The 230686-nt window shown below is 70.2% G+C and carries 199 protein-coding genes and 2 tRNA genes (1 of these 201 cut by a window edge); 88 read left to right on the top strand and 113 right to left on the bottom strand.

The annotated features are described in order from the left end of the window. On the bottom strand, positions 1–163 hold the beginning of the coding sequence (ppc, locus tag ACWGI2_RS30180) for a phosphoenolpyruvate carboxylase (protein WP_453698742.1). 2570 nt of this gene lie to the left of the window's left edge; only the first 163 of its 2733 coding nucleotides appear in the window; its start codon is at positions 161–163; its stop codon lies off the left edge, out of view. Between the two features lie 289 nt (positions 164–452). On the opposite strand from ppc, the gene ACWGI2_RS30175 reads away from it, so the two are divergent. Continuing rightward, positions 453–1469 carry an acyl-CoA desaturase gene (locus tag ACWGI2_RS30175; protein WP_453400168.1) on the top strand — a complete coding sequence of 339 codons (1017 nt, stop codon included), beginning with the start codon at positions 453–455 and terminating at the stop codon, positions 1467–1469. Further along, positions 1466–2152, top strand: a complete 687-nt coding sequence (locus tag ACWGI2_RS30170; protein ID WP_344522139.1) for a TetR/AcrR family transcriptional regulator — start codon at positions 1466–1468, stop codon at positions 2150–2152. The genes ACWGI2_RS30175 and ACWGI2_RS30170 overlap by 4 nt, the downstream gene beginning before the upstream one ends. Positions 2153–2366: 214 nt before the next feature. Here the strand turns inward: ACWGI2_RS30170 and ACWGI2_RS30165 are convergent, their stop codons facing one another. Both ACWGI2_RS30165 and ACWGI2_RS30160 read right to left on the bottom strand, forming a co-directional pair. Beyond that, the gene (locus ACWGI2_RS30165; protein ID WP_453698740.1) at positions 2367–2747 is read right to left on the bottom strand and encodes a glyoxalase; all 381 of its coding nucleotides are present in this window, start codon (positions 2745–2747) and stop codon (positions 2367–2369) included. A gap of 5 nt (positions 2748–2752) precedes the next feature. After that, positions 2753–3607 carry a trans-aconitate 2-methyltransferase gene (locus tag ACWGI2_RS30160; protein WP_453698739.1) on the bottom strand — a complete coding sequence of 285 codons (855 nt, stop codon included), beginning with the start codon at positions 3605–3607 and terminating at the stop codon, positions 2753–2755. Positions 3608–3790: 183 nt separating this feature from the next. On the opposite strand from ACWGI2_RS30160, the gene ACWGI2_RS30155 reads away from it, so the two are divergent. Beyond that, positions 3791–4288, top strand: a complete 498-nt coding sequence (locus tag ACWGI2_RS30155; protein WP_160505514.1) for a MarR family winged helix-turn-helix transcriptional regulator — start codon at positions 3791–3793, stop codon at positions 4286–4288. Here the strand turns inward: ACWGI2_RS30155 and ACWGI2_RS30150 are convergent. Next, the gene (locus ACWGI2_RS30150) at positions 4247–5023 is read right to left on the bottom strand and encodes a LuxR C-terminal-related transcriptional regulator (protein ID WP_160505515.1); all 777 of its coding nucleotides are present in this window, start codon (positions 5021–5023) and stop codon (positions 4247–4249) included. The two genes, ACWGI2_RS30155 and ACWGI2_RS30150, sit on opposite strands and share 42 nt — an antisense overlap. A 273-nt stretch (positions 5024–5296) precedes the next feature. Here ACWGI2_RS30150 and ACWGI2_RS30145 point away from each other — a divergent pair, with 273 nt between their 5' ends. Continuing rightward, positions 5297–5752, top strand: a complete 456-nt coding sequence (locus ACWGI2_RS30145; protein WP_453698738.1) for a GNAT family N-acetyltransferase — start codon at positions 5297–5299, stop codon at positions 5750–5752. A gap of 246 nt (positions 5753–5998) precedes the next feature. Here the strand turns inward: ACWGI2_RS30145 and galK are convergent, their stop codons facing one another. Genes galK through galT form a run of 3 tightly spaced genes read right to left on the bottom strand, consistent with a single transcriptional unit; the run spans position 5999 to position 9206 of the window. Further along, the gene (gene galK / locus ACWGI2_RS30140) at positions 5999–7153 is read right to left on the bottom strand and encodes a galactokinase (protein WP_453698736.1); all 1155 of its coding nucleotides are present in this window, start codon (positions 7151–7153) and stop codon (positions 5999–6001) included. A gap of 29 nt (positions 7154–7182) precedes the next feature. After that, positions 7183–8136, bottom strand: a complete 954-nt coding sequence (gene galE / locus ACWGI2_RS30135) for a UDP-glucose 4-epimerase GalE (protein ID WP_453400162.1) — start codon at positions 8134–8136, stop codon at positions 7183–7185. Continuing rightward, positions 8133–9206, bottom strand: coding sequence for a galactose-1-phosphate uridylyltransferase (gene galT, locus ACWGI2_RS30130; RefSeq protein WP_453698735.1), 1074 nt, complete (start codon positions 9204–9206; stop codon positions 8133–8135). Before galT ends, galE begins: the two co-directional genes overlap by 4 nt. 228 nt (positions 9207–9434) lie before the next feature. On the opposite strand from galT, the gene ACWGI2_RS30125 reads away from it, so the two are divergent. Next, the gene (locus ACWGI2_RS30125; protein ID WP_453698733.1) at positions 9435–11117 is read left to right on the top strand and encodes a sodium:solute symporter family protein; all 1683 of its coding nucleotides are present in this window, start codon (positions 9435–9437) and stop codon (positions 11115–11117) included. Between the two features lie 24 nt (positions 11118–11141). After that, positions 11142–11426: a hypothetical protein gene (locus tag ACWGI2_RS30120; protein ID WP_453698731.1), complete on the top strand. Its 285-nt coding sequence runs from the start codon at positions 11142–11144 to the stop codon at positions 11424–11426. Positions 11427–11448: 22 nt separating this feature from the next. On the opposite strand, the gene ACWGI2_RS30115 is transcribed toward ACWGI2_RS30120, so the two are convergent. From ACWGI2_RS30115 to ACWGI2_RS30100, 4 genes are all read right to left on the bottom strand, one after another. Next, the gene (locus tag ACWGI2_RS30115) at positions 11449–12174 is read right to left on the bottom strand and encodes a helix-turn-helix transcriptional regulator (RefSeq protein WP_453698730.1); all 726 of its coding nucleotides are present in this window, start codon (positions 12172–12174) and stop codon (positions 11449–11451) included. A gap of 263 nt (positions 12175–12437) precedes the next feature. Next, positions 12438–14285: an outer membrane protein assembly factor BamB family protein gene (locus tag ACWGI2_RS30110; protein ID WP_453698729.1), complete on the bottom strand. Its 1848-nt coding sequence runs from the start codon at positions 14283–14285 to the stop codon at positions 12438–12440. 70 nt (positions 14286–14355) lie between these two features. Beyond that, entirely contained in the window at positions 14356–16203 is a 1848-nt protein-coding gene (locus ACWGI2_RS30105) for an outer membrane protein assembly factor BamB family protein (RefSeq protein ID WP_453698728.1), read from the bottom strand. 146 nt (positions 16204–16349) lie between these two features. Next, positions 16350–18185 carry an ABC-F family ATP-binding cassette domain-containing protein gene (locus ACWGI2_RS30100; protein WP_453698727.1) on the bottom strand — a complete coding sequence of 612 codons (1836 nt, stop codon included), beginning with the start codon at positions 18183–18185 and terminating at the stop codon, positions 16350–16352. Positions 18186–18351: 166 nt separating this feature from the next. On the opposite strand from ACWGI2_RS30100, the gene ACWGI2_RS30095 reads away from it, so the two are divergent. Continuing rightward, positions 18352–18945: a Uma2 family endonuclease gene (locus ACWGI2_RS30095; RefSeq protein ID WP_453400155.1), complete on the top strand. Its 594-nt coding sequence runs from the start codon at positions 18352–18354 to the stop codon at positions 18943–18945. Here ACWGI2_RS30095 and ACWGI2_RS30090 read toward each other — a convergent pair. The 7 genes from ACWGI2_RS30090 to rsmI all read right to left on the bottom strand — a co-directional run bounded on the left by ACWGI2_RS30090 (position 18923) and on the right by rsmI (position 26009). Beyond that, positions 18923–20263, bottom strand: a complete 1341-nt coding sequence (locus tag ACWGI2_RS30090) for an acyltransferase family protein (RefSeq protein ID WP_453698725.1) — start codon at positions 20261–20263, stop codon at positions 18923–18925. The two genes, ACWGI2_RS30095 and ACWGI2_RS30090, sit on opposite strands and share 23 nt — an antisense overlap. 76 nt (positions 20264–20339) lie before the next feature. Next, positions 20340–21227, bottom strand: coding sequence for a 4-(cytidine 5'-diphospho)-2-C-methyl-D-erythritol kinase (locus ACWGI2_RS30085; protein WP_453698724.1), 888 nt, complete (start codon positions 21225–21227; stop codon positions 20340–20342). Further along, entirely contained in the window at positions 21224–22093 is an 870-nt protein-coding gene (gene rsmA / locus ACWGI2_RS30080; RefSeq protein ID WP_453698723.1) for a 16S rRNA (adenine(1518)-N(6)/adenine(1519)-N(6))-dimethyltransferase RsmA, read from the bottom strand. The genes ACWGI2_RS30085 and rsmA overlap by 4 nt, the downstream gene beginning before the upstream one ends. A gap of 49 nt (positions 22094–22142) precedes the next feature. Further along, positions 22143–23420 (bottom strand): ubiquitin-like domain-containing protein, encoded by a 1278-nt coding sequence (locus ACWGI2_RS30075; protein WP_453698721.1) that lies wholly within the window; start codon positions 23418–23420, stop codon positions 22143–22145. A 142-nt stretch (positions 23421–23562) separates the two neighbouring features. Next, complete coding sequence (locus tag ACWGI2_RS30070) at positions 23563–24447, bottom strand: TatD family hydrolase (RefSeq protein ID WP_453698719.1); 885 nt, start codon at positions 24445–24447, stop codon at positions 23563–23565. A gap of 43 nt (positions 24448–24490) precedes the next feature. Further along, positions 24491–24919: a hypothetical protein gene (locus tag ACWGI2_RS30065; protein ID WP_453400149.1), complete on the bottom strand. Its 429-nt coding sequence runs from the start codon at positions 24917–24919 to the stop codon at positions 24491–24493. 193 nt (positions 24920–25112) lie between these two features. Then, positions 25113–26009 (bottom strand): 16S rRNA (cytidine(1402)-2'-O)-methyltransferase, encoded by an 897-nt coding sequence (rsmI, locus tag ACWGI2_RS30060; RefSeq protein ID WP_453400148.1) that lies wholly within the window; start codon positions 26007–26009, stop codon positions 25113–25115. A gap of 63 nt (positions 26010–26072) precedes the next feature. On the opposite strand from rsmI, the gene ACWGI2_RS30055 reads away from it, so the two are divergent. The 5 genes from ACWGI2_RS30055 (at position 26073) to ACWGI2_RS30035 (ending at position 32915) form a co-directional block, all read left to right on the top strand. After that, complete coding sequence (locus ACWGI2_RS30055) at positions 26073–27821, top strand: dolichyl-phosphate-mannose--protein mannosyltransferase (RefSeq protein ID WP_453400147.1); 1749 nt, start codon at positions 26073–26075, stop codon at positions 27819–27821. Positions 27822–27955: 134 nt separating this feature from the next. Continuing rightward, complete coding sequence (locus tag ACWGI2_RS30050; protein ID WP_453698717.1) at positions 27956–29587, top strand: penicillin-binding transpeptidase domain-containing protein; 1632 nt, start codon at positions 27956–27958, stop codon at positions 29585–29587. Positions 29588–29885: 298 nt separating this feature from the next. Then, positions 29886–31475: a penicillin-binding transpeptidase domain-containing protein gene (locus ACWGI2_RS30045; protein WP_453698900.1), complete on the top strand. Its 1590-nt coding sequence runs from the start codon at positions 29886–29888 to the stop codon at positions 31473–31475. A gap of 85 nt (positions 31476–31560) precedes the next feature. Continuing rightward, a complete protein-coding gene (locus tag ACWGI2_RS30040; protein WP_453698715.1) occupies positions 31561–32067 on the top strand; it encodes a YbaK/EbsC family protein in 507 nt (168 codons plus the stop codon). Then, positions 32064–32915 (top strand): EamA family transporter, encoded by an 852-nt coding sequence (locus ACWGI2_RS30035; RefSeq protein ID WP_453698714.1) that lies wholly within the window; start codon positions 32064–32066, stop codon positions 32913–32915. Before ACWGI2_RS30040 ends, ACWGI2_RS30035 begins: the two co-directional genes overlap by 4 nt. A gap of 253 nt (positions 32916–33168) precedes the next feature. Here ACWGI2_RS30035 and ACWGI2_RS30030 read toward each other — a convergent pair whose 3' ends face one another. From ACWGI2_RS30030 to ACWGI2_RS30020, 3 genes are read right to left on the bottom strand one after another with little or no spacing between them, the layout of a single operon-like run. Then, positions 33169–33936 carry an energy-coupling factor ABC transporter ATP-binding protein gene (locus ACWGI2_RS30030; RefSeq protein ID WP_453698713.1) on the bottom strand — a complete coding sequence of 256 codons (768 nt, stop codon included), beginning with the start codon at positions 33934–33936 and terminating at the stop codon, positions 33169–33171. Then, the gene (cbiQ, locus tag ACWGI2_RS30025; protein ID WP_453698711.1) at positions 33924–34685 is read right to left on the bottom strand and encodes a cobalt ECF transporter T component CbiQ; all 762 of its coding nucleotides are present in this window, start codon (positions 34683–34685) and stop codon (positions 33924–33926) included. Before cbiQ ends, ACWGI2_RS30030 begins: the two co-directional genes overlap by 13 nt. Before the next feature lies 1 nt (position 34686). Then, positions 34687–35754 (bottom strand): energy-coupling factor ABC transporter permease, encoded by a 1068-nt coding sequence (locus ACWGI2_RS30020; protein WP_453400141.1) that lies wholly within the window; start codon positions 35752–35754, stop codon positions 34687–34689. A 194-nt stretch (positions 35755–35948) separates the two neighbouring features. Between ACWGI2_RS30020 and ACWGI2_RS30015 the strand changes: the two genes are divergently transcribed. Continuing rightward, positions 35949–36302 carry an SsgA family sporulation/cell division regulator gene (locus ACWGI2_RS30015; RefSeq protein WP_453698710.1) on the top strand — a complete coding sequence of 118 codons (354 nt, stop codon included), beginning with the start codon at positions 35949–35951 and terminating at the stop codon, positions 36300–36302. A 17-nt stretch (positions 36303–36319) separates the two neighbouring features. Here the strand turns inward: ACWGI2_RS30015 and ACWGI2_RS30010 are convergent, their stop codons facing one another. Both ACWGI2_RS30010 and ACWGI2_RS30005 read right to left on the bottom strand, forming a co-directional pair. Beyond that, entirely contained in the window at positions 36320–38566 is a 2247-nt protein-coding gene (locus ACWGI2_RS30010; RefSeq protein WP_453698708.1) for an MMPL family transporter, read from the bottom strand. Positions 38567–38682: 116 nt separating this feature from the next. Further along, a complete protein-coding gene (locus tag ACWGI2_RS30005) occupies positions 38683–39255 on the bottom strand; it encodes a TetR/AcrR family transcriptional regulator (protein WP_453400307.1) in 573 nt (190 codons plus the stop codon). A gap of 191 nt (positions 39256–39446) precedes the next feature. On the opposite strand from ACWGI2_RS30005, the gene ACWGI2_RS30000 reads away from it, so the two are divergent. Next, on the top strand, positions 39447–42725 hold the full coding sequence (locus ACWGI2_RS30000) for a S41 family peptidase (RefSeq protein ID WP_453698706.1): 3279 nt from the start codon (positions 39447–39449) through the stop codon (positions 42723–42725). Between the two features lie 117 nt (positions 42726–42842). Further along, positions 42843–43082 carry a hypothetical protein gene (locus ACWGI2_RS29995; protein ID WP_453400137.1) on the top strand — a complete coding sequence of 80 codons (240 nt, stop codon included), beginning with the start codon at positions 42843–42845 and terminating at the stop codon, positions 43080–43082. A gap of 545 nt (positions 43083–43627) precedes the next feature. Here ACWGI2_RS29995 and ACWGI2_RS29990 read toward each other — a convergent pair. Genes ACWGI2_RS29990 through ACWGI2_RS29980 form a run of 3 tightly spaced genes read right to left on the bottom strand, consistent with a single transcriptional unit; the run spans position 43628 to position 47048 of the window. Next, positions 43628–44506: an SDR family oxidoreductase gene (locus tag ACWGI2_RS29990; RefSeq protein ID WP_453698705.1), complete on the bottom strand. Its 879-nt coding sequence runs from the start codon at positions 44504–44506 to the stop codon at positions 43628–43630. Next, complete coding sequence (locus ACWGI2_RS29985) at positions 44503–45456, bottom strand: alpha/beta fold hydrolase (protein WP_453698703.1); 954 nt, start codon at positions 45454–45456, stop codon at positions 44503–44505. The genes ACWGI2_RS29990 and ACWGI2_RS29985 overlap by 4 nt, the downstream gene beginning before the upstream one ends. Then, positions 45453–47048, bottom strand: a complete 1596-nt coding sequence (locus tag ACWGI2_RS29980) for a flavin-containing monooxygenase (protein ID WP_453698701.1) — start codon at positions 47046–47048, stop codon at positions 45453–45455. Before ACWGI2_RS29980 ends, ACWGI2_RS29985 begins: the two co-directional genes overlap by 4 nt. Before the next feature lie 162 nt (positions 47049–47210). On the opposite strand from ACWGI2_RS29980, the gene ACWGI2_RS29975 reads away from it, so the two are divergent. Further along, positions 47211–47879: a MerR family transcriptional regulator gene (locus tag ACWGI2_RS29975; protein WP_453698699.1), complete on the top strand. Its 669-nt coding sequence runs from the start codon at positions 47211–47213 to the stop codon at positions 47877–47879. A gap of 133 nt (positions 47880–48012) precedes the next feature. Here ACWGI2_RS29975 and ACWGI2_RS29970 read toward each other — a convergent pair whose 3' ends face one another. Together ACWGI2_RS29970 and ACWGI2_RS29965 are read right to left on the bottom strand one after the other, a co-directional pair. Beyond that, a complete protein-coding gene (locus ACWGI2_RS29970) occupies positions 48013–49065 on the bottom strand; it encodes a DUF6528 family protein (protein ID WP_453698698.1) in 1053 nt (350 codons plus the stop codon). Positions 49066–49141: 76 nt separating this feature from the next. Continuing rightward, positions 49142–49942 carry an exodeoxyribonuclease III gene (locus ACWGI2_RS29965; RefSeq protein WP_453698696.1) on the bottom strand — a complete coding sequence of 267 codons (801 nt, stop codon included), beginning with the start codon at positions 49940–49942 and terminating at the stop codon, positions 49142–49144. A 66-nt stretch (positions 49943–50008) separates the two neighbouring features. Between ACWGI2_RS29965 and ACWGI2_RS29960 the strand changes: the two genes are divergently transcribed. Continuing rightward, a complete protein-coding gene (locus ACWGI2_RS29960) occupies positions 50009–50530 on the top strand; it encodes a GNAT family N-acetyltransferase (RefSeq protein ID WP_453698694.1) in 522 nt (173 codons plus the stop codon). Positions 50531–50606: 76 nt separating this feature from the next. On the opposite strand, the gene ACWGI2_RS29955 is transcribed toward ACWGI2_RS29960, so the two are convergent. From ACWGI2_RS29955 to galU, 7 genes are all read right to left on the bottom strand, one after another. Further along, a tRNA-Ala gene (locus ACWGI2_RS29955) sits at positions 50607–50680 on the bottom strand. A gap of 78 nt (positions 50681–50758) precedes the next feature. Continuing rightward, entirely contained in the window at positions 50759–52090 is a 1332-nt protein-coding gene (sepX, locus tag ACWGI2_RS29950) for a divisome protein SepX/GlpR (RefSeq protein ID WP_453698693.1), read from the bottom strand. Positions 52091–52287: 197 nt separating this feature from the next. Further along, positions 52288–52911: a GNAT family N-acetyltransferase gene (locus ACWGI2_RS29945; protein ID WP_453400306.1), complete on the bottom strand. Its 624-nt coding sequence runs from the start codon at positions 52909–52911 to the stop codon at positions 52288–52290. Beyond that, complete coding sequence (locus tag ACWGI2_RS29940) at positions 52908–53408, bottom strand: MogA/MoaB family molybdenum cofactor biosynthesis protein (protein WP_453400128.1); 501 nt, start codon at positions 53406–53408, stop codon at positions 52908–52910. The genes ACWGI2_RS29945 and ACWGI2_RS29940 overlap by 4 nt, the downstream gene beginning before the upstream one ends. Continuing rightward, the gene (moaC, locus tag ACWGI2_RS29935) at positions 53405–53896 is read right to left on the bottom strand and encodes a cyclic pyranopterin monophosphate synthase MoaC (RefSeq protein ID WP_160505558.1); all 492 of its coding nucleotides are present in this window, start codon (positions 53894–53896) and stop codon (positions 53405–53407) included. The genes ACWGI2_RS29940 and moaC overlap by 4 nt, the downstream gene beginning before the upstream one ends. 87 nt (positions 53897–53983) lie before the next feature. Next, positions 53984–55315, bottom strand: coding sequence for a molybdotransferase-like divisome protein Glp (glp, locus tag ACWGI2_RS29930; protein WP_453698691.1), 1332 nt, complete (start codon positions 55313–55315; stop codon positions 53984–53986). A 4-nt stretch (positions 55316–55319) separates the two neighbouring features. After that, positions 55320–56225, bottom strand: coding sequence for a UTP--glucose-1-phosphate uridylyltransferase GalU (gene galU, locus ACWGI2_RS29925; RefSeq protein WP_453400126.1), 906 nt, complete (start codon positions 56223–56225; stop codon positions 55320–55322). 94 nt (positions 56226–56319) lie between these two features. Here galU and ACWGI2_RS29920 point away from each other — a divergent pair, with 94 nt between their 5' ends. After that, positions 56320–56943 (top strand): 5-formyltetrahydrofolate cyclo-ligase, encoded by a 624-nt coding sequence (locus ACWGI2_RS29920; RefSeq protein ID WP_453698689.1) that lies wholly within the window; start codon positions 56320–56322, stop codon positions 56941–56943. 68 nt (positions 56944–57011) lie between these two features. Here ACWGI2_RS29920 and ACWGI2_RS29915 read toward each other — a convergent pair whose 3' ends face one another. Beyond that, entirely contained in the window at positions 57012–59762 is a 2751-nt protein-coding gene (locus ACWGI2_RS29915) for a penicillin acylase family protein (RefSeq protein ID WP_453698687.1), read from the bottom strand. A 210-nt stretch (positions 59763–59972) separates the two neighbouring features. Between ACWGI2_RS29915 and ACWGI2_RS29910 the strand changes: the two genes are divergently transcribed. The 6 genes from ACWGI2_RS29910 (at position 59973) to mscL (ending at position 65700) form a co-directional block, all read left to right on the top strand. Further along, complete coding sequence (locus ACWGI2_RS29910) at positions 59973–61502, top strand: potassium/proton antiporter (protein ID WP_453400305.1); 1530 nt, start codon at positions 59973–59975, stop codon at positions 61500–61502. Between the two features lie 246 nt (positions 61503–61748). Continuing rightward, positions 61749–63014 (top strand): MFS transporter, encoded by a 1266-nt coding sequence (locus ACWGI2_RS29905; RefSeq protein ID WP_453400123.1) that lies wholly within the window; start codon positions 61749–61751, stop codon positions 63012–63014. 67 nt (positions 63015–63081) lie between these two features. Next, positions 63082–63432: an FmdB family zinc ribbon protein gene (locus tag ACWGI2_RS29900; RefSeq protein WP_453698685.1), complete on the top strand. Its 351-nt coding sequence runs from the start codon at positions 63082–63084 to the stop codon at positions 63430–63432. 93 nt (positions 63433–63525) lie between these two features. Further along, positions 63526–64377, top strand: coding sequence for an S-methyl-5'-thioadenosine phosphorylase (locus ACWGI2_RS29895; protein ID WP_453698683.1), 852 nt, complete (start codon positions 63526–63528; stop codon positions 64375–64377). Positions 64378–64530: 153 nt separating this feature from the next. Next, positions 64531–65085 (top strand): hypothetical protein, encoded by a 555-nt coding sequence (locus ACWGI2_RS29890; protein ID WP_453698682.1) that lies wholly within the window; start codon positions 64531–64533, stop codon positions 65083–65085. Positions 65086–65223: 138 nt separating this feature from the next. Next, a complete protein-coding gene (gene mscL, locus ACWGI2_RS29885) occupies positions 65224–65700 on the top strand; it encodes a large conductance mechanosensitive channel protein MscL (RefSeq protein ID WP_453400119.1) in 477 nt (158 codons plus the stop codon). A 31-nt stretch (positions 65701–65731) separates the two neighbouring features. On the opposite strand, the gene ACWGI2_RS29880 is transcribed toward mscL, so the two are convergent. From ACWGI2_RS29880 to ACWGI2_RS29865, 4 genes are all read right to left on the bottom strand, one after another. Continuing rightward, positions 65732–65959, bottom strand: a complete 228-nt coding sequence (locus tag ACWGI2_RS29880) for a hypothetical protein (protein WP_160505567.1) — start codon at positions 65957–65959, stop codon at positions 65732–65734. 37 nt (positions 65960–65996) lie between these two features. Next, a complete protein-coding gene (gene pflA / locus ACWGI2_RS29875; protein WP_453698680.1) occupies positions 65997–66797 on the bottom strand; it encodes a pyruvate formate-lyase-activating protein in 801 nt (266 codons plus the stop codon). An 18-nt stretch (positions 66798–66815) separates the two neighbouring features. Then, the gene (pflB, locus tag ACWGI2_RS29870; protein ID WP_453698679.1) at positions 66816–69086 is read right to left on the bottom strand and encodes a formate C-acetyltransferase; all 2271 of its coding nucleotides are present in this window, start codon (positions 69084–69086) and stop codon (positions 66816–66818) included. A gap of 264 nt (positions 69087–69350) precedes the next feature. Beyond that, on the bottom strand, positions 69351–70805 hold the full coding sequence (locus ACWGI2_RS29865) for a NarK family nitrate/nitrite MFS transporter (protein ID WP_453698677.1): 1455 nt from the start codon (positions 70803–70805) through the stop codon (positions 69351–69353). Positions 70806–70980: 175 nt separating this feature from the next. Between ACWGI2_RS29865 and ACWGI2_RS29860 the strand changes: the two genes are divergently transcribed. From ACWGI2_RS29860 to ACWGI2_RS29845, 4 genes are all read left to right on the top strand, one after another. Then, on the top strand, positions 70981–72204 hold the full coding sequence (locus ACWGI2_RS29860) for a low temperature requirement protein A (protein ID WP_453698675.1): 1224 nt from the start codon (positions 70981–70983) through the stop codon (positions 72202–72204). A 13-nt stretch (positions 72205–72217) separates the two neighbouring features. After that, the gene (locus tag ACWGI2_RS29855; RefSeq protein WP_453698673.1) at positions 72218–73309 is read left to right on the top strand and encodes a P1 family peptidase; all 1092 of its coding nucleotides are present in this window, start codon (positions 72218–72220) and stop codon (positions 73307–73309) included. A gap of 208 nt (positions 73310–73517) precedes the next feature. Beyond that, positions 73518–74747, top strand: a complete 1230-nt coding sequence (locus ACWGI2_RS29850) for a L,D-transpeptidase (protein ID WP_453698671.1) — start codon at positions 73518–73520, stop codon at positions 74745–74747. A gap of 215 nt (positions 74748–74962) precedes the next feature. After that, a complete protein-coding gene (locus ACWGI2_RS29845; protein WP_453400112.1) occupies positions 74963–75754 on the top strand; it encodes a DUF6227 family protein in 792 nt (263 codons plus the stop codon). Between the two features lie 49 nt (positions 75755–75803). Here ACWGI2_RS29845 and ACWGI2_RS29840 read toward each other — a convergent pair whose 3' ends face one another. The 5 genes from ACWGI2_RS29840 to ACWGI2_RS29820 all read right to left on the bottom strand — a co-directional run bounded on the left by ACWGI2_RS29840 (position 75804) and on the right by ACWGI2_RS29820 (position 82051). After that, on the bottom strand, positions 75804–76058 hold the full coding sequence (locus ACWGI2_RS29840) for a hypothetical protein (protein WP_453400111.1): 255 nt from the start codon (positions 76056–76058) through the stop codon (positions 75804–75806). Positions 76059–76199: 141 nt separating this feature from the next. Beyond that, positions 76200–78194, bottom strand: coding sequence for a PTS fructose transporter subunit IIABC (locus tag ACWGI2_RS29835; protein ID WP_453698670.1), 1995 nt, complete (start codon positions 78192–78194; stop codon positions 76200–76202). 103 nt (positions 78195–78297) lie between these two features. Continuing rightward, entirely contained in the window at positions 78298–79245 is a 948-nt protein-coding gene (gene pfkB / locus ACWGI2_RS29830; RefSeq protein ID WP_453400304.1) for a 1-phosphofructokinase, read from the bottom strand. Positions 79246–79346: 101 nt separating this feature from the next. Beyond that, positions 79347–80108, bottom strand: a complete 762-nt coding sequence (locus ACWGI2_RS29825) for a DeoR/GlpR family DNA-binding transcription regulator (protein WP_453698669.1) — start codon at positions 80106–80108, stop codon at positions 79347–79349. 401 nt (positions 80109–80509) lie between these two features. After that, a complete protein-coding gene (locus ACWGI2_RS29820) occupies positions 80510–82051 on the bottom strand; it encodes an MFS transporter (protein ID WP_453698667.1) in 1542 nt (513 codons plus the stop codon). 62 nt (positions 82052–82113) lie between these two features. Here ACWGI2_RS29820 and ACWGI2_RS29815 point away from each other — a divergent pair, with 62 nt between their 5' ends. Further along, positions 82114–83154, top strand: a complete 1041-nt coding sequence (locus ACWGI2_RS29815) for a helix-turn-helix transcriptional regulator (RefSeq protein WP_453698665.1) — start codon at positions 82114–82116, stop codon at positions 83152–83154. 325 nt (positions 83155–83479) lie between these two features. On the opposite strand, the gene ACWGI2_RS29810 is transcribed toward ACWGI2_RS29815, so the two are convergent. Next, positions 83480–84487, bottom strand: coding sequence for a sigma-70 family RNA polymerase sigma factor (locus ACWGI2_RS29810; RefSeq protein ID WP_453400106.1), 1008 nt, complete (start codon positions 84485–84487; stop codon positions 83480–83482). 184 nt (positions 84488–84671) lie between these two features. Here ACWGI2_RS29810 and ACWGI2_RS29805 point away from each other — a divergent pair, with 184 nt between their 5' ends. Beyond that, positions 84672–85202, top strand: a complete 531-nt coding sequence (locus ACWGI2_RS29805) for an N-acetyltransferase family protein (protein WP_453400105.1) — start codon at positions 84672–84674, stop codon at positions 85200–85202. Positions 85203–85295: 93 nt separating this feature from the next. Beyond that, on the top strand, positions 85296–86348 hold the full coding sequence (locus ACWGI2_RS29800) for a questin oxidase family protein (protein WP_453698664.1): 1053 nt from the start codon (positions 85296–85298) through the stop codon (positions 86346–86348). A 31-nt stretch (positions 86349–86379) separates the two neighbouring features. Here ACWGI2_RS29800 and ACWGI2_RS29795 read toward each other — a convergent pair whose 3' ends face one another. Beyond that, the gene (locus tag ACWGI2_RS29795; protein ID WP_453400103.1) at positions 86380–87168 is read right to left on the bottom strand and encodes a dioxygenase family protein; all 789 of its coding nucleotides are present in this window, start codon (positions 87166–87168) and stop codon (positions 86380–86382) included. Between the two features lie 126 nt (positions 87169–87294). On the opposite strand from ACWGI2_RS29795, the gene ACWGI2_RS29790 reads away from it, so the two are divergent. Then, on the top strand, positions 87295–87810 hold the full coding sequence (locus ACWGI2_RS29790) for a MarR family winged helix-turn-helix transcriptional regulator (RefSeq protein ID WP_453698663.1): 516 nt from the start codon (positions 87295–87297) through the stop codon (positions 87808–87810). Positions 87811–87829: 19 nt separating this feature from the next. Here ACWGI2_RS29790 and ACWGI2_RS29785 read toward each other — a convergent pair whose 3' ends face one another. Both ACWGI2_RS29785 and ACWGI2_RS29780 read right to left on the bottom strand, forming a co-directional pair. Then, a complete protein-coding gene (locus tag ACWGI2_RS29785; RefSeq protein WP_453400101.1) occupies positions 87830–89344 on the bottom strand; it encodes an MFS transporter in 1515 nt (504 codons plus the stop codon). Between the two features lie 78 nt (positions 89345–89422). Then, positions 89423–90079, bottom strand: coding sequence for a TetR/AcrR family transcriptional regulator (locus ACWGI2_RS29780; protein WP_453400100.1), 657 nt, complete (start codon positions 90077–90079; stop codon positions 89423–89425). Positions 90080–90332: 253 nt separating this feature from the next. Here ACWGI2_RS29780 and ACWGI2_RS29775 point away from each other — a divergent pair, with 253 nt between their 5' ends. Beyond that, a complete protein-coding gene (locus ACWGI2_RS29775) occupies positions 90333–91616 on the top strand; it encodes a M6 family metalloprotease domain-containing protein (protein WP_453698661.1) in 1284 nt (427 codons plus the stop codon). Between the two features lie 12 nt (positions 91617–91628). Here ACWGI2_RS29775 and rho read toward each other — a convergent pair whose 3' ends face one another. Further along, positions 91629–92825 (bottom strand): transcription termination factor Rho, encoded by a 1197-nt coding sequence (gene rho, locus ACWGI2_RS29770; RefSeq protein WP_453698659.1) that lies wholly within the window; start codon positions 92823–92825, stop codon positions 91629–91631. A gap of 352 nt (positions 92826–93177) precedes the next feature. On the opposite strand from rho, the gene ACWGI2_RS29765 reads away from it, so the two are divergent. The 3 genes from ACWGI2_RS29765 (at position 93178) to ACWGI2_RS29755 (ending at position 97474) form a co-directional block, all read left to right on the top strand. Continuing rightward, positions 93178–93960 carry a 3-hydroxybutyrate dehydrogenase gene (locus ACWGI2_RS29765; protein ID WP_453698657.1) on the top strand — a complete coding sequence of 261 codons (783 nt, stop codon included), beginning with the start codon at positions 93178–93180 and terminating at the stop codon, positions 93958–93960. Between the two features lie 84 nt (positions 93961–94044). Continuing rightward, a complete protein-coding gene (locus ACWGI2_RS29760; protein ID WP_453698655.1) occupies positions 94045–95445 on the top strand; it encodes an MFS transporter in 1401 nt (466 codons plus the stop codon). A 64-nt stretch (positions 95446–95509) separates the two neighbouring features. Continuing rightward, complete coding sequence (locus ACWGI2_RS29755) at positions 95510–97474, top strand: helix-turn-helix domain-containing protein (protein WP_453698653.1); 1965 nt, start codon at positions 95510–95512, stop codon at positions 97472–97474. Here ACWGI2_RS29755 and ACWGI2_RS29750 read toward each other — a convergent pair. Continuing rightward, positions 97447–99114 carry a DHA2 family efflux MFS transporter permease subunit gene (locus ACWGI2_RS29750; RefSeq protein ID WP_453698651.1) on the bottom strand — a complete coding sequence of 556 codons (1668 nt, stop codon included), beginning with the start codon at positions 99112–99114 and terminating at the stop codon, positions 97447–97449. The genes ACWGI2_RS29755 and ACWGI2_RS29750 overlap by 28 nt on opposite strands. Before the next feature lie 159 nt (positions 99115–99273). Between ACWGI2_RS29750 and ACWGI2_RS29745 the strand changes: the two genes are divergently transcribed. From ACWGI2_RS29745 to ACWGI2_RS29730, 4 genes are all read left to right on the top strand, one after another. Beyond that, a complete protein-coding gene (locus tag ACWGI2_RS29745) occupies positions 99274–99723 on the top strand; it encodes a MarR family winged helix-turn-helix transcriptional regulator (protein WP_453400303.1) in 450 nt (149 codons plus the stop codon). 121 nt (positions 99724–99844) lie between these two features. Then, positions 99845–101902 (top strand): pectinesterase family protein, encoded by a 2058-nt coding sequence (locus tag ACWGI2_RS29740; protein WP_453698649.1) that lies wholly within the window; start codon positions 99845–99847, stop codon positions 101900–101902. A 74-nt stretch (positions 101903–101976) separates the two neighbouring features. Then, positions 101977–102052: transfer RNA gene (locus ACWGI2_RS29735), tRNA-Arg, on the top strand. 706 nt (positions 102053–102758) lie between these two features. Continuing rightward, complete coding sequence (locus ACWGI2_RS29730; RefSeq protein ID WP_453698648.1) at positions 102759–103571, top strand: glycosyl hydrolase; 813 nt, start codon at positions 102759–102761, stop codon at positions 103569–103571. A gap of 6 nt (positions 103572–103577) precedes the next feature. Here ACWGI2_RS29730 and ACWGI2_RS29725 read toward each other — a convergent pair whose 3' ends face one another. Further along, positions 103578–104729: a hypothetical protein gene (locus ACWGI2_RS29725; protein ID WP_453698646.1), complete on the bottom strand. Its 1152-nt coding sequence runs from the start codon at positions 104727–104729 to the stop codon at positions 103578–103580. A gap of 334 nt (positions 104730–105063) precedes the next feature. Between ACWGI2_RS29725 and ACWGI2_RS29720 the strand changes: the two genes are divergently transcribed. From ACWGI2_RS29720 to ACWGI2_RS29710, 3 genes are all read left to right on the top strand, one after another. Further along, positions 105064–106077 carry a transglycosylase domain-containing protein gene (locus ACWGI2_RS29720; RefSeq protein ID WP_453698645.1) on the top strand — a complete coding sequence of 338 codons (1014 nt, stop codon included), beginning with the start codon at positions 105064–105066 and terminating at the stop codon, positions 106075–106077. Beyond that, positions 106065–107033 carry a penicillin-binding transpeptidase domain-containing protein gene (locus ACWGI2_RS29715; RefSeq protein ID WP_453698644.1) on the top strand — a complete coding sequence of 323 codons (969 nt, stop codon included), beginning with the start codon at positions 106065–106067 and terminating at the stop codon, positions 107031–107033. Before ACWGI2_RS29720 ends, ACWGI2_RS29715 begins: the two co-directional genes overlap by 13 nt. Positions 107034–107138: 105 nt before the next feature. Beyond that, positions 107139–108041, top strand: a complete 903-nt coding sequence (locus tag ACWGI2_RS29710; RefSeq protein WP_453698642.1) for a MerR family transcriptional regulator — start codon at positions 107139–107141, stop codon at positions 108039–108041. A gap of 33 nt (positions 108042–108074) precedes the next feature. On the opposite strand, the gene ACWGI2_RS29705 is transcribed toward ACWGI2_RS29710, so the two are convergent. Both ACWGI2_RS29705 and ACWGI2_RS29700 read right to left on the bottom strand, forming a co-directional pair. Continuing rightward, a complete protein-coding gene (locus ACWGI2_RS29705) occupies positions 108075–109937 on the bottom strand; it encodes an MFS transporter (RefSeq protein WP_453400081.1) in 1863 nt (620 codons plus the stop codon). Between the two features lie 230 nt (positions 109938–110167). After that, positions 110168–113128, bottom strand: coding sequence for a D-alanyl-D-alanine carboxypeptidase (locus tag ACWGI2_RS29700; RefSeq protein WP_453698640.1), 2961 nt, complete (start codon positions 113126–113128; stop codon positions 110168–110170). Positions 113129–113327: 199 nt separating this feature from the next. Here ACWGI2_RS29700 and ACWGI2_RS29695 point away from each other — a divergent pair, with 199 nt between their 5' ends. From ACWGI2_RS29695 to ACWGI2_RS29685, 3 genes are all read left to right on the top strand, one after another. Continuing rightward, the gene (locus tag ACWGI2_RS29695; protein ID WP_160505604.1) at positions 113328–114110 is read left to right on the top strand and encodes a GOLPH3/VPS74 family protein; all 783 of its coding nucleotides are present in this window, start codon (positions 113328–113330) and stop codon (positions 114108–114110) included. A gap of 398 nt (positions 114111–114508) precedes the next feature. Continuing rightward, entirely contained in the window at positions 114509–115366 is an 858-nt protein-coding gene (locus tag ACWGI2_RS29690) for a Scr1 family TA system antitoxin-like transcriptional regulator (protein ID WP_160505605.1), read from the top strand. Positions 115367–115594: 228 nt separating this feature from the next. Next, a complete protein-coding gene (locus ACWGI2_RS29685) occupies positions 115595–115792 on the top strand; it encodes a DUF397 domain-containing protein (protein WP_453698638.1) in 198 nt (65 codons plus the stop codon). A gap of 81 nt (positions 115793–115873) precedes the next feature. Here ACWGI2_RS29685 and ACWGI2_RS29680 read toward each other — a convergent pair whose 3' ends face one another. After that, positions 115874–116713, bottom strand: coding sequence for a hypothetical protein (locus tag ACWGI2_RS29680; protein ID WP_453698636.1), 840 nt, complete (start codon positions 116711–116713; stop codon positions 115874–115876). 90 nt (positions 116714–116803) lie between these two features. On the opposite strand from ACWGI2_RS29680, the gene ACWGI2_RS29675 reads away from it, so the two are divergent. Next, positions 116804–117592, top strand: coding sequence for an SDR family oxidoreductase (locus ACWGI2_RS29675; protein ID WP_453698635.1), 789 nt, complete (start codon positions 116804–116806; stop codon positions 117590–117592). 293 nt (positions 117593–117885) lie between these two features. After that, complete coding sequence (locus tag ACWGI2_RS29670; protein ID WP_453698633.1) at positions 117886–119457, top strand: sodium:solute symporter family protein; 1572 nt, start codon at positions 117886–117888, stop codon at positions 119455–119457. Between the two features lie 79 nt (positions 119458–119536). Here ACWGI2_RS29670 and ACWGI2_RS29665 read toward each other — a convergent pair whose 3' ends face one another. The 6 genes from ACWGI2_RS29665 to ACWGI2_RS29640 all read right to left on the bottom strand — a co-directional run bounded on the left by ACWGI2_RS29665 (position 119537) and on the right by ACWGI2_RS29640 (position 123247). After that, positions 119537–120655 carry an ADP-ribosylglycohydrolase family protein gene (locus ACWGI2_RS29665; protein WP_453698632.1) on the bottom strand — a complete coding sequence of 373 codons (1119 nt, stop codon included), beginning with the start codon at positions 120653–120655 and terminating at the stop codon, positions 119537–119539. A 175-nt stretch (positions 120656–120830) separates the two neighbouring features. Then, entirely contained in the window at positions 120831–121088 is a 258-nt protein-coding gene (locus ACWGI2_RS29660; RefSeq protein WP_453698630.1) for a PIN domain-containing protein, read from the bottom strand. Further along, positions 121085–121357, bottom strand: a complete 273-nt coding sequence (locus ACWGI2_RS29655) for a ribbon-helix-helix domain-containing protein (RefSeq protein ID WP_453698628.1) — start codon at positions 121355–121357, stop codon at positions 121085–121087. Before ACWGI2_RS29655 ends, ACWGI2_RS29660 begins: the two co-directional genes overlap by 4 nt. 1 nt (position 121358) lies before the next feature. Next, on the bottom strand, positions 121359–121706 hold the full coding sequence (locus ACWGI2_RS29650; RefSeq protein WP_453698899.1) for a hypothetical protein: 348 nt from the start codon (positions 121704–121706) through the stop codon (positions 121359–121361). Positions 121707–121736: 30 nt separating this feature from the next. Further along, on the bottom strand, positions 121737–122537 hold the full coding sequence (locus ACWGI2_RS29645; RefSeq protein WP_453698627.1) for a helix-turn-helix domain-containing protein: 801 nt from the start codon (positions 122535–122537) through the stop codon (positions 121737–121739). A 260-nt stretch (positions 122538–122797) separates the two neighbouring features. Then, entirely contained in the window at positions 122798–123247 is a 450-nt protein-coding gene (locus tag ACWGI2_RS29640) for an ATP-binding protein (RefSeq protein WP_453698625.1), read from the bottom strand. Between the two features lie 155 nt (positions 123248–123402). Between ACWGI2_RS29640 and ACWGI2_RS29635 the strand changes: the two genes are divergently transcribed. The 3 genes from ACWGI2_RS29635 to ACWGI2_RS29625 are packed head-to-tail and all read left to right on the top strand — an operon-like array spanning position 123403 to position 124868. Next, positions 123403–124263 carry a helix-turn-helix domain-containing protein gene (locus ACWGI2_RS29635; protein WP_453698897.1) on the top strand — a complete coding sequence of 287 codons (861 nt, stop codon included), beginning with the start codon at positions 123403–123405 and terminating at the stop codon, positions 124261–124263. Then, positions 124260–124538, top strand: coding sequence for a DUF397 domain-containing protein (locus ACWGI2_RS29630; RefSeq protein WP_453698623.1), 279 nt, complete (start codon positions 124260–124262; stop codon positions 124536–124538). The genes ACWGI2_RS29635 and ACWGI2_RS29630 overlap by 4 nt, the downstream gene beginning before the upstream one ends. A gap of 54 nt (positions 124539–124592) precedes the next feature. After that, a complete protein-coding gene (locus ACWGI2_RS29625; protein WP_453698621.1) occupies positions 124593–124868 on the top strand; it encodes a DUF397 domain-containing protein in 276 nt (91 codons plus the stop codon). Positions 124869–124881: 13 nt separating this feature from the next. Here the strand turns inward: ACWGI2_RS29625 and ACWGI2_RS29620 are convergent, their stop codons facing one another. Further along, positions 124882–125307: a DUF4267 domain-containing protein gene (locus ACWGI2_RS29620; RefSeq protein WP_453698619.1), complete on the bottom strand. Its 426-nt coding sequence runs from the start codon at positions 125305–125307 to the stop codon at positions 124882–124884. A 74-nt stretch (positions 125308–125381) separates the two neighbouring features. After that, on the bottom strand, positions 125382–125828 hold the full coding sequence (locus tag ACWGI2_RS29615; RefSeq protein WP_453698617.1) for an anthrone oxygenase family protein: 447 nt from the start codon (positions 125826–125828) through the stop codon (positions 125382–125384). A 97-nt stretch (positions 125829–125925) separates the two neighbouring features. On the opposite strand from ACWGI2_RS29615, the gene ACWGI2_RS29610 reads away from it, so the two are divergent. Then, positions 125926–126504, top strand: a complete 579-nt coding sequence (locus ACWGI2_RS29610) for a TetR/AcrR family transcriptional regulator (RefSeq protein WP_453698615.1) — start codon at positions 125926–125928, stop codon at positions 126502–126504. Positions 126505–126658: 154 nt separating this feature from the next. Beyond that, positions 126659–128056: an FG-GAP-like repeat-containing protein gene (locus ACWGI2_RS29605; RefSeq protein WP_453698613.1), complete on the top strand. Its 1398-nt coding sequence runs from the start codon at positions 126659–126661 to the stop codon at positions 128054–128056. A gap of 53 nt (positions 128057–128109) precedes the next feature. Here ACWGI2_RS29605 and ACWGI2_RS29600 read toward each other — a convergent pair whose 3' ends face one another. The 3 genes from ACWGI2_RS29600 to ACWGI2_RS29590 all read right to left on the bottom strand — a co-directional run bounded on the left by ACWGI2_RS29600 (position 128110) and on the right by ACWGI2_RS29590 (position 132674). Continuing rightward, complete coding sequence (locus ACWGI2_RS29600; RefSeq protein ID WP_453698611.1) at positions 128110–130743, bottom strand: bifunctional FO biosynthesis protein CofGH; 2634 nt, start codon at positions 130741–130743, stop codon at positions 128110–128112. A 43-nt stretch (positions 130744–130786) separates the two neighbouring features. Beyond that, on the bottom strand, positions 130787–131671 hold the full coding sequence (locus ACWGI2_RS29595) for an LLM class F420-dependent oxidoreductase (RefSeq protein WP_453698609.1): 885 nt from the start codon (positions 131669–131671) through the stop codon (positions 130787–130789). 463 nt (positions 131672–132134) lie between these two features. Beyond that, positions 132135–132674 carry a hypothetical protein gene (locus tag ACWGI2_RS29590; protein WP_453698607.1) on the bottom strand — a complete coding sequence of 180 codons (540 nt, stop codon included), beginning with the start codon at positions 132672–132674 and terminating at the stop codon, positions 132135–132137. 133 nt (positions 132675–132807) lie between these two features. Here ACWGI2_RS29590 and ACWGI2_RS29585 point away from each other — a divergent pair, with 133 nt between their 5' ends. From ACWGI2_RS29585 to ACWGI2_RS29575, 3 genes are all read left to right on the top strand, one after another. Then, positions 132808–133224, top strand: a complete 417-nt coding sequence (locus ACWGI2_RS29585; RefSeq protein ID WP_453698605.1) for an ankyrin repeat domain-containing protein — start codon at positions 132808–132810, stop codon at positions 133222–133224. Between the two features lie 32 nt (positions 133225–133256). After that, entirely contained in the window at positions 133257–133589 is a 333-nt protein-coding gene (locus ACWGI2_RS29580) for a hypothetical protein (protein WP_453698603.1), read from the top strand. A gap of 90 nt (positions 133590–133679) precedes the next feature. Next, a complete protein-coding gene (locus tag ACWGI2_RS29575) occupies positions 133680–135221 on the top strand; it encodes a CehA/McbA family metallohydrolase (RefSeq protein ID WP_453698601.1) in 1542 nt (513 codons plus the stop codon). Positions 135222–135370: 149 nt separating this feature from the next. Here the strand turns inward: ACWGI2_RS29575 and ACWGI2_RS29570 are convergent, their stop codons facing one another. The 7 genes from ACWGI2_RS29570 to ACWGI2_RS29540 all read right to left on the bottom strand — a co-directional run bounded on the left by ACWGI2_RS29570 (position 135371) and on the right by ACWGI2_RS29540 (position 144865). Continuing rightward, on the bottom strand, positions 135371–136930 hold the full coding sequence (locus tag ACWGI2_RS29570) for an APC family permease (protein ID WP_453698599.1): 1560 nt from the start codon (positions 136928–136930) through the stop codon (positions 135371–135373). A 237-nt stretch (positions 136931–137167) separates the two neighbouring features. Then, the gene (locus tag ACWGI2_RS29565) at positions 137168–138640 is read right to left on the bottom strand and encodes an aldehyde dehydrogenase family protein (RefSeq protein ID WP_453698597.1); all 1473 of its coding nucleotides are present in this window, start codon (positions 138638–138640) and stop codon (positions 137168–137170) included. Further along, positions 138637–140376: an N-acyl-D-amino-acid deacylase family protein gene (locus tag ACWGI2_RS29560; protein ID WP_453400057.1), complete on the bottom strand. Its 1740-nt coding sequence runs from the start codon at positions 140374–140376 to the stop codon at positions 138637–138639. The genes ACWGI2_RS29565 and ACWGI2_RS29560 overlap by 4 nt, the downstream gene beginning before the upstream one ends. A gap of 108 nt (positions 140377–140484) precedes the next feature. Next, positions 140485–141612 carry an LLM class flavin-dependent oxidoreductase gene (locus ACWGI2_RS29555; RefSeq protein WP_453400056.1) on the bottom strand — a complete coding sequence of 376 codons (1128 nt, stop codon included), beginning with the start codon at positions 141610–141612 and terminating at the stop codon, positions 140485–140487. A gap of 108 nt (positions 141613–141720) precedes the next feature. Then, the gene (locus ACWGI2_RS29550) at positions 141721–142506 is read right to left on the bottom strand and encodes an SDR family NAD(P)-dependent oxidoreductase (RefSeq protein WP_453698595.1); all 786 of its coding nucleotides are present in this window, start codon (positions 142504–142506) and stop codon (positions 141721–141723) included. Between the two features lie 32 nt (positions 142507–142538). Next, positions 142539–143498 (bottom strand): LLM class F420-dependent oxidoreductase, encoded by a 960-nt coding sequence (locus ACWGI2_RS29545; protein ID WP_453698593.1) that lies wholly within the window; start codon positions 143496–143498, stop codon positions 142539–142541. Positions 143499–143611: 113 nt separating this feature from the next. Next, on the bottom strand, positions 143612–144865 hold the full coding sequence (locus ACWGI2_RS29540; protein WP_453698896.1) for an amidohydrolase family protein: 1254 nt from the start codon (positions 144863–144865) through the stop codon (positions 143612–143614). A 337-nt stretch (positions 144866–145202) separates the two neighbouring features. Between ACWGI2_RS29540 and ACWGI2_RS29535 the strand changes: the two genes are divergently transcribed. Both ACWGI2_RS29535 and ACWGI2_RS29530 read left to right on the top strand, forming a co-directional pair. Beyond that, positions 145203–148154, top strand: a complete 2952-nt coding sequence (locus tag ACWGI2_RS29535) for an AfsR/SARP family transcriptional regulator (protein WP_453698591.1) — start codon at positions 145203–145205, stop codon at positions 148152–148154. Between the two features lie 257 nt (positions 148155–148411). Further along, positions 148412–148597, top strand: a complete 186-nt coding sequence (locus tag ACWGI2_RS29530; protein WP_160505635.1) for a sigma-like protein — start codon at positions 148412–148414, stop codon at positions 148595–148597. Between the two features lie 2222 nt (positions 148598–150819). Here ACWGI2_RS29530 and ACWGI2_RS29525 read toward each other — a convergent pair. Beyond that, entirely contained in the window at positions 150820–151668 is an 849-nt protein-coding gene (locus ACWGI2_RS29525) for an endonuclease domain-containing protein (RefSeq protein WP_453698589.1), read from the bottom strand. Between the two features lie 422 nt (positions 151669–152090). Between ACWGI2_RS29525 and ACWGI2_RS29520 the strand changes: the two genes are divergently transcribed. Next, the gene (locus ACWGI2_RS29520) at positions 152091–152711 is read left to right on the top strand and encodes a DJ-1/PfpI family protein (protein WP_453698587.1); all 621 of its coding nucleotides are present in this window, start codon (positions 152091–152093) and stop codon (positions 152709–152711) included. 145 nt (positions 152712–152856) lie between these two features. Continuing rightward, positions 152857–153402 carry a hypothetical protein gene (locus ACWGI2_RS29515; protein ID WP_453698585.1) on the top strand — a complete coding sequence of 182 codons (546 nt, stop codon included), beginning with the start codon at positions 152857–152859 and terminating at the stop codon, positions 153400–153402. A 56-nt stretch (positions 153403–153458) separates the two neighbouring features. Here ACWGI2_RS29515 and ACWGI2_RS29510 read toward each other — a convergent pair whose 3' ends face one another. Further along, positions 153459–154442, bottom strand: a complete 984-nt coding sequence (locus tag ACWGI2_RS29510) for an alpha/beta fold hydrolase (protein WP_453698583.1) — start codon at positions 154440–154442, stop codon at positions 153459–153461. A 93-nt stretch (positions 154443–154535) separates the two neighbouring features. Continuing rightward, a complete protein-coding gene (locus ACWGI2_RS29505) occupies positions 154536–154949 on the bottom strand; it encodes a MerR family transcriptional regulator (RefSeq protein WP_453698581.1) in 414 nt (137 codons plus the stop codon). Between ACWGI2_RS29505 and ACWGI2_RS29500 the strand changes: the two genes are divergently transcribed. Next, positions 154925–155557, top strand: coding sequence for an NAD(P)-binding domain-containing protein (locus ACWGI2_RS29500; protein WP_453698579.1), 633 nt, complete (start codon positions 154925–154927; stop codon positions 155555–155557). The genes ACWGI2_RS29505 and ACWGI2_RS29500 overlap by 25 nt on opposite strands. Positions 155558–155621: 64 nt before the next feature. Then, a complete protein-coding gene (locus ACWGI2_RS29495) occupies positions 155622–155996 on the top strand; it encodes a VOC family protein (RefSeq protein ID WP_453400587.1) in 375 nt (124 codons plus the stop codon). Positions 155997–156000: 4 nt separating this feature from the next. On the opposite strand, the gene ACWGI2_RS29490 is transcribed toward ACWGI2_RS29495, so the two are convergent. Next, entirely contained in the window at positions 156001–157605 is a 1605-nt protein-coding gene (locus ACWGI2_RS29490; protein ID WP_453698577.1) for a FadD3 family acyl-CoA ligase, read from the bottom strand. A gap of 126 nt (positions 157606–157731) precedes the next feature. Between ACWGI2_RS29490 and ACWGI2_RS29485 the strand changes: the two genes are divergently transcribed. The 3 genes from ACWGI2_RS29485 to ACWGI2_RS29475 are packed head-to-tail and all read left to right on the top strand — an operon-like array spanning position 157732 to position 160166. Continuing rightward, a complete protein-coding gene (locus ACWGI2_RS29485; protein ID WP_160505645.1) occupies positions 157732–158883 on the top strand; it encodes a lipid-transfer protein in 1152 nt (383 codons plus the stop codon). 60 nt (positions 158884–158943) lie between these two features. Further along, complete coding sequence (locus ACWGI2_RS29480; protein WP_453698576.1) at positions 158944–159399, top strand: Zn-ribbon domain-containing OB-fold protein; 456 nt, start codon at positions 158944–158946, stop codon at positions 159397–159399. Continuing rightward, positions 159396–160166: an enoyl-CoA hydratase/isomerase family protein gene (locus ACWGI2_RS29475; protein ID WP_453698575.1), complete on the top strand. Its 771-nt coding sequence runs from the start codon at positions 159396–159398 to the stop codon at positions 160164–160166. Before ACWGI2_RS29480 ends, ACWGI2_RS29475 begins: the two co-directional genes overlap by 4 nt. 219 nt (positions 160167–160385) lie before the next feature. Here the strand turns inward: ACWGI2_RS29475 and ACWGI2_RS29470 are convergent, their stop codons facing one another. Continuing rightward, positions 160386–162746: an outer membrane protein assembly factor BamB family protein gene (locus tag ACWGI2_RS29470; protein WP_453400591.1), complete on the bottom strand. Its 2361-nt coding sequence runs from the start codon at positions 162744–162746 to the stop codon at positions 160386–160388. Positions 162747–163073: 327 nt separating this feature from the next. Here ACWGI2_RS29470 and ACWGI2_RS29465 point away from each other — a divergent pair, with 327 nt between their 5' ends. Next, positions 163074–163721 (top strand): TetR family transcriptional regulator, encoded by a 648-nt coding sequence (locus ACWGI2_RS29465; protein WP_135335578.1) that lies wholly within the window; start codon positions 163074–163076, stop codon positions 163719–163721. Between the two features lie 139 nt (positions 163722–163860). Here the strand turns inward: ACWGI2_RS29465 and ACWGI2_RS29460 are convergent, their stop codons facing one another. Then, positions 163861–164337 (bottom strand): nitroreductase family deazaflavin-dependent oxidoreductase, encoded by a 477-nt coding sequence (locus tag ACWGI2_RS29460; protein ID WP_453400592.1) that lies wholly within the window; start codon positions 164335–164337, stop codon positions 163861–163863. Beyond that, positions 164337–165587 carry an acyl-CoA dehydrogenase family protein gene (locus ACWGI2_RS29455; RefSeq protein WP_453400593.1) on the bottom strand — a complete coding sequence of 417 codons (1251 nt, stop codon included), beginning with the start codon at positions 165585–165587 and terminating at the stop codon, positions 164337–164339. The genes ACWGI2_RS29460 and ACWGI2_RS29455 overlap by 1 nt, the downstream gene beginning before the upstream one ends. A gap of 171 nt (positions 165588–165758) precedes the next feature. On the opposite strand from ACWGI2_RS29455, the gene ACWGI2_RS29450 reads away from it, so the two are divergent. Together ACWGI2_RS29450 and ACWGI2_RS29445 are read left to right on the top strand one after the other, a co-directional pair. Continuing rightward, positions 165759–166985, top strand: coding sequence for a thiolase C-terminal domain-containing protein (locus ACWGI2_RS29450; protein ID WP_453698573.1), 1227 nt, complete (start codon positions 165759–165761; stop codon positions 166983–166985). 264 nt (positions 166986–167249) lie between these two features. Next, complete coding sequence (locus ACWGI2_RS29445; protein ID WP_453698572.1) at positions 167250–167936, top strand: pyridoxine/pyridoxamine 5'-phosphate oxidase; 687 nt, start codon at positions 167250–167252, stop codon at positions 167934–167936. Positions 167937–167947: 11 nt separating this feature from the next. Here ACWGI2_RS29445 and ACWGI2_RS29440 read toward each other — a convergent pair whose 3' ends face one another. Continuing rightward, positions 167948–168829, bottom strand: coding sequence for a GNAT family N-acetyltransferase (locus ACWGI2_RS29440; RefSeq protein WP_453698570.1), 882 nt, complete (start codon positions 168827–168829; stop codon positions 167948–167950). 96 nt (positions 168830–168925) lie between these two features. Further along, positions 168926–169360 carry a Zn-ribbon domain-containing OB-fold protein gene (locus ACWGI2_RS29435; RefSeq protein ID WP_453698569.1) on the bottom strand — a complete coding sequence of 145 codons (435 nt, stop codon included), beginning with the start codon at positions 169358–169360 and terminating at the stop codon, positions 168926–168928. Between the two features lie 255 nt (positions 169361–169615). Here ACWGI2_RS29435 and ACWGI2_RS29430 point away from each other — a divergent pair, with 255 nt between their 5' ends. From ACWGI2_RS29430 to ACWGI2_RS29420, 3 genes are all read left to right on the top strand, one after another. After that, positions 169616–170791 (top strand): flavin-containing monooxygenase, encoded by a 1176-nt coding sequence (locus ACWGI2_RS29430; protein ID WP_453698567.1) that lies wholly within the window; start codon positions 169616–169618, stop codon positions 170789–170791. 285 nt (positions 170792–171076) lie between these two features. Beyond that, entirely contained in the window at positions 171077–173302 is a 2226-nt protein-coding gene (locus tag ACWGI2_RS29425; protein WP_453400599.1) for an acetate--CoA ligase family protein, read from the top strand. Between the two features lie 85 nt (positions 173303–173387). Continuing rightward, positions 173388–174209, top strand: coding sequence for an enoyl-CoA hydratase/isomerase family protein (locus tag ACWGI2_RS29420; protein ID WP_453698566.1), 822 nt, complete (start codon positions 173388–173390; stop codon positions 174207–174209). Between the two features lie 55 nt (positions 174210–174264). On the opposite strand, the gene ACWGI2_RS29415 is transcribed toward ACWGI2_RS29420, so the two are convergent. Continuing rightward, positions 174265–175206: a hypothetical protein gene (locus tag ACWGI2_RS29415; protein ID WP_453400601.1), complete on the bottom strand. Its 942-nt coding sequence runs from the start codon at positions 175204–175206 to the stop codon at positions 174265–174267. Between the two features lie 89 nt (positions 175207–175295). Here ACWGI2_RS29415 and ACWGI2_RS29410 point away from each other — a divergent pair, with 89 nt between their 5' ends. After that, entirely contained in the window at positions 175296–175931 is a 636-nt protein-coding gene (locus ACWGI2_RS29410) for a flavin reductase family protein (RefSeq protein WP_453698565.1), read from the top strand. Here the strand turns inward: ACWGI2_RS29410 and ACWGI2_RS29405 are convergent. Next, entirely contained in the window at positions 175924–177264 is a 1341-nt protein-coding gene (locus tag ACWGI2_RS29405; RefSeq protein ID WP_453698564.1) for an MFS transporter, read from the bottom strand. The two genes, ACWGI2_RS29410 and ACWGI2_RS29405, sit on opposite strands and share 8 nt — an antisense overlap. A 59-nt stretch (positions 177265–177323) precedes the next feature. Here ACWGI2_RS29405 and ACWGI2_RS29400 point away from each other — a divergent pair, with 59 nt between their 5' ends. After that, on the top strand, positions 177324–178373 hold the full coding sequence (locus ACWGI2_RS29400) for a GlxA family transcriptional regulator (RefSeq protein WP_453698562.1): 1050 nt from the start codon (positions 177324–177326) through the stop codon (positions 178371–178373). 271 nt (positions 178374–178644) lie between these two features. Here the strand turns inward: ACWGI2_RS29400 and ACWGI2_RS29395 are convergent, their stop codons facing one another. The 3 genes from ACWGI2_RS29395 to ACWGI2_RS29385 are packed head-to-tail and all read right to left on the bottom strand — an operon-like array spanning position 178645 to position 181873. Then, positions 178645–179715, bottom strand: a complete 1071-nt coding sequence (locus ACWGI2_RS29395) for a Zn-dependent alcohol dehydrogenase (protein WP_453400605.1) — start codon at positions 179713–179715, stop codon at positions 178645–178647. Then, complete coding sequence (locus tag ACWGI2_RS29390) at positions 179712–180953, bottom strand: acyl-CoA dehydrogenase family protein (protein ID WP_453698561.1); 1242 nt, start codon at positions 180951–180953, stop codon at positions 179712–179714. The genes ACWGI2_RS29395 and ACWGI2_RS29390 overlap by 4 nt, the downstream gene beginning before the upstream one ends. Before the next feature lie 8 nt (positions 180954–180961). After that, a complete protein-coding gene (locus ACWGI2_RS29385) occupies positions 180962–181873 on the bottom strand; it encodes an SDR family NAD(P)-dependent oxidoreductase (protein ID WP_453698559.1) in 912 nt (303 codons plus the stop codon). Positions 181874–181957: 84 nt separating this feature from the next. Here ACWGI2_RS29385 and ACWGI2_RS29380 point away from each other — a divergent pair, with 84 nt between their 5' ends. Further along, on the top strand, positions 181958–182884 hold the full coding sequence (locus ACWGI2_RS29380) for a cyclase family protein (protein WP_453698558.1): 927 nt from the start codon (positions 181958–181960) through the stop codon (positions 182882–182884). Between the two features lie 391 nt (positions 182885–183275). Here ACWGI2_RS29380 and ACWGI2_RS29375 read toward each other — a convergent pair whose 3' ends face one another. From ACWGI2_RS29375 to ACWGI2_RS29365, 3 genes are all read right to left on the bottom strand, one after another. Beyond that, positions 183276–183767, bottom strand: coding sequence for an ATP-binding protein (locus tag ACWGI2_RS29375; protein ID WP_453400609.1), 492 nt, complete (start codon positions 183765–183767; stop codon positions 183276–183278). Between the two features lie 444 nt (positions 183768–184211). Then, on the bottom strand, positions 184212–185081 hold the full coding sequence (locus ACWGI2_RS29370; RefSeq protein WP_453698556.1) for an acyl-CoA dehydrogenase family protein: 870 nt from the start codon (positions 185079–185081) through the stop codon (positions 184212–184214). A gap of 8 nt (positions 185082–185089) precedes the next feature. Then, the gene (locus ACWGI2_RS29365) at positions 185090–186256 is read right to left on the bottom strand and encodes an acyl-CoA dehydrogenase (protein ID WP_453698895.1); all 1167 of its coding nucleotides are present in this window, start codon (positions 186254–186256) and stop codon (positions 185090–185092) included. Between the two features lie 159 nt (positions 186257–186415). On the opposite strand from ACWGI2_RS29365, the gene ACWGI2_RS29360 reads away from it, so the two are divergent. Then, positions 186416–187993, top strand: a complete 1578-nt coding sequence (locus ACWGI2_RS29360; RefSeq protein WP_453698555.1) for a class I adenylate-forming enzyme family protein — start codon at positions 186416–186418, stop codon at positions 187991–187993. Positions 187994–188006: 13 nt separating this feature from the next. On the opposite strand, the gene ACWGI2_RS29355 is transcribed toward ACWGI2_RS29360, so the two are convergent. Then, positions 188007–188519 carry an EF-hand domain-containing protein gene (locus ACWGI2_RS29355; protein WP_453400612.1) on the bottom strand — a complete coding sequence of 171 codons (513 nt, stop codon included), beginning with the start codon at positions 188517–188519 and terminating at the stop codon, positions 188007–188009. Between the two features lie 192 nt (positions 188520–188711). Then, positions 188712–189086, bottom strand: a complete 375-nt coding sequence (locus ACWGI2_RS29350; RefSeq protein ID WP_453400613.1) for an STAS domain-containing protein — start codon at positions 189084–189086, stop codon at positions 188712–188714. Positions 189087–189358: 272 nt separating this feature from the next. Between ACWGI2_RS29350 and ACWGI2_RS29345 the strand changes: the two genes are divergently transcribed. Further along, entirely contained in the window at positions 189359–189958 is a 600-nt protein-coding gene (locus ACWGI2_RS29345) for a sigma-70 family RNA polymerase sigma factor (RefSeq protein ID WP_453400614.1), read from the top strand. Further along, the gene (locus ACWGI2_RS29340; protein WP_453698553.1) at positions 189955–191277 is read left to right on the top strand and encodes an MDMPI N domain containing protein; all 1323 of its coding nucleotides are present in this window, start codon (positions 189955–189957) and stop codon (positions 191275–191277) included. Before ACWGI2_RS29345 ends, ACWGI2_RS29340 begins: the two co-directional genes overlap by 4 nt. A 31-nt stretch (positions 191278–191308) precedes the next feature. Here the strand turns inward: ACWGI2_RS29340 and purU are convergent, their stop codons facing one another. Together purU and ACWGI2_RS29330 are read right to left on the bottom strand one after the other, a co-directional pair. Further along, positions 191309–192181 (bottom strand): formyltetrahydrofolate deformylase, encoded by an 873-nt coding sequence (gene purU, locus ACWGI2_RS29335; protein WP_160505672.1) that lies wholly within the window; start codon positions 192179–192181, stop codon positions 191309–191311. 64 nt (positions 192182–192245) lie between these two features. Then, positions 192246–192749, bottom strand: a complete 504-nt coding sequence (locus tag ACWGI2_RS29330; RefSeq protein ID WP_453400616.1) for an SCO4402 family protein — start codon at positions 192747–192749, stop codon at positions 192246–192248. A gap of 117 nt (positions 192750–192866) precedes the next feature. Between ACWGI2_RS29330 and ACWGI2_RS29325 the strand changes: the two genes are divergently transcribed. Then, entirely contained in the window at positions 192867–194168 is a 1302-nt protein-coding gene (locus ACWGI2_RS29325; protein ID WP_453698893.1) for an ABC transporter substrate-binding protein, read from the top strand. Between the two features lie 34 nt (positions 194169–194202). Here ACWGI2_RS29325 and ACWGI2_RS29320 read toward each other — a convergent pair whose 3' ends face one another. Both ACWGI2_RS29320 and ACWGI2_RS29315 read right to left on the bottom strand, forming a co-directional pair. Further along, the gene (locus ACWGI2_RS29320; protein WP_453698552.1) at positions 194203–196245 is read right to left on the bottom strand and encodes a hypothetical protein; all 2043 of its coding nucleotides are present in this window, start codon (positions 196243–196245) and stop codon (positions 194203–194205) included. 285 nt (positions 196246–196530) lie between these two features. Beyond that, complete coding sequence (locus ACWGI2_RS29315) at positions 196531–197919, bottom strand: transcriptional regulator (RefSeq protein ID WP_453400617.1); 1389 nt, start codon at positions 197917–197919, stop codon at positions 196531–196533. Between the two features lie 298 nt (positions 197920–198217). Here ACWGI2_RS29315 and ACWGI2_RS29310 point away from each other — a divergent pair, with 298 nt between their 5' ends. From ACWGI2_RS29310 to ACWGI2_RS29295, 4 genes are all read left to right on the top strand, one after another. Then, on the top strand, positions 198218–198865 hold the full coding sequence (locus ACWGI2_RS29310) for a bifunctional DNA primase/polymerase (RefSeq protein ID WP_453400618.1): 648 nt from the start codon (positions 198218–198220) through the stop codon (positions 198863–198865). 106 nt (positions 198866–198971) lie between these two features. Further along, positions 198972–199754: an ABC transporter ATP-binding protein gene (locus ACWGI2_RS29305; protein ID WP_453400619.1), complete on the top strand. Its 783-nt coding sequence runs from the start codon at positions 198972–198974 to the stop codon at positions 199752–199754. Continuing rightward, the gene (locus ACWGI2_RS29300) at positions 199751–201346 is read left to right on the top strand and encodes a transporter (protein ID WP_453698550.1); all 1596 of its coding nucleotides are present in this window, start codon (positions 199751–199753) and stop codon (positions 201344–201346) included. Before ACWGI2_RS29305 ends, ACWGI2_RS29300 begins: the two co-directional genes overlap by 4 nt. 897 nt (positions 201347–202243) lie before the next feature. After that, a complete protein-coding gene (locus ACWGI2_RS29295) occupies positions 202244–203620 on the top strand; it encodes a PAS domain-containing protein (RefSeq protein WP_453698548.1) in 1377 nt (458 codons plus the stop codon). 300 nt (positions 203621–203920) lie between these two features. Here the strand turns inward: ACWGI2_RS29295 and ACWGI2_RS29290 are convergent, their stop codons facing one another. From ACWGI2_RS29290 to ACWGI2_RS29275, 4 genes are read right to left on the bottom strand one after another with little or no spacing between them, the layout of a single operon-like run. Further along, positions 203921–205138, bottom strand: a complete 1218-nt coding sequence (locus tag ACWGI2_RS29290; protein WP_453698546.1) for an ABC transporter permease — start codon at positions 205136–205138, stop codon at positions 203921–203923. Continuing rightward, on the bottom strand, positions 205135–205842 hold the full coding sequence (locus ACWGI2_RS29285) for an ABC transporter ATP-binding protein (protein WP_453698544.1): 708 nt from the start codon (positions 205840–205842) through the stop codon (positions 205135–205137). Before ACWGI2_RS29285 ends, ACWGI2_RS29290 begins: the two co-directional genes overlap by 4 nt. After that, the gene (locus tag ACWGI2_RS29280) at positions 205839–206873 is read right to left on the bottom strand and encodes a peptidoglycan-binding protein (protein WP_453698891.1); all 1035 of its coding nucleotides are present in this window, start codon (positions 206871–206873) and stop codon (positions 205839–205841) included. Before ACWGI2_RS29280 ends, ACWGI2_RS29285 begins: the two co-directional genes overlap by 4 nt. Before the next feature lie 29 nt (positions 206874–206902). Then, positions 206903–207397, bottom strand: a complete 495-nt coding sequence (locus ACWGI2_RS29275; protein ID WP_453698542.1) for a hypothetical protein — start codon at positions 207395–207397, stop codon at positions 206903–206905. Between the two features lie 133 nt (positions 207398–207530). On the opposite strand from ACWGI2_RS29275, the gene ACWGI2_RS29270 reads away from it, so the two are divergent. Further along, positions 207531–208199: a response regulator transcription factor gene (locus tag ACWGI2_RS29270; protein ID WP_453698541.1), complete on the top strand. Its 669-nt coding sequence runs from the start codon at positions 207531–207533 to the stop codon at positions 208197–208199. Here the strand turns inward: ACWGI2_RS29270 and ACWGI2_RS29265 are convergent. Then, a complete protein-coding gene (locus tag ACWGI2_RS29265; RefSeq protein ID WP_453698539.1) occupies positions 208180–208590 on the bottom strand; it encodes a hypothetical protein in 411 nt (136 codons plus the stop codon). The two genes, ACWGI2_RS29270 and ACWGI2_RS29265, sit on opposite strands and share 20 nt — an antisense overlap. A 174-nt stretch (positions 208591–208764) precedes the next feature. Between ACWGI2_RS29265 and ACWGI2_RS29260 the strand changes: the two genes are divergently transcribed. Continuing rightward, the gene (locus ACWGI2_RS29260; protein WP_453698537.1) at positions 208765–209970 is read left to right on the top strand and encodes a sensor histidine kinase; all 1206 of its coding nucleotides are present in this window, start codon (positions 208765–208767) and stop codon (positions 209968–209970) included. Positions 209971–210001: 31 nt separating this feature from the next. Here ACWGI2_RS29260 and ACWGI2_RS29255 read toward each other — a convergent pair whose 3' ends face one another. Further along, positions 210002–210766, bottom strand: a complete 765-nt coding sequence (locus ACWGI2_RS29255) for an SIS domain-containing protein (RefSeq protein WP_453400627.1) — start codon at positions 210764–210766, stop codon at positions 210002–210004. Between the two features lie 251 nt (positions 210767–211017). Here ACWGI2_RS29255 and ACWGI2_RS29250 point away from each other — a divergent pair, with 251 nt between their 5' ends. Both ACWGI2_RS29250 and ACWGI2_RS29245 read left to right on the top strand, forming a co-directional pair. Further along, positions 211018–211710, top strand: coding sequence for a metal-dependent transcriptional regulator (locus ACWGI2_RS29250; protein ID WP_361832210.1), 693 nt, complete (start codon positions 211018–211020; stop codon positions 211708–211710). A gap of 656 nt (positions 211711–212366) precedes the next feature. After that, on the top strand, positions 212367–213230 hold the full coding sequence (locus ACWGI2_RS29245; protein ID WP_453400628.1) for an alpha/beta fold hydrolase: 864 nt from the start codon (positions 212367–212369) through the stop codon (positions 213228–213230). Between the two features lie 48 nt (positions 213231–213278). On the opposite strand, the gene pdxH is transcribed toward ACWGI2_RS29245, so the two are convergent. Continuing rightward, positions 213279–214043 (bottom strand): pyridoxamine 5'-phosphate oxidase, encoded by a 765-nt coding sequence (gene pdxH / locus ACWGI2_RS29240; RefSeq protein WP_453698889.1) that lies wholly within the window; start codon positions 214041–214043, stop codon positions 213279–213281. 297 nt (positions 214044–214340) lie between these two features. Between pdxH and ACWGI2_RS29235 the strand changes: the two genes are divergently transcribed. Then, on the top strand, positions 214341–215441 hold the full coding sequence (locus ACWGI2_RS29235) for a citrate synthase 2 (protein WP_160505689.1): 1101 nt from the start codon (positions 214341–214343) through the stop codon (positions 215439–215441). 201 nt (positions 215442–215642) lie between these two features. Here the strand turns inward: ACWGI2_RS29235 and ACWGI2_RS29230 are convergent, their stop codons facing one another. The 10 genes from ACWGI2_RS29230 to ACWGI2_RS29185 form a co-directional block, all read right to left on the bottom strand. After that, positions 215643–216242, bottom strand: a complete 600-nt coding sequence (locus ACWGI2_RS29230) for a TetR/AcrR family transcriptional regulator (RefSeq protein ID WP_453698536.1) — start codon at positions 216240–216242, stop codon at positions 215643–215645. Beyond that, on the bottom strand, positions 216230–216964 hold the full coding sequence (locus ACWGI2_RS29225; protein WP_453698534.1) for an enoyl-CoA hydratase family protein: 735 nt from the start codon (positions 216962–216964) through the stop codon (positions 216230–216232). The genes ACWGI2_RS29230 and ACWGI2_RS29225 overlap by 13 nt, the downstream gene beginning before the upstream one ends. Before the next feature lie 55 nt (positions 216965–217019). Then, positions 217020–218186, bottom strand: a complete 1167-nt coding sequence (locus ACWGI2_RS29220; RefSeq protein ID WP_453698532.1) for an acyl-CoA dehydrogenase family protein — start codon at positions 218184–218186, stop codon at positions 217020–217022. Next, the gene (locus ACWGI2_RS29215) at positions 218183–220066 is read right to left on the bottom strand and encodes an ATP-binding protein (protein WP_453698887.1); all 1884 of its coding nucleotides are present in this window, start codon (positions 220064–220066) and stop codon (positions 218183–218185) included. Before ACWGI2_RS29215 ends, ACWGI2_RS29220 begins: the two co-directional genes overlap by 4 nt. A 23-nt stretch (positions 220067–220089) precedes the next feature. Then, positions 220090–221691 (bottom strand): acyl-CoA carboxylase subunit beta, encoded by a 1602-nt coding sequence (locus ACWGI2_RS29210; protein WP_453400632.1) that lies wholly within the window; start codon positions 221689–221691, stop codon positions 220090–220092. Further along, positions 221688–223412, bottom strand: a complete 1725-nt coding sequence (locus ACWGI2_RS29205; protein WP_453698530.1) for an acyclic terpene utilization AtuA family protein — start codon at positions 223410–223412, stop codon at positions 221688–221690. The genes ACWGI2_RS29210 and ACWGI2_RS29205 overlap by 4 nt, the downstream gene beginning before the upstream one ends. After that, positions 223409–224224, bottom strand: a complete 816-nt coding sequence (locus ACWGI2_RS29200) for a TIGR03084 family metal-binding protein (protein WP_453698528.1) — start codon at positions 224222–224224, stop codon at positions 223409–223411. Before ACWGI2_RS29200 ends, ACWGI2_RS29205 begins: the two co-directional genes overlap by 4 nt. Before the next feature lie 76 nt (positions 224225–224300). Beyond that, complete coding sequence (locus ACWGI2_RS29195; RefSeq protein WP_453698885.1) at positions 224301–225302, bottom strand: EamA family transporter; 1002 nt, start codon at positions 225300–225302, stop codon at positions 224301–224303. Between the two features lie 126 nt (positions 225303–225428). Continuing rightward, positions 225429–225926, bottom strand: coding sequence for a cupin domain-containing protein (locus ACWGI2_RS29190; protein ID WP_453400635.1), 498 nt, complete (start codon positions 225924–225926; stop codon positions 225429–225431). 502 nt (positions 225927–226428) lie between these two features. Beyond that, a complete protein-coding gene (locus tag ACWGI2_RS29185; RefSeq protein WP_453698526.1) occupies positions 226429–229284 on the bottom strand; it encodes an FAD-binding and (Fe-S)-binding domain-containing protein in 2856 nt (951 codons plus the stop codon). A 136-nt stretch (positions 229285–229420) separates the two neighbouring features. Here ACWGI2_RS29185 and serC point away from each other — a divergent pair, with 136 nt between their 5' ends. Further along, positions 229421–230539: a phosphoserine transaminase gene (gene serC / locus ACWGI2_RS29180; RefSeq protein ID WP_453400638.1), complete on the top strand. Its 1119-nt coding sequence runs from the start codon at positions 229421–229423 to the stop codon at positions 230537–230539. Positions 230540–230686 lie beyond the last annotated feature (147 nt).

Here is a 230686-nt window from a genome sequence, read left to right as displayed (position 1 = left end):
CCTCGCCGTCCTCGCGGGTCAGGCGGCGGACCTTCTCGACCAGTTCGAGGAGCTCTGAGCCCTCCTGACGTACGAGGGTCTCGCCCAGCAGGTCGCCGAGGCGGCGGATGTCGGCGCGCAGCTCGGTGCTGGCTGTGGTGGTCTGGTCGTCGGCACTGCTCACAGGTGCGGCTCCTTGCAGTGTTGAAGCACGTCAGGTCTGGGAGGGGTCCCCGGGCGGATAGGAATCCGCGTCCGGGGGAACTAGAGAGAGCGGACCGCGCTGTCCGACCGTTTCCAAGGATAGGTGTCACTTCGCGGCACGGACTCGCAGCCTCTTGCCGCCGGGTTCCGCGCTGCCATACTTACGTCGCCGTAGGTTACGGGACCGTAGATAACGCGGGTCCCGTGATCGTGCGCCCGCCGCACCCGCGCCGTGACCCTCAACCCTCGACCCCACAGGGGACGTGCCCATGACCACATCTTCCGATGCGTATTCCGACACCGATGTGATCGAAGACGCTTCGCGATCGACGACCGACGACGCCCTTTCACCGTCTTCCGCCCCCTCAGCGACGCTGGGCGGTGAGCAGAAACGGTCGCTCGAGCAGATGGCTCTGCTGCTGTTCATCACTGTCCCGTTCCTCGCCCTGGTCGCGGCGGTGCCGCTGGCCTGGGGCTGGGGGGTGAGCTGGCTCGACCTCGGCCTGCTGGTGTTCATGTACTACCTGGGCTGCCACGGCATCACGATCGGTTTCCACCGCTACTTCACGCATGGCTCCTTCAAGGCGAAGCGTCCGCTGCGGATCGCGCTGGCCGTGGCGGGTTCGATGGCGGTGGAGGGCCCGCTGGTCCGCTGGGTGGCGGATCACCGCAAGCATCACAAGTTCTCCGACGCGGAGGGCGACCCGCACTCTCCGTGGCGCTTCGGCGAGACGGTTCCGGCCCTGATGAAGGGGCTGTGGTGGGCGCACATCGGCTGGATGTTCGATGAGGAGCAGACGTCGCAGGAGAAGTACGCGCCGGATCTGATCAAGGACCCGGCGCTGCGCAGGATCTCCCGCCAGTTCCTGCTCTGGACGATCGTGTCGCTCGCGATTCCGCCGCTGGTCGGTGGGCTTGTGACGATGTCGTGGTGGGGCGCTTTCACGGCGTTCTTCTGGGGCTCGCTGGTGCGGGTCGCGCTGCTGCACCACGTGACGTGGTCGATCAACTCGATCTGCCACGCGGTGGGCAAGCGCCCGTTCAAGTCGCGTGACCGCTCCGGCAACGTGTGGTGGCTCGCGGTCCTGTCCTGCGGCGAGTCGTGGCACAACCTCCACCACGCCGATCCGACGTCGGCGCGGCACGGTGTGCTGAAGGGCCAGGTCGACTCGTCGGCCCGGATCATCCGCTGGTGCGAGCAGCTGGGGTGGGCGTCGGATGTGCGCTGGCCGTCGGAGTCCCGTATCGACTCCCGCCGGAAGCAGAAGACCGTCGGCCCGGCATGATTGACGACGTGGCGACCGACTCCAGCAATTCCAGTCCTTCCAGCAAAGAGAAGCAGCCCCGGCGTACGCGCCGGACCCGGATGACGGGTGCCGAGCGCCGGGAGCAGTTGCTGGACATCGGCCGCACGCTCTTCGCCGCCAAGGGCTTCGAGGGCACGTCGGTGGAGGAGATCGCGGCGAAGGCCGGCGTCTCCAAGCCTGTCGTGTACGAGCATTTCGGCGGCAAGGAGGGGCTGTACGCGGTGGTGGTGGACCGCGAGATGCGGGCGCTGCTCGACGGTGTGACGGGGGCGTTGACGGCGGGCCATCCGCGGGAGCTCCTGGAGCAGGCGGCGTTCGCCCTCCTGGACTACATCGAGACGTACACGGACGGTTTCCGCATCCTGGTCCGCGATTCGCCGGTGGCGCAGTCGACGGGCACGTTCGCCTCGTTGATCTCGGACATCGCGACGCAGGTGGAGGACATCCTGGGCCAGGAGTTCAAGACGCGGGGCTTCGACCAGAAACTGGCCCCTCTGTACGCGCAGGCCCTGGTCGGCATGGTCGCGCTGACGGGCCAGTGGTGGCTGGATGTACGCAAGCCGAAGAAGGCGGAGGTCGCGGCGCATCTGGTGAACCTGGCGTGGCACGGCTTGGACGGGCTTGAGCCGAAGCCGCGGTTGATAGGGCACAGGAAGAGCTAGCCCCGAGGGCGGACGCCTGCACACCGGGGCTCTGCCCCCCCCCGGGGGTCGAGCGCCCCGGGCCCTGCTCTGGGCCAGTGAGCCTCGGTGGACGCCCGGGCGGTGCCCGCTCTCAAAGACCGCCGCTTCGCGGCGGATCTCTCCCACCCACCCACCCGATTACCCCGGGGTGATCGGGTGGGTGGGCGGGGAGCATCCGCCGCGAAGCGGCGGTTCAGTGCCGGGGCAACGCCCCCGGTACCGGCTCCAGGAACTCCAGTCGGTTGCCGACCGGGTCGGTCGCGTAGAAGCGGCGGTGGCCCGGCAGGGCGTGGTCCCAGGTGACGGGGGCTCCCCGGGAGGAGAGGCGTTCCGCGTACGCGGTGATGCCCCGTACCCGCAGTCCTGGGTGCGCCTTTCGTGCGGGGCGGAAGTCCACCTCGACGCCGAGGTGCAGTTGCACGGCCCCCGCCACGAACCAGCATCCGCCCCGCGCGGCAAGCACCGGCGGCTTGGGGATCTCCGTCATGCCGAGTACGTCGACGTAGAAGGCCCGAAGCTCCGGCTCGCTTCCCGGGGGAGCGGCCAGCTGGATGTGGTCGATGCCGGTCAGCATGGGGCTCAGCCCTCCCGCCGGGCCACGGCGAAGACCCTGCGGAAGGGGAAGACCGTGCCCCGCGCCCCCGCCGGGTACGCCTTCCTCAGCAGCTCCCCGTACTCGGAGAGGAACGCTTCCCGTGCCTCCGCGTCGTCCGCGAGGGCCGTCAGCACAGGCCGCAGGCCCGTCCCCTTCACCCAGTCCAGGACGGGATCCTCCCCCTCAAGCAGGTGCAGATACGTCGTCTCCCACGCGTCCACCTCACACCCCAGCGGGACGAGGCGTTCCAGATAGGCCGTCGGCGAGAGCACCGCGTCCGCGTGGCGGAGCCGCCCGCCGAGCCGGTCCCGCCACCGCTCGGACTCGCTCAGCTCGCGCATCAGGACGTGGCTGGGGGCGTCGAAGTTGCCCGGTACCTGGAAGGCGAAGGTGCCGCCGGGGGCGAGCGCCGCGATCCAGGCGGGGAAGGAGTCCGGGTGGCCCGGCACCCACTGGAGGGTCGCGTTGGACAGGATCAGGTCGTACGTCCCCTCGGGCGGCGCCCAGTCCCCGGCGTCCGCCGCGGCGAAGTCCAGGCGGCCGCCGCCGGACGTGGGGCCCGCCAGGCGTTCGGCCTGCTCCAGCATCTGGGGGGAGTTGTCGTAGCCGGTGATGTGCGCCGCGGGCCAGCGTTCGGCGAGGAGCCGCGTGACGTTGCCGGGGCCGCAGCCCAGGTCCGCGATGCGGGGCGGACGGCCACCGGTGGCGGGGAGTTCGGGCACGCGGGCCAGCAGGTCCACGAAGGGCCGGGCGCGGTGCCCGGAGTGGCGCAGGTACTGACCCGGGTCCCAGGTGGGGGCAGAGCTGGGGGCGGGGCTGCTGCTGGGGGCGGCGGACATCAGGTGGGCCTCCTCGGGGCAAAGTTCCTCGGACCTCGGCGTCGTACTGCCTTCGCGCAGACGTCGTACCAGCGTCACGCCACCGTCGTACCGGCGCCATACGCACGTCGTAGTGCCATCCTCAACCCGAAGTATCTTGACGTCAAGAGACTTCACGTCGACAGACCCCCTACACTGATCGACATGGAGGACGAGGTCGACCGTCTGGTCGCGGCATGGCGCCGGGAGCGCCCTGACCTCGACGTGGAACCACTCGAGGTGCTCAGCCGCGTCAGCAGGCTCGCGCGGCATCTCGACAGGGCCCGGCGGCTCGCGTTCTCCGAGCACAATCTGGAGCCGTGGGAGTTCGACGTACTGACGTCGCTGCGGCGCGCGGGCGCGCCCTATCAGCTCTCCCCCGGTCAGCTCCTCACCCAGACCCTGGTCACGTCCGGCACGATGACCAACCGTATCGACCGGCTCGCGAAGAAGGGCCTCGTCGAGCGGCTGCCTGATCCGAGCGACCGGCGTGGCGTGCTTGTGCGGCTGACCGAGGAAGGGCAGGACCGCGCGGACCAGGCCCTCGCCGGACTCCTCAAGCAGGAGCGGGCGATCCTCGCCGAGCTCTCGCGCGGGCAGCGCGGCGAACTGGCCGGGCTGCTACGCCAGTTGACCGCCCCGTTCGACAACATCCCCGGCTAGGTCGACCGGCCCCACGCCTGCCCTGCGCGCCAGCGCGACGGCCGCGAGCGTGGAGTGGACGCCCAGCTTCCCCAGTACGTTCTGCATGTGCGTACGCACCGTGTGCGGGGAGAGGAAGAGGCGCTCGGCCACGGCCTTCCTGCCGAGGCCCGCCACCATGCAGCGAAGGACCTCGCGCTCGCGCGGGGTCAGCGACTCCACGAGGCGCTCGGATTCGGTGCGGTGCTTGCGGGCGGCGGTCAGCTCGCGCAGGACGCCGGTGAGCAGGGCGGGCGGCAGGTGCGTCTCTTCCCGCAGCACGCCCCGTATGACCGTCAGGAGCCGGGACAGTGAGCAGTCCTTGGCGACCCAGCCCGAGGCGCCCGCCTGCAGTGCCAGGGCGGCCCGGCGCGGGTCGTCCTTCTCGGCGAGTACGACGGTGCGGACCATCGGCTGGCCCGAACGGACCCCGGCCACCAGGGATATGCCGTCCACCAGACCGTCCGCGTTGCCCTCCTGCACCGAAGGCGCGGGCCGCACGCCCTGCACGGCGCTGGCGGACGCGCCCAGGTCGGCGTCGACGAGCAGCACGTCGTATCTGCGCCCCTCGGCTATCGCCCGCTCCAGGCAGCGCAGTGCGGCCGGGCCGCTGCCCGCCGCGGACACGTCGACGTCGGGCTCCGCCGCCAGTGCCGCCGCGAGCGACTCGGCGAAGATGCGATGGTCGTCGACGACCAGGACTCGGATACGAACCACTGAAACCCCCTTCCCCAAGCCCTCCTCGGAGAGCAGGGGATACCCCCGTCAAAATGACGTCGGAGGACGCACGGTGCGGGCACGACACCCGGAACGGGGGTCGCCGCAGTCGCACGGCCGCCGCCGAGCTGTGACTGCCACCCCCACGCCGGGTGTCGTACCCGACTCTCTCGCCCCCTGATCAGTGCCGGCCCCCACCGGCACTGCCACTCAGAGTAGGGCCGCACGGCAGGAGCGGAAGGTAATTTACAGAACTGACTGGCCAGCGCGTTTATGGTGAGCCGTATGTTTCGTATTGAGACAGGAGTCGACAAAGAGCGGTTCGCTCTGCTCCTCGCCGGACTCGAGGACGCGAACACGCGGGCGTCACCGGTGATCCGCGCACTGCGGGGCACGCCGCAGGATCGTGAAATACCGCTGGCGGTCTGGCTCCTGGAACGCACGGAGGGCCTGGTCGGCGGCCTCGCCGGACACACCTGGGGCCGCTGGCTCCACGTGAACTACCTCTGGGTCAGCACGAAGCACCGGGGCGCGGGCCTCGGCGCCCAACTCCTCGCGGAGGCGGAACGCATCGCACGCGAGGAACGCGAATGCCTCAACTCCCGCGTGGAAACATGGGACTTCCAGGCACCGGGGTTCTATCGGGGCCAGGGCTACGAGGTGGTGTCGGTGATCCCGGACTACCCGGAAGGCGCCAAGGAGTTCACGCTCACGAAGCGGCTGACCTGATGCCATGATCATCCTGCCGAAGCGCCTGGACGAGCTCCTGAACGACATCGACGACGTCCGCGGGGCCGCTCTGGCCGTCGCGTTCAGCTGTCAGCGGATGATGGAGGAGGCCGGTGCGTGGCACAAGGCGTCCCGCAGGTCCGGACTCACCTGCCAGGCCGTGGCCCGGCAGGCCCAGTTGGACGTCAGCCGCTGGCACATGTCGTTGCCACCGAGCCGAATCCGAACGAGCCCGCGGAGTGAACGTCACGCCACCCGTCGCGCCCCCGCCGAAGGGACCGCCGGGAACACCCGTGGTGCTGTGAAGCTCGCTGAAGTGAAGGCCTCCAGGATTGACTTCGTCACTGGGGCTGCGTCCGGCTCCTCCACCAGGACGATCGCCGAGCCGCCGAAGCCGCCGCCCGTCATGCGGGCACCGATCGCGCCCGCCGTGTTCGCGGAGGACACCACCAGGTCCAACTCCTCGCAGGAGATGCGGAGGTCGTCCCGGAGCGAGACGTGACCTTCGGTCAGGATCGGGCCGATTGCTCTTACCTCTCCCGCGTCCAGCAGGCCGATGACCTGCTCCACCCGGTGGTCGTCCGAGACGACGTGGCGTACGTAGCTGCGGATCTTCTCGTCCGTCAGTTTGGCCAGGGCGGCGGGGAGTTCGGCGTACGGAACGTCCCTCAGGTGGGTCACGCCCAGTTGCCGTGCGCCCTCCTCGCAGCCGGCCCGCCGCTCGGCGTACGCCCCGTCGCCCAGCTCGTGCTTGACCCGGGTGTCGACCACCAGGAGCTGGAGGCCCTGTGCCGCGAGGTCGAAGGGGATCTGGCGTATCGAGAGGTCCCGGCAGTCCAGGTGCAGGGCGTGGCCCTCGGTGGCGCACGCGGAGGCCATCTGGTCCATCACGCCGCACGGCACGCCCACGAAGGCGTTCTCGGCGCGCTGGGAAAGGACCGCCAACTCAGGGGCACTCAGGCCGAGTTCGTACAGGTCGTTCAGGGCCAGTGCCGTGACCACCTCCAGCGCCGCCGACGAGGACAGGCCCGCCCCCGTCGGCACGGTCGAGGCGAGGTGGATGTCGGCGCCCCCGGAGACCGCGTGGCCCGCCTCCCGCAAAGCCCACACCACGCCTGCCGGGTAGGCGGCCCAGCCGCCCTGCCCGTACTTGGACAGGGGCGTCAGGTCCTCGACCCGCAGCTCGGCGACCGGGGCGTCGATGTCCGCCGAGTGCAGGCGCAGGACGCCGTCGGCGCGGCGCGCCACCGCCGCCACCGCGGTGTGCGGCAGCGCGAGCGGCATCACGAAGCCTTCGTTGAAGTCCGTGTACTCGCCGATGAGGTTGACCCGGCCAGGGGCCGACCAGACCCCCTCCGCCTCGTACCCGTACAGCTCCGCGAACTGCCCCGCTACGTCCATCAGTTACCCCTTAACCCCTGTTGTTCAGGTCAGCGCTGGGCGAACGCCCATGCGTCGGCGACGATGCCCGCGAGGTCCGCGCGGGACGGATTCCAGCCGAGCCGCTCCCGCGCGGTGGCCGCGGACGCGACGAGGACCGCGGGGTCGCCGCCGCGGCGCGGGGCCATGACCTCGGGGATCGGGTGCCCGGTGACCTGGCGGACGGTTTCGATGACCTCGCGTACGGAGAAGCCGTTGCCGTTGCCGAGGTTGCAGATCAGGTGCTCGCCGGAGGTGGCCGCCTCGACGGCGAGGAGGTGCGCCTGCGCCAGGTCCGCGACGTGGATGTAGTCGCGGACGCAGGTGCCGTCCGGGGTCGGGTAGTCGTCGCCGAAGACGTTGATCGCCTCGCGACGGCCCTGCGCGACCTGGAGGACGAGGGGGATCAGGTGCGACTCCGGGTCGTGCCGCTCGCCGTAGGCGCCGTACGCGCCCGCCACGTTGAAGTAGCGCAGCGACACCGCGCCCAGGCCGTGGGCGGTGGCCTCGCCGGTGATCATGTGGTCGACGGCGAGCTTCGAGGCGCCGTACGGAGACGTGGGGGCCGTCGGGTCGGTCTCCGTGATGGGGGTGCTGACCGGTTCGCCGTACGTCGCGGCGGTGGAGGAGAACACCAGCTTGCGGACATCGGAGGAACGCATCGCGGCCAGCAGCGCCATCGTGCCGCCGACGTTGTTGTCCCAGTACTTCTCGGGCTTCGCGACGGACTCGCCGACCTGCGAGAAGGCGGCGAAGTGCAACACGGCGTCGAAGGAGGAGTCCAGCCACTTGGCGGCATCGCGGATGTCGCCCTCGATGAACGTCGCGCCGGCCGGGACGCCCTCGCGGAAGCCGGTCGAGAGGTTGTCGAGGACGGTCACCTCGTGCCCGGCCTCGATCAGATGCTGGGCCACCACGCTTCCCACATAGCCCGCCCCGCCGGTGACCAGGTACTTACCGCTCATGAACTCGCTACCTCTCGCAGTCGCTGGGCCGCGGCTTCCGGCGGCACGTCGTTGATGAACACGCTCATGCCGGATTCGGAACCCGCGAGGAACTTCAGCTTGCCCGAAGTGCGGCGAATGGTGAAAAGCTCGAGGTGGAGTGCGAAGTCGTCCCGGTTGACCCCGTCATGTCCGTCCAGTGCGCCGAAGGGCGCCTGGTGCCAGGCGGCGATGTACGGCGTGAGCGGCTCACCCTCGGTTCCACCGTCACCGAAGATCCGGTCGAAGCGCCTCAACAGTTCCAGATAGACCTGGGGAAACTCTGTGCGCGCCGCCTCGTCGAGCCCGAGCAGGTCCGGCACCCGGCGCTTGGGGTAGAGGTGCACCTCGTACGGCCAGTGCGCGGAGTAGGGGACGAACGCCACCCAGTGCTCGGCGTCCAGGACCACCCGCTCCCCCGCCGACTCCTCGGCCACGACGTCGTCGAAGAGGTTGCGGCCGCCCGTCGCCTCCTTGTGCGCGGCGAGCGACCTCAGCATCAGGGACGTACGCGGGGTGACGAAGGGATAGGCGTAGATCTGCCCGTGCGGGTGGCCCAGGGTCACGCCGATCTCGGCGCCGCGGTTCTCGAAGCAGAACACCTGCTCGACGGAGGGGAGGTGCGAGAGCTCGGCGGTCCTGTCCGTCCAGGCGTCCAGGACGAGGCCCGCCTGCGCCTCGGTGAGGTCGGCGAAGGACGAGTCGTGGTCGGAGGTGAAGCAGACGACCTCGCAGCGTCCGGCGTCCCCGGCCAGCGAGGGGAAGCGGTTCTCGAAGACGACCACGTCGTACGAGGAGTCGGGGACCTCGCTCAGGCGCTCCCCCTCGGAGGGGCAGAGCGGGCACTCGTCGGCCGGAGGGTGGTAGGTGCGGCCCTGGCGGTGCGAGGCGATGGCGACCGCGTCGCCCAGGAGCGGGTCGCGGCGGATCTCCGATGTGGTGGAGATGGGGTCCAGGGGCCTCCGGTCGATGGCGTCGCGCACCGCGTCGTCGCGCGAGTCGTAGTAGATGAGCTCACGACCGTCTGCGAGACGGGTCGAGGTCTTCTTCACGTCCGGGGCTCCTCACCAACACCCACCCAACATAACCGCACACAACAAATCACAAGGCAACAGCATCGTCAATGCCGCTGCCGCACAGGTGTGGCCGAGCGCCAGTTGCGCGGACGCGATCGGCGTCCGATCACAATCCAACAAAGAACACCAACAGAAGCCTTCAGTTATTGAAGTGAGAGGCGTAGGTTCCGGTCTGATCAGTTCGCGCAACGAAGCGAGTTCCCCATGCAGTCCCCCACACAGACCCTGGCCGAGGGGCTTCGGCTGCCCACCAACGGCCTCGACTACGCGATCCTCGCGATCTACTTCGCCGTGGTCCTCGGCATCGGCTTCGCCGCCCGCCGCTCCGTGAAGACCAGCCTCGACTTCTTCCTCTCGGGCCGCTCCCTGCCCGCCTGGGTCACCGGCCTCGCGTTCGTCGCCGCGAACCTCGGCGCCACCGAGATCCTGGGCATGGCGGCGACCGGCGCCCAGTACGGCGTCGCGGTCGTCCACTGGTACTGGATCGGCGCCATCCCCGCGATGGTCTTCCTCGGCCTCGTGATGATGCCGTTCTACTACCGCAGCAAGGTCCGCTCGGTCCCCGAGTTCCTGCTCCAGCGCTTCGACAAGTCGGCGCACCTGCTGAGCTCGGTGCTCTTCGCGTTCGCGGCGATACTCATCGCGGGCGTGAACCTCTACGCCCTGTCGATCGTCGTCGAGGCGCTCCTGGGCTGGCCGCAGTGGGTGGCCATCGTGGTCGCCGGGTTCTTCGTCCTGGCGTACATCACGATCGGCGGGCTCTCCTCGGCGATCTACAACGAAGTCCTCCAGTTCTTCGTGATCCTCGCCGCGCTCATCCCGATCTGCGTCATCGGCCTGAAGAAGGTCGGCGGCTGGGACGGCCTGTCCGGGTCGATCGAGAAGTCGCACGGTGAGAACTTCATGACCGCCTGGGGCGGCACCGGCATCGGCGACGCCAACCCGCTGGGCGCGAACTGGCTGACGATCATCCTCGGCCTCGGCTTCGTGCTCTCCTTCGGCTACTGGACGACCAACTTCGCCGAGGTGCAGCGCGCCCTGTCCGCGAAGAACCTCTCCGCCGCCCAGCGCACCCCGCTGATCGCCGCCTTCCCGAAGATCTTCATCGTCTTCCTGGTGATGATCCCGGGCCTGGTCGCGGCCGTACTCGTCCCGAAGATCGGCACCGCAGGGTCGGATCTGACGTACAACGACGCGATCCCGTACCTGATGCAGGAGTTGCTGCCCAACGGCGTGCTCGGCATCGCGGTGACCGGTCTGCTCGCGGCGTTCATGGCAGGCATGGCGGCGAACGTGTCGTCCTTCAACACCGTCTTCACGTACGACATCTGGGCGAAGTACGTGGTCAAGGGCCGCGAGGACGGCTACTACCTGAACTTCGGCCGGCTGATCACCGCGATCGGCGTCCTCGCCTCCATCGGAACGGCCTTCATCGCCTCGTCGTTCTCGAACATCATGGGGTACCTCCAGACGCTGTTCTCCTTCTTCAACGTCCCGATGTTCGTGGTCTTCATCATCGGCATGTTCTGGAAGCGCGCCTCCATGAAGTCCGGTGTGTGGGGCCTGCTCGCGGGCACGACCGCCGCGATGGTCAACTACTTCTGGATCTACAAGCAGGGCGTCATCGACATCCCGACCGACCAGGGCGCCAACTTCGTCTCGGCGATCGTCGGCTTCGTCGCGGGCGCCGTGGTGATGGTCGTCGTCACGCTCTTCACCGCCCCCAAGCCGGAGGCCGAACTGGCCGGTCTGGTCTACGGGACGACCGCGCCGGGCATCGACGAACCACCGGCCGAGGGCGACGACGCGTGGTACCGCAAGCCCGCGCTGCTCGGCTGGGGAGCGATCGTGCTCGCCGCGGCCTGCTACCTGCCGTACTCGCTCTAATCCCGATCGGAGGTCTGGAAGAACATGTCTGAACTGCAGAACGAAGTCTCCGCACTGGAGCGCAAGTCCGCCACCGCGGCCCGTCTCTTCGACATCCGGCGGATCATCGGCGGTCTGTTCGTCGTCTACGGAATCATCGTGACGATCGCCGGAATCTCCCCGTCCGACGCCGACATGAAGAAGGCCGAGGACATCAACATCAACCTCTGGACGGGCCTGGCCATGCTGGCGCTCGGGCTCTTCTTCCTCGCCTGGCTGTGGCTGCGCCCCACGCCACCGCCCACCGAGGCACCCGAAGAAGACCAGTAACACCCCGCGTCGGGGCCCGAGTTCACTGTGCCGGTGACTCGGGCCCCGTCGGCGTCTCCGCGTCGTCCGTGAAGGCCGGCGCGGGCCGTTCCGCACGGTCGAGGAGCCCCGTCCGCGCCGCCAGCGCCGCGGCCTCCAGGCGGGACCCGACGCCCAGTTTCATCAGGACGCGCTGTACGTGCGTGCGGGCCGTGCTCGGCGCGATCCCCATCCCGGCGGCGATGAGACGGGTGTCCTCGCCATCCGCGACCCGCACCAGGACCTCGACCTCGCGCGGCGTCAGCATCTGAAGCAGCCGCTGCCCCTCGTCATCGGGCTGCGCCGCCGGATTGAGCAGCTCGCTGAAGGCGCCCTGGAGCAGCTGCGGCGCGACGGCCGCCTCGCCGGCTCTCGCCTTCATGATGGCGCGCTCGACACCCTCGATGCGCTCGTCATGGCGTACGTACCCGGAGGCGCCCGCGGCGAAGGCGGCGGCGATGCCGCGCGGGCTCGGCACCGGGCCCAGCACCACCACGGCGACCTGCGGCCGCTCCCGCTTGATCTTCACGACCGGATCGAACATGCCGGCCTCCGCGGGCGTCGCGGTGCCGAGCAGGCAGACCTCGGGGGCCCGGCTGATGACCAGCTCCGCCGCCCCGGCCGCGGGCGCGGCCGCGGCGAGCACCCGGTGTCCGCGCAGCTTCAAGGCCGAGGCGAGTGCCTCGGCGAGCAGTCGGTGGTCGTCGACCACCATGAGTCGCACACCCATCGAGCAACCCCCCACTTTCCCCCACGGATCCCCCACGGATCGAGGGCCCCCCGGCCCCACGCCCACTCATCCCCCGGAAGCTACACGCTTGTTCGACGCCGCGCGCCCCCTACCGGCGATAAGCGGCCCGGAATGCCGAAATCCCGGCCAAATACGAGTGAGAGGGAGTACGTACGTACGGAATGGCGCACGCGAGAAACGCCAGCGGCCCCGCTCCTCATGGGGAACGGGGCCGTCCGGTGCGTACGCGGAGGTCAGGAGACCTACTGGGCGACGAAGCCCAGGGCCGTGTACTCCTTCTCGTCCTTCGAGTACGGCTTGCTGATCAGCTCCTTGCCGAGGTACAGCATGCCGTCGGTGTAAAGGAGTTCGTTCGATTTCGGGACCATGCCGCTGATGGCGCTGCCCACGGACTCGGCCGCGGGCGTCTCCAGGAGCTTGGTCTCCTTCATCGTCTTGCCGTTGATGGAGACGACCTGGGCGCCCTTGTCGTAGCCCGCGTCCTTGTACGCCAGGATGTTGCCGCCGTCCATGCGGATCGGGAACATCTCGCCGTCCTCGCCCGCGTCGGCACGGTCACCCGTGGTCTTGCCGGTGGCCAGCGAGAACGCGATGATCTCGTTCGTCTGGCTGTAGCCGTCACCGCCGCCGTCGTGCTGGCGGGTGGGGACGTAGAGCTTGTCGTTGCCGACGGCCAGCGAGGTGCAGGCGTAGATGACGTTGACCTCGCAGTCGTGGTCGTACTTGCCGTCGGGCAGCGAGATCTTGGCGCGGAGCTTGCCCTGGTCGTCGAGCGAGAAGGCGTCCGTGACGCCGCTCGCGGTGATCTCCTGGGTGTCCTGGCCGAAGACGACCGGGCGGGTCGAGATGATCTTGGCGTTGTCGACGCCCGGCGTCACCGGGTAGGTCCACTTGGAATCGCCGGTCTTGGGGTCGAGGAGCTGGACCTTGAGCTTCTCGTCGCCGTAGTCACCGCACTTCTGGACGGCGACGAGCTGCTCGCCGCCCGCGTAGCCCTCGTCCTGGCACTCTTCGCTGGGGTTGGGCTCCCACAGGTGGTCGCCCGACGTGAGGTCGAAGGCCGCGCCACCGGCGCTCGAACCGGCCGCGACGGTGCTGCCGCTGATGGTGACCTCCTGGACGCGGGCGGCCATGCTGCCCTCGTCGATGGTCTCCGTCCAGAGGCTCTTGCCGTTCTTCAGGTCGACCGCGGAGATCTGCGAACAGGTCTTGTGGTCACCCTTCTTCTTCCGCTTGCCCTCTTCGTAGGCGACCGCGACGATGCCGTCCTTGGTGACCTCGCGCGAGCCCGCGCACGTCTGGCCGGCCAGCGGCAGCGTCCACAGCTCCTTGCCGTCGGACGGGTCGTACCCGACGATCTCGTTGACACCCGCCTTGGCGTAGACGTCCTCGGTGAGCCAGGAGCCCTTGATGCTCCAGACGTCGTCCTTGGGGACCTCGGGCTGCGGGAGCTGCATGGAGACGGTGGCGCTGGTGTTGGCCGGGACCTTCTCCGTGCCGGGGCCGCTCGGGCCCTGCTCCTCGCCGCCCTTCTGCTCCCCTTCGCCGCCCTTGCCGCCGCCGGTCGAGCCCTCGGAGCTCGCCTCGGTGTCGTCCTTGCCGGACGTCGAGGCGTAGATGACGCCGCCGCCGACGATCACGGCGATGGCGACGACCGCAGCGATGATGATCTTCATCTGGCTGCTGAGCTTCGAACCACCCGAGCCGCCGGGCGCGCCTGCCTGCGGGGCCATCGGCATCGTGCCGGGCTGCTGGTAGGCGCCGTACGGGGCCTGCTGGCCGTACGGCTGCGTCGGCTGGTTGTACGGCTGAGTCGGCTGGCCCGGGTAGCCGTAGCCCTGGGGCTGGCCGGGGGGCGGGGTGCCGGGGGCCTGCGGTGCCTGCGGGTAGCCGTAGTTGGGCTGGCCCTGCGGCGGGGTCGGCGGCTGGGCAGGGGGTGTCGGCGGCTGCGCGGGCGGCGGGGTCTGCGGGTAGCCGTACGACGGGTCGGCCGGCTCGGGGGCCTTGCCGAAACCGCCGGGCGGGGGGTCCTGCGGTGCGCCGAACCCGCCCTGCGGGGGCTCGTTGGGCGGCTGGGGCGGCTGGGTCATGACGTCGATTCCTTGGGGACGAGAGATGAACTGAGCGAAGAGGGCGCGGGCGCCTGCCCGGCGGCGAAGATCACTTGCCGTAGGCCAGCATCAGCTTCTCCTGGCCCTTCGCGCTGCCCGAGAGCCGCGTGGTGGAGATGTAGAAGCGGCCGTCCACGTAGTCGACGTCCTTCGAGTAGAAGCCGCTCTCGATCTCGGCGGTCCCCTCGGGGTTCTTCAGGAGCGTCTTCGGCGTGTGCGAGCCCGAGAGCGGGATCGAGACGACCTGACCGCCGGAGTCGTACGACGGGTTGACGTAGGCGATGAGCGAACCGCCGTCCATCTTCATCGGCAGCATCGATTCCTCCAGCGGCGACTTCACGCGCCAGGCCTCCTTGCCGGTGGCGAGACTGATCGCCACGACCTCGTTGGCTCCGGAGGTCGCCTCGGTCGGCAGGTAGAGGTTCTTGTCGTCGGTCGTCGCACCCAGGCAGCCCTGCAGACTGCCGCCGAGGAACGTCGAACCGCCGCACTCCGGCGCGAACTTCTCGTCGACGGCGACCTCAGAGCGGGTGTCGCTGCTGTTGGGCTTCAGCGTGGTGATGTTCCACTGCTTCTTGTCCTCGTTGGTGAGGTGGACGATCGTCGGGCTCTCGGAGTAGATCCGGCTGATCTGCCAGCCCTTGGGGAACTTCTTCGTCCACACGGCCTTGCCGGACTTCGGGTCGATCTGCTGGAGCTCGTCGTGCTCCGTGGAGGAACCGGCACCGCACGACAGGGCGCGGAGCATCTTCTTCCCGCCGGTGAAGCCGCTGGGGAAGCAGGTGCCCTCGTCCTTCTTCTCGGACACGAAGAGTTCCTTGCCGTCGCTCACCCGCAGCGCCGTGCCGGACTGGGAGCGGCCGACCATCAGCGTGTCACCGGTGATGGAGAGGTCGACGTTGAGGGACATGTCGAAGAGGCCCTCCTCCTCGACCGGCTTGACCCAGCCCTTGTCACCGGTCTTCAGGTCGACGATCTGAACCTGGCTGCACTTGGCGTCGTCCTTCTGGCCGTCCTTGTACGCGACGAAGATCTTGTTGTCCTTCGTGACCTGCGGGGTCGTGCCACAGATCTTCTGCGGGAACTTGACCGTCGGCCAGGCCGAGTCGCCCGTCTTGACGTTGTAGGCGCTGATCTCCTTGTACGCCGCCTTGGCGGCGATGTCGCCCTGGACCCACATGCCGTTGGCGTCGGCGCCCGAGCCGGGCACCTTGGGCGCTTCCTTGTAGAAGAGCACCTTCGACTCGCCGGGCTGGCGGCCCGCGTTGAGGTCTTCCTTCTCCTCTTCCCCGTCGCCCTCGCCGTCGCCCGGGTTGACCGGTGCGGACTCGCCGGCCTTCGGGTCGTCGCTCTTGCCGGCGACGGGCTTCTTCTTGCCGCCGCCGTCGTCACCGCCGACGACCGCCCAGGCGACGCCGCCGATGACGAGCGCCGCGGCCGCGACGGCCGCCACGATCAGACCGGGCTTGCCCTTGAAGGGGTTCTTGCCGCCACCGCCGCCGGGCGGGGTGCCGGGCACGCCGGGGCCGCCGGGGAACTGCTGCTGCGGGTAGCCGTACTGGGGCTGCTGGGCGTAGGGGCCCGGCTGCGTGGGCTGGCCGTAGGGACCCGGCTGAGCGGGCTGCGTGGGCTGGCCGTAAGGTCCGGGCTGGTTGTACGGTCCGGGCTGGCCGGGCTGCTGCGGGTAGCCGTAACCCGGCTGGGGCACGGGCGGAGTCTGCGGGTAGCCGTAGCCGGGCTGGGGCGCGGGCGGAGTCTGCGGGGCTCCCGACGGCGGGGCCGGCGGCCGGCCGGGCATCTGCGGTGGCTGGCCCGGTGGCTGCGGCGCGGAACCCTGCTGTGGATCCTGCGGAGCTCCGAAACCGCCGGACGGCGGCTGGTTGGGCGGCTGAGTCATCAGCGCTTCCCCCTTCACTGATTTTTCGGCACGCCAAGTGGTGCTCAGGCCGACCTTTCTATCACCCTGCGGCACTAGCACAACTGACCGGTCCGCCCCCTGTTCCCAAGGGAGGACCGGCCCGTGATGCGTCTGTTACGAGACCTCTACGCGCTCTCCGCGAGCTCCAGCCAGCGCATCTCCAACTCGTCGCGCTCGCTGACGAGTTCACGCAGCTCCGCGTCCAGTTTCGCCACCTTTTCGAAGTCGGTGGCGTTATCGGCGATTTGGGCGTGCAGCCAGGTCTCCTTCGTGGACATCTTGTCCAGCTGCCGCTCGATCTTCTGGAGTTCCTTCTTCGCGGCGCGGGCGTCGGCGGAGGAGACGGTCTTCTGCGGGGCGGCCGGTGCGGAGGACCCGGACGACCCGGACGACGGGGCGAGAGGAGCCGCGGGGGCGCCCGCGTCCGCCATCCGCTTGCGCCGCTCCAGGTACTCGTCGATGCCGCGCGGCAGCATGCGCATCGTGGCGTCGCCGAGCAGGGCGAAGACCTTGTCGGTCGTCCGCTCCAGGAAGAACCGGTCGTGGGAGATCACGACCATCGACCCCGGCCAGCCGTCGAGGACGTCTTCGAGCTGGGTCAACGTCTCGATGTCGAGGTCGTTCGTCGGCTCGTCGAGGAAGAGGACGTTCGGCTCGTCCATCAGGAGCCGAAGCAGCTGGAGCCGCCGCCGCTCACCGCCGGACAGGTCGCCGACGGGAGTCCACTGCTTCTCCTTGTTGAACCCGAACGTCTCGCAGAGCTGCCCCGCGGTCATCTCCCGGCCCTTGCCGAGGTCGACCCGCTCGCGCACCTGCTGCACGGCCTGCAACACCCGCAGCGTCGGGGAGAGTTCGGCGACTTCCTGCGACAGATAGGCCAGCTTCACGGTCTTTCCGACGACCACACGCCCCGCCTCGGGCTGTACGTCGCCGTCGGAGCGCTGCGCCTGCGCCATGGCCCGCAGGAGCGAGGTCTTGCCGGCGCCGTTGACACCGACCAGGCCGATGCGGTCGCCGGGGCCGAGCTGCCAGGTCAGATGCTTGAGCAGCACCTTGGGCCCGGCCTGGACGGTCACGTCCTCAAGGTCGAAGACGGTCTTGCCGAGCCGTGTCGTCGCGAACTTCATCAGCTCACTGCTGTCGCGGGGCGGCGGCACGTCGGCGATGAGTTCGTTGGCGGCCTCGATGCGGTACCGGGGCTTGCTGGTACGGGCGGGTGCGCCGCGCCGCAGCCAGGCAAGCTCCTTGCGCATCAGGTTCTTACGCTTGGTCTCCTCGGTGGCCGCGATGCGCTCACGCTCGGCACGGGCGAAGACGTAATCGGAGTACCCGCCCTCGTACTCGTAGACAGACCCGCTCTGTACGTCCCACATGCGCGTGCACACCTGGTCCAGGAACCAGCGGTCGTGCGTGACGCAGACGAGCGCCGAGCGCCGCGTGCGCAGGTGCTCGGCGAGCCAGGCGATGCCTTCGACGTCCAGGTGGTTGGTCGGCTCGTCGAGCACGATCAGGTCGGGCTCGCCGATGAGCAGCTTCGCGAGCGCGATACGGCGCCGCTCGCCACCGGAGAGCGGCCCGATGACGGTGTCGAGCCCCTGCGGAAAGCCCGGCATGTCGAGCCCGCCGAACAGGCCGGTGAGCACGTCCCGGATCTTGGCGCTGCCCGCCCACTCGTGATCGGCGAGGTCACCGATGACCTCGTGCCGCACGGTGGCCTCGGGGTCGAGGGAGTCGTGCTGGGTCAGCACGCCGAGCTGAAGCCCGCCGTTGTGCGTGACCCGCCCGGAGTCCGCCTCCTCCAGCTTGGCGAGCATGCGGATGAGGGTGGTCTTGCCGTCTCCGTTGCGCCCCACGACGCCGATCCGGTCCCCCTCGGACACGCCGAGGGAGACACCGTCGAGCAGGGCACGGGTGCCGTACACCTTGCTGACTGCCTCGACATTGACCAGGTTGACGGCCATTAACGCTCCAGGGAAGGGGATCGATCGACCTCCAGCGTAGTCGCCCGGCGGGGGCGGCCTTCGCGCGCTCCGGAGTGCAGAAGTGATCACTCTTTGTGATGACGCGGCTGAGAATTCGCAGCTACCGTGGGCAGCAGGCCGAAGAATCCCGTCCATGGGAGGAACCATGACCGCCGAGTCCCTGCAAGACGGGCGCCGCTGGCCTGTGCCACCGCTGAACGGCTACACCGTGGACGACCTGTTCACGCTGCCTGATCTCCCGCCGCACACAGAGTTGATCGACGGGAGCTTGGTCTTCGTGAGTCCGCAGCGGGATTTCCACACCATCGCCATCGACCTCTTGGTCAACGGACTGCGCCGCACCTCGCCGCGAGAGCTGAAGATCAGACGCGAAATGACCGTCGTACTCGACAAGCGCAACGGCCCAGAGCCCGACGTCTCCGTCATCCGTTCAGAGGCTGTTACCAGCCCAACCCAGACGCGCTACGCGGCCGCTGACGTCACGCTCGCCGTGGAGGTCGTCTCCCCCGAATCCGAGGCCCGCGACCGCGCCACCAAGCCCCACAAGTACGCCGCAGCGGGGATCCCCCACTTCTGGCTCGTCGAGATGACAGGCGCCGACAGCCACCCAGTGGTTCAGGTCTATGAACTCGGCCATGCCACGGGAACGTACGCCCTGACCGGAATCCACCACGACCACCTCAAGATCAACGTCCCGTTCGACATCGACATCGACCTCACCGCCATCGACGAGCTGTAGGCGCCCGCTCCACAAGCAGCCATCCGACCAGCGCCATCCCCACCGCCACCGGCGCCGTCACCCGCACCGCGATCAGCATCGCCGTACGCCCTTCGAGAAGTCCCCCGAAGCCGACCATCGAGAGTCCGAGCACCCCGAAGAGACAGAGCGTGACGCCCACGGCGGCTACCGGGCCCGCACCCGGCACCCCCGTCAACTCCCTTGCTGTGACCGGCTTTTCGAAGCGGCGAAATGCCGCGACCAGCAGCGCGGTGAGTACCGCGGCCGCCGTCATCCGCAGCGGAACCTGCACCCACCACGCCCCGGTCGCGGGCTCCGGCAGCGGCACGTCCGCCGCGATCAGCACCCCGTACACCCCCAGCATCGCCGTCAGGTGCCACAGGAACGCCGTCATCGAGACCCCGTTCGCCGCCACCACTCCCCGCCACACCCGCGGGCGCGCGAGCCACCGTGTCGCCGGGCCCCGCAGCAGCTCCACCGCGCCCACCAGCCACACCCCATGGCAGAGCAGGGCGAAGGTCGGGGGTGCCATGTTCGAGACGCGCTCGCCGGGCATCCCCACCATGGAGAGCGGATACGGGCCGAAGGCCACCAGGGACGCGGCCCCCGCGAGACCCGCCACCGCCATCGCCGCGGGCATCCGCACCCGCAGCCTGCCGTCCGCCCGCAGGAACCCCAGCTGATGCACCGCGAGCCACACGAAGGCGAAGTTGAGGAACTCCACGTACGGGACGCCGAAGGCGAAGCGCGCCACGTCCACCGCACCCGCGGCGAGCACGAGACCGCCGAACGCGCTCCACCCGTACCGCTCGTGCAGCCTCAGCAGCGGCGGCGTGAACGCCACCATAGCCAGGTAGATGCCTATGAACCACAGCGGCTGGGCCACGAGCCGGAGCGTCACGTCCAGCAACGCCCCGCCCTCGCCGAGGAGTTGGACCGCCAGAGCGGCGGCGCCCCACACGCCGATGAAGACCATCGTCGGCCGCAGCAGCCGCTGCAACCGTGCCCGCAGGAACGCCGAGTAGACGGAAGTCTCGGGAGCCTTCCGGCTCAGGGAGCGGTACGACAGGGCGTGCGAGAAGCCGCCGACGAAGAAGAACACCGGCATGATCTGCAACGCCCAGGTGAGCAGCTGCAGTTCGGGCACGACGGCGAGGAGGTTGCCGACCTCGGTGCGGCCGTCGTCCCCGACGGTCACCGCCGCCATCAGCCAGTGGCCGACGACGACCGTGCCGAGCGAGGCGACCCGCAGCAGGTCGATGTACCGGTCACGCCCGGTGGGCGTCTTCTCGGCCAGTTCGCGAACGCTTGATCCCATGTACGTACGGTCGCGCGGACCGCGGGCCCCGCGTCAGCGCGCACGTACTCAGATCCGCGCCTGAGTACCTACGCCCCTAAAGCACCGTCGCGCCCGACGCGGGCGAGTCCGCCACCCTGGCCGTGCGGCAGGTGCCGGAGGCCGTCAGCGCTTCGGCGACCCGTCGCGCGGACTCGGCGTCCGCCGCCAGGAACGCCGTCGTGGGCCCGGATCCGGAGACCAGCGCGGCCAGCGCGCCTGCCTCGGTGCCTGCGGCGAGGGTGTCGGCGAGCGAGGGGAAGAGAGACAGGGCAGCGGGCTGAAGATCATTGGCAACGGCTCCGGCGAGAGCTACGGCGTCCCCGTTACGCAGGGCGTCGAGGAGTGCCGGGGATGCCTCCGGAGCTGGAGCGTCGGGGGTCAGCCGGTCGAACTCGCGGTAGACCGCGGGCGTGGAGAGCCCTCCGTCGGCCACCGCGAACACCCAGTGGAAGTCCCCGCCGACGTCCAGGATCTCCAGCTTCTCGCCGCGTCCCGTACCGAGCGCCGCCCCGCCCACCAGGCTGAACGGCACATCGCTGCCCAACTCGGCGCAGATGTCGAGGAGTTCGTCCCGCGAGGCCTCGGTCCCCCACAGCGCGTCACACGCCACGAGCGCGCCCGCGCCGTCCGCGCTGCCGCCGGCCATGCCGCCCGCGACGGGGATGTCCTTGGCGATGTGGATGTGCACATCGGCCGTACGTCCATGGCGCGCGGCGAGCAGCTCAGCGGCCCGCGCCGCCAAGTTCGTACGATCCAGGGGTACTTGGGCGGCATCGGGCCCGGAACAGGTCACGCGCAACTGTTCGGCGGGCGTGACGGTGACCTCGTCGTACAGGCCGACCGCGAGGAAGACATTGGCGAGGTCGTGAAAGCCGTCCGCGCGCGCGGCGCCTACGGCGAGCTGGACATTGACCTTCGCGGGGACGCGGACCGTCACACTCACGAAGCGGCCCCCTTGTGCTCGGCGATGCGCGCGAACTCCTCCACCGTCAGCGCCTCGCCGCGCGCCTGCGGCGAGACTCCGGCGGCGACGAGCGCGGCCTCGGCCGCTGCCGCCGAGCCCGCCCATCCGGCGAGGGCGGCGCGCAGGGTCTTGCGGCGCTGGGCGAAGGCGGCGTCGACGACGGCGAAGACTTCCTTCTTCGAAGCGGTGGTCTTGACCGGCTCGGCGCGCCGCACGAGCGAGACGAGACCCGAGTCGACGTTCGGCGCGGGCCAGAAGACGTTGCGCCCGATGGAACCGGCGCGCTTCACGTCGGCGTACCAGTTCGCCTTCACGGAGGGCACGCCGTACACCTTCGAGCCCGGCGCGGCGGCGAGGCGGTCGGCGACCTCGGCCTGCACCATCACGAGCGTGCGCTCGATGCTGGGGAAGGTGTCGAGCATGTGCAGCAGGACCGGCACGGCCACGTTGTACGGGAGGTTGGCGACCAGCGCGGTCGGGGCGGGGCCCGGCAGCTCGCGTACGAGCATGGCGTCGCTGTGCACCAGCGCGAAGGAGCCGGCCTTCGCGGGGAGCCGGGCCTCGACGGTCGCCGGGAGGGCCCCCGCGAGGACGTCGTCGATCTCGACCGCGATGACGCTGTCCGCGGTGTCGAGCAGCGCGAGGGTCAGCGAGCCGAGCCCGGGCCCGACCTCGACGACCACGTCCCTTGGGCCGACTTCCGCGGTGCGGACGATGCGGCGGACGGTGTTGGCGTCGATGACGAAGTTCTGGCCGCGCTGCTTGGTCGGGCGTACGCCGAGGGCGGCTGCCAGCTCGCGGATGTCGGCGGCGCCGAGAAGGCTGCCGGGCTCACTGTTACTCACCCCCCAAGATTACGGGTCCTGGCCCTGGGCCTTCACCAGTCCGCTCCCCCTACAGCCGCCCCCCGCAATGCGGCCACGGGCTCGCCCCCCGTTGTACGTACAGCTTCTTCGCGCGGAACGTCTGTTCCTCCGCGGAAGCGTCCTGCGGGCGCCCCGAGCCGCCCAACCCCTGCCACGTCCGCGTATCGAACTGGTACAGGCCCCCGTACGTCCCCGAGGGATCCACCGCGTTCGGGCGGCCGCCCGACTCGCAGTGCGCCAGCGAGCCCCAGTTCAGGCCCTCCGCCCCCGCCACCGAGTTCGGACGCTGCTTCGTGCCGACCTTCACGATCTGCGTCTGCGGCTCCCGCACGACCTCCGACCGCAGCCGGCGCGGCTTCTGCTTGACGCCGTTGACCGTCCGCAGCGCGTACGTCACCCGCCGGGTCCCCTGGTGCCCCTGCCGCTCCACGACCTCCGTACCGGTGAACAGCGAGGGATCGTCCGTCCGCCGCACGTCGAACGGGATCGGCTCCTCCCGCACCTCCTTGCGCCCGGAGATCCGCATGACGGTGACCGTCTGTCCGTCGCGCGGAAAGCTGCCGGGCGCGACGGAGGTCGTGTCCTGGCCGTTCAGGCTGATCCCGGACTCCTCGACCGCTTCCCGCACCGTCGCCGCGTTCGTCCGGATGGTCCGCTCACGCCCGTCCGCCATGATCGTCACGGTGCGCTCGGTCCGTACGTCGAGATCGAGGCCGTCCCGCGCGATCCGCTTGCTCCGCGAGGCGGACAGATAGGCGCCCTCGGCCCGCACCCCGAGCTGCCGCAGCGCGCCGTCCACCGTGCGCGCCGTCGTCCACACCTCGCGCCGCTGCCCGTCGAGGGTGAGCTTGACCGGCCGGCCGTAGCGGACGGCGATCTCGTCGCCGCTGGCCAGGGCCGTGCTCGCGGTCGGCGCCACGATGTCGTGCGTGCCGAAGTCCACGCCCTCGTCCTCGAGCAGCTCACCCACGTCGTCCGCGAAGGTGTGCAGGGTCCGCGACTCGCCGTCGACACTCAGCCGCACGGCCTTGTCGTTGGCGACGAAGGCCGAGGTGCCGCCCGCGAGAAAGGCGACGACCAGCGCCTGCGGCAACAGCCGCCGCAACGACTCGGGCCGCTCCGACGGCGCCTTCGTCTTCTTGCGCCGGGCGGCCCGCCGCGCCTCGGCCCGCCCACCGTCGGGGGCGGGCCCGGTGGCCTGCCGGGGGAAGTGGTCCCGGGGCTCGGGCTCGGGCTCATATGTCGTGGCGCCCCTGTAAGACGTCTCGTACTGCGGCGACTGCGACGACTGCGGCGCATGACTCACGACGACGCTCCAGCGTTCTCGTTCTGGTCCGGATCGGGCGAGGCGGACCAGAACCTAGCGGAGCTTCCGTCACTCTCCAAAGCAGGACGATTACGCAGTGTCGTGGCAGGGCCCTGGACTACAGGGCCACGGGCGTTATCGCTCAGTAATCAAATGCACGCGCCGTATTGACCGAGATCGCCTCGGCCATGGCGTCCTCGCCGATCCCCCGCACCTCGGCCATGGCCCGCAATGTGACCGGAATGAGATATGGCGCGTTAGGCCGTCCGCGGTAGGGAGCGGGCGTGAGGAAGGGCGCGTCGGTCTCCACGAGTACGAGTTCGAGCGGGGCGACGGCCAGCGCGTCCCGCAGCCCCTGCGCGTTCTTGAACGTCACGTTGCCCGCGAAGGACATGAAGTACCCGTATTCCGCGCAGACTTGGGCCATCGCCGCGTCACCCGAGTAACAGTGGAAGACGGTGCGCTCCGGAGCCCCCTCCTCCTTCAGGACCCGCAGCACATCCTCGTGCGCCTCGCGATCGTGGATGACCAGGGCCTTGCCGTGCCGCTTGGCGATCTCGATGTGGGCGCGGAAGGACCGCTCCTGGGCGGCCTTGCCCTCGGGCCCGGTGCGGAAGTAGTCGAGCCCGGTCTCGCCCACGCCCTTGACCTGCGGCAGCGCGGCAAGAGCGTCGATCTCGGCGAGCGCGGCGTCGAGCGCGCCGTCACCGCCCGCCTCGCGCGCCCCCTGCCGTGACCAGCCGTCGGGGTCGCCGTGCACGATGCGCGGCGCCTCGTTGGGATGCAGGGCGACGGTGGCGTGCACGCTCTCGTACGCGGCGGCTGTCTCCGCGGCCCAGCGCGAACCCGCCACGTCACAGCCCACCTGCACGACCGTCGTCACTCCCACAGCCGCGGCCTTGGCGAGCCCCTCGTCCACCGTCCCCGACTGCATGTCGAGGTGGGTGTGGGAGTCGGCGACCGCCACCCGAAGGGCTTCGGGCAGCGGCGGCGCGGCGTTCTTGGCGTCGGCGTCTTTGGAAGGCATGCCCCGATCCTACGAAGGGAGCGTCATCCCTCCGAAAGGGACGTCATCCCGCCTTGCGGTGGTGGAAGGGGTGCAGCAGCGCCGACAGGTGCCAGTGGTGGTGCTTGGGCTCACGGGGCTCGCCCGCCGCGGCACCGGAGCCGGACTCGTCACCCGTACCCGCCACGGCCCTCGGCGCATGATGCCGCTGCATCAGATCGAGCACCGACGAAACCTGCCCGGCCCGCATGATCCGCACGACATGCCCGCCGCAGTTGAGGCACGTCGGCCGGGTCAGGGGCGACGGCACATGACGGCCGTCCGCCACGTACATCACGAATTCCTTGCCCTTGCCGTCCACGTGATGCTCGATGTCGTACGACTGTTCCCAGCCGTGCCCGCACCTCATGCAGGCGAAGGCATAGGACTCGTGAACGGTGTCTATCGCGGTGGACGCCGTGGTGTGGTGACCGGTGTCGGCGATCTCACTCATGCCAGCTCCTCTTGTCCGCTGGACAAGCACTGCCGACCGGGCTTTCCTCCCGGCCGGAAGCGTGGGGACGGGTGCGTCCCCTTTGACCAGTGGACGCCTTTCCCGAGGCGAAAGCATCAGACCTGTCGACAGTTGAAGGCGATTTGGCCTTTCCTTAGCCTTCAGGCCCGGTGCGCGGCCCGCACTTTGCCTTTCACGATAGTCCTTTGCCGTCCGATGGGGTGGCCCGAGCCGCATTCTTTGCCGCGACCACGGCATCGAATACGTCGCGCTTGGGCAGCCCCGCTTCGGCCGCGACGGCGGCGATCGCCTCCTTGCGCCGCTCCCCCGCCTCCTCGCGCACCCGCACCCTGCGCACCAGCTCATCCGGGCCCAGGTCACCGGGGCTCTTCTCCGGTGCGCCCTCGACGACGACGGTGATCTCACCGCGTACGCCGTCGGCCGCCCACTCGGCGAGTTCCTTCAGCGAACCCCGCTTGACCTCTTCGTACGTCTTGGTCAGCTCGCGGCAGACGGCCGCCCTGCGTTCGTCGCCGAACGCCTCGGCCATCGCGACGAGGGTGTCGTCGATACGGTGCGGTGCCTCGAAGTAGACGAGAGTGCGACGGTCCTCGGCCACTTCGCGCAGCCGCGAGAGCCGCTCGCCCGCCTTGCGCGGCAGGAAGCCCTCGAAGCAGAAGCGGTCCACCGGGAGGCCCGAGAGCGCGAGCGCGGTGAGCACGGCGGAAGGACCCGGCACGGCCGTGACCCGGATGTCCTTCTCCACGGCGGCGGCGACGAGCCGGTAACCGGGGTCGGACACCGACGGCATCCCGGCGTCCGTCACGAGCAGCACCCGCGCACCGCCGACCAGCGCCTCGACGAGCTCGGGTGTGCGCGCGGTCTCGTTGCCCTCGAAGTACGAGACGACCCGCCCGCCCACCTGCACACCGAGCGCCTGGGTGAGCCTGCGCAGCCGCCGGGTGTCCTCGGCGGCCACGACATCGGCCGACTCCAGCTCGGCGGCGAGCCGCGGCGGTGCGTCGGCGACGTCGCCGATGGGGGTGCCCGCGAGCACCAGGGTTCCGGGGGAATCAGCGCTTCCTGTCACGGTTCCATCCTCGCAGGGGGCTGGGAGCGGGACTCACACAGTCGGGTTCCCTACGATGGCGCGGTGACCAGTACCGCGTCTTCCCCGGACACTCGCCAGGGCCAGGCAGCCGAGGAGCAGCAGCCGTCGTGGCAGCACAGGCTGCGCCGCTTCGGCTATGTGGCGCGGCCCGCCGAGCCCACCGCCGATGTCCGGGCCCGGCTCGTGCCCGCGTACACCGAACCGAGCCCACGCCTGTGGGCGTCGATCGGCATGCCGAAGAGTTACGCCGCTCAACTGGTCCGGTGGTCGGGCTGGATCGGCCCGCTGCTGATCACGCTGGTCGCGGGGCTCACCCGGTTCTGGAATCTCGGCAGCCCGAAGGCCGTGATATTCGACGAGACGTACTACGCGAAGGACGCCTGGGCGCTGATCCACCGGGGCTTCGAGGTCAACTGGCCGGAGAAGGTCAACGACACCGTCCTGCAACAGGGTTCGGGCGTCACGATCCCCACGGACGCCGCGTACGTCGTGCATCCGCCGGTCGGCAAGTACGTCATCGGCGTCGGCGAGTGGCTCTTCGGCTTCGACCCCTTCGGCTGGCGATTCATGACGGCGGTGCTCGGCACCTTGTCGGTCCTGATGCTGTGCCGGATCGGGCGACGGCTCTTCCGCTCGACGTTCCTGGGCTGTCTGGCGGGCGCGCTGCTCGCGGTGGACGGGCTGCACTTCGTGATGAGCCGCACCGCGCTGCTCGACCAGGTCCTGATGTTCTTCGTGCTCGCCGCGTTCGGCTGCTTCCTGATCGACCGTGACAAGGCGCGGGAGAAACTCGCCGCCGGTCTGCCGGCCGACTGGGACGGGAGGGTCCGCCCCGACGCGTACGTGGCCGAGACGCTGCGCCTGGGGTGGCGTCCCTGGCGCTGGGCGGCCGGGCTCTGCCTGGGGCTCGCCTTCGGCACCAAGTGGAACGGCCTCTACATCATGGTCTTCTTCTGCTTGATGACCGTCCTGTGGGACGTGGGCAGCCGCCGCGTCGCCGGCGCCGAGCGCCCCTACCGCGCGGTGCTGAAGCGGGACGTGTTCCCGGCGTTCGTCTCGACGGTGCCGGTCGCGATCGGCACGTACGTCCTGTCCTGGCTCGGCTGGATCCTCTCCCCGACCGACGGCTCGGGCGGCTACTACCGCAACTGGGCGGCCACGGACGGCAAGGGCGGCTCCTGGACGATCCTGCCGGACTGGCTGCGCAGCCTGTGGCACTACGAACACGCGGTCTACGACTTCCACGTGGGGCTGTCGTCGCCGCACACGTACCAGTCGAACCCGTGGAGCTGGATCGTCGACGGGCGCCCCGTCTCGTACTTCTACGAGTCGCCGCTGCCCGGCAAGGACGGCTGCCCCTCCGGCACCGCCGAGAAGTGCGCCCGCGAGGTTCTCGCGCTCGGCACTCCGATGCTGTGGTGGGCGGGCGCCTTCGCGCTGCTCTACGTGCTGTGGCGGTGGGTGTTCCGCAGGGACTGGCGTGCGGGCGCGATCGTGTGCGGGATCGCGGCGGGTTATCTGCCGTGGTTCATGTACCAGGAGCGGACGATCTTCTTCTTCTACGCGGTCGTCTTCGTGCCGTTCCTGTGCCTGGCCGTGTCGATGATGATCGGCGCGATTCTCGGTCCGCCCGGGTCCAGTGAGCGGCGCCGGGTGGTGGGCGCGGCGGCCTCGGGCGTCCTGGTCCTGCTGATCCTCTGGAACTTCATCTGGTTCTGGCCGATTTACACCGGCCAGGCCATTCCGATCGATTCCTGGCGGGCCCGAATGCTCCTGGATACGTGGGTATAGCCACGTGCGTGTAGTACACACCTTGGACACCTTCGGATAACGGCAGCCTCGTACGTCCCCCGCGCCGCTTATGGTTTCGGGCGAGCGACCCTCCCGAATTCATTCGGGAGGGCTCCTGGGGAGGGGAACGCGGCATGCGTAAAGGGGTAAAGGTCACTCTGGTCGGTGGGGTGTTCGCCGTCATGGTGGGGGGCGCGGGGTACGGCGCGTACAACTTGGTGAACGGCGTGACGGGGGGCGGCGGTTCACCGGCGTCGGGCCCCGAGGCGGTGCGGACGGGGCCGCCGACGAGCGCTGAGATCGGCGAGACGACGAAGACGTTCTTCACCGCGTGGGCCGAGGGCGACGCGGAGAAGGCCTCGCACTACACGAACAACGCGGAAGTGGCCTCGCAGATCCTGACCGCCTACCGCGAGGACGCCCACCTGACGAAGGTGAAGCTCACGCCGGGCAGGGCCACCGGCACGACCGTGCCGTTCTCGGTCGAGGCCACGGTGTCGTACAAGGGAAAGACCAAGCCCTTCGCGTACGAATCCGAGCTGACCGTCGTCCGTGGCAAGACCTCCGGGCGCGCGCTCGTCGACTGGGACCCCTCGGTCGTCCACCCGGACCTGAAGAGGGGCGACACCCTGGCGACCGGCGAGGCCGCCGCGCCCCCCATCCAGGCCGTCGACCGACACGGCTCGGTCCTGGACAAGAAGGACTACCCCTCGCTCGGCCCGGTCCTGGACCAGCTGCGCGTGAAGTACGGCGACAAGGCGGGCGGCACCCCCGGCGTCGAGCTCTACGTCCAGCACGCGGACGAGGCCGCCGGCACCGAGACGCTCCTCACGCTCGCCAAGGGCAAGGCGGGCAAGCTGAGGACGACGCTGAGCGCGCCCGCGCAGCGAGCCGCCGAGAAGGCGGTGTCGCGGCACGCGAACTCCTCGGTGGTCGCCGTGCAGCCGAGCTCCGGCGAGGTCCTCGCGATGGCCAACCACCGGCAGGACGAGTTCAACGCGGCGTTCCAGGGCAAGCTGGCCCCCGGCTCGACGATGAAGATCGTCTCGGCGGCGATGCTCATCGACAAGGGCGTGACGAAGGCGAGCGGCCCTGCGCCCTGCCCCGACTCCGCGGTCTGGCAGGGCCGGCGGATCGACAATCTCCCGGGCCTTGCACCGGACGAGAACGCGACCCTGGCCGACAGCTTCGCGCGGTCCTGCAACACCGCGTTCGTGAAGCTGGTCGACGAGGACGGCATCACGGACGAGTCCCTCACCGAGGAGGCGCAGAACGGCTTCGGCCTCGGCCTCGACTGGAAGGTGGGCATCCCCACGCAGGACGGCACCGTCCCCGCGACCGCGGGCGGCGCGCGCGCCGAGGCCATCATCGGCCAGGGCAAGGTGCAGATGAACCCGCTCAACATGGCGTCGGTCACGGCGACCGCGATGACGGGGGCCTTCCGGCAGCCGGTCATCGTGGACCCGGGCATGGACGACCGTCAGCTGGCCCAGGCACGCGGCCTGCCCGCGTCCACGGTGCAGCAGCTGCGCCAGATGATGAACCGCACGGCGGTCAGCGGCACCGGCGCCCGCGCCATGGCCGGGCTCAGCGGCAGCATCGGTGCGAAGACGGGATCGGCGGAGGTCTACGGTCAGGAGAAGCCCAACAGCTGGTTCACCGGATACCGCGGTGACGTGGCGGCCGCGGCGGTGGCCCAGGAGGGCGGGCACGGAGGGGATACGGCCGGCCCTATGGTGGCGGCGGTACTTGCCGCAGGCAGTTGAGCCATGTGGTCGGGGGCTTCATGAAAGCCCCCTAGTGTGGGGCCTTCCGGTGCGGAGCTTGGGGGCTCTGTGATCTGGGATCTGCGGAGGGTCAGTGGGCAAGCGAGGGCGCGCCAGCGAGCGCAAGGGCATCAAGAGCATCACGGGTAGACCGGGTGCATCGGCTACACCGGGCGCTCCGGGTACGCCGGGTACGCCGGGTACGCCGGGCGGGAAGAGCGCCAAGGTGCACCCCGGTGTGCTCGGCGGCGCTGCCGCCGTGGTCGTGTGCGGCGTGGGCATCGCCGCGTACAGCCTGATGGGCGGATCGTCCGGCGACGACGGTGGACCGACGGTCGACGAGAAGCCGGTGGCCGCGGGCCCGCCGACGGCCGCCGAGGTCCGTGCCACCACGCGGGACTTCCTCGCCGCGTGGGAGAAGGGCGACGTGACGAAGGCCGCGGCGCTCACGGACGACCGTACGGCGGCGAAGACTGCCCTCACCGCGTACGCCAAGGACTCCCACCTCAAGCAGGTGAAGCTGACGCCGGGCAAGCGGGCGGGCGCGAAGGTGCCGTTCTCGGTCACGTCCACGGTCTCGTACGAGGGAAAGAGCAAGCCCTTCGCCTACGAGTCCGAGCTCACCGTCGAGCGACGAAAGCACGACGGCAAGACACTGATCGGCTGGCAGCCCTCCGTCGTCCACCCGGACCTGAAGGAAGGTGACCGCCTGGTCACCGGCGAGGCCGGGGACCCGCCGATCAAGGCGGTGGACCGGGACGGCGGCGAGCTGACGAAGGCGAAGTACCCCTCGCTCGGCACGGTGTTGGACAGCCTGCGCGAGAAGTACGGCGACAAGGCGGGCGGCAAGGCGGGCGTGGAGCTGCGCGTCGTACGCAAGGACAGCGCGAAGGACGCCGAGAAGTCGGCGACGACGAAGGACGACGCGAAGGCGACGCCCGACAAGACGCTGCTCACGCTCTCCCCCGGCACCCCCGGCACCCTGAAGACCACATTCGACGCCACGCTCCAGGCGGCGGCCGAGAAGGAGACGGGCAAGCGCAAGCAGGCCGCGGTCGTCCTGGTGAAGCCGAGCACGGGCGAGATCCTGGCGTCGGCCAATTCGAACCCGACCGGCTTCAACATCGCGTTCCAGGGCTCGCTGGCCCCCGGCTCGACGATGAAGGTGGTGACGTCGTCGCTGCTCCTGGAGAAGAAGCTCGCGGGAGTGGACAAGAAGCACCCCTGCCCGAAGTACGTGACGTACGGCGGCTGGAAGTTCCAGAACGACGACAAGTTCGAGATCAAGGACGGCACGTTCCGCGCGAGCTTCGCCCGGTCCTGCAACACGGCCTTCATCAGCCAGGCCAAGAAGCTTCAGGACGACTCCCTGACCAAGCAGGCGCAGGAGGTCTTCGGCCTCGGCCGCGACAACTGGTCGATCGGTGTCCCGTCCTTCGACGGCGCGATCCCTGTCCAGAGCGACGCGCAGATGGGCGCCTCCCTGATCGGCCAGGGCGGGGTCCGCATGAGCCCGCTGAACATGGCGTCGGTGGCGGCCACGGTGAAGTCGGGCACGTTCAAGCAGCCGTACCTGGTCTCCCCGGACCTCGACAAGCGCACGCTCGCGACGGCGCCGCGCAAGATGTCGGGCGCGACGGCTTCGGCGCTGCGTGACCTGATGCACTACACGGCGGTGGCGGGCACGGCGGTCAAGCCGATGTCGGGCCTCGGCTCCGACATGGGCGCGAAGACGGGCTCGGCGGAGGTCGACGGCCAGAAGAAGCCCAACGGCTGGTTCACGGCGTACCGCGGCGATCTGGCCGCGGGAGCGGTGGTGCAGGAGGGCGGGCACGGCGGGGACTCGGCGGGGCCGCTGGTGAGGGCGATGTTCCAGGCGGCGAAGTAGCCAGCTTTCCGCCCGGCGGGATCAGCCGTCCGGTATACGGATACACGGTCGCGTGCCCCGTACACGGACCGCTACCGTGCCGGGCATGAGCGCTACGGATTCACCCGCTTCCCCCGCCCACCCCCGTTTCGCCGCGGCCCTGACCGAGCTGGGCCTCGCTGACCTGGTCAGCGAGGTCCGCCGCTTCCCGGAGGCGACACGGACCGCCCAGGAGGCCGCCGCGGCCATCAGCTGCGAGCTGAGCCAGATCTGCAAGTCCCTGATCTTCGCGGCGGACGGCGTCCCGGTCCTGGTCCTGATGGACGGCGCCTCGCGGGTCGACCTGGAGCTCGTACGGCGGGAACTGGGCGCGGAGAAGGTGACGCGCGCGAAGGCGGACATCGTCCGGGAGACCACGGGTTACGCGATCGGCGGCGTACCGCCTTTCGGCCACGCGACGAAGACCCGAGTCCTGGCGGACCGCTCCCTCCTCGACCACGAGGTGGTGTGGGCGGCAGCGGGCACTCCGTACGCGGTCTTCCCCATGACGCCCAAGGACCTGATCACCCACGCGAACGGCACCCTGGTGGACGTGCGCGAGCTCGCCAAGTGACGCCGCTGGTCGCGTCGGCGGTCCTGCTGGCCGCCGTCACGCACGCGAGCTGGAACGCGATCGCGCACCACATCACGGACAAGCTGGTCGGCTTCACGTTGATATCCGGCGGCGGTTTGCTGATCGGCGCACTCATCGCCCCGTTCGCGGCGATACCGGCGGCGGGCGCATGGCCGTACCTGATCGTCTCGGCGCTGATCCACATCGGCTACTACGCCCTGCTCATGAAGTCGTTCAAGCTGGGCGACTTCGGCCAGGCGTACCCGATCGCGCGGGGCACGGCACCACTGGTGGTGACGGTCCTCGCGGCGGTCTTCGCGGGCGAGGTCCCGGACGGCTGGCAGGCGGCGGGCGTCGCGGTGTCGTGCGCGGGCCTGACGGGGTTGGCGCTGTGGGGCATACGAGGATCGGGCCGACGCCCTGACTGGGCGGCGATCGGCGCGGCGCTGGCCACGGGTGTCTCGATCGCGGCGTACACGGTGGTGGACGGCCTCGGAGTCCGCGCCTCCGGCTCATCGATGGGCTACATCGCGTGGCTGATGATCCTGGAGGGCCTGGCGATTCCGGTGTACGCGGCGTATCGCTGGCGGGGGGCCTTCGTCGCCCGGCTGCGCCCGTTCGCGGCGGTGGGGCTGGTGGGGGCGGCCCTGTCGGTGGCGGCGTACGGCTTGGTCCTATGGGCCCAGACGAAGGCGGACCTGGCCCCGATCTCGGCGCTGCGGGAGTCGTCGATCATCGTGGGGGCGGGGATAGGGGCGGTGTTCTTCAAGGAGAAGTTCGAGGCGCCGAGGTTGGTGGCTGCGGGGTTGATGGTGGCGGGGATCGGGTTGATGCTGCACGCGGGTTGAGGGAGGGGCGGGGCGGGGCGGCGTCAGTTTTGCGTCGCGTACGAGAGGAAGCTCTGCGATGCTCCTGCGGCGCCGGCGAACTGTGGGCTGGGCTCTGCTGGAACTTGGAATCCCGTACGTGGACGGTCAAGGTGCATCGAGCCACCTCGCCGCGCGTCGAACACCGCCGCACTGCTCGCCGCCAACGCCGCCGCCCAGACGGCCCACGCCGAACTGGACGGCATCGGCACCCTGGGTGAGGGGTATTGATGCCCTACGCCCGCCCGTCCGCCGCCGTCTTCGGATCGAAGCCGAACGGCAGTTCAAGCCGGTGCGCCCCCATCAGGTCCTCGTCGCCCAGCAGCTCCCCCGTGGGGCCGTCCGCCGCGATCACGCCCTCGCTCAGGATCAGCGCCCGGGGGCACAGTTCGAGGGCGTAGGGGAGGTCGTGCGTGACCATCAGGACCGTTACGTCCAACGAGCGCAGGATGTCGGCCAGTTCGCGGCGCGATGCCGGGTCCAGGTTCGAGGACGGTTCGTCCAGGACCAGGATCTCCGGCTCCATCGCGAGGACCGTCGCCACCGCGACCCGCCTGCGCTGGCCGAAGGAGAGGTGGTGCGGCGGCCGGTCCGCGAACTCCGCCATTCCCACCTGGGAGAGGGCCTTGTGAACCCTGGCCTCCAGCTCGGGGCCCCGCATCCCTGCCGCCGCCGGGCCGAACGCCACGTCCTCGCGCACCGTCGGCATGAAGAGTTGGTCATCCGGGTCCTGGAAGACGATGCCGACCCTGCGCCTGATCTCCGCCATGTGCTTCTTGCCGACCGGGAGGCCCGCGACGGTGACCGTTCCCGCGCCGCCCGTCAGGATGCCGTTCAGGTGCAGGACGAGCGTCGTCTTGCCCGCGCCGTTCGGGCCGAGCAGCGCGACCCGCTCGCCGCGACCGATCGTCATGTCGACGCCGAAGAGCGCCTGGTGCCCGTCGGGGTAGGCGAAGGCCAGACCGGCCACTTCGAGTGAGGGTGCTGAGGTCACAGGGTCCATCCCAACACGCAGACGACTAGAGCAGCGGACGGGAGGGCCAGTGCGTACGTCCACTGCGCGCGCGACGCGGTGACCTCGTCGATCACCGGCATCGAGCCCGCGTAGCCCCGGCTGACCATCGCCAGATGCACCCGCTCGCCCCTCTCGTACGAGCGGATGAAGAGCGCGCCCGCGGACTTCGCGAGGACGCCCCACTGCCGTACGCCCCGCGCCTCGAAACCGCGCGACTCGCGCGCGATCTTCATGCGGCGCATCTCGTCCGTGATCACGTCGCCGTAGCGGATCATGAACGAGGCGATCTGGACGAGCAGCGGCGGCAGCTTCAGGCGCTGCAACCCGAGGAGCAGCGCACGCAGTTCGGTGGTCGACGCCAGCAGGACCGATGCCGCTACGCCGAGCGTGCCCTTGGCCAGGACGTTCCAGGCGCCCCAGAGGCCGTTCACGCTCAGGGACATGCCGAGTACGTCGACCCGCTCGCCCTCCGCCACGAACGGCATGAGCACCGCGAACGCCACGAACGGGACCTCGATGAGCAGCCGCTTCAGGAGGAAGGGGAGCGGGACGCGGGAGGCGTACGCCACCACGCCGAGCAGCGCCGCGTACAGGCCGAACGCCCACATCGCCTCGCGCGGCGTGGAGACCACCACGACCACGAAGCAGAAGACGGCCGCCAGTTTGGTGTGCGGAGGCAGTACGTGCACCCGGGAGTGGCCGGGCCGGTAGAGCCGGTGGGCGTGGCCCGCGCCCATGTCAGGCGTTCTCGTTCTCGGAGACCGACGTCGTCGATGCCGGGCCCGCGTCCGTCGTACGACGGCGTCGCAGCGCCCAGAAGACCGCCGAGCCCGCGACGACCGTGACGCCGACGCCGATCACGCCCGCGAGGCCGCCGGAGAGGCGGCTGTCGGTGATGTCCTTGACGCCGTAGTCCGCGAGGGGGGAGTCGGAGGTGGCGTGCTCTTCGGTCTTCTTGTCGATGCCCTTGTCGGCCGCGACCTTCTCCAGGCCGTCGGGGTTCGCCGAGGCGTAGAAGCTGACGAAGCCCGCTAGGACGAGGGAGGTGACCAGGCCCGCGATCCACACCTTGCGGTGCGAGCGAGCCGCCACCGGGGCGGGGGCCTCCGCGGCCGGCGCATCGACCAGCTCGCCGCCCACCCGCAGCTTCAGCTTCTGGGTCAGGCCGCGGGCGCCGTACACCAGGTCGGGGCGTACGGCGATGACGGCGCCGACGGTGAGCGCGGTGATCGCCGCCTCGCCGATGCCGATGAGGACGTGCACGCCGACCATGGCGGTGGCGACCTTGCCGATGGAGACGTCGGTGGTGCCGCCGAGCGCGTAGAGGAACGTGAAGGCGATCGCGGCTGCGGGCACCGAGATCAGCGCGGCGACGAAGGAGGAGGCGGTGATGGAGCGGCGGGTGCGCGGGAGCACCTTCACCAGGCCGCGGAAGGTGAGATAGGCCACGACGGTGGTGACGACGGCCATGTCCGTGATGTTCACGCCGAGCGCGGTCAGGCCGCCGTCGGCGAAGAGAACGCCCTGCATGAGGAGTACGACGGACACGCACAGGACACCCGTAAAGGGGCCGACGAGTATCGCGGCGAGCGCCCCGCCGAGCAGATGTCCGCTGGTCCCGGCGGCGACCGGGAAGTTCAGCATCTGTACGGCGAAGATGAACGCGGCCACGAGCCCGGCGAGCGGCGCCGTCCGCTCGTCCAGTTCGCGCCGTGCGCCTCGGAGGCTGACCGCGATCGCGCCGGCGGCGATGAGCCCGGTGGCGGCGGAGACGGGTGCGTTGATGAATCCGTCGGGGACATGCATGCGCGCGCTCCTGGGCAGGACAGGAAGAGGAAGGCAGAGCGGATCGCTCGTGAACCGTTCAATGATAGGGCTCTATTGCGAACGGTTTGCAAGAGCACCGACTACCCAGTTATCCCGGTCACACCTGGAGCAGGAATCGGAATATATGGGACATTAGAGGGCAGAAAAGCACGTGATGGTGAGGAGCTTCGGCGATGTCCGCAGTAGAGCAGTACGCACGCGCCCACGTCGTCACGGACTCCCCTGACGACCAGCTCACCGTCCCCGCCGTCCTCCGGTACGACCCGGAGGCCGACCCGCAGTCGGTGCGGATCGGCCTCCCTGGTGCCCACGAGGGTTCCCACGAGTGGACCTTCGCCAGGCAGCTGCTCGAACAGGGCCTGCGGGCCCCGGCCACCAGCGGCGACGTACACATCTGGCCCTGTGGACGGGTCCAGACCGTCATGGAGTTCCACTCGGCGCAGGGGGTGGCGGTCGTACAGTTCGACGCTTCGGCACTGATCCGCTTCCTGCGCCGCACGTACGCGGCCACCCCCGTGGCCCACTGACCCCGGTCTGACCGGGGTCAGACGCGCGCGAGCTCCCGGTCCTCGTCCGCGTCCCGCGTGCCCGAGGCATCGAGGTCACGCAGCCCCTCGCCCTCCACATCCACATTCGGCAGCGCCCGGTCCAGCCACCTCGGCAGCCACCACGCCTTCTTGCCCAGCAGCGCGAGCACCGCCGGGACCAGCGCCATGCGCACGATGAACGCGTCGAAGAAGACAGCGATCGCGAGACCGAAGCCGATCATCTTCACCATCTGCTCCGACGACCCGATGAAGCCCGCGAAGACCGCGATCATGATGACCGCCGCCGCCGAGACCACGCGTGCCCCGTGCCGGAAGCCGGTCACGATCGCCTGGCCGGGCCGCTCCCCGTGGACGTACGCCTCTCGCATGCGCGTCACGAGGAACACCTCGTAGTCCATCGCGAGGCCGAAGACGACGCCCACCATGAAGATCGGCATCATCGACATGATCGGGCCCGTCTGCTCCACTCCGAAGAGCGAGCCGAGCCAGCCCCACTGGAAGACCGCGACGACCGCGCCCAGGGCCGCGAGGACCGAGAGCAGGAAGCCGAGCGCCGCCTTGAGCGGGACCAGGATCGAGCGGAAGACGACGATCAGGAGGAGGAAGGCCAGGCCTACGACCAGGGCCAGGTAGGGGAGGAGCGCGTCGTTCAGTTTCTCGGAGACGTCGATGTTCATCGCCGTCGTGCCGGTGACCATGACGCTCGCGCCGGTGTCGGACTTGATCTCGGCGCCCGCGTCGCGGATCGAGTGCACGAGGTTCTCGGTCTCGATGCCGCTGGGCTTGGAGGACGGGACGACGCTGATGATCGCCGTGTCACCCGCCTTGTTGATCATCGGCGGTGCGACCGAGAGGACGTCGTCGAGCCCGGAGATCGTCTTGGTGATCTCACCGGCGGCGGCCTTCGGGTCGTCGGTCCCCTTGAGGTCGGCGACCGTCATCAGCGGGCCGTTGAAGCCGGGGCCGAATCCGTCGGAGACCAGGTCGTACGCCTTGCGCTGGGTCGTGGACGTCGGCTGTGCGCCGTCGTCCGGGAGGCCGAGTTCGAGGGAGGAGACGGGCAGCGCGGCCGCGCCGAGGCCGATGACGCCGACGAGCAGGACGGTGAGCGGACGGCGGACGACGAAGCGTGCCCAGCGGGTGCCGAGGTTGTCCTTCGGCTGCTTCTCCTCCGCGCCCTCGGCAGCGGCGCCCTTCTTCCTGCCGCCGCCGAGCACCTTGCTCTTCTCGCCCGTGGGCTTGACCTTCTTGCCCGCGTAACCGAGCAGCGCAGGGATCAGGGTGAGCGCGATGAGTACGGCGATGACCACCGTGCCGGCCGCCGCGAAGCCCATCTTGGTGAGCATCGGGATGTTCACCACGGCGAGGCCGACAAGGGCGATGACCACGGTGAGCCCGGCGAAGACCACGGCCGAACCAGCCGTCCCCACGGCGCGGCCCGCCGCGTCCTCGCGGTCCCGTCCGTCGGCGAGTTCGCCGCGGTAGCGGGAGACGATGAAGAGCGCGTAGTCGATGCCGACCGCGAGGCCGATCATCATGGCGAGCGTCGAGGTGGTCGTCCCCAGGTCGAGCGCGCTGGCGAGCGCGGTGATCGAGGAGACACCGATGCCCACGCCGATCAGCGCGGTCAGCAGGGGCAGTCCGGCCGCGATCAGCGAGCCGAAGGTGATGACGAGGACGACGGCCGCGACCGCGATGCCGATGATCTCGGTGGCCCCGGTCTCGGGCATCGCCTGCAGCGCGTCGCCGCCGACCTCGACCGTGAGCCCGGACTCCCGCGCCTGGTCGGTCGTCTTCTCCAGGGCGTCACGGCTCTCGTCGGTCAGCTCCATCGAGGTGACCTTGTACGACACCGACGCGTACGCCGTGGAGCCGTCCTTGCTGACCGTCTTGGTCCGGAAGGGGCTGTCGGCCCTGGCCACCTCGTCCGAACCGGACTTGAGGGCGGCGACGGTCTTCTCGATCTCGGACTTGTTGCCCGGGTCCGTGACCTTCTCGCCGTCCGGCGCCTTGAAGACGACACGGGCACTGGCGCCGTCGGCACTGGCTTCGGGCACACGCTCTTCGAGCAGGTCGAAGGCCTTCTGGGCCTCCGTCCCCGGAATGGAGAAGGAGCTGGACGCGGCGGTGGGCGCGGACGCGGCGCCGACTCCGGCGAGCGTCAGGAGCGCCACCCAGATCAGGGCGACGAAGTGCCGTCGCCTGAAGGCGAGTCGGCCTAGTTTGTAGAGGAAAGTGGCCACGGAGGCGTACTCCCGGTCAGGTCGTGGTGTCTACAGGGCAGGGGGGATCAGCCCGACGACGTGAGCGGTCGCGTCAGGTGGAGAGGTGGAGAGGTGGGGCTGGTGAGGGGGTCGGATCAGACGCCGAGGGCGGGGAGGATCACGGCGTCGATGTAGGAACGGAGGAACTCACGGTCGACCGTGCGGTCCTCGATCAGGTCACGGGCGACGAAGCCGCCGACCATCATGTGGATGACGTAGTCCAACGCGGGGTTGTCCGGGGCCACTTCGCCCCGCTGGACGGCCCTGCGCAGCATCGCGTTCAGACCGGTGATCTCCGGCTCGATGAGCAACTGCCGCATCGCCTGGTGGAGTTCGGGGTTTCCGTGGATGGCGTGGAACAGGCTCCGCATCAGCGCGGCGTCCCGCTCCATCTGGCAGTCGTCCGAACGGTTCGCGGTTTCGAGCAGGTCTCCGCGCAGGGACCCCGTGTCGATGTCCTCGATGGACACCGGCTTGTTGTGCCGCAGGGCCCTGGCGATCAGCTCGGGCTTGCTCCCCCACTGGCGGTAGAGGGTGGCCTTGCTGGATCTCGTGCGGGCCGCGATGGCGTCCATCGTGAGCGCTTCGTACCCGACTTCGCGGAGCAGGTCGAGCACGGCCGCGTAGAGCTCGGCCTCGCGCTCGGGTGTGATCCGGCTGCGCCGCACCGTCGCCGCCTCAGCCATGATCCCTCCGCTCCTCGTCGAACCCTTGCCGAAACTGTTCCGTACGCCATGACTGTACCCGGGGGCTTAACGAAACGAAACCGTTTCGTACGTGTGCTGCGTCACGCGCTCCCCCCACCCCTCCACCCCTTGTACGAGTTGCCGCGCCCCCCGCAGCGGAAAAGCATGGTGAAGTGACCGACGCGCGCGATGAAGCCCATGCTGACCACGCCTACCTGCGATTTCCGCACCTCAGCGGCGACCGCCTCTGTTTCGCGGCCGAGGACGACCTCTGGGTGGCGCCCCTGAGCCCGGACGGTGCCCCCGCCGGACGGGCCTGGCGGGTGACAGTCGACCGGACCAAGGTGAGCCATCCGCGCTTCTCACCGGACGGCCGCCACATCGCGTACACGACATGGCGCAGCCTCGACCCGGAGATCCATCTCGCCCCGGTCGACGGCGGCCCTGCCCGGCGTCTCACCTACTGGGGCAGCACGGACACCCGGGTCTGCGGCTGGTCCCCCGACGGCGACATCCTCGCCGTCTCCTCGCACGGCCAGCCCTTCTCGTACTTCTGCTGGGCCTACAGCGTGCCGACCGACGGATCGCCCGGCGGCAAGCTGCCCTGGGGGCCGGTGTACGACATCGCGGTCAACGACATCGACGGCGAACGCAAGACGCTCCTCCTGACCGGGAAGCCGCCGCACGAGCCCGCCGCCTGGAAGCGCTACCGGGGCGGGGCGATGGGCCGCCTGTGGATGCACGGCGAGCAGATCCTGCCCGATCTCGACGGGCATCTGGACGCCCCGATGTTCGTGGACGGCAGGATCGCCTTCCTCTCCGACCACGAGGGCGTCGGCAACCTCTACTCCTGTCTGCCGGACGGCTCCGACCTGCGACGGCACACCGATCACGACGCGTTCTACGCCCGGCACGCCTCCAGTGACGGCGCGCGCGTCGTCTACCAGTGCGCGGGCGACGTCTGGCTGGTGGACGACCTGGCCGCCGACTCCGAGCCGCGCCGCCTCGACGTGCGCCTCGGCGGGCCGCGCGCCGGACGGCGGATCTATCAGGTGCCCGCCGCGCAGCACCTCGACTCGATCTCCGTGGACACGACGGGCCGGGCCAGCGCCGTCGTCGTACGCGGCAGCCTGTACTGGCTGACGCACCGGGACGGGCCCGCCCGCACCATCACGGACACCCCGGGCGTACGCGTCCGGCTCCCGGAGATGCTCGGCAAGGGCGGGCAGGTCGCCTACGTCACCGACGCGGAGGGCGAGGACGCCGTCGAGATCGCCTATCTGCCGCGCGCCAGCGGCGACCGCGCGCCGCTCAGACTGGCCCAGGGGCAGCTGGGCCGGGTCCTGGAGATGATCTCCGACCCCGAGGGCGAACGGCTCGCGATCGCGTCGAACGACGGGCGGCTCCTCCTGGTCGACGCGGCCGAGGAGGGCGACGGCGAGGTGACGGAGCTGATCCGCTCCGTCAACGGCCCGGTGCGTGACCTGGCGTTCTCGCCGGACGGCGCATGGCTGACCTGGTCCCACCCCGGTATCGGCCGCTCCCTGCGCCACATCAAGATGGCCCGCATCGAGGGGCCCGCCTGCCGCATCATCGTCGACGTCACCAACGGCCGCTTCGAGGACGAGAACCCGGTCTTCACCAGCGACGGCCGCTATCTCGCCTTCCTCTCCTGGCGCGGCTTCGACCCGGTCTACGACGTCCACACCGGCGACCTGTCCTTCCCGCTCGGCTGCCGCCCCTACCTCGTCCCCCTGTCGTCGGCGACCCCGTCCCCCTTCGCCCTCTCCCCCGACGGCCGCCCGGCGGCGGGCGGCCTCGACCCGGCCGACGGACTCTCCCCGGCCGGCTCCGCCATCGTCGAGGTGGAGGGCCTGGAGAGCAGAGTGACGCCCTTCCCCGTCTCGGCGTCCAAGTACTCGGCCCTCCACCCGGTCAGCGGCGGCGGCCTGGTCTGGATGCGCTGGCCGATCTCGGGCGCGCTCGGCGAGACGTTCGCCAACCCGGCGGACACCTCGGGGCGCCCCACCCTGGAGTACTTCAACATCACCAAGGGCAAGAAGTCCGAACTCGTCGACCACCTCGACTGGTTCGCCATCAGCGGCGACGGCTCGCGGCTCGTGGTGGTCGACGAGGGCGAACTGCGCGCGGTTCCTTCGACGGAGTCCGGCGACGGCGACACGACCACCTGGATCGACCTGCGCCGCATCCTGCACGAGGTCGACCCGGCGGCCGAGTGGCGCCAGTCCTACGACGAGGCGGGCCGCCTCATCCGGGCCTACTTCTGGGAGCCGCACATGTGCGGCATCGACTGGCCCGCGATCCTGGACCAGTACCGGCCGCTGGTGGAACGGGTCGCGTCCCCCGACGAGTTCGCGGACCTGCTCCGCGAGGTCCTCGGCGAACTGGGCACGTCACACGCGTACGTCTCCGCCGCTCGCCGCAATGAAGGACCACCCCACTATCAGCGGGCAATGGGCCTGCTAGGCGCCAACCTGGTCTGCCGTGACGGCAGTTGGATGGTCAAGCGGATCCTGCCCGGCGACTCGTCCGATTCCAAGGCCCGCTCACCTCTGGCGGGCGCGGGCATTCGCGAGGGCGCGGTCCTCACCCACATCGACGGCCGCCCGGTCGACCCGGTGACGGGCCCCTTCCCGCTGCTCGCGGCTGCGGGCGGCACGACGGTGGAGCTGACGTTCCAGCCGGCGGAGGGCGAAGGCAGGCCGAGGAGGGTGGCGATCGTCCCCCTCATCAATGAACGCCCCCTGCGCTACCAGGACTGGGTGGCCAAACGCCGGGAAGTCGTACGGGAGTTGAGCGGGGGCAAGTGTGGCTACCTGCACATCCCGGACATGGGAGGCTCGGGGTGGGCGCAGTTCAACCGCGACCTGCGCCTGGAGGTCTCGCTCCCGGCCCTGCTCGTGGACGTGCGCGGCAACGCGGGCGGGCACATCAGCGAGCTCGTGGTCGAGAAGCTGACGCGCAAGATCCTGGGCTGGGACCTGACACGGAACGCCGAGCCGGTGTCGTACGCGTCGAACGCGCCCCGGGGCCCGGTGGTGGCCCTCGCCGACGAGGCGACGTCCTCGGACGGCGACATGATCACGGCGGCCTTCAAGCTGCTCGGCCTCGGCCCTGTGGTGGGCCAGCGCACGTGGGGCGGCGTGGTGGGGATGACTGGGCGGCACGTCCTCGGTGACGGGACGGTCATCACGGTGCCGATGAACGCGGGGTGGTTCGACGAGTACGGCTGGTCCGTGGAGAACCACGGCGTGACCCCGGACCTGGAGGTGCTCCGCACGCCCCTGGACTGGGCGGAGGGGCGGCACGCCCAGCTCGACGACGCGGTACAGGTGGCGCTCGACCTCCTGGAACGGCAGCCGGCGGCGGAGCCGCCGGGGCTCGACGCCGTCCCGGACCGCCACCGGCCGAAGCTGCCGCCGCGGGGGTAGCGGGGCGGGGCCTTTCACGGTCCGTCACTGGCCGTAATTGATCGAAATGCGAGGAATGTGCCCTCATGTAAGTCTGGTCGAGGCCCTTCCAACCTCACCCTCTAGGAGTGAACCCGCATGGGCATCAAGGACCAGTTCCAGGACAAGGCCAACGACCTCTCCGCCAAGGCGAAGGGCGCCATGGGCGGCGAGAAGGACGAGGCGAGCGAGCGCGCCTCGCAGGCCCGTGACGACGCGCAGGAGCGCGGCTCGCAGGCTCAGGAGGAAGCGCGTGAGCGTTCCGCGAAGTCCCCTGACGACGCTCAGCGGGCGGCGCAGGAGCAGCAGGACAAGTTCAACCAGGACTACGACGCCTGACGCTGCGCTGAGCTTTGACCAGTGGGGCCCCTGGGACGCCGGGGGTCCCGCTTTTGCGTGCGGGGGGCGCGGGGCGCCGGGGTGTTGCGTGGGCCCCGGCCAGGGGCGCGGAGCGCCGGGGGGTTGCGTAGCCCCCGGCTGGGGGCGCGGGGCAGGGGGGCTCGTTGCTGGGCGTGGGCGTGTTCGTCTGCTGCTCGGTGGGGGGTCGATCCTGTCCCGCCGCTTCGCGGCGGATCACTCCCACCCACCCGCCCATTACCCCGCAGCGCGATCAGCCCACCCACCACTACCCCGACGGGCACCAGCCCCCCCCCACCCGTCACGCAGCAAGACGACCAGCCCTCACCCGATACACCGCAAGGCAACCAAGCCCCCACCCGCCACACCACACGGCGACCCGCCCGCCCCCCAGCCCCTCACACCGCAGGGCAATCGGGTGGGTGGGTGGGGAAGAATCCGGCGCGAAGCGGCGGGGCAGGGTCCGCCCCACGGCGGGACGGGACAGACCAACCCCCACCCCCCGGCAGCCCACCGCCAGGTGGGAACTACCCCCCGGTACGGGCCTGTTCGTCGGCGGAGCCGCCCGCTCCTACGAGCCCCGTGGAGACCGACCCCAGCCGGGGTTCGAACCTCCGCATCTCCCGCTGCCCGACCGAGCCGATGATCCCCGGCAGGTAGCCCCGGATGCCCTGCATACCCCGCAGCCACCACTGCGCGTACACGTGGCTCGACCGCCGTTCGATCCCGGCGACGATCCGGTCGACGGCCGGACCCAGCGGATACGTCTTGTTGGACGGCCACGGCAGCCTCTGCCGAAGCTCCCGCATGACGTCGTCCTGGTCCGCGCCCCGCACCATGTCCGTATCCGTCCAGGACAGGTAACCGACGCCCACCTTCACGCCCTTGTAGCCGACCTCGGCCCGCAGACAGTGCGCGTACGCCTCGACGCCCGACTTCGAAGCGCAGTACGCCGTCATCATCGGCGCCGGCGTGATCGCCGCGAGCGAGGCGATCTGCAGCAGGTACCCCCGGCTCTCCATCAGGACCGGCAGAAACGCCCGCCCCGTCACCGCGCTGCCGATGAGGTTGACCTCGATCACCCGGCGCCACGCCTCGGGGTCGGACTCGACGAACGGACCGCCGTTGGCGACGCCCGCGTTGGCGACGACGATGTCGACCTTCCCGAACCGCTCCTTGACCTCCTGGGCGACCCGCGCCATCGCGACATGATCCGTGACGTCCGCGTGCCAGGCCTCGGCCTCGGTGTGCAGCCGCCCCGCAACCTGCTTCAACTCGTCCGGCTCCAGGCCGACCAGCGCGACCTTCGCACCCCGCGCCGACAGCTTCCGCGCGAGCAGCTCCCCCACGCCCCGCGCCGCCCCGGTGACGACCGCGACCTGACCCTCAAGGCTGACCTTGCTCATGCGCTGCTCCCTTCGAGCCCCTGGACCTGCTGATCGCCCACGCGTACGTACTTCCGCACGAGGTTCCTGATCCCCTCGGTGACCGTCTCCGGCGCCTCCACCGGCGTCATGTGCCCGATCCCGGGCAGCTCGGTGAGCCCGAGCGAGTCCGGCAGCATCTGGGCCAGGCGCCGCGAGAGCGGGATGGGGGTCATCCGGTCGGCGGTGCCCGCGATGATCGCGGTCGGCACCGTCAACTCCAGTACGCCCGCGTCGAGTTCGAGCTCGTCGAGCACGTGCGACCAGCGGTAGCGCACCACCCTCGGGCACCCGTGCACGATCCGCGCGCACACCTCGACCCGCTCCGGGGGCGAACCGGGGCCCATCGTGGCGTACTTGAGGGCCCGGCGGGCCATGGGCGTGACGGGCCCCAGCGGCGCCTTCGCCCCGAGCACCGAGCGCGTCAGCCGCGTCCGGATCCGCCCGGCCCGCAGCGGCACCACGGTCGACGCCGCGACGAGCCCCGAACTCCCGGTGCTGCACAGCAGGACGGCGGCCGCGTGCTCCCGGAACCCCGGACGCGTACTCGCCGCCATGATCGTCATGCCACCCATGGAGTGCCCGGCCACCACGGCCCGCTCCCCGGGCTCAAGCGTCGCCGCGAGCACCGCCTCCAAGTCGTCGGCGAGGGCAGTCGTGCTGTACCCCTCGACGCCCCCCGGCGCGACACTGCGCCCGTGGCCCCGCTGGTCGTACGCGATCACCCGGTGGTCGACGGCCAGGTCACGTATCTGCGCCGCCCAGAAGGCGGTCGAGCACGTCCACCCATGGGCGAGCACCACCGCGGGCGCCCCCTCGCGGCCGTGCACCTCGGCGTGCAGCCGCGCGCCGTCCGCCGACACGACGGTCAGCTCCCGCGCGGCCGCGGGCGGCGCGAACGGCCCGGTCGTCACATGCGTCAGCCTGCTCATGCCGCTGCCTCGGCCTTCTTCGTCCTACGGGACTTCGGTGCCGCCTCGTCCACACGCACCTTGGGCGGCCGCACCACCTCGTACTCGGCGAGGTCCACCCGCCGCGTGGCATTGCGGAACTCGCTCGTCGTGCCCGGCCAGATCGTCGTGTTCACGCCGTTCTCGTCGAGGTACCAGCTGTTGCAGCCGCCGGTGTTCCACACGGTGCGCTTCATGCGCTCCTGCACCTTGTCGTTCCAGGCGTGCACGGCGCTCGTCCGCGCGGCGAGCGCGGCCCGGCCGCCGAGAACGTCCAACTGCCGTACGTAGTCGGCGAGATAGTTCAGCTGGGACTCGATCATCAGGATCATCGAGGAGTTCCCGAGACCCGTGTTCGGGCCGATGACCGTCATGAAGTTCGGGAAGCCCGCGGCAGTGGCGCCGCGCAGCGACTTCATCCCGTCCTTCCAGGTCTCCATCATCGTCACGCCGTCGGCGCCCACCACGCGTTCGGCGATCGGCATGTCCGTCACATGGAATCCCGTACCGAAGATGATCGCGTCGACCTCGGTCTCGGTGCCGTCCGCGGCGATCACGGTGTTGCCGCGCACCTCGCTGAGCCCGCTCGCGACGACGTCGACATTGGGCTGCGCGAGCGCCGGGTAGTAGGTGTTGGAGAGCAGGATCCGCTTGCAGCCGATGCGGTACGACGGTGTCAGCTTGGCCCGCAGCGCCGGATCCTTGATGGCGCGCGCGATGTTCCGCTTGGCCAACTGCTCGACCGCACCGAGCTCGTTCGGCCGCTTGGTGAACGCCTGGACCTGCAACTCCCTTATGCCCCACAGGATTCCGCGCCGGGCGTGCGTGGTGAACGGCAGCTGGCGGTGCACCCAGCGCTCGGCCTTGCTGATGGCGCGGTCCATGCGCGGCATCACCCAGGGCGGGGTGCGCTGGAAGAGGGTCAGCTTGCCGACCTCGCGCTGGATCGCGGGCACGATCTGGATGGCGGAGGCGCCGGTGCCGATCATCGCTACGCGCTTGCCGCGCAGGTCGTAGTCGTGGTCCCAGCGCGCGGAGTGGAAGACCTTGCCCTCGAAGGTGTCGAGGCCGGGGATGTCCGGGAGCTTGGGGTCGGACAGGGGCCCGGTGGCGGAGACGACGACATCGGCGGTGAGGGTGCCGTTGCTGGTCTCGATCTCCCACCACAGCTCGTCCGCGTCCCAACGCAGCAGCTTCACCTCGGTGTTGAGGCGGATGTGCGAGCGGAGGCGGAAGGTGTCGGCGACCTGCTCCAGGTACTCCTGGATCTTCTCCTGGCCCGAGAAGGTGCGCGGCCAGTCGGGGTTGGGGGCGAAGGAGAACGAGTACAGATGCGAGGGCACGTCGCACGCGCAGCCCGGATAGCTGTTGTCCCGCCAGGTGCCGCCCACGGCACCGGCCCGCTCCAGGACGACGAAGTCGGTGACGCCTTCCCGTCGCAGCCGGACCGCGGCGCCGAGCCCGCCGAACCCGGACCCGATCACCGCCACCCGCACGTGCTCGCGTCCACCCTCGCGCTCGCCGCCTTGCTCGCGCCCCCGCTCGCGCTCCTGCTGGCGCTCGTCCTCGGCCATGCCGCCGCCTCCCGAACTGCTTCACGACTCTGCCAGTGACCACTGGCGCAATTGGGAGAGTAGAACAGCCGCGTACTGATGGGTAGGGGTTCGGCGTCTTGAGTTACCGCCGGTAGAACAGAGCGAACACCCGCACGATCCGGCAGCACATAGGCTGCTGCCGTGGCAGAGACACGCGAGTACCGCATGGAGGAGCTGGCCAAGGCGGCCGGCATCACGGTGCGCACCGTGCGCTTCTACCGTGAGCGCGGCCTGATCCCGCCACCCCGCCGCGAGGGCCGCATCGCCTGGTACGACGACCATCATCTGGCCAGGCTGCGGACCATCGCCGCGCTCCTGGAGCGCGGCCACACCCTGAGCGGCATCGCGGAACTCGCGGAGGCCTTCGAGAACGGCCGCGACGTCGGCGAACTCCTCGGCATCGGCGAATCCACCGAGGAGACCCCGGTCCGCCTGACCCCCGAGGAACTGGCCGACCGCTTCGCGGGCGAGGTCACCCCCGAGAACCTCGCCGCGGCCCTGGACCTCGGCTACCTCGGCACGGACGGCGACGAGATCGTCCACGTGAGCCGCCGCCTCCTGGACGTCTCATCGGCCCTGGTCCGCGAGGGCATCCCCCTGTCCGCGGTCCTGGAGGCGGGCCAGCGTGTACGCGAACACGCGGACGCGCTGGCCGAGTTGTTCATCACGATCATCCGCACGCACACACCCGCCGAGGCGGGCGACGTCAGCATCGACCGCCTGCGCCCGCTCGCGAAGAGCGTGGTGGAGGCGGAACTGTCGATGGCGCTGGACCGCAGGCTGGCTTCGGAGAAGCCGAAGGATCATTAGCCCGGCTGAGAGAATCCAGCCCGTCCGGCGTCTGAGGACCGGGGTCTGGGGCGGAGCCCCAGTTTCGGGAAGGGGCGGGATCGGGGAAGAAACCGCCGGAGGCAAGACCTCAGCCCCCACGCACCCGCCCGCCCTACCGCGGCAGGAACCACCGAGCCTTGTAAATCCCGCCCCCGACCAGCTCGTACTCCCCCCGGGGCCGATGCACGCTCACCTTGGTCGTCCACCAGGTCTCCTCAAGACCGCCCTCCGGCACGGTGGAGATGACCTGCCCCGTACGCGGATCATTGCCGACCCCCTTCACCGACTTCCGGGAAATCTCCCCGGCCCCGGCGAAGTCCTGCACAAAGGCCCGGCCACCGATGTCGTACTGGAAGACGGCGGTGTTCGTCGTCACCCAGAGCCGCCCGGGACGCCCGGCCACAGGGAAGAGGTCATGTCCGCCGGGGGTCTTGCCCGGCGTACCGACCGGAAGCCCGATCGAGAACCGCCGCGTCAGCGTGGGCCGTGCCCGCGTGCCACCCACGGCGTACGTCACCAACTCATCGTCACCGATGGCCCACAGCACCTCACGCGCACCGTCCCAGTGCAGCCCGTGCGCCCCCTTCAGCTCCACCTCGGCGTACCGCGAGGCATGCGGCCCCTGCGACGCCGCGTACAGCCTGACCAGCGCGCCCGTGCTGCACGCCACCGCCACATTGCCGTCCGGCAGGATCTCCGCGCTGTGCGGATTGAAGAGATCGTCGCCGGGCCCGATCGCCGTACCCCAATACCGCTTCCCCGACGGGTAGTCGACGACGGCGACGAAGCCGAAGGACGCGGTGGTCAGGACGTACGTACGCCCCTTGTGTCTGCGCACCTTCGACTCGCACGGATACACCCAGCTGTACTCCGGCCGAAGGTCCTCGTACCCCTTGCGCCTCATCGGCGAGAACGCCCACCGCACGACGGACGGATCGTTCTGGGGGTCCCAGACCCTGCGCCGCGGATCGAGCACGAGGATGTGCTGGGTGGCCTGCTCGGTGAGGATTACGGGCGGCGTGCCCCGGGGAACCCCGCCGGGAGCTCCGGCGCCACCGGCAGCTCCGGCCGGTGCCGCGGCCGCCATCGGCAGCCCCGCCCCGATCCCCGCGCCCAGAGCCCCGAGCAGCACACCTCGACGAGACGGTCTCGACATACCGGACATGAAGTCTCCCCCACACGGCTGACAGTTGAGACATTGTCAGGTACGCGCTCGCAACATGCCATGGCGCCGCGCGGCATCACATGTCGTAGACCACCGTGACGGGCGCATGGTCCGACCACCGCTGATCATGAGTGGCCGCCCGCTCCACGAAGCCCTTGACCGCGCGCTCCGCGAGACCCGGCGTCGCCACGTGGTAGTCGATCCGCCAGCCCGTGTCGTTGTCGAAGGCGCGCCCCCGGTAGGACCACCAGGAGTAGGGGCCCTCGACGTCGGGATGCAGTGCCCGCACCACGTCGACGTATCCGGCGTCCCCCTCGAAGACCTCACTGAGCCAGGCACGCTCCTCGGGCAGGAAGCCCGAGTTCTTCTTGTTGCCCTTCCAGTTCTTGAGGTCGGCCTCCTGGTGGGCGATGTTCCAGTCGCCGCAGACCACGACCTGGCGCCCCTCGGCGGCGGCCCGCCGCTTGAGCTCCTTCAGGTAGGTGAGGAACTCCCCCATGAAGCGGACCTTCTCGTCCTGCCGCTCCGTGCCGACCTCGCCCGAGGGCAGATACAGGCTCGCGACCGTGACGCCGGGCAGATCGGCCTCGACGTAGCGCCCGCTGCCGTCGAACTCCTCCGAGCCGAATCCGACCTGCACGCGATCCGGCTCACGGCGCGTATAGAGGGAGACGCCCGCGCGCCCCTTGGCGGCGGCCGGCGCGTGTGTGACGTGCCACCCCTCGGGGGCCCGCACCTCCTCCGGCAGCTGCTGGGGCTCGGCCCGCACCTCCTGGAGGCAGAGCACGTCGGACGAGGTCTCGGCGAGCCACTCGACGAAGCCCTTCTTGGCGGCGGCGCGCAGCCCGTTCACATTCACACTGGTCACTTGGAGCATCCCGGAACGATACCGGCACACTTAATGGATACCGGCACGCCTCCGCATAGAAGTACGATGATTCGCATGAGTATCCAGTCGCCGTCGCAGCGATCGCAGCGGGCAGCCATCGAGCTGTGCCCCACCCCCTTCGACCACCCCGACGCGGTCAAGCTCAACGACCGCGTCCAGCTCGAGTACGCGGAGCGGTACGGCGACGAGGGCGACGTCACACCCCTCGACCCGGCCATGTTCGCGGCCCCGCGCGGTTTCTACCTCGTCGCGTACGACGAGAACGGCACCCCGGTGGCCACCGGCGGCTGGCGCGGCCACGAGGAGAACGACGAGGGTTACGCGCACGGCGACGCCGAGATCAAGCGCATGTACGTCACCCCGGAGGCCCGCGGCCTCGGCCTGGCCCGCCGCATCCTGGCGGCCCTGGAGGACGACGCGAGGGCGGCGGGACGGACGCGCATGGTCCTGGAGACGGGCACGAAGCAGCCGGAGGCCATAGCCCTCTACACGTCGACCGGCTACACCCCGGCCCCCGCGAAGTTCGGCCACTACCGCTTCGAGGACCTGAGCCGCTGCTACGTGAAGCCGCTGTAGTGCGCCTGTGCCTCAGTATTGAGGCACAGCAAAGATCCCGCCCGGTTCGAAGAACCGGACGGGATCTCATGTGCAGTGGACCTGTGGGGATTTGAACCCCAGACCCCCTCGATGCGAACGAGGTGCGCTACCAGACTGCGCCACAGGCCCTTGCAACGAGTGAAACTCTAGCATCCCGATCCGGGTGCTTGGAAATCCGTTCCTGACCGGTCCCTCGCTGGTCAGGCCTCACTCGTTGGCGGCCCGCGGCCGCTCCCCGTCCTCGTACTGATCGAAGAGGGGCGTACGTCCGCGTTCGCGCGCCCTGCGCGCGGAAGCGGCCCGCCGTGCGTCACTGCGGCCACCGCCTCCGTCCACGCCTTCGGCGCCCTCGGCGCCTTCCGCGCCCTCGGCGTAGTCGGCGTAGTCGGTGTACTCGCTGCCGTCCGTCTCGCCCCGCGCCTCGTCGGCGGTGGACCCGACGGAGCTCGACCGCGCCGAGCTCCAGGCGTCGGGTGCGCCCAAGTCGACGTCACCGGTGGCCCGCGGGGCGACCGGCGCGGTCACGTACGTCGGCAGGGGCACCGGCACCGGGTCCCAGCTGTCGCCGTGCCCGGGGCGGCGCTGCCGCTCACGCTGCTGGTCCACCCACTCCGCGTGGTCGGTCTGCTCGACCAGGGCGCGGCGGTCGGCGGCGAGTGCGGAGAGCCCGGTCTCCGTCTCGGGGCCCGGTCCTTCCTCCGCGTCGTCGACGACCGCGTCCGCGCCGCCGGGCGCGCGCCTGCGCGGCTGACGCTCCCGCAGCCGCTGCGCGGCGACCTCGGCCCTGCGCCGGTCCATGGTGTAGGTGAAGCGGCGCCGCTCCTGGCCCCGCAGATACACGATGTACGCGCTCAGGAGCGCGGCCGGCGCCGCGGGTGCCCAGAGGAACGCGAGCCCTCCGACTGCGGCGACGATGGTGCCGACCGTGAAGGCGACGAACAGCATCACCGTCGTACGCCGACGGCGTGCGAGCACCTTCGTGCGCCGGGCGCGCGCGGCGGCTTCCGCCGATGCGGCGCGCCGGGCGTGCGACTGCTGGGAGCGCGCCGCGGACGGGGCCGGGGTCGGGACCGGGGTCTGCGCCTGCCCTGGGGCCGGGGTGTTCACCTGGGCCTTCACGGAGGGCTTGGCCTGGGGCTTCGCCGCGGGCTGCGCCTGGGACCGTGCCGGAGGCTGCGGCGTCTGCGGCCTCGACGGGGGGTGCTGCGCCTGGGGTTTGACCGGCGCCTTGCCCTGCGGCTCGGGCCTCTCGTCCTGGCCGCCCTGTCGATGCGGGGGCGCGACGAAGGCCCGGACGTCCACCGAGCCGGTGGCGTTGTCCGGGTCGCGCGACTCCTCCTCTTCAGGCGAGCGCGCTTGCAGGTCCTTGGCGTACCGGCGCTCCATCCCCGCACGTCCGGACAGGAGCCGGATGGCGGTGCTGAAGCGTTCCGTCGGACGGGCTTCATTGAGCTCGTCCTGCCTACGGAGCCACATCGGCACCAAGTAGGCGGCCCAGGCCCCGACGATGACTGCGTAGATGAGGCCGCTGCTGCTCACGCCTCACACGGTAGAGGGGTTTGCTTGAGGCCATCTGCCAATTGAGCCGGTGTGTCGCACGATCTGGCTGATATCTCGAACTTTTTTTGTGACTGATGCGATCAACAGGCCACCGGGACCGTGAAATTAATGCCTCGGAGGGACCAAGTCGGGCCCCAGACGGTCGATCACCGATCAATTTCAAACACTTATTCTATTTACGCGGTGTTCCGGGGTCGTGCCTGGTGCCAGCGCCGCAGCAACCCTTCCGGTACCTCTTCCGCGGTGAGTGCGAAGACAAGATGGTCACGCCAGGCACCGTCGATGTGGAGATAGCGTGGACGAAGCCCCTCCTCGCGGAATCCGAGTTTCTCCACGACCCTGCGACTTGGCCCGTTCTCGGGGCGAATACAGACCTCGATACGGTGCAGCCCGACCGACCGGAAGCAATGGTCGACCGCGAGGGCGACGGCGGTCGGCATCACGCCGCGGCCCGCGACCGACTGGTCGACCCAGTAGCCGACATGGCCCGAGCACATCGATCCCCAGGTGATCCCGGCGACCGTCAACTGCCCCACGAGCCGCCCCTGGTACTCGATCACGAAGGGCAGCATGCGCCCGGCATGCGCCTCGGCGCGCAGATGCCGGACCATCTGACGGTACGTCGGACGGTGCACGATCGGGCCGCTGGGCGTGGGCGGCGGGATGGTCGCCTCCCAGGGGCGCAGCCAGTCCCGGTTGCGCCGGTTCACCTCACGCCAGGGCCGCTGGTCGCGCATCTTTATCGGACGGAGGACGACGTCGCCGTCCGTCAGCTCGACGGGCCAGGAAGGGCTGTTCAGCTCGCACCACCCGGGGGTCTTGGGTGGTCGCCACCCCGGAGCTGCTCGACGGCGTGCGCGAGGAGGGGCTCAAGGACGGCGATGCCGTCGCGCACGCCGCCGGTGGAGCCCGGCAGGTTCACGATGAGCGTGCGCCCCGCGACTCCGGCGAGGCCGCGGGACAGCGCGGCCGTGGGGATCTTCTCCCTGCCGTACGCGCGAATCGCCTCCGGGATGCCGGGCACCTCGTGGTCGATGACGGCGCGGGTGGCCTCGGGGGTGCGGTCGGTGGGCGAGATGCCGGTGCCGCCTGTGGTGAGGATCACGTCGAATCCGGCGTCGGCTCCGGCGCGCAGGGCCTGCTCGACGGGGTCGCCGTCGGGGACGACCTGGGGGCCTTCGACCTCGAAGCCGAGCGCGGCAAGCGCCTCGGCGATGATCGGCCCGCCCCGGTCGGCGTAGACCCCGGCGGCGGCGCGGTTGGAGGCCGTGACGACGAGTGCCCGGTAGGCGGTCATGCTCCGGCTCCTTCGCGGCTCCAGTCCCCGGACTTGCCGCCGGTCTTCTCCTCGACGCGTACGTCCGTGATGACCGCGCCCTTGTCGACGGCCTTGACCATGTCGATCACCGTGAGGGCGGCGACGGTCACCGCGGTGAGCGCCTCCATCTCGACGCCGGTGCGGTCCGTCGTCTTCACCGTGGCGAGGATCTCGACGGCGTCGTCCGCCACGGAGAGGTCGAGTTTCACTCCGGAGACGGCCAGCGGATGGCAGAGCGGGATCAGGTCGGGCGTGCGCTTGGCGCCCATGATGCCCGCGATCCGCGCGGTGGCCAGGGCGTCGCCCTTGGGGACGCCTTCCCCGCGCAACAGCTCGATCACGCGGGGCGAGACCAGGACGCGGCCACTGGCGCGGGCGGTGCGCGCCGTCACGTCCTTCGCGGATACGTCGACCATGCGGGCGGCGCCCGCCTCATCGATGTGCGTCAGTCGCTGCTGGCTACTCATGTGCTGTGGCGCTCCCGGTCCGGGCCCTCCCGCGGTGCGGCGCGAGGGGGTTTATGTGCGCGACACCGTACCGCGCGGGAGCGCCTTTCAGCCGAGCAGGACCACTTCGACGTCGCTGCCCGGCTCCACCGACGCGGTGTCCTCCGGGACGACGATCAGCGCGTTCGCGTGCGCGAGGGCCGCGACGAGGTGGGAGCCCGCGCCGCCCACGGGGCGCACGGTGCCGGTGTCGGCGTCGTACTGCCCGCGCAGGAACTGTCGCTTCCCCTTGGGCGAGGTCAGCGCCTTGTCGGCGGCGAGCTCCGCGCGCGCCGTGGGCCGGTGGACATCCGGGAGGCCCATCAGGGCACGCACCGCGGGACGTACGAAGATCTCGAAGGAGACGTACGACGACACGGGGTTGCCCGGCAGTGCGAGCAGCGGGGTGTGGTCGGGGCCGATGGAGCCGAAGCCCTGCGGTTTGCCCGGCTGCATGGCGAGCTTGCGGAACTCGATGCCGCTGCCGTCCTCGTGCTCGTCCCCGACCGAGGCGAGGGCTTCCTTCACGACGTCGTACGCGCCGACGCTGACGCCGCCCGTGGTGACGATGAGGTCGGCGCGGATCAGCTGGTCCTCGATGGTGGAGCGCAGTGTCTCGGCGTCGTCGGCGACCGCGCCCACGCGGTAGGCGATGGCTCCGGCGTCCCGGGCCGCGGCGGTCAGGGCGAAGCTGTTGGAGTCGTAGATCTGGCCCTTGGCCAACTCCTCGCCGGGCTGGATCAGTTCGCTGCCGGTGGACATGACGACCACGCGGGGGCGTGGGCGCACCGTGACCGTGCCGCGGCCGATCGCGGCGAGCAGGGCGATCTGCGGGGCGCCGAGGACCGTGCCCGCGGTCAGCGCGCGGTCGCCGGCCCGGACGTCGCTGCCACGCGCCCGCACGTGCGCGCGTGCCTCCGCGGGGCGGTGCACGCGGACCTCACCGAAGGCTCCTTCAGGGGCGGCGCTGTGGGCGCGCATCCCGGAGACGGGGCCTTCGCCGAGGCCTCCGTCGGTCCACTCCACGGGGACGACGGCCTCGGCGCCGGGCGGCAGCGGTGCGCCGGTCATGATGCGGGCGGCCTGGCCGGCGCCGACGGTGGGCTGCTCGCCCTGGCCCGCGGCCACGTCACCGATGACCGTCAGGACGGCGGGGAACTCCTCGCTCGCGCCCGTGATGTCGGCGACCCGGACCGCGTAACCGTCCATGGAGCTGTTGTCGAAGGGCGGCAGCGAGACGGGCACCGTGACGTCCTCGACGAGGACGCAGCCCTGGGCGTCGAGGAGTTGGAGCTCGATGGGCTCCAGGGGGCGGACGGATCCGAGGATGTCGTCCAGGTGCTCGCTCACCGACCAGACGTGTTCCTGGCCGGTGGCTTCGGTCGTCGCGCTGCTGCTCAAAGTGCTACATCTCCTCGGACACGTAACTGCGAAGCCAGGCCTGGAAGTCCGGGCCCAGGTCTTCACGTTCGCACGCGAGTCTGACAATGGCACGCAGATAGTCGCCCCGGTCGCCGGTGTCATAGCGGCGGCCCTTGAAGACGACGCCGTGCACGGGGCCGCCGACCTTCTCGTCCGCCGCGAGCTGCTGGAGTGCGTCGGTGAGCTGGATCTCGCCGCCGCGGCCCGGCTCGGTCTTGCGCAGTATGTCGAAGACGTGGGGGTCAAGGACATAGCGGCCGATGATGGCGTAGTTGCTGGGGGCGTCCGCCGCGTCGGGCTTCTCGACCAGGCCGGTGACCTTGACGACGTCGCCCTCGTCCGTGGCGTCCACGGCCGCGCAGCCGTAGAGGTGGATCTGCTCCGGGGAGACCTCCATGAGGGCGATGACGCTGCCGCCGTGCCGCTCCTGGACCTCGACCATGCGGGCGAGCAGCGGGTCACGCGGGTCGATCAGGTCGTCGCCGAGGAGCACCGCGAAGGGTTCGTTGCCGACGTGGGGGGCTGCGCACAGGACGGCGTGACCGAGCCCCTTGGGGTCGCCCTGGCGGACGTAGTGCATGGTCGCGAGGTCGCTGGACTCCTGGACCTTCGCCAGTCTCGCCTCGTCGCCCTTCTTCAGAAGGGCCGACTCCAGCTCGTAGTTGCGGTCGAAGTGGTCCTCCAGGGGGCGCTTGTTGCGGCCCGTGATCATGAGGACGTCGTCGAGGCCGGCGGAAGCGGCCTCCTCGACCACGTACTGGATCGCCGGCTTGTCGACGACCGGCAGCATCTCCTTGGGAGTGGCCTTGGTGGCCGGCAGGAACCGGGTGCCCAGGCCTGCTGCGGGAATGACAGCCTTGCTGATCCTTGGGGGGTGAGACTCAGTCATGTCCGTAACCATAACCGGTGAGTATGTGCGGAATCTGTGGCTCCGGACATTTTGTTCTCATATGAGCGCACCTGGAAGGGTTTGTGAGCGCACCATGCAAGAAACCGGCTCGGACCAGCCGCACGATCAGCCAACCAAGCGCACGTTGCGCGGAGAATTCCTCGCGGTGAGAAGCCGGTTGACTAGGGATGACGCGCAGAAGGCCGCGGCGGTTCTCGCCGACCGCGCATTGGAGCTTCCGGAGCTCGCCGGGGCGCGCACGGTCGCGGCGTACGTCTCCGTGGGGAGCGAACCGGGGACGCGCGCCCTCCTTGACGCCCTCCACGCGCGCGGGACGCGGGTCCTGCTGCCGGTGCTCCTGGAGGACAACGACCTGGACTGGGCGGCCTATGAGGGCGAGGGCTCGCTCGCTCGCGTGCAACACCCGGGAAAGATCCAGCTCTTGGAACCCTCGGGGGCGCGGCTCGGGCCCGACGCCGTCCTGGCGGCCGACGTCGTGCTGTTGCCCGGCCTTGCCGTGGACGCGCGCGGGATGCGGCTGGGGCGCGGCGGCGGGTCGTACGACAGGGTGCTGGCCCGGCTCGGGAGGGCCGGGGCCGATCCGGCTCTGGTGGTGCTCCTGTACGACACGGAAGTCGTCGCGCACGTCCCCCAGGAGCCGCACGACAAGCCGGTGCACGCCGTCGTCACCCCGTCGGGAGTACGCCGCTTCCGCTGACCCTCTCCGCACGGGAAAGGGCCCTCCACGCGCGCGTGGAGGGCCCTTTCACTGCTGTGTGCGGCGGCTCAGGGCCGCAGCACCAGCGTGTCGTTCGTGCTCTTCTTCACGGCGTTCTCCGAGAAGGACCACGGCAGCAGCTCGCCCTTGACCCACTTGCTGGTCTGGTCGGTGTAGTGCGCGTTGTAGGCGTGCCCCGAAGCACCGGTGAGGTTGATCCACTTCGACTTGTCGAGGTCGTCGAGGTTCACCACCATGCGCATCGACGGCACCCACTGCACTCCGTAGCCGCCCGCCGCGTTCCAGCCGGTGGCGTTGACCGCCGCCTCGCCGCCGCCCAGCTTGAACGGGCCGCGGTTGAGCATGAACTGGAGCCAGCCGGGGCCTTCGACGCCCAGGGTCTGGTTCTTCAGGGTCAGCCGGTGCAGGCGGCCCCAGCTCCAGGTGTCGACGTCCTTGCCGAGCTTGGCCGTCAGGTCCCAGCGCGCGTCCTCCATGGCCCGCCCGAACAGCTGGTCACGGGTCTTGGTCGCGGCGTCCGTGCGGGTCTTCGGCGACTTCCACCAGTCGTTGTCCTCGTCGTCGAGGATCGACCGGATCACTTCGTAGTAGCGGTCGCCGCCGTCGGGCTGGGCGGATTCCGCGTCACGCTGGCCGCACTCGCGCACCGGCTCGGCCTCGTCGGCGGGACCGGTGTTCCCGGCCGGCTCGACGTTCAGGCACTGGCCCTTGACCCGCAGCTCCTTGGGCAGCTTGTTGCCGATGGAGAGCTTGAGGATGTTGCGCCAGACCGAGTTGAAGTACGCGGCTGCCGCCGAGTCGGCGTCCTGGGTGTAGTCCCAGCCCTCAAGGAGCTTCTGCGCCTCACGGACGTAGCTGTCCTTGACGTCGATCTTGAGCAGCTTGGGCACGAGCAGCTTGGCGATCTCGCTGCTGTTGTCCATCTGCATCGTGCGCATGTCCTCGGTGGAGACCTTCCCACCGTTCTTGGTCTTCGACTGGATCAGGTCGGTGATGCGCTGGCTGCGCGCACCGTAGCCCCAGTCCGACGTGAGCTTGTACGGGTACTTGTCGTCGATGACGGCCTGGTTGGCGGTCACGATGTAACCGCGCTTCGGGTCGTACTCGTAGGGCAGCGCGGCCTGCGGGATGTAGCCGGTCCAGCGGTAGTCGGAGTCCCAGCCGGGCGCGGGAAGCGCGCCGTCGCCCTTGCCGCGGACCGGGATCTTGCCCGGTGCCTGGTAGCCGATGTGGCCCTTGGTGTCCGCGTAGATCAGATTCTGCGAGGGCACTTCAAAAGAAGAGGCCGCCTTGCGGAAGTCGGAGAAGTCCTTCGCCTTGTTGAGCTCGAAGACGGCGTCCATCGACTTGCCCGGCTGCAGCGCGGTCCAGCGCAGCGAGACTCCGTAGCCGTCGCCACGGTCGGGGGCCGCGCTGTCGACGGTGGCCTTCTTGCCGACCTTGACCAGTTCGTCGTCGCGGTCGGACAGCAGCGGGCCGTTGCCGGTCTCCCGCACGGTGATCTTCTTGGGCTTGCCGCCCGCGACCTTGATGGTCTCCACCCGCGACTTGAAGGGCAGCACCTTGTCGTCGTACTCGTAGCCGTCGCCCTCGAACTTCTCGAGGTAGAGGTCGGTGACGTCGGCGCCGAGGTTCGTCATGCCCCAGGCGATGTCCTGGTTGTGGCCGATGACCACACCCGGCATGCCGGCGAAGGTGTAGCCGGAGACGTCGTACTGGCAGTCCTTGGAGACCGACCGGCAGTGCAGGCCCATCTGGTACCAGACGGACGGCAGCTGTGGTGACAGGTGCGGGTCATTGGCGAGCAGTGGCTTACCGGAGATCGTGTGGTCACCGGAGACCACCCAGGAGTTGGAGCCGATGCCGTTGCCGTTCGGGCCGAGGCCCGCGTCCGGGACGCCGTCCAGGATGTCGGAGAGGCCCGACATCTGGGACTGCAGGCCGTCGGGGGCCTGTGCGTTGCCCGCGAGGCCCGTGCCCGCCGCGCCGCCGGTCTGCGACTGGCTGTTCGCGCTGCCCTTGCCCTCGTACTCCTTGGTGACGCTGTTGTAGGCGCCCTCCTGGACGATGGGCTTGTTCCGGGCGTACGGGTACTCCGGGTACAGGTCCTTGATCTGGGACGGGCCGAGGCGGCTGGTCATCAGGGACCGGTCGATCTCGTCCTGCATGTTGCCGCGCAGGTCCCAGGCCATGGCCTTGAGCCACGCCACGGAGTCGACGGGGGTCCACTCCTGGGGCTCGTAGTCGTTGGTGAAACCGAGAGCGGCGTACTCCAGGGAGATGTCCTTGCCGCTCTTGTCCTTCAGGTAGGCGTTGACTCCCTTGGAGTACGCCTGGAGGTACTTCTTCGTCGCGGGCGAGAGCTTGGTGTCGTACTCCTTCTGCGCCACGCGGTGCCAACCGAGCGTCCGCAGGAACTCATCGGTCTTTACTTGACCCTTGCCGAACATCTCGGAGAGGCGGCCGGAGGTCATATGGCGGCGGACGTCCATCTCCCAGAACCGGTCCTGTGCCTGGACGAAGCCCTGGGCCATGAACAGATCGGCGTCGGACTCGGCGTAGATCTGCGGGATGCCGTTGCCGTCGCGCTTCACGTCGACGGGACCGGCGAGGCCGTCGAGCTTGATCGTCCCCTTGGTCTGCGGGAAGGAGGCACGCACCGTACTGACGCTCCAGTACGCCCCGTAGCCGATGCCCGCCACGATGGCCAGGACCAGGACGATCACGATGAGGCGGGCTCGGCGCCCCTTCTTCTTGCCGGACTTATGACCGGAAGAGGCGGTGGTATTCGAGGGCATCGCTGTCCTTGCTGTCCTTACGCGAGCGGCAGGGCTGGCTGGGCGGTGGTGGGAGCGCTGGAGCAACCATAGGCGCAGGGCACCGCGGCCCCGGACGCGGAGTCAGGAAGAGCATCGCGACACATCGTATGAATGTTCGAAGACGTCAAGGAAGCGTTAACAATTAGGTAAGGTAACGAAGTACTTGGCTCGCGCGGAGAGGAACGGCCCCTGACTGTCCACGACCTCAACCAGCTTCTGCTCATCTGCTCGCTCGTCCTGCTCGTCGCGGTCGCGGCGGTCCGCATCTCGTCGCGCAGTGGGCTCCCCAGCCTGCTCCTCTACCTCGGCATCGGCGTTGCCATCGGCCAGGACGGCATCGGCAACGTCACGTTCAACAATGCCGAGTTGACGCAGGTCATCGGCTACGCGGCGCTCGTCGTGATCCTGGCCGAGGGCGGTCTTGGCACGAAGTGGAAAGAGATCAAACCCGCGCTCCCCGCCGCCGCCGTCCTGTCGCTCGCCGGCATCGCGGTGAGCGTCGGCGTGACGGCCGCCGGTGCCCACTACCTGGTCGGCTTGGAGTGGCGGCAGGCGCTCATCATCGGCGCGGTGGTCTCCTCGACGGACGCGGCGGCGGTCTTCTCCGTGCTGCGGAAGGTGCCGCTGCCGCCGCGCGTGACGGGCATCCTGGAAGCTGAGTCGGGGTTCAACGACGCCCCTGTGGTGATCCTGGTCGTGGCCTTCTCCACCGCGGGCCCCGTGGAGCACTGGTACGTCCTCATCGGCGAGATCGCCCTGGAGCTCGCGATCGGTGCCGCGATCGGCATCGCAGTGGGCTGGCTCGGCGCCTACGGCCTGCGGCACGTGGCGCTGCCCGCCTCGGGTCTCTACCCCATCGCCGTGATGGCCATCGCGGTCGCCGCCTACGCGGCCGGAGCCATGGCGCACGGCAGTGGATTCCTCGCCGTCTACCTCGCCTCGATGGTCCTCGGCAACGCCAAGCTGCCGCACTGGCCCGCCACCCGTGGCTTCGCCGAAGGGCTCGGCTGGATCGCGCAGATCGGCATGTTCGTCCTGCTCGGCCTCCTGGTCACCCCGCACGACCTGCTGGACGACATGTGGCCCGCGATCATCATCGGCTTGATCCTGACCGTGGTGGCCAGGCCCCTGGGGGTCGTCCTCAGCCTGCTGCCGTTCCGGCTGCCCTGGCAGGAGAAGGCCCTGATGTCCTGGGCCGGCCTGCGCGGAGCCGTGCCCATCATCCTGGCCACGATCCCGATGGTGAACGGCGTCGCCGACAGCGAGCGGATCTTCAACATCGTCTTCGTCCTGGTCGTCGTCTACACCCTCATCCAGGGCCCTACGCTGCCGTGGCTGGCCAGGAAACTGCGCCTCGGCGACTCTTCGGGCGCCGCCGACCTGGGCATCGAGTCGGCCCCCCTGGAGCGTCTGCGCGGCCACCTGCTCTCGGTGGCGATCCCGAAGGGATCGCGGATGCACGGCGTCGAGGTGGGCGAACTGCGGATGCCCGCGGGGGCGGCGGTCACCCTCATCGTTCGCAACGGCGAATCATTCGTCCCGCAGCCCACGACCGTCCTTCAGCGCGAGGACGAGCTCCTGGTGGTCGCGACCGACCCGGTACGGGACGCGGCGGAGAAGCGGCTGCGAGCGGTCGGACAGGGCGGAAAGCTGGCTGGATGGCTGGGAACTGCTGGTCAGGACGGTCAGAGCCCAGAAGGGCGAGGCAATCACAGGTGACGGGCGCCTCATTCTCCGTATTCACAGGCCTGAGGGTTCCGTTCCCTGTACGATGAAGGCACACTTCTTCTGTACCAACTGATCGAACCAACTCTGTCTGACGCAGAGCTGGCGCCGACCGTATGGCGGCCGCGTGTCCTCGCAGTGGGCAACCGGCATCTACCGCAGTTCCGCGCAAGAGGACAGCTCTCGGCGCCGTCGCCCTGAAAAGGGGACGGGCTACCAGGCGGCAGAAAGGCACGGGCCGTGGCATCCACGGTCACCTCCCGCCCCGGATACGGACAGCTGCTGCGCACCCGCGGCGCCTGGACGTTTCTCCTGCCAGGCTTCGCGGCACGACAGCCCTTCGCGATGCTGACCATCTCCATCGTGCTGCTCGTGCAGCACACCACCGGCTCGTACGGCGTCGCCGGTGCCGTGTCGGCCGTCACCGGCGTCTCCATGGCGGTGTTCGCCCCCTTCGGCGGCAAGCTCGCCGACCGGTTCGGCCAGCGGGCCGTACTGGTGCCGGGCGTACTCATCCACACGGTGTCGGTGCTCTCCCTGACGCTGCTCGCGCTCTCCGACGCCCCCTTGTGGGCGCTCTTCGTCGCCGCGGTGCCCACCGGCGCATCGCAGCCGCAGATCAGCCCCATGGTGCGGGCCCGCTGGGGCGTCAAGCTCCAGGACACCCCGCTCGCCGGCACGGCTGCCGCCTTCGAGTCGGTCACGGACGAGCTGACGTTCGTCCTCGGCCCGCTCTTCGCGACCGCGCTCTGCACGACCATCGACCCGGCGGCCGGACTCTTCACGGAGGCCGGACTCACGCTGGTGGGCGGCCTGCTGTTCGCCGCGCAGAAGAGCACCCAGCCCAAGCCCGCCTCCCGCGAGGAGCACGCGCGCGTGGAGCACGTCTCGGCGCTGCGCATCCCCGGTGTGCGGGTCCTGATCGTGACCTTCCTGGGCATCGGCGCCGTCTTCGGCGGCATGCAGGTCTCACTGGCCGCCTTCACCGAGTCCATCGGCGAACCCGGCCTGAACGGCGTTCTGTACGGCACGTTCGCGGCGGGCAACATGCTCTCCGGACTCGTCTGCGGCGCCATCGCCTGGAAGATCGCCCCGCAGCGCCGCCTCCTCGTCGGGTACGCGGCACTGACCCTGATGGCCTCCGGGCTGTGGGCCGCGCACTCCGTGGTGCTGCTCGCCGGACTCGGTCTCCTGGTCGGCGTCTGCATCGCGCCCGCGCTGATCACCGGCTACACCCTGGTCGACCGTCTCGTGGACCCGTCAGGCCGCACCGAGGCCTTCACCTGGCTCACCGGCGCCGTCGCGCTCGGCCAGGCCGCCGCCGTCACGGTTGCAGGACAGCTGGAGGACCACCTCTGGGCCGGCGCCGGATTCCTGGTGCCGCTCGGCGGTACGGCGCTGGCCCTCGCGGTGCTCGTGACCCTGCGCTCGCGGCTCGTGCCGCGGTCCGTCGGACGCACCGTGGCACGTGGCGTCGGTCACCGCGAGCCGGTCACGGTGGACTGATCTCGCGGAATACGTCACTATGGACCGTCGTTAGCACTCAACGAGTGAGAGTGCCAGGAGGAAGCAAGTGCCGACGTACCAGTACCAGTGCACCGAATGCGGCGAGGGCCTCGAGGCGGTGCAGAAGTTCACCGATGACGCCTTGACCGTGTGCCCCGGCTGCGACGGACGCCTCAAGAAGGTGTTCTCGGCCGTCGGCATCGTCTTCAAGGGCTCCGGCTTCTACCGCAACGACAGCCGCGGCTCGTCGTCGAGCAGCACGCCGTCGACGGCGACCGCGTCGAAGTCCTCGGACGCCAAGTCGTCGGACTCCAAGTCCTCCGCGGGCGCTTCGTCGTCGTCCTCGTCGTCGGACTCGAAGCCGTCCGGCTCCTCCTCGGGGTCGTCCACGAGCTCTTCGAGCTCGTCGGCCGCCTAGGGCGCACCGCCCCGCACACGCTTTCTTCCAGGTCCCCGCTGTCCTCCGACAGCGGGGTCTTCGGCGTTCCCGGGCCCGGCTACTGTGCTCGGCATGGCGAACACGGCGAACGCGACGCGGGCCGAGGTCGGTGTCATCGGCGGCTCCGGCTTCTACTCCTTCCTCGACAACGTGACCGAGCTCCAGGTCGACACCCCCTACGGAGCGCCGAGCGACTCCCTCTTCATCGGTGACATCGCCGGGCGGCGGGTCGCGTTCCTGCCCCGGCACGGCCGCGGACACCATCTGCCGCCGCATCGCATCAACTACCGCGCCAACCTGTGGGCGTTGCGCTCCGTGGGCGTACGGCAGGTGCTCGGGCCGTGTGCGGTGGGCGGCCTTCGGCCCGAGTTCGGGCCCGGGACACTGCTGGTGCCCGATCAGCTCGTGGACCGCACGAAGGCGCGTACGCAGACGTATTTCGACGGGGTGCCGCTGCCGGACGGGAGCATCCCGAACGTCGTACACGTGTCGCTCGCGGACCCCTACTGCCCCGCCGGGCGCAGCGCAGCGCTGAAGGCGGCCCGCGGGCGGGAGTGGGAGCCGGTGGACGGCGGGACGCTCGTGGTGATCGAGGGGCCGCGGTTCTCGACCCGTGCCGAATCGCTCTGGCATGCGGCGCAGGGCTGGTCGGTGGTGGGCATGACCGGGCATCCCGAGGCCGTGCTCGCCCGTGAACTGGAGCTCTGCTACACGTCGTTGACGCTGGTCACGGACCTGGACGCGGGTGCGGAGAGCGGCGAAGGCGTATCGCACGAGGAGGTGCTCCAGGTGTTCGCGGCGAATGTGGACCGGCTGCGGACGGTGCTGTTCGACGCGGTGGCGGGGCTGCCGGCGGAGGGTGAGCGGGAGTGTCTGTGTGCGGGGGCGCTTGGCGGGATGGATCCGGGGATTCGGCTGCCGTGAGGTGAGGTGGGGGCCGGGGCGGGGGCGGAACTTTCCCTTCGGGTGAGGGAGTTGTCCACAACCGGCGACTTGTACACGGGGCTCAGCGGGATTCGGCGCGGACCCGCATCGTGAGAGCGGAAGGCAAGATCCGCAGCTCTCTCGACTCCGCAGGTGGTGGCCGCCGTGGCTCATGTTCCCTCAGACATCTCCTCCCCTTCTCCTCCCCCGCCGTGCCCCGTGCCGCACTTCTCCCCCGTACTGGTACGGGGCGGGCGGCACCGCCTGCGAAGGCTGCTGCGGCACAGACGGCGGGCCATGGCCGCGGGACTCGCGGTGACCGCGGCCGCGCTGGTGGCCGCCGGGCCGCGGGACGCAGAACGGGTGCGGCCGCAGGGGCATCCGGCGGCCACTGCCTCGCCCTCGCGGGAGTCTGAGCGGGAGCGTCGGGCCGCGGCACACGTGACGGCGCCGGTGCGGATCGCGGACGCGGAGACCGTGCGCCTGCTGCACCGGGGCGACCGGGTCGATGTGGTCGCCTCCGACGGCTCCGCGTCGCGGGTGGTGGCGGCCGGGGCCAGGGTGACCGAGGTGCCCGAGCCTCAGGAGGACGTGGCCGAAAGCGCCGCCGAGGTGGGCGCGTTGGTCGTGCTCTCCGTGCCGAGAGCGACGGCGGCGCGGCTCGCCGGAGCCGGTGCGGGCATGCGTCTGGCGGTGACGCTGTGCTGATTCACGATGTGTGCGACTGCACTGACTTCCTGTCAAGTCGCTCATTCGAGCTGCCCAATTGGACAGTCCTACCAGGCCCTGACGTAGTTTGCGAAGCTGTCTGTTTCACGAACTGCAGTTGCAACGAAAGGCCTCGTGGTGAGCGAGAAGAACGAACCGAGTCTCTGGGAGGGCTTCAAGGCCTTCCTGATGCGCGGCAATGTCGTCGACCTGGCGGTCGCGGTGGTCATCGGAGCCGCGTTCACGAACATCGTGAACTCGGTGGTGAAGGGTGTCATCAACCCGCTGGTCGGTGCCTTCGGTACGAAGGATCTCGATCACTACAGCTCGTGTCTGAAGGACCCGTGCAACATGAAGGCCGACGGCACCGTGGAGAGCGGCATCCCGATCATGTGGGGTTCCGTGCTCAGCGCGACCCTCAGCTTCGTGATCACCGCGGCCGTCGTCTACTTCCTGATGGTGCTGCCCATGGCGAAGTATCTGGCGAGGCAGGCCGCGCGGAGGGCCGAGAAGGAGGGCACGCAGGAGGTCATCGAGATCTCGGAGCTGGAGGTCCTCAAGGAGATCCGCGACGCCTTGGTGGCGCAGCGCGGCTCGGGGCACGACGAGCGGTAGAGGTCTGGGCACGACGAGCGGTAGAGCGGGCTCAGAAGTGGTGGGGCGGCTTCTCGTCGAGGAAGCGCGCCAGGTCGGCGGCGCTGTCGCCGCCGACCGGAGGCCGCTCACCCCACCCGCGGTCCGTGTCGTCCGAAGACTGCTGCGACAGGGGGTCGTCGAAAACCAGGGCGCTCTTCGGCTTCTTCGGTGCCTCGGAGCCCTTCGGGGTCTCCGATTCCTTCGGATCGCGCGGTTCGGGGGCGGGGGCGGTGCTCATATATCCAGGGTACGTCCGTGGGGCGCCGCTGCGTCAGTCAGACAGCCGTGAGCCCCTGGGCTGCGAAGATCTCCTTGGCGGCGGCCACCTGTCCGGGGATGGGCGAGGGGGTGTCGCGCAGGGTGAAGTCCTTGCCGATGGCGTCCCACTTCGCCTCGCCCAGCTTGTGGAAGGGCAGCACGTCGACGCGCGAGACGTTGCCGAGCGAGGCGGCGAAGCGGGCGACGCCCTCGATGTTCTCCAGGGCGTCGGTGAGGCCGGGGACGAGGACGAAGCGCACCCAGACGTCCTTGCCGAGGCCGGCGAGGCGGCGGGCGAAGTCGAGGGTGGGCCGCAGCGGGCGCCCGGTGACCTTCTTGTACGTCTCGCGGTCCCAGGACTTGATGTCGAGGAGCACGAGGTCGACGTCGCGGAGCAGGGCCTCGGTGGCGCGCACGCCGAGGAAGCCGGAGGTGTCGAGGGCGGTGTGCAGCCCCAGCTCGTGCTTCAGGCGGTGCAGCAGTTCGCCGGTGAAGACGGGCTGCAGGAGGGGTTCGCCGCCGCTGACGGTGGCTCCGCCGCCCGCCGCCGAGATGAACTTGGTGTACTTGGCGGCCTCCGCGATCACGTCGTCGGCGGTGGTCCGCTTGCCGTCCCGGATCCGCCAGGTGTCGGGGTTGTGGCAGTACAGACAGGTCAGCGGGCACCCCGAGAGGAACGTGACGAAGCGGGTGCCGGGGCCGTCGACGCCGGTGGACAGGTCCCAGGAGTGGAGGGATCCGGTGACGGGGCGCCGGGTGACCGCGGCCGCCGGGGTCGCCGTGTCGCGCGCGGTCACCGTTTCGAGCAGAGCAGTCATGGCAGTGCTCCAGGTGGCTCAGAGGGAGCCGTGGAAGGTGCGGTTGATGACGTCGAGCTGCTGGTCGCGGGTCAAGCGGATGAAGTTGACCGCGTAGCCGGAGACCCGGATGGTCAGCTGCGGGTAGTTCTCCGGGTGCTCCATGGCGTCCTCCAGGGTCGCCTTGTTCAGCACGTTGACGTTCATGTGGAAGCCGTCGCTGGCCATGAAGCCGTCGAGGACTCCGGAGAGGTTCTGGATCCGCTCACCGGGGGTGCGGCCCAGGGCGTCCGGCGTGATCGTGTTGGTGAGCGAGATGCCGTCCTCGGCGTCGTCGTAGTCGAGCTTGGCGACCGACAGCGCGGAGGCGATGTAGCCGTGCTCGTCACGGCCGTTCATCGGGTTGGCGCCGGGGGCGAACGGCTCGCCCGCGCGGCGGCCGTCGGGGGTGTTGCCGGTCTTCTTGCCGTAGACGACGTTCGAGGTGATCGTCAGGACGGACTGGGTGTGCACCGCGTTCCGGTAGGTCGGGTGCTGCCGGATCTTGCCCATGAAGTCCGAGACGATGCGCTGGGCGATGTGGTCGGCACGGTCGTCGTTGTTGCCGTAGGCGGGGTAGTCGCCCTCGATCTCGTAGTCGACGGCGAGGCCCGTCTCGTCGCGGATGACCTTGACCTTGGCGTGCTTGATGGCGGAGAGCGAGTCGGCGGCCACGGACAGGCCCGCGATGCCGCACGCCATCGTGCGCAGGATCTCCTGGTCGTGCAGCGCCATCTCGAGGCGCTCGTAGGCGTACTTGTCGTGCATGTAGTGGATGACGTTCAGCGCGTGGACGTACGTCTTGCCGAGCCAGCCGAGCATCGCGTCGTAGCGCTCGACGACGGTGTCGTAGTCCAGGTAGTCGCCCTCGATGGGCTCGAAGCCCTCGACGACGCGCTTTCCGGTCTTCTCGTCGCGGCCGCCGTTGATCGCGTAGAGCAGGGCCTTGGCGACGTTGACGCGGGCTCCGAAGAACTGCATCTGCTTGCCGACGGCCATCGCCGACACGCAGCAGGCGATCGCGGTGTCGTCGCCGTACTTGGGGCGCATCAGGTCGTCGGACTCGAACTGGATGGCCGAGGTGTCGATGGCGACCTTGGCGGCGAAGTCCTTGAAGCCCTTGGGCAGTTCGCGGGCCCAGAAGACCGTGAGGTTCGGCTCGGGGGCGGGGCCCAGGTTGTAGAGGGTCTGCAGGGCACGGAACGTGGTGCGGGAGACCAGCGGGCGGCCGTCATCGCCGATGCCGGCCATCGACCAGGTGACCCAGGTCGGGTCGCCGGAGAAGCCTTCGTTGTACTCGGGGGTGCGCAGGAAGCGGACGATGCGGAGCTTGATGACGAAGTCGTCGATGAACTCCTGGGCCTCGGCCTCGGTGATGCGGCCGGACTCGATGTCGCGCTGGAGGTAGATGTCGAGGAAGTTGTCGATGCGGCCGATCGACATGGCCGCGCCGTTCTGCTCCTTCACGGCGGCCAGGTAGGCGAAGTACAGCCACTGGACGGCCTCGCGGCCGGTGGTGGCGGGTCCCGAGATGTCGTAGCCGTACGACATCGCCATGGCCTTCAGCTCGCCCAGGGCCTTGATCTGCTCGGAGGTCTCCTCGCGGGCCCGGATGACGTCCTCGGTGGCCCACTCCTCGCCCAGCTGGGCCTTGTCGGCCTCCTTCGCGGCGATGAGGCGGTCGACTCCGTAGAGCGCGACGCGGCGGTAGTCGCCGATGATGCGGCCTCGGCCGTAGGCGTCGGGCAGGCCGGTGATGATGCCGGAGGAGCGGCAGGCGCGGATCTCGGGCGTGTAGGCGTCGAAGACACCTTCGTTGTGGGTCTTGCGGAGGTGTGTGTAGACCTCCTTGACCTCGGGGTCGGCCTCGTAGCCGTAGGCGTTGAGTGCGCTCTCGACCATCCGCCAGCCGCCGTTGGGCATGATGGCGCGCTTGAGCGGGGCGTCTGTCTGGAGGCCGACGATCAGGTCGGCGTGGTCGGCGGCGGTTCCGTCGACGTAGCCGGGCCTGAAGGCGTCGATGCGGGACGGGGTCTTCACGTCGACGTCGTGGATGCCGCGTTCGTTCTCCGCGGGGAACATCGACAGGAGCTTCTGCCAGGCCTGGGTGGTGCGTTCGGTCGGCCCTGCCAGGAAGGAGTCGTCACCCTCGTACGGGGTGTAGTTCTGCTGGACGAAGTCGCGGACGTCGATGGCGTCCCGCCACAGGCCGCCCTTGAAGCCGTCCCATGCCTCGCCGTGCACTGTCGTTTCCGCGGGAGTGGCAGTCATCGCCGGCACCTTCCGAATCGCCTTTTCGCTATGCCTCCATTGCACTGCGGTCCGATCGATCAGGGACTCCGCAATGGTCCCCACTTCGGGGCCGGAGGTCCTCTCTCTCCGCTCACCAGACCGGATGCACCCACCCTGACCTGGTACTTCTCGCGGGACTTTGGACCTAAGTTCGCTTGTGAACGCATTCACAAGTATCTGCGGACATGCCAGTGGGCCGGGTGCTCCCACACCCGGCCCACCGTGCCGACGCCGCGAGAGGCGTCAGCTGGGGGATTCCGCGCCCTTGCGGGCGTAGAACCACCAGCAGACCGCGATACAGCTGGCGTAGAAGGCCACGAAGCCCCACATCGCGCTGGTGACCGCGAAGTTGGCGAACATCGCCGGGATGAAGAAGAAGCCGTAGGCCGCGATGGCGGAGGTGAAGCCGGTGACGGCGCCCGCTTCCATCTCGGACTGCTTCAGCGCCTTCGTGTAGGCGGGGGTGCCCTCCGTCAGGCCCTTCAGGTGCTGGGCGCGGAAGATCACCGGGATCTGGCGGAACGTCGAGCCGTTGCCGATGCCCGAGAAGAAGAACGCGCACAGGAAGCAGATGAAGAAGCCCCAGAAGTTGCCGTTGTCGCCGCCGGAGGGGAGGAAGTTGATGACGCCGATGATCGAGAGCGCCATGCCGACGAACGAGATGATGGTGACCCTGGCGCCGCCGATCTTGTCGGCGATCCAGCCGCCGGCCCAGCGGGCGAGCGCGCCCACGGCCGGGCCCATCCAGGCGTACGTGGCCGCGGAGTAGGCCGCGTCGATCGGCGTGAACGTGGTCTTGATGAGCATCGGCAGAGCTGCCGCGAAGCCGATGAAGGAACCGAACGTGCCGACGTAGAGCCAGGTCATCAGCCAGTTGTGCTTGCGCTTGAAGATGATCTTCTGCTGGCTGAAGGGGGTCGACGCGACCTTCAGGTCGTTCTGGCCGAACCACGCGACGACGGCCAGGATCACGAGGACGGGCACCCACAGGAACGCGGCGTTCTGCAGCCACACGGGCGTGCCGTCCGCCTTGTGCTGGGCCGAGCCGACCGCGAGGACCGAGCTGGTGATGACGATCGGGGTGACCAGCTGGACGACGGAGACACCGAGGTTGCCGAGGCCGCCGTTGATGCCGGTGGCGTTGCCCTTGTCGCGCTTGGGGAAGAAGAAGCCGATGTTGGCCAGGGACGAGGCGAAGTTCGCGCCGCCGACACCGCAGAGGGCCGCGATGGCGATCATCACGCCGTACGAGGTGTTCGGGTCCTGCACCGCGACGCCGAGCCAGATCAGCGGGATGACCAGGACGACCGTGGAGAGCGCGGTGAAGCGGCGCTGGCCGATCATCGGGCCGAGGAAGGTGTAGAAGACGCGCGCCGTGCCGCCCGTGATGCCGGGGACGGCCGTCAGCCAGAACAGCTGCGAGGTGGAGAAGCCGAAGCCGACGTCCTTGAGGTTGGTCGCCGTGACCGACCACACCTGCCAGACGACGAACGCGACCAGGAGCGCCGGGACGGCGATCCACAGGTTGCGGGCGGCGACCTTCTTGCCGATGGACTTCCAGAAGAGCTCGTTCTCCGGCTCCCAGTCGGTGATGGTCCTGCCGGGACGGTACTGAGCGGGGTCGTACGTCGTGCCCGCGGGGGCGGTCTGCGCTTCTCGGGGGCTCTCTCGGTTCTCTTGGGTGGCAGGCGTTCTCATGTTGGTTCCCAGTTCGCTACGGGTCCCGACCTTGCTCCGGGGCCTGACGTTTCCACGGTCCCGTGCGCGGCTCCTCGCGAGCAGAGTCGTAGGGCATCAGCCGTCCAGCCCAAAGACACGAAGGTCAGGGGGCCTTCGGGCCCGTTCGGCGGAAGCCTTCTGTTGTGCTGGCCGCATGACGTCCACACCGGCCCCCGGGCCGACACCAGCACCGCCTCCCCCGTCCGCCACGGTGCGGCCCCTTCGCGCACGCGGGCGGGAGGAAGCTCATCGGGCCGCGACTCCGCTGGAGCTCTTCTTCGACCTCTGTTTCGTCGTGGCGGTCGCGCAGGCCGGGGTGGAGCTCGTGCACGCCGTGGCCGAGGCGCACCCGGGCGAGGGCGTGCTCAACTACGCGATGGTGTTCTTCGCGCTGTTCTGGGCGTGGGTCAACTTCTCGTGGTTCGCGTCGGCGTACGACAACGACGACGTGCTCTACCGCGTCGTCACGCTCGTACAGATCGCCGGTGTGCTCGTGTTCGCCGCCGGGGTCTCCAAGGGGTTCCAGGAGCACGACTTCCTGCTGATCTGGCTCGGGTACCTGATCATGCGGGTCGCGCTCACCACTCAGTGGTTGCGTGTCGCCAAGTCGGCCACGGGCGCCGAGCGCACTACCGCGCTGCGGTACGCGGGTGGGGTGCTGCTCTGTCAGATCGGCTGGTCGGGGCTGCTGTTCCTGCCGGAGGACGCACGCCCCTGGCTGTTCCTCGTGATGGCGGTCGCGGAGATGTGCGTGCCGGTGTTCGCGGAGCGCGTCTACACCACGGCCTGGCATCCGCACCACATCTCGGAGCGGTACGGCCTGTTCACGATCATCGTGCTCGGCGAGACGATCGCGGCGGCGACCATCGCCGTGAAGTCCGGCATCGAGGAGAACGACGCGCTCGGCGAACTTCTGCCCATCGCGGCGGGCGGCCTCCTGATGGTCTTCGCCGCGTGGTGGATCTACTTCGTCGTGCCCATCCACGGCCGCCTGAGCAGCAACCGGCAGGCGTTCCTGTGGGGATACGGGCACTACGTCATCCTCGGCGCGGCGGCCGCGATCGGTGCCGGGCTCGAGGTCGCCGTCGAGGAGGCCGTCGGCAAGGCGCACATCTCGACGCTCGCCGCGTCCACGGCAGTGACCGTGCCGATGGCGTTGTATCTCCTCACCGTCTGGCTGCTGCACTCCCGTTACTACAAGGTGGGCATCGCCCAGCAACTCGTGCTGCCCGCCAGTGCGTTGGCGACCCTGGCGAGTACGTTCGCCGGGCGCTGGGCCGTCCTGGTCGCGGGGCTCGTGGCGACGGCCACCGTCGCGACCGGCGTGACGCTCACCAGCCGGATGAGGCGGATCCCGGCGGGCAACTCCCCCTCGTGATACGCAAGTCGGCATGGCTTCCTCCGACTCCCCCAACTCTCCCGACTCCCTCAGCTCCCCCAGCTCCCCCAGCTCCCCCAGCTCCCTCACCGACGTACCCGGCCTCCGCGTAGGTCACGCGACTCTCACCCACGAAGGCCACCTCACCGGCACCACCGTCGTGCTCGCCCCGGTGGGCGGGGCCGTCGCGGCCGTGGATGTGCGCGGCGGCGGTCCCGGCACCCGTGAGACCGACGCCCTCGACCCCCGCAATCTGGTGCAGCGTGTCGAGGCCGTCGTGCTGACCGGCGGCAGCGCGTACGGCCTGGACTCCGCGACCGGCGTGATGGCGTGGCTGGAGGAGCAGGGCCGCGGCGTGCGGGTCGGCCCCGATCCCTCCCACGTCGTCCCCGTGGTCCCGGCAGCCTGCGTCTTCGACCTGGGCCGCGGCGGCGACTTCACGGCACGCCCCGACGCCTCGACGGGCCGTGCCGCGGTGGAGGCCGCCGCGGGCAGCGAGCCGTTCACCCCCGTCGAGGAGGGGAACGTGGGCGCGGGCACCGGAGCCGTGGTCGGCAAGGTCAAGGGCGGTATCGGCAGCGCGAGCGTCAGGCTGGAGTCGGGTGTCACGGTCGCCGCCCTGGTCGTGGCGAACGCGGCGGGTTCCGGGGTCGACGCGGAGACGGGCGCCCTGTACGGGCGGTACTTCGAGGGGCGGCGGGTGGACTACCCCGACCCCGGGGTGCACGAGGAGGCCACGCGCCGCCTCGCCGAAGCCGCCGCCGGGAACGGGCCTCCCCCGCTGAACACCACCCTGGCCGTGGTCGCCACGGACGCCGAACTCACCAAGGCCCAGGCGCAGAAGCTCGCCGGCACGTCGCACGACGGCATGGCACGCGCGGTGCGCCCCGTCCATCTCCTCAACGACGGGGACACCGTCTTCGCCCTCGCGACCGGTGAGCGCCCGCTGCCGGGAGCCGGGCAGAATCCTCTCGGCCTGAACGAGATCCTCGCGGCGGGCGCGGACATGGTGACCGCGGCGATCGTCCGGGCGCTCCTGGCCGCGGAGTCCGTCCAGACGCCGGGCGGCAACTTCCCCTCGTACCGCGATCTCTACAACAAATAACCCCCAACAACGAATAGCCCCTAAAGGATCCCCTAAGGGAATTCCCAGAAAGAACGGCTACAAATAGCCCCAGTTCACAGCCCGTTGGGCCGCCGACGGGCCATGTCCATGTGCCCGCCCTCACATCAAGCGGACGGAACCTTTCCGCCTGCGGGCCGCTCTTAACCCTTACTGGACCAGAACGCGCACTTCGCACAAAAACACAACGATGGAGCAGCCCGTGACAACGTCGCACATAGCCAAGCCCCGGCGGCGCACCCTCCTGGCGGCCACCGCGCTCGCCGCCGTGGGTGCGCTCTCCCTCACGGCCTGCGGCGGCGACGGGAATGGCGACAGCGACGGCAAGGACGGCAAGACCAAGCCCCAGGGCGCCGACATCACCATCTCGGCGAAGGACGGCTCCACCGGCGCCTCCATCAACGCCACCGGCGTCAAGGTCGAGGGCGGCAAGCTGACCGAGGTGAAGATGACCCTGGTCTCCACCGGGGCGGCGGTCGACGGCACGCTCTCCGCCGGCGGCACCAGCTGGAAGCCCAAGGCCCAGCTGGAGCGTGGCATGAAGTACAAGATCGAGGCCAACGCCAAGGACGGCAAGGGCAAGGAAGCCACCGAGAACTCGATCTTCACCACCGTCTCGAAGGCCAACAGCTTCATCGGCAGTTACACCCCCGACGGCGGCACGAAGGTCGGCGTCGGCATGCCGGTCTCCTTCAACTTCGACAAGGCGATCACCGAGAAGCAGTCCGTCCAGTCGCACATCAAGGTCACCTCCGACAGCGGCCAGAAGGTCGTGGGCCACTGGTTCGGCAACCAGCGCCTCGACTTCAGGCCCGAGGAGTACTGGAAGGCCGGCTCCAAGGTCACGATGAAGATCGACCTGGAGGGCGTGAAGGGCGCGGACGGCGCCACCGGCGTACAGAACAAGACGGTCACCTTCACCGTCGGCCGCGCACAGGTTTCCACGGTCGACGTGAACGCCAAGAAGATGACGGTCGAGCGCGACGGCAAGGTCATCAAGACCATCCCGATCTCCGCGGGCAGCCCGGCGAACCCCACGTACAACGGGAAAATGGTGATCTCCGAGAAGTTCACCCAGACCCGTATGAACGGCGACACGGTCGGCTTCGGCGGTGAGTACGACATCAAGGACGTCCCGCACGCGATGCGCCTGTCGTCCTCCGGCACCTTCATCCACGGCAACTACTGGGGCTCGCCCTCGATCTTCGGTAGCGCCAACACCAGCCACGGCTGCGTGGGCCTCCAGGACGCGCAGGGCGCGGGCGACTCCAGCACGCCGGGCGCGTGGTTCTACGACAACTCCCTCATCGGGGACATCGTGACGGTCAAGGGCTCCCCGGACGAGACCATCGCCCCGGACAACGGCCTCAACGGATGGAACATGTCCTGGAGCGAGTGGACGGCGGGCAGCGCGGGCTGATCAGCGGGCAGCGCCAGCTGATCCGCGGGTTGATTCCGGCCGCCCATCCCGTCCCTCCTGACCCTCTCACCAGGCCACTCACCAGGCCCAACACCGCGAGCCGCACGGGAACTTGCCGTGCGGCTCGTACGTTTTCCGGTTCCCGGGCATGATGTCCGACCCAGGGGCTACGGTATGCACTCACAAGGTGACATGCAGCAACGCCGGGAGAGACCTTGAGCGTTCCGTACGAGTACGAGACGGCGTGCGAGCCACAGTCCGACGAGCAGAAGTCTTCGCACTCTCCGCAGGAGCATCTCGAGCGGCTTCTTCGCCGCGCCATGAACTCCTTCGACCTGCCGGACGAGACGATAGGGCGTCTGGAATCGGCTCTGGCGTACGACAGTTCGCTGCACTCCGCGCACCACAGCGCGGGCCTGCACCGCGAGACCTACCGGCACACGTGGCTGCTCGCCGACGCCGGTGCGCTCACCCTCTGGGAGCTCGTGCACAACACCGGCCCCGGCAGCCACCCCCAGTACGAGCTGTACGCGGACGAGGAAGAGGCCGGCGTCGCCACCTCGCGCCTGCCGCTCCCGCCCGACACCCCTGCCGGCGCCTGCGAGCAGCCCGTCGTGCTCCAGCTCCCGGTCACCCACGAGCCCCGCCATACGTACGTCCCGGACGACTCCGCGGATCACGGCCGCCGGCTGCTGCGCCGCGCCGAGAACTCGGTGAGCGAGGGCCGTCCCGGCGAGGACCTGGAGCGGTTACTGCGCTCGGCGTTCGCGCACCAGATCACCCAGGCCTTCGGCCGCCCCTGCCTGCCGGGCGAGGCGCGCCTCTGCTTCTCGCTCTACGAGCACGCGTTCCTGCTCTTCGACGGCAGTGAGCTCAGCCTCTGGGAGGTCGAGCACACAGTCACCCCCGACAAGCGGCACCGCTGCGAGGTGTACGTCACCGAGGAAGCGGCCCGCGCGGCGATGGAGCAGCGCGCGAGGAGCATTCCGCAGCAGCGTACGAAGTAGGCACCAAGTAGGTACGAAGTAGGACAGAGCGGGCTATGGCCGCGCCGCCTCAGCTGCGGCCGTCGCCGAACTGTCGCACGAGGCCCGCGAAGGCGGCCCGCTCGTCCGCCGTCAGCTCGACCGTCTCCGTGCGCGGCGGGCCCGCCTGCGCGGGCAGCGCGCGCAGCGCCTGGGACCGGCGCCAGACGTCCACGTCGACCTGGTCGCGCCGCATCACCCGCACCAGGCCCACGGCCCAGGCGACGGTCGCCGCGGCCAGGACGGCCACGCCTGCCTGCTGGAGGATCGAGACATTCTGGAACATGCCGCACAGTAGACAACACGACCCAGGCCTTACGACAGGGGGGTTGTGGGACTTACGTCCTGAAGTGACGCATGTCGCACAACCCCCCTCATAGGGGCCGAACCCTCTGCGGCTCGGCCGACCGGGCTCAGCCGACCGGCCTCAGACGGCCGCCGGCACCCGCTCGTCCGTCACGGCTTGCTCGTCCGTGGCGCCGCGCTCCGAAGGGGCCGTCTTCCGGGCGCCCTTGAGCAGGATGACCGCCAGGGTGGACACACCGACGCCGGCGACGATCGCGACCAGGTAGAGCAGCGGCTGCCCGATGAGCGGCACCACGAAGATGCCGCCGTGCGGGGCCCGCAGCGTGCAGCCGAAGGCCATCGACAGGGCGCCGGTGACCGCGCCGCCCGCCATCGACGCGGGAATCACCCGCAGCGGGTCGGCCGCGGCGAACGGGATCGCGCCCTCCGTGATGAAGGAGGCGCCCAGGAACCAGGCCGCCTTGCCGTTCTCCCGCTCCGTCTTGGTGAAGAGGCGGCCGCGGACCGTGGTGGCGAGGGCCATGGCGAGCGGCGGGACCATGCCGGCCGCCATCACCGCGGCCATGACCTTGAGGCTGCCCTCGGTCGGGTTGGCGAGGCCGCCGACGGCGAAGGCGTACGCGACCTTGTTCAGCGGGCCGCCGAGGTCGAAGCACATCATCAGGCCGAGAATGACGCCGAGGATGATGGCGTTGGCGCCGGACAGGCCCTCGAGCCAGTCGGTGAGCGCGCTCTGCAGCTCCGCGATGGGCTTTCCGATGACGAGGAACATCAGGAAGCCGACGATCGCGGACGAGATCAGCGGGATCACGACCACCGGCATGATGCCGCGCAGCACAGCCGGGATCTTCACGCGCTGGATGCCCATGACGACCGCACCCGCGATCAGACCCGCCGCGAGGCCGCCCAGGAAGCCCGCGTTGATCGTGACGGCGACGGAGCCGCCGACGAATCCGGGGACGAGTCCTGGCCGGTCGGCCATTCCGTACGCGATGTAGCCCGCGAGGACCGGCACCAGGAAGGCGAAGGCGAGCCCGCCGATCTGGAAGAGGAGCGCGGCCCAGCTCGTGGTGTCCGTCCACACGAAGTGCTCGGCGACGGACGGGGCCTTGTCGATCTTCCAGCCGCCGATGGCGAAGCCGAGTGCGATGAGGAGGCCGCCCGCGGCGACGAAGGGGACCATGTAACTGACGCCGGACATCAGCCACTTGCGCAGCTTGGTGCCGTAGCCGTCGCCGCTCTCGCCCGCGTCGTCCACCGGGCTCGCCTTGGCCCCCGAGGTGATCTCACCGCGGGCCGCCTTCGCCCGGACCTCCGCGATGAGTTCCGCGGGGCGGTTGATTCCCGCCTTGACGCCCACGTCGACCGTGGGCTTCCCGGCGAAGCGGTCCTTGTCCCGTACGGGGACGTCGTGGGCGAAGATGACCGCGTCCGCGGAGGCTATGACCGCCGGGTCGAGGCGGGTGAAGCCGGCGGAGCCTTGCGTCTCCACCGCCAGTTCCACGCCTGCCTCGCGGGCCGCGTTCTCCAGGGATTCCGCTGCCATGTACGTGTGCGCGATGCCCGTGGGGCAGGACGTTACGGCGACTATGCGGAACGGCTCCGCCGGGGTGGGGTCGTTTTCCGGCTGCTGGTCGGTGGGGGTTTCTGACTTCTCCCCGCCCGCCCGTCCGTTACCCCGGATCAAGTCCGCTGCCGTTTCCGCGTCCGTGGCACCCCGCAGCGCGCTCGTGAACTCCTCGTCCATCAACTGCCGTGCCAGCGAGGACAGGATCGTCAGGTGGGCGTCATCCGCACCGGCCGGAGCGGCGATCAGGAAGATCAGGTCGGCGGGCCCGTCCGGCGCCCCGAAGTCGATGCCGTCGGCCGAGCGGCCGAAGGCCAGGGTCGGCTCGGTGACGTGGGCGCTGCGGCAGTGCGGGATCCCGATGCCGCCGTCGAGGCCGGTCGGCATCTGCGCCTCGCGGGCCGCCACGTCGGCGAGGAACCCGTCCAGATCGGTCACCCGGCCCAGGGCCACCATGCGCTCGGCGAGGGCTCGGGCCGCCGCTTCCTTGGTTCCGGCGGACCGGTCGATTTCGAGGTCGACCAGTTCCGCGGTGATCATCTCGCTCATCGCGGGCTCCTTCGCACGCGTATCGCCCGGAGGGCGGGGGTGGGGACGGGGGCGTGGGGATGTGGGTGGGTGTGGATGTGGATGTGGATGTGGGTGTGGGGGCTCATGGGGCGGGCTCCGTCAGTACGCGGTCCAGGGGGACCTCCGACGTGACGGTGACCGCGTCGGGCGCGAGGTCCGAGGGGGTCGGCATCGCGCTGCCGGGGAGCTGGACCGCTGCCGCGCCGTGCGCCACGGCCGAGGCGAGGGCGGTGGCGCCGGTGCCGCCCGCGATGAGGAAACCGGCCAGGGATGAGTCACCGGCGCCGACGTTGCTGCGTACGGCGTCGACCGGTGCGCTGGCGAAGTACGTGCCCGAGTCGTCCACCAGGAGCTGGCCGTCCGCGCCGAGGCTGGCGAGCACGGCCCGCGCGCCCAACTGCCGCAGTTCTTCGGCCGCCTTGACCGCGTCGCCGACCGTCGCCAGGGGGCGGCCCACCGCTTCGGCGAGCTCCTCGGCGTTCGGCTTGACGACGTCGGGGCGTTCGGCGAGGGCGGCGAGCAGGGCCGGGCCCGAGGTGTCGAGGGCGATGCGGGCGCCGGCGGCGTGCGCGCGGGCCACCAGGTCGGCGTACCAGGAAGGGGCGAGCCCGCGGGGCAGGCTGCCGCAGCAGGCGATCCAGTCGGCGCCGGTGGAACGCTCGCGCACGGCGGAGAGCAGCAACTCGGCCTCCGCCTGCGTCAGTTCGGGCCCGGTCGCGTTGATTTTGGTGAGGGTGCCGTCCGGTTCGGCCACCGCGATGTTGGAGCGGGTCTGGCCCGCGACCCACACCGGGGCGACCTTGATGCCCTGCTCGTCGAGGAGCTCGGCGACGAGCGCGCCGGGTGCGCCGCCGAGCGGCAGGACGGCGAGCGTCGCCGCGCCCGCCGCCGCGACCGCCCTCGATACGTTGACGCCCTTGCCGCCCGGGTCCATCCGGTCACCGGTGGCCCGGATGACCTCGCCGCGGTCCAGCGAGGGGACCTCGTAGGTGCGGTCGAGGGAGGGGTTGGGGGTGACGGTGAGGATCATGCGCGTACGTACCGTTTCGTTGCCGAGCTGTGTGTTGCCGAGCTGTGTGTTGCCGAGTTGTGTGTTGCCGCTGTCCGCGTGCGGGTCCGTGCCGGTCTCGCTCATGCCCGGATCACTTCCGTGCCGCCGCTCTCGATCGCCGCGGCGTCCTCGGGGCTGAGTCCGGTGTCGGTGATCAGCAGGTCCACGTCGTCGAGGCCGCCGAAGCGGGCGAAGTGCTCCTGGCCGTGCTTGGTGGAGTCGGCGAGGAGCACGACGCGGCGGGCCGCGCCGATGGCCGCGCGCTTGACGGCGGCTTCGGCGAGGTCGGGGGTGGTGAGCCCGGCCTGCGCGGAGAAGCCGTTCGCCGCGACGAAGAGGACGTCGGCGCGGATCTCTCCGTACGCCCGCAGCGCCCACGCGTCGACTGCGGCGCGCGTACGGCTGCGGACGCGGCCCCCGATGAGGTGGAGCTGGATGCCGGGGTGGTCGGCGAGGCGGGCGGCGGTGGGGAGGCTGTGGGTGACGACGGTGAAGGTCGCTTCCAGCGGGAGGGAGGCGGCGAGGCGGGCCACGGTCGACCCGGCGTCGAGGATGACGCTTCCTTCCGCCGGGAGTTCGGCGAGGGCGGCGCGTGCGATGCGGTCCTTCTCGTCGGCGGACGTGCCTTCCCGCTCCGCGAGGTCGGGCTCGAAGTCGAGGCGTCCGGCCGGTATGGCACCGCCGTGCACGCGGCGTACGAGGCCTGCGCGGTCGAGGGCCTTCAGGTCGCGCCGGATGGTCTCGGCGGTGACCTTGAACTCCTCGGCCAGCGACAGGACGTCGACTCGGCCGCCGTCGCGTGCGAGTCGCAGGATCTCCTGCTGCCGCTCCGGTGCGTACATGTCCGTTAGCCTCCGAGTAATGCCCGAACCTGTTGCTTCCCTCGCAGAGTACGGTTGCGTCGCCCCAAAGTAAACATGCTCGGGCCCACCACAGACATAAACGGACTTCCGCCTCTGCCTTGCCGGGCCCAAGGACCTCCCACTCCCCCGGCATCCCCCCTGCCGGAACAGACCTCCCCACCCACCCGCCCGATTGCCCCGCAGCCTCACCTGGACGAACAAGCCTTTCCCGCCCGCCCACCCGATTGCCCCGAGGCGCCAGGGGGTCGACAGGCGGGGGTGGGTGGGGGACGCGTACAGCAGCAGGGTGAGCGCGCCGTACTCGTATCCCTGGACACGACAGCGGCCCAGGCGGAGCTCTAGGCTCCGCCCGGGCCGCGACCCGCCCCGCAGGCACCCGCTCAGGACGTCAACGCGGGCTCCCGCTCGGGCAGTTCGTCACCATCGGCCTCGACGACCGCGTCCTCGCCGCCACCCTCGACGTGCTGGCGCGGCTTGCTCGGCAGGGCGAACATCAGCAGGAAGATGACGACGAGCACGCCGACGACCCACCACAGCGAGTTCTGGAACGCGCCCACGATCTCCATGGGCACCTCGCTCCGCGCCGCCTTCTCGTCGATCACGCCGAAGAACACCACGGAGACCAGGCCGAGTCCGAGCGCCGTACCCATCTGCTGCACGGTGTTGAGCAGCCCGGACGCGGACCCGGAGTGCTCACGCGGCACGTCGGACAGGATGGCGTCCGTGAGGGGCGCGACGATGAACCCCATCCCCGCACCCATCACCGCCAGGGGCAGCGCCATCTGCCAGGACGCGATGTCAGCGCCGTACCGGTCCGCCTCCCAGATGTAGAGCAGCACCCCGGCGGCCATGACGAGCGCGCCGCCCTGAAGGACCTTGCGTCCGAACCGCGGCACGAGCTTCTGCACGGACATGCCCGCCGCCACCGAGACGGCGATCGAGAACGGAATGCCGGTCGTGCCGGCCCGCAGCGCGGTCCAGCCGAGGCCCGTCTGCATGTAGATCGTCCAGACCAGGAAGAAGATGCCCATCGAGACACCGAACACGGTCTGCACCGCGATGCCCGCGGCGAAACTCTTCACCTTGAACAGGGACAGTTCCACGAGCGGCGAACCGTCCTTGGCCGCCTTCGCCTTCTCGTACGCGATGAGCGCGCCGAAGACGACGAGCCCGCCCGCCATCATGGCGTAACCCCACAGCGGCCAGTCCAGCTCCCGCCCACGGGTGAGCGGGTAGAGGACCATCAGCAGGCCGAGCGTGACGAGGACGACGCCGACGAGGTCGAGCTTGAGTGCCTTCGGCGCCTTGGACTCGGTGATGAACTTGCTGCCCAGGATCAGACCCGCGATCCCGACGGGCAGATTGATGAGGAAGATCGGGCGCCATTCGAGCCCGAACAGGTTCCACTGGGTCAGCAGCGCGCCGAGCAGCGGCCCCGACACGGCGCCGAGCCCCACGATCATCCCGAAGAGCCCGAAGACCTTGCCGCGCTCGTGCGCGGGGAAGGTGGCGTGCACGATCGAAAGGACCTGCGGCACCATCATCGCGGCCATGCCGCCTTGCAGGATCCGCGATGCGACCAGCATCTCCGGGTTGGCGGCGAAGCCGCAGAGCGCGGAGGCGAGCGTGAAGCCGCCGATGCCTATGAGGAACATCCGCTTGCGCCCGTGGATGTCACCGAGCCGCCCTCCGGTGATGAGCCCGGCCGCGAACGCGAGCGCGTAGCCCGCGGTGATCCACTGGATCTGGCTGTACGAGGCGCCTGCGTCCTCCTGGATGGACGGGATCGCGATGTTCACGATGGTGACGTCGACGAGGTCCATGAAGGCCGCGGTCATCACGATGGCGAGGGCGAACCAGCGGCGCCGGTCGGCGGCGGGGTCCGTTCCGGTCGGTGCTGGGGCGGGGTTGCTGAAAGTCATGAGAGGAGACTAGAAGCCATATAGGCCAGTACGTGTCCTAGATGCGCGGCATCCTTGAATACATGACATCGACTTCTGGTACGGCTTCGGAAAGAAGCGGCGGCTCTGACCGCTCCGGCGGCTCCGGTGGCTCCGGCGGTACGGACACTCCGGCTCGGCTGCTGCAACTCCTCTCCCTCCTCCAGACCCCGCGCGAGTGGCCCGGCGGGGAGCTTTCGGAGCGGCTCGGCGTCAGCCGCCGGACGGTGCGGCGCGACATCGACCGACTGCGGGATCTCGGCTATCCGGTGCAGGCGAGCCAGGGCGCGACCGGTGGCTACCGCCTGGTCGCGGGCAAGGCGATGCCGCCGCTCGTTCTTGACGACGAGGAGGCGGTGGCGATCGCGGTGGGGCTGCGGGCCGGGGCGGGCCACGCGGTGGAGGGCGTGGAGGAGGCGTCGGTCCGAGCCCTGGCGAAGCTCGAACAGGTCCTCCCCTCGCGCCTGCGGCACCGTGTCCAGACCCTCCAGATCGCCACGACTCCCCTGACCAGCGGGGACGGGGCGAGCATCGCGCCCGAGACGCTTACGGTGATGGCGTCCGCGGCGGCGGGCCAGGAACGCCTCCGCTTCGCGTACCGCTCCGGCGACGGCACGGAGTCCCGCCGCCTGACGGAGCCGCACCGTCTCGTGTCGACGGGGCGGCGCTGGTATCTCGTCGCGTACGACATCGACCGCGACGACTGGCGCACGTTCCGGGTGGACCGGGTGTCGTCCCCCTTCGCGACCGGCGCCCGCTTCGTTCCGCGGGAGCTGCCGACGGGGGACGCGGCGGAGTACATCCGCCGGTCGATGTGGCGGGCCCAGCCTTCGTACGAGATCGACGTGACGTTCGAGGCGTCCGCGGAGTCCGTCGCGGCGGGGTTCCCGGCGGCTCTGGGCACGCCGGAGCCCTTGACGGCGACGAGGTGCCGCCTCCGCTCGGAGGTGACGGACTCCATTGACTGGCTGGCGGTACGGCTCTCCTTGGTAGGCCACGATTTCGTGGCCCACGGCCCTCCGGAACTGATCGCTTCCCTACGAACCCTGGGCTCCCGCTTGACACGAGCGTCGTCCACCGACTGACGGTCCACCGCCTGCCGGCGGGGGGCGCCCCTTCACCGCGCTCCGCGCGGTTTTTTCCCACCCACCCGCCCGATTACCCCGGAGCAACGGGTGGGCGGGCGAGAGACATCCGCGCGAAGCGCGGGAGGGGGGCGAAGAGACCCCGGAGCAACGGGTGGGCGGGTGGGAAAGATCCGCGCGGAGCGCGGGACAAGGCTCACTGCCCCGCGGAGGGACACGGCGAGCTGCCAGGAGACAGAGATGAGCCCCGGCGCCGGGGGGGATGGCGCCGGGGCTCAGTCAGTGGGCCCCCTCGGCCAGAGGAAGACCGCCAAAGGCCGGCCGCCTAGGCCGCCGCGTCGAAGCCCGTATCCCGAGCCAACTTCTTCAGCTCAAGAAGCGCATGCTTCTCGATCTGGCGGATCCGCTCCCGCGTAAGACCATGCTGCTTGCCGACCTCCGTCAGCGTCCGCTCCCGGCCGTCCTCGATGCCGTACCGCATCTTGATGATGGAGGCCGTGCGCTGGTCGAGGCGGCCGATCAGGTCGTCGAGCTCCTCGCTGCGCAGCAGGGTCAGGACGGACTGCTCGGGCGAGACCGCCGAGGTGTCCTCGAGGAGGTCACCGAACTGCGTGTCGCCGTTGTCATCCACGCCCATGTTGAGCGAGACCGGGTCACGCGCCCAGTCCAGGACGTCCGTCACACGCGCCGGCGTGGTGTCGAGCTCCGCGGCGACCTCTTGCGGCTCGGGATCGCGCCCGTGCTTGCGGTTGAACTCGCGCATGACACGGCGGATCCGGCCAAGCTCCTCCACCAGGTGGACGGGGAGGCGGATGGTGCGGGACTGGTCGGCTATGGAGCGCGTGATGGCCTGACGGATCCACCACGTGGCGTACGTGGAGAACTTGAAGCCCTTGGCGTAGTCGAACTTCTCGACCGCGCGGACCAGGCCCGCGTTGCCCTCCTGGATCAGGTCCAGGAGCGGCAGACCACTGCGGGGATAGCGGCGCGCGACCGCGACGACCAGACGCAGGTTCGACCGGATGAAGACGTCCTTGGCCCGCTCGCCGTCGGCGACGAGCGTCTCGAGCTCCTCGCGGGAGGCGGAAGCGCCGGGGACGGAGTCGTCGACGTCGCCGTCGAGTATCTTCCGGGCGTACACACCGGCCTCGATGATCTGGGACAGCTCGACTTCCTTGGCGGCGTCGAGCAGCGGCGTACGCGCGATCTCGTCGAGGTACATGCCGACCAGGTCGCGGTCGGCGATCTCCCCGCCTACGGCGCGAACACTGCGTGCCGCGTCGGTCTCGCCGGTGGAGGCGGACTTACGACGGGCGACGGCACGGGTTGCCATGCGTGCTCCCTTGCGTGTGGAGGTCCTGGTCGGCCCTTTTCACGGGCCTCTGTGGTGGAAACCACACCCTTGCGGGTGCCCTGCTTCCGATGGAAACAACGACTGGAATCCGGACAGAATTCCCAAGCCGCGCATCTATTTTCGTGACGTTGCAGTACCCTGTGCCGCCACAAAGGGAGGCCGGATGCCGTCGGAACGTACAGAGGTGCAGGTCAGGCCGGGCACGGAGGCCGATCTGGAGGCCCTGACCGATATCTACAACCACTATGTACGTGAGACGGCGATCACATTCGACACGGCCGTCTTCCTGCCGGAAGAGCGCCGCCCTTGGCTGCTCTCCCACCCTGAAGACGGCCCCCACCGCCTCTTGGTTGCCCAGGAGCGGGATTCCGGCCTGATCCTCGGATACGTCACGAGTTCTCCTTTCCGGGCCAAGCCCGCGTACGCCACCTCGGTGGAAGTCAGCGTCTACTGCGCGCCGGACGCCGCGGGCCGCGGCATCGGCACCCTGCTCTACAAGGCGCTCTTCGAAGCCCTCGAAGGCGAGGACCTGCACCGCGCCTACGCCGGGATCGCCCAGCCGAACGACGCTTCCGGCCGCCTCCACGAGCGTTTCGGCTTCCGGCACGTCGGCACGTACCGGGAGGTGGGCCGCAAGTTCGGCCGCTACTGGGACGTCGCCTGGTACGAGCGTCCCCTCGGCCCCCGGCCCTGACCCGGGGCTTAGGTCCTGACCAGGCGCGCCCTAAGCCCTGACCTAGGCCGCAAGGCCGTTACGCCCCGCGCGCAGCCGCCCTAGCGTGCCCGCATGGACGCCAAAGCCGACACCGCAGCCGACACCGGAGCCGACACCACCGGCACCCTCGACGAAGCCCTGCAGCGCCTGCACGCCTCGGGCCCCGAGCGGCTCGGGCGGCTCACCAACCACGCGCCGATGGCCGTCGAGGCGCTCGCCGCGCACGGCCACTCCGGTGCGGTCCACCGCTGGCTCGAGCTGTACGCGCCGAAGTTGGAGGAGTACCCGAGCGCGGTCGAGCCAATCACCGGCGACGACTGGCGCGAGGCCCTCGGCGATCCGCGCCGGGCGGCGGACTGGATCGCGTACTTCGGCAGGGAGCTCGGCGAACGCCCGTGGCGCGACGTCCTCGCCACGTGGTGGCCGCGCCTGCTGCCGGGCATGTACGGCGGCTCCACGCACCCCGTGATCCGGGTGGGCCACGCGGTCCGCACGCTGCTCGCGGGAGAGGCGACCGAACCGCGCATCACCGAACTCGCCCACGGCCTCGGCTACTGGGCCGCCCGCCACCACCCCGTCACCGGAGTCGAGCTGCTGCCTGCGGGCGCGGGCACCGCGGCCGCGGCCCTGGACGCCGTCGAGCCGATCCCGGACAGGGAGAGCGGCGGCTTCCCCGCCAGGCTCGGCCGGGTCACGGGCCTGCCCGCGTGGGCGGCGGGCGTGAGCGACCCCGACGAGGCGCACCGCAGGCTCACCGAGCTGGTGCGCGCGGCGACCCACCGGTACGCCACGCACGGCCATGGCGAGGAGACGATGCTGGTGCACGCGGCGACCGCGCCCAACGCCGTGCTGCGCGCCCTGCCCGCGCTGCCCCGCACCCTGTGGGCGCCGAGCCTGCACGCGGCCTGGACGGCATCGGCCGCCGTGACCGCGATGTACGCCCCGGACGCCCCGGTCACGTACACCGCACCCGGCACCTTCACCCCGGAGGAGGTCTTCGAGCGGGCCCTGGCACACGGCGACGAACACGTCATCAAGTTCACCGACACGGCACTGGACGTGGGCGACGAGCGGGCCCTGACGGCGGCCCTGCGCGCGATCGAGATCAGCGAACCGCTCACGTAGGGCCGAACGAGACCTCAGCCGAAAAGAGACCTCAGCCGAACTGCACCGACCTCTTCGCGAGCCCCAGCCAGAACCCGTCGATCACACTCCGCTGCCCGTCGAGGTCCCCCGAAGCCTCGGCCGCCCCCAGCGTCACGAACAAGGGCGCGAAGTGCTCCGTACGTGGATGCGCGAGCTCGCCCGCCGGGGACTTGTGGCGGAAGTCGAGCAGGCCGTCCACGTCGCCCGCGTCGAGCGCCTCGTGGCCCCACGCGTCGAACTCCACCGACCACGACGGCACACCGCTGTCCAGATGGCGAAGCGCCGCCAGGTTGTGGGTGAAGAAGCCGCTGCCGACGATCAGTACGCCCTCGTCCCGCAGCGGCGCCAGCTTGCGGCCGATGTCCATCAGGCGGCGCGGGTCGAGAGTCGGCAGGGAGATCTGGAGGACGGGGATGTCGGCATCGGGGTACATCTCGACGAGCGGGACGTACGCCCCGTGGTCGAGCCCGCGATCCGGGATGTCCTGCACCGGCGTGCCCGCCCCGCGCAGCAATTTGCGTACGGAGTCGGCCAGTTGAGGGGCGCCCGGAGCGGCGTACGTGACCTGGTAGTAGTGCTCGGGGAAGCCCCAGAAGTCGTAGACCAGGGGCAGTGTCTCCGTCGCGCCGAGCGCGAGCGGGGCCTCTTCCCAGTGGGCGGAGACCATGAGGATGGCCTTGGGGCGCGGCAGCCCCGCCGACCAGGCACGGAGTTGGTCCGGCCAGAGCGCGTCGTCGGCCAGCGGCGGTGCGCCGTGACTGAGGTACAGGGCGGGCATGCGCTCCTGGGTTGCGGTCATGACGGCGCCTCCGAGAACGTACAAAGAACGATTTACTTTAACTCTCAAGCTTTCACTCAGGAGTGACCCTACTCCCGCGTTGTTTAAGTTTCAAGGAAGTGCTGCGGGCTGCGTACAGTGGAGTACATGGACACGGCACCCACTTCTCCCCCCGATGGGGAACCTCGCTGGCTCGACGACGAGGAACAGCGCACCTGGCTCGCGTATCTGCAAGCCACCACGCTCCTGGAGGATCACCTCGACCGCCAGTTGCAGCGCGACGCCGGCATGCCGCACATCTACTACGGCCTCCTGGTCCAGCTCTCCGTCGCCCCGCGGCGGCGCCTGCGCATGACGGAGCTGGCCAGGAACACCAAGATCACCCGGTCCCGCCTCTCGCACGCCATCGCGCGCCTGGAGAAGAACGGCTGGGTGCGCCGCGAGGACTGCCCCTCCGACAAGCGCGGCCAGTTCGCGATCCTCACCGACGACGGGTACGAGGTACTGCGCAGGACCGCGCCCGGCCACGTCACCGCCGTGCGCCAGGCCCTCTTCGACCGGCTCACCCCGGAACAGCAGAAGTCCCTCGGCGAGATCATGACGATCGTCGCCGAGGGACTTCAGCCGAAGGAGGCGGGGGCGGACCTGCCCTGGCTCCGCTAGGCCCCTTGCCGGACCGGGGTCAGTGCGCGACCACCGGGATCCGGATCTCGTCCTCGACACCCTCGGTGTCACCGGAGCCCGAGGCGGCCGGAGCGCCGCCCTGGGCACCCGTATTGATGAGGGCGAAGGCGATCGCGGCGGCGGCGACGAGGATGCCGACGGCCCACCAGATCGCGCTGGTGTAACCCTCGACCATGGCCTGCGCCTGGAGCAGCTTCTGCGCCGCGGGAGTCGTCGCGCCCGCCGCGTGGTCCGTGATGTACGCGGTGGTCGCGGAGGCGGCGATGGTGTTCAGGAGAGCCGTGCCGATGGCGCCGCCGACCTGCTGCGAGGTGTTGACCATCGCGGAGGCGACACCGGAGTCACGCGGCTCTACACCGTGCGTGGCGAGCGACATGGCGGGCATGAACGCCGTACCCATGCCGAGGCCCAGCATCAGCTGCGCGGGCATGATCAGACCGGTGTACGAGGAGCCGACCTCCAGCTGCGTCAGGAGCAGCATGCCGACGGCGGCGAGCACGAAGCCCGGACCCATGAGCAGCCGCGGCGGGACGCGGGTCATCAGGCGGGCACCGATCTGCGTGGAGCCCACGATCATGCCGACGATCATCGGCAGGAACGCGAAGCCGGTCTTGACCGGCGAGTAGCCCTGGACGATCTGCAGGTAGTACGTGAGGAACAGGAACAGACCGAACATCGCGATGATCGCGAGGCCGAGCGACAGGTAGACGCCACCGCGGTTGCGCTCGGTCAGGACGCGCAGCGGAAGCAGCGGCGACTTGACCTTCGCCTCGGTGAGGACGAACGCGGCGAGCAGGACGGCGGACGCGACGAACATGCCGATGGTCAGGGAGTCCGACCAGCCGGCCGACTCGGCGCGGGTGAAGCCGTAGACGAGCGCGACCAGACCGAGGGTGGAGAGGACCACGCCGGGGATGTCGAGCGGCGAGCGGTTGCGGGCGCCGGCCGGCTCACGGATGACGAAGTATGCGCCGAGGGCGGCGATGACGGCGAACGGGATGTTCACGAAGAACGTCCAGCGCCAGTTCAGGTACTCGGTGAGGAAACCGCCGAGGATGAGGCCCACGGCGCCACCGCCACCGGCGATCGCACCGTAGATGCCGAACGCCTTGGCGCGCTCCTTGGCATCGGTGAACATCACGGCGAGCAGCGAGAGAGCGGCGGGCGCGAGCAGCGCGCCGAACACGCCCTGAAGGGCGCGGGCGCCCAGCATCATGGCCTCGCCGGTCGCGGCGCCGCCGAGCGCGGAGGCCGCGGCGAAGCCGATCAGGCCGGTCACGAAGGTGCGCTTGCGGCCCCAGAGGTCGGCTATGCGGCCGCCGAAGAGCAGCAGGCCACCGAAGGCCAGGGCGTAGGCCGTGATGACCCACTGGCGGTTGCCGTCCGAGATGCCCAGGTCCTGCTGGGCGGAGGGCAGCGCGATGTTCACGATGGTCGCGTCGAGCACGACCATCAGCTGCGCGAGCGCGATGAATATCAGCGCTTTCCAGCGCCTGGGATCTGTTTCTGACATGGGAGTAGCCACCTAGCGGTACGTGTGGTGAAAAAGTGAGGGAAAGGCGATGTAAGGCAAAGCCGGGACTGGCGAGACTCAGGACTGGCGGAGGTCCTCCAAGGTCGCCGCCTCACCGGGCAACTCGGAGCGGGCCGGCGCCATCAGGCCGTCGAGGAACAGCTGCAGATGGCGGTGGACGAAGCGGTCCATGTTCAGGCACGCGGTGCCGGGCAGCGGCCTGGTGAGCTGGGAGAGGGCGACCATCAGGTCTCCGACGGCGATGTCGGTGCGCAGCTGCCCGGCCGCGCGCGCCCTTTGCATGAGCCCGTCGGTGACGGCTTCGAGCCGCTCGCGGGCGTCGACCAGATCCGGGTGATCGGGGTCGAAGGCCTCCTGGAGCATCGGGCACAGGGCACCGATCCGCTCGTCGGCGGAGGCGTGCACGAACCGGCGCAGGGCGTCGAACGCGACACCCGGGTCGGCGTCGGCCGCCGCGATCGCCTCCTCGGCGTGTGCCGAGACGCGGTCGGTGACCAGCAGGACGACCTGGTGGACCAGTTCGGAACGGTCGGAGAAGTGCCGGTAGACCGTGGCGTTGCCGACGCCGGCCCGGCGCGCGACCTCGTCGAGCGGCACGTCGGGGCCGAACTCGACGAACATCTCGCGTGCGGCGGCGACGATCCGCTCCCGGTTGCGCAGGGCGTCGGCCCGCGGGCGGGGCGTGCGGCGCTGTGCAGCGGTGGCGGTTTCCACGGCGCTCTCCTCAAGTCTGCGGTGCGCGATGCGGGGAATCACTCCCCGTTTCGCTCGGACACAGGTCTAAACGGGGAGACAGTCCCCGGATATTTCCCGCTCCCCGACTTTCTTCGCGTGACCCGCGTCACACCTAAATGAACAAGAAACCCACGATCGGTCGCACCCAGCGAGCGCCCGCGCACCCACCGGCACAGGGTGATCGGAAGGGTGCAGCCAGGACCGGCGGCTGCCGCAAGGGGAAGGCCCACGCATGCAGCAGCCGACCTGGAGGCAGATACGCGGAGCGCAACGTGGCGCCGCACTCGCCACCTGCGCCGTCCTTGCCCTCACGGTCACCACATCGGCGAGCACCGGCCGCCTGATGGAGGAGTCCCCCACAGCGGCGGGCCCCGTCTCCCTGAACCGCGCGACGACACTCAGCCCGTGCATGATCAACGGCACGATGGGCGTCCAGATGTCGGAGGGCGTGCCCACCTCCGCCGGCTACTCCCGCTCCACCGGCACCGTCCGGGCCCTGAACCTCATGGTCGACTTCTCCGACGCCCGCGGCGACGGCACCGCGCGCGACCGCCTCGCGGAGTTCTTCCCCCAGACGTCGGACTGGTTCCGCACCAGCTCCTACGGACGGCTCGACTACCGCCCGGAGTCCCCGATCCCGGACTGGCTGCGGATGCCCAAGAGCTTCAAGGAGTACGGGATAGAGCGCGGCGCCCCCTTCGATCCGGGCTACCGCGAGCTGGTCCAGGACATCGTGGCGGAGGCCGACCCGGACGTGGACTTCCGGGAGTACGACCTGGTGAACATCCTCATGACGCCGAACGCGGGCCCTTCCGCGCTCGACACGGTCCTTTCGGTGACCTTCGCGGGCAACACCGAGGCACCCGTCGCGGACGGCGTCCCGGTCTCCAACGCGTCGTTCGTCTACAGCCGTCAGGACGACGGCTCGGGCAGCTACCGCGAGACCGGCTACCGCGTACTCCCCCACGAGAACGGCCACGTCTTCGGCCTGCCCGACCTCTACACGCAGGAGGGCGGCGGCGCGGTCGGCCACTGGGACATCATGAGCGAGGACTGGGGCGCCAACAACGACCTGCTGGCCTGGCACAAGTGGAAGCTCGGCTGGCTCGGCGACGACCAGATCAGCTGCGCGTCGAACGCCGGCACCACCGAGCACACGCTGACCCCGCTGCCGGAGGACGGCGGTACCAAGCTCGCCTTCGTGCCGCTGAGCACGCGGACCGGGTACGCCGTCGAGGCGCGCACCCGCGGCGGCAACGACGAGGCGATCTGCAAGCCCGGGGTGCTCATCTACCGGGTGGACGCGGAGGTCGACACAGGCCAGGGCCCGGTCGCCGTACTCGACTCCACGAAGGACAGCGGCGGCTGCACACGTCGGCCGAACGTCCACGCGGAGCTCTCCGACGCGACCTACGAGCCCGGTCAGACCTTCACGGACAAGAAGACGGGCGTGCGCATCACGGTGACGGACATCGACGAGGAGGGCCGCTACCGGGTGCATGTCACGCGGCCGTGAAAGTGCGGGGTGTCAGGCGCCGTTGACCTTGGAGGAGCCGGCGCCGGGCACGGTCTGCTGCACCTGGCGCAGGAAGGCGGCGTTGTCCGGGGTCTTGCGCAGGCGCTCGATGATCGCCTCCAGGTTGCTCTGCGCGTCCCTGCCGTGCAGGGCGCGCCGCAGTCCGCGTACGGCGGTCAACTCGTCGGTGGGAACCAGGAGTTCGTCACGTCGCGTACCGGACGGGGTGACGTCGACGGCGGGGAAGACACGCCGCTCGGCCATGCCGCGGTCGAGGCGGAGCTCCATGTTGCCGGTGCCCTTGAGCTCCTCGAAGTAGTAGTCGTCGGCGCGCGATCCGGTCTCCACGAGCACGGTGGCGAGCATGGTCAGGGACCCGCCCTCCTCCGCGAGCCGCGCGGCACCGAAGAGGCGCTTGGGCCCCTGGATGGCGGCGGCGTCGACACCTCCGGAGAGGGTGCGGCCGCCGCTGGAGGCCGCGTTGTTGTACGCGCGGCAGAGCCGGGTGAGGGAGTCGAAGAGCATGACGACGTCCTTGCCCTCCTCGGTGAGCCGCTTGGCGCGCTCGACGGCGAGTTCGGCCAGGGCGATGTGCTGCTTGGCGGGCCGGTCGAAGGTCGAGGCGAGCACTTCACCCCGTACGGAACGCTTCATGTCCGTGACTTCTTCGGGCCGTTCGTCGAGCAGCACCACCATGAGGTGCGCCTCGGGGTGGTTCGCGCTGACGGCGGCGGCGATCTGCTGGAGCAGGACGGTCTTGCCGGTGCGGGGCGGCGCGACGATCAGGCCGCGCTGGCCCTTGCCAACGGGGGCGACCAGGTCGATGAGCCGGGTCGCGACGCTGCCGCCGCCGTCACCCGGCGTCTCCAGGCGGAGCCGCTCGCGGGGGTGCAGCGGGGTGAGGTCACCGAACCGTGCGCGCCGGTGCAGGGCTTCGGCCGAGTGCCCGTTGACGCGCTCGACGGAGGTCAGCGTGCGGGGCCGCCCGCACTCACCCTGCACCACGTCGCCGGCGCGCAGGCCGAGTCGGCGGATGAGGCTGGAGGGGACTTGTACGTCGTTCGGGGTGGGGAGGCAATCGCCGGTACGGAGATGGCCGTTGGCGTTGTGACTCACATCGAGGATGCCGGATGCGGCGAGGACGGGGGTCTCGGTGGTTCCCCTGCTCGGGGTGGTGGTCTTGTTTCGGGTGATGGTTGCGGTACTCATGATGGGGTCCTTTCGCGGACATGCGAATGAGGGGCCCGGCAGGACGGTGTGTTCACGTCCCGTACGTCGGGCGGAGAAAAGAACTGCAGCAAAGGGCTTCGCGAAAAAGATGGAAGCTACGGAGCTACGGGGCCTCGATACGAGGCGGAAGAAAAGAAGATCGGCACCGGCGCCGCAGAAAGCGGCGTACACACGTGCTGTTCGCAAGGTAGCACAGCTTGCGGGACACCGAACGTGACGTGGGTCACCGGAACCGTACCCGGACGGCCGCACCCGCCCACATGAAGCGCCCCCCGGTTATGTGGGCCCCACACATGGGATCCCCGTACGGCGCACCCTTACCTTTCCGGCCATGACGAGCCCCATTCCCGGCGGTGCCGCCCCCGCCGGAACCGACCTCACCGGACGCACCGCCCTGGTCACCGGCGGCGCAAGCGGCATCGGCCGGGCCTGCGCCGTGGCCCTGGCCGGTGCCGGCGCCTTCGTCCACGTGGTGGATCAGCAGGCCGACGCGGCCAAGGACGTGGCCGACGAGATCGACGGGGAGGCGCACGCTGTCGACCTCGCCGACCCCGCCGCGGTGCACACCCTGCCCACCCGAGTCGACGTCCTCGTCAACAGCGCGGGGCTCCAACACGTCGCCGCCATCGAGGAGTTCCCCCCGGAGCGGTTCGACCTGATCCAGAAGGTCATGGTCACCGCGCCGTTCCTCCTGCTGCGCAGGACGCTGCCCCACATGTACGAGCGCGGATGGGGCCGCGTCGTGAACATCTCCAGCGTGCACGGCCTGCGCGCGAGCCCCTTCAAGTCCGCCTACGTCGCCGCCAAGCACGCCCTGGAGGGCCTGAGCAAGGTCGCCGCCCTGGAAGGCGCGCAGCACGGCGTCACCAGCAACTGCCTCTGCCCCGGCTACACCCGCACGCCCCTCGTAGAGGACCAGATCAGCGCCCAGGCCACCGCCCACGCCATCGCCCCCGAGCAGGTCCTCACCGACGTACTGCTGCGGCGTTCCGCGCTCAAACGCCTTGTCGAGCCCGAGGAGATCGCCGCCGCCGCGCTCTGGCTCTGCGGCCCGCACAGCGGCTTCGTGACCGGCGCGTCGCTGCCCCTGGACGGCGGCTGGACCGCCGGCTGAACTCCCGCTCCCCCAGCGTCACTTCACCTCCCGCACCCGCGTCCCCTACGTCTCCTACGTCCCCATCGAGAAACGGATCACGCCATGGCAGCCGCAACGCCGCGTGCCCAGGGCAGGACCCCGGGCAAGCCAGGTATCGCCCGCATCATCAGCGCCAGCCTCATCGGCACCACCATCGAGTGGTACGACTTCTTCCTCTACGGCTCCGCCGCCGCGCTCGTCTTCAACACCCTCTTCTTCCCCAACAGCGACCCCTTGGTGGGCACTCTCCTCTCCTTCCTCACCTACGCGGTCGGCTTCGCCGCACGGCCGCTGGGCGGCGTCGTCTTCGGCCACTACGGCGACAAGATCGGCCGTAAGAAGCTGCTCGTGCTCAGCCTGATGATGATGGGCGGCGCCACCTTCGCGATGGGCCTGCTGCCGACCCACGCCACGCTCGGCGTCGGCGCTCCGATCCTGCTCACGGTGTTGCGCCTGGTCCAGGGCTTCGCGCTCGGCGGCGAGTGGGGCGGCGCCGTCCTGATCGTCTCCGAGCACGGCGACGACAAGAACCGCGGCTTCTGGGCCTCCTGGCCGCAGGCGGGCGCCCCCGGCGGCAACCTCCTGGCCACCGGCGTCCTCGCGCTCCTCGCCGCCGTCCAGTCGGACGAGGCGTTCCTCGCCTGGGGCTGGCGCATCCCGTTCCTGCTCTCCGGGGTGCTCGTGATCATCGGCCTGTGGATACGGGTCTCGGTCTCGGAGTCCCCGCTCTTCCTGGAGGCGCAGGCCCGCGCAGAGGCGGAGGCGGCGTCGGAGGGAGCGGCCAAGCAGGACGCGCCGGTCGTCGAGGTCTTCCGGCACAACTGGCGCGGCGTCCTCACGGCCATCGGCACCCGGCTCGGCGAGAACGTCTCGTACTACATCCTCACGGCCTTCGTCCTCGTCTACGTCACCGTGCACCTGGAACTGCCCAAGAGCACCGCCCTGAACGCCGTACTCATCGGCTCCGCCGTGCACTTCGTGACGATCCCGCTGTGGGGCGCGCTCTCGGACCGCATCGGCCGCAGGCCCGTCACGCTGATCGGCTCGATCGGCATGGCCGTATGGGCGTTCGCGTTCTTCGCGCTCGTCGACAGCGAGTCCTTCGCCGTGATCACCCTGGCGGTCACGGTCGGCCTGCTCCTCCACGGCGCGATGTACGGGCCGCAGGCCGCCTTCATCTCCGAGATGTTCGATACGAAGGTGCGCTACTCCGGGGCCTCGATGGGCTCGCAGCTCGCGTCCATCATCGGCGGCGCGCTCGCGCCGATCATCGCGGTAGAGCTGCTCAAGGACTTCGACTCGGCGATGCCGGTTGCGTTGTATGTCTGCGTGACGGTGGTGATCACGACGCTGACCGTGCTGGTGGCGAAGGAGACGCGTGGCCGTTCGCTCGCCTCTCCCGCTGTAAAGGGATCAGCTTCCGAGGGTGCGAGCAGCACGCCCTCGGCGACAATCGGAAGCTGAACCGCACCCCCCCCGTGCGCGCACCAGAGGCTCGCGCACCCCGCTCCCGGAGGCGACCCGCCGTATGTCCAGCTCGCCAGAGGCCGCCGACCGCGCCGCCCGCCGGGAGCAGGGGTACGCCGCCCTGCGCGAGCTGCTCGACCTGCTCGCCCAGGACGCGCCGGCCGAGCAGTTCGCCCGTCCTACCGCGGCGGCGCGTGCGGCCGGGGCGAGCGGCGCGGAACTCACGGCGATCGACGAGGCCACGCAGACCGCGCTGCGCGTGCGCCGCACCCTGAACCAGCACCAGCGCAGGGAGGCCGAACTCACGGCCCTCTTCGACACTGCGGGCGACTTGGCAGCCCTCCGCGACCTGGACGCGGTGCTGCGCGCCATCGTGCACCGGGCCAAGCTTCTGCTCCGTACGGACGTCGCGTACCTCTCCCTCAACGACCCGGTGGCGGGCGACACTTACATGCGGGTGACGGACGGTTCGGTCTCCGCCGCGTTCCAGAATCTGCGCCTGGGCATGGGCGAGGGACTCGGCGGCCTGGTCGCCCAGACCGCCCGTCCGTACGCCACAGGGGACTACGAGGTAGACCCCCGTTTCCAGCACACGACCCCCATAGACGGCGCCGTACTCGAAGAGGGCCTGCACGCAATCCTCGGCGTACCGCTACGGCAGGGCACGCACGTCATCGGTGTCCTGTACGCCGCCGACCGCACCGCACGGACCTTCACGCCGGACGAGGTGGCGCTGCTCTCCTCGCTCGCCGACCACGCGGCGATCGCCATCGACAGCGCGCGCCGCATGGAGGAGACGAAGGCCGCGCTCGTCGACCTGAACGAGGCGTCGCAAACCATCCGCGCGCACAGCGAGGCACTGCGCCGAGCCGAGGACGCACACGACCGCCTGACCGATCTCGTCCTGCGCGGCGGCGACTTCACCGAGGTGGCGACGGCAATCGGTGCGTTGCTGCGCGGCGGCACACTCATCCACGACGCGGACGGCACGGAACTCGCCTGCGTCGGGGGCGAGGGCCTGAGGGACGGGAGCAGGGACGCCGGGGACGACGTCCCCCGCACACCCCCGGCCAAGGCCGTCGCCGCCTCGCGTGCCAGTGGGCGGGCCGTCCCCCTCGACGGGACCTGGGTGTGCGCCGTCCTTGCGGGACCGGAGCTCCTCGGCAGCATCGCCCTCACCGGCCGTGCCGACCTGGGCGAGGCCGATCGCCGTCTCTTCGAGCGCGCCGGGGTCGTCACGGCGCTCCTCCTGCTCCTGCGCCGCTCGGCCGCCGAGGCGGAGGACCGCGTACGCGGTGAACTCCTCGGCGATCTGCTCTCCCTCTCCGGCACTCCGGGCCGCCTCACCTCGCGTGCCCGCCGCCTCGACGTCGACCTGGCGCTCCCTCACTCGGTGTTCGTCGCCCACAGCGACACGGCCACGCGTCAGTTCCTGCTCGCCGCCGCGGCCCGCGCCGCCCGCGCCCGCCACGGCCTGTCCGGCCTGCACCACGACCACGTGGTCCTGGTGCTCCCGGCCGACGACACCGGCTCCCGGGCCCGCGCGCTCGCCGCCGAGCTCACCCAGGCCGCCGGATCCCCGGTCACGGTCGGCGCCGCGGGCCCCGCCACCGGCCCCGAAGCCCTCTCCCTGGCCCACGCGGAAGCGTTGCGCTGCCTCTCCGCCCTGCGCGCGCTCGGCCACACCGGCCAGGGCGCGGACCTGCCCGACCTCGGCTTCCTCGGCGTACTCCTCGGCGACGACACGAACCTCGACGCCTACGTACGCCGCACACTGGGCCCGGTCCTCGACTACGACGCCAAGCGCGGCACCGAACTCGTACACACCCTGCGGGCCTACTTCGCCTGCGGCATGAGCCAGTCCAAGGCGAAGGACTCCCTGCACGTCCACGTGAACACGGTGGTCCAACGCCTCGACCGCATAGGCCACTTGCTCGGCGCCGACTGGCAGTCCCCGGAACGTTCCCTGGAGATCCAGCTCGCGCTGCGCCTGCACGCCTACACCTGGGCGACCACGTCGCCCTGATCCGCGGCGGCTTCGTGCGGCGCGGTCGCGGCCGGGACGAGGAAGGTGGCGATGAGCCCGAGGACGACGAAGCCCGCGGCGACGTAGCCGCCGAGCGCGACCCCGTCGGTCATCGCCGAGCGCGCCGCGTCGGCGAAGGACGCGGTCTCCGGGCGGTCCGCGAGGGGCCCGATGGCGGCTCCCGCGCTGTCGGTGACGGCGCCGGTGAGCTGGTCGGCCTTCCCGGACGGCACACCGGCATCGCTCAGCCGGTCGCGCAGGTTCGTGCTGAGGGTGGTGAAGAAAACCGTGGTCAGGGCGGCGATCCCGAGCGCGGAACCGAGCTGGCGGAAGGCGCTCTGGATGCCGGAGCCCTGCCCCACGCTCTCGTGCGGCACCTCGGCGAGGACCACGTTGGTGACCTGGGCGGTAGCGAACCCGACGCCGATCCCGTACGCGAAGAGCATCAGCGCGACGGCCCACCAGGAGCTGTCGGGGGCGGCGATGAACCCGACCCCGGCAAGACCGACGACCTCCAGGGCGAGCCCGATGCGCACCTGCCCCAGCGCCGCGACCCTGGCGGCCAGCGGGAAGCTGACACCGGTCGCCACGAAGCTGCCGATGGCGATGGGCACCAGGGCCAGCCCGGCCTCCAGGGCGCTGTAGCCGAGGGTGAACTGGAGCCACAGCGGGAGCACCGCGACGATGCCGAACTCGCCGAGGCCGATGATCAGGGTCGCGATGTTGCCGTTACGGAAGGAGGCAATCGAGAACAGCCGCACGTCCATCAGCACCCGCGAGGACTGTGCGGAGTCACCGGCCCGGCTGAGCGCGATCTGCCGCCGTACGAAGGCGAACAGCGTGACGGCGGAGAGCACGAGGGCGACGAGAACGGGCGAGGGGCCGCTCCCCCAGCTGACCCCCAGCACCTCCAGCGGCTCGATGCTGACGATCCAGCCGTACGTACGCCCTTCGACGAGCCCGAAGGCGAGCAGCCCGAGCCCGACCGCGGAGAGCACCGCACCGGCCACGTCCAGCCGGCCCTTGGTCCGCGGTGAGGGCGCCATGTAGAGCAGCACTCCGGCGGCGACGAGGACGGACAGCGGCACGTTGATGCCGAACGCCCAGCGCCACGAGACGTGTTCGGCCAGCCAGCCGCCGAGCAGCGGGCCGAGCGCGGCGGCGGCGCCGATGGTCGAGCCCCAGATGGCGAAGGCCTGGCCGCGCGCCTTGCCGGTGAAGGTCGCGTTCAGGAGGGAGAGCGAGGTCGGCAGGATCATCGCCGCACCCGCGCCTTGCAGGAAGCGGGCCAGGATCAGCAGCCCGCTGCCGGGCGCGAGCCCGGCCAGCACGCTGGTCGCGCCGAAGACCACGACGCCCGCGACGAAGATCCGGCGGGCGCCGTAGATGTCGGCGAGGCGCCCGGTCAGCAGGAGCAGCGCCGCGAAGACGATCGCGTACGACTCCTGGATCCACTGCGCCTGCGCCGAGCTGGCGTCCAGGTCCTCGATGACCGAGGGGACGATCACGTTGACGATCGTGGTGTCCACGACGATCAGGGCGACGCCGAGGGCGATGGCGATGAGGCCGAGCCAGCGGCGGGCTGTGGGGGCGGTGGGCTCGGTGGGGGACGGGTCGCGCATCTCGATCAATACCTCCATGGTGAAGTAATTCCACGGTGAAGGTAATGTCGGGCCGGTAAGTTGTCAAAGCACGAGTGCAGGCAGGCAGACAGACAGAGGGACCGGAGAGGGCGGGCGGGCACGGTGGCGACGGAGGAACCGACACCCGGCGAGGTGACGGCGCAGCGCGAGCGCCTGATGGAGGGACTCAGGGGCTACGGCGAGCGCTACAACGAGCTCAGCCGCCGCTTCGCCGTCTGGCTCGGCCTGCACTCCACGGACGCCGACGCCCTCCTGGAGATCGTCATCGCCGAGGACCGCGGCACCCCGCTCTCCCCGGCCCGCCTCAGCGAGCGCATCCTGCTCTCCTCGGGGGCCACCACCGCGCTCCTGAACCGCCTCGAAGCCGCGGGCCACATCGTCCGCACCCGGGAGCACACCGACCGCCGCGTCGTCACGCTGCACAGCCGCCCGGGCATCCGGGACCGCGCCGACGAGTTCTTCACGCCGCTCGCGGCGCGCATGGACGCGACGATGGCCCAGTACCCGCCCGAACTCCTTGAGCGATTCGAGACGTTGCTCGCGGACCTGCGGACGACGATCGACGCGGACCTCGCGGAGCGGGACGGTCGACCCGGTCCGGCCTGACCGGCAACCGCGGCAACTTCCGCACCTGCGGCGACTACGGCACCTGCGGCAACCAATGACCCCCCTGGTGGCGACTGCCCTGCGCAACGCACACCAACCATCACCAGGGCGGATGAGGTACATGGAAGCGAACCAGCACGAGCGCGCGGCCCAGCACCGCAGGCGCCGGCTGAGCCTGAGACTCGGCATCCCGGTCGCCGTGGCGGCCGCGGCGGGGCTGACGTACGGCACGGCTTTCGGGGTCTTCGGCGAGGACGCACAGCCGAGAGCATCGGCGGCATCCGGCCCCACCGCCCGGGCGGCCGATGTCGCAGACGGCTTCGCCTCGGTCAACGCCCTCGGCCAGAACGGGACTTACGGCGGGCGAGACGGAAAGACGGTCACCGTCAAGACACTGGCGGACCTGGAGAAGTACGCGACGGCCTCCGATCCGTACGTCATCGTGGTCGCGGCGGCGATCACGATGGACCCCAAGGGCAAGGAGATCAAGGTCGCGTCGGACAAGACGATCGTGGGTTCCGGCACCGCGGGCCACATCGTCGGGGGCGGCTTCTTCCTGGGCCAGGGCGTGCACAACGTCATCATCCGGAACCTCACGATCCGGGACTCGTACGCGGGTACGTGGAACGACAAGGAGCACGACTTCGACGCCATCCAGATGGACGGCGCGCACCACGTCTGGATCGACCACAACGACCTGCGGCACATGGCTGACGGCCTGATAGACAGCCGCAAGGACACGACGTACCTGACGGTGTCCTGGAACAAACTGAGCAGCAACAACAAGACGTTCGGCATCGGCTGGACCGAGAACACGACGGCCGACATCACGATCCACCACAACTGGTTCCGCGAGACCGAGCAGCGCAACCCGTCCACCGACAACGTGGCCCACGCGCACCTCTACAACAACTACCTCCAGGACGTCGCGGGCACGGACATCACCTCGTCGTACGGGAACTACTCGCGCGGCAGGACGAAGATGGTCCTGGAGAACAGCTACTTCGAGGGCATGAACAACCCGGTGACGAAGGACAGTTCAGCCGCCGTCGTGCAGCGAGGCAACGTCTTCGTCGGCACCAGCGGCCGTAACGAGAGCGGAGGAACGGCCTTCGACCCGAAGAGTTTCTACGCCTACACGCCCGACAAGGCGGCGGATGTCCCGGCGAAGGTGAAGGCGGGCGCGGGCCCGCGCGCGACGGTCGGAACCGCCGCCAGGACGGCGTCCACTCTCACCGTGGCAAAGGACGGGAGCGCCCAGTACAAGACGGTCCAGGCGGCGGTAAACGCGGTCCCGACGAACAACACGTCACGGGTCGTGGTCTCCATCGCACCGGGCACGTACCGGGAGACGGTGAAGATCCCGGCCAACAAGCCGCACGTCACGCTCCAGGGCACGGGCGGCAGCCGCAAGGACACGGTGATCGTGTACGACAACGCGGCGGGCACCCCCAAGCCGGACGGCTCGGGCACCTACGGCACCTCGGGCAGCGCGACGGTGGCCGCGGAGGCGGACGACTTCCAGGCCCGCAACCTGACGATTGCCAACGACTTCGACGAAAAGGCGAACCAGAACCTGGCCGGCCACCAGGCGGTGGCCCTGCGCACGGCGGCGGACAAGGCGTTCCTGGACAACGTGATCATCACGGGCGACCAGGACACGCTCCTCCTGGACACGGCGGCCAAGGACAAACTGGGCCGGGCCTACGTCCGCAACTCCTACATCGTCGGCAACACGGACTTCATCTTCGGCCGGGCGACAGCGGTGGTGGACCGCTCGGTGATCACCCTGAAGAAGCGCTGGGACGGCACGTCACAGGGCTACATAACCGCTCCGAGCACGCCCCCGGACCGCAAGGGCTTCCTGATCACGAACACCACGGTGAACGGCGACGTATCGGCGCGCAGCTTCCACCTGGGCCGCAACTGGCACGCGGGCGGCGACGCGACCCTGTCCCCCCAGACGACGTTCCGCGACTCCACCCTGAGCGCGGCCGTCAAAACCACGCCGTGGTCGGACATGGGCGGCTTCCCCTGGAAGAACGACCGCTTCGCCGAGTACAGGAACACGGGCGCGGGCTCCGGCCCAGCAACGGAAAACCGCCCCCACTTGACGGACGCACAGGCCAAGACCCAGGAGCGCCAAGACTGGCTGGGCACCTGGACCCCCACGCCCTGACCAGCACCGAGCACCACCGCCCCACCCCCATCCGCTACCCTGTCTGGAACCGCCATCCGTGGCGGCACCAGTACGCCTTCGTAGCTCAGGGGATAGAGCACCGCTCTCCTAAAGCGGGTGTCGCAGGTTCGAATCCTGCCGGGGGCACCAGGCAAAAGGCCCCGGACCGATCATGGTCCGGGGCCTTTGACATCTACGTCTGACATCGCGCCCTCCCGTGCACCGCGGGGCACCGAACCTCGACCTGGGGTCCAATGGCGTGTGGCAACCGCGTCACCTGGTAAGTCGGCGTGATGACGTTGGCGTGAGATGTGCCATTCGGCGTCTGGCTGCAACGATGCCCGGTAGCAGCGGACCCTCTTGGGGATATTGGGGCAATCTGCACATAGAGGGGATATCTCCCGCGCTGTGGAGATGATGCTCGGACTGCCGGGCATGTTGCCGCCCTCGTGGGTGGCGCAGGTGTTCTGACGGTGGCACAGACGTCGTGGGGGCTCATGGGGGGCTGTCGGCTGCGGGGGCAGCATGGCGGTGCGGCTTCGGCAAGGTTTCTTTTTACTACGAATTCCCGTAGTAGCGATCTCTCATTGCCCGCGCACGCGAACTTTCTCAGAATGGCGGGGCCGTGGGCCGGTCCAGGTGGCTCAAGAGCAGCTGCCGAGAGCAGTCGGGGTAATCGGGGTACCAGAATCCTGGGCCCGCACCGGTCGGTCTACAAGGATGAGAAATGAAACGAAAGCTGGCGACGACACTCGCCATGGCAGCAGTTATCCTCGCTTCCATGGCCATGCCATCAGAGGGCGCCATCACGCCATCACGCCTAGGTGTTTATGTCGGCCCGGGCAAAACCGATGCGGTGGACAATTCCCGTACGTGGCTCGGCCGTTCACAGGTGGACGCGACCGACTACCTGGACCCGTCCGAGAACATCAAGTGGAACCAGTACGCGACCAAGTACTGGGGTGACTGGAAGAAGGCCGGAGCTGACCGGGATTTCGTGCTCGGGTTGCATCTGCTGCCCAAGGGCGGAAATTTCGCGGATGGGCTCAGCGGCAAGTACGACAGCCAGTTCCGCGCCCTTGCCGACCTGATGATCAAGAACGGCCTTGGCGACTCCGTCATCCGCCTCGGTTACGAGGGAAACAACAAGAACATCGGACCGTGGCAGGGAACCGACGATCCGGCGGCCTATCGGGCGATGTTCCGGAAGGTCGTCACCCTTATGCGTGCTCGCACCGGGGCGGCCTTCCGGTTCGACTACAACATGGCTGTCGGCCCCTCGGGCAAGGTCACGTCATTCGAGACGCTGTACCCCGGCGACAGCTACGTCGACCTAGTAGGTCTGAACATCTACGACGTGTGGTGGCAGCACCCGGGAGCCACGCCGGCTCAGCGGTGGAACCACAGCCTCACCACCGTCATGGGGGTGAATGAATTCAAGGAATTTGCCGCCGCGCACAAGAAGCCGAAGTCGTATCCGGAATGGGGCCTGTACCAGAAGGGCGACTCCTACGCGGGGGGAGGCGACTCGCCCTACTTCATCGACCGGATGGCCGAGCTTGTCCAGGACTCGGAGTATCAGGCGTACTTCGACCACGACTGGGGCGGCGGGACGCTGGACGACTTCCCCAACGGCAAGGAGCAGTACAGGGTCCGCTTCGGCGGCTGAGGCCGCTCAGGGAGCGGTGCCTTCACCAGTCTCGGTCTGAGTCTCAGTGTCGGGCTCGGGCTCGGGGTCGGAACCGGGTTCGTCGGCCGCGTACGGGTGGACGTACCGGCCCTCGTTGAAAGGTGTGAACCAGCTCGAGATCCCCATAGGGGCAATGCCGTCCAGCGAGTCGTCGTAGAGCAACTCGTGGTCCATGTCCTCGTAGACGCGATCCGTGAAGCACTCCAGTGCCGCGGAGACGCCCTCGTCCAGGAGGCCGAAGGTTTCCAGCGTGACCTCGGCCTCGCGCAGCAGCAGCCTGAGGGTCAACTCCTCGGCCACGCAGCTCAGATCCTTGAAGCTGCCCTCCGTCAGCCGCGTCGTCAGGGCAATCGCCGTCACCAGGAAGCGCCGGGCGAAACGCGCGTCGTACTGGAGGGCGTGGCGCGGGGGCAGTTCGTCCAGGAGCCACAGAGGTCGGTCGCATTCAGCGACGTTCGTTCCCTCCCTGTCCAGCGCTTGCGCGTCCTGGAACAGTTCGTCCAAGAGGACGTCCATTCCCCAGATCAGGGCCCCCGCCGCTAGCTCTGCCGCCTCGTAGGTCGCCTCGTGCTTCTCCTCGCCCCCGTCGCCCTCCTCAGGTACTCCGAACATCCCTGTGCCGATCGCCGCCAGCCTCGGGGCCAGCGTGCGGATCTTGGAGCGGATGGCTTCCGTTTCGATCGTCGTCCCTGCCGCGTCGGTGGATGCCGTTCCTCCTCCCGCCAGCCCCATCAGTCGCGCCCTGCGCGACTCCACGTCATCCGGCGGCGCGTCCGGGCCGTCGGCCGCGTCCAGGCTCTCCTTCGCCAGGTCCGGATGCAGCTCCACCTGGCACCGCTTCACCGTCCAGTCCGCGAGCAGCTCCGTACGCTCGAGCAGCTCCTCCACCAGTTCGCGGACCGCCTCCTCGGCGAGTTCCAGCGCCGGGGCGTCCACAGAGACCTTCAGCAGCGCCCCACCGGGATACACGCCCACGAAGGTGTCCAGGAGCTTCACCTCCGTCCCATCGGGGCCCTCGATCTCCTCGACGGACTCGAAGCCGCCCTCGAGCAGGGCACCGGCGCCGACCCGCTGCAGCTCGTCCATCTCCGGGGTGCCGCCGGCTATCCGGGTATCCACAGTCACTGCGTACGTCACGCAACACAGCCTCGCAGGTGAGCCTGCCAGTCGCTCCCGCAACGCCGGCCTTCGCGATTTCAACCTGTGTTGAGTGCTCCGGTCCGGGAACGCGTGAGAGGAATCAGTGGTGCGGCACTCGCGGCCGTGCCGCGGGTCCAGGACTCCCATGGAGGCCGGCACACTCCCGCGTCGTCGCCCCCCATGGTCGAGGCGGGCCGGCCGTGGCCCTGGGGAGCCGCCACGGCCGGGCCCTGCCCCCCCCCACCACGCAACCCATGCCACCGCGGTCTGTTACGTCCCCCTAATACCCTTCCGGCCAACCTCCGCCCCCGTCACCTCCCTCTCCCTCACCATGGGGACACACGCTCAGAGGACTCGCTCCCGAAAGCCGAGCCGCCTCCGCCTCCGACGCCGCCGCCGTCTCGTCGACTATCCACGTCTCGGCAGGCGCGGTATCCGGCGGTGGATTCCCTCCTGGCGGCAGTGGCTCGGCTCCCTCGGCCTCGTTCTCTTCTCCCTCACCTGCCTCTTCGCCCTCGTGTACGCCTCCGTCGACATCCCCGACGAGAACGCGGCCGCCCAGCGCGAAGCCAACGTCTACTACTGGGCCGACGGCACCCAGATGGTGAGCACCGGTGACGTGAACCGGCAGAACGTACAGCTCTCGGAGATTCCCGACGCCGTCGAGAACGCCGTCATCGCCGCCGAGAACGACACCTTCTACAGCGACTCCGGTGTCTCGCCCAAGGGTTTGGCCCGCGCCGCCGTCAACATGGTCCGTGGTCAGGAGACTCAGGGCGGCTCCACCATCACCCAGCAGTACGTGAAGAACACCTACCTCTCCCAGGACCAGACGGTGACCCGGAAGGTCAAGGAGTTCGTCATCGCGCTGAAGGTGGACCGGAAGAAGAGCAAGCGGGAGATCCTCCAGGGGTATCTCAACACCAGTTGGTTCGGGCGTGGCGCCTATGGCATCGAAGCCGCCGCTCATGCCTACTACGGCATCCCGGCGAAGCAGCTGAGTCCCAGTCAGGGGGCCGCTCTCGCCGCCCTGTTGAAGGGTGCCGAGCAGTACGACCCCTCCGTCAGCGCCGTGAACCACCATCGTTCCGAGGCCCGTTGGAAGTGGATCCTCGATCGGCAGGTCAAGGCCGGGCTCATGAAGCCCGAAGTGCGCGGAAGTTCACCACCTACCCCGAGCCCCACAAGGAGTCCCGGACCACCAGCCTCGGCGGGCAGACCGGCTACCTCGTCGACGTCGCGAACAAGTACATCAAGCAGCACACCTCCCTCACCGACAAGGACCTCGCGCGCGGCGGCTACCAAATCCACACCACCTTCGAGAAGGACAAGGTGCGGCGGCTGAAGGGCGCCGTCGAACGTGTCCTCGACCGCGACATCGATCCGAAGAAGCGCCCGGCCGACAAGGGGGTGCAGGTGGGCGCCGCCTCCGTGCGCCCGGCCGACGGCGCCATCGTCGCCCTGTACGGAGGGGCCGACGCCACCAAGCACTTCACCAACAACGCCGACACCTCCGGTGTCCCCGTCGGGTCCGCCTTCAAGCCCTTCGTCCTCGCGTCAGCCCTGGAGAACGGCCTCCGTACGCCGGCCGGGCGCGGCACCCGGTGGCAGTCCGTCTCAGCCGGGAGCTTCTACGGCGACGACGGCCTCCTGCTGGAATCGGCCGCGCCCACCCTCGCCAGCCCCACCATGGGCAGCCCCGCCACCGGGCCTGACGCCACTCACCCCACCCTCCGCCAAGCCCTCGCCAAGGGCGGCAACGCCACCTACGTACGCCTCGGCAAGGACGTCGGGTGGGAGCGGGTGCGGCGCACCGCCGTCGCCTCCGGGCTGCTCGAAGGCAGCATGGCGCGACTGGAGCGGACCTTTCCCATCGGTACGTCGACCCCCAGCGCGATCCGCATGGCCGGCGCCTACAGCACGTTCGTCAACCGCGGCCTGCGGCACGACCCGTACTCGGTGACCAAGGTCGTCAAGAACGACGAGACCGTCGACGGGCTCGCGCGGCCCGGCGCGCGGCGCGCGCTCGACCCGGATGTGGCCGACGAGGCCGCCGACGCGATGCGCGGCGTCGGCGCGTCATCCGTCGGCCGCCCTGTCGTCGCCGGCCGCACCGGCGACCAGGACCGCCTCCGTTCGGCCTGGTTCACCGCCACCACCGGGCAGTTGTCGACCGCCGTGACGATGTTCCGGACCAGTCCGGGCGAACCGCAGCTCCTTCCCATGTCGGGGGTGGGCGGGGCGAAATCGCAGCACGGGAACGTCTTTCCGGTGCGGATCTGGCGGGATTACGTGAAGTAGCCCTCCACGCACAGGCGTACCACGGCCGTCGTTGACCTTCCCCCTGGGGCAGAGCCCATCGTCTGCGTGCCGGGCCACGGGGTCCGGTGACGGAGGATGCACCCCATGGACGCGCACGCACAGGCAGACGTACCGGGAGACGTACCGGCAGGCGGCGAGCCGCTGCTCACCATCGGTGAGTTCGCCGCCCGCGCACGGCTCTCGCCCAAGGCACTGCGCCTGTACGACCGCCTCGGACTGCTGACGCCCGCGTACGTCGACGAGTCCACCGGCTACCGCCACTACCGCGCGGCGCAGGTGGAACACGCCCGCACCGTCGTCCTGCTGCGCCGACTCGGCATGCCGCTCGCGGACATCACCGCGACGGTACGGCTCGACGGCGAGCAGGCGGGGCGGGCGGTCGCCGCGTACTGGGCGGACGTCGAGGAGCGGCACGCGGAGCGGCGCACGCTCGTGGGGTACCTCCGTGGACGACTGTCCGGAAGAGGTTCCGAGATGTACGAGAAGGATTTCGAGATCAAGACCGTCGACGTGCCCGAGCAGTACGTCATCTGCGAGAGCAGGCACCTGCTCTCCGAGGAGCTGCCCGTCTGGATCGACGCGTCGACGCGTCGCCTGGAGGAGGCCGCCGAGAGCGAGTGCGGCGGCGTGGCGGGCTCGGCGTTCGTCGTCTACCACGCCGATGTCACCCAGGACAGCGACGGCCCCGCGGAGGCGTGTGTCCCGGTCAGGGACGCGGCGGCGGCGCGGGCGTGGGCGGCGAAGGCGGGCCGGGAGCGGGGCACGAGCTCCCGCGTGGAACCCGCGCACCGGATCGCCTACACCCGCATCACCAAGGCCCAGGTCTCCTACCCGCAGATCCTCGGCGCGTTCGAGGCGGTGGAGGCGTGGGTCGCCCGCGAAGGCCTGAAGGTCACGGGGCCGTGCCGCGAGATCTACTTCGTGGAGTGGGACACGGCCGGTCCCGAGGACCAGGTGTGCGACGTGGCGTTCCCGGTAGCCCGTTAGCGGTACAAGGGCGCTGGACCCCGCCGGCGGGGTCTAGCGCACGCTCTCCCGCAGCTCCTCCGGGCAGGCCGTGCCGCGCGGCAGCTGATAGGGGGCGCCGAGGCGATAGACACCGGGGCCGGGCGCGAGAAGCTCGGTCCACTTGTCGCCCTCGGCGTCCTCCTCGGCCTCCATCAGACAGCCGTTGACGTTGTCGAACTGCTTGGGGCGGTCCTCGTCACTCTCCCGAAGCCGCTTGGACTCCTCGGTCTCCTTCGGCCGCTCGACGCCCTTGCCGTCGGCGTCGACGAGGCTGAGCCACGGCGAGTACGGGACGCGGATCAGGACGCGGCCCGCCTCCTTCACCTCGATCGTCATGCCGCCCGCCTCGGCGCTGTCGACGACCGCGGGCGGGTCGGCGAGCGGGGTCGGGTCGGTGACCTCGTACAGCTGCCAGTTGGAGTCCACCCACACCTGCTTCAGATACGGCAGACCCCGCTCGACCAGCGCGGCCTCGCGCTTGCCGCCGTCACCGTCGGGCTCGCCCTTGGGCAGCACGACGTAATGCACGGACCAGCGCTGAAGCCACTCGTGGTAGTTCGCGGAGTTGAGGGTGTCGTCGTAGAAGAGGGGGTTGCGCTCCATGTCCGCCTGGCGGTTCCAGCCGCGGGCGAGGTTCACGTACGGCGAGAGCGCGGAGGCCTCGCGGTGGCTGCGCGCGGGGACGACCTCGACGCGGCCCTTCTCGGCGCCGACCTCCTGCAGTTCGTTGACGAGCGGCGCGAGCTCACGCGTCCAGGAGGCCTGGGGCGTCGTGTGGATTATGTCGTCGACCGCCTTGAACCCGATCCAGCCGGTGAAGGCGACGAGCGCCATGACGATCGTGTACCACTTGCGGGACTTCTTCACCGCGAACGGCAGCGCGGCAAGCAGCGCGACGCCCCCGAAGGACATCGCGAGGCGGGAGATGTTGGAGCCGATCTGCGAGCTGATCAGCCAGACGCCGAGTACGAAGGCCGCGTACACGGCGGTGGTGATCCGCACGGTCTTCCACTGCTTCGGTACGAGGAAGAAGACGAGGCCGGAGCAGATCAGGGGCAGCGACGCGGACCCGAAGGACATCGGCTGCGTGCCGGAGAACGGGAAGAGCCACGCGGACAGGCCCACGACGATGGCGGGCGCGACCCCGAGGGCGTACGCGCCGGGGTAACGCTTGCTCAGGAACAGCGCGACGGCGACCAGGCCCACGAAGAGTCCGGCCACCGGGCTGCCCATGGTGGCGAGCGCGGCGAACGGCGCGGCGACCAGCGCCTTCGCCCACCGCTTGTAGCGCCAGCGGTAGGGCCAGCAGAAGACGGCGGCGACGGCCATCAGCGCGAACATCTGGCCGAGTCCGTACGTCACGCGGCCCGACACCGCGTTGCAGAACAGCGCGAAGACACCCGCGAACGCGGGCCACAGGGGCTGTTTCACCGCACGGCTGCGGATCAGGATCATCGTGAGGAGCGCGGCGGAGACCGTACCGGCGATCATCATCGTGGTACGGACGCCGAGCACCGACATCAGATACGGCGAGACGACGCTGTACGACACCGGGTGCATCCCGCCGTACCAGGCGAGGTTGTACGCGGAGTCGGGGTGCCGTCCGACGAACTCGGCCCAGGCGTCCTGGGCGGCGAGGTCGCCGCCGCTGTTGGCGAAGGTGAAGAACCACAGGACGTGCAGGACCGCGGCGGTGGCGGTCGTGATGGTCACGGGGTGGTTCAGGAACAGCTTCCACCGGGTGGGCCGTTCGGGTGCCACGGGCTCGCCGCGGCGCTGGGCAGGCAGCTGTATTCGCGCGCCGGTGCGGGTGCCGCCACCGGTGCCGGGCTCAGGATCGGCGTCGTCGGCTCGCGTCGGCTCCGCTGTGGCCACTTACGGCACTCCCCGTGTCGTTCTTGTCCGTCCGGGGGCCGCGCCAGGGGGTCCGTCCCGGAACACCCCGTCGCTCAGCCCCGGCGTACTGCTCCCCGAACTTGTGACGCTAGCACGCACGACGCGCAGGGGCCCGGGGACGGTGGCTCCCTGTGCAGGGGTTCGGCCAATGCGCGGGCATGGGCGGCGGCTTGCGCCTCCGCCCATGCCCGCTTTCCGCTGTACGTGCCTCAGCCGACGCGCGTGAGCTTGGGGCCGAAGCCCGGCTCGGCGAGGTCCTTCTGGAGCGCGACGGGCACCTCGACGGCGCCGTCCTTGCCGTCGCCGACGCTCAGCACGCCCACTTCGGTACCTGCCTTCGCCGAGTGCGGCACCGTGTTGCCGGCCTTGTCGCCGAGCTTCAGCTTCACGGTCAGGCCGGACCAGCCGGCGGCCTCGACGTCCTTGGTGGCGACGACCGGGGTCGTGCCGCCCAGACCGTCGTCGACCTCACCGACGACGTCGCCCTTCTTCACGATGGTCTTGGCCGTGAGCGCGCCCTGACCGGCCTCGATGAGCTTGCGCGTGACGCCGGTGACCTCGTCGATGTTGGCCACGCCGTTGTCGCCGTACTGACCGAGGGCGGCACCGATGATCGTGCGGGTCTCGCCGCCGACCTTCTTCTCCGCGGCGAAGAGGATGTTGCCGCCGGCCGCGGTGGTGGTGCCGGTCTTGATGCCGATGGCGACCGTCGGGACGAGCCCGAAGAAGTTGTTCTGCTTGTCGCCGTTGAGGTCCTTGTAGCTGGGCTGGCGGGAGATCTCGTTGAAGACCGGGTCCTCCATCGCGGCACGGCCCAGCTTCACGAGGTCCTCGGCGGTGGAGACGGTCGTCTTGTCCAGGCCGCTGGGGTCCGTGTAGTGGGTGTTCTTCATGCCGAGTTCCTTGGCGGTCTTGTTCATCTTCGCGACGAACTCGTCCTCGGAATCGCTCTTGCTGTCCCAGCGGGCGAGCAGCTTGGCGATGTTGTTCGCGGACGGCAGCATGACCGCCTGGAGCGCCTCGTACTGGGTGATCTTCTGGCCCTCGGTGACCTTGACGACCGACTCGTTGCCCGCCTTGCCGGTCGTGTAGTGCTTCTCCGCCGCGGCGTCGACCGGGATCTTCGGGCCGGGGTTGCCCTTCTTCAGCGGGTGGTCACGCAGGACGAGGTAGACCGTCATGACCTTGGCGATGCTCGCGATCGGCACGGGCTTCTGGTCGCCGGAGGTGCCGAACGTGCCGATGCCGTTCACGTCCATCGCCGCCTGGCCCTCGCTCGGCCACGGCATGGACGGCTTGCCGCCCTCGAAGGAGACGGTCTCCTTCGCGGTGAGCGTCAGGGTGGGCGTCGGCAGGGGCCTCACGGCCTGTACGACAGCAAAGACGACCACCATGAGCAGCACCAGCGGCGTCCAGATCTTGACCCTGCGCACAGCGGTGCGGACGGGGGTCTCCGGGGGCGGCGGGGTGTTGGTCAGCTCGGCGAGCAGGTCGAGCGGGGGCCGGGGCGGCAGAGGCTGCTGGGTGGTGCGCTCGGGCCCTACGTTCCCGGCCTTTTCTGGCGTGGGCGCCTTTTCTGGCGTGGGCGCCTTGGCTCCGGGGGCCGGGGTGGCCGGGGGCTGCGCGCCGCTGGGCGACGTGCCGTCGAGCGGCTTGAGCGCGACGAACTTACTGGTGCGCTCGGCGTCGCCTTCGGGCTTTGCGGACGGCTTTGCTCCCGCCTTGTCCGCGGGGCCGTCGGGCTTCTTGGCGCCGGGCTTGTGGTCGCCCAGCTTGAGCATGGTGGTCGGCTGGTCGACGGCCTTCGGGGACAGCGCCTTGAAGACGGCGGTGGCCTGGTCGACGCCGCCGGAGGGGGGTTCGGGGGTGTCGGCGGTGGGCTTGTCGTCGGCGGTGTCGCTGCCGCTGTTGGTGTCGGTCGAGGCCGGGTCGCCCTCGGAGGCGTTCTCACCGCCGGAAGGCTTGTCGGCGTCGGCGTCGCGGGAGCCGTGAGCGTCACCTGCGGAAGAGTCCGCGGGCTGGTCGGCCGCCTCGGGCTTTACGGGCTCGGCAGAGCTGGCAGCGCTGGCAGTCGCATCGGCGTCACGCGAGCCATCCGCGCCAGCGGCCTCGGCAGGCGCGTCAGAACCGGCGGCGTCACGGGAGCCGCCCGCGTCACCTGCGGATGCATCGGCGCGCTCGTCAGACGCCCCGCCCTCGACAGGCTCGGCAGCGCTGCCCGCTGCATCGGCGTCACGCGAACCCTCAGAGCCCGCGGCCTCAGCAGGCGCGTCAGAACCGGCGGCGTCACGAGAGACGCCCGCGTCACCTGCGGAAGCATCGGCGCGCTCGTCGGCCGCCTCGGCCTCAGCAGGCGCGTCAGAACCGGTGGCTTCACGGGGATCGCCCGCGTCACCCACGGACGCATCGGCCGCCCCGCCCTCGACAGGCTCGGCAGAGCTGGCGGCACCGTCCGCCGCTCCGGCGTCACTCGAATCCTCAGAGCCAGCGGCCTCACCGGAGTCACCCTCGGAAGCATCCGCATCCGCAGGCTCATCAGCCGCCTCGGGCTCTACGGGCTCGGCAGAGCTGGCACCCGCTTCGGCTTCAGCGTCACGCGAACCCTCCGCGCCCGAAGCCGCAGCCTCCGCGTCAGCCTCGCCCCCGGCGGCACCATCCGCGCCCCCCGAGTCACCGGAGTCGCCCGATTCCCCCGAGCCGCCGGAAGGTTCCGCCTCCGGGGAGTTTTCCTCGTCGTCAGAGGTCTCGGCCTTCCCAGAAGCCGCCCCCTCGCCCTCCGCAGCCGCCGTCTCCGCGGGCTTCTCGGGCTCCGAGGCCCCGGGGCCCGCCTCGTCGCCCGAGGCCACCCACGCCGCCACAGCGGCCCGCAGTCGCGCGTCGCCGGGCTCCTGGCCCTCCAGCTCGGCCTTGGGCCAGGCCTCCTTGGGCGCAGCCTCGGCGCTCTCGGAACCCTCCGCCACCGGCTTCGTCGAGAAGACGGCCGTCGCCTGGTCCTCCCGCGTCTCCTCGCGTGCCGCGGGGACCTCGCGGGCCACCGCCAGCCGCGGGTCGCGTTCCTCCGGCGCCGGTGCCGGCACAGACGGCTTTGCCCCAGTCGGGTTCCCCGACGACTTCCGCTGCTTCGACCTGTCGGGGGTCTCGCCCGCCACCGATGCCTCCTCGTACGCCATGCCGCTCGCGTTGCCGTTGCGCCAAAAACACGGTCGGACCCGCTGTCCGAACCATGTACCAGTGTCCTGTGTGAGGGCTTAACCCCCGTGGTAGACGAGAACGACATACCTACTGGTTCCCGTACTTACCGGTCACGCACTCTCGACAGACCAATGTGAGAGGGGTCACCCTGTCATTCATCCACGCGGGGAGGCATGGATGGGCAGGAGCCGCAGAACAATTCCGGAGGAGCTTCTGCTGCTCGCTTTGGACCCGGCCACGGGTACCACAGCGCAGCCGCAGTCGCTCGACCTCGGTCTGGCCGGAGCACAGCTAGTGGAGCTGGCGCTGGCCGGACGGATAGCCCCAGACGGGGATCGTATCGCCGTGGTGATGCCACGGCCGACCGGAGATCCGACTCTGGACTCCGCACTGGAACTGCTGCGCAGGCGCGGCAGCCCGGTTCGGGCGGTCCACTGGATTGGCGGGCCCCGACTGGGGCTGCGCCAGATCTACCTCGCGCACCTGGAGCGGTGCGGCATGGTGCATGCCGTATCGGGCCAGATGTGCGGAGTACTGCCGACGACTCGCTACCAAGCGACGGACACGGCAATCAGCCGGGACATCAGGTCCCGGCTGGACAGCGCGATCCGCACCGGCGTACCACCGGACCCGCGGACCGCGGCGCTCGCCGCGCTCGCTCACGCAGTGGGACTCGGCAAGCACCTCTACCCCGGCAACGAAGGGCGTTCATCGCGCTCCCGTCTCCGGGACCTGATCAGGCACGACCCGATGGGCGGCCTCGTGGCGCACGCCGTGATGGACGTCCAGAACGGTGTGGCCGCTCAGCCACGCCGCAGCCCGGCCCCAGCGGGACCGGGCGGGCCGGGTGGACCAGGTGGACCAGGCGGTGGCCGACAGCCGGCCAGGACCGCGCCGGAACCCGGCGGGGTTCCGATGCAGCCGCGCCGCGGATCCATGGCACGTGCCGTGGCCCACTGAGCCAGGTCAGAGAGGTTCAGGCAGGCAAGTAAGCACGTAAGCAAGGACTCATCGCAGTACCGGCAATACCTGCAATACCGGCAACAGCAACGCCGCACCGCAGTCCCCCAGACCCGGTACGGGAGCCGCTGGGCCGCGCGGGGCACTGGCACCGGAACGTCCGGACGACGACACCGGTACCTCCGCCCCGCGCGGCCGCACATCGTGGCGCCCGCGCGGCCGGGCCGCACCCCTCACACCAGTCCTCACGTCCGTCTTCGCGTCGCGTCGCATTGCAATGCATTGCAATGCGGTTCGCACTTCACATCGCTGTTTCCCAGCGGTGCGCGACGCGTTGGTGGCACTCTGCTCAACAGCAGACACGCAAAGTAGAGGCAGTAGTCGGAGGTGCACGTCCCGTGGCGTCCAATGTCAATCCCACCGTCAGGCGACGCCGGTTGGGCCAGGAGCTCCGCAGGCTCCGCGAGCTCAAGGGCATGACGGCCGAGGAGGTCGCCGAGCGCCTGCTGGTCTCGCAGTCGAAGATCAGCCGCCTCGAGAACGGCCGCCGTTCGATCAGTCAGCGCGATGTACGCGATCTCTGCGGGGTCTACGAGGTCGAGGACCACCGCATCGTCGACTCGCTCATGCAAATGGCCAAGGACTCCCGCCAGCAAGGCTGGTGGCACTCCTTCGGCGACATCCCGTACAGCGTCTACATCGGTCTGGAGACGGACGCCGCGTCCCTGCGCGTGTACGACCCGCAGGTCGTGCCCGGTCTGCTCCAGACCCGTCCGTACGCGGAGGCGCTCATCACCGGCGCGCTGCCGGAGACCACGCCGACGGACATCGAGAAGCGCGTCCAGGTCCGCGTGCGCCGGCAGGAACGAATCAGCGCCCCGGAGAACCCGCTGCGTCTGTGGACCGTCCTCGACGAGTCCGCGCTGCGCCGCGTGGTCGGCTCCCGGCATCTGATGCGCGACCAGCTGGAACACCTCGTGGAGCAGTCCCAACTGCCGCACGTGACCGTCCAGGTGATTCCCTTCGAGATGGGCGCGCACCCCGGCCTCAATGGCCAGTACGCGATTCTCGAGTTCCCGGACGCCGCGGATTCCAGCGTGGTCTACATCGAGGGCGTCACGAGCGATCTCTATCTGGAGAAGGCGAACGACGTCCAGCAGTACAGCGTGATGTACGAGCATCTGCGGGCACAGGCCCTGAATGTGGATCAATCACGCCAACTGATCGCAGACATCGCGAAAGAGTACGCACGCTAAGGCGTTCATCGCGTATGCGACCGCATCGAGCGGAAGAGCGCCGCACGGTACACCTCCCCCTCGGCGAGGCGGAAGACCCCACTGGAATATGCCATCCGGTCGAGTGAACGCTCCCTTCACTCAGCGATGTTGGCGAGTAGCGTCATTCACGCCATCAAGCAACATCTGTTGGCGCAGCCGCCCTTGGCGGTGACCCGCAACTCAACAACTGGGCAAACCGGAGTAACCATGGCAATTCATCAGGGCGCTACGAATACGTGGGTCAAGTCCTCGTATTCCACGGGAAACGGCGCGTGTGTCGAGGTCAAGTCCCCCATCTCCACGGCGATTTCCGTCCGGGACTCAAAGGTCATCGAGGGCCCCGTCCTCGCCTTTCCCTCCGACTCATGGCGCGCGTTCGTCTCCGAGGTCGGCCGGGAGAAGTAACGAGAGATCAACAATTGCATAAGCAGAACCGATTGAGCCCTCTCGACTGGCCCGCCGTCCCGGCCGAGGGGGCTCGGCCTTTTATCGGAGCTGGTCGACGTATGCATCCGTTCCCGGCACCGTGGGAATAAACGGAGCCACCAGTTCCACCCTCCCCGCCCCGGCCTCCGCCACCACGTCGGCCCGCCCGGCGAAATACTCCTGCCAGCACTCCCGCGGATCGGCCTGGAGAAACCAGAGCAGCGTGAGGCGCGTGTCGACTCCCTCCACCTGCTTCACGTACGTCATCCGGTCCCCCGGCAGCGGAGTCGGCCGGAAAATGGTCACCATGGCGGCCGGAGACCCGGCGAGGGCACGCGGCAGATGCCTGGACCGCAGCCACTCCAGCAACTCAGCCCGCTGCTCGCCCGATTCGGCGTCGACGACTTCGAGTACGAGGCCCTGGTAGGGGTGGTCGAGCGCGTGGAAGTCGCGGGGTCCGGCCGCCCCGTCGCGATAGACGGTGGCCTCGTGGTCCTGGAAGGCCGTGAAGACGTGTGTGCGGTCCTGGTAGACGCGGCCGTCGCGGTTGAGGCGTTTGTTGATGCCGACGGTCCACTTCATGTGCTCGTCGTAGCGGCCCTCGGTGACCCAGTACGTGGAGAGGTAGCAGCCCGCGGTCACGGGCTGGGCGACCGCCGACTTCTCGGGGACGCGCAGGAGTTGGAGCTCTCGGGTTGCGACCCAGCGGCGGCCCGCGTACATCCAGGGCATCGCCATCGCGCCTGCGTAGTAGTGGTCGTCCTCGTACCAGCGGTTGTACGCGTACTCGTGGCCCGGGTGCGGCTCGACCATGGTGATCAGGGCGTGGCCCGGGTGCACGCCGTAGGGCCCGACGCCGGCCAGCTCCCCGTACGCCTCACTGCGGGTGTCGTCGCTCATGCCTCTCCCCTTCCTCCCTCTTCCTTCCTCCGGTGGACGCCCATACTCTGACGCCCCGTCAGCAAAACTGCCAGAGCCGGGAGGCGCCCCATGCGCTCGCTCCTCGAAGGAAAGACCGTCGTCGTCTCGGGGGTCGGCGCCGGCCTCGGCCACCAGGTGGCGGCCGCCGTCGTACGGGACGGGGGCAACGCCGTGCTCGGGGCGCGCACGGAGGCGAACCTCGCCAAGTCGGCCGGGGAGATCGACCCCGAGGGCGCGCACACGGCGTACCGCCCGACCGACATCACCGACGAGGGCCAGTGCGACGCGCTCGCGCGTCTGGCGCGCGAGCGCTTCGGCCAGATCGACGCTGTCGTCCATGTGGCCGCCTGGGACAGCTACTTCGGCGGCGTACAGGACGCGGACTTCGCCACCTGGCAGCAGGTCATCGACGTCAATCTGCTCGGCACGCTGCGGATGACGCGGGCCTGCCTGCCCGCGCTCAAGGAGCGGGGCGGGTCGGTGGTGTTCATCGGTACGCAGTCGGCGGTGGCGGCGCCCTCACAGGTGCGGCAGGCGGCGTACGCGGCGTCGAAGGGGGCGCTGACGTCGGCGATGTACTCCCTCGCCCACGAGGTGGGTCCTGACCGGGTCCGGGTGAACACGGTGCTGCCGGGCTGGATGTGGGGCCCGCCGGTCGAGGCGTACGTCCAGTTCACCGCGCACACCGAGGGGGTGCCGGAGGAGGAGGTACGGGATCGCCTCGCGGCGCGGATGGCGCTGCCGGAGCTGGCGACGGACGGGGACGTGGCGGACGCCGCGGTGTTCCTGGCCTCGGACATGGCGCGGGCGATCACGGGGCAGTCGCTGCTGGTGAACGCGGGAGAGCTGATGCGGTAGGCGTCGCGCCGCGCTGATGCGGTAGGCGTCGCGCCGCTGAACGGCCCACGGCTGTACGGGATCACGTCCCGTACAGCCGTTTTTCGCGCTCTCCCAGAATCAAGAATGTGAACGCAGATCAGCAAACGGAACAATTTTACTCGCTCTTGACCTCACGGCCGGTTGTCCGCGGCGTACGCCCGAACCCACCATGAGCGGGCACTTCAAGGCCGCCCACGTCCCGTATGTCACGAAACTGGCGAAGTGCACGGCATTTCTGCGCAGTTCACAAGGCGGACCCCTGGAGGGGGTACATGAACAGTCTCGACTGGGCCGTGCTCATCGGCTACTTCGGCATCATGGTCGCGATCGGCATCTGGTCCCACAAGCGCGTGGACAACGTCAGCGACTTCTTCACCGCGGGCGGCAAGATGCCCTGGTGGCTGTCCGGCATCTCGCACCACATGTCCGGCTACAGCGCGGTGATGTTCACCGGGTACGCGGGCATCGCGTACACCTACGGCGTCACGTCCTTCATCACCTGGTCGTTCCCGATCGCGCTCGGTATCGCCATCGGCTCGAAGCTCTTCGCGCCCCGCATCAACCGGCTGCGCTCGCGGCTGAACGTGGCCTCGCCGCTCGAATACCTCAAGAACCGCTACAACCTGAAGACCCAGCAGGCCCTCGCCTGGTCCGGCATGCTCCTGAAGATCGTGGACGTGGCCGCCAAGTGGGCCGCCATCGCCACGCTGCTCGCCGTCTTCACCGGCATCTCGATCAACCAGGGCATCCTGATCACCGGCGTGATCACCGCCATCTACTGCACCATCGGCGGGCTGTGGGCCGACGCGCTCACCGAGCTCGGCCAGTTCGTCATCCAACTCCTCGCCGGTATCGCGATGTTCGTGGCCGTGGTCTCCAAGCTGGGCCCGCACGGCGGCTTCTTCGGGGTCTGGGACGAGCCCGAACTCGCCGGCCACGGCGAGCCGTTGGTCGGGCCGTACGGAACGGTCTTCCTGCTCGCGTTCCTCTTCATCAAGCTCTTCGAGTACAACGGCGGCATGCTCAACCAGGCCCAGCGCTACATGGCCACGTCGAGCCCCCGCGAGGCCGCACGCTCGGCACGGCTCTCGGCGATCCTGTGGCTGGTGTGGCCGGTCGTCCTCTTCTTCCCCATGTGGATGTCCCCGCTCCTGGTCGACGCCAAGAAGCCGGACGGCTCGGACTCATACGCCCTGATGACCGAACAGCTTCTGCCACACGGCCTGTTGGGCCTGGTCATCGTCGGATTCTTCTCGCACACGATGGCCATGTGCTCCTCGGACGCGAACGCGATCGCGGCGGTGTTCACGCGGGACGTTGCGCCGGTGATCTCCCGTCAGGCCAGGCGCTGGAACGAACGCTCGGGCCTGCTCGCCGCCCGCCTGACGACCGTCGTCTTCCTGGGCCTGTCCATGGCGGTGGCCACGCAGGTCAACTCCCCCGCGTTCAAGGACATCATCACGGTCGTCATCAAGTGGGTGGCGGGCCTGATGGGCCCGATCGCGATCCCGATGATGCTGGGTCTGCTGCGGACGTTCCGCAAGTCGGGGCCGACCGCGGCGCTGACCAGCTGGTCGATGGGGCTGCTCGCCTTCTGGCTGGTCAACTACCCGATCAACTGGAGCGTCGAGGGCGGGGTGCCGCTGGAGTACCAGGTCTCGATCCCACTCGCGGTCTCGCTGATCCTCTACATCGTCGTCGGCTTCGTGAAGCCGGAGGACACCCCGGAGCGGGACGCGATCATCGAGAAGATCAATACGGATGGCTCCGCCGGTGGAGCAGTGATTCCTCCCCCTGCGGAGGAGGCCGACGAGGCAGTCGCCCCCCAGGGCCGGTTGCCGTAGATCACCGGCTTCGCCGAGTTCGTCCTCAAACGCCGGACAGGCTGAACACCGCCTGTCCGGCGTTCCCTTCCGGACCGCCTCAAGCGCGCGGATACCGCGCAAGCCACCCCGGCGACGAGACGGCGGGCCCGTGCAGCGCGGGGCCCTGCGTCATCTCCATGGCGAAATCGTCCGCGAGCTCAAGAATCGTGGCCCGCCCCTCCAGCTCGGTGAGCCAGCCCGGAGGCAGCGCGGTCTCGCCGTGCAGCGCGCCGAGCAGCGCCCCGCAGAGGCTGCCAGCGGCAGCGGACGCTCCCCCGTGATTGACGGCGAGACGCAGCCCGTGCCGGATGTCTTCACCTACGAGAGCGCAGTAGACGGCGGCGGCGAGCGCACCCTCCGCTCCCCCGTCCCCCATCAGCTCCTCCACTCGCGACGGAGTGGGCATCCCCTGCCGTACGGCTCCGAGGGCGTGCTTCAGCGCATCGGTGACGGGCTGGTGCCCCGGCCGGGCGGCGAGCAGGGCGAGGGCCCGCTGGATGGCGCCGTCCAACGACTCTCCGCGGGCGAGTCCGTGCACGAGGATGGTGTGCGCGCCTGCGGCGAGGTAGGCGGTGGGGTGCCCGTGCGTCTGTACGGCGCACTCCACGGCGAGCTGGAGCACCAGCTGCGGCTCCCATCCGACCAGGAGCCCGAAGGGAGCGGACCGCGTGGCGGCCTCGGCTCCCCGCTCCTCCGGGTTCTTGGGGGCTTCGAGCGTCCCCATGTTCTCGTCCCCGAGCCCGACCAGGCAGGCGCGGGCGGGCGACCGCCGCGAGTAGAGCCACTCCTCGCGGGCCAGCCAGCCGTCTTCCTTGCGGCGCTCGTCGGGGCCCCAGTCGCTCTGGGTGGCGGCCCAGCGGCGATAGGCGCGATGCAGGTCGGTGGGCGGATGCCAGGCGCCGGTGTCGCGCCGCACCTGGGCGCGTATGAGTCCGTCGACGGTGAAGAGGGTGAGCTGCGTGGCGGCGGTGACGGCTCCGCGCCTGCCGTGCGCGGGGGCGGGTTCGGTAAGCCCTTCGGCGCCGTGAGCCTCCCGTATCCCATCGAGGCTCAGCGTGTCGACGGGCGCGCCCAGCGCGTCCCCGACGGCGGCCCCGAGCAACGTGCCGCGAACCCGGCTGCGAAAGTCCTGCTGCTCGGCACGCCCCCAGACTCCGGTGGCTGCTGCGGTGCTCACGGCACCTCCTCTCCCTGCTCTCCCGCGCACCCTCCGCGCACGTTCTGCGCAGCACTGTAATCGAACGGGAACGGTCGGTTCAGAGACGAAGAGATATCTGAAGAGTCGCCCTTCAGATCACTTTTGACCGGACTTCACAGGGGCTTTTCATGGATCCACGAACCTCCGCGAAAGGTCAGTCCCGGATGTCCCGGGTCAGTACGGCATCGGTGTCGTACTCGGCGGCCAGGGCGACGTTCACGGCATCCACGAGGTCGAGGCCGAGGGAGTCGTACCGGACCCGTAAGGACAGCGCCACGTCGAGGTGATCCGGGGTGGGAGGGGTGGCGACGAGTAGAGCGCACTGGTCCGCGGCCTTGCGGACTGCTTCGCGATCCGGGTCGGAACGGTTGTAGAGCGTGAGCAATCCGGGGGTGTCAGCGATGGCGATCAAGAAGTCGCGTGCCCCCGATTGCGGCGCTCTCGCGCCTCATGCGCTTCGGTCACGGCCGTACGGATGTCGTCATCCGTGACAGGCCCACCGAGATCGAACGTCTCCTCACCGGTGACGAACGGCTCGTCCCAGATGCGGGCTGCCAAGGCGATGCGGTGAATGCCCTCGCGGACTATTTCGGCCTCCGAGACTCCCATGCGCGCGGCAGCCGCTTTGATCATCGCGAGGTCTTCGTCGTCGGCGTAGACGTTGGTGCGCTTCAGTGCCATGTCACAGTCCTGCCTCTACCTCGGCCGCCTCACGGATCGCACGGATCTCCGCGATGGCAGCCGCCGGGTCCTGCTCCCCCAAGTCCACGATCCGCTCCAGCTCGCGAAGTCGGGCGGCGCGCACCGGGTGTCGTTCGGTCGCGACAAACACGGCCCAGAAATGCACGAAGGCCCGCAGCGGCGCGAGGCTCTGCGTCTGCTGAGCGTTCGTCGTGGCCTCGAAGAGGTGCTCCGTGAGGGCGGGAATCCGGCTGGGCGCGATGCGGGAGACGGCGGCTCGCAGCGCGTCCGGAGTGAGCTCAGGCATGGGGATCAGCGGTCCGTACGGGCCGTCGGGCTGGGCGCTCACGGTGACCTCCGATGTCACTTCCGGTATCTCCTACGCTGCGGTCGCGCCGGACCGACAGCAGTCCCCGCACTGGCCTGGCTCAGGGGCCCGGAAGGCGCGGTCGCAGGCTTCGCAGGTCTGGAGCGGGTCGGGGCGGGGCGCCTTCGGTGCGGTGAGGGAGGCTGGGGGCAGCAGGGCTGTCAGGCGGTGGGCGAGGAAGGCCGCGGGGTGGCGCAGGGGTTCCGGGGGCAGCCCGGACGCCAGCGTCAGCTGTACGTCAGCTGCGGCCACGCCGCGCTCCAGCCAGGCGGCGGCAGCCGGTACGAGGCGGCGTACGTCGCGCTCGGTGAGCAGGAGTCGCGGGGCGAGGGTGCGTAGCCCGGACAGTAGCTCCGCCGCTGTGCGGTGCCTTTCGAGGTCAACCGGCTTCTCCGGCGGCTTCTCCGGCTCGGGGAACGGGTGCGTGGGTTGGGGCTGCTGGGGTTGCTCGCACTGCTCGGGGCGAGGCCTGTTGTACGACGTCGTACGCGTCACGATCCGGCCGGACGAAAGTCGCTCCTTGGTGCGGGACAAGTAGCCGTGCGCCTCCAACTCCCGCAGGGCGGAGGCGATGCGCGTCTCCCCTTCGGGGAACTTCGCGGCCAGAGCCTTGATGCCGACCGGCGTGCCATCGGGAAGCGACTGGAGGTGCGTCGCGAGACCGATCGCAGTCAGGGACAACTCGGAGTGCTGGGCGAGGTGGTTTCCGACCACGGTGAACTGTTCGCTGTGGCGTTCCACCACGTGGTCAAGTCCGGTCCGCGTACGGCCGGTGCGGGCGCGCAGGGGCGCGCTAGGCTGCTGTTGAGCCATGGGGAAGAGGCCTCATTCTTCCTCGGTGGTCAGGCCCTCGTTCGGGATTGCAGTCCCGGCGGGGGCCGTCTCATGTTCGGTTGTCTTGCGTGTTGTCTCGCGTTCTGTCGCGGCTGACGTTGCACCACGAAATCCCCTGAGCGCCAGCCGAGTTGGCGATGACCACTCTTGTGGGTGACGATGCGCTACAGGCGGGGTGGGGTGGGGTTTCCCCAAGCCCTTTACCTGGTTCTTTGTCTTTGGCGTCAGGCCTGACCGGGTCACGTCGCGCCACGATCCGGTAGCAGTGCGAGCTCCGCCCAGACGGTTTTGCAGGGGGCGGGGCCTTCGTCCACGCCCCAGCGGTCCGCGTACGCCGCGACGAGGATCAGACCTCGCCCCGACTCCGCGTAGCCTCCGGCCGGATCCGGGGTTCGTGGGAGCCGGTCACCCCGAGGGTCGGTCACCTCGATACGTAGCGTGCGGGTCGCGTCCAGCGTGAGGGTCAGCCGGAAGCCCCGGCCCGGCACTTGGCCGTGCAGGACCGCGTTCGCCGCGAGCTCGGCGACGACGCTTTCCGCCGCCTCGGACGGGCGCTGCCAGTCGGCGAGCTGACGCTCCGTGAGCAGCCTCGCCAGGCGGGCGCCTCTTCGCGTTGCGGAGAGCAGGACGGTGAACTGGTGGGTGGGGGTGCTGGTTTGGGTGCTGGATTGGGTGACTTCTGGGTTCATGTCACTCAGCGTGGTCGCGGCTGCGTACGCTGAACAGTGATCACGCCCGTACGTACGGTGACTGTCTTGGCGTTGTCCAGCTCTGTACAGACTGTCTCGCGTGACGTGTTGGGCGTAGGGGGCGTTGGGGACGGACAGCACGTCGGAGGTGGGCGCTGGTGGACACGGGCGACGACAGGGAACGAGCTGACGAACCCGGCTGGGAGGTCGGACCGGAGGACGATTCGGGAACGGTGATCGCAGTCGGTCGGCAGATCAAGCTGTGGCGCGAGGGGGCGGGTATGCGCGCCACCGAGCTCGGCAAAGCGGTCGGATACGGCGAGGGCCTTGTGTACAAGGTGGAAGCCGGGAAGCGGATTCCCAGGCCGGAGTTCCTGACCAAGGTGGATGAAGTCCTAGGGGCACGCGGGAAGATCACCGCGATGGCGGAGGACCTGGAAAAGGCGCGGTACCCGAAGAAGCTCCGGGACCTGGCGAAGTTGGAGGCGCAGGCGGTCCAGCTGGAAGCGTACGGAAATCACAACCTGCATGGCCTGCTGCAAACAAGGGAGTACGCGCAGGCGCTGTTCGAGACGCGGCAGCCCGCGCTCACGCAGGACGAGGTAGAGCGCCAGGTATCTGCCCGGACGGCCAGGAAATCGATCTTCGACCGATCTCCCGCGCCCGCTCTCAGCTTCGTCCAGGAAGAGACCACACTGCGGCGGCCGATCGGCGGCAGAATGGTTCTGCGGCGGCAGCTTGAACACCTGCTGGCGCTGGCGCGGTTGAGGAACGTCTCGATCCAGGTCATGCCGACCAGTCGCGAGGAAAACGCTGGAATGGTCGGCCTGATCCAGGTGTTGAGATTCAGGGACGGCACAGCCCTAGGACGCTGCGACGGAGAGTTCAACGGACGCCCGGTCTCCGACCCCAAGGATCTACAGATCCTGGAGTTGTCCTATGGAATGATCCGGGCCCAGGCTCTGACGCCGAATGAGTCGCGGGCCTTCATCGAGGAAGTGCTGGGAGAGACATGAGCCTCAAGCCCCCTACCGGGGATGGTTCCGACCTGGAGTGGTTCAAGAGCAGCTACAGCGACAGCAGTGCGCCTAACGACTGCGTAGAGGTGGCCTGGCGCAAGAGCAGCTACAGCAGCAACGAGGCCGACTCCGACTGCGTCGAAATCGCCCCCACCCCCCGCACCATCCACGTACGCGACTCCAAGAACACCCGCGGCCCCCAACTCACCTTCGCGAACAGCACCTGGGCCGACTTCCTCACCTACGCGACCACATCCGCGCACCTCGCCTGAAACGACCCCGGGGAAGTCGGCGCGGGCCTTCATCGAGGAAGTGCTGGGAGAGACATGAGCCTCAAGCCTTCTACCGGGGACGATCCCGAGCTGGAGTGGTTCAAGAGCAGCTACAGCACGGCTGACGGCCCCGACTGCGTAGAGATGGCCTGGCGCAAGAGCAGCTACAGCAGCAACGAGGCTGGCTCCGACTGCGTCGAAATCGCCCCCACCCCCCGCACCATCCACGTACGCGACTCCAAGAACACCCAAGGCCCCCAACTCACCTTCGCAAACAGCACCTGGGCCGACTTCCTCACCTACGCGACCACACCCCCGCGCCCCGCCTGAAACAGCCCCGGCTTCAGGCAGGCTGCGGGGCGGGCGTTGCCGCAACAGCTGCGGGCTTGCGGGTCTCGTGCAGTATCAGCAGGCCGTTGATCACCATGAGTGTCGCGGTCAGGCCGTGGACGCCGAGCGCGGTGGCCACGGAGCCGTGGTGGGCCAGCACGGTGGTCATGTCGCCGTACGCGGCGAAGGCCTCCACCAGCAGCGCCCAGCCCAGGGCCCGGCGGTGGCCCGTCACCAGCAGGACGCCAAGGACCAGGGCCAGGACGACGTCGCGGATTCCCTTGATGATCAGGAAGCCGCCGCCGTCGCCGGACGGCCAGCTCGGCAGGCCGAAGCCCGGCGCCGTCGTCTCCGGGCTCAGGATGAACTCCGTCCCGAACCAGAGGATGAAGAGGATGAAGGCGGCGGCCAGGACGGTGTTGATCTTCTTCAGCGGCATTGTTCTTCTCCTTGCGAGTCTTCGTCAGCAGCTTGGTGAGCTTCGAGTTCGAGGGGGCGGGTGAACCCGCCGGCTCAGGTGAGGGCGGTGACCAGCAGGGCGAAGGCGGCGATGATGACGGCGACGCGGACGTAGTGGAAGCGCTCCCAGCGATTCATCTGCTGCTTCCAGTCGGCGGGCCGGTTCTCAGGCGTCCACGTCTTGTTCCGGTTGTTGATCGGGACGAGCAGCAGGATCGACATGATCACGCTGACGATCAGCAGCGCGCCTGCGGTGACGACGAGGCCAGCGCCTTGGTGGTCCCATCCGGCGATGGCCCAGACCGCGACGAGGGCGAGCGAGGTGATGTACCAGACCGGCATCACGGCGCCGAGCATCCTGCCCCCGTGGGCACGGCCGAGTTGGCCGCTGTCCTCGGGGAGCGCGTCGAGGATCCGGTTGATGACGAAGGCGACGGAGAACTCCACCCCCACCATCACGCCGACGGTGACGGTGGTGATGACCTCAAGTGCGTCGAGCATGATGATCCCCCTGGAATCCAGAATCTAGCGTTGCTAGGTGATGAGGCAACGCTAGTGCTACTGCCGCTCGATTGTCTAGCAGTGCTAGAATTCAGTTATGTCGGTACAGGAACGCAAGCAGCGCGAACGGGCGGAGCGCGAGCGCCTCATCGTGGCGACCGCCCGCGAACTCGCCGAGCAGCAGGGCTGGGACGCGGTCACCACCCGGCGGCTCGCCGAGCGCATCGAATACAGCCAGCCCGTCCTCTACAGCCACTTCCGCGGCAAACGCGAGATCATCGGCGCCGTCGCCCTCGAAGGCGCCACGGAGATGGCCGTGGCGGTGCGGGCCGCGACAGCCGCCGCGAACAGCCCCCGCGAGCGCGTCGCCGCCCTCGCCCGCGCCTACCTCGACTTCGCCGCCCGCAACCCAGCGGTCTACGACGCCTTGTTCCAGCTCGACGGCGGCCTGGCCTTCGCGCACGAGGACACCCCGGAACCTCTCAAGGACGCCTTCGCCGCACTGCTGGAGAGCCTGGGCGAGGTCGCCGGGGACGGTGTCGACCCGGGGCTGTTCACCGAGACGTTCTGGGCGTCCCTGCATGGCCTTGCGACCCTGACCCGGGCGGGGCGGCTGCCGACGGAGTACATCGAGCCAAGGGTGGAGCTGCTGGTGGACCGGCTCGCCATGGCCTGAACTGCTGCGTGCGGGAAAGGAGTTGGGGGCGGGAAACGGCGGGTTCTGTAACGGAAATGTCCGGGCGTCGTAACGATGAACCTGCGGTGTACAACCACTTGCCTCAGGCGCCTGTCTCCTCTGGTGTCACAGAAGTTTCCCCACAGGAGGACCAGTGCGACGCTCACTCATAGCCGCCGTCGCGGTGACCGCGCTCGCGACCCCGTTCGCCGTCGTGGCCACCGCCGGCTCCGCCGCCGCCGCGCCCGCCGCGGCGAGCAAGCCCGTGACCGACTTCAACCATGACGGATACGCCGACCTCGCCGTCTCCGCGTACCGCGGCGCCGTGAACGGCAAGGCCGGCGCGGGCTACGTGTCCATCGTGTACGGATCGCCCTCGGGCGCCGACACCGCGCACGCCAAGCAGATCAACCGCGCCACCGCCGGCGTACCCGGCGACCCCGAGGAGGACGGCGGCTTCGGCGCCAGCACCGAGGCAGCCGACCTCGACGGCGACGGATACACCGACCTCACCGTGAACAACGGCAGCACCGACGCCGTGATCTGGGGCTCCGCGAACGGACTGACCCAGGGCAGCGCGCTGCCGGGCGAGAACGTGCAGCTGAAGGCCGGCGACTTCAACGGCGACGGCAAGACCGACCTCGTCGCCAACTCCTTGTTCACCATGGAGGTGCGCTACGGCCCCTTCACCCGCGACGGGAAGCCCGCCTCCACCTCGTCCGTCGAGAACGGCGACGACGGCCCCCAGGACCTCATGGTGGGCGACGTGACCGGCGACGGCGCCGACGACCTCGTCACCGGCCACGCCATGGAGGAGATGCAGCACTCCTCGCGCCTGTGGAAGGGCACCAAGGACGGCCTCTCCAAGACGTCGACGCCGACGAACAAGTTCACGACGAACGGCGTCATCGCCGACGTGGACAAGGACGGGTACGGCGACCTGGTGGCCCGCGAGGTCGACGAGGTCTCCGAGATGCAGGTGTACGACGCGGGCGCCGTCCGGGTCGTCTACGGCTCCGCGTCCGGCTTCTCCACCCGCACCGCGAAGATCACCCAGGACACGGCGGGCGTGCCCGGCGTGGGCGAGCCGGGCGACCCCGACCTGAACGACCGGGGCGACCAGTTCGGCTACTCGATCTCCGCCGGTGACGTCACCGGTGACGGCTACCCGGACATCGCGGTCGGCCTGCCCGGCGAAGACCTCGACTCCGCCGGGGACACCGGCGCCGTCGTCCTCCTCAAGGGCGGCGCGAACGGCCTGACCGGCACCGGCGCCCAGGCCTTCAACCAGACCACAGCCGCCGTCCCCGGCGTCTCGGAGTACGGCGACAACTTCGGCACCGAGGTCAAGCTCGCCGACGTGAACAAGGACGGCCGTGCCGACCTGACCGTGGGCACCCCGCTGGAGGACGGCACGACCAAGGACTCGGGCGCCGCCTGGCTGTTCCGCGGCGCCACGTCGGGCCTCACCACGACCGGCATCACGTCCTTCAGCCCGTCCTCGCTCGGCACCCCGGAGGCGGGGGCCCGCTTCGGCGGCGAGCTCTCCTGACCTCGCCCCCGAGGGGCTGACCCCTCCCCCGCCGGGCTGACCTGTCCCCCGAGTCAGTCCAGTACGGGTAGCAGCTCCGGGAGGTGGCCGTCCGACGCGGCGGCCGCCTCCTGGCGCTCCACCGGCACCTCTCCGTACAGCGTCGTCCGCGGCTTCGCCGGCCGCCCCGCCTCCTCCGCGATCGCGACGAGATCCTTCACCGAGCGGTACGAGCCGTAACTGGAGCCCGCCATCCGGGAGATGGTCTCCTCCATCAGCGTCCCGCCCAGGTCGTTCGCGCCCGAGCGCAGCATCTCCGCCGCGCCCTCCGTGCCCAGCTTCACCCAACTGGTCTGGATGTTCGGGATGTACGGGTGGAGCAGAAGCCGCGCCATCGCCATCACCGCGCGGTTGTCGCGGGTCGTCGGCCCCGGGCGGGCGATGCCCGCCAGATACACCGGCGCGTTCGTGTGGATGAAGGGCAGCGTCACGAACTCCGTGAAGCCCTCAACTCCCTTGGCCAGCGCCTCCTGTTGCATCCCGGCGAGCGTGCGGAAGTGCCCGAGCCAGTGCCTCGGCTGGTCCACGTGCCCGTACATCATCGTGGACGAGGAGCGGATGCCCAGCTCGTGGGCCGTCTTCACGACCTCGATCCAGGTGGCCGTGGGCAGCTTGCCCTTCGTCAGGATCCAGCGCACCTCGTCGTCGAGGATCTCCGCCGCCGTGCCGGGGATCGAATCCAGGCCCGCTTCCTTCGCGGCGCTGAGCCAGTCCCGTATCGAAAGTCCCGTGCGCGTCGCGCCGTTCACGACCTCCATCGGCGAGAAGGCGTGCACGTGCATGCCCGGCACGCGCTCCTTCACGGCCCGCGCGATGTCGAAGTACGCGCTGCCCGGCAGGTCCGGGTGGATGCCGCCCTGCATGCACACCTCGGTGGCACCGACCTCCCACGCCTGCTGGGCCCGGTCCGCGACCTGGTCGAGGGAGAGCGTGTACGCGTCGGCGTCCGTGCGGCGCTGGGCGAAGGCGCAGAAGCGGCAGCCGGTGTAACAGACGTTCGTGAAGTTGATGTTGCGCGTGACGATGTACGTGACGTCGTCGCCGACCACGGACTTGCGCAGGTCGTCCGCGACTCCGCAGAGCGCGTCGAGCGCGGGGCCGTCCGCGTGCAGCAGGGCCAGCGCCTGCTCGTCCGTCAGGCGCGTCGGGTCGTCGGCCGCCGTCTTCAGAGCCTCGCGTACGTCGCCGTCGATGCGTGAGGGGACCATGCCGGGCGCGGCCTGCTCACGCAGGGCCTCCCAGTCTCCGTACACCTCGTCGAAGTCGTCACGCCGGTCGGAGGTGCGGCCCGTCGTGTCGATCGTGCGGTGCAGGTCCGTGCGGCCGGACGCGGCGACGTACCCCTCGTCGGGCTCCTGCCACGGGTGGCCCTCCACGACCGCGTCCGGACGCGCCAGACCCGTCTCCGGGTCGGCGAGCGCCCGCACGTGCGGGAGGAGCCGCGGGTCGAGCCACGGCTCGCCGCGCCGCACGAACTCCGGGTAGACGCACAGGCGTTCCTCAAGGCGGAAGCCCGCCGCGGCCGACTGCTCGGCCAGCTCCTCCAGCTGCGGCCAGGGCTTCTCGGGGTTCACGTGGTCGATCGTGACCGGCGAGACGCCGCCCCAGTCGTCGATGCCCGCGCCGATGAGGCGCTTGTACTCGCCGTCGACGAGATTGGGCGGCGCCTGGAGACAGCCCGAGGGGCCCATGATGTGCCGGGCCACGGCGACCGTCGCGACCAGGTCGTCCATCTCGGCGTCCGGCATGCCGCGCATCGCCGTGTCCGGCTTGGCGCGGAAGTTCTGGATGATCAGTTCCTGGATGCCGTGGTACGAACGCGACACGCGGCGCAGCGCGAACAGCGAGTCCGCGCGCTCCTCGTACGTCTCCCCGATCCCGATGAGCAGTCCGCTCGTGAAGGGCACGGACGAGCGCCCCGCGTCCTCCAACACCCGTAGCCGGACGGCCGGTTCCTTGTCGGGCGAGCCGTAGTGCGGCTGACCGGGCTCGGACCACAGCCGCTCGGATGTGGTCTCCAGCATCATCCCCATGCTGGGCGCGACGGGCTTGAGCCGCTGGAAGTCCGTCCAGGTCATGACGCCGGGGTTGAGGTGCGGCAGCAGACCCGTCTCCTCCAGGATGCGGATCGAGATGGCACGGACGTACGCGATGGTGTCGTCGTACCCCTCCGCCTCCAGCCACTCCCGCGCCTCCGGCCAGCGGTCCTCGGGCTTGTCGCCGAGGGTGATGAGCGCTTCCTTGCAGCCCATCTCGGCGCCGCGCCGCGCGATGTCGAGGACCTCGTCCGGGGACATGAACATCCCGTGGCCCGCGCGCCGCAGCTTGCCGGGGACGGTCGCGAAGGTGCAGTAGTGGCACTTGTCGCGGCACAGCCGGGTCAGCGGGATGAAGACACTCTTCGAGTACGTGATGACTCCGGGCCGCCCCGCCGCCGCGAGGCCCGCGTCGCGCACCCGCGCGGCGGACGCGGCGAGGTCGTTGAGGTCGTCGCCGCGTGCCTGGAGCAGCACGGCGGCTTCGGCGGTGTCGAGCGCGACGCCGTCCCTGGCGCGTTTGAGCGCGCGACGCATGGCGTTCGCGGTGGGTCGTGCCGGCGCGGGGGTCGGCCCCTGGGGTGCTTTGTCCTGCGGCGCGCTGTTGGTCATGCGTCCGAGCATACGAGCGACCGCGCGGAGAAACAGCTACAGGTCAGTGCCGGTCTCCGAGGGCAGGTGTGAGGTGCACGTATCGCTGGAATCCATCCAGCGCGCGCAACACGTCCGCCTCTCCGCTCGCCGGGAGCTGCACGATGACCTCGTCGACGCCGAGTTCCGCGTAGTGGGCGAGCTTGCCCTCGGTCGGCTCCACGGCGGAGAGCGCCACGTACAGGTGGGCGGGGTCCCGGCCCGCGTCGGCCCAGGCGGTGCGGAGCGCGGGAAGTGCGTCCCGCAGCCCACCGCCGCCGATGGGCAGCCAGCCGTCGGCGTACTCCGCGATGTGCGCGAAGAGCTTGGGGCCGGCGGCTCCGCCGATGAGGGTGCGGGGCCCGTGCAGGGGGCCTTCGTGGCGCGGACGTGGCGCGCGGACCGGCTTAGGGTGCGCGTCGCTGGCGCGCACGCTGGCGAACTCCCCTAGGTATTCGGTCGGTTCCCCTGCCCACAGGGCCCGCATGACGGCCATCCGGTCCCGCACGAGGGCGCGCCGCGTGCGCCACTCGACGCCGTGGTCGGCGGCCTCCTCCTTGTTCCAGCCGTAGCCGATGCCGAGGGTGAAACGGCCGCCGGAGAGGTGGTCGAGGGTCGCGATCTGCTTGGCCAGGTCGATGGGGTCGTGCTGCCCGACGAGCGTGATGTTCGTGCCGAGCCCGAGGCGCTGCGTGACGGCGGCGGCCTGCGCGAGGGCGACGAAGGGGTTGAGCATGCGGGCACACTCGGGCGGGAGTTCACCACCGGGGTACGGGGTCTCGCGCGATACGGGAATATGGGAGTGCTCGGGAAGATAGAGCGCCGCGAAGCCACGCTGCTCCAGCTCCTGGGCGAGGCGGATCGGGGCGATGGTCTCGTCGGTGAGGTAAAGGGTGGCGGCAACTCGCATGGAACGGCCTCCGGGTCGGGGAGCGGGGGCTCACTTACTAGCGGCCAGCGGCAGAGGAGTCCATGGCGCGGCGGCGGCTTGGGGCTGCCGCTTGAACGGGGCGTCTGGGAGCAGGCCGTTCGGGAGCAGGCTCACTTACCAGCCGGGCGCAGGAGCCCATGCCGCACCCGCGCCTCGGCTCCGCCGCTGGTACACGCGACAGTGGCGGCGACTCGTACCGCTCCCGCGGGTGACCCCGTACGCGAGCGGAGTGTCCGGCAGCAAGCCGTTCGGGAGCGGGCTCACTTACCAGCCGTCAGCGGCGCAGGAGTCCATGCCACGCCTGCGCCCCACCGCTGGTACACGCGACAGTGGCGGCGACTCGCATGTGGCGCCCCGCCTCTGATTGCGTCGGCGTTCCCCTCCCGCGCGTCACCCTCGTACGCGAGCGGGCCGTCCGGCAGCAAGCCGTACGGGAGCAAGCTCACTTACCAGCCGTCAGCGGCACAGGAGTCCATGCCGCGACCGTGCCCCGCGTCCGCCTCTTGTAGTACGCCACCGTCACCGCGACCAGCAGCGGAGCCCACAGGAGCAGTGGTGCGTAGCAGGCCACCAGGATCGTCTGTCGTACCGCGCTGTCCGTGACGCCGGGGCCCAGGTCCGCGTACGCGGCGTAGGCGAACCAGCCCGTGATCAGGAAGAGCCCGGCGGCTCCGAGCAGCGCCGGAATCACCGCGGCGAGCGGACGCACCTCGCGCCCGCCGAGCAGCGGTATCCACCCCGGTACGACCTCGCCCCACCCGCGCACCAGGCCTAGCGTCAGCAGGGCGAGGCACTCGGAGACGACGCTGAGCCCCAGGACGTAGAGCATCTCGCCCCAGCCCTCCACCGGCATGTCCGCCACCGGGAGCCCGGCGACGAGGGCGACCCGCCACAGTGCGGAGGGCAGGGTGGCCAAGGGCACGGCGTGGGCGGCGATCACGGCCCACCGGGGGACATCGGGCAGAGCGCTTGTCTTCAGCATGGGAATCATGCTGGCCGCGGGCACGGGGCCGCCACATCGGCGTTCGGGCCGATCAGGGGCGCCACGCCTCCGCCGCACGGGGGAGCGGAAAATCCGACCACCTCGCGCGGCTTCCGAACTACCCTGGCGCCCGATGAGCAGAAGACGACGCAAGAAACAGACACAACAGCTGGTCGTGGCAGCGAAGGTGGGCTGCACGGCACAGGTCAAGGCCCTGCTGCGGGCGGGGGCCAACCCCAAGATGCCCGACGCCGACGGCACGACACCGCTGTACGGCGCGTCCGTCCACGGTGCGGCGCCCACCGTCCGGGTGCTCCTGGCGGCGGGTGCCGATCCCGACGCGGAGAGCGGCCACGGTGACCAGGGAACGCCCTTGTGCGGGGCCGCATGCTGGGGCCACACCGACGCGGTCCGCGAACTCCTCGCCCACGGCGCCGACCCGAACCTCCGCGAGGACCACGGCACGGGCAACACCCCGCTGTACTGGGCGACGCACGGCGCCCACACGGAGACCGCCGCGGTGCTTCGGGCGGCGGGCGCGAGCGCCTAGGCGGGAGACTGCTCCTGCCCTAGGGTTTCATCATGCGACTTCGCTTCGCGACCGTACTGCTGCTGCTCGGGGCGCTGCTGGGCGGGACGGCTTCCGTCGGCGGCGCGTACGCGGCCCCACCACGGGTCGTCGCGGCTTCCACGCCGGCTGCGGCATCAGCCGCTGCCGCAGCCGCTGCCACTTCGGTCGACACGACCCGCACCGCTGCGGACGAGTCGAAGCCCAAGCCCGGGAAGAAGAAGAAAAAGAAGTCCAAGGGTGGGTCCATCGGACTGATCGCCGGGATCATCATCGCCGTCGTCGCGATCATCATCATCGTCCTGATCGCCCGCCACCGCGTGCACAAGGCCCGACACCGCCCGTAAGTCTGTCAATTGCCTTCCCTTGCCGGAGAGTTCACGGCTCAATACCAGGGTTGCCCTGCAGTCCCTTCCGACACCCTGGGGAGCCGACACATGTGCGAGGACGAACACCACCGGGCCAGACCCGCCAACACACCCCTGAACCGGCGCGGTCTGCTCGTGACGGGAGCCGCCGCCGCGCTTACGTTGAACAGCGTGAGCTTCGCGAGCGCCGCAGGGCGTGAATCCGGAAGTGGCGACGAGACCAAGGTGGTGCGCGGAACGCTGCCCACCGGGTCACCCGACTTCGTGTACCTGCCGGTCGAAGTCCCCGACGGCGTACGGGAGATCCACGTCGCGTACACCTACGAGAAGGTCACGGTCCCGGCGGGCACGCCGGGCAACGCGCTGGACATCGGCATCTTCGACCAGCGCGGGACGGCGCTCGGCGGCAAGGGATTCCGGGGCTGGTCGGGCGGCGCGCGCACGGAGTTCTTCATCCGTGCCGACGACGCGACCCCCGGCTACATCCCCGGCCCCGTCAAGGCGGGCACCTGGAACATCGCGCTCGGCCCCTACACCGTCGCACCCCAGGGCCTGCCCTACGAGGTGACGATCACCCTCAAGTACGGGGAGCCGGGCAAGACACCGAAGCCCGTCTATCCACCCGAGCGCGCGAAGGGGCGGGGCCGCGCCTGGTACCGCGGCGACTGCCACCTGCATTCCTGGTACTCGGACGGCAGGCGCACCCCGGCCGAGATCGCGGCCCTCGCGCGCGCGGCTGGCCTCGACTTCATCAACTCCTCCGAGCACAACACGCACTCCGCGCACGCCCATTGGGCCGACGAGGCGGGCGACGACCTCCTCATCATGCTGGGCGAGGAGGTCACCACCCGTAACGGCCACCTGGTCGCCCTCGGCACGGACCCCGGCACGTTCATCGACTGGCGCTACCGCGCCCGCGACAACCGCTTCGGCAAGTACGCCCGCGAGATCCGCGACGCGGGCGGCCTCGTCGTCCCCGCCCACCCGCACGCCACCTGCATCGGCTGCAACTGGAAGTTCGGCTTCGGGGAAGCGGACGCGGTGGAGGTGTGGAACGGCGCGTACACCCCGGACGACGAGGTATCCCTGGCCGACTGGGACAGCACCCTGGTCGCGGCCGTCCGCGGCCGGAAGCCCTGGATCCCGGCCATGGGCAACAGCGACGCCCACCGCGACCCCGACCCCATCGGCACCCCGCAGACGGTGGTCCTCGCGGACGACCTGACCCGCGAGGCCATCCAGGCGGGCATCCGGGCAGGCCACAGCTACGTCGCCGAGAACAAGGACGTCACGCTCAAGTTCACCGCCACCGGCGGCAGGGGCAAACAGGCGGGCATCGGCGAGCGCCTCTACGTCGAGCAGGACGCCCCGGTGACGATCCGCCTGGACGTCACGGGCGCCCCCGGCTGCACGATCCGCTTCGTCACGGACCAGGGCGTCCTCTTCACGAGCCCCGCGATCCCCGCCTCCGGGACAGGCACGGCAGAGTGGCGCACAACGCCGTCGTACGCCGCGTACGTACGGGCCGAGATCCGCCACGCCCCGGTGACACCAGGCCTCCCGGGCCCCCTGAGGGCCTTCACGAACCCGGTGTTCCTGGGCCGGAACTAGCGGGGCGACGACGGCTTCGCCTACCCCTTCGGTTCGGGTGTGCCGCCGACCGCGGGTGCGTCGTGGTTGCTCGCGCAGTTCCCCGCACCCCTCAGGGGCGCGGGGAACTGCGCGGCCAGCCCCCACCGGCGGTCAGGCGGGGCCAGGGTTCAGTCCGCGACGACCAGCGCAGGCGTGTCCCTCTTCAGGACCTCGCCCCGGAAGAACGCCGGGCTCTTGCGGCCCATCGCCAGCATGATCACCACGCCGAGCAGCAGCAGGCCCACGCCGATCACGAAGACCGAGCCGACGCCGAAGACGGAGGAGCCGCTGCCGTAGTCGGGGTTCCACATGTCCACGAGCGTCTTGACGAAGACCGCGGTGAGCAGGATGCCGCCGAACACCGGGAAGAAGCCCTTGAAGGCGAAGTCGCGGGCGGACTTGAACAGTTCGCGGCGGAAGTACCAGGCGCAGGCGAAGGCCGTCAGCGCGTAGTAGAAGCAGATCATGAGGCCGAGCGCGTAGATCGTGTCGACCAGGACGTGCTCGGAGACCAGCGTCATCACCGTGTAGAAGACGCCGGTGGCGACACCCGCGACGACCGTCGCGCGGCCCGGGGTCTTGAACCGGGGGTGCACGCGCGCGTAGGACGGCGGCAGCGCCTCGTACGTCGACATGGCGAGGACCGTGCGGGCCACCGGGATGAACGTGGTCTGGAGGCTCGCGGCGGCCGATGCGAGGACGGCGACGAAGAGCAGGATGCCCAGGCCGCTACCCATGATGGGTCCGGCGAGCGCGGCGAAGACGTTGTCGGAGGTGTCCGGGTTGGCGAGGCCCAGGCCCTTGTCGCCGGAGCCGACGGCCATCTGGGCCGCGATGCCGGTGGCGAGGTAGGAGCCGATCAGGACGACCATCGAGATGAGCGCCGCGCGGCCCGGGGTCTTCTCGCTGCCGGTGGTCTCCTCATTGGCGGTCAGGCACGCGTCCCAGCCCCAGAACATGAAGATCGACAGGGAGAGACCGGCCGTGAAGGCGCCGAAGGACTGGACGGAGAACGGGTTCAGCCAGGACCAGGAGAAGTCCATGGATCCGGCGATGTCGCCGCTGTTGGCCTTGCTCAGGGCCATCACCACGAACAGCGCGAGGACCACCAGTTGAAGGCCGACCAGGAGGTACTGGACCCCCTTCGTCGCCGTCATCCCCCGATAGCTGATCGCCGTAGCCACGGCGATCAGGGCCAGGCACGTGAGGATGTGCACGGCCTTGTTGTCGTCGAGGGCCGCCACCGAGTCGCTGCTCGTGATCTCGCCCGCCAGGAGCCAGAAGTACGAGGTCGCCACGCCTGCCAGGTTCGACAGGACGATGATCGTGGCGATGACGAGGCCCCAGCCGCACATCCAGCCGATCCGCGGCCCGAAGGCCTTGACCGTCCAGGTGAAGGAGGTGCCGCAGTCCGGCATGGCCTTGTTGAGCTCGCGGTAGGCGAAGGCCACCAGGAGCATCGGCAGGAAGCCCGCGAGGAAGACCGCGGGCATGGCCAGGCCGACCTCGCCGGCCGTGGAGCCGAGGGTCGACGTCAGGCAGTAGACGGGGGCGACGGTGGAGATGCCGATGACGGCGCTGCCCGTGAGGCCGACGGAGTTACCGCCGAGCCCTTTGGCGCGTACGCCCCCCTTGGGGGCGCCGTTTACCGTGTCTCCGGCCTGGGGCCGTACGTCCAACTGGGTCATGAACAGGACGTTAAGGGCTGCGGTTTCCACATACGGAAGGCCGCGATCCGGATCTTGCGGCTTGCAATCAACGGAGCAATTGGGGCAACCGCCATCGATTGACCGCCCGAAAGAAGCGCGTGCTTATTCATTACCAGGCAAAAGCCAGACCGTCCGGTATGCGGGAACCGCAGCACTGTCCGTTTTGCCCGTTTCAAAATTTTCCCGAGCGTCTTCTCGCATTCCACATATCGGACATCACCCCGGCCACACGATCGACTGGAGCTCGCTGTACGCGTGCAGCGCGTACGACCCCACGTCCCGGCCCACCCCGCTCTTCTTGAACCCTCCGAACGGCGCCTCCATGTTCCGGCCGATCGTGTTCACGCCGACCCCGCCCGCCCGCAGCCGCCGCGCGACCCGGAAGGCGCGGGCCACGTCGCCCGACCAGACGTAGTCGAGGAGGCCGTAGTCGCTGTCGTTGGCCAGGGCGATGCCTTCCTCCTCGTCCTCGAAGGGGACCACCACCACGACCGGGCCGAAGATCTCCTCCCGGACGACCCTCATGTCGTTCGTGCAGTCCGCGAGCAGCGTCGGAGCGACGTAGAAGCCCCGCTCGAACGAGGCCGGGCGCTCGCCGCCCGCGACGACCCGCGCGCCTTCCTTCCGCCCCAGCTCCACGTACGACTCGATGCGGTCCCGGTGCGCCGCCGAGATCACCGGGCCGACGATCGTCCCCTTCTCCCGCGGATCGCCGACCTTCATGTAGCCGATGTACTGCTTCAGCTTCTCGATCAGGTCGTCGTAGACCGCGCGATGCGCGATCACACGCGTCGGGGCCGTGCAGATCTGGCCGCTGTAGAAGGAGAACGTCGTCCCGATCCCCGCCACCGCCGAGTCCAGGTCCGCGTCCTCGAAGACGAGCGCGGCGCCCTTGCCGCCCAGCTCCATCAGCTGGCGTTTCATGTCGCGGCCGCACACCTCGGCGATCCGCTGCCCCACCGAGGTCGAGCCGGTGAAGCTCACCATGTCGACGTCCCGTGAGTCGACTGCCGCCTCGCCCACCTCCGGGCGCGCCCCGCTCACCACGTTCACCACTCCCGGCGGCGCCCCCGCCTCCTCAAGGGCCGCCGCCATCCGGTACACCGACAGCGGGTCCTGCGGGGCGGGCTTCACCAGGACCGTGTTTCCCATGGCCAGGGCGGGTGCCACCTTGCCCGCGGGGTTGGCCCACGGGTTGTTGTACGAGGTGATGCAGGTGACGACACCCACCGGCTGGCGGACGGTGAGCGCCCCCACGACGCCCGCCTCCCCCATGGGGCCTGACTCGTTGATCTGCGGGGGCAGGCCGGTCTCCACCGGTTCCAGGGCGCCTTTCGCGTACCGCTTGAAGCGCGCCACCGACACCGCGACCTGCATCCCGCGCGCCGTCCCGGTCGTCGCGCCGCTCTCGGCCTGGGCGAGTTCCGCGTACGAGGCGAAGTCCCGCTCCATGATCTGCGCCGCCCGGTCCAGGACCGTGGCCCGCTCCTCCGGTGTCGTACGCGACCAGGTGGCGAAGGCCTCGCGGGCGGCGCCGGCAGCCGCGTGCACCTGCTCGCGGCTCGCCTCGGGTGCCAGGCCCACGACCTCCTCCGTCGCCGGGTTGATCACCTCGTAGTGCCCGCCGGAGGGTTCGATCCACTCACCGCCGATGAACAGCCGCTGCTCGCCCACGAGTTGGTCACTCACTTGGTGCTCACCGTCCTGGTGTCACGGCCCGACCGGAGCACCGTGCCGGGCGTCGCGCCCGTCACGCGGTCCTCACGGATGGCTTCGACTCCGTTGACCCACACGGCCTCGACGCCGATGGCCTTGGAGTCGAGGCGGGGGCTGTCGCCGGGCAGGTCGTGCACCAGCGTGGCCTTGCCCGCGTCGATGCGCTCGGGGTCGAAGAGGACGAGGTCGGCGTGGAAGCCCTCCTCGATACGGCCCCGCTCCCGCAGCCCGAAGAGCTGCGCGGGATCGTCGGTGAGCATCTTCACCGCCTGCTCCAGACCGACCAGCTTGCGGCCCCGCAGGCAGTCACCGATGAACCGGGTCGTGTACGGGGCGCCGCACATGCGGTCCAGGTGCGCGCCCGCGTCGGAGCCGCCCAGCATGACGTCCTCGTGCTGCCAGGTCTCCTGGCGCAGGGCCCACGAGTCGGGGTCGTTGTCGGAGGGCATCGGCCACAGGACCGTACGCAGGTCGTCGTTGGCGCAGATCTCGACGAGGCACTGGAAGGGCTCCTGCGCGCGCTCGGCGGCGATGTCGCCGACGACGCGGCCGGTGAGGCCTTCGTTCTCCTTGGAGTACGTGTCCCCGATGACGTACCGGTCGAAGTGCGTGAGCCGCCGGAAGACCCCGGCCTCCTTGCTGTCGGCGCGCCGCAACATCTCGCCCCGGACGTCGGGGTCGCGGAGCTTGGCGATGCGCTCGGGAACGGGGAGGCCGAGGATGTCGCCCCAGCCGGGGATCAGGTTCAGCGCGCAGAAGGTGCCGAGCGACATGTTCATGGGGGTGAGGATCGGCATCGTCAGTGCCACGATCCGGCCACCGGCCTTGCGGGCGCGCTCGCTGGGGATCAGCTGGCGCGGCACGCGCTCGGGCACGGCGGCGTCGATGGTGAGGACGTTCCAGTTGAGCGGCCGCCCCGCGGCGGCGCTCATCTCCACGAACAGATCGATCTCGTCGTCGCTGAACTGATCCAGACAGCCCGCGACGATCGCCTCCAGCTGCGTGCCCTCGTGCTCGGCGACGGCCCGGCTGAGCGCGAGCAGCTCGTCGGGCTTCGCGTGCCGGGAGGCCACCGGCTGCCCGTCGCCGTCCGAGTGTGTGGACGACTGCGTGGTGGAGAGCCCCCAGGCGCCGGCATCCATGGCGTCGTGGAAGAGCCGCAGCATCTCGTCGAGCTGCTCGGGGCTCGGCTGCCCGCCGACCGCGTCCGCACCCATGACGTACCGCCGCAGCGCGCAATGCCCCACCATGAAGCCCGCGTTGACGGCGACGCGCCCCTCCAGGGCGTCCAGATACTCGCCGAAGGAGCTCCACGACCAGGGCGCGCCCTCTTCGAGTGCCACCAGCGACATGCCCTCGACCTTGGACATCATCCGCCGGGTGTAGTCGGCGTCCTCGGGGCGCGCGGGGTTCAGGGGCGCGAGGGTGAATCCGCAGTTGCCACCGGCGACGGTCGTCACCCCGTGGTTCAGGGAGGGGGTCGCGTAGGGGTCCCAGAAGAGCTGGGCGTCGTAGTGGGTGTGCGGGTCGACGAATCCGGGGGCGAGGACGCGCCCTTCGGCGTCCTCGCTGGTCGTGGCGGGCTCGGTGACGGTGCCGGGTTCGGCGATGACGGCGATGCGGCCGCCCCGGATACCTACGTCGGCGACGCGTGCGGGGGCGCCGGTTCCGTCGACTACGGTCGCGCCCTTGATGAGGTGGTCGAGCATGACGAGGTCGTCCCCCTTGACGATGGTTTTCGGTGCGGAGTCTGCGGAGCTGGGCCCGAAGGACGCCCCGGCTTCCGTCCGGGAGGGGAAGCCGGGGCGGTCAGAGGCTCACGCCCCGGCGGACTGCCGGAAGCGCGAGGTGCGGTGGACGGGGTCCGTGTCGATCTTCGGAATCACGTGCTCACCGATCAGCTTGATCGTGTTCTTCGTGTCCTCGGGCGAAATCCCGATCGGCAGCCCGAAGCTGAGCTGATCCGCCCCCGCCTGCTCCCACCGCTTGCACTGCGTGAGCACCTCGTCCGGGTCGCCGCAGATCATCAGCTCCTCGGCGATGAGCAGCTCGATGATCTCCTCGGTGTACTCGGGGAGAAGCTCGGGCCACTCGGGGATGCCCTCGGGGCGGGGGAAGGTGTCGTGGTACCGGAACAGCAAGGACTGCAGGTAGTTGAGCCCGCCGCTGACGGCGATCTCGACGGCCTTCTTGTGGGTCTCCGCGCAGATCGCCGTCGAGGTCACCATGACGTTGTCGTTGACGAAGTCACCGACCGGCTCGGCTTCCTTCACGGCCGTCTTGTACGACTCGAGGACCCACTCCATGTCGGAGACCTTCTGCACGCTGAAGCCCAGCACCCCGAGCCCTTTCTTGCCTGCCATCGCATACGAGGGGGGAGAGCCCGCGGCGTACCACATGGCCGGGTGCGACTTCCCGTACGGCTTGGGCAGGACCTTGCGGGGCGGCAGCGACCAGTGTTTGCCCTGGAAGCCGACGTACTCGTCCTGGAGCCACATCTTGGGGAACTCGGCGATGGTCTCTTCCCAGAGTTCCTTGGTGTGGTTCATGTCGGTGATGCCCGGCATGAAGCCGAGTATCTCGTGCGACCCGGCGCCTCGCCCGGACCCGAACTCGAAGCGTCCTTCGGAGAGATGGTCGAGCATGGCGACCTTCTCGGCGACCTTGACCGGGTGGTTCACCGGGGCGAGCGGGTTGAAGATTCCGGAGCCCAGGTGGATGCGGTCGGTGGCGTGGGCGAGATAGCCGAGGAAGACGTCGTTGGCGGAGAGGTGCGAGTACTCCTCCAGGAAGTGGTGCTCGGAGGCCCAGGCGTACTTGAAGCCGGACTTGTCCGCCTGGATGACGTACTCGGTCTCCTCGATGAGCGCCTTGTGCTCGGCTTCGGGGTCGACCTTGGCCCGCTTGGCGGGCACGTATCCCTGTACAAAGAGACCGAATTCCAAGGAGGTTCACCATCCTCGTGTGAATCTGCCAGTTTCTGACGAACCGTCAGTTCATGATGGGGTCGACTGTTCCACCGGGCGGATGGAGCGTCAATACCTGATGCACCGTCAGACGATGCTGACTCCCGCGAGCCACCCCCCGTCGATGACGAACGGCTGCCCGGTGATGTACGCCGAGTCGTCCCCGGTCAGGAAGAGCGCGAGCGCGGCCACCTCCTCGGGCCTGCCGATCCGCCCGAGCGGCACGAGCTTCTTGTAGAGCTCGGCGACCGCCTCCCGCGCCTCGGTGGGGTCGGCGGTCGGGTCGAGCTGCGCGGGGTTGGTCATCGGGGTGTCGACGGCTCCCGGGCAGACGGCGTTGACGCGGATGTTCTTGGCGGCGAGCTCCATCGCGGCGACACGGGTGAGCCCGAGGATGGCGTGCTTGGTCGCGGCGTACGCGCCGACGTACGCCATGCCCGTCATCGCCGTGTACGAGGCGGTGTTCACGATGGTCCCGCCGCCGGCGGCCTCGATCTCGGGGGCGACATTGCGGATGCCGAGGAAGCAGCCGATCTGATTGACCTGGATGACCTGCTGAAACTCTTCGAGCGGGGTGCTGACGAGTTCGTTGAAGCGCAGTATCCCGGCGTTGTTGACCAGGCCGTCGATCTTCCCGAAGGCGTCCTTGGCGGCGCCGACCGCAGCGCTCCAGTCGGCCTCCTGACTGACGTCCAGGTGCACGTACTTGGCCACGTCACCGCCGAGTTCCTTGGCGAGGGCCTCGCCCTGGTCGTCGAGTACGTCGCCGATGACGACGCGCGCACCCTCGGCGGCGAAGAGCCGCGCCTCCTGCTCACCCTGCCCGCGCGCCGCACCGGTGACGATGACGACGCGGCCGTCCAGCTTGCCCATGCCTGTCTCCTTGAATGAGCTCAGTCGAGCTTTCAGTTGAGGTGCGGAGCGACTTCGGCGGCGAAGGCCGCCATCTGATCGGTGAGTTCGGTGCGGCTGCGCGAGCGGAACCGCACCTGGATCTGCTGCACGCCCATCGCCCCGTACGCCCGCAGCGACTCGGCGAGCGCGTCCGGCTTCCCGCTCAGGGTGCGCCGCCCCACGGACCAGCCGGGCTCGCCCACGTACAGGGGCTCGGCGATGGCCCCCACGACGACCGGCGCGGCAATCCCCGCCTCCTCCCTCAACCGCTTGAGCCTGGCGATCTGCGCGGGCAGCTTGTCGCGCGGGTCGCCCTGCGGCAGCCACCCGTCACCGCGTACGGCGGCCCTGCGGACGGCGGCGGGCGAGGAGCCGCCCACCCAGATGGGTACGCGGTCCTGCGCGGGGCGCGGCTGCTGGCCGAGCCCACTGAAGTCGTAGTGCTCGCCGTGGTGTTCGGGGTACTCATCGGGCCCGAGGGCGGCCTTCAGAGCGTCGACGGTCTCGTCGAGCACGGGCCCACGCCGCTCGAAGTCGGCACCGACGGCATCGAACTCCTCTTGTACGTGGCCGGCCCCGACCCCCAGGATCAGCCGCCCGCCGCTGAGCCGGTCCAGGGTGGCGTACTGCTTGGCGCTGACGAGCGGATGCCGGAGCCCGACGACGGCGACGTGGCTCATCAGCCGTACGTTCTCGGTGATCCCGGCGAGGAAGGAGAGGGTGGCCACCGGGTCGTACCAGACGGTGCTCATGGTGTCGGCGAGCCGCCGCGGAATGGCGACGTGGTCGCAGCTCGCTATATAGGCGAAGCCGCTGCGGTCGGCGGTGCGGGCGATCTCGGCGAGGTCGTCGGCGGTGGCCTCCGCCTCCCACGCCTCGGCGTAGATGACGCTCTGGGACTGGATCGGGAGCTGCATCCCGTAGACCAGTCGCCCTTGCGGGAAGATGTGCGCCAGCGCGTTGGCAGCCATGGGAACCCGACCCCTCACCTTGATCTGACGATGCGTCATATACGGCGACGGGACTCATCGTCGTAGCTGACGGGACGTCAGGCAAGGGGTGGGGGCGGGTATCCGGCAGGACTTTAGGCTCCTGGGCCAGCCCACAGCCCGTCGCTCGTGAGCCCCAGGAGGTCGATCGCGTTGCCTCGCACGATCCGGTCGACCACGTCCGGCGCCAGGTGACCCATCTGGGACTCGCCGACCTCCCTTGACTTGGGCCAGGTCGAGTCGGAGTGCGGGTAGTCGGTCTCGTACAGGACGTTCCCGACTCCGATCGAGTCGAGGTTCTTCAGCCCGAAGGCGTCGTCGAAGAAGCACCCGTAGACGTGCTCGGTGAAGAGCTCGGACGGCGGTCGGTGCACCTTGTCGGCGACCCCGCCCCAGCCGCGGTTCTCCTCCCAGACCACGTCCGCGCGCTCCAGGATGTACGGGATCCACCCGATCTGCCCCTCGGCGTACATGATCTTGAGGTTCGGGAAGCGCTCGAACTTGCCGCTCATCAGCCAGTCGACCATCGAGAAGCAGCAGTTGGCGAAGGTGATGGTGGACCCGACGGCGGGCGGCGCGTCGGCGGAGGTCGACGGCATCTTGCTGCTCGACCCGATGTGCATGGCGATGACCGTGCCGGTCTCGTCACAGGCCCGCAGGAAGGGGTCCCACTCGTCCGTGTGGATGGACGGGAGGCCCAGGTGGGGCGGGATCTCGGAGAAGGCGACGGCGCGCACCCCGCGGTCGGCGTTGCGGCGGACCTCGGCGGCGGCCAGTTCGGCGTCCCAGAGCGGAATGAGGGTGAGGGGGATGAGGCGGCCGTGCGCCTCGGGCCCGCACCACTCCTCCACCATCCAGTCGTTGTAGGCCCGCACGCCGAGCAGCCCCAGCTCGCGGTCCTTGGCCTCGGTGAACGTCTGCCCGCAGAAGCGGGGGAAGGTGGGGAAACAGAGGGCGGACTGGACGTGGTTGACGTCCATGTCGGCGAGGCGGTCCGGCACGCTGAACGACCCCGGCCGCATCTGCTCGTACGTGATGACTTCGAGCTTGATCTCGTCCCTGTCGTATCCGACGGAGGTGTCGAGGCGGGTGAGGGGCCGGTGCAGATCTTCGTAGATCCACCAGTCGCCTATGGGCCCTTCGTCCCCCTTTTCCCCCATCACAGGGGCGAACTTGCCGCCCAGGAAGCTCATTTCCTTCAAGGGGGCCCGGACGATGCGCGGCCCGCGGTCGTGGAACTTCGACGGGAGCCGGTCCCGCCAGACGTGGGCGGGCTCAACGGTGTGGTCGTCCACCGAGATGATCCTCGGGAACGTCGGCGGGGTCTCGGCGGTCTCGACGGTCTCCATGTTCTGCATGCGCTCCATACGCTCCATGCGCTCCACGGTAGCGCCGATCTGACGACCCGTCAGCTCCCTGTCGGCTACTTGTCGGCCGACCGCCCGCCGGCCACCCGCCATCCACGGGCCGTTCGTACGCCGATCAATACCGGCCGCCGAGTGCGTGGACCCTGTGAGAGCCGTCTCGCACAGCTGACGCATCCGCCATGAACAAGGCAAACTGGCGGGGAGCAAGAGCCAAGTGGAGAACGGAACCAGGCAAAGAGCGACAATCGCGGGCAGGGCAGACCCGCGCGCACGACCAGGCACGGTGACGGCCGGGCACGGAAGGGCAGCAGGGGGAGCGATGGACGGTGTACCGCGAGTACCGGACCAACGACGTCCGGCCCCGGGGAACGCCCCCGAGGAACTGAGACCGCACTTCAGCGTGCTCGGCCCCGTACGCGCATGGCACGGCGCCGAGCAGCTGTCCATGGGCTCTCCGCAGCAGCGCGCCCTGCTCGCGGCGCTCCTGCTGCGTGACGGACGCACGGCGACGGCGCACGAACTGATCGACGCCCTCTGGGGCGACGAACCGCCCTCGCAGGCGCTGGCCGCGGTCCGTACGTACGCGTCACGGCTGCGCAAGGTGCTGCCTGCCGGGGTCCTGGTCAGCGAGGCGGGCGGGTACGCGATCGCGGTGGCCGACGGCGCGCTCGACCTGGCGCTCGCGGAAGACCTGTCGGCGGAGGCGGAGAAGGCGCGCTCAGTGGCCGACCTCTGCCAGGCCCGCTCTCTGCTGAACAAGGCGCTGAGCCTCTGGGACGGCGAACCCCTGGCGAACGTCCCGGGGCCGTACGCGGAAACGGAACGCACGCGCCTGGAGGAGTGGCGCCTCCAGCTCCTGGAATCCCGCCTGGACATGGACCTGGAGGTCGGCTGCCACGCGGAGGCGGTCTCGGAACTCACGGCCCTCACGGCGGCCCACCCCCTGCGTGAGCGCCTGCGCGAACTCCTGATGCTGGCGCTGTACCGCAGCGGACGCCAGGCGGAAGCACTGGCGGTCTACGCGGACACGCGCCGCCTGCTGGCGGACGAACTGGGGGTGGACCCGCGCCCGGGCCTGAAGGAACTCCAGCAGCGCATACTCCAGGCGGACCCGGCGCTGGCGGAACCCTCGGCGGCGGCTCCGGAACCGGCGGCGACGGTGGTGCGCCCGGCCCAACTCCCCGCGACAGTCCCGGACTTCACGGGCCGCGCCTCCTTCGTATCCGAACTGAGCGAGATCCTCTCGGCGGCGGAGGGCCGGGTGATGGCGGTCTCGGCGCTGGCGGGAATCGGCGGCGTGGGCAAGACGACGCTGGCCGTCCACGTGGCACATGTCGCGCGCTCGCACTTCCCCGACGGCCAGCTGTACGTGGACCTACAGGGTGCTGGCGCGAGGGCGGCGGAGCCGGAGACGGTACTGGGCGCGTTCCTGCGGGCCCTGGGTACGGCCGACTCGGCGATCCCCGACTCCCTGGAGGAGAGGGCGGCGCTGTACAGGTCGGTCCTGGACGGCCGCAGGGTCCTGGTGGTCCTGGACAACGCGAGGGACGCGGCCCAGGTACGCCCCCTCCTGCCCGGCATGGAGGGCTGCGCGGCGCTGGTGACGAGCCGGATCCGGATGGTGGACCTGGCGGGCGCGCACCTGGTGGACCTGGACGTGATGAGCCCCGAGGAGGCGCTGCTCCTCTTCACGCGGATAGTGGGCGAGGAGAGGGTCACGTCGGAGCGGAAGGCCGCGCTGGACGTGGTGGCGGCGTGCGGCTTCCTGCCACTGGCGATCCGCATCGCGGCATCCCGCCTGGCGGCCCGCCGCACATGGACGGTCTCCACGCTCGCCGCGAAGCTGGCGGACGAGAGGCGGCGCCTGGACGAACTCCAGGCGGGCGACCTGGCCGTGAAGGCCACCTTCGAACTGGGCTACGGCCAACTGGAGCCGGCGCAGGCGCGGGCGTTCAGGCTGCTGGGGTTGGCGGACGGCCCTGACCTCTCGCTGGCGGCGGCGGCAGCGGTCCTTGACCTCCCGGTGGAGGAGACGGAGGACCTGCTGGAGTCCCTGGTCGACACGTCCCTGGTGGAATCGGCGGCGCCTGGCCGCTACCGCTACCACGACCTGGTCCGGCTCTACGCGCGTGCGTGCGCGGAGCGGGATGAGGAGCCGCCGAGTGAGCGGGGGGCGGCTATGTCGCGGTTGTTGGACTTTTATTTGGCTACGGCGGCGGGGGTTTATGCGTTGGAGCGGCCGGGGGATCGGACGGTGGACCACCTGGAGTGCGCCGACCGGGTCGGCCTTGCCTTCACCGACGGCACCAAGGCCTTCGACTGGCTGCACGCGGAGGCCTCCTGCATCCTGGCGTGCGTCCAGCAATCGCTGAGCAAGGAAAGCCTGCGACGTGCGGTGGACCTGCTGCTCGCGGCGAAGGACCTCGCGGAGTCCGGGGCCATCTCGTACCGGTACGAGATGGCGACGCGCGCCGCGTGCGAGGTCGGCGCCGCGGTGGGTGACGCGCGTGCCGAAGGACGGGCGAGGGTGAGCCTTGCCCAAGTCCTCAACAAACTGGGGCGTTTCGACGATGCCGCCGTCGAACTGGAGCGTGCCGCCGCGCTCGCCTTGGACTCCGGGGACCCGTGGACCAGCGGGAACGTTTTCAACGAGCAGGGGATCATCAACAACTGCATCAACCAGCCCGCGGTGAGCGAGACCCATTTGCGCAAGGCCATCGAGGTCTTCCGCGCCGACGGCAACCGTCACAGCGAGGCGAGCGCCCTGTGCAACCTGTCCCGGGCCCTCCTCGCGATGGGACGCACCACCAAGTCGATCGACCTCGCCCGGCAGGGGATCGCCATATACAGCGACCTCGGGGTCACGTTCCGGCTGGCCAACGCGAAGTACGCGCTGGGGCTCGCCCTGAGCGGGGCTGATCGACGCGCGGAAGCCCTCGACCAGATGAACGATGCCCTGCAGATCTTCGCCGAGAACCGCCAGCGCCTGTGGGAGGGGACGACGCACTACCGCATCGCCCAGGTGTATCTGGCGGACTGCCATGCGGCGCAGGCGGCCCAGCACTCCGAGCAGGCGCTCGCCATCGGATGCGTGGGTGGCGAGTGGATGCGGGCCAATGTCCTGACCCTGCTGGGAAGGTCTCTCGTCGACCTGGGACAGGTGGACCGTGCACAGGCCTGCTGGCGCGAGGCGCTGGCCATCCACGAGGAAGCGGGCGCGCCGGAAGCCGCTCAGGTGAGGAAGCTTCTCGATGCGGTCACCGCTGCCTGACCATGCCGCCTGACCACGCCGACTGACCACGCCGACTGACCACGCCACCTGACCACGTCCGAAGGGGCGTTCATCGAACGTTTATGAGTGGCTGCCACTCTCATGGGGTCGATCCGTCGCGTCGGGGGGCAGACGGGTCGCACGGGCCCTACGGATAAGGTAAGCGGCCCACTACGCCCGTTCGGCGATTCTCGGGGGAGTTGCCGAACGGGCGTATCCGATCCCAAAGCCCCACCAGAGCTTAGGAGTTGTCTCATATGAGCGAAATCGACAAGAGCACCGGCATAACCACCATGGGCGAAGGCCACACTCCTGCTCCGCCGAAGGACGGCACCGCCACCACGCAGGGCGAAGGCCACACGCCCGCCCCGCCGGCGAAGGACGGCACCGCCACCACGCAGGGCGAGGGCCACACGCCCGCCCCGCCGGCGAAGGACGCCTGAGGACTTACATCCTGACGGGGGAGTCGACCGCGGTGGCGCGGAGGGGGAGCCACCGCGGTCGACGCGTGTCCGCACCATGCGTACTTGCCTCCACCAGCGCCGGGACCACCGCCGGCATCACCCCTCCCCCACGGCGACCGCACCCAAGAACGGCCGGGGGCTTCGCTTCACCGGGGTCGGGTGGTGACCGGGGCCGCCCGGTACTCCGGAGTGTGGCGGTTCCGGCGGCGCAGTAAAGGGCGCTCCTACGTCGCGTCGGCTACGCCGATTCCGCTCCGCTCCACCCTTGACTGCCCCACCTCCACCGCAGGAGCTTTTGTTGACCGGGCGGCCCAGGAAGGGGGCGTAGGGGAGGCTTGAGGGACTCTTCGGTCTCCTGCCATCTGCGGACTGGTTCTTCCGGGGCGAGCGTCACGGGGAATCGGGGCTGCCCGGCCGACCGGCTCGGCTTCGGGGGTGGGGCCGGGTCTCCTGCCGGGTGCGGACTGGTTCTTCCGGGGCGGGCGTCACGGGGTCAGGGGCTGTCCGGCCGACCGGCTCGGCTTCGGAGGTGGGGACGGGTCTCCTGCCGGGTGCGGACTGGCTCTTCCGGGGCGAGCGTCACGGGGGATCGGGACCGCCCGGCCGACCGGCTCGGCTTCGGAGGTGGGGACGGGTCTCCTGCCGGGTGCGGACTGGTTCTTCCGGAGCGGGCGTCACGAGAGATTGGGACTGCCCGGCCGACCGGCCCAGCTCCGGCGGCGGTGACGGGTCGCTTGCCGGGTGCGGACTGGTTCTTCTGGGGCGAGCGACACGGAGTCAGGGGCTGCCCGGCCGATCGGCTTGGGTTCGGGGATGGGGGCGGGTTTTAGCGGCGGGTGCGGACTGGTTCTTCCGGGGCGCGCGTCACGGGGATCGGGGTCTGCCCGGCCGACCGGTCCAGCTCCGGCGGCGGTGACAGGTCTTCCTGCCGAGTGCGGACTGGTTCTTCTGGGGTGGAAGCCAGGCGGTGCTGCTCGACCCGGACGACCGGATCAACTCCGGGGCGGGGGCGGGTTTCGCTGCCGGGTGCGGACTGGAGCTTCTGGCGTGAGCCTCACGGAGATGACGTGCGGCCCGGCCGGTCGGCAACTCCGGAGACGGGGAGGGTTTACTGCCGGGTGCGGACCGGCTCCTCTCGCGTGAGTCTCACGGGAGAAGACGTGTGGCCCGGCCAATCGGCTCAACTCCCGGGGCGGGGGCTGGTTTCGCTGCCGGGAGCGGACCGGCTTATGCGGGGTCTAAGAAGCGCGTCGCGGCACTCTGCTAGCTCGCCTCGCCCGTTCGAGCCACTTCATCGTCACCGACTGTGGGCCGGACCGGGCCGGTCCAGAGCGTGGAACGCAAGAGAATCCCACGACACGCCACCCAGCCACCAGTGCATGGGACTTTTCTGCATTCACTCCCCAAATACCCCTCCGGGTGCGCAAGATGACCGATATGTGACTGCCCTCGGTGCCAAATCAAGTCACACCCATCACGCCCGCCCCTGTCATCCCCCCTTCGTCGTCTTCATCGTCGCCATCGCCACCTGCCAAGGCCGCGTGTTCTCTTTTCGTGAGGCTCACGCCAGTAGCTCCAGTCCGCACCCGGCAGCGAGACGTGCTCCCATCTCCGGAGCCGAGCCGACCGGGTCGAGGAGCATCGCCTGGCTTCCGCATCAGAAGAACCAGTCCGCACCCGGCAGGAAGACCTGTCACCGCCGCCGGAGCTGGACCGGTCGGCCGGGCAGACCCCGATCCCGTGACGCGCGCCCCGGAAGAGCCAGTCCGCACTCGGCAGGAGACCCGTCACCGCCGCCGGAGCTGGGCCGCTCGGCCGGACAGCCCCTGACCCCGTGACGCCCGCCCCGGAAGAACCAGTCCGCACCCGGCAGGAGACCCGGCCCCACCCCCGAAGCCGAGCCGATCGGCCGGGCAGCCCCGATTCCCCGTGACGCTCGCCCCGGAAGAACCAGTCCGCAGATGGCAGGAGACCGAAGAGTCCCTCAAGCCTCCCCTACGCCCCCTTCCTGGGCCGCCCGGTCAACAAAAGCTCCTGCGGTGGAGGTGGGGCAGTCAAGGGTGGAGCGGAGCGGAATCGGCGTAGCCGACGCGACGTAGGAGCGCCCTTTACTGCGCCGCCGGAACCGCCACACTCCGGAGTACCGGGCGGCCCCGGTCACCACCCCACCCCGGTGAACCGAAGCCCCCGGCCCCGCCGGGTCAGACACCTGCCGAGCCGCCCGCCACCGCCGCCGAAACCGCCACACTCCCGAGCACCCGGCGGCCCCGGTCACCACCCCACCCCGGTGAACCGAAGCCCCCGGCCCTGCCCACACCTGCCACCGCCGCCCGCACCCTCTCCACGAATGCCTCCGGTGCGTTGAAGATCTCCTCGGCGCCGAAGCGCAGTACCAGCCTTACCTCGGGGCACGACGCGAGGTCGTTGTAGCGGGCCAGGTCACGGCGGTGGGCCTCGCGGGTGCCGTGGTAGGCGTAGCCCTCGATCTCGACCACCACGCCCTCCCCGCGGAAGAAGAAGTCCGGGCGCAGTAGGCGGCCGGACTGGGTCAAGATCCTTGCCTGGGTCTCCGGGCGCAGCCCCGCGTCCCTCATCCGGAGCCGGGCGACCGTCTCCGCCGGTGAGCCCGCCCCCGGGTCAGCCAACTCCAGCCACCGACGCGCCCTCGCCGCCCCCGCCACCGGCGGGGAATCCAGAGCCGCGGCCACCGTGTCGAGGCCGCCGATCAGTGGGCCCCGCCAGCAGCGGCCCCCGTAACGGCGGCTGCTCAGCGCCGAGTCGAGCGCCACCAGGGCCTCCTCCCGCGAGCCACCCCGCAGCAGATCCGCCAACGTACGCGCGACCGTCGTCACCCGGAGATCCCCCACCACAGTGACCTCGGCGGGCGGCAGAGGACGCCAGTAGACGTGGGCGCCCCTCTTGCGGCGGGTTCCCTGCGGATCGGTGAACTCCAGCTCCTCCCTCAGTACTTGGATGCGCCACAGCACCGCCGCCGACCGGTGGCTCGCCACCAGGCCCGGCATCGTCAACTGCCCGGCCCAGAGACGCACCGCCAGATCAACCGCACGCCCGGGCTCCGCCCAGCCACCCCCCGGAATGCGTGTCCACCCCTCGGCGGCCAGGCTTCTGGACAGCGTGCTCCTCGGCCAGCCCGCCTCCCTGGCCCAACACGTGAGCAACACCCCCTCCACGGCCAACTCCCGCAGCCCACCCCACTTCCTCGCACCTCGCGGCTCCCTCGAACCCCCCATCGCCCCAGGTTGCCGCACTTCGGCGTCACGCGTATCAGCCTGTGGATATCTGCGCCCCTGTGGATAACCACACGTTCGCTGGCCGCCCCCGCCTGGCAGAAAAGGTGGGCCACTCGTCATTGCGGGCATCCGGGCGCGACACAAGACTTGAGCCGCGGGCAGGACGCCGGCCCGCGGCCCGCACCTACCAACTCCGGTACCGCATACGGGAAGGGACCCCCATGCAGATCGCGATCCTCCTCTACGACAAGTTCACCGTCCTCGACGCGATAGGCCCCTTCCAGACCCTCGCGAGCCTGCCCGGCGCCGAAGTCGTCTTCGTCGCCGAGCAAGCCGGTCCCGTCCTCGACGACACCCGCGCCCTCTCCCTCGTCGCCACGAAGTCCCTCGCCGAGGTCAGCAGCCCGGACATCGTCGTCGTACCGGGAAGTCCGGAGCCCGATCTCGAGAACGAAGCCGTCCTCGACTGGCTGCGCACCGTCGACGCCACCACCACCTGGACCACCTCCGTCTGCACCGGCTCCCTCATCCTCGCGGCCGCCGGGCTCCTCAACGGTCGTCGCGCCACGTCCCATTGGCTGGCGCTCGACCAGATCAAGCAGTTCGGGGTCGAGTCCACCGGGCAGCGCGTCGTCTTCGACGGGAAGTACGTCACCGGCGCGGGCGTCTCCGCCGGGATCGACATGGGCCTCACCCTCGCCGGGAAGATCGCGGGCGACGAGCACGCGCAGACCGTACAGCTGCTCATCGAGTACGACCCCCAGCCCCCGTACGACGCCGGCTCCCCGGAGAAGGCCCCCGCCGCCCTGGTGGAGAAGTTCCGGGCGCAGTCCATGTTCTAGCAGGCCGTGTCCTAGCCGTGTCCCGAGCGGACCGTGCGCCGCGTCGCGCAGCCGTGGCAGAGTCATCGCCATGGTCCGTATGTTCTGCATGGCCTGCGCGGCCCGCCCGGCCGCCTCAACTCGGCGGCGGCGCCTCGGCGTTGCGATGTCTGCTCTTCTCGTAGGCGCCGCCCTGGCATCCGGCTGCGGCGAGCAGCGGCCCGGTGACACCACCGCCGCCTCCACCGCAACCTCAACCTCCAGCCCTTCCCCGTACGCCGAACCCGGCGTCGTCGACGGCGCGCCCCACAACGGTGACAACAACGCCTACCGCCGCCCCGGCGACATGTCTCCGGCGGACGAGGAAGCCGCCCAGGCCGAGGCCGCCCGCATGAAGCCCGTCCTCAAGCGGCTCCACCAGCAGAAGGAGTGGGACCCGGAGAGCGTGAAGGCTGCGCTCACCGACAAGCTCGGGTACGAGGTTCGAAGGACGACCAGCGGAGGCAAGCTGCTCGGCGGCGAGCTCGACGTGCAAGAGATGCACTCACGCTACGAGAACGGCGAAGACGTCACGCCTGAAGGCGCGTCGATCGGCCTCTACGTGGGCGACCACGCTTGCGTCACCGCCTTCGTGCAACCGACCAACTACGGCGTGAAGACCAACGGGCACTTCCCGGAGACCGGCTGTATGGAGCCCCCCACCGGCCACTGACGCCCGGCCTGAAGTTGAAACGCCTCACGACCTCACGACTCCAAGCCCTCACACCCTCACGCCCTCAACCACTCCACCAGCAGCCGGTTCACCTCGAACGCCCGCTCCTGCTGCACCCAATGCCCGCACCCCTCCAGGATGTGCGAGGACACCAGGCCGGGCAGCGTCTCCGGGTACGCCTTGATCGCGTCGGCCAGCCATGTCGTCGACGCGTCCTGGTCGCCGCCGATGAAGAGCGAAGGCTGGACGATCGGGGCTCCGTCCCACGCGGCCAGGTCCTCCCAGTCGCGGTCGACGTTGCGGTAGCGGTTGAGCGCGCCGGTCAGGCCCGTTCGCTCGAACTCCGCCGCGTAGACGTCCAGATCTGCCTCCGTCAGCCAGGAGGGGAGCGAGGCCAGTCCCCCTGCGGCCACGAAGCGGTCCGACATCCGCCCGCCCCTGGGTACGAAATGGAGGCTCGGGGCGTCGGGAGACGACGGCATCGTGTCCGCCGACAGGCCCGCGTAGAACCCCGCGAGCCAGCCCCGCACATCCGGCTCGATCTCGGCCTCCGCCCTCCCCTGCTCCTGGAAGTAGCTGACGTAGAACTCATCCGCCTCACCGCCGATCCGGGCGAACGCGTCCGTGGGGCGGGGGCCGCCCCGAGGCGCGTACGGAACGCTCAGCAACCCCACCGCCGTGAACACGTCCGGCCTGAGCAGCGCCGAGTTGGCCGCGATGCCCGAGCCCCAGTCGTGGCCCACGATCGTCGCGGTCTCGGCGCCCAGGGCCCGCACCACCCCTACGTTGTCGGCGACGTGCGCCAGCATCCGGTACGCCTCCACCTCACGCGGCTTCGACGAGCGCCCGTAGCCGCGCACGTCGATCGCCACCGCGCGGAAGCCCGCCTCGGCGAGGACCGGGAGCTGGTGGCGCCACGAGTACCAGGACTCGGGGAAGCCGTGGACGAGGAGGACGAGCGGGCCGGTGCCCTGCTCCACCAGGTGGATCCGGCCGCCGGGGACGTCCACGAGTCGGTGGTGCTGCGTGGGGTGCGGCATGTTTCCTCCCGGATCACTGGATACGTCGTACGCCATGATCCTGGGCCCACCCCTCCCCCGCCCGCGAGGAACTTTGCCGGATCGGCAAATGGCTCAGCCCACGGCCGTCACAGGACCGCCCGCAGCACCACCAACGGAACCGCCCACGGAACCGACCACGGGCCCGTCCACCCCGTCGCACGCCTCCAGCTCCTCCGCGTCGATCCGCGCACCCTCCCGCTCCAGGTCGGGCAGCATGCCGGGGCACGCGGGAGCCAGTTGGTCCCCCTCCCCGTCGACGTACATACAGGGAAGGAGTTCCGCGATCACTCTCGTGTTGAGGCCCGCGGCAAGGAGGGTGCAGATGCTGCGCACCGTGCGGACGTCTTCCTCGCCGTACTCGCGATAGCCGCTCGGCCGCCGCAGTGGCCGCAGCAGGTCCTGCTCCTCGTAGTAGCGAAGGAGCCGTTCGCTCACTCCGGTCCGCCGGGACAATCCCCCTCGTGACAGCAGCACAGAGCTCAGCATCTCCCGCACCAACTCCCGCCCAGCCCAATCCCGTTACCCTCATCGACCTCGGCCCCATGGGCATCGCCCTCGCCGAAGCGCTCCTCGCCCAGGGCCACCCCCTCACCGTCTGGAACCGCACCCCGGAGAAGGCCGACCCACTCGTCGCCAAGGGTGCGCGGCGCGCCGCCACGGTCGCCGATGCCGTCGACGCCAGCCCCCTCACCCTCGTATGCCTCAAGGACTACAAGACCCTCTACGAGTTCTTCGCCGACCACCCCAGCAGTGACGCCCTCCATGGCCGCGCCCTCGTCAACCTCAACTCCGGCACCCCCGCCCAGGCCCACGCCGCCCTCGCCTGGGCCACCGAGCGCGGCGCCTCGTACCTCGACGGGGCGATCATGGTGCCGCCGTACCTCGTGGGGCAGCCCGGGGCCACGCCACCGCCCTCGTCGGCTCTGCGAACGTGCCGGCGGCCGAATTCGCCGAACGCGTGGTCGCCGAGGGCCATGGGTCCGACAACTACCTTTCCCTCTACGAGGTCTTCAAGAAGTCCGGCTGACACATTCAGAAAGACCGTTCAGGAGGGGATTGGGCAGCCCCCTGGAGGCAGCCCCTGGCCCGTGTGACCCCGTACGCGGGAGTCGGAAACTCGTTGGACAGGCCCCGCGTTCCTCGCCGATAGTGCCGCGCATGACCTCTCTTGTGCGCCACCTCACCTTTGACTGTTCCGACGCCTACCGTCAGGGCACCTTCTGGGCCGAGGTGCTCGGCGGGAAGGTCTCCGACGAAGACTCTCCCGGTGACCCCGAAGCCCTCGTCGAGGCCGACGGCATCACCCTGCTCTTCGTGACCGTGCCCGACGCCAAGACCGTCAAGAATCGCGTGCACGTCGACCTTCAGCCGCAGGACCGTACCCGCGACGAAGAAGTCGAGCGGCTCGTGAAGCTCGGCGCCAAGGTCGTTGGGGATCATCGCGTGCCCGATGGGCGTGGCTGGGTCACCCTCAGTGACCTGGAGGGCAATGAGTTCTGCGTCGAGCGCAGTACCGCCGAGCGGGAGCAGTAGGCAACTATGGCCTGCGGCCCCGCAGTTCGCGCTTGAGGACCTTCCCGCTCGCGTTCCTCGGCAGCTCCGTCACGAACTCGACCTCCCTGGGGACCTTGTAGTTCGCCATTTCGCGGCGCGACCACGCGATCAGGTCGTCCGCCGTAAGGACCGCCCCCGGTCGGCGCACCACGTACGCCTTGCCGACCTCGCCGAGCCTCGGGTCCGGTACTCCGATCACCGCCACGTCCGCCACCTGCGGGTGCACGCCTATGAGTTGCTCTATCTCCGCGGGGTAGGCGTTGAATCCGCCGACGATGAACATGTCCTTGATACGGTCCGTGATGCGGAGGTTGCCCGCGTCGTCCAGGACCCCGACATCGCCCGTCCGCAGCCAGCCGCCCGGCGTGACCGCCTTCTTCGTCTCCGCCGGGTCCTCGAAGTAGCCTTGCATGACGTTGTGTCCACGGACCAGGATCTCTCCCGGGTGGCCCGGTGAGAGCTCCTCGCCGCCTGGGCTCACCACCCGCACCTCCGTGTCCGGTATGGCCCGGCCCGAGGTCGAGGCGATGACCTGCGCGGCGTCTCCCTGGCGGCACATCGTGACGATGCCGCTCGCCTCGGAGAGGCCGTACGCCGTCAGGACCGTGGCGATGTGCAGCTCGGTGCGCAGGCGCTCGACCAGTTGCAGGGGGACCACCGCCGCGCCCGTCACCACCAGGCGCAGGGCGGAGAGGTCGTGCTGGTCGCGGGACGGGTGGTCCAGGAGGGACTGGTGGAGGGTGGGCGGGCCGGGGAGTACCGAGATGCGTTCCGCCGCCACGTTCGCGAGGACCGTGTCCACGTTGAAGACCGGCTGCGGGATCATCGTCGCGCCGCGCATCAGGCAGGCGATGATCCCCGCCTTGTAGCCGAAGGTGTGGAAGAAGGGGTTGACGATGAGGTAGCGGTCGCCTTCTCGCAAGCCCGCGAGCTCGCTCCAGATGCCGTAACAGCGCAGGGTCTGGGCGTGCGTGATGACCGCGCCCTTGGGGCGGCCCGTCGTGCCTGAGGTGTAGATGATGTCCGAGGGTGCCGCGCCGTCCACCCCGTCCGCGCGCTCCCGTACGTCGGCGCCGCTCACCCCGTCGCCGCTGGCCACGAAGTCCTTCCAGGTCCGGAAGTCCTCCGGGGCGTCGTCCGAGAGGACCACCACCTGCTCCAGGTGCGGGAGGCCTGGCAGCGGGCCCTCCCCCTTCCCCTCCACCGTCGCGCGCCGCAGCGAGGCTACGTACGACGTACCGAGGAACGTGCCCGTCACGAAGAGCAGCTTCGCGCGGCTGCGTTGCAGGACGTAGGCCGCCTCTGCGCCCTTGAAGCGGGTGTTGAGGGGGACGAGGACCGCGCCCGCCGACACCGCGCCCAGCGCCGAGACGATCCAGTCCAGAGTGTTCGGGGCCCAGACAGCCACTCTGTCACCCGAGTTGACCCCATTCGCCATGCACGCGGCGGCGGCCCGCTCCACGCGCCGGCCGAGCTCCGCGTACGAGATGCGGGTGCGGCCCTCGACGACCGCCTCCCGGTCTCCGAACCTCTCGGCCGCCGCCCGGACAAGTCCCGGGATGCTGCCCCACTCCAGGTCGCCGCGCATCGCAAGCCCCTCCGCCGCAGTAGCTGACTATCCGTCAGATTAGCTGTAACCTGACGCGCTGTCAGCAGTCGGGACGACGTATGGCGAAGCCCTGGAGCCTCGCCACTCGCGGAGGTGTCGTTGCCCATGGCTTCACTCAAAGACGCTACAGCGATAGTCGGGATCGGGCAGACCGCGTTCGCGAAACAACTGCCCGAGGACGAGAAGACGTTGGCCTGCCGGGCGATCGTCGCCGCGCTCGACGACGCGGGCATCGCCCCGTCCGAGGTCGACGCCTTCGCCTCGTACACGATGGAGGAGACGGACGAGGTCGAGGTCGCCAAGGCGATCGGCGCGGGCGACGTGACCTTCTTCAGCAAGGTCGGCTTCGGGGGCGGCGGATCCTGCGCCACCATCGCCCACCTCGCCGCCGCCGTCGCCACCGGACAGGCGAGCGTCGGCATCGCCTGGCGCTCCCGCAAGCGCGGCAGCGGACCACGCCCCTGGAAGAACACGGCGGTCCAACTCCCCACGCCCGCCCAGTGGACACGCCCCTTCGGCCTCCTCCGCCCGGCGGACGAGATCGGGATGCTGGCGCGCCGCTACATGCACGAGTACGGGGCGACCCGCGACCACCTCTTCAACGTCGCCCTCGCGTGCAGGAACCGGGCGAACCAGAATCCCGCCGCGATGATGTACGAACGCCCGCTGACCCGCGAGATGTACATGTCCTCACGCTGGATCAGCGAGCCACTCTGCCTCTTCGACAACTGCCTTGAGACAGACGGCGCGTTGGCGTGCGTCATCGTGTCCGCCGAACGGGCACGCGACTGCCGGCAGAAGCCCGTGTACGTCCACTCCGTCGCCCAGGGGCTGCCCGCGCAGCACCACGGGATGGTCAACTACTGGAACGACGACCCGCTGACGGGCCCGGCCTGGACGGCGGCCCGCCACCTCTGGAAGCAGGCGGACTTCGCCCCGGAGGACGTGGACGTGGCCCAGATCTACGACGCGTTCACCCCCCTGATCCCGCTCTCCCTGGAGGGCTACGGCTTCTGCGGCCGGGGCGAGGGCGGCGCGTTCACGGAGGGCGGCGCACTGGAGAGCGGCGGCCGCCTGCCGATCAACACCGGGGGCGGCGGCCTGAGCGAGGCGTACGTCCACGGCTTCAACCTCATCAACGAGGGCGTGAAGCAGCTGAGGGGCACGAGCACGGCGCAGGTGCCGAACGCAGCCACGTGTTTGGTCACGGCGGGCGAGGGAGTGCCGACGTCGGCGGTACTACTCCGGGCCCCATAAGGGGCGCGGGGAACTGCGCGACAAGCCACGACGAACCCGCAGCCGAAAGAGGCCAGCCACATGGCAGACGCGACGACAGAGACCGAGCCCCTGCTGTCCCCCACCATCGACACGGACGGCGCCCCCTTCTGGGAGTACGCCGCCCAGGGCGAACTCCGTGTACAAGCCTGCACCGCCTGCGGTGAGCTGAGGTTCCCGCCCAGGCCCTGCTGCCCCCACTGCCAGTCCTTCGACAGCGAGTGGCGCCGCATGAGTGGCAGGGGGCGCATCTGGTCCTACGTAAGGCCGCACCCACCCCTGCTCCCCGCGTACGCGGCAAACGCCCCGTACAACGCGATCATCGTCGAGCTGGCCGACGCCCCCCGCATCCGCCTGGTCGGCAACCTCGTCGCCGCGCCGGACGCCCCGCTGAACTCCGTCGACCCCGACCGCCTCCGCATCGGCGCGAAGGTGCAGGTCTCGTTCACCGACGTGGACGGGATCGCGATGCCCCGCTGGCTCCTGGAGCGGCCATGAGCGTGCGTACGGCGATCGAGAAGGACACGGGCGTAGCGGTCGTCACCCTCGACCGCCCCGCCCGCCACAACGCCATCGACCCCGACATGTCCGCCCAACTCACCACCGCCTGGCGGGAGTTCCGCTTCGACGACACCGTGCGGGCGATCGTCCTCACCGGAGCCGGGGAGAAGGCGTTCTGCACGGGCATCGACCGTGACACGGACGTACCGCAGCCCGGCTCCCCCTATTCGATGGACGATCCGCTCCTCTCCATCGGCCCCAAGGCCAATGACCTGTGGAAGCCGGTCATCGCCGCCGTCAACGGCATGGCCTGCGGCGGCGCCTTCTATCTACTGGGCGAGGCGGAGTTCGTCATCGCCGCGGATCACGCCACGTTCTTCGACCCGCACACCACGTACGGCATGGTCAGCGCGTACGAGGCGATCCTCATGGCCCAGCGCATGCCGCTGGGCGAGGTTGCCAGGATGTCCCTGATGGGTACGGCCGAGCGGATATCGGCGCGCCGGGCGTACGAGACGGGGCTTGTCTCCGAACTCACCTCGCCCGAGGGACTGTTGGCGGCGGCGACCCACGCGGCCGAGGTCATCGCCTCGTACCCGACCGAGCCGGTCCAGGGCACCGTACGCGCGCTCTGGTCGGCGAAAGAGGCCGCCCGCACCCAGGCCCTGGCCCAGGCGCCGCACCTCATCGCACTCGGCAACCTGCCCCCGGAGCGGCAGGCGGGGCTGTTCACGGAGCGTAGCCCCGGCTTCCGCACCAGGTGATCGGCTCCCGCACCGGGTGAGCCAGTCAAACCGCCGCCTCGCGCGGTTCACGCACTCGGCGTAACGTCACGAGTGGACGGCCGCCGTCCGGAGCCCCTTCCAGAGCTGGTGCGACGGCCGTCACGATGCGGGGCAAACGGGTGGGTGGGCGGGAGAGATCCGCCGCGGAGCGGCGGCGCAGATCAGACACGGCCCGCACCCGAGAAGCACCCAGGCCCGCTAGGACCGCGCGGTCCCAGTCCCCCGCTCCGCGTCCAGCGCGTAAACGCACCGGTCCTTGCTGCACGCGTACACGACGCCGTCCCGCACCACCGGCGCCCCGGTGATCTCGCCGCCCGTGGCCAGCTTCCAGCGCAGGCGGCCGTCGTCCGCCTTCAGCGTGTACAGCAGGTGGTCCGTCGAGCCGAAGTGGATCCGCCGGTCGGCCACGACCGGCGTGCCGACGACCTCGCCTCCCGCCTGGAACCGCCACTTCGGCGTGCCCGTCACCGCGTCCAGCGTGTAGAGCCCCTTGCCGCTGCCCACGTGGACGTGGCCGTCGGCGACCAGGACCGGCTCGATCGACGCCCGGGACTCCGTGGCGATACGCCACCGGTCACGGCCGTCCGTGGCGTCGAGGGCGTACACGGTTCCGAGGTAGTCCGCCAGGTACACGCCACCGCCGGTGACGGCAGGACCCGGCGCGAACGCGGGCGGGCACAGGAACGCCGCGGGCGCCTCGAAGTGCCAGCGGACATGGCCCGCGGCCACGTCGATGGCCAGGACACGGGACCCCGCGGACACGTACACGTACCCGTCCGGAGCGGGCGCGAGGCGCACCGGCACGCCGCCGCAGGAGGCCGCGTCGCCGATGGGGTACGACCACCGCTCGTCGCCCGTGCGGGCCTCCAGGGCGCGCAGGCGCGCGTTCTGCCAGACGTAGACCGTGCCGTCGTGGACGACGGGGCCCGCCTCGGGGGTCTCGAAGTCGGTCTGGGCCCCGGCGATCTCCCAGAGCTTCTCGCCGTTCGCGGCCTCCCAGGCCTGTACGCCGCCGCCGCGCGTCCCGGTGACGACGGTGCCGCGGTCGGCTTGCAGGGAGTACACCCAGGCGTCGGTGTTCAGGCGCCACAGGTCGGTGCCGTCGGCGCCGTCGAGGGCGTAGAGCGTGGGGCCGTCGGAGGCGTGGATACGTCCGTCGGCGACCGCCATGGACCAGGCGACATCCCGCGTCTTGAAGCTGCGGCGGCCCGTGCCGACGTCCAGGGCGTGGACCTCGAAGGACGTGACGTAGACGAGGTTCCCCGCCACGGCGGGCGTACCCCACACGTCGTTCGACATCCGGAAGCGCCACGGCCGCCACGCGGCCCCCGCGTCCGGCGCGGCGGTAGGGGCGGGCACGACGGGGTCGGCGCCGTTCACCGCGGCCTTGGACCGCGACCAGGAGGCGGCGAGCCCGCTGTCGGTGGGCGGCAGGCTTACGGCGGCGGCGCGTGCGTCGGCCACCCGCGGTCCCGGACCGATCGGCACCTTCGCCCCCGCGAGGTGCACGGGACCGGCGTCCGGCACGCCTCCGAAGGGCGGCGGCTGCGTCGGCGGGACCGGCGGCGCGTGCTGCGGAGGGGGCGGTGCGACGGCGGGGGCGCCACCGCGGCCGCCGCTGCGGCCGGAGGAGGCGAGCGCGGCCCGTGCGGGCGGGCGGCCGCCTCTGCGGGCCTCGATCAGCGCGACGGCCCGCTCCGGCAGCCACGCGGAGGCGGTGCCGCTGTCGCCGTCCTCGCTCTCGGATGCGAAGAGGTGCGGGGCGAGCTGGGCCTGGAGGTCGGCGGGGCTGGGCCGCAGGACCGCCTCCATCTGCATGCACGTCTCGATGAGCGGACGCAGCTCGTCCGGGAGTCCCTCCAGGTCAGGGCCTTCGCGGAGGAGCATGAAGACGGTCTCCACGGGGTTCGCCCCGTGGAAGGGCGCGTGCCCGGTGGCGGCGAAGACGAGCATCGAGCCGAGCGAGAAGACGTCACTGGCGCCGGTGACGCTGCGTGAGTCCTTCGCCTGCTCGGGCGACATGTACGCGGGTGTGCCCACGGCGACGTTCGTCATGGTCAGGCGGGTGTTGGAGACGCCGGACGCGATGCCGAAGTCGATCACGCGGGGGCCGTCCTCCACCACGAGGACGTTCGACGGCTTGAGGTCACGGTGGACGAGGCCCGCGCCGTGGATGGACTCCAGGGCCTCGGCGACGCCGGCCGCGAGCCAGCGCACGGCCTGGGTGGGCAGCGGCCCGTGCTCATTCACTATTTCTTCGAGCGAGGGAGCGGGCACGTAGGCGGTGGCCAGCCACGGCACGGCCGCGCGCGGGTCGGCGTCCACGACGGCGGCCGTATAGAAACCGGACACGGCCCGTGCCGCCTCGACCTCGCGCGTGAAGCGGACACGGAACAGCTGGTCCTCGGCGAGCTCGGTCCTGACCGTCTTGATCGCCACGCGCCGCCCTGACGCGGAGCGCGCGAGGTAGACAAGGCCCATGCCACCGGCTCCGAGCCGGCCGAGCACCTCGAACGGGCCGATCCGCCTCGGATCGTGCTGCGTCAGCTGATCCACCACTTGCCCTGCCACCTCCCCGTACGCGGGCGCCGTATGAGCGGCCCCGTGCAGCGTCTCACCACCGAGCCGCTACGGCGGCACGCACCCTGATTCTTCCTGTCCGGGGCGGTGGTTGCGAACCCGGGGCGGGATCGGGGTGTTGTGGGACAAAGAAGACGCGAGAAGACGGAGATATGTGAGCGAAAGTTGATTCGAACAGACGAGCTATTCGAGTACGGCTCCCCTGCGGCGCGCGAAATCGAGAGAAATGCGCCCCGCGATACGGCCCCCAACCCCATTTGCACTCGGCCGAATCGCGCTCCGATCACCCCTCGGTAAGCTGACGGCATGACAGGACAGGTACGTACCGTCGACGGCCGCGTGGCCGGTCGGCGCGGTCAGGCGACGCGTCAGAAGCTGCTCGACTGCCTCAGCGAGATGCTCAGCTCCTCGCCCTACCGGGACGTCAAAGTCATCGACGTCGCCCGGAAGGCGGGGACTTCACCCGCGACCTTCTATCAGTACTTCCCCGACGTGGAGGGCGCCGTCCTCGAGATCGCCGAGCAAATGGCGGCCGAGGGCGCGGAGTTGACCCAGCTCCTCGACGGCCGCTCCTGGGTCGGCAAGGCGGGGTGGCAGACCGCACAGGAGCTGGTCGACGGCTTCCTCGACTTCTGGCGCAAGAACGACGCGATCCTCCGGGTCGTCGATCTGGGCGCCGCCGAGGGCGACAAACGCTTCTACAAGATCCGCATGAAGATCCTGAACTCGGTCAACAACTCCCTTACGGACACGGTCAAGGAGCTCCAGGCCAAGGGCAAGGTCGACAAGGACGTGAGCCCGGCCGCGATGGCGGGTTCCCTGGTGGCCATGCTCGCCGCGGTCGCCTCGCACCAGCGGGGCTTCCAGACCTGGGGCGTCAAGCAGGCCGAACTGAAGCCCAACCTCGCACTGTTGGTGCATCTGGGCGTAACAGGCAAGAAGCCGACGAAGTAGGGCATCCAGCACGTCTCTTCTGACGCTTTCTCAAGTCCTGTCACCTCAGCGGCGGATCGCGGTGTTCCCGTGATCCGCCGCTGAGTTCGCTTAGTTCGCTTCCCGGACGGCCGGCTCGCACCCTCCTAGCCAGCGCCCCCTAGTCCGTACGCCGCTCCAGACGGAACAGGCGGATCTCCCGATCCACGCGGGACTGGTACGTCGCGTACGGCGGCCAGAACTTCAGCACCGCCTCCCAGGCCGCCGCCCGCTCGTCGCCCGCCAACAGCCGTGCCCTGACCGGAATGTCCGCGCCCTGCCAGCTGACGTCGGCGTCCGGATGGGCGATGAGGTTGCCGGTCCACGCGGGATGCCCCGGACGGCCGAAGTTGGAGCCGATCAGGATCCAACTCCCCGAGTCCTCCGGCATACAGGCCAAGGGGGTACGCCGCGGAATCCCGCTCTTCGCGCCGCGCACCGTCAGGATCACCCCCGGCAGCATCTTCGCGCTGAGCAGCACCTTGCCGCGCGTGAGGCGGTGCACCGTGCGGTCCATGGCGGGGATGAAGTGCGGGGCGATCCTCGCGAAGGTCCGGGTGGACGACACCTTCTGCATCAGGCGCACACCGGGCGGCATCAGACGGCCGCCTTCGGCTGCGCTTCGGGCGACGGCGTCTCCGCGGGGGCGAACAGCTCGGCACGTTCCGCCGCACGTGCCCGCAGCCGGTGCACGGGCCCGAAGAGCAGTTCGTCGCTCGACGCCCGCTTGAAGTACAGATGCGCCTCGTGCTCCCACGTGAACCCGATGCCGCCGTGCAGCTGCACGGCCTCCGACGCGGCGGTCCGCAGTGCGTCCAGCGACTGCGCGAGCGCGAGGCCCCCCACCTGTTCGGTGTCCGCCCCGGCCGCCCAGGCCGCGTAGTACGCCGCCGACCGGGCGGCCTGCACCTGCACGTACACATCCGCGAGCCGGTGCTTGACCGCCTGGAAGGAGCCGATAGCCCGCCCGAACTGCTCGCGCTGCTTGACGTACTCGACGGTCCGCTCAAGGGCCCGGTCCGCGGCGCCCACGGCCTCCGCGGCGAGCACGGTCGCGGCGACGTCACCTACGGCGTCGAGCGCGCCCGGCACGTCGGCGTCGTCGGCGGAGCCGAGCAACTCGGCCTCCACGTCCCGCAGTTCGACGCGGGCCTGCGGCCGTGTCTCGTCGAGGGACGTCTGCCGGGTCCGTACGAGTCCCGCGGCTCCCTCGCGCACGAGATAGAGGAGCGTACGGGAACGGGCGAAGCCCCCCGTGTGCGCGGCCACGACGAGCAGCCCCGCGCTGTGCCCGTCGAGCACCTGCTCGGCCTGCCCGTAGAGCCGCCAGACCCCGCCGCGCTCACGGTCACCGCCGCCGCGGTCGCCGTCCGACAGCTTGGCCTGCACGCCGCCCGCGCGGCCGCCGCCCGACCAGTCGCCGAGGTTGTCGCCGACCAGGCCGAGCGCGGTGGCGAGCCCGGTGCCGGGCACGGCGAGCGCGGCGGTGAGTCCGCCCTCGACGATGCGGGGCAGGAGCTCCGACCGCTGCTCGTCGGTGCCCAGGCGCTGGAGGAGCGGGGCGACGAGCGAGGCGGTGGCGAAGAGGGGCGAGGGGGCGAGGGCGCGGCCGAGCTCCTCGCTGCTGAGGGCGAGCTCCGCCGAGCCGCACCCCACTCCCCCGTACGCCTCGGGGATGGCGATGCCAGGCAGGCCGAGCTGTTCGGCGAGGGCGGACCAGAGGGCGGCGTCGTATCCGGCGGGGGTGCGGACCGCGGTCTTCACCTCGTCCGGCCCGCAGCGTTTGGTGACGAGCTCACGAAGGGTGCGGCGGATTTCTTCCTGCTCCGCGGTGAAGGCGGCGTCCATCTGCGGGCTCCTCCCCCGGGTCGCGGCCGTGCGTCTCGGCGCCGTGCACGAGGGCGGCCAGACCCAGATCTGACGGGCCGTCATGCTAAGACGGCGCCCGCCAGATGCACAGGCCCGCGACGACACGTAACACCTCCCTGCGCCACCCGTACCTGATGTACCGTCAGATTCATGCCAACTCCCCTTCCTCCAAGCCCTTCCGCGGTGCCGGCCGGTACGGGTGCGGCGGCAAACCGCCCCCGCAAGGTGGCCGTCGTCGGCATATCCCTCTCCGACTGCGGCCGCGTCGACGAGGCCACCCCCTACGCCCTGCACGCCCAGGCCGCCCGCCGCGCACTGGCCGACTCCGGCCTCGGCCGCGAGGTCATCGACGGCGTCGCGTCCGCGGGCCTCGGCACGCTCGCCCCGGTCGAGGTCGCCGAGTACCTCGGCCTGAAGCCGCGCTGGGTCGACTCCACCTCCGTCGGCGGCTCCACCTGGGAGGTCATGGCGGGCCACGCGGCGGACGCGATCGCGTCGGGCCGGGCCAACGCCGTACTCCTTGTCTACGGCTCGACGGCGAGGGCGGACATCAAGGCGAGGCGGCGCACGTCGAACCTGTCGTTCGGCGCGCGAGGACCCCTCCAGTTCGAGGTCCCGTACGGCCACTCCCTGATCTCCAAGTACGCGATGGCGGCGCGCCGCCACATGCACGAGTACGGCACGACGCTCGAACAGCTCGCCTCCGTCGCGGTCCAGGCACGGGCGAACGCCGCGACGAACCCCGACGCGATGTACCGCGCCCCGATCACGGTCGACGAGGTCCTGGACGGCCCGATGATCGCGGACCCGTTCACCAAACTGCACTGCTGCATACGTTCCGACGGCGGATGCGCGGTACTCCTCGCGGCGGAGGAGTACGTGGCCGACTGCGCCTCCACCCCCGTCTGGGTGCTCGGCACGGGCGAGCACGTCTCGCACACGACGATGTCGGAGTGGGAGGACTTCACGGTCTCCCCGGCGGCGGTGAGCGGCCGCCTCGCCTTCGAACGGGCCGGGGTGCGCCCCGAGGACGTCGACGTGGCGGAGATCTACGACGCCTTCACCTACATGACCCTGGTGACGCTGGAGGACTTGGGGTTCTGCGCGAAGGGCGAGGGCGGCGCCTTCGTGGAGAAGGGCCGCCTGCTGCGGGACGGCGAGCTGCCGACGAACACGGACGGCGGGGGCCTTTCGGCCCAACACCCCGGAATGCGGGGCCTGTTCCTGCTGGTGGAGGCGGTGCGACAACTACGCGGCGAGGCGGGCGAGGGCCGCCAGGTGCGGAAGGCGGGGGGAGGACTCCCGGAGGTGGCGGTGGCGTCGGGGACGGGCGGGTGGTTCTGCTCGTCGGGGACGGTGGTGCTGGGGCGGGGGTGAGGTAGCCCGCCGGGGCCTCGTCGGGGACGGTGGTGCTGGCCCCGGCGGTGAGGAAGCCCGCCAGGGCCTCGCCGGGCACGGGGGTGCTGGGGCCGGCGGTGAGGAAGCCCGCCGGGGCCTCGTCGGGGACGGTGGTGCTGGGGCTGGGGTGAGGAAGACCGCCGGGGCCCCGTCGGGGACGGTGGCGCTGGGGCAGGGGTGAGGTAGCCCGCCGGGGCGGCGGCTCTCCGGGGTGCGCCGTGGCCCCTCGCGTAGATTCGCTGGATGGACGACACCGACACCAGGCCTGATGACACCGCCCACGGCCGCGCCCTCCTCCGCGCCCTCCGTGTCTGGGACACCGAACTGCCCCCGTTCGACCCGGCGACCGCCCCCGCCGACCCACTCCCCCTGTTCTGGCAGTGGTTCGTGGACGTGGCCGAGGCGGGCCAGGTGGAGCCGCACACGATGACCCTGGCCACGGCGGACGAGTCGGGCCGCCCCGACGTGCGGACGCTGATGCTGCACGACGTGGACGCGGCCGGCTGGCACTTCGGCTCGCACGCGGGGAGCGCGAAGGGCCGCCAGCTCGCGGCACGCCCCGATGCCGCGCTCGGGTTCTACTGGCCCGTGCAGGGCCGCCAGGTCCGGGTGCGGGGCCGGGTCACAACGGCGAGCGCCACCGAAAGCCGCGCCGATCTCGCCCGCCGTTCGCCCGGGGCACTGGCGTCGGCACTGGTCGGCAGGCAGAGCGAAGTGCTGCCTTCGTACGGGGATCTGGTGGCCGCCAGCCAGGCCGCCTGGGAGCACGCACAGGCGGAACCCGAGGCCCCGGCACCGAGCTGGACGCTGTACGTACTCGAACCGGCGGAGGTCGAGTTCTTCCAGGGGGACACGCAGCGCCGGCATGTGCGGCTGCGGTACCGGAGGGACGCGGACGGAAGCTGGGTCAAGGAGCTGCTGTGGCCGTGAAGGTCACCGCGTCACCGCGTGAAGCTGTACTGCGTGAAATCCCGCACCGGGCGGAACCCGAGCCGCTGATACAGCTCGTTGCTGGTCGGGTTGTCGACGTCAGTGAAGAGCAGCACCTCGTCCGCGCCCCCCGCCAGCGCGGCGCGGCTCACCGCGGTGGTGACCGCGCCCGCGTATCCCCGCCCGTGCAGGTGGGCCGGGGTGTAGACGGGGGCGATCCGGACCTGGCCCGCGACCTGGCGGGTGTTGCCCGCCATGGCGACAGGGGCGCCGTCCGGTGTCTCCCAGAGGGTGACGCCTCCGTAGGCGATACGGGCGTCGGCCCACTCGCCGGCGTCCATCGCGGCCTTCTCCCCGATGGCCTCGTGAAACTCCCCGTGCCAGCGCGCGAGCAACTCCCGGTCGGCACCGGTGGCGACGCGTGCGCCGCCTGCCGGTGAGGGCGAGGGCGGGGCGAGGGTGCCGAGGCGGTACAGCCGCTGTGGGTAGTGGACGACGGGGGTGGCGTTCGTCCGCCGCTGCCAGGCGGCCGAGAACGCGGCCGCGGTGGCGCTCTCGGCTCCGATCCCGGCAGGCGCAAGGCCCGCGTCGGCGAGCACTCCGGCGAGTTCGTCGGCTGCGGCGGCGTCGGCGAGCGGACTGAGGGCGGGGAAGTGCGGCGGGGTCCACAGGAAGGCACCGCTCACGGCGCCCTCACCATCGGCGCGGATTCCGAAGAGGGGGTCTTCCTTCCCGTACACATGGAGCCCGCGCGTACGCAGCATGTCGGTGACGCTGAGCAGCGCGGTGTGCAGGGCGGGCGCCGAGTGCAGGAAGGCCGCCGCGCGCGAGTGGAACTCGTCGAGGTCGGTGGTCAACTGCCAGGCAGCCGGGTGCGCGTTCGAAGAGGCCATGGACCATGATCCCCCGTGCCGCACGGCCGAAGGAAGCGAATTACGGCGCCCGAAGTGCGGCCGCCGACGCGTGACACACAGACGCACCCCGCACAGCTACACAGCGGCCCGGGGCTGGAACACCGGGATCACCGTCCCCTCACCCACGGCCCGGAACCCCACCCCCAGCGCCATCCCGATCCGCAGCTCACCATCCTCGCAGTCGACGATCTCCGTCATCATGCGCGGCCCTTCGGCGAGGTCGACGACCGCGGCGACGTACGGGACGCGGGTCCCGAACGGTGGCAGGTCGTTCCGGTGGACCACCGACCAGGTGTAGAGCGTGGCGCGACCGCTCGCCCGCTCCCAGGTGCCGTCCTCGCTCCAGCAGTACGGGCAGAACTCACGCGGGTAGTGGTGCGCCTTGCCGCACCCCCCACAGCGGCGGATCAGCAGGTGCCCCTCGGCCGCCGCGTCCCAGTAGGGGCGGGTGAAGGCGTCGGGCTCGGGGAGGTCGAAGCGCGGGGTCGCGGGGGAACTCGAAGTACTCATGCGGCGACTTCTCCCAGTCCGGTACGGATTTCTGACGGCACGTCAGTTCAGGTACGCCAGTTCAACGCATGCCCGACGCGTGCGCAAGAGGCGAGCGCAAGAGGCGTACACATGAGGGCGTACGTCGCGGGGGCCCGCCGACGTGGCACGAAACCCACGGACAGAGGGTGCGCCGCGCATACCCGTGATCAATTCGCAACCGGTTTGGGGCTTGACCGTCCCCCATCAAGTGACCACGTGATTACTCTCAGGTTCATGGCCGACACCACTCCCCCACAAACGCCACAGCAAGACCGCCCTGTGTACGTCGTCGGCGGCGGACCCGGCGGGCTCTCCGCCGCGGCCGCGCTGCGTGCCCGCGGCGTACGCGCGGTCGTGCTCGAGAAGTCCGACCGGGTCGGCGCCTCCTGGCGCACGCACTACGACCGCCTGCACCTGCACACGACGCGCCGCCTCTCCGCCCTGCCGGGGCTCGCGATACCGCGCTCCTTCGGGCGCTGGGTGTCACGTGACAACGTCCTCCGCTACCTGGAGAAGTACGCCGAGTTCCACCAGCTGGAGATCGTCACCGGCGTCGAGGTCTCCCGCCTGGAGCGGGCGGCCGACGGCACCGGCTGGCTCCTGCACGCCACCGGCGGACGGGAGTTGACCGGCAGCGCGGTGGTGATCGCCACCGGGTACAACCACACGCCCCACCTGCCGGACTGGCCCGGCCGCGACACGTACTCGGGCGAACTCGTGCACGCGAGCGCCTACCGCGACCCGCGCCCGTACGAGGGCAAGGACGTCCTGGTCGTGGGCGTCGGCAACACCGGCGCCGAGATCGCCGTCGACCTCGTCGCGGGCGGCGCGGCCCGCGTCCGCCTCGCGGTGCGCACCGCGCCGCACATCGTCCGCCGGTCCACGGCGGGCTGGCCGGCGCAGCGCACGGGCATCCTGTGCCGCAGGCTGCCCGTCTCGCTGGTGGACCGCCTCGCGGGCCCGATCGCGAAGGTGAGCGTCCCCGACCTGTCGGCGAAGGGACTACCGCGCCCCGACACCGGCCTGTACTCACGCGTGAAGGAAGGCGCGATCCCGGTCCAGGACGTGGGCCTGATCGACGCGGTGCGCAAGGGCAAGGTCGAACCGGTCGCCGCCGTCGACTCCTTCGAGGACGGCAAGGTCGTCCTGGCCGACGGCACCCGGATCGGCCCCGAGGCGGTCATCGCGGCCACGGGCTACCGCCGCGCCCTGGAACCGCTCCTCGGCGACCTCGGCGTACTCGACGAGAGGGGCACCCCGCTCGTCCGAGGCGCCCGCACCCCGAAGTCGGCCCCCGGCCTCTACTTCACCGGCTTCACGAACCCCATCAGCGGAATGCTCCGAGAAATGGCCCTGGACGCCGACAAAATCGCAAAGGCAATAACAAGAACCCTGACCACGCACCGCTGACGACCAACGCCCCGCAGGGGTCGCGCCCCAAAGGGGCGCGAGGAACGGCGCGGCCGGCCCCCACGCACGTGCAGGCGAGGTACAACCCTTCACAAATCCCCCAGCGGCCGATACTCCCCCCTCCCGGCACCCCCGCCCCCGGAGGGGGAATAGCCCCCCAGGGCACCTGGGTACTGCTAAAGGGCCGCCCCAACTATTCGCGCAGCACTGTTCCTGACACAGCGTCAGTTCAGTAATCTGACTATGCGTCAGTTGACTTCCTTTCCCACAGGAGCGGGCGGACCGATGCTTGGATCGACTTACGGCACCTTCACCACCGACCCCCGCCGCGCGCGTGTTGTGGCCTGCGGCGAAGCCCCGGCACCCGCCGTCCACGGACACGCCGCCACGGCGGACGACCTGGACGTCAGCGGACGCCCCCTGCACGCCGACGTACCGGACCTGGACCGGTTCTTCCGGCCCGAGTCCGTCGCCGTCATCGGCGCGTCGGACGCCGATGGACGGCCGAACACCGGCATCACGCGTCAGCTCATGGACTGGGCCGAGCGCGGCGGCGCCCGGCTGCATCCCGTGCACCCCACCCGTCAGTCCGTCTTCGGCACCCCCTGTTTCCCCTCCGTCGCCGACCTGCCGGAACAGGTCGATCTGGCCGTACTGCTCGTCAGTGACCCCCTTCCCGTGATCGAGGAACTCGCCGAGTCCAAGGTGAAGTTCGCCGTCGCCTTCGCCTCCGGATTCGCCGAGACCGGCGAGGAGGGCGCGGCGGCCCAGGCCCGCCTGGCCGCCGCCGTGGAGCGCTCGGGGCTGCGGCTGCTCGGGCCCAACACCAACCTCAACGCCTTCGAGAAGTTCCGCGACGACCTCGAAGGCCCCGCGATCGCCCTGATCACCCAGTCCGGCCACCAGGGGCGCCCCGTCTTCACGATGCAGGAGATCGGCGTACGCCTCTCGCACTGGGCGCCCACCGGCAACGAAGCCGACCTGGAGACCTCCGACTTCATCTCCTACTTCGCCGAACGCCCCGAGGTCGGAGCCATCGCCTGTTACGTCGAGGGCCTCAAGGACGGCCGCTCCTTCCTGCTCGCCGCCGACCGCGCCGCCCAGCGCGGCGTGCCCGTCGTCGCGGTCAAGGTCGGCCGCACCGAGACCGGCGCCCGCATGGCCGCCTCACACACCGGCAAGCTCACCGGCGCCGACACGGTCGTCGATGCGGCGATGCGGCAGTACGGCGTGATCCGCGTGGACGGGCTCGACGAACTCCAGGACACGTCAGCCCTGTTGGCGCGCGCGAGGCCTCCGCGGGCCGAGGGCGTCGTCGTGTATTCGATCTCGGGCGGCACGGGCGCGCACTTCTCGGACCTGGCGACCGAGGCGGGGCTGCGGCTTCCGGCGCTCTCGGACGCCAAGCAGACGGAGCTGCACCAGTGGATACCGGACTACCTGAACGTCGCCAACCCCGTCGACAACGGCGGGCACCCGGTCGGCGACTGGCGCGGCCGGAAGATCATCGACGCGATACTGGACGATCCGGAGGTGGGGGTGCTGATCTGCCCCATCACCGGCCCCTTCCCGCCGATGAGCGACAAGCTGGCGCAGGACCTGGTGGACGCGGCGGAGCAGACGGACAAGCTGGTGTGCGTGGTGTGGGGCTCGCCCGTCGGCACCGAGGAGGCCTACCGCACGACGCTGCTCGGTTCGTCCCGCGTCGCCACCTTCCGCACCTTCGCCAACTGCATCACGGCGGTGCGCGCCTATCTGGACCACCACCGCTTCACGACCCGCTACCGCTCCCCCTTCGATGAGGCCCCGCGCACGGCATCGCCGTCCTTCCGCAAGGCGCAGGCCCTGATGCGGTCCGGCCAGCAGCTGAGCGAGCACGCGGCGAAGCAGCTGCTGCGCGCGTACGGGATTCGCGTACCGCGCGAGCAGTTGGTGACCAGTGCGGCGGCGGCCGTGCGGGCGGCGGGGCTCGTCGGCTACCCGGTGGTGATGAAGGCGTCCGGGGCCCTGCTTGCCCACAAGAGCGAACTGGGCCTGGTGAAGGTCGGATTGACCTCGGCGAGCCAGGTCCGCGACGCCTATCGGGAGCTGACCGACATCGCCCGCTACGAAGGGATCGCGCTGGACGGCGTACTGGTCTGCCAGATGGTGGAGCGGGGCGTCGAGATGGTGGTGGGCGTGACGCAGGACGAGCTGTTCGGACCGACGGTGACTGTTGGCCTCGGCGGTGTCCTGGTGGAAGTCCTGCGGGACGTGGCCGTGCGGGTGCCGCCCTTCGGGGAGTCCCAGGCGTTGACGATGCTCTCCGAGCTGCGCGGAAGGCCGTTGCTTGACGGGGTCCGTGGGGCGCCCCCCGCCGACATCGATGCACTCGTCGAAGTCGTCCTGCGGGTACAGAGGATGGCGCTTGAGCTTGGCGATGAGCTGGCGGAGCTGGATATCAACCCTCTGATGGTGTTGCCGCGGGGGCAGGGGGCTGTCGCGCTGGACGCGCTTGCCGTCTGCCGGTGAGCCGGATTTCAGGACGCCGCTTCGCGGCGAGTCTTTCCCGCCCACCCACCCGATTACCCCGCAGCGAAATGGAGCCGATCCACCCATGACTACCTCCCCCGAACGTCCAGTTGATCCCCTCGACTCATTGGTACTCCACGCCACTGACAACGGCGTCTCGTGGATCACGCTCAATCGGCCCGAAGCCATGAACGCCGTCACCTGGGACCAGCGCGAACGCGTCATCTCACTGCTCGCCGACGCATCGTCCGACCCCGGCGTCCGCGCCGTCGTGATCACCGCCACCGGCAAGGGTTTCTGCGCGGGGGCCGATCTGCGCGGCGCGCCCAGCGCCGCGGAACGCGTGGCCGGTGACGTGGCCCGCACGATCAAGCTGGGCGCCCAGCGTCTCATCGCCGCCGTCCTGGACTGCGAGAAGCCGGTGATCGCCGCGGTGAACGGGACCGCGGCCGGGATCGGCGCGCATCTCGCGTTCGCCTGCGATCTCGTCATCTCCGCCGAACAGGCCAAGTTCATCGAGGTGTTCGTCCGCCGCGGCCTGGTGCCGGACGGTGGCGGAGCGTATCTCCTGCCACGCCTCATAGGCCCGCAGCGGGCCAAGGAGCTGATGTTCTTCGGGGACTCAGTGCCGGCCGCGGACGCCGAACGGCTCGGGCTCGTCAATCGCGTCGTACCCGCCGACGAACTGGAGAAGACGGCCCGTGCCTGGGCGGAACGCCTCGCGACAGGCCCGACCCGCGCCATCGCCATGACCAAGCAACTGGTCAACGCCTCCCTCGAATCGGACCGCACGACAGCCTTCGCGGCGGAGGCCGCGGCGCAGGAGATCAACATGACGACGAAGGACGCGAACGAGGGAGTCACCAGCTTCGTGGACCGACGCTCACCTTCTTACGAGGGCCGCTGAGGCTTCCTCCGGCCCACCGGAAGCCAAAGGCAGCCACCGGAAGCCAAAGACAGCCTCAGTCCTTCACCAGCTTCTCGATCTCGGGGGCGTCCGGGTCGCCGGACGTCACGAACAGCTCGGGGGCGTCCTCCGTACCGCCGATCGACCAGGCCTGCGAGCCCTGGCAACCGTCCAGCTCGATGTCGACCATGGGCCGGCCATCGGTTTCGTCGACGCCGATCGTCCAGGTGCCGGTCACTTCGCAGCCCGAGAGCCCCGTCTCGTCCAGGACGTCGTCGGGGGCGACGATGCCGGACTCGTCCTCCTCGTCGGCCGGAAGCTCCGCCAACTCGGCGCGCCCGTCCGCCGTCAGCTTCAGCACCGCCCTGTCGCCGCCTTCGTCCCGCCACACCCCGGCGAGCTGCTCATCGCTGAGCCGCGGCGGCTCGTACTCCTTGATGAGCCCCATGGCGGAGGCCACACCGGCCACCGCCACGAGCACCACGCACAGCCCTACCGATGCGAGCCCCGACCGGAACCAGATCCTGCGCAGCCGCACGGGCCCCTCACTCGCCCGCCTCTCCCAGTACGCGAGGGCCAGCGCGGGCAGCACTCCGCCGGCCGCCCCCCACAGCATCGGTTCGACGAACGGTCCGCCCAGAGCGGCGAAGAGGAGCCCCCACCCCGCACCCGGCAGCAGTTGGGCACCGAGCACCCAGGCCCATTCCGGGCCCCGTCCTGCCTTCCGTCGCGCCGCGCGCCCGATGAGCGTCGCCGGAACGACCTGCACGCACGCGTGCACCAGGCCGAGGACCGGAAGGAGCAGCGGCAGGAAGAGGATGACGCAGGCCAGGCCGATGGCGCCGCCCTCGGCTGCCCCGTAGCTGTCGTTGTCCAGGGAGAGCACGAAGGCGACCACTGCGGCCGCGGGCAGCTGAGCGGCGCACGCCGCGCTGGCCGCCGCCATTCCGCCGCCCCAGGGATCCCGCGCGCCGTCCCGTGTGTCCCCCCACTTCATGGGCTGAAGATACGCGGGCCCTCGCACCGCGGATGAGGCAGCCCGCACCCTTCCCATCTGACGGCCCGTCAGCTTCAATGGCTGGTGTGATGGGACATGCAGGGATGGCGGCCACCGTCGTCCGATACCTCAGGTCGGTCGGCGCGCCGACCGCCGCCGGGCCGGTCGAAGTCCTTCCGCGGCCGCAGTTGCGGGCGGTCGGTGACGACGAGCGGGCGCCGCTCGACGCGGGGGAGTTCCGGCGCGTGCTCGGGAACTTCGCGACCGGCGTGACCGTTGTCACGGCACCGGCATCCGAAGGTGAGGAAGGCCCGGCCGGATTCGCCTGTCAGTCCTTCTCCTCGCTCTCCCTCGACCCGCCCCTGGTCTCCTTCATGGTCGCGCGTACGTCGACGACGTGGCCGCGCATCGCACGCGCGGGCGTCTTCTGCGTCAACATCCTCGGCGCCGACCAGGGCACTCTGTGCCGCGGCTTCGCGGTGAGCGGCGCCGACAAGTTCGCCGGTGTCGTGTACGACGCGGCGCCCGTCACCGGCTCGCCCCGCCTGGCCGGCGTACCGGCCTGGGTCGACTGCACGATCCAGGCTGTGCACACCGGGGGCGACCACCTGATCGTGGTCGGCCGGGTGGACGCCCTCGGCGCCACCGACGAGGGCGAACCGCTCCTCTTCCACCGCGGCAAGTTCGGCAGGTTCGACAACTTCGATACCCCTACCGCTACGTAAGCGCGGGCTCCGTCTCCTTCTCCTCCCCGACCCGCCGGATCACCAGCGCCATCAGCGCCGCCGCCGCGCACAGCGCCCCGGAGGCGATCCACATCACGTCGTACGACCCGAAGGTGTCCCGTACGACACCGCCGATGACGGCCACGAGCGCGGCTCCCACCTGGTGCGAGGCGAGCACCCAGCCGAAGACGATGGCGCTGTCGTCGCCGTACTGCTCGCGGCAGAGGGCCAGGGTCGGCGGCACGGTCGCCACCCAGTCGAGGCCGTAGAAGACGATGAAGAAGATCATCGGCGGGTGCACGGTCGGTGCGAGGAGCAGCGGCAGGAAGAGCAGCGAGACGCCGCGCAGCGCGTAGTACACGGCAAGCAGCCGCCGCGCGTCGAAGCGGTCCGTGAACCAGCCGGACGCGATCGTCCCCACGACGTCGAAGACACCGATGACGGCGAGGAGCGAAGCAGCCGCCGTGATCGGCATGCCGTGGTCGTGCGCGGCGGGCACGAAGTGCGTCTGGATCAGGCCGTTCGTCGAGGCGCCGCAGATGGCGAATGTCCCTGCGAGCAGCCAGAACGGGCCGGTGCGTGCCGCCTTGAACAGCACGGTGACCGCACGCCGCGCGGCGCCCGTGGCGGGCGGGGGCTTCTCCACGAACTCCTCGGAGCCGTACGGCTTCAGGCCCACGTCCGCCGGGTGGTCGCGCAGCAGCAGCCACACGAACGGGACGACGGCGAGCGCGGCAAGGGCGACGGTCACCGCGGCGGGCCGCCACTCGTACGTCTCCACGAGCCAGGAGAGCAGCGGCAGGAAGATCAGCTGGCCGGACGCTGAGGCCGCCGTCAGGATGCCGGTGACGAGTCCGCGCCGCGTGGTGAACCAGCGGTTGGTGACGGTGGCGGCGAAGGCGAGGGCCATGGACCCCGAGCCGAGCCCGACGAGCAGGCCCCAGCACAGCAGGAGTTGCCAGGCGTGTTGCATCCACACGGTGAGTCCGGAGCCGAGCGCGATCACGATGAGAGCGACCGCGACGACCCGCCGGATGCCGAAGCGGTCCATCAGCGCGGCGGCGAACGGTGCGGTGAGCCCGTACAGCGCGAGGTTGATGGAGACCGCGAGGCCGATCGTGCCGCGCGACCAGTGGAACTCGTCGTGCAGCGGATCGATGAGCAGGCCCGGCAGGGAGCGGAACGCGGCGGCGCCGATGATCGTCACGAAGGTGACGGCGGCGACGAACCACGCCCGGTGGATACGGCGTCGTCGCCTCGGCGCCTCCAGGGGCACCCCCGGGGGCGGCTCGACCGGCTGATTCACGTCTGTCTGGGTCACGACAACCAGCATCCGGACCCGTCCACTCACGAACGAGTGGCCCAAAGGACAGCAATAGCTAGAATCGGGCCATGGCCCCGACGACTGCCACGACGAATGCCGCGACGACTGCCCCGACGACCGCCGCTTCGAAGCGGACCACGCCGACCACTCCCCGCCACCGGGTGGTGGTCCTCGCCCTGGACGGTGTCATCCCCTTCGAGTTCGGCATCCCGCAGCGGATCTTCGGCCGCGCGAGAGCCGCTGACGGGGAGCTCCTGTACGAGGTCGTGACCGCGTCCATCCGCCCTCCGGGCCTGGTGCGTACGGACGCCGACGTCGCGATCCTCGTGGAGAACGGCCCGGAGTGCCTGGCCTCCGCCGACACGGTGGTGGTCCCGGCCTCGTACGAGCTGGGCCCGGTCTACGAGGAGGGCGTCCTGACCGACGAACTGTCCTCGGCCCTGGCCCGGATCAAACCGGGCACGCGCCTGATCTCGATCTGCACGGGTGGGTACGTCCTGGCCGCCGCGGGCTATCTCGACGGCCGTACCGCGACGACGCACTGGTCGTCGGCGGAGCACTTCCAGCGCCTCTTCCCCCGGATCACGGTGGATCCGGACGTTCTCTTCATCGACGACGGGGACATCCTCACCTCGGCGGGTGTGGCGGCGGGACTCGACCTCTGCCTCCATGTCGTACGCAGCGATCACGGGGCGGCGGTCGCCAATGAGGTGGCCCGCCGTACGGTGGTGCCGCCGCACCGGGACGGCGGACAGGCCCAGTACATCCAACGCCCCGTCCCCGAGCCGCAGTTCGCGACGACGACCTCCGCGCGGGCGTGGGCCCTCGCCCGTCTCCACGAGCCGATCCAGCTCCGCGACATGGCGGATCAGGAATCCATGTCCGTACGCACCTTCACGCGCCGCTTCCGTGAGGAGGTGGGGATCAGCCCCGGCCAGTGGCTTGCGCAGCAGCGGGTCGAGCGGGCCCGCCATCTTCTGGAGTCAAGCGATCTCTCCGTGGACCGGGTGGCGCGGGATGCGGGGTTCGGTACGGCGCAGTCGATGCGGGCGCACTTGCAGGCGGCTCTCGGGGTGACCCCGACTGCCTACCGCCGCACTTTCGCCCGGAGGGCTTAGGCGGCACCCCGGGGTTCCCCCAGCCGAACAAGCCTTTCCCACCCACCCACCCGATTGCCCCGCAGCAACCAGCGAACAGCCGCAGTCGGCAGCCCACGCGAGGGGACGTGCCGGTATGTCCGCCCGGAGCACGGCTCCCGAAGACTCCGGAGCCGAAGCACCCACACGGCCACCGGACGATAGCGAGGACGGACATACCGGCGCGGCCCCGCACCCACAGACGAACCCGCACCGCCCCGCCCAAGCCCCGCAGGGACCCCGCAGGGAACCCTCAGAACGTCAGCACCCCCCGCGCCACCCGCCCCGCCTCCGCATCCCCCACCGCCTTCGCGAAGTCCTCCACCGGGTACGTTTCCGTCACCAGCTCGTCCAGCAGCAGGCGCCCCGCCCGGTACAGCTCCGCGTACAGCGCGAAGTCCCGTTGTGGACGCGCCGAACCGTAGCGGCAGCCCAGGATCGACTTGTCCAGGAACAGGGACGAGACCACGAACGACGCCTCGGCCGTGGCCGGTGGCACCCCCAGCAGGATCGCCTGCCCATGCCGGTCCAGAAGGTCGATCGCCTGGCGGATCAGTTCGACCCGGCCCACGCACTCGAAGACGTGGTCCGCCCCCGTCGGCAGCAGCTCCTTCACGCCCTCCGCCTCCGCCGACGCGAAGAAGTGCGTCGCGCCGAACTGCCGTGCCACGCCCTCCTTGCCGGGGTTCGCGTCGACCGCCACGATCCGCGTCGCCCCGGCGATCCTCGCCCCCTGGAGGACATTCAGGCCGATGCCCCCGGTCCCGATCACCACCACACTGTCCCCGCGGTCCACCTTCGCGCGGTTCAAGGCAGCGCCGACCCCCGTCACCACCCCGCACCCGATCAACGCCGCCGACGTCAGCGGAATGTCCTCCGGGATCTTCACGGCCTGCACGGCCTTCACCACCGTGCGTTCCGCGAACGCGGAGTTCGCCGCGAACTGGTAGATCGGCTCGCCACCCCGCGAGAACGGCTGGTCCGGCATCCCGATCGCGCGCCGGCACATGGTCGGCCGCCCCCGATTGCATTCCCCGCAGGCCCCGCAGCTGGCGATGGTCGAAAGCGCCACGTGATCACCGGCAGTCACATGCGTCACCCCCGCACCGACCGCCTCGACCACCCCCGCCCCCTCATGGCCGAGCACCACCGGCGACGGAAAGGGGATGGTCCCGTCGATCACCGAAAGGTCGCTGTGGCACAGGCCCGCCGCCGCGACAGCGACCAGCACCTCCCCCGGCCCCGGCTCCCGTACCTCGAGGTCGTCGACGACCTCGACCCTGCTCCCCTCGGCCCTGCTCCTGTCGAAAACGACACCCCTCATCGCGCCTTCGCCTCCCTCGGCAGGCCGAGCACGCGCTCGGCGATGATGTTCCGCTGAATCTCGTCCGAGCCGCCGTAGATGGTGTCGGCCCGCGTGAAGAGGAACAGCCTTTGCAGGGCGTCGAGTTCATATGGGTCGTCCTCGCGCCAGTCCGTGGGGCCTACCGCCCCCGCCGTCCCCCGCACCGCCATGGCCAGCTCCCCCAGCCGCTGATGCCACCCGCCCCACAGCAGCTTGGCCACGCTGGGCGCACCCCCATCACCGCCGGAACCCGAACTCCCCAACGTACGCAGCGCGTTCCAGCGCATCACCTTCAACTCGGCCCACTGCCGCAGGAGCCGGTCCCGCAGCACAGGGTCGTCGACGGCCCCGCTGTCGACAGCCTCCCGGACCACGCCCCCGAGCTCCTCCGCGAACCCGATCTGCTGTACGAGTGTGGAGACCCCCCGCTCGAAGCCGAGCAGCCCCATGGCGACGCGCCACCCGTTGCCGACGCCGCCCACCACGTGCGAGGCACGCGCCACCGCACCGTCGAAGAAGACTTCGTTGAACTCGCTCGTCCCCGTCAACTGCCTGATGGGACGCACCTCGATACGTCCCGGCTGGTCCATCGGCACCAGCAGGAACGAGATCCCCCGGTGTCCGGAAGACCCCGCCTCCGTCCGCGCCAGCACGAAGCACCAGTCCGCCTCTTGGGCGAGCGAGGTCCAGATCTTCTGCCCGGTGACGCGGTACGTCTCACCGCTCTCGCCGTCCCGCACCGCCGCCGTCCGCAGCCCCGCCAGGTCCGACCCGGCCCCCGGCTCGCTGTACCCCTGGCACCACAGCGCCTCCCCGCGCGCGATGGGCGGCAGGAACTCGTCCCGCTGCTCCTGGCTGCCGTACGCGAGCAGGGTCGGGGCCAGCAGGTTCTCGCCGATGTGCCCGTAGCGTCCGGGTGCCCGCACTCGCGCGTACTCCTCCGCCCACACCACCTGCTGGGTGAGCGTCGCCCGCCGATTCCCGTACGTCGTCCGCTGATTCCCGTACGCGGGAGAGTCCGTGTCCCACCCGAGCCCGATCCACCCGCCCCGCCCCAACTCCCGCTCCCAGGCCCGCCTTTCGGCCACGCCCTCGTGCTCGCTGCCGGGCCCGCCCCGCCCCGCCGCCCCGGCGAACACCCCCGTCAGGTGTTCGCCGAGCCAGGCCCTGGCCTCCGCGCGGAACTCCTCGTCCGCAGGGCCGAAACCGAACTCCACCGCCCCGCCTACGCGTTCGGCCGGTCTTTGGCGGCGGCGGCCTTCGCCATCGCCTCCAGCTGGGCCAGCATCGGCATCGGGTCGACCCCCACCGTCCCCGGCAGGAAGTCGGCGATCTTCTCCGGGGTCCAGCCGCCCTCGACATACCCGGCCCGCAGCTCACGCGGCTGCGCCCACACCGCGATCTTCGGGCCCGCGACCGTGTAGACCTGCCCGGTGATCTTCTCCTCCCGGGCCCGCTCGCTCAACAGATACGTGACAAGGGCGGCCACGTCCTCCGGCTCCCCGATCTCCTTCAGCTCCATGGGTACGTTGGCGGACATCCGCGTCCGCGCGACGGGCGCCACCGCGTTCGCCGTCACCCCGTACTTGTTCAGGCCGAGCGCCGCGCTCCGTACCAGCGAGATGATCCCGCCCTTGGCCGCGCTGTAGTTGGCCTGCGCCACCGACCCCTGGTGGTTGCCGCTGGTGAAGCCGATCAGCGTCCCCGTCCCCTGCTTCCGCATGACCGCCGACGCGGCCCGGAAGACGGTGAACGTGCCCTTCAGGTGCGTGGCGACCACCGGGTCCCACTCCTGCTCGGACATGTTGAAGAGCATCCGCTCCCGCAGGATCCCGGCCACGCACACGACACCGTCGATCCGCCCGTACTCGGCGAGCGCGACGTCCACGATGCGCTGCCCGCCCGCCATGGTCGAGATGTCATCGGCGACGGCGATCGCCTCGCCTCCCGCCGCCTGGATCTCCTTGACCACGCCGTCGGCTATCTCGCTGGTCGGTTCCGCGCCCTCCATGGAGACGCCGTAGTCGTTCACGACGACCTTCGCGCCCTCGGCCGCGGCGGCGAGCGCGACCGCCCTGCCGATGCCGCGCCCGGCACCGGTCACGGCCACCACCTTGCCTGCCAAGAAGTTCCCCACGTCCGGCCCCTTCCCGCGGTTTCTGACGGACCGTTAGATTCTATGACCCGTCAGATACCTGAAGACAACCCCCAGGGAGGACCCATGTCGCTGCCGCCCGAGTTCCACGACATCGCCAAACGCGTGAACAACTGGGGGCGTTGGGGCTCCGACGACGAGATCGGCACACTCAACCTCATCACCGACGAGGTGGTCCGCGAGGCCGCCGCCACCATCCGCACCGGCCGCCGCGTCCCGCTCGCGCTGCCCCTCAAGGAGGACGGCGTCCAGACGGGGCTGATACCCGGCCGGGTCAACCCCCTCCACACGATGGTGCAGATCAACCAGGAGCTCTTCGGCCCCGGCACGGTCGCCACCAGCGACGACGCCGTCACGATGGGCCTGCAGACGGCCACCCACTGGGACGCGCTCACCCACGCCTCACACTCGGGGAAGATCTACAACGGCCGCCCGGCGGACACCATCACCGCCCACACCCGCGCACAGTTCAGCGGCATCGACAAGGTGCCGCACCTCGTCTCGCGCGGCGTACTGCTCGACGTCGCCCGCGCCAAGGGCGTCGACCGGCTGCCCGGAGATCACGCGGTCACCCCCGAAGACCTGGCGGAGGCCGAGGAGTTCGCGGGGCTCACCGTCCGCGCCGGCGACATCGTCCTCGTACGCACCGGGCAGATCCAGGTCTATCTGGCGGGCGACAAGCACGCGTACGGATATCCGTCGCCCGGCCTGTCGGTCCGCACCCCTGAGTGGTTCCACGCGCGTGATGTCGCGGCGGTCGCCAACGACACCCTCACCTTCGAGATCTTCCCGCCCGAGATCGAGAACCTCTGGCTGCCCGTGCACGCGCTCGATCTGGTCGAAATGGGGATGTTGCAGGGCCAGAACTGGAATCTGGAAAAGTTGTCCACAGCCTGTGCAGAAGTTTCCCGCTACAGCTTCCTGCTCTCCGCGATGCCCGAGCCGTTCATCGGCGGCACGGGGACGCCGGTCGCGCCGGTGGCGGTGCTGTGAGCCCTCCGGGGGCCTCTCCTGAGCCCTCCGTGAGCCTTCGGATGGCGGCGCGTCCCGGCTCCCGCCCCGAGCGCGTCGCCGCGCACGCCGCCATCCGGCTCCGGCGAACTGGTCCCGTCCTCCACGACCGCGAAGGGACCGACGCCGACGGCGACTCACGTCTCGTCAAGGACCGGGCCATGGACCACCGTCCCTCGACGTCCCCTCGCGGCGAATCGCTGCACACAAGCGTGATCAATCGGACACGGTACGTCAACACCCGTCCGGTGATTAATGAATTATGCCGCTTTTGCACCGGCCGCGCACGGCCGCGCATCGTGGCACGTGACGGCGCATGCGGGCGCCCGGCACCGGTATGCGGAACACACGGAACCCGGACGGCCCGCGGCCCTCAGACCGCCTCGTACGCGACGTCCTCGTAGGTCGTCCCGTCGAACGCGACCGCCGCGACGCCCGGCTCGCACCGGTCCACCTCGCACCAGATGCTCTTTCCCGCGCCCTCGGTCTGCCAGCCCCAGCGGTCGGCGAGACCGTCGACGAGTTCCAGGCCACGGCCGTTGGTCGCGTCGCCGTCCGCGTGCCGCTGTTTCGGCGGGCGTGCGCTGGCGTCGGCCACCTCGACCCTGACCGTGCCGGGTCCGGCCTCCGCGGCCTCCTCGGGCACATCAGGGACGTCCGGGAGCCGCATGCGCAGCACGGCCGGACAGCCCGTGTGCACCACCGCGTTGGTGACCAGCTCGGAGATCAGCAGGATCAGCGTCTCGGCCAGTGGCTCGTCGACTCCTATCCCGGAACCGGCGAGCCGCGACCGCGCCCACCTTCGGGCCCGCCCCACCTCGGCGGGGTCGGGCCTGACCTCCAGCTGAACTTGAAGCACCTGCACCGCTCACACCATCCGAACCGGCGGACACATCGCCTCGCGACTCCACAGGGTCACGGAACGTGATCCCCTTGAGAGACAGCATGGTTGACGTTCAGTCACCCCAACAAGCGCTTCAGGCATATTCCAGCGCGAAGGAGTACGCGTGCGGCATACTGTGCGACGCGCGCTGCGGGGGGTCGAACAGGCGGGCATGAAGCCCCTTCCTGCACTGCGAGCGGTACGCATTGCCGGGCCCGGCGCCGCCTCAAAGGCAACACCGGCATGGCTCGACCTCAGAACCACTCGCATCTCACACAAGGTACCGGAGCGGAAGCCCGACTCCATGCCGTGACGAGTCACGCATAGGACACAACCCGATATCGACGCTCAGTAGCCTCCCCCCACTTCGGGGACTTCACAAGTCGATCACTCTCCGCGCCCACCACGACGGCTCACAGCGAACGCTCACAGCGCCGCCGCCAGCTCCTCCTCCGCCCGAGCCGCCGACTGGCCGAGGCCGGCCCGCACCCAGGCCCGCTTCAGATGCAGATGCACGTCGGCTTCCCAGGTGAAACCCATCCCGCCGTGCACCTGAAGGCAGTCCCGTGCGCCCCGCACCGCCGCCTCGTCGGCGAGCAGCTTGGCCGCCGTCATCTCCGTTCCGTCACCGGTGATGGACGCCGCGTACACGGCGGCGCGGGCCACCTCGGTGCGGACGAGCATCTGCGCGCAGAGGTGCTTGACGGCCTGGAAGGCTCCGATGGGCTGCCCGAATTGGGTACGTTCACGGGCATAGCGGACCGCCATCTCGCAGGTCCTGCCCGCGCTTCCCAGCTGCTCGGCGGCAATCAGCAGGTCGGCCTCCCCGACTGCGGCCTCCTCGCCGCCGCCGGGCACCCGGTGCAGCGGCGTCAGCGGATCGACGGAACGCAGGGGTACGGCGCCGGAGACGTCCCCGTGGACCACGTCCGCCTCGTCGAGCCAGGCGACGAGCCCGCCGGAGACCGCCGTCACCACGGTCGCCCCCTGGGCCGCTCCCGTGACGTCCCCGGCGGCGAGGAACGTGGCCACCAGCGGCCCGGGGAGCAGCGCGCGCCCCGCCTCCTCGAAGACCAACACGGCCTCCGGAAGCCCGAGTCCGACCCCGCCCTCCTCCTCCGGCACCCGCAGCGAGAAGAACCCGGCGTCCCCGAGTTCGCGCCACAGGGCCCGGTCGAGCGAGGGAGCTCCGCGGTCCGCGGCCTCCCGAAGCGCCGCCCCGTCGAACCGCCCTTCCAGCAGCTCGCGCAGCCCGCCCATCAACGCCCGCTGATCCTCCGTCAGTTGAAAGTCCACGCGAGCCCTCACCGCCCCTTCGGGAGGCCGAGTATCCGCTCGGCCACGATGTTCTGCTGGATCTGCGAGGTCCCTGCGGCGATCGTGTACGAGAGGGAGGAGAGCCGGTCCAGGGTCCACTCGTGCCCCAGGTCGAGCGCGCCGGGGCCGAGGACCTCGCCCGCGGCCTCGTACAGCTCCTGGCGTGCGTGCGAGTAGCGCAGCTTGAAGACGGACCCGCCGATTCCGGGCACCCCGCTGCCCGCCCGCTGCGACTCGCTGACGTTCCACTGCGTGAGGCGCCACAGCGCCCCGAACTCCGCGCTCAGCCTGCCGAGCCTGCGCCGCAGGACCGCGTCGTCCCAGCGTCCGTTCTTGCGGGCCTCGCGGGCAAGCTCGCCCAGGACCCGGCGGCAGGCGACGACCTCCCCCACGAAGGCCGTCCCCCGCTCGTACGACAGGGTCACCATCGTGACGCGCCAGCCGTCGTTCTCCGCGCCGACGCGGTTCGCGGCCGGCACCCGCACCTCGTCGAGGAACACCTCGGCGAACTCCGTCGATCCCGCGAGCGTGCGCAACGGGCGGACCGTGATGCCGGGGGCGTCCATCGGCATCGCGAGCCACGTGATGCCGCGGTGCTTGGGCACGTCCTCGCTCACGGGTGTCGTCCGCACGAGGAGCTCGCACCAGTCGGCGACCTCCGCGTGCGAGGTCCAGATCTTGGATCCGCTCACCACGTAGTCGTCACCGTCGCGCCACGCGCGCGTGCGCAGTGACGCGAGGTCGGAGCCCGCGTCCGGCTCGCTGAACCCCTGGCACCACACCTCGTCGCCGCGCAGCACGGGCGGCAGCCACCGGGCGCGCTGTTCCGGCGTCCCTTCGGAGGCAATGGTGGGGCCAGCGTGCAGCAGGCCCACGAAGTTCGCCCCTACGTAGGGCGCGCCCGCCTTCTCGGTCTCCTCAAGGAAGATGAGGTGCTGGGTGGGGGTCGCCCCGCGGCCGCCCGCGTCGACGGGCCAGTGCAGGCCCGCGTACCCGGCGTCGTACAGCCTGCGCTGCCACCCCATGTCGTACGCCCGGCGCCCCGGCCAGTCCAACGGGTCGGGACGCGGCGGCAGTTGGGGGAGCGTCCGGGCCAGCCACTCGCGCAGGCCCGCCCGGAAGGATTCCTCCTCCTGCGTGTAGGTGAGGTCCACGTCGTCTCCTCCGGTCATCCCTCCGGCCCCTGCGGCACATCTGATGACCCGTCAGAAGGCAGGCTAGCCCCGCACCTCTGGACCGACAAGGCGGTGCGGCTTACGCTCTCGGCACGATCTGACTCTCCGTCAGTTCAGGGCCGTCCATGAGGGGATCGCATGAGGACCTCGGATAACGAGACCGCATACGAACTGGGAGCGTCCCGCACCCTCTGGGAGCTCATCGAACGCCGCGCCGCACTCACCCCCGAAGCTCCCGTCCTCATCCAGGCCGCGTCCGACGCGGCCGACGACCGGACGCTGACCTTCGGCGAACTGCGCGACCGCAGCGAGCGCGTGGCCGCGGGGCTCTACGAGATGGGGGTGCGCCCCGGCACCGTCGTGGCCTGGCAGCTGCCCACCCGCATCGAGACCGCCCTGCTCTCCTTCGCACTCGCCCGCATCGGCGCGGTCCAGTCGCCGGTCATCCCCTTCTACCGGGACCGCGAAGTCGGCTTCGCGCTAAGGGAGTCGAAGGCCGAGTTCTTCGCCGTACCGGGAGTGTGGCGCGGCTTCGACCACACGGAGATGGCAGGGCGGCTCGGCGCACGGGGCGTCTTCGAGGCGTACGCGTACGACGACCTGCCCGACGCCGATCCGTCCGTCCTGCCCCCGCCGCCCTCCGAGGGCACATCGGTGCGCTGGATCTACTGGACATCGGGCACGACGTCCGACCCCAAGGGCGTGCTGCACACGGACCGTTCACTGATCGCGGGCGGCTCGTGCCTCGCGCACGCGCTGCATCTCTCGGCGGACGACGTCGGCTCGATGGCGTTCCCCTTCGCGCACATCGCGGGCCCCGACTACACGGTGATGCTGCTCCTGTACGGCTTCCCCGCAGTGATGTTCGAGACCTTCGCGCTGCCGGACGCGCTCGACGGCTACCGGCGGCACGGCGTGACGGTGGCGGGCGGTTCGACCGCGTTCTACTCGATGTTCCTCGCCGAGCAGCGCAAGCTGGCGCCGGGCGAGAAGCTCATCCCCTCCCTGCGCCTCCTCGCGGGCGGCGGGGCGCCGAAGCCGCCGGAGATCTATCACGCGGTCGTACGGGAGATGGGCTGCCAACTCACCCACGGGTACGGCATGACCGAGGTGCCGATGATCACCATGGGCGCGCCGGACGACACCGCTGAGAACCTGGCGACCACGGAAGGAATGCCCCCGGAGGGGATGGAGATCCGGGTCACGGACGCCGAGGGCAAGGAGGTGCCCGCCGGTGTCGACGGCGAGGTGCGGCTGCGCGGGGAGGCGGTCTGCCAGGGCTACTTGGACCCTGAACAAAGTGATGGGGTCTTCGACGCGGACGGCTTCCTGATCACCGGTGACCTGGGGCACGTACGGACGACGGGACACCTGGTCCTGACCGGGCGGGCCAAGGACATCATCATCCGCAAGGGCGAGAACATCTCCGCGAAGGAGATCGAGGACCTGCTCCACCGGCATCCGGCGGTGGGGGACGCGGCGGTCATCGGGCTCCCGGACCCCGAACGGGGCGAGCGGGTCTGCGCGGTGATCGAACAGCGGCCGGGAAACCAGGACGCGCTGACGCTCCCCTCCCTGACCGCGTATCTGCGCGGGGAAGGACTCTCCACGTACAAGCTGCCGGAGCAACTGGAGCTGGTGGAGGCCCTCCCCCGCAACGAGACGCTGCGCAAGGTGCTCAAGTACAAGCTGCGGGAGCGGTTCGCACAGGGCTAGCTCATGTGCCTGCTCACTCGGGAACGGTGAAGTACGCCGCGAACGCCGCGACGATCTCCTCCTCCGTCACACGCCCGTCCCCGTCGGTGTCGAGCGAGCCGCCCGCGGCGCTCGCGATGTCCTGCGGGACGCCGAGCGCCTTCAGCGCGCGCTCGACCTCATGCGGGCTTACCGAACCGTCCCCGTCGCCGTCCGCGACGGCGATGACGGCGTCCAGGAACGGCCGCGCGATCTCGGCGAACCGGGCCGGGTTGTCCCGCAGGCGCTTCACCGCGCCGCCCACGAACTCCGGCTTGGTGATCCGCTGGTCGCCGTCACGGTCGGCGATCCCGGCCATGCCCTGCCAGAAGGCCTCGGCGCCGATGTAGAGCGCCTGGCCCTTCTCGGAGCGTGCCGTGGCGCCGAACTCGCTGAGCAGGGCGACGGCCGCCGTGCTGAAGTCCTCACGGGAGATGTAGCCGTTGCCATCCTGGTCGAAGGTGGCGAAACGGGCCGCGATCTTACGCTCGTACTCGGCACTGTCCATGGTGTTCGGGCCGCCTCACTTCTGCGGTTGGGTGCGTGTGCACAGGGGGTTCCCTGGGTGTCTGTGGCAGCGAGCGTACGTCTTCGGCGACCGCCCGGAGGCGGGAAGCCGACGCTTGTGCCAAGACCGGGACAAGAGAGGTTGTACCAGGAGTCCGCCCTTGGTGATCTTCCGGGTCTCCGGTGTCAGACATCACGCGGAGAGCGGCGCCGCCTCGTCGTCGACCGCCGCCGTCACGTCCGGGAAGACCTCGAAGAGCCGGCGTACGCCGAGGGCCGCGAGGACGCGGTTCACGTGGGAGCCGTCCTCGGCGCCCTGCGCGGGCAGTATCAGGCGCAGGCGGCCCTGGCAGGAGCGGAAGAGGCGGCGCGTGGCGATCAGTACGCCGACGCCGCTGGAATCGCAGAACAGCACGTCGGAGAGGTCGAGGACGAGGCTGCGCCGGCCGTCGGCCACGGCGTCGTGCACGCGCTGGCGCACGACAGGCGAGGTCACCAGGTCCATCTCGCCAGACACCCGCAGCACGGCCCAGCCGTCCTGCTCGTCCACGGCCACCTGCAGCGTCACTCGCACGCCTCTCGCTCGCTGATACCGCTCGCTCGTAGCTCGCCGATGCGGAAGCCTTCCCTACGCTTCCTACGTCGCGGCTGCCCCGGCTGTTCTCCATGAAACACCAGGGAGGCCGCTCCCTATCATCCGAGGCCGGGCGCGGGCGCACTTTGCCTCAAAGGGGAGTGCGTTGTCGGTGGTGGCGACTACATTCGATGGAGGGTTTCGGGACGAGCTTCGGGACGAGCAGGGAACGGCACGCAAGGAACGGCACGCGCAGAGGGGGCCGCATGGCGAATGAAGCGCCGCGCCGCTGGGACCGCCGCATGCAGCAGCGACTGGCGCACGGGGAGGCCGCCGCGCTCGGCGAGCTGTACGACCGCTTCGCCTCGCTCGTGCACGGCCTCGCCCACCGGGTGCTCGGCGACGAGGACGCCGCCGACCGGATCACCCGCGAGGTCTTCGCCCACGTCTGGGAGAACCCCGACGCGTACGACCCCAAGCAGGGCCCCCTGCGCTCCTGGGTCGCCACGCTCACCCACCAGCGGGCCGTCCGGCGCCTTCGCCAGACCGAGTCCGCCGCCCTGGCCCGCGGCGGCGAGGGCACCACGGAGGACCTGGAGCGCAAGGTCCGCCGAGCGTCGGCCGCCGCCCGCGCGGACTACATCGTCACGGCCATGCCCGCCCCGCTCCGCGCCGCCCTGGAGCTCGCGTACTTCCAGCGGCGCGACTACCGCCAGACGGCGGCCGACCTCGGCGTGACGGAGGACGAGGCGCGGCGCCGTCTCCGCCTCGGCCTTCAGCTGCTCTCCACCGCGAACGACGCGGCGGGACCTGCGGAGCAGCATGCCTCCCCTGACGCGCGTCCCGGTTACGGGAGAGCGCTGTGAACGGGCCCGGCCGGCAGGAACCGTTCGAGGAAGAACCGGACCGTCCCGAGAACGGCGACGGCGCGGGAGGCCAGGACGGGCAGGGTGACGGGGCCGCCCGTCGGCCGCCTCGCATACCGCTGCCCCGCAGCTCCATAGAGGACACCGGAAACCCCTTGCCCGACCCTCCGCTCGCCCTCGACCACCGCGTCCTGAAATCCCTGCTCGGGGCCTGGGCGCTCGCCGCCTGCTCGGTCGAGGAAGCCGTCGCCGTCGAGGAACACCTCGGCCACTGCGGCCCCTGCGCGGAAGAGGCGCTGCGGCTGCGCGACGCGGTGGGCCTGCTGCATCAGGAGGAGAGCCTCGACCTCGACCCGGGCCTGCGCAACCGCGTCATCGAGAGCTGCCTCGGGCGGCGCCCGCCCCGTATCCCGGTGCCCGAGTGGGCCGTTCCGTACGACGCCGAGACCGCCCGGCTCGACGCGCTCCTGCGGGACATCGGCGACTCGGAGTGGCACGCTCCGGTGCGCCTCCGATGGTTCGAGGAGGACAGTCCGGTCAGCCGCAAGACGACGGTGGCCGGAGTGATCGCGCACCTCCTCGCCGTCGACGGCCTGGTCGCGCTCGCCCTCGGCCTCGACGACCCGCTGGGCCGGGAGGCGCCGCCGCAGTCCGGCCCGAGCCGCCGCACCGAGGCGTACTGGCGCGCTTCGTACTTCCCACCCACCCGCGCGGTGCGCGGCCCCTGGCGCGAGCAGACCCACGAGCTGATCCGCACGGTGTCCTTCACGGCGGGCGGCACGCACGGCTCCGGCTCGGGCTCCGGCGGCCTCACCGTTCCGTACAGCGCACCGGACGAGACGGGCCACCGCATCGAGCTGCCGCTGCGGGACTCGATGCTGGACCGCGCCTTCGAGTGCTGGATCCACGCGGGCGACATCGCGGACGCGGTGGACTATCCGTACGAACCACCGTCCCCACGCCATCTGCACCGCATGATCGACCTCGCGGCCCGGCTGCTGCCCGGCACGCTCGCCGACCGCCGCCGCGCGGGGCTCGCCGCCCCGGCGCACGGCCTGGTGGCCGCGGGCGCCCCGGGCCGGAGCCTGCGCCTGGAGGTCGAGGGCATGGGCGGCGGCGAGTGGTTCATCCCGCTCGACTCCCCCGGCGCCAGCGCGTCGGCGGACCGTGAGGTGGCGCATGTCGCACTGGACGGCGTCGAGTTCTGCCGCCTTGCCGCGGGCCATGTGTCTCCGGAGGAGGCGGCAGCGGGACAGGTCGGCGACCGCGAGGCGATCAGGGACGTGCTGTTCGCGGCGGCGTCACTGAGCCGGATGTGAGCTGACGCCCCCCCGGCCCCCCGGGCCCGCCTCAGGCGAAGACGACCGTCCGGCGGCCGTTCAGCAGGATCCTGCGCTCGGCATGCCACTTCACGGCACGGGCCAGCGCCTGGCATTCGACGTCCCGGCCGATCGCGACCAGCTGGTTCGGCGTGACGTCGTGGCCGACCCGCTCGACCTCCTGCTCGATGATCGGCCCCTCGTCGAGGTCCGCCGTCACGTAGTGCGCGGTGGCACCGATCAGCTTCACACCGCGCGCGTGCGCCTGGTGGTAGGGCTTCGCGCCCTTGAAGCTCGGCAGGAAGGAGTGGTGGATGTTGATGATCCGGCCGCTGAGCTGCTTGCAGAGATCGTCCGAGAGCACCTGCATGTAGCGGGCGAGGACGACGAGTTCCACGTTCTCCGCGCGCACCAGCTCCAGGAACTGCGCCTCGGCCTGCGCCTTGTTGTCCTTGGTCACCGGGATGTGGTGGAAGGGGATGTCGTACGAGGCGACCAGCTCGGCGAAGTCCGTGTGGTTCGAGACGACCGCCGCGATCTCGACCGGCAGCGCGCCGATCCGCGAGCGGAACAGCAGGTCGTTCAGGCAGTGCCCGAACTTCGACACGAGAAGGACGACGCGCATCTTGTCGTCGGCGCGGTGCAGCTGCCAGTCCATGTGGAAGGAGTCACCGATCGCCGCGAAGCTCGCCCGCAGCTTCTCCACCGTCACCGGCGGCTCCGCCGAGAAGTGGACGCGCATGAAGAAGAGACCGGTGTCGTGGTCGCCGAACTGCTGGCTGTCCTCGATGTTGCAGCCGGTCATGAAGAGATAACTCGACACGGCGTGCACGATGCCCTGCTTGTCCGGGCAGGAGAGGGTGAGGACGTACTGCTCAGCGGGGGCGGGGACCTTCTCGTTCATGCGCCCAAGGTTCCCACAACCGGGGCACCCCAGGGGACCACGGCTGCTCCCCCCGGTCCGCCGGCTAGCTCGCCGACCGGGTCATGATCCGCAGCACCTCGAGCGTCCGCGGCGGTACGTCCGGTTCCTCCCCGTCACTGGCGGAGAGCCGCACATGCGCTTCCCGCGCCGCACGGACCGCCTCCGGCCACCCCGGGTGGTCCAGGTAGGCGGAGACCAACGCGTCGGGCCCGACCTCGTGCATGATCCGCAGCACCCGCAGAACCGCCGAGTCGACCAGGGCCGCCTCCTCCGCGTCACGGAAGATCGTCCCGACGTACTTCTCGGCGGACCAGTTGTCGAGCCACGTGTCCTCGACGAGCCGGTAGACGGCGTCGGTCACGTCCCCGTACTCCTCGCGCCCGGCGAGCCAGCACTCACGCTGGAACCCCGGGTCGGAGAGCATGTGCAGCGCCGAGCGCACGTTGCTGCGCCAGCGCCACCACGGCATGTCGTTCGTTGGCATGCCGCCCATGGTGCTTGAGCGACGGCCACGACGGGAAGAGTTCTCCGAACCTTGCACGGTCATCGATCGTACGTTCCCCCTTCGCGCAGCCGAATCGGCCCCTGCCATTCACCTTCTTGTCACCATGCGTTGAGAGCGCGTCACTCCATGGTTGGCGCTGTGGCGGAATCGTGCATGACCATGCCCGTCTCGCGACGCACCTTGTTCCCCCGGCCCTCCCGTCTCTCCCGCCTCCCCCGCCCCGCCAAATCCGCGGCGCTCAGCGCGGCCGCCCTGGTGGTGGCGTGTGCGTCCCTGACCACCGCGTGCGGGGTCATCCCTGGTTCCACGGGGGGATCCAGGGAAGACCCCGTGACCGTCATGACCTGGGCCCCCGAGAAGACCAAGGCGACGAACAAGCCCGGCGTCCCCGCGATGGCGCAGGCCTACGCGCGCTGGGTCAACGCGAACGGCGGCCTCGACGGCCGCAAGCTCAAGGTCATCACCTGCAACGACCACAACGACCCGGTGGGCGCCGCCGACTGCGCCCGCAAGGCGGTCGACATGGAGGTCGCGGCCGTCGTCGGCTCCTACAGCCAGCACGGCCGGTCCTTCCTCTCCCCCCTCGAAGTCGCGGGCATCCCCTACATCGGCGGATACGGCGTCACCGACGAGGAGTTCAGCAGCCCCCTGTCGTACCCCGTCAACGGCGGCGAACCGGCACTCATGGCGGGCAACGGCCGCCAGCTCGCCGCCCGCTGCGACCGCGTCTCCCTCGTACGCCCCGACACGATCGCCGGCGACGACCTCCCCAAGCTCCTGGACGCGGGGCTCGCCGAGGGCCACGCCAGATCCGCCGCCGACATACGGGCCCCCGAGGACGGCACCGACTTCACCGCGCAGGCCGAGCAGGCACTGGAGCGCGCGGGCACCGGCGGCTGCGTGACGGCGGCGCTCGGCGAACGCACGGACACGTTCTACGACTCCTACCGGCGCACCGAGGACGCGTACCCCACCGCGAAGATCTCCTCCGTGCTCGGCAGCGTCGACCAGTCCCTCGTCGACCGCACGGGCGGCGGCAACGGACCGTACGAAGGCGCCTACCTCACCGGCTGGTATCCGGCGTCCAGCGATCCCCGCTGGGACGACATGCGCGAGGTCATCCGCCAGCAGGCCTTCGGCGACAACCGGGTCGACCCGACCGACGCGGGCGTGCAGACGACGTGGATCGCCTACACCGTCCTGAAGCAGACCGTCGAGTCGCTCGACGGCGGCGAGGTCTCGTCACGGACGCTGCGGCTGGCCCTCGACGAAGGGCTCAAGGTGCGGACCGGCGGGCTGACGCCCACCCTGAGCTGGCGCTTCAAGGACATGCTCGCGGCGAGCGACTTCCCGCGCCTGGTCAACGCCGACGTCACGTTCCAGATGGTGCGCGACGGGCGCCTGGTGCCGGCCCGCAAGGGGTTCGTGAACGTCTCGAAGACCCTGGAGCAGGTGAAGTGACCCCCGGCCCCGGCTCCAGGGCGCCCCGCCGGTCCTAGAGCTGTGACTTGTCGCGCGTCGTGAGCCCGTACTGCTTGGCGATGGCGTTCCACAGCCCGGCCGCTTCCTGCTTGGCCGTGGTCGCCTCGCCGCTCGACTTGTTCCCGGCGACCGCCTGCGGCGTCGTGCGGGCGTGCCCCTTCTTGCAGCCCTTCTTGCCCGCGACCTGACCCGCCCACGCGGCGTAGTGGTTGTCGGCCGCCGCCGACGCCTTCCAGGCCTTGGTGAGGGAGGCCGTCAGCTGGGCGTTGGCCGGGAGCTTGTCCACGGAGAGCCCCGAGAGGCGCGTGACCAGGCCGTTGCGCTGCTTGGCCGCGTTGCGCAGATCGGTGGCCGACTGGGCGAGGTCGGTGCACTTTCCGACATTGCGTACGGCGGCGATCACCGAGTCACGGCTGTTGTTGCTGTCGGCGAGGAGCTTGTCCAGGGCGACAGCCTGCTCCTTGGCGGGGTCGACGGACGGCGAGGGTTTCTCGTCGGCGGGCGCGGACTCGGAGACGGTCTGGGGAGTGTCCTTCTCCTCGTCACCGCCACCGCTGAGGAGGGCGCCCGCTCCGACGCCGACCAGCGCGATGACGACACCGGCGGCCACGAAAATCGGCACCTTCGACCCGGTCCGGCCGCCACCGCGCGGCGCGGGAGCGGCGGCTGCGGCCGCGGCCCGGCGCGACGCCCGGCCCCCGCCCTCGCCGTGGCCGTGCGCGGCGGGCTGCGGCGGCTCGAAGCGGGGCATCTGCTGGGTCGACGCGGGGCCTTCGGGCTCCGCCTGCTCGGTACGGAAGAGACTGTCGAACTCGGCGGGCGGCTGCCGGTCGCCCGGGGCGCCGGGCCGTATCCCGAAGGGTGCCTTGCCGGGCTCGGCGGGCACGGGGGCGATGAACTGCGTGGGCTCGTTGTCGGAACCGGCCGCCGGGGGCATGGGCGCACCGGGCATGGGCGTGCGCCCCAGGAACTGCGTGGCCTCCCCCGCAGGAGCCTCGGGCGGCAGGGCGCCGGGAGCCACGGGGGGTATGTACTGCGTGGCGCCTTCGTCGACGCCGGGTCCGGCCCCGGCTCCGGCGCCGGGGGTCGCGGGTATGTACTGCGTGGCGTCCGCGTCACCCGCGGCGGCGGGTGGCAGCGGTGCGAGGCCTCCCGCGACGGGCGGCAGGGGCGCGCCCGCACCGGAGCCACCGGGGGGAAGCTGCCCCGCCTGCACGGCGGGCGGAAGCTGCCCGGCTCCTGCGGCGTGAGGGGCCTGGGGGGCGTGAGGGGCCTGGGGGCCCTGGCCAGCGGTCGGAAGCGGCTGCCCCGGCTGCCCGGCGTATGCGGCGTCGGCGGGCTGCCCGGGGTACGCGGCGTCGGCGGGCTGCCCGGCGTGGGCTCCGCCCGTCGCCTGTCTCGCGTGAGCCCCACCCGCGGGCTGCCCCGCATGAGCCCCACCCGAGCCCGGTCCCGCGTACGGCACGTCATGGGCGGGCTGCCCCGCGTGCTGGCCCCCGTGGCCCTGACCGGCGTGCTGCCCGCCCTGGGACTGGCCCGCGTGCTGGCCGCCCTGCGACTGGCCTGCGTGCTGGCCGCCCTGGGGCTGCTGCCCCTCGTACTGGCCCGCGTGCTGCCCGCCCTGCGGCTGACCGCCGTACGGCCCGCCCGTGTCCTGCGGCGCCCCGTAAGCGGCACCCGGAGCTTGACCCCCGTAAGCGGCCCCCGGAGCCTGGCCACCGTACGAGCCGCCCGAGGGCTGGACGCCGTACGGGGCGCCCTGGGTGAAGTCCTGCTGCTGCGTGCCCTCGGCGGGCAGCGGGGTGCCCGGTCCGTACGGCTGCTGCGGGCCCGGTGCGGAGTCCCACGCCTGGCCCGAGCCGGGCGGCGGGTCCGCGGGGGCCGGGCCCCACGGCTGGCCCCAGGGGCTGCCGCCCGCGGGGGCCACGTGGTCGCCGGTGGTGCCGGGCATCAAGGGCTCGCTTCCGTCGGCAGGCAGCACGATGCCTTCGTGCGCGTGCCGGTCCGCGGGATGCGGATCGGAGGAAGCGGCGCCCTGCCCGCTCTGCTGCGTCACCGGGACTCCTACGAATGGGGGACCTACGGAACCGTCGGCTCACGCTACCGGGTCGCCACAGCCGTCTGCCACGCAGCTCAAACCTCCGACGCCGCATCGATCGCGGAAGTAACAAAAGCTCTCCGCGAAACGCTGATTACGTCACCAGGAAGGATCGGTCGCGTACGGGAGTTTGCCGTTCACGGTGTGGAAAGGGCGGGGACGGGCCACGTTCACGGGTGCGCGACACACCTCACAAACTCTTCACGCACCACGAACCCTTCAGCCGCCCGATCCCGCGCTCCCTCACGCCGCCTGGATGTCCATCCGCGCCCCGAACTCCCTTACCACCGGCTCCTCCCGGTACGGGTCGAGCCGCTGCTGGAAGTCCTCCAGATACTCGGCGCCGCGGTTCGACCGCAGCGTGCCGAGCAGTTCGACCGCCTTCAGGCCCGTGTGGCACGCCTGCTCGACCTCCCGGCGCTGCACCTGCGCCGTGGCGAGCAGGACGAGACCGATCGCCCGCCGCCGCGCCCGCGTCTCCGGATGCCCCGCGAGGGACTCCTCGGCACTGCGCGCCGCCGCGTCGGCCTGCCCCAAGTCACGGTGGCAGTGGGCCAGTTCATCGGCCAGATAGGCGTGGTCGAAGTGCTTGATCCACACCGGGTCGTCGCCCGATTCCGCTTCCCCCGACGCCCGGTCCATCGCCTCGACCGCACGGCCCGCGACGACCTGCGTCGAACGCCCGTCCCCGAGCAGCGCGTGCCCCCTCGCCTCCGCGGCGTAGAACATGGCTTCCGCGCGCGGGGTGACCCGCCCGCGCGTCCCCTCCTGGGCCGCCCGCGCCAACTGCGCGATCTCCCGCGGGTTGCCGAGCTGGGCCGCGAGATGGCTCATGGACGCGGCGAGTACGTAACCGCCGTACCCCCGGTCGCCCGCCGCCTGCGCGAGCCGCAGCGCCTGGATGTAGTAGCGCTGGGCCAGGCCCGGCTGGCCCGTGTCCACCGCCATGTACCCGGCGAGTTCCGTCAACCGCGCTACGGCCGCGAACAGTTCGCGCCCCACCGCCTCGCGGTACGAACCGGCGAGCAGCCCCGACACCACGCTGTTCAGGTAGTGCACGACGACCGGCCGCACATGCCCGCTGCCGTACTGGTGGTCCAGCTGCGTCAGCGCCTCCGTCATGGCCCGCACCGCCGCGACGTCGGAGAGCCCGACCCGCGGCCCGGCCATCCGGCCGACCTGCGCGTCCGGGGACGAGATCAGCCAGTCGCGGCTCGGCTCGACGAGCGCGGACGCGGCGACGGAGGAGCCGGACAGGAAGTCCCGCCGCCCCACGTCGCTGCGCCACAGCTCGCAGACCTGCTCGATGGCGCCGAGCACGGTGGGCGAGAACTGAAGGCCGACGCCGGAGGCGAGGTTCTTGCCGTTCGCCATGCCGATCTCGTCGATCGTGACCGTCCGGCCCAGCTTGCGGCCGAGGGCCTCCGCGATGATGCCGGGCGCCCTGCCGCGCGGCTGCTGACCGCGCAGCCACCGGGCGACCGACGTCTTGTCGTAGCGCAGATCGAGACCGTGCTCCGCGCCGCACATGTTGACCCGGCGGGCCAGGCCCGCGTTCGAGCAACCCGCTTCCTGAATGAGTGCCTGCAGCCTTTCATTGGGCTGCCGCGCGACGAGCGGCCTTGCGGCCATGGCGTACCCCCTGATGTGCACCGTGGTTCATCTGGACGAGGGGGCCGGAATCAGCCACCCCAGATGATCAATGCCCTTGGGACAAACGGAAGATGCACCACAAACGGACGATAAGTCGGCAACTGGGCATCTTCGGAGTGCCACAGCCTTGGCTACCCGCACATGGAACCCATTCCCCATGCGCGCCCCCGCCCGTGCACCCATGCGCCCCACATGCAGGATCGATGCTCCGCCCCCGCGCACGCGACAGCCGTAACCGTAGGTGTCGGGCGGAGTTGAGAAGTCCGTGGAAGAGACCATGGGAGTCACGTCAGCCGCGCACATCCCGAAGCAGCGCGGAGAATCCTTGCTGGACACGGCCGTGCGATACGCGGAAGAGCGCCACTGGGACGTGTTCCCCGGGACGTGGCTCGAGTCCGTCGAGGGGGCCGAAATCTGCTCGTGCGGTGACACGGCGTGCACGACACCCGGTTCGCACCCGGCGCGCGAGGACTGGGCCACGCAGGCGACGGGCAGCGCGACCGTCGCAAGGCGCCTGTGGTCCAAGCAGCCGAAGTCCTCGATCCTGCTGCCCACGGGCCGTACGTTCGACGCGATCGACGTGCCGGAGACAGCCGGTTTCCTCGCCCTCGCCCGCATGGAGCGGATGGAACTGACGCTCGGCCCCGTGACGTGCACGCCCGACCGCAGGATGCAGTTCTTCGTCCTTCCCGGAGCCACGGCCAAGGTGCCTGACCTGGTACGCAAGTTGGGGTGGCCGCCGGCCGCGATCGACCTCGACGCACTGGGCGAGGGCTCGTACGTCGCGGCGCCGCCCACGCGGTTCGGAGCATCCGGAGCCGTGCAGTGGGCGTGCCGCCCCACGGCGGCGAACCGCTGGCTCCCCGACGCGGAGGAGATCATCTCGCCGCTTGCGTACGCGTGCGGGCGCGAGGCGCGGCGGTAGCAGGCGCAGGGGGCGCAGACGCCGGACGGGCTGGATTTCCAGCCCGTCCGGCGTTCTGGCTTCCGACCGACGTATCGTGCGGAATCGGCGACGAAGGGCGGACACGGTGAGCGGAGAAGTACCGGCAGCGGTACGGGTGCAGGGGCTGTGGAAGGCCTTCGGCCAGCAGATCGCCGTCGCCGGGATCGACCTCACCCTGCCCGCGGGCAAGTTCATCGGCCTCGTGGGCCCGAACGGCGCCGGAAAGACCACGACCCTGTCCATGGTGACCGGGCTCCTGCGCCCCGACCGGGGCACGGTCGAAGTCGTCGGCCACGACGTATGGACCGACCCCGTCCAGGTCAAGGCCCGCATCGGCGTCCTGCCCGAAGGGCTGCGCCTCTTCGAACGCCTCTCGGGACGCGAACTCCTCGCGTACACCGGCCGGCTGCGCGGGCTCCCCGGCGACGAGGTCGACAAGAGAGCCACCCAGCTCCTGGACGTACTGGATCTCGCGGGCGCCCAGCACAAACTGGTCGTCGACTACTCGACGGGCATGCGGAAGAAGATCGGTCTCGCAGCCGCCCTGCTCCACAACCCCGAAGTCCTCTTCCTCGACGAGCCCTTCGAGGGCGTCGACCCGGTCTCCGCACAGACCATCCGCGGCGTCCTGGAGCGCTACACCGCATCCGGGGCCACGGTCGTCTTCTCGTCGCACGTCATGGAACTCGTCGAATCGCTCTGCGACTGGGTCGCCGTGATGGCCGCGGGCCGCATCCGCGCCCAGGGCACCCTCGCCGAGGTCCGCGGCGCCGCCCCCTCGCTCCAGCAGGCGTTCCTGGAACTCGTCGGCGCGAACGCACGCGACACCGGCTCGCACCTCGACTGGCTGGGCGGCGGCACCCGATGAGCACGGCGACCTCCCCCTCGGTCACCCCCGTCTTCGTACGGCTGAAGCTCTCACTCCTGCGCAACGGCCTGCACCAGTCGACAGGACGCCGCGCCGCCTACATCGCGTCGGTCGTCGCGGCACTCCTCGTCGCCGCCCTCCAGCTCCTGGGCCTGATCGCCCTGCGCGGCAACGAACACGCCGCCACCGTCTCCGTCCTGCTCACCGCCGTACTCGCGCTCGGCTGGGCGGTGATGCCGCTGTTCTTCCCCAGCGGCGACGAGACCCTCGACCCCACCCGCCTGGTGATGCTGCCGCTGCGCCCACGGCCCCTGGTCCGCGCGCTCCTCGTCGCGTCCCTGGTCGGCATCGGCCCGCTCTTCACCCTCTGCCTCGCGCTCGGCTCGGTCATCGCGCTCGCACACGGCGCGGCGGCGGCCGTCACCGGCGCCCTCGCCATCGCCCTCACCCTGCTCATCTGCGTGGCCCTGGCGCGCACGGTCGCCGCCGCCAACATCCGCCTGCTGACCAGCCGCAAGGGGCGCGATCTGGCCGTTCTGAGCGGCCTGGTCATCGCGGTCGGCGCGCAGGTCGTCAACTTCGGGGCGCAGAAGCTCGGTTCGTCGGGCCTCTCACAGCTCGACCCGGCGGCGGACGTCGTGCGCTGGATCCCGCCCGCGTCGGCGATCGGCGCCGTGGACTCGGTGAGCAAGGGCTCGTACGCAACGGGGATCGCCCAACTGACCCTGAGCGCGGTCGCTCTCGCCGCTCTCCTCACCCTCTGGCAGCGAAGCCTGACCCGCCTGATGACGACCCCGGACGGCTCGACGCTCGCGGCGGCGGAACCCACCAAGGCGCGCGCGACGCATGGCCTGGGCCGCCTGCTCCCCGGCGGCCGCACCGGCACGGTCATGGAACGCAGCCTGCGCTACGTGTGGCGCGACCCGAAGACGAAGGCGGCCTGGGTGACGTCCCTGGCCATCGGGCTCATCGTGCCGCTCTTCAACGCCCTCCAGGGGACCGGCTCGATCTACTTCGCGTGCTTCGCGGCCGGGATGCTCGGCGTCCTTATGTACAACCAGTTCGGCCAGGACACGTCGGCGTTCTGGATGGTCGCGATGGCGATCTCGTCGACGTACGACGCGTACGCGGAACTCCGCGCCCGCGCACTGGCCCTCCTGGTGATCACCCTCCCCTACGCGACCCTCGTCACCGTCGTCACGGCGGCGGTGCTCGGCGACTGGACCGGCCTGGCGGAGGCGCTGGGCCTCTCCTTCGCGCTGCTCGGCGCGATGCTGGCGACGGGCGCCTGGTCATCGGCCCGCTTCCCCTACTCGATCCCACAGGAGGGCTACAAGAACGTGGCCCCCGGGCAGGCGGGCCTGGCCTGGATCTCGATCTTCGGCGGGATGGTCGCGGCGGCACTGCTCTGCGCCCCGGTCCTCGCCTTCACCATCTGGCTGCACGTCTCGGGCGAGAGCTCCTGGTCATGGGTGCTGCTGCCGCTGGGCGGCGCGTACGGAGCGCTGATCACATACGTCGGCCTGCGCCTCGCGGCGCCGAGGGTGGCGCGACGGCTGCCGGAGATCTTGACGGCGGTCAGCAAGGGCTGAGGGGCGCCACGGGGCAGCAGCAGGGGCTGACGGGCCACGGGGCTCTGGAACGCAGACGACCCGCGAGCCATGGTTCCCGCCGTACGAGACAGCGGGAAGCCGGCCGGACTTACCGGCGGCTCGCGGGTCGGGTGACTGCTTGGGATTGGGCCGGCTGCACGCACATCACACGTGCTGGTCCGGCGCCGAAATCGAGTTGCGACGACGGGCCACTAGCCCGCAGTCACCTCACGCGTCCGGTTTCCATACATCTGCCGAACCACCTCCTCTCCGTGATGACTCACACCATAGGAACCGGGTCGGCTCGGCTCAACCGGTTTTCCGAGAAGGTGACGAGACGGGCTCCTGCCGGGTGCCGTAGGCGTATCCGTCGCCGCGCTGGAGCAGCTGCAGATTCCTGTACGAGACGTTGATCCGCCCCGTCGGCGTGGTCAGGCTGTGTTGCCCCCTGGCTCGTACGGAGATGCGAGGGCATCAGTGGTGTGGGTCTTCGTTTGCTGCCCTCGGCCTGGTTGCAGGGGACACACGCAAGCACGAGGTTGGAGATTTTGCCCCGCGCGGTGGCGGGGAGTCCGTGAGCCGTTTCGTCCTTGCTCCTGAGGGTGTCTGCGAAGAGCGAGTGATCTCCCTTCGTGTGTCCGTTGCCGACGCCAGCGATCACGCGTCTCCTGGGGGAAGCTGGATCACTCGACGCCAGCCATTTGTGCGAATCTTTGGACGTGCGTCTGATTCTGGGCACCGCGCCCGCTCCCCACATTTGCCGGGCAACGATTTCGTCCAACTTCTGGGAAGTACCTGTGGGCTGCGTCACGTTCGAGTTCAATGATCTGACGTGCGGTACACGCGGAACTCGCAGAACATGCAGCTCATGAGGACACGGCCTGCAGGGGGTGCCAGGTGAGTGCTTCCCGGCGTAGCGGAACCACCGACGAGCTGGGGCCTGAAGAGCCCGAGCCCGGTGGGGCCGAATTGCTCGCGGCATTGCTGGACGGGATGGACGCCGCCTTGTGCGCGTTCGACGCCGACGGGGTGGTGACGCACTGGAATCGTGAGGCCGAGCGGATCCTCGGGTGGTCGGCTGCGGAGGCCGTCGGGCGGCAGGGGTTCGCGGGGTGGGCGGTGCGGACGGCCGATGCCGAGGAGGTCGAGGCCCGGTTGCTGTCCGCGATGGAGGCGCATGGGCGGCAGGTGCACGAGTTCGCGCTCCTGACGAAGGACGGCGGGCGGGTGCTCGTGCGAACCCAGTCCGCCGCGGTGCGGGGCGGGGACGGGAAGCCTTCCGGGGTGTACTGCGCGTTCAGCGAGGTCCACGCCCAGATCGACCTGGAGCGTTCCATCGCGTTGAGCGAGGCGCTGTTCGAGAGCGCGTCGTGGGGTGTGGTGCTCGTCGACGCGGATCTGCGTCCCGCCGTGGCGAACGAACATGCCGCCCGGTCGCTGGGGATGGGCCGTACGGCCTTGCTGGGGCGGCCCCTTGGGGAGTTGCTCGGGCAGGGCGTGGAGGAGCTGGAGAGCGCGCTGAGCCATGTGCTCGCCGAGGGGGCTCCGCCGGCGCCCGCCGAGATGTGGGTGTCGGTGCGGGCCACGGAGAGCGGTGAGCCGGAGCGGCGTTGCTGGCGCAGCGGCTTCCTGCGGCTCGCGTCGCCGCTGGCGGAGGAGCCTGTGCCGCTGGGGGTCGCGTGGCTCTTCCTGGACGTGACGGAGGCCAAGCAGACCGAGCAGGACGCGTCGCAACTGCGCTTCCGCTCGCAGCAGTTGCATCGGGCCGCGCGGGCCGCGGGCGAGTGCGAGGATCCGACGGAGGCGGCGACGGTTCAGCTGGACTTCGCGCTTGCCGGTTTCGCCGACCATGCGTTGATCGATCTGGTGGCGGGTGAGGGGGAGGGGGATCCGGTGCGGCTCGTGCGTGCCGCGGCCACGCCCGCGGGCGCTCCCGGCCCTTGCCTGCCGGTGGCCAAGGCGGGCCTGCCCGTCCGCTATCTGGAGGGGCATCCGGCTCCGCAGTGCGTGGACCGGATGGGTTCCGTACGGGCCAGCGCCGGCACCGCGCCGCCCGAGCGTGCCCGGGAGTGGGCGGCGGCCAGGCAGTGGCCTGAGGACTCTGTCCACGCGCTGTGCACGGTGCTGCGTAGTCGGGGGCGGACGTTGGGGGTGGTGACGTTCCTGCGGGGCGCGAGTCGTACGCAGTTCGAGCGGGCGGATGCGGTGTACGCGGAGAGCGTCTCGGCGAGGGTTGCGGCTTCGCTTGACCTGGCCCGTGTGCTGGGCCGCTGACGGTTGGCTGCTGCCGGGGCCCTGCGGGGCCCCTGCCAGGGGGGCGAGCGTTGGGGGCCGCGGCCTCCCTGCCGGGGGGGCGGGTGTTCGCGGCCGCCGCCTTCCCGCCCTCCGGGGGGGTGTGCAACGCCGTCGCCTTCGCGACGGTGGGTGGGTGTTCAGGGCCGCCGCTTCGCGGCGGATCTTTCCCGCCCACCCACCCGATTGCCCAGCGGCGGATGGTCATCGACCCGAAGCACCGCAGGGTGAACGGGTGGGTGGTCGGGGAGAATCCGCCGCGAAGCGGCGGGCCAGTCGCTCCTAAGCCGCGTGCAGCGCCAGCGTTGGGGAGAGGCGCGCTGCCCGTACCGCGGGGTAGAGACCAGCCACCGTCCCGATGACCAGCGTCGCTCCGAAGCCGCCGCTCACCGCCCACAGGGGTACCACCCAGGGAAGCCCGCCCGACACCGCGTACGCGGCCGTCGCCGCCGCGCCCAGCCCGATTCCCGCCAAACCGCCGAGGCCCGACAGCATCAGGGACTCCGTCACGAACTGGATCCGGATCTGCCCCTTCGTCGCGCCCATCGAGCGGCGCAGGCCGATCTCGTAACGTCTCTCCAGGACCGAGATGATCATGGTGTTGGCCACTCCGACTCCCCCCACCAGCAAGGCGATCCCGCCGAGCCCGAGGAGCAGCGTGGAGAACGCGCCCTCCGTCGCCGCCTTCGCCTTCAGTGCCGATGACGGGTCGGTGACCTGGACGTTGCGCGGGTTCTCCGGGTCGATCGACGCGGCGAGCAGGCTCCGGACCTCGTGCACCGAGGCGTCGGTAGACCGCTCGTACACCGACGTCGGACGGCCGTCGAAGCCGAGCTCGCTCTTCGCCGCGTCCCAGCCCACGAGGGCCGAGCGCTCCACGTCGGGTGAGAGCGGCAGCGGGTCGAGGATGCCTACGACCGTGAAGTAGCGGTCGTTCAGCCATACTTGCTGGCCCGGCTGAGTTATACCGAGGCGATCCGCCGCGACGTGGCCGAGGACGATCGACGGGTAGCGGCTGTTGGCCGCGTTGAACCACGTGCCGCTCCCCATCTCGCCGCGAAGGACCTTCAGGAGGCCCTCGGTCGCCGCCTTGACGGAGATGCCGCCGGTCTCGTCCTCGGGGATCTTCTCGCTGCGCCGCACGGTGCGTTCGAGGTCGCCGGTCGCGCCGACGTCCTCCACGCCCTTCACGCGCGAGACCCGGCCCACCGCGTCACGCGGGAGCACCACCTTCTCACCCGAGAACATGGGCTCCCCAGGCTCGGCCACCAGCATGTTCGTACCCAACTCGTCCAGTTCACGCATGAGTTGCGCCTTGCTGGAGGAGGAGATACCCACCACCGCGATCATCGTCGCGATCCCGATGGCGATACCCAGCGCCGACAGCACGACCCGCACCGGTCGGCTCCGAAGTCCCGCCGAGCCGACGTGCAGGACGTCCCTTGGCCCGAGCCGCGCCGCCTTCAGCCGGGCATTCTTGACTCGCTTCGTACGGATCATCCCGCGAGCACCCCCTCACCGGCAGCCGCAGCCGCACGCACATCCGCCACGACCCGCCCGTCCCGGATCCGCACCTGCCTCGGCAGCCGCCCCGCGATCTCCGCGTCGTGCGTGATCACGGCGATGGTCGCGCCCTCCGCGTTGAGATCGTGAAGCAGCTCCATCACCGCCTCGCCGGACGCCGAGTCCAACGCCCCGGTCGGTTCGTCGGCCAGGAGCAGGTCCGGCGCTCCGACCACCGCGCGCGCGATGGCGACGCGCTGTTTCTGGCCGCCGGAGAGTTCGTGCGGGCGGTGCTTCATGCGGTCCGCGAGGCCGACCCGGTCGAGCGCCTCGGCGGCTCGCGCGCGGCGTTCCCCGCGCGAGAGGCCCGAGTACAGGAGCCCCTCCGCCACGTTGTCGCGCGCGCTGATCCCCGGCACCAGATGGAACGCCTGGAACACGAAGCCGATGTGCCGTGCGCGCAGCGCGGAGAGGCTGCGGTCGGCCAGCGTCGCGACGTCGTGCCCCGCGATCGCCACCGAGCCCTCGGAGGGGCGGTCAAGGGTGCCGATGATGTGCAGCAGCGTCGACTTGCCGGAGCCGGAGGGGCCGACGATGGCGAGGAGTTCGCCCTCCTCGACCCTGAGGTCCACCCCGCGCAGGGCGGCGACTCCGCCCGGGTACTCCTTGGTGACCCCGCCCAACTCCACGACGGCGCTCATATCTTGGGCACCCCGACCTTCATGCCGTCCCGCAGGCCGCCGCCGGTCACCTCGACCCGTCCCTGGCCGAACATGCCGAGCTCCACCTTCACCTGGCGGGCGCGGCCGTGCTCGACGACCTGGACGCCGTAGCCGCCGCCGGGCAAGGCAAGGAGGGCGTTGACGGGTACGGAGAGGATGTCCTCGCGGGTCTCTCCTGTGAGGTTCACCGTGACCGGGGACTGGTCGAAGCCGTCGACCTTGCCGGGGTCGTCGAAGGAGACCGTCACCGGAATCTTGGGGGTCTTGTCGGCCGGGTCGTCGCCCGGCTTGGCGGTCTTGCCGACGGACGCGACCTTGCCCTTGACGGTCGCGCCGTCCGGCAGGTCCACGGTGACCTTGGTGCCCACCTTGGCGAGCTTCCCCTCGGCGACGTCGAGCTGGAAACGTACGACCCGTTCCGAACCGGTCGTACTGAGCACCGGCTTGCCCGGCGCGACCTGGTCGCCGACGGCCGACCCGGTGGACTTCACGCGGACGCCGCCCGGCGAGAAGGCGATCTGGTCGGGGCCGACGCGCCCCGTCTGCTTGCGGTCGTGCGCCTTCTGCCACTGCTTGACCGCGGCGGCCGTACCCGCCGTGTACTCGTCGTCGACGGCGAGCCCGGCCCCGTACCCGAGGGCCTGGAGGTTCTCTTCCAGCTGCCGTACGTCGTTGCCCTCGTCGCCGGTCTTCAGCGTGCGGTACATGGGCTCGGTGCCGTACATGAGGCGCACCGGGACGCCGTTGATCTCGTACAGGCGTCCGTCACGCTTGATCGTCGAGCCGCTGCCCGCGGACCAGGTGAGCGTGCCGGTGGTGCCCGCGTTGACCTTGCGTTCCTTGGCGTAGCCGAGGGTGCCGTCGGTCTGGGTGCCGCTGCTGAGGTCGCCGCGTTCGACGGGGGCGGTGGCGGGCGGGAGTCCGGCGTCCTGGCGCACGGACTCGTCCTTGCCGTTGTCGGCGATGGCGGTGACGGCGACGCCGCCGCCGGTGATGGCGAGCAGGGCCATGACGGTGGCGACGACGGCGGTGCGGCGCCTCACGCGACGATGTCCTTGCACGCCTTGGCGGCCTTCTCCATCTTCTTCGCCTCGGCGCCCTTGGGCATCTTCTGGGCTTCCATGGCGCCGCCGTCGAACTTCGGGTCGGGCATGTTGAAGCCGTTCTTGCGCATGCACTGGGCGTACTTGAGCATCTTGTCCTTGTCGGCCTGCGTGATCTTGCCGCCGCCCGCGCTGCCGCCCTTGCCGGTGTTGCAGGCCTTCATGGCGGCTTCCATCTTTTCCTTGCTCATGTCGCCGCCGATGGTGATGCCGCGGGTGTCCTCGCCGGACTTGGGCTCGGACACCTTGAGGCCGTGCTTGCGCAGGCACTCGCGCTCCTTGAAGGCGGCGTCGGCTTGCTTGCCCTTGCCGCCGTCGGCCTTGTCCTGGCTGCTTTCGCCGCCGCCGGGGGAGCAGGCTCCGGCGAGCAGGGCGAGTGCGGCGAATCCCGATGCGATGGCGGTCGAACGAGTCCTCGTGGTGGTCCTCATGGCTTCCCCTTCACTGGTCGCGTCGGCGCGGGCGGCGCGCCGACGCGCTCAGGCTCGCGGGAAGGGAGGTTTCGTTTCTCTCAACGGAGACGCTTACACCGACGAAAGGTGCACTTCAGGTACACAGGGCCGCATGCGCGTACTGCTGGTGGAGGACGAGGAATTCCTGGCCGAGATGATCGCCGACGGGCTGCGCCGCGACGCGCTCGCGGTCGACGTCGCGGCCGACGGCCTGACGGCGCTGCGCAAGCTCCAGCTGGGTGAGTACGACGTCGTCATCCTGGACCGGGATCTGCCGGGCCTGCACGGCGACGAGGTGTGCCGCAGGGTGGTGGGCCAGCGGCTGCTCACCCGCGTCCTGATGCTGACGGCGTCGGCCACCGTCCGGGACCGGGTCGCGGGCCTGGGCCTCGGGGCCGACGACTACCTGACCAAGCCCTTCGCGTACGACGAGCTGCTCGCCCGCGTCCTTGCGCTGGGCCGCCGCACGCGCCCCGCGCTGCCGCCGGTCATCGAACGCGCGGGCCTGGTCCTGGACACGGCCCGCCGCCAGGCGAGCCGCGACGGCCGTCATCTGGCGCTCTCCCGCAAGGAGTTCGCGGTCCTTGAGGCGCTGCTGCGGGCGGAGGGTGCGGTGGTCAGCGGCGACGACCTGATCGAACAGGTCTGGGAGGAGGACACCAGCTACCGCACGAACGCGGTCCGCGTAACCCTCTCCAAACTCCGCACGAAGCTGGGCGATCCCCCGGTGGTGGAAACGGTCCCGGGCGCGGGCTACCGAATCACGGGCTGGTCGGCGTGAGGCGCGGGGGCGACGCAGACAGCGTCCGCACACAAAGGTCCAGCACCACCTGGCCCTCGCCAAGCGGCACACACAGGGCCAGCACCACCCGCCCCTGGCCGAGCCGCACCACCCCGCCCAAGCTCCCCACACACGGACCCGACACGCACCGCGGCGGCGACACGCACCGCGGGACCGGCACAGACGGGACCAGCACAGGCGAGAGCCCCGCACACAGGGCCAGCGCCACCCGGCCCACGCCAAGCCGCACGCACAGGGCCAGCGCCACCCGGCCCACACCGAGCCGCACGCACAGGGCCAGCGCCACCCGGCCCACACCGAGCCGCACGCACAGGGCCAGCACCGCACGGCCCACGCCGAGCCGCACCACCACCCCACTCAAGCTCCCCACACACGGACCCGACGCGCACCACGGCGGCGACACACACCGCAGGACCGACACGCCCCGCGGCCCCCGCACCGCTCAGCTCCGCCCAGCCGCTTCCCCCACCGGCAGGCACTCATGAACCGGGCCCGTGCCAGCCGTCTCACCCTGCCCCGCCTCCGGATGATGCGCCGTCCAGCCATGCGCAGTGAACGCGCACGCCTCACCGCCCTCTACGGCGGCATGCTCCTCCTGGCGGGAGCGCTGCTCACCGGGCTTGTCTACTTTCTGGTGCGGCAGGGGCTCTACTCCTCGATCAGTACCGCCGTCACCACCGCCGTCCCCGCCCGCAGGCTGAGCCCGCCCTGGCTGATGCCGAGCCCTGCCCCGTCCGCGTTGCCCGCCAGGCGGGTGCCCGCGGACGGCGTGTCGGCCAACGACATCACGCAGGGCCTCGCCGTCACGAAGATCAGCGATGTCGCCGAACAGGCCGCCCTGAGCAGGCTGCTCACCGTCTCGGTCATCGTGCTGTTCGTGTACGCGGCGCTCTCCATCCTGCTCGCCTGGTGGATGGCGGGCCGCGTCCTGCACCCGGTGGCCGTGATCACCGGCACCGCACGGCGCCTGTCCGGCGAGAATCTGCACGAGCGGATCGCGCTCGACGCCCCGCCCGGCGAGCTGAAGCAACTGGCCGACACCTTCGACGAGATGCTCGGGCGGATAGAGCAACTGGTCAGCGCGCAGCAGCGGTTCGCCGCCAATGCCGCGCACGAGCTGCGCACCCCGCTCGCCATGCAGCGTGCCGCCGCCGAGATCGGTCTCGCGGATGAGCCCGACGCGCGGCAGGTGGCCCGTATCCGGAGCAAGCTCATCTCCATCGCCGACGACAGCGAGCATCTGATCGAGGGGCTGCTGCTCCTGGCCACCTCGGAGCGGGGCCTTGAACGGCGCGAGCCCATCGCGCTCGACGTCATCGCCGACGCGGTGACGGAGGGGCTCGCGGGCAGGGCTGCCGAGCGGGACGTGACCGTGTCCGTGGACGCCGAGCCGCTGACGGTGCTCGGCGACGGGGTGCTGCTCGACCGCCTCGTGCACAACCTTGTGGCGAATGCCGTCGATTACAACGTCAAGGGCGGGCGGGTGGAAGTGCGCACGGGACCCGGCGGGGTCGAGATCACCAACACCGGGCCCGTCGTCCCGCCGGAGACCGTCCCGCACCTCTTCGAGCCCTTCCGGCGCCTTCGGGAACGTACGCACGCGCGCGGGGAGGGGGCGGGGCTCGGCCTGTCCATCGTCGCCGCGATCGCCCGCGCACACGGCGCGGAGGCGACCGCGGAGGCGAACGGGGAGGCTAACGGGGAGGGCGGAGGGCTCACTGTCCGAGTGCGTTTCCCATCGGGCCGCTGAGCGCCGCTGCCGTCGCGCTCAGCAGCCGCGCTCAGCGCCGGTAGAAGATCCGGTCTCCGTACTCCTGGAACACCTTGCCGTTCCAGTCGTGGCCCCCATCCACGTTCCCCGACCGCAGCACCGGCGGCTCGACGCCCCGCGCGGCAAGGAGCTCGACGGCCGTGGCCGTCATCGCCTGCATGATCGTGTTCGCGACCACGCTGGAGGCGGGGCCGAAAGGCGCACCGACCGTGTCGAGGCTGAGCTCCGCGTCGCCGAGGGCGATCTTGGAGTCGATCACGACATCGCAGTGGTCCTTCAGGAAGGTCCCGGAGACGTGCCGCGACTTCGTCTCCGTCGCGTACGCCACCGACGTCACCCCGATGACCTTCAGGCCGAGCGCGCGGGCGTTCATCGCCATCTCCACGGGAAGAGAGTTCCGCCCGGAGAGCGAGATGATCACGAGTGCGTCGCCGGGGCGGGCCGGCGACGAGTCGAGGACGGCGCCCGCGAGCCCGTCGACCCGCTCCAGGGCCGAGCCGAGGGTGGCGGGCATGACGTCGATGCCGACGACCCCGGGGACGGCCAGGAGATTCATCAGGGCGAGGCCGCCCGCGCGGTAGACGACGTCCTGGGCGGCCAGCGAGGAGTGTCCGGCGCCGAAGGCGAAGAGCCTGCCCCCGGCCTCGACCGCGTCGGCGAGCAGCGTGCCCGCCGCGTCGATGTTCCCGCCCTCCTCGTCACGCACCCGCCCGAGCAGCCCGATCGCGGCGTCGATGTACTGACCGGCCAGCTTGCTCTCGCTCTTCGAGCCCATGCGCCGAGGAACCTTTCCGGGTACGTATGTCTTGTACGTATGTCCTGTACGTATTTGCTGCAATGTCCTGCACGTGTTTCCCGTGTGCCGCGGATCACGTTGCGGTCTGGACCAGTGCCCTGTCAATACGGCCTGAGCACCCCGTCAAGGCCGCCTGGACCGGGTTTTCCCCTGGCGCGACCCGGTTGTCAGCGGTATGCGTCAGACTTGAGGGCAGGGCCGGCCGCACGAGCGAAATCTGAGGGGCACCCATGTCGGGGCTTATTGACACCACTGAGATGTATTTGCGCACCATCCTCGAGCTGGAGGAGGAAGGTGTCGTCCCCATGCGCGCCCGGATCGCCGAGCGTCTCGACCAGAGCGGGCCGACGGTGAGCCAGACGGTCGCGCGCATGGAGCGCGACGGCCTGGTGGCCGTCGCGAGCGACCGCCATCTGGAGCTGACCGAGGAGGGCCGCAGGCTCGCCACGCGCGTGATGCGCAAGCACCGCCTGGCGGAGTGCCTCCTCGTCGACGTGATCGGCCTGGAGTGGGAGCAGGTCCACGCGGAGGCGTGTCGCTGGGAGCACGTGATGAGCGAGGCGGTGGAGCGCCGCGTCCTGGAGCTCCTGCGCCACCCCACCGAGTCTCCGTACGGCAACCCGATCCCGGGTCTGGAGGAGCTGGGCGAGAAGGACGGGGCCGACCCGTTCCTGGACGAGGGCATGGTCTCCCTCGTCGACCTCGACCCCGGCACGGAGGGCAAGACCGTCGTGGTGCGCCGCATCGGCGAACCGATCCAGACGGACGCGCAGCTGATGTACACGCTGCGGCGCGCGGGCGTGCAGCCCGGCTCCGTGGTGAGCGTGACGGAGTCCGCGGGCGGGGTGCTCGTGGGCAGCAGCGGTGAGGCCGCCGAGCTGGACACGGAGGTCGCTTCGCACGTCTTCGTCGCCAAGCGCTGAGATCCCGCCGGACCGGGGACGGCGGACCGGGGACGGCGGACCGGGGTTCGGCGGACCGGGGTTCGGCGGACCGGGGTTCGGCAGGCCGGTGTTCGGCGGGACCGGGGTTCAGCGAGCTCCTGGCCCTGTTACCGCGAGTTCGTGTCAACTAGCGGTAACGGCTGGGCAGTTGTGAAGACTCCGGGACCGAATGGGGTCCAAGATTCAGTGTGCGGAATCGCAGCGCCCGGACGTTTTGCGTGCAAGGCTGTCGCGAGAGGCATATGACCTGAGGGCTCTTGACCGGGTCGGCGCCGGGTCTGGCCACCACGGCCGCGGGAGGGGGCAGGAGAATGTGCCCATCTGGTGAGCGGGAGCGCGTTCCTGTTCGGAGCGAGGGCCCCGGCGCCCTTGAGCGCCGGGGCCTGTCCTCCCCTGTTCTGACCCGGAGCCCCGAGCTCCCAGGGTCATCCCCCTCGGACCGATTTCCCCGAGCGGCCCGCCTCCCGATGAAGATCTCCCCTCGGCAGCGGCGACCAATCCTTGAGCGTGGTCACTCGAACGAGGGGTGTTGCCGGCGATCTGGCCGCTTTCGAAAAAGAGTTCGATAGCGTGCGGGGGTGCGTGACAGAACCAGGCGTTCAGCCCGAGATGATTCAAGGGGGGTGCCAGGAACCATGGTGCGGCGCATTGACGTGACGGGCGCGGGCGGCGTACGCCTCGCGGCCTGGGAGTTCGCCGATCCTCCCAAGTCCAGGGAGACCGACGGTTCGCCCGGCGGCGTGCTGTTACTGCACGGTCTGATGGGCCGCGCATCGCACTGGGCGGGCACCGCCCGCTGGCTCGCCGAGCGACATCGCGCTGTCGCACTCGACCAGCGCGCGCACGGGCAGAGCGAGAAGCCCCCCGAGGGCCCCTTCACCCGCGAGGCCTACGTGGACGATGCCGAGGCCGCGCTCGTCCAGCTCGGCCTCGCCCCCGCCGTCCTCATCGGCCACTCCATGGGCGCGCTCACCGCCTGGCAGCTCGCCGCGAAGCGCCCCGATCTCGTCCGCGCCCTGATCATCTGCGACATGCGGGCCTCCGCACTCGGCGCCGCGTCGCAGCGCGAGTGGGAGGACTGGTTCAAGGCCTGGCCCGTGCCCTTCGCCACGCTCGCCGACGTACGGAAGTGGTTCGGCGAGGACGATCCCTGGGTCGAGCGGCCCAACCCATCGCGCGGCGAGTTCTTCGCCGAGGTGATGACCGAGGGCCCGGACGGCTGGCGCCCCGTCTTCGACCGCGACCAGATGCTGAAGTCCCGCGAGACCTGGGTGTACGACGCCCACTGGGAGGACCTGGCCCAGGTCCAGTGCCCCGCCCTGGTCGTCCGCGGCCTCGACGGCGAGCTGGGCCGTGCCGAGTCCCAGGAAATGGTCCGCGTGCTCCCCCGCGGGGCGTACGCGGAGGTGGCCGACGCCGGGCACCTCGTGCACTACGACCAGCCGGAGGCCTGGCGCGAGGCGATCCAGCCGTTCCTGGACGGGGTCCTGACGGGGTAGCCCGCGCCGCGGGCCCTCACGGGCCGAGACGACGACGGACCGACGCGACTACGGGCTGAGGCGCTCGACCGTCCAGCCCGCGGCGGCCGCGCCGCCACCGGCGCCGGCGTCCTGCTCCGTCCGCACATAGCGCAGGCGGTCGTGCAGCCGGTTCGCCCTGCCCTGCCAGAACTCCACGGTCTCCGGCACGACACGGAAGCCGCCCCAGTGCGGAGGCGCGGGCACCTGCTCGCCCTCCGGGTAACGCGCCTCCAGATCGGCGTACGCGCTGTCCAGTTCGTCGCGCGTGGCGATGACCGAGGACTGGGCGCTGGCCCAGGCGCCCAGCTGGGAGCCGTGCGGGCGGGTGCGGAAGTACGCCACCGTCTCCTCGCGGGCGACGCGCTCCGCCGTGCCCGTGACAATGACCTGGCGGGTCATCGGGTGCCAGGGGAAGAGCAGCGCGATGTTCGGGTTCGCGGCGAGTTCGCGGGCCTTGCGGGACTCGTAGTTGGTGAAGAAGACGAAGCCGCGCTCGTCGTATCCCTTCAGCAGGACCGTGCGTGAGCTGGGGCGGCCCGCGGCGTCCACCGTCGAGACGACCATGGCGTTCGGCTCGTAGAGCTTGCCCGCCTCGGCCGCGGCGAGCGCCTGCGTGAACCAGAGCGCGAACAGCTCGACGGGCGTGACGGGCGCGTCCGCCTCGACGAGTCCGTCGAAGCCGTAGTGGGCACGTATGGCTGCGGGATCGGACACGGACGGGACGGGAGCGGCTGATGAGGAGGCTGATGCGGAAGCGGCGGCTCGATCGGTCACGCGGTCATCTTGCCGTATACGAAGGGCCGTCCGACGGGGTGTCGTGCACCACGGGGAGGTGACGTGTGGCACTGAGTGCCGCATACCATCGCCAAGGGTGGCACCAAGGGATATCGTTCCGCTGCCGTATCGGTTGGGTGACCACCAGCCGCACGGGGCATCACCGGGATGACCGATCCGGACCGCGAGTCGAAAGCCGGCAGCCGTCAACGCACCGGCAGACCGCGGAACCAGACCGAAAATGCCCACTTCTGACACATGGTCACGAGCTGTCTGTCACCACCATCTGTCGTACACATCACGAGGAGCCGCCTGATGTCCGACTTCGTACCCGGACTTGAGGGAGTCATCGCGTTCGAGACGGAGATCGCCGAACCGGATAAGGAAGGCGGCGCGCTTCGCTATCGCGGCGTCGACATCGAGGATCTGGTCGGCCACGTCTCCTTCGGCAACGTCTGGGGCCTGCTCGTCGACGGCGCCTTCAACCCCGGACTGCCGCCCGCCGAGCCGTTCCCGATCCCGGTGCACTCCGGCGACATCCGCGTCGACGTCCAGTCGGCGCTCGCGATGCTCGCCCCCGTGTGGGGCCTGAAGCCGCTCCTGGACATCAGCGAGCAGGAAGCCCGCGACGACCTCGCCCGGGCCGCCGTCATGGCGCTCTCCTACGTCGCCCAGTCCGCCCGCGGGCAGGGCCTGCCGATGGTGCCGCAGCGCGAGATCGACAAGGCCGACACGGTCGTCGAGCGCTTCATGAAGCGCTGGCGCGGCGAGCCCGACCCCAAGCACGTCCAGGCCGTCGACGCGTACTGGACGTCGGCCGCCGAGCACGGCATGAACGCCTCCACGTTCACGGCCCGCGTCATCGCGTCGACGGGCGCGGATGTGGCGGCGGCGCTGAGCGGGGCCGTGGGCGCCATGTCCGGCCCCCTGCACGGGGGCGCGCCCTCTCGTGTCCTCGGCATGATCGAGGAGATCGAGCGGACGGGGGACGCGGTCGCGTACGTGAAGCAGGCGCTGGACAAGGGTGAGCGGCTTATGGGCTTCGGTCACCGGGTGTACCGGGCCGAGGACCCCCGCGCGCGGGTCCTGCGCCGTACGGCGCGCGAGCTGGGCGCTCCTCGCTTCGAGGTGGCGGAGGCGCTGGAGAAGGCCGCGCTCGACGAGCTGCATGCTCGCCGCCCCGACCGCGTCCTCGCCACCAACGTGGAGTTCTGGGCGGCGATCGTCCTCGACTTCGCCGAGGTGCCGGCGCACATGTTCACGTCGATGTTCACGTGCGCGAGGACTGCCGGGTGGTCGGCGCACATCCTTGAGCAGAAGCGGACGGGACGCCTGGTCCGCCCCTCGGCGCGGTACATCGGCCCCGGGTCACGGGACCCGCGGGAGGTCGTGGGGTACGGGGACATCGCGCGGTAGGGATTTTTCCCCAACCCCGCCCCTTCCCGAAAACCCGCTCCGGCGCGGGGGCCTTGCGCGCCGTTATCACCGGCTCCGCCGAGTTCGTCCTCAAACGCCGGACGGGCTGATTCTCAGCCCGTCCGGCGTTTGAGGACGTCTTGTCGGGGGTCCAGGGGGCGGAGCCCCTTGGTTTCGGGAAGGGGCGGGATTGGGGAAAGCTCAGCGCAGCGCCCCCTCCACCAGCACCGTCCACTGCGCCACCACCCGCTCCCGCCGCGCCCCGTCATCCGTCAGGAGATTGGCGAGGCCGAGGCCTCGGGCCATGTCCAAGAGGCCCTGGATGGTCTCCCGTACCCCGGGGCGCGACTCGTCCGCGCCCAGCAGTTGCACCGCTATCCGGTGCGTCTCGCGGCCCACCCTCGCCTCCAACTCCGTAACCCTGGAGCCGAGTTGGGGCTCATTGGACGCCGCTACCCACAGATGCAGCGCCGCCCTGAACAGCGGGCCGGTGTAGAGGTCGACCAAGGCCGACACCACCGAGGCGCGGTCCTGGGCCGGAAGCTCCTTCAGGGCCGTGGACCGCTGCTCCGCCACGTACTCCACCGCCGCCGTGAACAGGTCCTCCCGCGTCGGGAAGTGATGCTGGGCCGCGCCCCGCGAGACCCCGGCCCGCTCGGCGACCACGGAGACGGTGGATCCCGCCCAGCCGCTCTCGGCGAGGCACGCCACCGCGGCCTCCAGGAGCCGCTGCCGCGTCGCACGGCTGCGGTCCTGCTTGGGCGAGCGATCGGCACGATCAGCCGCGGTCACAGCACCCATGGGCACTCCCGTCGTTCGAGGAACGCCCCCATCCCCTCCCGCGCCTCCGCCGATGCGAAGAGCCGCGCGGACAGGGCGACGAGGGAGTCCGTGTGGTGGTCGAATGCGTCGAGCACCCTAGCCGTGAGCAGCTTCTTCGTCTCGGCCAGGGCCTGCGGCGCCGCCTTCCGCAGCCCGTCGAGGAGCGGCGAGAGTTCCGCGTCCACGTCCGGCCCCGCCACCGTCACCAGGCCCACCCGCGCCGCCTCCGCCCCACCGAAACGCTCCCCGGTGAGGAAGTAGCGCGACGCCGCGCCCGGGTCGAGACGGGCGAGCAGCGGCATGGAGATGACCGCGGGCGCCACCCCGATCCGTACCTCCGTCAGCGCGAACGACGCCCCCGGCCCCGCGCCCGCCATGTCGCACACGCCGAGCAGACCGAGCCCGCCCGCCCGCACATGCCCGTCCACGCGTGCCACCACCGGCTTCGGCAGTTCCACGATCTGCCGGAGCAGTCCCACGAAGACCGCCGGGTCCGGCGGCTCCCGCAGATCGGCGCCCGAGCAGAAGGTGGAGCCGGTGTGCGTGAGGACGACCGCGCGTACGTCGGGGTCCTTGCCGCAGGCGTCGAGCGCGTCCGCCAGTTCCCGCACAAGCCCCGCCGAGAGCGCGTTGCGGTTGGCGGGGTTGTCCAGGGTGAGCGTGACGATGCCGCGCTGCGGGGATGAGCGGACAAGTCCCACGGGAACTCCCTCTGTTCGAGACCTATGAGCTGTTCGAGACCTACGAGGCGGTGGCTCAGTACGACTTGGGCAGGCCCAGCGTCTGGTGCGACACGTAGTTGAGGATCATTTCCCTGCTCACGGGGGCGATCCGCGCCACCCGCGACGCCACGATCAGCGAGGCGAGGCCGAACTCCTTCGTCAGGCCGTTGCCACCCAGCGTGTGCACCGCCTGGTCGACGGTCTTCACGCACGCGTCGGCAGCCGCGAGCTTGGCCATGTTGGCGGCCTCGCCCGCGCCCATGTCGTCGCCCTCGTCGTAGAGCCGGGCGGCCTTCTGCATCATCAGGCGGGCCAGTTCGATGTCGATGTGGGACTGCGCGAGGGGGTGCGCGATCGCCTGGTGGGCGCCGATCGGGCTCTTCCAGACGCTGCGCTCCTTGGCGTATCCGACGGCCCGGGAGAGCGCGTAGCGCGCCATGCCGATCGAGAACGCCGCCGTCATGATCCGCTCGGGGTTGAGTCCGGCGAAGAGCTGGAGAAGACCGGCGTCCTCATCGCCCACCAGGGCGTCGGCAGGCAGTCGTACGTCGTCCAGGGTCAGCTCGAACTGCTTCTCCGGGGCCTGGAGTTCCATCTCGATCTGCCGCCGCTGGAAGCCCTCCGTCTCGCGCGGGACGATGAAGAGGCAGGGCTTGAGGCTGCCGGTGCGGGCATCCTCCGTGCGGCCGACGATCAGCGTGGCGTCGGCGATGTCGACGCCCGAGATGAACACCTTGCGGCCGGTCAGGAGCCAGTCGCCGCTCGCCTCGTCCTTGCGCGCGGTCGTGGTGATCCGGTGGGAGTTGGAGCCCGCGTCGGGCTCGGTGATGCCGAACGCCATGGTGCGGCTGCCGTCGGCGAGACCGGGGAGCCAGGCTCGCTTCTGCTCCTCGGTGCCGAAGCGGGCGATGACGGTGCCGCAGATCGCGGGCGAGACGACCATCATCAGGAGGGGGCAGCCCGCTGCCCCCAACTCCTCAAGGACTATGGACAGTTCGGCTATGCCGCCGCCTCCGCCGCCGTACTCCTCGGGCAGGTTCACGCCGAGGTAGCCGAGCTTGGCGGCGTCGGCCCACAGTTCGTCGGGGTGGCCTTCGCCCTTCATGACCCGGGTCATGTACTCGCGGCCGTAACGCTTGCCGAGTGCGGCGACGGCCGCGCGCAGGGCCTGGTGCTCTTCGGTTTCGAGGACGGTGCTCATACGGATTGCTCCTCCTGTACGACGCCTGTGACGTCTTCGACGTCCACGACTGCGAGCAGCGCCCCGACCTCGACCTGGCGGCCGGGCGCGGCGTGCAGGGCGGTGAGCGTGCCGGAGGCGGGAGCGGAGATGCGGTGCTCCATCTTCATGGCCTCCAGCCAGATGAGAGGCTGCCCGGCGGTGACCCGCGCCCCCTCCGCGAGCCCGTCGGCCAGGCGCACGACGGTGCCCGGCATCGGGGCGAGCAGGGAGCCGGGCGACTGTTTGGTGGTCGGCTCGGGGAGCAGCGGGAGCGCGGTGAGGGCGGTGTTACCGACGTACACACGTCCGTCGCCGTACCGGCTCACGTCGAACTGCCGCCGTACGCCGTCGACTTCGAGCACGATCAGCTCGCGCGACACGGAGAGCACCCGCACCCCCTCCGCGCTCATCCCCTCCCGCGTGTGCCGATAGCGCACCTCGTGTTCGGCGCCGTCCGGCTCGCTCCGGAAGAGCTTGACCTGGGGCTGCGATGCGAGGTTGCGCCAGCCGCCGAACCGCGAGCGTCCGTGCGCGTCGGCAAGAGCGGCGGCCAGCGGGGCGTGCGGGTCCGGCACGGGGGCCGTGAGCTCGGCGAGGTGCCGGTCGTAGAAGCCCGTGTCCATGCGGGCCTCGACGAACTCCGGGTGCCGCAAGGACCGTACGAGCAACTCCCTGTTGGTGACGGGCCCGTGGACGACCGCGCGCTCCAGGGCGCCCGCGAGGCCGCGCAGTGCAGCCGCACGCGTGGGGGCGTACGCGATGGCCTTGGCCAGCATCGGGTCGTAGTGCACGCCGATCGTGTCGCCGTCCACGTACCCGGTGTCGAGCCGCACGCCCGGCACGGAGAGCCGGTGCAGGGTGCCGGTCTGCGGGGCCCACTCGGCGGCCGGGTCCTCGGCGTAGAGGCGGGCCTCCACGGCGTGACCGCGCGCGGGCGGCGGCTCTTCCGCGAGCCGCGCGCCCTCCGCGACCTGGATCTGGAGCGCCACGAGGTCGACCCCGAACACGGCCTCGGTCACCGGGTGTTCGACCTGGAGCCGGGTGTTCATCTCCAGGAAGTGCGCCCGGTCCCCCGCGACCAGGAACTCCACCGTGCCCGCCCCGCGATACCCGGTCACGCGCGCCGCACGCACGGCCTGCGCGTGCAGCTCATCGACGACTCCGTCGGTCAGGCCCGGCGCCGGGGACTCCTCGATGACCTTCTGGTGCCTGCGCTGGAGGGTGCAGTCCCGCGTGCCGAGCGCCCAGACCGTGCCGTACGCGTCGGCCATGATCTGCACCTCGACGTGCCGGCCGCCCTCCAGATAGGGCTCGACGAAGACTTCCCCATCCCCGAAGGCACTCGCAGCCTCCGCACGGGCGGCAGCCAACTCACCCCCCAGCGCGCCCAGTTCCCGTACGACGCGCATACCGCGCCCGCCACCACCGGCCGCTGCCTTCACCAGGACGGGCAGATCGGCTTCGGTGACCTTCTCAAGGGGCGCGATGCCCATGAGTTCCTTGGCGCGCGTCTTGGAGGCCATGGATTCGATCGCCTCGGGCGAGGGCCCGATCCACACGAGCCCGGCGTCCAGGACGGCCCGCGCGAAGTCCGCGTTCTCGGAGAGGAAGCCATAACCGGGATGGACGGCGTCCGCACCCGCCGCCTGCGCGGCCTTCACGACGAGCTCCCCGCGCAGGTACGTGTCCACGGGGGCCGCGCCCGGCAGCCGCACGGCCGCGTCCGCCTCCCGGACGTGCAGGGCGTCCGCGTCGGCGTCGGAGTACACGGCCACGGTGGCGATACCGAGGTCGCGGCAGGTGCGGAAGACACGGCAGGCGATCTCGCCGCGGTTGGCGACAAGAATGGTGTTGATCATGGTGGGGTTCGTCATGGGAGTCCTCACATCCGAAAGACGCCGAAGCCACCGCGCGCGCCCTCGTAGGGGGCGGTGTGGATCGCGGACAGGCACAGGCCGAGGACCGTGCGGGTGTCGCGGGGGTCGATGACGCCGTCGTCGTAGAGACGCCCGGAGAGGAACATCGGCAGCGACTCCGACTCGATCTGCTGCTCCACCATGGCGCGCAGCCCCGCGTCCGCGTCGTCGTCGTAGGGCTGCCCCTTCGCGGCGGCGGAGGCACGGGCCACGATCGACAGGACCCCTGCCAGCTGCTGCGGCCCCATGACCGCAGACTTGGAGCTGGGCCAGGCGAAGAGGAAACGCGGGTCGTAGGCGCGCCCGCACATGCCGTAGTGACCCGCTCCGTACGAAGCACCCATCAGCACGCTCAGGTGCGGCACCCGCGAGTTCGACACGGCGTTGATCATCATCGCGCCGTGCTTGATGATGCCGCCCTGCTCGTACTCCTTGCCGACCATGTAGCCGGTGGTGTTGTGCAGGAAGAGCAACGGAATGTCCCGCTGATTGGCCAACTGAATGAACTGCGCGGCCTTTTGGGACTCCTCACTGAAGAGCACACCCTGCGCGTTGGCCAGAATCCCGATGGGATAACCGTGCAGCGAGGCCCACCCGGTCGTGAGACTCGCCCCGTAGAGCGGCTTGAACTCGTCGAAGTCGGAGCCGTCAACAATACGAGCGATGACCTCGCGAGGATCGAAGGGCACCTTGAGGTCGCCGGGCACGATGCCGAGCAGCTCGTCCTGGTCGTACTTCGGCGGCTCGACGACCCCGGCCGGATCGGCATACGCCTTACGCCAGTTGAGCCGCTTCACGACCCGCCGCGCCTGCCGCAGCGCGTCACGCTCGTCCTCGGCGAGATAGTCCGCGAGCCCCGACGTACGGGCATGCATCTCAGCACCCCCGAGCGACTCGTCATCGCTCTCCTCGCCGGTGGCCATCTTCACCAGCGGCGGACCACCCAGAAAGACCTTGGCGCGCTCCTTGACCATGATCACGTGGTCGCTCATGCCGGGGACGTACGCGCCGCCCGCCGTGGAGTTGCCGAAGACGACGGCGATCGTCGGGACACCGGCGGCCGACGACTGGGTGAGGTGCTTGAAGAGCGCACCGCCCGGGATGAAGATCTCCTTCTGGGACGGCAGATCGGCGCCCCCGGACTCCACGAGATGGATGGACGGCAGCCGGTTCGCATGCCCGATCTCATGCGCGCGGAAGGCCTTCTTCAGGGTCCACGGGTTGCTGGCTCCACCCCGCACGGTCGGGTCGTTGGCGGTGATCAGACACTCCACGCCCTCGACGACCCCGATGCCGGTCACCATCGAGGCGCCGACGGGATAGTCGCTCCCCCAGGCGGCGAGCGGCGACAGTTCCAGAAAGGGCGTATCGGGGTCGAGGAGCAGCTCGATCCGCTCCCGGGCAAGCAGCTTGCCGCGCTTCCGATGCCGGGCCACATACTTCTCGCCGCCACCCTCAAGGGCCTTGGCCTGCTCGGCGTCGAGCTCGGCGAGCTTGGCCAGCATGGCCTCGCGATGCTCGGCGTACTCGGCGCTCGCAGGGTCGAGCGCGGACGGGAGGACGGTCACGGAAGTACCTCCGTCGGTTCGTTCGCTTCAAGAAGCGCGGCGGGTATGTCGAGATGGCGGGCGCGCAGCCACTCGCCGAGGCCCTTGGCCTGCGGATCGAAGCGGGCCTGGGACGCGACACCGGCGCCGAGGATCCCCACGACGACGAAGTTCAGAGCACGCAGATTCGGCAAGAGATGCCGCACGACGGCCAACTCTCCAGCTTCCGGCACGAGTTCACGGAACCGCTCGACGGTCAGCTCATGGGCGAGCCACCGCCAGGCGTCATCCGTGCGCACCCACACCCCGACATTCGCGTCCCCGCCCTTGTCACCGCTGCGGGCCCCGGCGACAAGGCCGAGGGGAGCGCGGCGGGTGGGGCCGTCCGGCAGGGGCGGGGGCAGGGGCGGCTCGTCCGGTTCTTCGAGTACGAGGGTGCCGCCGACGCCCTCAACAGCTTGCCGCTCACCGCCGGGCAGGACGGCCACATGGTCGACGGTGCCGCGCTCGACGTACGCGGCTTCGAAGACTCCGTAGGGCGCGCCCTTGCCCGGGGGCGCCGTCACATGGAATCCGGGGTAGCTGCCGAGGGCCAGCTCGATCGCGGACCCGCTCAGGGCGCGGCCGACGGGGTCCTGCTGCGGGTCGCGCACGACGAGCCGCAGCAGAGCAGAGGCGGTCTCTTCGCTCGGGGCATCCGGACGGTCGGCGCGGACGAGGTCCCACCGCACATCCTGGGGACGGGACTTGGACCGCGTGAGCGCATCCTCGACCTGAGCACGGACGAGACCCGCCTTGGCCTCCACATCGAGGCCGGTGAGGACGAAGACGACTTCGTTACGGAAACCACCGAGCCGATTGAGCCCCACCTTCAGGGTCGGGGGCGGGGCCTCTCCCCGCACACCCGCGACGCGTACCCGGTCGGGCCCTTCCTGCGTGAGGGTGACCGTGTCGAGCCGGGCGGTGACGTCGGGCCCTGCGTACCGAGCGCCGGAGGTCTCGTACAACAACTGCGCGGTGACAGTGCCGACGTCGACGAATCCGCCCGTGCCGTCATGCTTGGTGATGACGCTGGACCCGTCCTCGTGGATCTCGGCTACCGGAAAGCCGGGCCGCAGCAGTTCGCGCTCCGAACGCCCCGTGAAGAAGGCGTAGTTACCCCCGGTGGCCTGCGTCCCGCATTCGAGGATGTGCCCGGCGACGACGGCTCCCGCGAGCTGGTCGTGGTCATCGTCGCCCCACCCGAAGTGGGCGGCGGCGGGCCCGGTGACGAGCGCGGCATCGGTCACGCGCCCGGTGACGACGACATCGGCCCCGGCACGCAGGCAGGCGGCGATTCCGGCGCCGCCGAGGTAGGCGTTGGCGGTGAGGGCGTCCGGAAAGCGGGGCCCCAGATCATCCCCCTCCACATGCGCGACCCGCACCCCGACCCCAAGCCGCCCGGCCAACTCCCGCACACCGTCAGCAAGCCCACCGGGATTCAGCCCCCCGGCATTGGCAACGATCTTGACCCCCCGCTCCTGGGCAAGCCCCAGGCACTCCTCCAACTGCCGCAGAAAGGTCTTGGCATAGCCGCGCCCGGGGTCCTTGAGCCGGTCACGCCCGAGGATCAGCATGGTCAGTTCGGCGAGGTAGTCCCCGGTGAGAACATCGAGCGGCCCCCCGGTGAGCATCTCCCGCATGGCATCGAAGCGATCGCCATAAAACCCGGAGGCATTACCAACCCGCAACGCCCCCTTCACCGCCCACGCTCCCCGGCAGCCCGCCCACCCTCCTTGGCAGGCCGCCCCGCCCCCGGCGGCCCCGCGAAGGCCTGCGCGATGCTCAGCCACCGCTCGGCATCGGCACCTTCGGCACGCACCGCGAGATCGTCCCGATGCGCACGCTGCGTGACGAGGAGACAGAAGTCCAACGCAGGCCCAGTCACACGCTGTTCGGCGTCCTCGGGCCCACTGACCCACAACTCCCCCGAGGGCAGCCGAAGCTCAACCCGAAAAGGTTCCTCGGGCGCACTCAATCCCCGTACACCGAAGGAGAAGTCCCGGGCCCGCACCCCGATATGAGCCACATGCCGCAACCGATCCGTCGGCGCCCGCTCCACCCCCACCGCGTCGGCGACGTCCTGGCCGTGCGCCCAGGTCTCCATCAGCCGGGCGGTGGCCATGGAGGTGGCCGACATGGGCGGCCCGTACCAGGGAAAGCGGGTGCCGCGCGGGGCAGCCGTCAGGGCTTTCAGCAGGGCCTCACGCCCGGCGCGCCACTGGGCGAGCAACTCGCCGGGCGGCAGCGCGGCCCCTTCCGCGGCCCCGTCATCGACGAACGAATCAGGAGCGGCAAGGGCCTCCTCGACGAGCAGGCCAAAGGCGTCCCCATCAGTAACGGCGGTCAGCGCGGCCCGGTCGGTCCAGGCGAGATGGGCGATCTGATGGGCGACGGTCCAGCCGACGGCGGGAGTAGGCAGGGCCCACTGCTCGCCACTCAACCCTCCTACCAGCTGGTCGAGTTCATCGCTCTCACGGCGCAGATCATCGAGTACGGGCACAGCTTCGGACACGGAGCGCTCCCCTCGGGGCACGGCGGTGTGCCCCGGAGCATGGCAGCGCCCGGAGAAACAAGCAAGCGTGCTTGCATTACTTTCCGGCCGTCTCCGAAACGACGTCCTCGGCTTCCTCCGCTGCGGCCAGCACAGTTTCCGGCGCGCTCCCCGACACGACCTCCCCGGAACCACGAGGCTTCCCGCGCCCGACCTGAGTCCGAACGGCACCCATGCTGGCGGCGATGACCAGCGAGATGGCGAGAGCCTCGTTCACGGAGAGCGCCTGGTTCAGCACGAGGAATCCGGCGACGGCCGCGATGGCCGGTTCCAGACTCATCATGATCGCGAAGGTGGAGGCGGGAAGCCGGCGCAGGGCGAGCAACTCAAGCGTGTAGGGCAGCACGGAGGACATCACAGCGACGGCCGCGCCAAGGGCGAGCACCTCGGGCCGCACAAGCTTCTCCCCGGACTCAACAAGACCGAGCGGCAAGAACAGAACAGCCGCGACGACCATCGCGAGCGCCAGCCCATCGGCCTGCGGGAAGCGACGCCCCGTACGTGCGCTGAACATGATGTACGTGGCCCACATGGCACCGGCGCCAAGGGCGTACGCGACACCAACCGGATCGAGCCCGCTGAAGCCGCCCCCGCCCCCCAACAGAAAGACGCCGCACAGGGCGAGACCGGCCCACACCAGATTCACGGCACGCCGCGAAGCGAAAACAGAAAGGGCAAGCGGCCCGAGCACCTCAAGCGTCACGGCAGGCCCCATAGGGATCCGAGCAACAGACTGATAGAAAAGCCCGTTCATCCCGGCCATGGCCACCCCGAAAGCGACCACGGTCCCCCAGTCGGCCCGCGAGTACCCACGCACCCTGGGCCGGCAGACGATCATCAACACCAGAGCGGCGAAGGCGAGCCGCAGGGTCACGATGCCGAGGGCGCCGGCCTTGGGCATCACGCTCACGGCGATGGCCCCGCCGAACTGGACGGAGACACCGCCCGCGAGCACGAGCCCGACGGGCCCGAGGGCACCCCATCGCCCGCCGGGTGCCGCCTGACCACTCCTCGACGCGTCCACAACCAACCCTTCCACTGCTCCAGCCTCAACCAGTCCACTCACCTGAACTGCCTCGTCCAAGGTAGTAGACCACGTCAGGATTGTGGAGCCCTTTTACTGCTGTACGCAAACGGCGTCCACATGCCGAGGCGGAAGGGGCGCTCACGACGCGGCGAGAGCCTCCCGCCACACAGGACTGTCGACGTAGTGGTTGTCGAAACGCTCGGAGGACTCCGCGATGGCCTTCGGATCGGTCTCACCGCGCATCACGCTGCCGAGGAGGCGCAGGTAGTCGAAGCGGGCCATGCCAGGAGTGAAGATGAACAACACATCCGCCTCGCAGCCCGGAGCCGCAGCGAAGGCGTGCGGGGTATGCGGAGGAACGGCAAGGAAGTCCCCAGCATTCAGCACGGTGACCTCATCGCCCACCAGAACCCTCAACGAGCCACTGATCACAAAAAAGAGCTCAGTGGCCTTGGTGTGAAAGTGCGAGGGAGCCCCGACGGCCCCTTCCGCAAACGTGGACCGATAAGCGGTGAAGCCACCCCCCACCCCGTCCGCGTCGGCCAGCAGCGTCATCACACTGCTCGGATCGGCACTGGTCTCGGCCTCCGAGGCACGGGTGAGGAGGGCGGCGAAGTCGGCGTTCGTGCTGCTCATGGCGGTAACCCCTTAGATCCAGCGGCGCGTTCGCGCCGTGCTGTGACCACCACTCTACGAAGCGGAAAGACCCCCATGAGAGTGCAATCACCCCCCAGAATCCGAGGTCAATTCCCACCCACTACAGGCCAACTGCAAGAAAATCCCACCCCACCACGGCGTGCCACGCCCCCCAACGGGATTTCCCTGCAACACACCCTCCCCACCCCCCACCTCGCCCTTCCCCACCCCGCCCCCTCCGGCCCACCCCAGAAGATCCGGTCCGCACCCGACAGCGACACCCCCAGGCCCCACGGCAGTGGTCGAGAGTCCCGCCCCTCGGGCCGTCCGGTCGTCTTCCCTCGCGCGGTGGAGGGGCGGGTGTCAAGGGTGGCCCGAAGGGTCATCGGCGAAGCCGACGCGACGCAGGAGCGCCCTTGACTCCCGCCCCGGAACCGCCAACCTCAGGACAACCGGGCGGCCCCGGTACGAATGCCCCGCAGGCGCACCGAAGCCAAGGCCCTCACACCGCCCCCAGTCCTTCAGCCAACACCTCAGCCAAGTGCCTCCCCCGCACCCCCTCCCCCAGCTGCTCCAACTGCGTCCGGCACGAGAACCCATCCGCAAGGACCACCGCCCCACGCCCCTCCCCCACCGCAGCCCGCACCGAGGGCAGCAACTGCTCCTCCGCACAAGCCACCGACACCTCGTAATGCCCGGCCTCGAAGCCGAAGTTCCCCGCGAGGCCACAGCAGCCCCCGCTCAACTCCCCCTCCAGGCCCGCCTTCTCCCGCAGGCGGCGCTCGGCGCCGTCCCCCAGCACCGCGTGCTGATGGCAGTGCGTCTGGCCGACCACCGGGCGCCCGATCCGGGGTGGCGACCACTCCGGGGCCAGTTCCTCCAGGGCCTGCGCGAACGTCCGTACGCGGCCCGCGAGTTCCGTCGCCCTCCCGTCCTCCGCCCCCAGCAGCTCCACCAGATCGGTCTTCAGCGCCGCCGCGCAGCTCGGTTCGAGGACCACGAGCGGCGCCCCCGAGTCCAGCAGCGGCGCCATCCGCTCCAGAGTCCTCAGCATCACCGCCCGCGCCCGGTCCAGCTGGCCAGTGGACACGTACGTAAGACCGCAGCACACGTCCCCCGGCGGCACCACGACCCGCAGCCCGGCGTCCTCAAGGACACGCACCGCAGCCCGGCCGACCCCCGGCGACAAGTAATCCGTGAACGTGTCCGGCCACAACACGACCGCCGGACCCCCCGAAACCCCAGCCCCAGCCCCCCGCCCCCGGAACCACCGCCGGAACGACTCCCCCGCCAGCCTCGGAATCTCCCTCTCCTGAGCGATCCCGCCCAGCCTCTTGGTCAGCGACGCCAACACCCCCACCCGGGCAACCGCATTGGCCAGCCCCGCCGTACGCGTCCGGTCCGCGAGCCGCAGCCACACCGGCAGCCAGCCCATCGCATAGTGCGCAGCGGGGCGCCTTCGGCCTTCGTAGTGGTGGTGCAGGAACTCCGCCTTGTACGTGGCCATGTCCACGCCCACCGGACAGTCCGACCGGCAGCCCTTGCAGGACAGGCACAGGTCGAGCGCGTCCCGCACCTCCTCCGAGCGCCAGCCGTCCGTCACCACGTCCCCCGCGAGCATCTCGTGCAACATCCGCGCCCGCCCCCGCGTGGAGTGCTCCTCCTCCCCCGTGACCCGAAACGACGGGCACATCACTCCACCCCCCGAACCAGCCGCCCCCGTACGGCACTTAGCAACCCCCACACACCGCCTCACCGCCGCCGAAAAGTCCCCACCGTCATGCGGATACCCGAAGGCCACATCCACCGGCTTCCTCGGCAGCGGGTCGAACCGCAGGTTGGCGTCCAGCGGCGCGGGGCGCACCAGCATCCCCGGGTTCAGCAGGTCCGCCGGGTCCCACACCCCCTTCACCCGCTCGAACAGCCGGACGAGGTCAGCCCCGTACATCTTCGGAAGGAGCTCGGCCCGCGCCTGACCGTCGCCGTGCTCGCCCGACAGCGAACCCCCGTGCGCGACCACGACCTCCGCCAGGTCCTCCGAGAAGCGGCGGAAGCGCCGCACACCCGGCTCGCTCATCAGGTCGAAGTCGATGCGTACGTGGATGCAGCCGTCCCCGAAGTGTCCGTACGGAGTCCCGCGCAGGCCGTGCTCGGCGAGCAACCCCCTGAAGTCCCGCAAGTACGCCCCGAGGCGGGCGGGCGGCACCGCGCAGTCCTCCCACCCCGGCCACGCCTCGCTGCCGTCCGGCATCCGCGTCGCCGTCCCGCTGGCGTCCTCGCGGACCCGCCACAGCACGCGCTGCCCCGCCGGGTCGGTCACCACCACCGAGTCCACGGCACCGTCACCCCGCGCCGCCCGCGCGATCGCCTCCGCACGCGCGCGTGCCTCACCCTCGCTCGCGCCGCCGGTCTCCACGAACAGCCAGGCGCCGCCCTTGGGCAGCCCCTCCGATCCCCGTACGAGGTCGGCCGCCATCCCCTCCACCGTCAGCGGCCCGTGGGGCAGCAGTCCGGCGGCGGCCTCCGCCGCGGCGCTCTCGTCGGCGTACCCGAGGACGGCGAGCGCACGCGCGCGTGGCGACTCGACGAGGCGTACGACAGCCTCCGTCACCACGCCCAGCGTCCCCTCCGATCCGCAGAAGGCGCGGGCCAGATCGATGCCCCGCTCGGGGAGCAAGGCGTCGAGCGCGTAGCCGGAAATGCGCCGCGGAAGCTCCGGAAAGCCGGTGCGCAGCAGCTCCAACTCACCCTCCACCAGAGCGCGCAGACCCTCCGGCGCACCAGACCAACCCTGCCCCACCGCCAGCCTCTCCCCTGCGCCGCTCACGACCGAGAGCGAGGCGACGTTGTCGGCGGTCGTGCCCCAGGCGACCGAGTGCGATCCGCAGGAGTTGTTGCCGATCATTCCGCCGAGCGTGCAGCGGTTGTGCGTGGACGGATCCGGGCCGAAGGTCAGGCCGTACGCCCCCGCCGCGCCACGCAGCTCGTCGCAGATCACCCCCGGCTGGACGACCGCGGTCCGCGACTCCGCGTCCACGGACACGATCCGGTTCATGTGGCGTGTGAAGTCGAGGACGAGCCCCGCGCCGGTCGCCTGCCCGGCGATGGACGTACCGGCGCCGCGGGCCACGACCGGCACCCCGCGCTCCCGGCACACGGCGAGGGCCGCCGCCACGTCGTCCGCGTCGCGCGGGGCGTGGACGCCCAGCGGCACGCGACGGTAGTTGGACGCGTCCATGGTGTTCAGGGCCCGCGCGGTGACGGAGAAGTCCACCTCCCCACGCACGGCCGCCCGCAGTTCCTTTTCGACGCCTTCGGTACCGCTGCCTCCGGTACCGCTGCCTCCGAGATCACTCATGCCCCTATCCATGCCCTCAGAATGCATCCGCGAAGGGTCCCACCGGCCTCAACCGAACTGACCCCGGCGGTCGAGCGCCGGTCTCACCCGACGGACACCCGGAGGCCACGGCGGCGGAAGCCGCTAGGCTCCTCCCGTGGCTGAGATCCAGATTCCCGCTGACATCAAGCCCGCCGACGGACGTTTCGGCGCGGGCCCCTCCAAGGTGCGCACGGAAGCGCTGGACGCGCTCGCCGCCACCGGTACCTCTCTGCTCGGCACCTCCCACCGCCAGGCTCCGGTCAAGAACCTGGTCGGCAAGGTGCGCGAGGGTGTGCGCGACCTCTTCTCCCTCCCCGAGGGTTACGAGGTGATCCTGGGCAACGGCGGCTCCACCGCCTTCTGGGACGTCGCGACGCACGGCCTCATCGAGAACAAGTCGCAGCACCTCGCCTTCGGCGAGTTCTCCTCCAAGTTCGCCAAGGCATCGAAGCTCGCCCCGTGGCTTGCCGAGCCCACCGTGATCTCGTCCGACCCGGGCACGCACCCGGAGCCGCGGGCGGAGGCGGGCGTGGACGTGTACGCGTTCACGCACAACGAGACCTCGACCGGCGTCGCGGCCCCCATCAAGCGGGTGGCCGGCGCGGACGACAACGCCCTTGTCCTCGTCGACGCCACGTCCGGCGCGGGCGGCCTGCCGGTCGACATCGCCGAGACGGACGTCTACTACTTCGCCCCGCAGAAGTCCTTCGCGTCGGACGGCGGCCTGTGGCTCGCCGCGTTCTCCCCGGCCGCGATCGAGCGCGCCGAGCGGATCCACGCGTCCGGCCGTCACGTCCCGGAGTTCTTCAGCCTTCCCACGGCAATCGACAACTCCCGCAAGAACCAGACGTACAACACCCCGGCGCTGGCCACGCTCTTCCTGCTCGCCGAGCAGCTCGAGTGGATGAACAGCCAGGGCGGCCTGGAGTTCACCACCGGCCGCACGGCCGCCTCCTCGCGCACGCTGTACGGGTGGGCCGAGGAGTCCAAGTACGCGACGCCGTTCGTCACGGACCCGGCGAAGCGCTCGCAGGTCATCGGCACGATCGACTTCGCTGACGAGATTGACGCTGCCGCGGTCGCGAAGGCTCTGCGGGCCAACGGCATCGTGGACACGGAGCCGTACCGCAAGCTCGGCCGCAACCAGCTGCGCGTTGCGATGTTCCCGGCGATTGATCCTGCGGATGTCGAGGCGCTCACCCACTGCATCGACTACGTGATCGACAAGCTCTAGCAGTTCCTACGTCGATGGGGGCGCCCGGCAGGTATCACCTGCCGGGCGCCCCCCACAGGGGGGAAAATGCGAGCACAAAACCAGCGGGGGGGGGGGGGGGGGTGGCGCCGGTTAACGCGCCCCCGGGGGTAATAAACAAAATGAGCG

The organism is Streptomyces sp. NPDC054866 (assembly GCF_053610745.1).
This window is presented reverse-complemented; position numbering and strand designations above follow the sequence as displayed.

Coding starts and splice junctions, on each gene's coding strand:
- ACWGI2_RS29360 (WP_453698555.1), top strand. CDS start 186,416: ATGAGGACCTCGGATAACGAGACCGCATACGAACTGGGAGCGTCCCGC.
- ACWGI2_RS29655 (WP_453698628.1), bottom strand. CDS start 121,357: ATGGCACTGAAGCGCACCAACGTCTACGCCGACGACGAAGACCTCGCG.
- cbiQ (WP_453698711.1), bottom strand. CDS start 34,685: ATGGGCGCGGGCCACGCCCACCGGCTCTACCGGCCCGGCCACTCCCGG.
- ACWGI2_RS29860 (WP_453698675.1), top strand. CDS start 70,981: ATGACGTCCACACCGGCCCCCGGGCCGACACCAGCACCGCCTCCCCCG.
- ACWGI2_RS29430 (WP_453698567.1), top strand. CDS start 169,616: ATGGCCGACACCACTCCCCCACAAACGCCACAGCAAGACCGCCCTGTG.
- ACWGI2_RS29420 (WP_453698566.1), top strand. CDS start 173,388: ATGACTACCTCCCCCGAACGTCCAGTTGATCCCCTCGACTCATTGGTA.
- ACWGI2_RS29610 (WP_453698615.1), top strand. CDS start 125,926: ATGTCGGTACAGGAACGCAAGCAGCGCGAACGGGCGGAGCGCGAGCGC.
- ACWGI2_RS29960 (WP_453698694.1), top strand. CDS start 50,009: ATGAGTATCCAGTCGCCGTCGCAGCGATCGCAGCGGGCAGCCATCGAG.
- ACWGI2_RS30040 (WP_453698715.1), top strand. CDS start 31,561: ATGAGCGCTACGGATTCACCCGCTTCCCCCGCCCACCCCCGTTTCGCC.
- ACWGI2_RS30175 (WP_453400168.1), top strand. CDS start 453: ATGACCACATCTTCCGATGCGTATTCCGACACCGATGTGATCGAAGAC.
- ACWGI2_RS30030 (WP_453698713.1), bottom strand. CDS start 33,936: ATGGACCCTGTGACCTCAGCACCCTCACTCGAAGTGGCCGGTCTGGCC.
- ACWGI2_RS29790 (WP_453698663.1), top strand. CDS start 87,295: ATGGACACGGCACCCACTTCTCCCCCCGATGGGGAACCTCGCTGGCTC.
- ACWGI2_RS29810 (WP_453400106.1), bottom strand. CDS start 84,487: ATGGCAACCCGTGCCGTCGCCCGTCGTAAGTCCGCCTCCACCGGCGAG.
- ACWGI2_RS29355 (WP_453400612.1), bottom strand. CDS start 188,519: ATGGACAGTGCCGAGTACGAGCGTAAGATCGCGGCCCGTTTCGCCACC.
- ACWGI2_RS29595 (WP_453698609.1), bottom strand. CDS start 131,671: ATGCGAGTTGCCGCCACCCTTTACCTCACCGACGAGACCATCGCCCCG.
- ACWGI2_RS29570 (WP_453698599.1), bottom strand. CDS start 136,930: ATGACCCAGTTGGACGTACGGCCCCAGGCCGGAGACACGGTAAACGGC.
- ACWGI2_RS29310 (WP_453400618.1), top strand. CDS start 198,218: ATGGGAGTCACGTCAGCCGCGCACATCCCGAAGCAGCGCGGAGAATCC.
- galE (WP_453400162.1), bottom strand. CDS start 8,136: ATGAGCGGTAAGTACCTGGTCACCGGCGGGGCGGGCTATGTGGGAAGC.
- pflB (WP_453698679.1), bottom strand. CDS start 69,086: ATGACTGCCACTCCCGCGGAAACGACAGTGCACGGCGAGGCATGGGAC.
- ACWGI2_RS29880 (WP_160505567.1), bottom strand. CDS start 65,959: ATGAGCACCGCCCCCGCCCCCGAACCGCGCGATCCGAAGGAATCGGAG.
- ACWGI2_RS29720 (WP_453698645.1), top strand. CDS start 105,064: ATGGGGACACACGCTCAGAGGACTCGCTCCCGAAAGCCGAGCCGCCTC.
- ACWGI2_RS29280 (WP_453698891.1), bottom strand. CDS start 206,873: ATGGCCCTGCTCGCCATCACCGGCGGCGGCGTCGCCGTCACCGCCATC.
- ACWGI2_RS29530 (WP_160505635.1), top strand. CDS start 148,412: ATGAGCGAAATCGACAAGAGCACCGGCATAACCACCATGGGCGAAGGC.
- ACWGI2_RS29520 (WP_453698587.1), top strand. CDS start 152,091: ATGCAGATCGCGATCCTCCTCTACGACAAGTTCACCGTCCTCGACGCG.
- ACWGI2_RS29965 (WP_453698696.1), bottom strand. CDS start 49,942: ATGCTCCAAGTGACCAGTGTGAATGTGAACGGGCTGCGCGCCGCCGCC.
- galK (WP_453698736.1), bottom strand. CDS start 7,153: ATGGACGTAGCGGGGCAGTTCGCGGAGCTGTACGGGTACGAGGCGGAG.
- ACWGI2_RS30125 (WP_453698733.1), top strand. CDS start 9,435: ATGCAGTCCCCCACACAGACCCTGGCCGAGGGGCTTCGGCTGCCCACC.
- ACWGI2_RS29995 (WP_453400137.1), top strand. CDS start 42,843: ATGGGCATCAAGGACCAGTTCCAGGACAAGGCCAACGACCTCTCCGCC.
- ACWGI2_RS29680 (WP_453698636.1), bottom strand. CDS start 116,713: ATGAGCGACGACACCCGCAGTGAGGCGTACGGGGAGCTGGCCGGCGTC.
- ACWGI2_RS29325 (WP_453698893.1), top strand. CDS start 192,867: ATGCCCGTCTCGCGACGCACCTTGTTCCCCCGGCCCTCCCGTCTCTCC.
- ACWGI2_RS30145 (WP_453698738.1), top strand. CDS start 5,297: ATGGTGAGCCGTATGTTTCGTATTGAGACAGGAGTCGACAAAGAGCGG.
- ACWGI2_RS29415 (WP_453400601.1), bottom strand. CDS start 175,206: ATGAAGTGGGGGGACACACGGGACGGCGCGCGGGATCCCTGGGGCGGC.
- ACWGI2_RS30165 (WP_453698740.1), bottom strand. CDS start 2,747: ATGCTGACCGGCATCGACCACATCCAGCTGGCCGCTCCCCCGGGAAGC.
- ACWGI2_RS29645 (WP_453698627.1), bottom strand. CDS start 122,537: ATGGCTCAACAGCAGCCTAGCGCGCCCCTGCGCGCCCGCACCGGCCGT.
- ACWGI2_RS29245 (WP_453400628.1), top strand. CDS start 212,367: ATGGTGCGGCGCATTGACGTGACGGGCGCGGGCGGCGTACGCCTCGCG.
- ACWGI2_RS29840 (WP_453400111.1), bottom strand. CDS start 76,058: ATGTTCCAGAATGTCTCGATCCTCCAGCAGGCAGGCGTGGCCGTCCTG.
- pfkB (WP_453400304.1), bottom strand. CDS start 79,245: ATGATCCTCACCGTCACCCCCAACCCCTCCCTCGACCGCACCTACGAG.
- ACWGI2_RS30170 (WP_344522139.1), top strand. CDS start 1,466: ATGATTGACGACGTGGCGACCGACTCCAGCAATTCCAGTCCTTCCAGC.
- ACWGI2_RS29560 (WP_453400057.1), bottom strand. CDS start 140,376: ATGCTCGACCACCTCATCAAGGGCGCGACCGTAGTCGACGGAACCGGC.
- ACWGI2_RS29640 (WP_453698625.1), bottom strand. CDS start 123,247: ATGAACCCAGAAGTCACCCAATCCAGCACCCAAACCAGCACCCCCACC.
- ACWGI2_RS29275 (WP_453698542.1), bottom strand. CDS start 207,397: ATGAGGACCACCACGAGGACTCGTTCGACCGCCATCGCATCGGGATTC.
- ACWGI2_RS29255 (WP_453400627.1), bottom strand. CDS start 210,766: ATGGGCTCGAAGAGCGAGAGCAAGCTGGCCGGTCAGTACATCGACGCC.
- ACWGI2_RS30065 (WP_453400149.1), bottom strand. CDS start 24,919: ATGAGTGAGATCGCCGACACCGGTCACCACACCACGGCGTCCACCGCG.
- ACWGI2_RS29580 (WP_453698603.1), top strand. CDS start 133,257: ATGCGACTTCGCTTCGCGACCGTACTGCTGCTGCTCGGGGCGCTGCTG.
- ACWGI2_RS29620 (WP_453698619.1), bottom strand. CDS start 125,307: ATGCCGCTGAAGAAGATCAACACCGTCCTGGCCGCCGCCTTCATCCTC.
- ACWGI2_RS29405 (WP_453698564.1), bottom strand. CDS start 177,264: ATGCTGGTTGTCGTGACCCAGACAGACGTGAATCAGCCGGTCGAGCCG.
- ACWGI2_RS29475 (WP_453698575.1), top strand. CDS start 159,396: ATGAGCGTGCGTACGGCGATCGAGAAGGACACGGGCGTAGCGGTCGTC.
- ACWGI2_RS29815 (WP_453698665.1), top strand. CDS start 82,114: ATGACATCGACTTCTGGTACGGCTTCGGAAAGAAGCGGCGGCTCTGAC.
- ACWGI2_RS29785 (WP_453400101.1), bottom strand. CDS start 89,344: ATGTCAGAAACAGATCCCAGGCGCTGGAAAGCGCTGATATTCATCGCG.
- rho (WP_453698659.1), bottom strand. CDS start 92,825: ATGAGTACCGCAACCATCACCCGAAACAAGACCACCACCCCGAGCAGG.
- ACWGI2_RS29590 (WP_453698607.1), bottom strand. CDS start 132,674: ATGCTGAAGACAAGCGCTCTGCCCGATGTCCCCCGGTGGGCCGTGATC.
- ACWGI2_RS29270 (WP_453698541.1), top strand. CDS start 207,531: ATGCGCGTACTGCTGGTGGAGGACGAGGAATTCCTGGCCGAGATGATC.
- ACWGI2_RS30045 (WP_453698900.1), top strand. CDS start 29,886: ATGGGCGGATCGTCCGGCGACGACGGTGGACCGACGGTCGACGAGAAG.
- ACWGI2_RS29480 (WP_453698576.1), top strand. CDS start 158,944: ATGGCAGACGCGACGACAGAGACCGAGCCCCTGCTGTCCCCCACCATC.
- ACWGI2_RS29455 (WP_453400593.1), bottom strand. CDS start 165,587: ATGGACGCCGCCTTCACCGCGGAGCAGGAAGAAATCCGCCGCACCCTT.
- ACWGI2_RS29550 (WP_453698595.1), bottom strand. CDS start 142,506: ATGGGCAAGCTGGACGGCCGCGTCGTCATCGTCACCGGTGCGGCGCGC.
- ACWGI2_RS29345 (WP_453400614.1), top strand. CDS start 189,359: ATGGCGAATGAAGCGCCGCGCCGCTGGGACCGCCGCATGCAGCAGCGA.
- ACWGI2_RS29485 (WP_160505645.1), top strand. CDS start 157,732: ATGGCTTCACTCAAAGACGCTACAGCGATAGTCGGGATCGGGCAGACC.
- ACWGI2_RS29970 (WP_453698698.1), bottom strand. CDS start 49,065: ATGTCCGGTATGTCGAGACCGTCTCGTCGAGGTGTGCTGCTCGGGGCT.
- ACWGI2_RS29460 (WP_453400592.1), bottom strand. CDS start 164,337: ATGCCGCCCGGTGTGCGCCTGATGCAGAAGGTGTCGTCCACCCGGACC.
- ACWGI2_RS29850 (WP_453698671.1), top strand. CDS start 73,518: ATGGAGCAGCCCGTGACAACGTCGCACATAGCCAAGCCCCGGCGGCGC.
- ACWGI2_RS29990 (WP_453698705.1), bottom strand. CDS start 44,506: ATGAGCAAGGTCAGCCTTGAGGGTCAGGTCGCGGTCGTCACCGGGGCG.
- ACWGI2_RS30070 (WP_453698719.1), bottom strand. CDS start 24,447: ATGCCTTCCAAAGACGCCGACGCCAAGAACGCCGCGCCGCCGCTGCCC.
- ACWGI2_RS29710 (WP_453698642.1), top strand. CDS start 107,139: ATGGACGCGCACGCACAGGCAGACGTACCGGGAGACGTACCGGCAGGC.
- ACWGI2_RS29545 (WP_453698593.1), bottom strand. CDS start 143,498: ATGGCTGCCAACGCGCTGGCGCACATCTTCCCGCAAGGGCGACTGGTC.
- ACWGI2_RS29440 (WP_453698570.1), bottom strand. CDS start 168,829: ATGGCCTCTTCGAACGCGCACCCGGCTGCCTGGCAGTTGACCACCGAC.
- ACWGI2_RS30155 (WP_160505514.1), top strand. CDS start 3,791: ATGGAGGACGAGGTCGACCGTCTGGTCGCGGCATGGCGCCGGGAGCGC.
- ACWGI2_RS29855 (WP_453698673.1), top strand. CDS start 72,218: ATGGCTTCCTCCGACTCCCCCAACTCTCCCGACTCCCTCAGCTCCCCC.
- ACWGI2_RS29190 (WP_453400635.1), bottom strand. CDS start 225,926: ATGAGCAGCACGAACGCCGACTTCGCCGCCCTCCTCACCCGTGCCTCG.
- ACWGI2_RS29675 (WP_453698635.1), top strand. CDS start 116,804: ATGCGCTCGCTCCTCGAAGGAAAGACCGTCGTCGTCTCGGGGGTCGGC.
- ACWGI2_RS29745 (WP_453400303.1), top strand. CDS start 99,274: ATGGAGGGACTCAGGGGCTACGGCGAGCGCTACAACGAGCTCAGCCGC.
- ACWGI2_RS29700 (WP_453698640.1), bottom strand. CDS start 113,128: ATGGCGTACGAGGAGGCATCGGTGGCGGGCGAGACCCCCGACAGGTCG.
- ACWGI2_RS29465 (WP_135335578.1), top strand. CDS start 163,074: ATGACAGGACAGGTACGTACCGTCGACGGCCGCGTGGCCGGTCGGCGC.
- ACWGI2_RS29250 (WP_361832210.1), top strand. CDS start 211,018: ATGTCGGGGCTTATTGACACCACTGAGATGTATTTGCGCACCATCCTC.
- ACWGI2_RS29800 (WP_453698664.1), top strand. CDS start 85,296: ATGGACGCCAAAGCCGACACCGCAGCCGACACCGGAGCCGACACCACC.
- ACWGI2_RS29285 (WP_453698544.1), bottom strand. CDS start 205,842: ATGAGCGCCGTCGTGGAGTTGGGCGGGGTCACCAAGGAGTACCCGGGC.
- ACWGI2_RS30015 (WP_453698710.1), top strand. CDS start 35,949: ATGTCCGCAGTAGAGCAGTACGCACGCGCCCACGTCGTCACGGACTCC.
- ACWGI2_RS29540 (WP_453698896.1), bottom strand. CDS start 144,865: ATGGAGACCGTCGAGACCGCCGAGACCCCGCCGACGTTCCCGAGGATC.
- ACWGI2_RS29215 (WP_453698887.1), bottom strand. CDS start 220,066: ATGATCAACACCATTCTTGTCGCCAACCGCGGCGAGATCGCCTGCCGT.
- ACWGI2_RS29895 (WP_453698683.1), top strand. CDS start 63,526: ATGGCGAACACGGCGAACGCGACGCGGGCCGAGGTCGGTGTCATCGGC.
- ACWGI2_RS29750 (WP_453698651.1), bottom strand. CDS start 99,114: ATGGAGGTATTGATCGAGATGCGCGACCCGTCCCCCACCGAGCCCACC.
- ACWGI2_RS29755 (WP_453698653.1), top strand. CDS start 95,510: ATGTCCAGCTCGCCAGAGGCCGCCGACCGCGCCGCCCGCCGGGAGCAG.
- ACWGI2_RS30160 (WP_453698739.1), bottom strand. CDS start 3,607: ATGTCCGCCGCCCCCAGCAGCAGCCCCGCCCCCAGCTCTGCCCCCACC.
- ACWGI2_RS29490 (WP_453698577.1), bottom strand. CDS start 157,605: ATGCGCGGCGACCTGGAGTGGGGCAGCATCCCGGGACTTGTCCGGGCG.
- ACWGI2_RS29600 (WP_453698611.1), bottom strand. CDS start 130,743: ATGACCAACAGCGCGCCGCAGGACAAAGCACCCCAGGGGCCGACCCCC.
- ACWGI2_RS30110 (WP_453698729.1), bottom strand. CDS start 14,285: ATGACCCAGCCGCCCCAGCCGCCCAACGAGCCCCCGCAGGGCGGGTTC.
- ACWGI2_RS29425 (WP_453400599.1), top strand. CDS start 171,077: ATGCTTGGATCGACTTACGGCACCTTCACCACCGACCCCCGCCGCGCG.
- ACWGI2_RS29495 (WP_453400587.1), top strand. CDS start 155,622: ATGACCTCTCTTGTGCGCCACCTCACCTTTGACTGTTCCGACGCCTAC.
- ACWGI2_RS29980 (WP_453698701.1), bottom strand. CDS start 47,048: ATGGCCGAGGACGAGCGCCAGCAGGAGCGCGAGCGGGGGCGCGAGCAA.
- ACWGI2_RS29695 (WP_160505604.1), top strand. CDS start 113,328: ATGGGCAGGAGCCGCAGAACAATTCCGGAGGAGCTTCTGCTGCTCGCT.
- ACWGI2_RS29685 (WP_453698638.1), top strand. CDS start 115,595: ATGGCAATTCATCAGGGCGCTACGAATACGTGGGTCAAGTCCTCGTAT.
- ACWGI2_RS29435 (WP_453698569.1), bottom strand. CDS start 169,360: ATGAGTACTTCGAGTTCCCCCGCGACCCCGCGCTTCGACCTCCCCGAG.
- ACWGI2_RS29775 (WP_453698661.1), top strand. CDS start 90,333: ATGCAGCAGCCGACCTGGAGGCAGATACGCGGAGCGCAACGTGGCGCC.
- ACWGI2_RS29825 (WP_453698669.1), bottom strand. CDS start 80,108: ATGTACGCACCGGAGCGGCAGCAGGAGATCCTGCGACTCGCACGCGAC.
- ACWGI2_RS29670 (WP_453698633.1), top strand. CDS start 117,886: ATGAACAGTCTCGACTGGGCCGTGCTCATCGGCTACTTCGGCATCATG.
- pflA (WP_453698680.1), bottom strand. CDS start 66,797: ATGACTGCTCTGCTCGAAACGGTGACCGCGCGCGACACGGCGACCCCG.
- ACWGI2_RS29400 (WP_453698562.1), top strand. CDS start 177,324: ATGGCCCCGACGACTGCCACGACGAATGCCGCGACGACTGCCCCGACG.
- ACWGI2_RS29315 (WP_453400617.1), bottom strand. CDS start 197,919: ATGGCCGCAAGGCCGCTCGTCGCGCGGCAGCCCAATGAAAGGCTGCAG.
- ACWGI2_RS29290 (WP_453698546.1), bottom strand. CDS start 205,138: ATGATCCGTACGAAGCGAGTCAAGAATGCCCGGCTGAAGGCGGCGCGG.
- ACWGI2_RS29795 (WP_453400103.1), bottom strand. CDS start 87,168: ATGACCGCAACCCAGGAGCGCATGCCCGCCCTGTACCTCAGTCACGGC.
- moaC (WP_160505558.1), bottom strand. CDS start 53,896: ATGAGTAGCCAGCAGCGACTGACGCACATCGATGAGGCGGGCGCCGCC.
- ACWGI2_RS29575 (WP_453698601.1), top strand. CDS start 133,680: ATGTGCGAGGACGAACACCACCGGGCCAGACCCGCCAACACACCCCTG.
- ACWGI2_RS29740 (WP_453698649.1), top strand. CDS start 99,845: ATGGAAGCGAACCAGCACGAGCGCGCGGCCCAGCACCGCAGGCGCCGG.
- ACWGI2_RS29220 (WP_453698532.1), bottom strand. CDS start 218,186: ATGAGCACCGTCCTCGAAACCGAAGAGCACCAGGCCCTGCGCGCGGCC.
- ACWGI2_RS29380 (WP_453698558.1), top strand. CDS start 181,958: ATGTCGCTGCCGCCCGAGTTCCACGACATCGCCAAACGCGTGAACAAC.
- ACWGI2_RS29820 (WP_453698667.1), bottom strand. CDS start 82,051: ATGACTTTCAGCAACCCCGCCCCAGCACCGACCGGAACGGACCCCGCC.
- ACWGI2_RS29865 (WP_453698677.1), bottom strand. CDS start 70,805: ATGAGAACGCCTGCCACCCAAGAGAACCGAGAGAGCCCCCGAGAAGCG.
- ACWGI2_RS29835 (WP_453698670.1), bottom strand. CDS start 78,194: ATGAGCGAGATGATCACCGCGGAACTGGTCGACCTCGAAATCGACCGG.
- ACWGI2_RS29505 (WP_453698581.1), bottom strand. CDS start 154,949: ATGCTGAGCTCTGTGCTGCTGTCACGAGGGGGATTGTCCCGGCGGACC.
- ACWGI2_RS29260 (WP_453698537.1), top strand. CDS start 208,765: ATGCGCAGTGAACGCGCACGCCTCACCGCCCTCTACGGCGGCATGCTC.
- ACWGI2_RS30090 (WP_453698725.1), bottom strand. CDS start 20,263: ATGGGATCAAGCGTTCGCGAACTGGCCGAGAAGACGCCCACCGGGCGT.
- ACWGI2_RS29985 (WP_453698703.1), bottom strand. CDS start 45,456: ATGAGCAGGCTGACGCATGTGACGACCGGGCCGTTCGCGCCGCCCGCG.
- ACWGI2_RS30120 (WP_453698731.1), top strand. CDS start 11,142: ATGTCTGAACTGCAGAACGAAGTCTCCGCACTGGAGCGCAAGTCCGCC.
- ACWGI2_RS29330 (WP_453400616.1), bottom strand. CDS start 192,749: ATGACCGTGCAAGGTTCGGAGAACTCTTCCCGTCGTGGCCGTCGCTCA.
- ACWGI2_RS29410 (WP_453698565.1), top strand. CDS start 175,296: ATGGGACATGCAGGGATGGCGGCCACCGTCGTCCGATACCTCAGGTCG.
- ACWGI2_RS29445 (WP_453698572.1), top strand. CDS start 167,250: ATGGACGACACCGACACCAGGCCTGATGACACCGCCCACGGCCGCGCC.
- ACWGI2_RS29940 (WP_453400128.1), bottom strand. CDS start 53,408: ATGACCGCCTACCGGGCACTCGTCGTCACGGCCTCCAACCGCGCCGCC.
- ACWGI2_RS29760 (WP_453698655.1), top strand. CDS start 94,045: ATGGCAGCCGCAACGCCGCGTGCCCAGGGCAGGACCCCGGGCAAGCCA.
- ACWGI2_RS29235 (WP_160505689.1), top strand. CDS start 214,341: ATGTCCGACTTCGTACCCGGACTTGAGGGAGTCATCGCGTTCGAGACG.
- galU (WP_453400126.1), bottom strand. CDS start 56,225: ATGACTGAGTCTCACCCCCCAAGGATCAGCAAGGCTGTCATTCCCGCA.
- ACWGI2_RS29395 (WP_453400605.1), bottom strand. CDS start 179,715: ATGAGGGGTGTCGTTTTCGACAGGAGCAGGGCCGAGGGGAGCAGGGTC.
- ACWGI2_RS29615 (WP_453698617.1), bottom strand. CDS start 125,828: ATGCTCGACGCACTTGAGGTCATCACCACCGTCACCGTCGGCGTGATG.
- ACWGI2_RS29535 (WP_453698591.1), top strand. CDS start 145,203: ATGGACGGTGTACCGCGAGTACCGGACCAACGACGTCCGGCCCCGGGG.
- purU (WP_160505672.1), bottom strand. CDS start 192,181: ATGAACGAGAAGGTCCCCGCCCCCGCTGAGCAGTACGTCCTCACCCTC.
- ACWGI2_RS29450 (WP_453698573.1), top strand. CDS start 165,759: ATGCCAACTCCCCTTCCTCCAAGCCCTTCCGCGGTGCCGGCCGGTACG.
- ACWGI2_RS30095 (WP_453400155.1), top strand. CDS start 18,352: ATGACCGCCGAGTCCCTGCAAGACGGGCGCCGCTGGCCTGTGCCACCG.
- ACWGI2_RS29625 (WP_453698621.1), top strand. CDS start 124,593: ATGAGCCTCAAGCCTTCTACCGGGGACGATCCCGAGCTGGAGTGGTTC.
- ACWGI2_RS29630 (WP_453698623.1), top strand. CDS start 124,260: ATGAGCCTCAAGCCCCCTACCGGGGATGGTTCCGACCTGGAGTGGTTC.
- ACWGI2_RS29515 (WP_453698585.1), top strand. CDS start 152,857: ATGTCTGCTCTTCTCGTAGGCGCCGCCCTGGCATCCGGCTGCGGCGAG.
- ACWGI2_RS29915 (WP_453698687.1), bottom strand. CDS start 59,762: ATGCCCTCGAATACCACCGCCTCTTCCGGTCATAAGTCCGGCAAGAAG.
- ACWGI2_RS29230 (WP_453698536.1), bottom strand. CDS start 216,242: ATGGGTGCTGTGACCGCGGCTGATCGTGCCGATCGCTCGCCCAAGCAG.
- ACWGI2_RS29300 (WP_453698550.1), top strand. CDS start 199,751: ATGAGCACGGCGACCTCCCCCTCGGTCACCCCCGTCTTCGTACGGCTG.
- ACWGI2_RS29585 (WP_453698605.1), top strand. CDS start 132,808: ATGAGCAGAAGACGACGCAAGAAACAGACACAACAGCTGGTCGTGGCA.
- ACWGI2_RS29510 (WP_453698583.1), bottom strand. CDS start 154,442: ATGCCGCACCCCACGCAGCACCACCGACTCGTGGACGTCCCCGGCGGC.
- ACWGI2_RS29920 (WP_453698689.1), top strand. CDS start 56,320: ATGCAAGAAACCGGCTCGGACCAGCCGCACGATCAGCCAACCAAGCGC.
- ACWGI2_RS29805 (WP_453400105.1), top strand. CDS start 84,672: ATGCCGTCGGAACGTACAGAGGTGCAGGTCAGGCCGGGCACGGAGGCC.
- ACWGI2_RS30020 (WP_453400141.1), bottom strand. CDS start 35,754: ATGCATGTCCCCGACGGATTCATCAACGCACCCGTCTCCGCCGCCACC.
- ACWGI2_RS30050 (WP_453698717.1), top strand. CDS start 27,956: ATGCGTAAAGGGGTAAAGGTCACTCTGGTCGGTGGGGTGTTCGCCGTC.
- ACWGI2_RS29185 (WP_453698526.1), bottom strand. CDS start 229,284: ATGAGTGATCTCGGAGGCAGCGGTACCGGAGGCAGCGGTACCGAAGGC.
- ACWGI2_RS30115 (WP_453698730.1), bottom strand. CDS start 12,174: ATGGGTGTGCGACTCATGGTGGTCGACGACCACCGACTGCTCGCCGAG.
- ACWGI2_RS30105 (WP_453698728.1), bottom strand. CDS start 16,203: ATGACTCAGCCGCCCAACCAGCCGCCGTCCGGCGGTTTCGGAGCTCCG.
- ACWGI2_RS30100 (WP_453698727.1), bottom strand. CDS start 18,185: ATGGCCGTCAACCTGGTCAATGTCGAGGCAGTCAGCAAGGTGTACGGC.
- ACWGI2_RS29765 (WP_453698657.1), top strand. CDS start 93,178: ATGACGAGCCCCATTCCCGGCGGTGCCGCCCCCGCCGGAACCGACCTC.